Raw genomic sequence first — 230,686 nt, forward strand, 5'->3', positions numbered from 1 at the left:
CACTGATGAATATTCATCAGTGGGTATTTTACATTTTATAAAAAACAATCTTTGATTATTCTTCTACTGGAGCTTCAACAACTTCTTCTGTCTCTTCCGGAACTGGAAGTAATGCCTTTACGCTCAGGCTGATCTTCTTCTCTTCCGGCTTGAAGTCAACAACCTTAGCTTCAATCTCATCGCCAATCTTATATACATCTTCTGGCTTTGCAACGTGATCGTATGAAATCTGTGAAACATGCAGTAATGCATCAACGCCTGGCTCTAATTCAACGAATGCACCAAAGTCAGTCATACGTGCAACTTTACCTGTTACAACTGTTCCAACAGCATATTTCTCTTCTGCATTTAACCATGGGTTTGTCTCATCAAACTTTAAGCTTAATGCGATCTTGTCACCATTGATGTCCTTGATAAATGCCTTAACAGTATCACCAACCTTGAACATCTTCTTAGGGCTTTCTACTCTGCCCCATGACATCTCTGAAATATGAAGAAGTCCATCAGCACCACCGAGGTCAATGAATGCACCGAAATCTGTTACATTCTTTACTGTACCTTCTACTGTCATGCCAACTTCAATCTTTTCGAATAATTCTTTTGCAGCTGCAGCTTTTCTCTCAACAATCAGTTTCTTTCTGTTACCAATGATTCTTCTCTTCTTAGGATTGAACTCTGTAAGCTGGAATTCAATATCCTGGTCTAAGTACTTATCAAGGTTCTTTTCATATAAGTCAGATACAAGACTTGCTGGAATGAAGATTCTTGTCTCTTCGTAAAGAACATTTAAGCCGCCATTTACAACCTGAACAACCTTACCTGTAAGAATGTCACCATTGTTAAATGCTTCTTCTAACTTCTCGTTTACTTTCTCTGCTGCAACTCTCTTGTATGAAAGAGCTACCTGTCCTTCACCATCATTTGTCTTGATAACCTTAACAGTGATTGGATCCCCAACTTTTACCAACTCTGTTAAATCGACGTTTGGAGTGTTTGTATATTCATTTCTGGTAATGATACCGTCTGACTTATACTTAATATCAACTACAATCTCATCCGGCTTAACACCGATAATTGTACCGTCGATAATCTCTCCCTGTCTGATTGACGCCTTGCTTTCATCATTTTCTAACATCTGTTCAAAACTTAACTCTGCCATGCTACTATGAACCTCCTTAATAATATAATTTGGGGTAGATGCCCCCGCAGTAATACCTACCCTACTAACGGATTCAAAAGTAGTCAAATCCAAATCAACGAGTGTCTGTATATAGTAAGTATTCTCACATTCTTGTTTACTAATATCATATAGCTTCTGAGTATTAGAACTGTTTCGACCACCTATAATGATCATAGCATCTACAGTCTTTGCAATATCTCTTGCTTCCGTCTGCCGAACTGCCGTTGCATTACAGATTGTCTCATGAACAACCACATTATACAATTTTTTTCGAATAATATCAACAATATCTTTAAATTTATTCTTATTAAAGGTGGTTTGTGATACTAAACTGAAGTTAATATGCTCAAAATCCGGCTCATTTTCTATATTTTTCACCAAATTTTCCGCTTCTGAAACGCTTTGTACTGTATATGATTTCGTCTCACACCAGCCAATTATACCCTCAACTTCCGGATGATCTTTATTTCCAACAATGATTATGCGGTTCCCTTTTTGGCTCTCATCCTGTACGATCGTATGGATTTTTTTCACAAACGGACAGGTTGCATCTACCACATTGACATGTCTGGCTTCTAACTGTTCCATGACATCTTTTGAGACTCCATGCGACCGGATAATAACCGTTTCATCTTCCTGCTGATCAAGCTCTGCAAGATCTTCGATCACCAATACTCCCTTTTTTCTCAGATCCTCGATTACTTCTTCATTATGAATGATCGGGCCATAGGTATATACATGCTGTTTCCCGGCTTCTTTATACGCTGTATCAACGGCACGTTGTACCCCAAAACAGAATCCGGCCGACTTTGCTAATATAATTTCCATATTTTGTCCATACTCCGGTTTTATTTTTCTGCGATGCTGATGATCTTAGCTACAACCTCATCGATACCAAGATCTGAGCTGTCAAGATATACAGCATCATCTGCCTGCTTTAACGGCGCGATTGGACGTTCCATATCCTGTTTGTCCCTTGTAATAATATCAGCTTCGATCTTATCAATATCCGGTGTTTCACCCTTTGCTATCAGTTCATCGTATCTTCTCTTTGCACGAACTGCAGAAGAAGCGGTCAGATAGATCTTTACTTCTGCATTTGGAAGAATGTTTGTACCGATATCCCTACCATCCATAACAACATCATTTTCTCTTGCAAGCTTTCTCTGAAGATCTAACAGTTTTTCTCTTACACATGGGATAGCAGATGATTTGGATGCCATGTTACCCACTTCTTCTTTTCTGAGGCTTCCGGTTACATTCTCACCATTCAGATATACCTGCTGTGCATGATCTTCATAACAGATTGTGATCTCAATCCCTGTTATCTCATTAGCAACTGCATCTACATCCGTTACATCGATCTTTGCCTTCAATAATGCAAGTGCAACTGCACGATACATTGCTCCGGTATCTACATAAATATATCCGAGTTTTCCTGCTACCAATTTTGCTATTGTACTTTTTCCTGCTCCTGCAGGTCCATCAATTGCTATATTCATTTTTTCTCTCCTTTTATCTATTTACTTTATTAACTTTCTTCTGAGCATGCAAGTCCTGCCAGATATCCGGTCGACCATGCGATCTGCAGATTAAATCCGCCCGTCAGTGCATCTACATCCAGAACCTCCCCTGCAAAATACAGGTGATCTGCAAGCTTCGATTGCATCGTTGAAGGATCAACCTCTTTTACATTGACACCGCCTTTTGTAATGATTGCCTCATCAAAGCCGCGAAGCCCCTGAAACGAAAGCGTAAAATGTTTGAGTACGGTTACTAAATTCTTCCGTTCTTCCTTTGTGATCGAATTCACCTTCTTATATGGATCGATTTCTGAACGCTTTATAACTACATCGATCAGTTTGACAGGAAGCAGATCACCAAGCGAATTATGAAAATCTTTATTTGTATATTTACTAAAATCCCGAAGGATACGATCATCCAGCATTTCTTCCGTCATTGCAGGCTTCAGATCGATATACATACTTAAATCTTTATCCAGATATTTATGAAGATATGCAGATGCCTTTATTACCAGAGGGCCGCTGATGCCAAAATGTGTAAACAAAAGTTCTCCCTGTTCTTCAAACAGACACTTCTTACCACATTTTATCACAAGCTCTACATTTTTTAATGATAGTCCCATAAGTTCTTTGCAAAATTCATTCTTTAATTCAAATGGAACAAGTGATGGTAAAGGCACTTTGATCGCATGACCGGCGCTCTCTGCAAACCGGTAACCATCTCCGGTTGATCCGGTAAGCGGATACGATATCCCGCCGGTTGTTATGACGACTGCATCTCCATACACATCTTTCTTTCCATGTGCCGTCTTGATCTGTACGCCTTTTACTACCTGATCTTCTATAATAAGCTTCTGAACTTCCGTCTGTAGTTCTACTGTAATCTCCTGATTTCGGTTTAATTTCGTTTTTAATACTCCGATCACGTCAGATGAATGATCGCTGACCGGAAATACACGATCTCCGCGTTCTACCTTTGTCTTTAGTCCAAGTTTCTCAAAGAAATCAATCGTCATCTGATTATCAAAGGTATAAAACGGACTGTACATGAATTTACTGTTTGTTGTCACCGACTGAAAAAAGCGGTCTGCATCCCCTGCATTTGTCAGGTTGCATCTCCCCTTACCTGTAATGAATAACTTCTTTCCAAGGCGATCATTCTTTTCAAATAATACAACCTCGCAGCCATTTTCCGCAGCTGTGATCGCAGCCATCATGCCGGCCGCACCACCACCGACTACTATTATTTTTTTCATTGCATCATCCTCTTTAAACCTTCATTCGATATAGTCACTAACAGTCTGTAGCTTTCTTTTAACTGTAGCTCCGGGGTGATATGTTCAATCGAACGTCCTTCTTCCTTTGCCAGAATGATATTCATATTATAACTTCTTCTGAAATCAAGTTCTTTTAATGTCTTGCCGACCCATTCCGGTCGAACCGAGATCTCTGCTACATTGACGTTATCCGAAATCTCAAAGAATTCCAGAAAATTACTGCATAAGAGCTTTCTTGCAACATTAATTCCGGCATCCTTTTCCGGATAGATAACTTTATCCGCTCCGATCTTGGACAGGATCTTTGCTGCTTCATCGTTATTCGATTTAGCAAGAATATATGGAACGCCCAGTTCTTTTGCTGTTATGATCGTCATTGCACTGGCTTCCAGATTATCACCCATTGCAACTACAACACCATCCATATTCTCAAGTCCTGCTTCTTTCAGGCTCTCTGTCTCACATACATTAACCGTCACTGCACATGTAACCTGTGATGAAATCCGCTTCACACATTCAGGATTACTGTCGATTGCCAGAACCTGCGCACCGGACTCCATCAAAGTAAGGGCAACATTCGTTCCAAATCGTCCAAGCCCTACTACCGCAAATGATTTTTTCATACTTTCCTCCTTATCCAACGATCACATCTTCTTCCGGATAATGAAGAAGCCGATGTTTTCCGTTTTGTGTATTAAATGCTACCACCATAGATATCGGTCCAACTCGTCCAATATACATACAGATTATAATAATGATCTTTCCTGCCGTGTTCAAAACAGGAGTCAGATTTCTGGATAAGCCAACTGTGCAGACGGCACTTGCCACTTCATACAGAGCATCCAGCAGATTCACATCATTTGTAGCCAGCAATAATATCGTCATAATAAATATTGTACTCATACTTAAGAATACAATTGCAACTGCTTTTTTTACAACGGATACCGGAATGCTTCTCTTGAAAACCTCTGTATCCTCATGGTTTCTGATCATGGCAGCAAAGGTATAGAAAATAACTGCGATGGTTACGGTCTTCATTCCTCCTGCCGTTCCAACCGGAGAACCGCCAATCATCATAAGAAGCACTCCAAAGAAAGCTGTCACCGGTCGAAGTGCCACCTGAGATACTGCAGCAAATCCCGCCGTACGAAATGTTACCGACTGAAAAAAAGCATTTAATATCCGGTCTTTTTCGGATAAATTACCAAGAGTGTCCGGATTGGAACGTTCAAGGAAATAGATAACAATTGTACCGCCGATCAATAACAGCAATGTCATAAAAATCGCGATCTTCGTCTGCAAATGAACGCCATTCCATGCCGACCGGATACTGCATCTCTTTGTACGGATTCTTCGAAACGCTTCAACCGTATCCCACCATACAATAAATCCGATTCCGCCCATAATGATCAGAAACGACGTATTCAGCATCATCAAAAGATTGGAATGGTATGAAATCAGACTGTCCGCACCCATAATGTCGATACCGGCATTACAAAATGCTGAAACAGCATGAAATACCGAAAACCAGATTCCCTTTAAAAATCCGTATTCTCTGCAATAATAAAAACTGTAAATAAGTGCTCCGATCCCTTCGATCAGAAATGTTCCTTTTATTACTTTTATCGTAAACTTCAAAAGTCCCTGCTTGCTGTTCAGGTTAAATGCATCCTGCAACAGCATTGTACTTTTCAAGGTTATCTTCATTCTTAATAACAACATAAACAGTGTGATGATCGAAACGATTCCAAGTCCGCCGATCTGGATCAAAATTAATATCACACCTTTACCAAACAAACTCCAATAGGAAAATGTATCAACGACTACCAGACCTGTCACACATACGGATGTCGTCGATGTAAACGCAGCCGTCAGAAGATCTGTCCATGTTCCGTTTGCAGATGCAATCGGCAATGATAATAATATTGTTCCTACAATAACTGTAATCAGAAAGCCCAGTGCTATAATTCTCGTTGTTGTAAGATAATTCCGGTTCACATATTTCTTCTTATTCATGATATTTCTCTAGACCTCTACTCAAAACAATCCCCTGCCTCTGCTATATCTGACAGATAACAAAATTCATGATATAAACATGGGAAGATACAGACCGGATACCACCAGTCTGCTCTTCCCATAGTATACCTGCATATGTCATTTTTCAAACGACATAACACTTTATAATCTTATACCGGATATGCCTTATCCTCTTTGTTTACAAGTGTTGCATCAACCTTTGTCTTCTTTGCTTCTCTTAACTTGAAGAAATCAACAGCAACCTGTGGGAACAATGCATATGTTAATACATCTTCATCCTGTTCCTTATACTGGATCATTTCTTTCTCGATCTTACCAAGCTCATTTTCAAGAAGATCAGCAGGACGACATGTGATAGGCTCCTGATCACCGATTACTTTCTTTCTAACTTCTGGATCAACCGGCTTTACAGACTGACCATACTCACCAGCAACAAGTGCCTTTGCTTCCTTTGTACACATCTTGTATCTCTCGCCTGTAACAACATTTAATACAGCCTGAGTACCAACGATCTGACTGGATGGTGTAACAAGAGGTGGTTCACCGAAGTCTTTACGAACTCTAGGAACTTCTTCCAGAACCTGTTCAAACTTGTCTTCTGCGTTCATTTCCTTTAACTGTGATACAAGGTTTGATAACATACCACCTGGTACCTGATATAATAATGTCTTAACATTAACACCAAGAACCTTTGGATTCAGAAGACCGGACTTAATCCACTCTTCTCTTAATGGTCTGAAGTAATCAGCGATCTCAGCGAGAAGGTTCTGATCAAATCCAGGATCATATGGTGTGCCTTCAAATGTCTTAGCCATAACTTCTGTTGCAGGCTGGCTTGTACCAAGTGCTAATGGTGAAATTGCTGTATCAATGATATCACATCCTGCTTCAACAGCCTTCATGTATGTCATGGAAGCTACACCTGATGTATAGTGTGTGTGAAGCTGGATTGGAAGGGAAGAACCTTCCTTTAATGCCTGAACAAGTTCTGTTGCCTTATATGGAACAAGAAGACCTGCCATATCCTTGATACAGATAGAATCTGCACCCATATCCTCAATTCTCTTAGCCATATCTTTCCAGTAATCAAGTGTATAAGCATCACCTAATGTATAGGAAAGTGCAACCTGTGCATGACCTTTTTCCTTGTTACATGCTTTAACAGCAGTTTCAAGGTTTCTGATATCATTTAAGCAGTCGAAAATTCTGATAATGTCAATACCGTTTGCGATTGACTTCTGAACAAAATATTCAACTACATCATCTGCATAATGACGGTAACCAAGAATGTTCTGACCTCTGAATAACATCTGAAGCTTTGTATTCTTAAAACCATCTCTTAATTTTCTAAGTCTCTCCCATGGATCTTCCTTAAGGAATCTGAGACATGCATCGAATGTAGCGCCACCCCAGCACTCAACAGAATGATATCCAACCTTATCCATCTTATCGATGATTGGAAGCATCTGTTCTGTTGTCATACGGGTAGCGATCAGTGACTGATGCGCATCACGTAATACAGTTTCGGTAATCTTAACCGGTTTCTTTTCTGCCATTTCGAACCTCCTGAATATATTCTCATATGATTATGATCATTACTGTACATTAAAGATTGCAAGGAATGTTCCTGCTGCAACTGCTGTACCGATAACACCTGCAACATTTGGTCCCATTGCATTCATCAGAAGGAAGTTCGTAGGATCATACTGGGAACCTACCTTCTGAGAAACTCTGGCTGCCATAGGTACGGCAGATACACCGGCTGAACCGATCAGCGGATTAACCTTACCCTTTGTTACCAGACACATTAACTTACCAAATAATACACCGGCTGCTGTACCGAATGCAAATGCGATCAGACCAAGTAATACGATCTTTAAAGTACTGATCTTTAAGAAAGCTTCTGCACTTGTACTTGCACCAACAGATGTACCAAGTAAGATAACTACGATATACATCATAGCATTGGATGCTGTCTCTGTAAGCTGTTTTACAACACCACACTCACGGAACAGGTTACCTAACATCAGCATACCAACCAGTGGTGCTGTTGTAGGAAGGATCAGAACAACTACGACTGTAACGATAATTGGGAAAAGAATCTTTTCCAGCTTGGTTACAGGACGAAGCTGTGGCATTCTGACCAGACGCTCTTTCTTTGTTGTAAGTGCTTTCATAATAGGTGGCTGGATGATCGGAACCAGTGACATATAAGAATATGCTGCTACTGCGATTGGTCCAAGTAATGTTCCACCCATTCCAAGTTTACCGGCAAGGAAGATAGATGTAGGACCATCTGCACCACCGATAATAGAAATAGCTGCTGCTTCCTTACCATTGAATCCCATCAGGAAAGCAAGGAAATATGCGCCGTAGATACCGAACTGTGCTGCAGCTCCAAGAAGAAAGCTTGCAGGGTTTGCGATCAACGGGCCAAAATCTGTCATGGCACCTACACCCATGAAGATCAGTGAAGGAAGAATACTCCATTCATCCAACATGTAGAAGTAATGTAATAATCCGCCTTCTGCCATTATATCTGGAAACATGTTAACAAGTAACATACCAAATGAGATTGGTACCAGAAGAAGTGGCTCAAAACCAAACTTAATTGCAAGGAACATGAAAACGAACGCTACAAGGATCATAACGTAATTTTTCCAGTCAAGACTTGCAAAACCTGTCTGATTTGCTAAATTTGACAATACGTCAACTATACTACTCATTTAGTCGTTCCTCCTATCAGATTTATACAAGTACAGCATTAGTTCAGAGTTGCTAATGTATCTCCTGCTTCAACAGTTGCACCTGATGCAACGTCGATGCTTGCTACTGTACCATCTTCCGGAGCAACAACTTCGTTTTCCATCTTCATAGCTTCAAGGATCAGAATAACCTGTCCCTTCTTAACTGCATCACCAACATTTGCCTTAACATCAAGGATCTTGCCAGGCATCGGAGAAGCAACCTTAATGGAACCTGCGCCCGCTGACTTAGCTGCCGGTGCTACCGCTGGTGCCGGTGCTGCTACAGGAGCTGCTGCAACTGGTGCTGCTACAGGGGCAACGCCACCTGCTAATTCTTCAACTGAAACATCATATGATGTACCATTTACTGTAATTCTATAATTCTTCATCGATATATCCTCCTATTATTATCTCTTAATACGTCTGATCGGACGTGTCACAAGCTTATCTTTGCTTGGATACGTTGTATATGCATTCTGTCCTGCTGATGCAGCAGCAACTGCGGCTGTGATAACTGCAACCAGTTCAGAATCATTCATTACGCTTTCACCTGTTTCTGTTTTAACGATGTCAACAATCTGTCCTGCCGGTGCAGATCCTGCATCTTCTTCCTTTGTCTCAGCAACAGGCTCTGCCTTAGCTGCTTCTTCTGCTTTTTTAGCTGCCTTCTTGGCTGCTTTTGCTTCTTTATCAAAGAAGCCGGGAACAAATTTTAACAGATAGATGATAAATGATATAAAGATAAGAACAACGAATACAGTTGCCATACCGATCAGGGTGTTGGTTCCGGCTGCCTTCATCTTATCTTCAAATGTCATGTTTGCTGCAATCTCAACATCAGTTGACTTATATGGGTACATACCCTGTGAAGAAAGGGCTTCATCAGCCTGCTCTTCACTGTAACCATACTGATTCATTAACTGATATCTCTGTAAGTTATATGTTGCACTGTTGTCTACAAATGTTACCTTGATCAACGCTTCTTTTTCTGTACAGTCAGCATAAAGAGTAACGATTACATTTCCTTCTGTCTCTGTAATCTTGTATTCACCTGTAAAATCTTTAAACTCACCGCACTCATCACCGATATTACGGAATGACTTGACTGCTTCTATCTCATTTTCAGAAACCCCTGCATCCTCGCCTGCTTCTATAACATAGTTATAGGTCTCATCTGCGCTTGCATATTTCTGATATGTCTCACAGGCATCTTTTGCTACCTGAGCGATCTCCTGATCGTTATAAGCAAATTTTACTCCGTTATCATCAGAAGCACTACATCCGGCAAACATAAAAGTAACAGCTAACATAGAAACTATTAATAATAATTTTTTCTTCATTTAGTTGTCACTCCTTTTATATAGTACCGTGTTTCTTATAAGGTCTCATCTCTTCCTTTGAAAGGAGCATCTGGATCGCTGCGATCACTCTCTTTCTTGTAGCATCAGGCTCGATGATATCATCGATATATCCTCTGGATGCTGCCGAAGCTGCTCCTGAAAGAGCTGCAACATATTCTGCTTTCTTCTCCTTGATGAAGGCAAGCTTGTCGTCTGCTGCTGCAAGTTCATCTTCATACATGATCTTAACTGCCATCTCAGGATCCATAGTACCGATCACTGCATCCGGCCATGCATATACCATATCAGCTCCGATTGCCTTGGAGTTCATAACCGTATATGCTGTTCCATAGGCCTTGTCCATAACAACCGTAACCTTTGGAACTGTTGCATCTGCATATGCATTTGTAAGTTTTGCAAGAGCCTTTGAGATGGTCTTCTCTTCTTCAACTGTTGCAGCAAAACCTGTTACATTTACAAGTGTAAGAACAGGAATGTTAAATGCATCACAGAAATCTACAAATTCTTCTGCTTTATATGCACCCGCTGTTGTGATCGTATCTTCCTGATTACCAACACATCCAACTGTGATACCATCCATACGGATCAGAGCTGTAACAACATCTCCTGCATATTCCTTCTTCATCTCAAGCACAAGAGAATCATCGGCAATATTCTGGATCACTGCTCTTGGATCGTTCTTGTAAGAATCAAGATTTGGGATAATTCTGTTTGGATTGTCATTTGCAGAAGCTTCCTTGTCGTCCAGATTACAGCTTGGAAGAACCTCAACCAATGCACGGATCATACCAAGTAATTCTTCTTCTGTCTCAAATACACCATCTACATTTGCTGTATTCTCACTTACATAATCAGCTGCGGAAGTATCTAACTTTGTAATATTGTTCTCTGCTAAAGCGTTTGGAGAATTTACAAATAACTTTGCACCTTCCTTTGTCATGAAAGTGAAGTCTGATAATGATGGAACAAGGGAAGCACCGCCGCCACATGCACCAAAAACAGCTGTGATCTGAGGAATAACACCTGAAGCCATAACCTGCTTGCCATATACTTCACCAAATGCATTCAGTGCATCTGTAGCTTCCTGAAGTCTGAGTCCTGCACAGTCGATCATACCGATGACAGGTGCACCCATCTTCATAGCCATATCATAAATTTTTGCAATCTTCTTAGCATGCATCTCACCAACAGAACCGCCTAAAACTTTAGCGTCCTGACTGTATACATACACTAAATTGCCATTGATAACACCATATCCGGTGATAACACCATCTTTTGGAGTATCCTTATCCTGAATGTTAAAATCAGTATTTCTTGCTTTCACATAAGCACCGATTTCAACAAAGCTTGCGTCATCAAGCAATGCATTAATTCTATCGCTTGCTGACAGGGTGAGTTTGTTGCTCATTTCTAGTCCTCCATTAAATTTATTTTTAGGAGTTACATAAAAGTAATTCCAAATTTATGCCGATTTTATTGTAAAGCCTTTACGAATTTATTTCAAGTAAAATTATCATTACGACACAGTTTTTTCAGCACTTTTTAACAATCGGACATCCCTGCTATTTTTACTTAAAAAACAAAAGGGGAAAGTGGAAGTAATTGTCAGAAAATACCCCATTTTCCCCATAATTGTCTGTTTTGTGGTTAGTTGTTCATAACTATACAGCTTTTAACTTTATATTAATCCTTCAGGACATTTTTGTTTGATACCAGATAATCGATCAGTGAAATGATCGTTAATACAAGTGCAGCGTAGATCAGCACCTGTTCGATTACAAATATCACTTTTCCACCAAGATTACCGATCAGGAAACAAACCATGACCATCTGGACAACAGTCTTTAATTTGCCCCAGATACCAGCCGCAATAACAACACCCTTTTCTGCTGCAATCAGCCGGAATCCGCTAATGATAAATTCTCTCGCAATGATGATAATAACGATCCATGCAGGAATCCGTCCCTGATCGACCAGTGCGATCATTGCAGAACATACCAGAAGCTTGTCTGCTAACGGATCCATGAATTTTCCAAATGTTGTGACCAGATTACATCTTCTTGCGATCTGTCCATCTAATGTATCCGTGATCGCTGCAGCGATAAAGATACCAAGCGCAATCCATTTGGCTGCTGCAAAATCAAGATACATAAACACAACAAAAAATGGAATCATTATAACTCTCAATATTGTTAATTTGTTTGGTAAATTCATTCTATCATCTCCCCTGTCAGATCATATTCATTTGCATCTGTGATCCGAACCTGTACAAAGGTGCCGGACATCAGCTCATACGGTGCATCAACAAATACCATACCATCTACATCGGGCGCATCCCGATAAGTTCTTCCGACATATACATCGTCTTCTGCAACATAGCCTTCGATCAGTACTGTAAGACTCTTGCCAAGCAGCTCCTGATTCTTGTCGTATGATACTTCCTGCTGCAATGCCATTATATCATCCCGCCATTTTTCTGCAACCTCATTTTCAATCTGATCAGGAAATGATGCTGCCGGAGTCCCTTCCTCCGGTGAATATGTAAATACACCCAGGCGGTCAAATTCCGACTCATTCACAAACTCCATAAGCGCTTCATGATCCGCTTCTGTTTCACCGGGAAATCCTGCGATCAGCGTTGTACGGATCGCAATATCAGGAATCCGGATCCGAAGCTTTGCGATCAATTCTACAATATCCTTTTTACAGGTACGTCTTCCCATGCGTCGCAATACAGGATCTTCTGAATGCTGAATCGGTATATCGAGATAATGACAGACTTTTTCTTCCTCCGCGATCGTATCGATCAGCTCGTCTGTGATCTCCTCCGGATAGCAGTACATCAAACGTATCCACTGGATTTCCTCGATCTTGCAGAGTTCATGTAATAATTTCGGAAGTGTCTTTTCGCCATACAGATCCACTCCATAGAGTGTTGTTTCCTGTGCAACAAGGATTAGTTCTTTTACTCCCTGTGCAGCAAGCTCTTTTGCAGATGCCAGAAGCTGTTCCGTCGGAATACTTCTGTACTTTCCTCTGATATATGGAATCGCACAATAAGTACACATCTTGCCACAGCCTTCTGCGATCTTTAAATATGCCATTGAAGCTCCGGTTGTAACGATACGTCCGCCAACTGCCTCCGGCATATAATTGATATCTGTAACAAAGGAATGTTCTTCTTCAGATCCGATTGCATCCACGATCGCATCATAATTTGCAGCTCCGACAATTGTATCAATCTCCGGCAGTTCTGCAAGAATATCGTCCTTATACCGCTGTGACAGGCAGCCGGTAACGATCAGCTTCTTTAATGATCCTGTCTTCTTCAGCTCTCCGTATTCTATTATCGTATTAATACTTTCTTCCTGCGCATCTTTGATAAATGCACAGGTATTGATAACAACTGCCTCTGCCTCATGTTCATCATTTGTGATCTCATGTCCTGCCTTATGCAGAAGTCCGAGCATTACCTCACTGTCCACAAGGTTCTTATCGCAGCCCAATGATACCATCAATACTTTCATATATGTTCTTTCCTCAGGTTATTTTATATTGATCGAATCTACACAGTTATGCATAAGCATTGCGATCGTCATAGGACCAACTCCACCCGGTACAGGAGTAATTGCTCCTGCAACCTTGCTTGCTGATTCAAAATCAACGTCGCCGCATAATTTGTTATTCTCATCTCTGTGTATTCCGACATCGATCACGGTTGCGCCCTCTTTGATATAGGATGCATCGATCATCTTCGGTCTGCCGATCGCAACTACAAGAATATCTGCACGCTTACATACCTCTTTCAGATCCTTTGTCTTTGAATGACAGATCGTAACCGTTCCATTCTCGCGTAATAACAGCATAGCCATCGGTTTGCCTACGATATTGCTTCTGCCGATCACGACACATTCTTTTCCTGCGATCTCGATTCCGGAACGCTTTAAGAGCTGGATCACACCAGCCGGTGTACAGGATACAAATCCAGGCTGACCGATACTTAATGCTCCAACGCTCATCGGATGGAAGCCATCAACATCCTTTAATGGTGAGATTGCTTTAATGATCTTGTCCTCATCGATATGTTTTGGAACCGGAAGCTGTACCAGAATTCCATTTACAGCATCGTCCTTATTCAATTTATCGATCAGTTCTAACAGTTCTTCCTCCGTTGTCTCTTCCGGAAGCTCATAAGACAAAGAATCAATGCCGATATAGGCACATGCCTTTTTCTTATTGCCGACATATACGGAAGATGCCGGATCATTTCCTACCTGGATAACTGCCAGACAGATCTTTACACCTTTTGCTGAAAGCTCTGCAACCTGTTCCTTTAATTCATCTTTTATCTGTTTTGATATTGCTTTTCCATCAATCAGTTGAGCCATATTTGATTTATTCCTCCTTAGAATAATCCGCAAATTACACCATCATCATTTACACTGATATTTTCAGCAGCCGGCACCTTAGGCAGACCAGGCATTGTCATAATCGTACCTGTGATTGCGACCACAAAGCCGGCACCTGCACTGACATATACTTCACGGATATTAATATCAAATCCTTCCGGTCTTCCAAGCTTCTTTGGATCATCCGAAAGTGAATACTGATTCTTTGCCATACATACAGGGAAGTTTCCAAATCCCATCTCTTCAATCTTAGCGATCGCACGATCTGCTTCCGGACTGTATGTTACATTTGCTGCACCATAGATCTCTGTTGCAATGCATGAGATCTTTTCTTTAATTGACAGCTCATCTTTATATAATACTTTAAAATCACTCTTTTTGTTCTCAAGTGTATTTAATACTGCATTTGCAAGCTCGATACCGCCTTCGCCGCCTTTTTCCCATACATTTGCAAGAGCGAAATCACAGTTTCTGTCCTTACAGAATTTCTCCACAAACGCAAGTTCCGCATCTGTGTCTGTGATGAAACGGTTTAAAGTAACGACAACAGGAACCTGATACTTCTGAAGATTCTCGATGTGCTTTTCAAGGTTTACGATACCTTTCTTTAATGCCTCCAGATTCTCCTGACCAAGCTCTGTCTTCGGTACACCGCCGTTGTACTTCAATGCCTTTACGGTCGCAACCAGAACAACTGCATCCGGCTTCAGTCCGTTCATACGGCACTTGATATCAAAGAACTTCTCTGCACCAAGATCTGCTCCGAATCCAGCCTCTGTAATTACATAGTCTGCCAGCTTTAATGCTGTCTTTGTTGCGATTACACTGTTACAGCCATGTGCGATATTTGCAAATGGTCCACCATGCACAAGTGCAGGTGTATGTTCCAACGTCTGGATCATATTCGGCTTGATGGCATCCTTTAAGAGTGCAGCCATAGCACCAACCGCTTTCAGATCCTTTGCTGTTACAGGCTCGTTCTGGTAATTATAAGCAACAATGATCCTGCCAAGTCTTTCCTTCAGGTCATTGAAATCCGCTGCCAGACAAAGGATCGCCATGATCTCTGATGCAACCGTGATCACGAAGCCATCTTCTCTTGGCACACCATCTACACGCTTTCCAAGTCCGATCACGGTATGACGCAGCGCACGGTCATTCATATCCATACATCTTTTAAATACGATACGGTTCACATCAATGCCGAGTGCATTTCCCTGATGAATATGGTTATCCATCATTGCTGCAAGCAGATTGTTTGCAGATGTGATCGCATGGAAATCACCAGTAAAATGAAGATTCAGCTCCTCCATCGGTACTACCTGTGCATATCCGCCGCCGGCAGCACCGCCCTTGATACCAAAGCACGGACCAAGTGATGGTTCACGAAGTGCGATAACCGCTTTCTTGTTCAGTCTGCCCATAGCTTCACCAAGTCCGACTGTGATCGTTGTCTTGCCCTCTCCTGCAGGAGTCGGATTGATCGCTGTAACTAAGATCAGCTTACCATTCTCATTTTTCTGTACGGAAGCGATCAGCTCATCTGACAACTTTGCTTTATATTTGCCATACATCTCGATATCATCTTCTTTGATGTCAAGCTTTGCTGCAACCTCCTTTATATTCTTCATCTCTGCCTGCTGTGCAATTTCGATGTCGTTTAACATTTAATATGTCCTCCCTGAGTGTAATTTTATCCTATAGCAGGTAAAATCTGCCTATGCACGCTATATCCCTTCACCGGCATTTTCCCTGTATAAATATCATTTGAATCTGTATTATAAATTATTATCTATATATTCGTCAAATTCTTCCTGCGTCATAAGTATCTTTCTTGCCTTTGTGCCCTCCTCCGGACCTACAACCCCGGCACCTGCAAGCTGATCCATGATACGTGCCGCACGGTTAAAGCCGATCTTAAACGCACGCTGCAGCATTCCGATCGAGGCCTTTTCTTTATCAATGATAAAGCGTCCGGCTTCTACAAAATAATCATCCTTTTCACTTCCACCGCTCATACCGGGTGCACCGGCCGCTCCGGTCTGTGTAATAGACTTAGATATATCATCATCATACGTTCCGACACCGTTCTGTTTCTTCAGATACTCCACAACGGCTGACACTTCTTCATCAGAAACAAAAGCTCCCTGTACACGAACCGGTTTTGGATAACCGGTCGGATAAAATAACATATCACCCTTACCGAGAAGCTTCTCTGCACCATTCATATCTAAGATGGTTCTGGAATCTACACCGGATGATACAGCGAATGCAATTCTCGATGGAACATTTGCCTTGATCAGACCGGTAATAACATCTACCGATGGACGCTGAGTTGCTATAACCAGATGGATACCTGCCGCTCTGGCAAGCTGTGACAAACGGACAATCGCGTCTTCCACTTCTCCGTGAGCAACCATCATCAGGTCGGCAAGCTCGTCCACAATCACAACGATCGTCGGCATTTTCTTAAGTTTCTCATCATCTACTGATCCGGAAGCAAGTGCCTGTTCTACTTTGTCATTATATCCCTGTATATTTCTGACTCCACATTCTGCAAACATCTGATATCTTCTGGTCATTTCCTCTACCGCCCAGTTCAGTGCACCGGATGCCTTCTTCGGATCGGTTACAACCGGGATCAGCAGATGTGGAATGCCATTATAACAGGCAAGCTCTACCATCTTCGGATCGATCATGATCAGTTTTACTTCTTCCGGTTTTGCCTTATATAAGATACTCATTATCAGCGTATTGATACAGACCGATTTACCGGAGCCTGTGGCGCCGGCGATCAGCAGATGCGGCATCTTGGCTATATCCGTAACAATAACCTGTCCACTGATATCTTTACCGACTGCAAATGCGATGTTGGATTTGGAATTCTTGAAATTATCCGATTCCACCAGTTCGCGAAATGCAACAATTGAATTTTCTTTGTTTGGTACTTCGATTCCGATCGCTGCCTTGCCGGGGATCGGAGCTTCGATACGAATATCCGCGGCTGCAAGATTTAACTTGATATCATCGGCAAGACCAAGGATCTTACTGACCTTAACGCCCTGCTCCGGCTGCATTTCAAACCGGGTAACCGCCGGTCCGCAGCTATAATTTGTGATCGTAACATTAACACCAAAGTTTTCCAATGTATTCTTCAACTTGATCGCTGTAGAACGTACCTGTGCATCCCGGTTCGCATTGTGATTCTTCGGCGGCTGTGCCAGAAGATTGGATCCCGGAAATTTATACTTTGCTCCCTCTTTATAGTTCTTCTGTCCGGGCTTGTCTGCCGCCGGTGCATGCTTCTTCACCGTCTGAGAGTTCTCTGTCTTTCCTGTCACACTGGAAAACGCAGAATCCATATCCGGATCATAATCATCCGGTATCACACTGACAACCTCCGGATGCTCATTTCCATTGATCGCACCGGAAAGAACATCTTCTTCATCCTCAAATTCTGCATCAAAGATGTCTTTTGTCTGCTGAACAGGAATCTCCTGTGTATCACCCATAGGAACTGCCGACGAAACACCGGCTGCCGTTTCTACAGGAGCAGGTTCTGATTTTCTCCTGCTCTTTGTAACCGACGTTTTCTTCGCAAACGATACCGGTATCTGTTCTTCTCTTTCATCATGAAGTACAATCTTCTCTACATCATTATTAAATGTAAGAAAATCGTCATCCGGTACATTTATTTCATGAATCTCATCCTCATTCTCAAAGAAGTCCTTCGCTTTGCCCTTTTGCTTTTCACCGCTTTCATAGACCTTCAGGTTCTCAAGCCTTACCTGGCTGTTTCCGGACTTTCCGGACTTTTTCTTATTCTTTTTAACCGGTCTGCACTCCTGCTCCGGTTCCTCATATTCTTCTTCCCTGTAAAAGCTGTTGATCAGATCCTTAAATGTATCGATCACTGAGATTCCCGTGATCAGGACAAACATAACAAGCGCACCAAGGATCATTACCAGTGTTACGCCCACGATACCGATCGTATTTCTGAAAATAAAGAACAAACCGCCACAGATAATTCCACCGCCCATATGCTCCTTATATCCATCCAGATATAACTGTTTTACAGATAAATAATCGGTTGTGAAGATCATCTGGCTGATCATCGATATGATCATCAGAACCACACCGATATAGATTACTTCATTTCTAACCTTTTTATTACCAAGATTGGAAATAATAAATGCCGATGATATAAAAAGATATACCGGAAATATGTATTCGGCAAATCCGATCACACCAAACAGGAAACCGGATATTGCATCGCCGACCTTTCCACATTTGCCAAAGTTAGCGATCATCAAGAATATGGAAAAAGCAAGAATGACTAACAGGATTACTTCCAGACGTACTTCCCTGTTATCTTCTTCTATCTGTTGTTCCATCTGTTTTTTTGATGTATTTGGGTTCGATACTGTATTTGACCTTTTAGCTGTACTATTTTTTTTCCCCGTACCATTTTTCCCGGTTCCACCGGTGGCTCTGGTCGTTCCGTTCTGTTTTGCCGTCCCGTTTTTCTTTCTGGTTTCAGCCATTTTCTTCTCCCACTTACTTACTTAAATTAACGTACAAAATAATAAATGACAGATATCACACCTGCGCATAAACAATAAATGGAATATCCCTTGAATTTATTGTTCTTTACTGATTTCAGCATCACTTTGATACAAAGAAAGCCTACAACGCCCGCAACGATCATACCGATCACATAATTCAGGATCTCTGATCCGGTAAGACTTGCACCTGCCAGATCCGGGATCTGAAGAATACATGCTCCAAGAATTGTCGGAATCGACATGATGAATGAATATTTTACTGCAAATTCTCTGTTGAATCCACATGCAAGACCTGCTGTGATCGTAGAGCCCGATCTGGAAATACCGGGAAGAGTTGCAATACCCTGAGCCAGACCGATAAATAACGAATTCTTATATGTAGCCTCTGCCGGTCCTTTATTGCCCTTCTGAACACGATCAGCAATAAATAAAATCACAGATGTGATACAGAGACAAAATCCCGGAACTAATAAAGTATTTCCGGCATTTTCAATCTTACTCTCAAACGGAAGTGCGATCACCATAGTTACAAGTGTTGATAAAATAACAAGCATTACGAATTTACGGTATTCCGTTTCAATGATCTTACGATATGGTTTCTTCTCCTTGGAAAACAGATTTGCAAAAAATCTCCCTACATTGCAGCAGGCAAGACCGATAATCGTAAATCCTTCTACGATCAGTTCAACAATATCCTTCCAATACACAATAAAGATGGCAACCAGTGTGCCAAAATGAAGCAGGATATCAAACATGATGCCTGTATCTGTATTTACATGAAACATGTTCTTAAAGATTGCGAGATGTCCTGAACTGCTGACGGGAAGGAACTCGGTTGCTCCCTGAATGATTCCCATAATGATTGATTCTAATAGTGACATAATTGCTCCAATCCGCTGTATAACCAGCACTGTTTTATTGTTTTCTCTATCTATACCGTTTTTCTATGTACCGGCCAATAGCCGTAAAAAAAACGAACCACCAGCCTATTTTACTATCATTCCATCAATTTATCAAGTCATAGAGTTTGTTTAATGCAGCCGATATTCCTCCGATCCTGTCAATAATGCCGCATTCGACCGCTTCTTTTCCAACAAGAACCGAACCGATATCTTTGGATAATTCCTGTGTATTGAACATGATCGATCTTAATGAATCTTCACCGATCTTGGAATGACAAGACGTAAACTGTATGATTCGGTCCTGCATCCGTTCGATATATTCGTAATTTTGTCTCACACCTAGCACGGTATCGGATACTCTGAGAGGATGCACAACCATCGTTGCTGTCGGTACGATAAATGATACATTACCTGATACCGCAAGCGGCACACCGATCGAATGACTCCCTCCAAGCACCAGTGTAACAACCGGTTTGCTGATTGATGCCAGCATCTCTGCTATTGCAAGGCCTGCTTCTACATCCCCGCCTACTGTATTTAATAATACGAGTACACCTTTGATGCTTTCGTCATCCTGAACAACCGCAAGCTCCGGCAATATATGCTCATATTTTGTAGTCTTGGTATCGGACGGCAGACTGACATGTCCCTCAATCTCCCCAATGATATCAAGTAACAATATATTATATTTTTCTTTGTTTCCATTTATGATGATCTGACCATTTTCTACAATGAGGTCCTGTCTTTTTAATTCCTGATCCATGTAAACGACTTCCTTTCTTATAGTCAGAAATGTTCCGCCTGTATAAATCGAATATCATTTTTGCTTTTCCATTCAACCATAACTTTTTTGCAAAAAAATAACAGGCAGGAAGATTTTTTCATTTCTTCCTGCCTATTGTTTGATACTTTATATGAAATTATTCATAAATTACATAACGAGTGTAATCTCATTTACATCATCCAGTTCATCAAACCGAATGTAGTTATCTTCCATTACCTTTCCATTTACAGTCATGCTCTGGCAGCCACTTTCATGTCCGTTCGGATTTGTAACATGAATATTTAACTTCTTGCCACGATAGTTCTTTGTGATATCGAACTCTTTCCAGTCAGATGGTACTGCAGGTGCGATCTTAATTCCGTAGAAATCAGGACGCATACCCATAATACCCTCAACACATCCAACCATACAGGTAGATGCTGTTCCTGTCAGCCAGTGAACATGGGAACGGCCTTCATAAGGACTTCCAACTGACTCCGTGAACTGACCATGGCAGTAAGGCTCTAACTTACGAACCTCGGCCTTATCATTCATAGATGCCGGTGAACTCTCGTCAAAGTATTCAAATGCACGATTACCATGTCCCATCAATGCTTCAGCAGGATGATCCAGCCCTGTGGCTGTGAGAAGATACCTGCATTCTCCTTTGTTCCTGCATTGAACAGAAGCATTAACGCTCCGTCAAACGCATGCTCCTTATATGGAGGGAACATCAGTCTGACACCATATGGTGTATTTAATTCTCTGTGAACGGATTCCAGTGCAAGCTCGCTCTGCTCTCTGGTAGCAAGACCGCTGATAACTGCCCATGACTGAGGGTTCAGCCACATGCTTGCTTCAGGATCATTCTTGGAACCGATCACCATACCGCCCTCTTTATATCCACGGATATAACGGTCATCTTCCCAGCATTTCTCCTGAATGGTGTTACCCATCTTATACTGGATCTCATTGATATAGTCAATATAATCTGCATCATCTTTTAACTCTGCAAAATACTTAATTACAGTCATTGCATAATAAAGCTGCATTGCTACAAATGTAGATTCTCCACGCTTGCCAAGTCTTAAGCAGTCGTTCCAGTCCGCATGAAGTCCTGCAGGCATTCCATTATCACCCAGACGGTTCATAGAGAAGTCGATTGCTCTCTTCAAATGCTCGTATACAGTTCCTTCATCCTTATTTGCAAATGGGATAACCTCATCTATAAAGCCGATATTACCTGACTCTGCGATATATTTGTAAATGGTCGGGAATAACCATAATGCATCATCTGCACGATATGCAGGATGTCCGGTCTCTTTTACATAAGATGGATCATCCGGTGTATCCTCATGACCAGGGTTGTGTGTATACTTAACCAGCGGAAGTCCGCCACCATTATCTACCTGAGCGGATAACATGAAACGAATCTTTTCCAGCGCCATTTCCGGTGCAAGATGGATGATACCCTGAATATCCTGTACGGTATCTCTGTAGCCATAACCGTTTCTCAGGCCACAGTATGTAAAGGATGCAGCTCTTGACCAGATAAAGGTCATAAAGCACTGATAAGAATTCCATGTATTGATCATGTTGTTAAATGACTCGCTCGGTGTCTTAACCTGGAAGTTATCTAACTTGCCATGCCAGTAATCGATCAGCTCCTGAAGCTCTGCAGCACAGGTCTTCTCATCTTCATAGGCTTTCATGATCTCATTTGCTGTAGCTTCATCCTTCATGCCAAGAATAAATGAAAATGTCTTTGATTCGCCCGGCTCAAGTGTGATCTTTGTCTGAAGTGCACCACAGGAATTCTCGTTATAATTTAATTTATTACCACAGTCACCATTGATAACAGCAACCGGATCAGCATATGTGTGATACATACCAAGGAATTCTTCTTTATCTCCACAGTAAGAAGCAACTTCACTGCCTGCAAGTCCGAAGAAACGCTTGTTTACAGCATTTCCATCCACTGAATCATTCACTACATTCTCATTGATTACCTGAAGGATTTTCTGATCTCTGTAGTAGGTTCTTGAAATAAATAATGTATACTGTAAGTTTACCTGATCCTGCTCATAGTTGCAGTCGTTTGTAAATTCACAGAAACCGATCGCAGACAGATGTCTGGTCTTATTGGATTTGTTTGTAAGAGTTACATTCCATACCTCATGTGTCTTATCCAGCGGTACATAATAAAGTACCTCAGAATGGATACCGGAATAATCTGCCATGATATTGGTATAAGCAGTTCCGTGATGACACTCGCTCTTGTATTCATTCAGGCTCTTGCCTACCGGCTGCCAGGATGCTGACCAGAAATCTGAAGTATCGTCATCTCTTAAGTATACATATCTTCCCGGCTGGTCAAAGCTGTTGAAGATGTAACGGATGATTCTTCCGTTCGCACCACTCTTTTCAAAGCTGTAACCACCTGCATTATTGGAGATAATCGCACCATAGGCAGGCGAACCAAGGTAGTTCGCCCAAGGTGCAGGAGTATCCGGTCTGTCTATTACATATTCTTTTTTGGCTTCATCAAAATGTCCGTATTTCACACACATACCCTCCTGTATATTTTTTGTTTTTTATTTATTCTCTACGTCCTTTAAGCTGAGGCTGATACGTCCAGCTCTTTCGTCGATCTTGATAACCTTAACAACAACGTCGTCGCCTACATTTACAACGTCTTCTACCTTTGCAACTCTCTTGTCAGAAAGCTTTGAAATGTGGATCAGACCATCTTTGTTTGGTGCAAGTGAAACGATTGCGCCACAGTCAAGGATCTTAACAACCTTACCCTTGTAGTCATCACCAACAACAAGTGGCTCAACGATCATTTTGATCATGTTCATAGCCTTGTCCATGCTCTCCTGTTCAACGCCACATACAGATACGTTTCCGTCATCATCGATATCGATCTTAACGCCTGTCTCCTCGATGATCGTATTGATCGTCTTTCCTCTCTGACCAATTACTTCACCGATCTTATCAGGATCGATCTTGATCTGAACGATCTTTGGAGCAAATTCATTAACATGTGTTCTTGGTGCAGGAATTGCACTGCTCATAACGCCATCCATAATGAATAATCTTGCTTCTCTTGTTCTTGCGATAGCTTCTTCTACAATCGGTCTTGTCAGTCCGTGGATCTTGATATCCATCTGGATTGCTGTGATACCCTTATAAGTACCTGTTACCTTGAAGTCCATATCTCCGAAGAAATCTTCCAGACCCTGAATATCTGTTAATACTACATAATCATCATCTGTATCACCTGTAACCAGACCACAGGAAATACCTGCAACCATTGACTTTAATGGTACACCGGCAGCCATCAGTGACATACAGGATGCACAGTAGATGCCATGGAAGTAGAACCATTTGACTCAAATGTCTCAGATACGGCACGGATCGCATATGGGAACTCTTCTATAGATGGTAATACAGGAAGTAATGCACGTTCAGCAAGTGCACCATGTCCGATCTCACGACGTCCCGGTCCTCTGGATACCTTTGTCTCACCTACAGAATATGATGGGAAATTATAGTGATGCATGTATCTCTTGGATACTACATTCTCATCTATCCATCGATCTTCTGGATCTCTGATAATGGAGCAAGTGTTACGATATCGCAGATCTGTGTCTGTCCACGAGTGAACATTGCAGAACCATGTACTCTAGGGATGATATCAACCTCTGCAGCAAGTGGTCTGATCTGGTTGATCGCACGTCCATCCGGTCTCTTACGATCTTTTAAGATCATCTTTCTTACTGTCTTCTTCTGATACTGATATAATGCTTCAGGGATCAGAGCAAGCCATTCTTCATTGTCAGCAAATGCTTCTTCGAATTTCTCTCTGATCTGTCTGATATTTTCTTCTCTTACCTGCTTCTCATCTGTAAATACAGCGACTTCCATCTCAGCAGGAGTTACGATCTCTTTCATAGCTGCAAATAATTCTTCCGGAATTGCGCAGCTTACATAATCATGCTTTGGCTTACCAACTTCTTCTACCATCTTGTTGATGAATTCAATGATAGAAAGGTTTACATCATGTGCCTTATAGATTGCTTCGATCATCTTGTCTTCAGGAATCTCATTTGCACCAGCCTCGATCATGATAACCTTTGTGCTTGTAGATGCAACTGTAAGCTTCAAATCACCCTCATCCCACTGTTTCTGAGATGGGTTAATGATGAATTCTCCATCGATCATACCAACCTGTGTCATTGCACATGGTCCGCAGAATGGAACATCTGAAATTGCAGTTGCGATAGCAGAACCAAGCATGGCAACCAACTCTGGTCTGCACTCAGGATCAACAGATGTAACAAGGTTATTTAATGTAACATCATTTCTGTAATCCTTAGGGAATAACGGACGCATCGGACGGTCGATAACACGGGATGTAAGTACTGCGTTCTCAGATGCTTTTCCCTCTCTCTTGTTGAATCCGCCAGGGATCTTTCCTACTGCATACATCTTCTCTTCATACTCAACGCTTAATGGGAAGAAGTCGATTCCGTCTCTTGGCTTCTCAGATGCAGTGATTGTTGATAATACAGTTGTATCACCATAATGCATAAATGCAGCGCCATTTGCCTGTGCTGCTACTCTGCCGATATCAACACGAAGTGTCTTGCCGGCAATGTCCATAGAATAAGTCTTGAATTCTTTGCTCATTTTCTTTTCTCCTGTTTTTCTATTATTAACCGCAGCAGGCTCGAAACAACTACAAGACGCACCTTATAGATACAGCTTGTAGAAGTCTCGAATTGCCATGCCGCAATCTCTTAAAGTTTAGCATACTCATATGTCAAATACAAGATTGAATCCAAAAAAAACAGGTCATCCCAACGTACATTGGAACAACCTGTCTTTCTTATCTGTGATGCAGAAATTATTTTCTTAAGCCAAGGCTCTCGATCAGCTTTCTGTAACGCTCAATGTCTTTGCTCTTTAAGTAAGCAAGCATGTTTCTTCTCTGACCAACCATCTTTAACAGACCACGGTTTGAATGGTGATCCTTAGGATTAGCCTTGAAATGCTGGTTTAAGTCATTGATTCTTGCTGTAAGAAGTGCGATCTGTACTTCTGCTGAACCTGTGTCATTTGCATCCTTGCCATACTTAGCAACGATTTCCTGTTTCTGCTCTTTTGTTATCATGATAACAATCCTCCATAATATTATACTTGGCCTGAACTGGGTAAAAGGACGGAGACTCCTTAAACTAAGTACAGGCTGACCTTTGTCAGACTACCACACTTTCAAAGGTGTGTCAACTTTAAAATCAAGGTTTTCTATGTTTTTACTGCACAAAACGTATTTTTTGTTTTTCAACTACTATATAACAAGCATTTTCTGTTGCTTTTTGTTTTTCAACTACTATATAATAACATCGTGATGGTATGAAGAGCAATATAAATATACTGTTCTTCCGGCATCTGACACAGATACATCAAATGCAACATGCTGTCTGTGTTTATTCTACATGAAGGAGATTACATATTATGTCAGGTTCAACATTTGGAAATAAATTCAAGATCACTACATGGGGCGAATCCCATGGAAAAGCACTCGGTGTTGTCGTTGACGGCTGTCCTGCCGGTCTTCCACTTACCGAGGATGATATTCAGGTATACTTAAACCGCAGACGTCCGGGCTTCTCCCAGTTCTCAACTCCAAGAAAGGAATCCGATCAGGTAGAGATCCTTTCCGGTGTATTCGAGGGAAAGACCACCGGCACTCCGATCTCACTGATGGTTCGGAACACCTCCCAGCGCTCCGGCGATTACGGTGACATCGCTACCTACTATCGTCCGGGACATGCTGATTATACCTTCGACCAGAAATATGGTTTTCGCGATTACCGTGGTGGCGGCCGTTCCTCCGGCAGAGAGACGATCGGCAGAGTTGCCGCCGGTGCGATCGCCGCAAAGATCTTAAAGACATTAAATATCTCATTTACAACCTATGTTTCATCGATCGGCGATATCGTATCCGACCCTGCCGACTTTGATGCAGACTATATCTCAAAGAATGAACTGAACATGCCGGATGCAAAAAGCTGCGAAGCTGCATCTGCATATCTTTCTGATATCATGGCACAAAATGATTCGATCGGTTCTACTGTCAAATGTATCGTATCCGGTGTTCCGGCCGGTCTGGGTGATCCGGTCTTTGATAAATTAGACGCAAATCTCGCCAAAGCCCTTATGTCAATCGGTGCCGTAAAAGCGGTTGAGATCGGGGATGGCGTCATGGCATCCGAAAATACCGGCTCTTATGATAATGATGGTTTCCATATCGAAGATGGTGTTGTAAATAAGAACTCAAACCATGCCGGTGGAATCCTTGGTGGAATCAGCGACGGTTCTGATCTGTTACTCACCTGTCATTTCAAGGCTACACCATCGATCGCCAGCACACAGAAAACAATCAACAAATCCGGTGAAAATATCGATGTATCGATCCGTGGCAGACATGACCCGATCATCGGTCCCCGCGCTGTAGTCGTTGTAGAATCTATGGCTGCGATCACGATTGTGAATGCGCTGTTTGATAATATGTCCGCAAGAATGGACAAGCTGGTGGAGTTTTATAAATAGTGGAGGGCTTTCCTCTACAGCATGGGATTCCCTACATACAACCAAACTGCCCTATACAGATAACTTGTTGCGATTCTATTCGATGCATATGCCTGATTCGTAATACTCCTGTGTTAACTCACCTACGGATCAAACAAGCATTTGTATTTACTGGCAATATACATCGAAAAACGAAATCTTCACAATGTTATTCTATATAGGGCAGTTGTATTTTGTATATCTGGAATATTATTTTATTTCTACAAATCTTCCATTTCTTGCATCCAGTAGAATAAGCTGATCTGGAACCTGTAACTGCGCATCAATATTTGCCAAAAGCCATACAGGAATATAACAATATCCCTCCTCTGTTTCTTCTAAATAGTATGTTAGTTCTACATGATTAAATGCAATTTGCGAATATGACGCACCATGCTTTTTGATGTATTCCGGCAAGCCATTTTTCAAGGCTTCCATAATCTCATCCCACGTTAAAAGCTGTTCCACTTTTTTCGCTTTTTCATCCTGTTTCACCGGCATTACACAACCAATGCCAACCACACCTTTCGAAGATATTACAATGCGTAATATTGAACCATTTGTCATAATGCTTGATTGGCTGTCATTTCTGTTGTCATATTGACCTGCTATACTTTCTACATAATACAAATCTGACACAAAAGGAGTAACTTGTTCAATTTTCGGAAGAAATGTTATAGAATATCCATCACACAAAAGTACTTCTTCCTCTGTTTCACCCTTTATATAGGATACACAAAATGGTTCTACACATCCCGTATCAACAGGCAATGAGACACATGCACCAGCATAGCCCAAAGCGGTATCTATCGCTTCCTCTATTGTTTTACTACATCGATTCCCGGCTGAAAGATCTTCTTCATTTTCACTATAATTCAAAAGATCCGAATACAGCAACTCATTTTCAGACAAGATATCTGTCGGTTGAACAAATCCATATCCGTTATCAATCTCAAAAAATTTCTCCATTGAATTCTCCGGATACAACATTAGTTCAAAGGATTCACAATAGTCTTCGTTTCCATAAAATGTAAGAAGATATTTTTGATCGTTAATCATACCAATGTACTGATCCGCCGAAAAATCAATATTCTTTTCTCTTATCTCCTGTGCAGTTTTTTTCTGTTGCTCTAGCTCCTCAATACTCGCCTGGTAATATTGTTTATAAAAGGTATCCGAAATATTTTGCTTGTTTTTGCAATATTGGATTTGTTCATCACATTCAGATATTAATGGGGTGCCATCATATATATACAGGACTGTTTCGCCAAATATTGCTTCTGAAATCTTCTTTTTGTATGATGCATCCAGTCTCTCTCTGCTGCACTTCATTGTATAAAGTTGTTCTACATCTGGAATACAGACAGACTTATCTGATATCAATATTGCTTGTAAGTCGGCATCTTCTGTTTTCATCTTGCAATCGATGCTTTGCGGTACCTTCATTTTTTTCCCTAATTCACTATTTTGAACTTCTCCCTGTATCGACATTTCCTCCTGATCCAGCACAAACATATCATCACTTTCTTTTTTTTCACAACCTGAAAGCAATATAACAATTCCGCCTATCAATAATAAATATTTTTTAATTCTTTTTTGTATCAGCAACAATCTTTCCATCCTCAATCTGTATTATACGATCAGCATGTTCTGCTATATCCATATCATGTGTTACAATTATCAAGGTCTTTCCCTGCTCATGCAGTCCTTCTAAAAGTTCCATAACCTTAATGCCTGAGTTTTTATCCAGAGAACCTGTCGGTTCATCCGCAAGTACAACAGGAGTATCCATAACCAAAGCTCTGGCAATTGCACACCGCTGTTGTTCCCCACCCGAAAGTTCACTTGGCTTTTTCTTATACAAATCCTGAATTCCAACCTGCACCAATGCGGAAAGAACTTTTTTCTTACGCTCTTTCTTCTCTATTCCCTTTGCCAAAAGCGGTACTTCGACATTTTCATATACACTATACTGATTCAATAATGCAAATCGTTGGAATACAAAGCTCACATATTCCTTTCGAAACAAATGAAGCGCATGAGAATTCATTTTGCTAACATTCTTTTCATCATACAGATACTGACCATCTGTTGTCTGATCCATCCCACCTATGATATTTAAAAGTGTACTTTTTCCCGATCCGGATGTTCCAATAATTGCAACATATTCTCCATTTTCTATAGTCAGGTCTATCCCATTCAACGCAGGATATTCTGTCCTGCCATTTTTGTATATTTTTTTTGCTTCTTTTAATTGAATCATTTATTTTCCTCCAAGTAATTCCGCCGGAGATATTTTCTTTAACAGAATTGACGGTACAATACAGACCAAAAGAACAAGCAATATCCCTATCATTCCAATCGTCAAGATTAACCGACTGTAAATCGTATTCTTCAACATATAAAATGTCATATTCTCTACCATAATGTTCGCTGCCAGTTTACCGGCTATTACGCACGTCATAATCAGAATTGCAATGATCATTTTTTTTATATTATCGATCAATACCATCTTTATAATATCTCTATGCGATAACCCATAAGCAAGAAGTATCCCAAACTCTCTTCTCTGTGCCAATATCGTGTTAATTTCAAAGCACGACAGAATCAAACACACAATCACAGTGACATACACAAATAACCCAGTCATTTCTTTTCTTTCTGATTCCCTGCTCATATTATCCAGATATTTTTCTACACTATTGATGTAAAATTCTACATCCGGGTTCAAATTTAACGCATCCAGATAACTTTGAACATCATCAAATGAATAACCATCTTTTAATGTAAAAAAACAATTATATGTATTGTCCATTTCTGAATTTAAAATTATCAAAATGCTATAATCAAGTATTTGATAGGGTATCGCATTCTGGTCTTCCGGATACATGTTCATCAGATCATCACTATTTGGAGCTAATACACTGTTCTTCTTCAGAATCCCCTCTACAACATAAACCTCTTCTCCATGTATAAGGCGGTTCCCGGCTGCACTTTATCTTTATAACGATACCCCAGATAGATTGGAATCGCGTCACCATATAAAGCATAATCAATCTCAGAAGGACATCTGCCTTGCAGCAGATCAATTTTCATCATATCCCACGCTCCAGCGTCTAGCCAGGTAGTTTCCAAACTTTTCCCCTGTATTGCATATCCGGGATCATAAACATTCTTTTTTTGTATATCTTGCAGTAATTTCAAGTCTTCATCTCTGTATTCCGATGCATCATATTCGATACGCCAGTCTCCGGATATTGCCAGTGAACCATTTCCCCATCCAGATGAACATGCATCTATGCCACTAAAACTTTTAACAACTTTCAAAAGATTAAAATTTGAATTATACTGAATATCTGAAGGATTCCCTTCAATACTTATGCTTCCTAATGTTTTTATTTCTTTTCGTATAGAACGCTCTACCGACTTCTTCGTATCTGTTTCAAGACTGACAAAATACACCAGAAGTCCAATTATTGTAATTCCAACAATATATAGAATAACATTAAAAAAACTTCGAATTCCTTGTTTCCATTCATTATCCAACGTGATTTTCCATAAATACCTAAGTTTCATTTATAGATCCATAATCCCTTCTGCCAGATTAATCCGACGCAACTTCATAATTATGATGAAAATTGACATATAAACAAGAACAACCGATGTTCCTGCCATAAACGCAACACCTTCATATGAAATACTATACCATACAGAATCTGTCAGCCAGACATTATATACGCTATTTGCAATAAAAACTGCAATAAATGAACAGATAAACATTGGCAGCATCTCCATAAATAATCTTCTTGCGATCATATTGCAGTTGCAACCACAGGCACGATATATTACATAATCTTTATATCTTTTTTTTGTAAACATATCAATCACCTGAATATAAACAACAATACAAAAGAATAACAATAATACATATATTATAATTAACACTTTTATTTTTTCATTCGGTGATGCAATCGAACGATCTATTACTTTTATATCAAATGTTGTATCGGATATTTTTTCAAGTTCCGAAATAAATTCATCTATTTCATTTATATCAAAACTATTTTCTGATCCAATATAAACTCCAAATATTCCCCACTTCATATTAGAAATTGAAAAAATATTATCTATAAAATTCCTGCAGAATTCCTCAAATTGATATTCTGTTTGAGGAAAATAGGCAAAACACACATCTGCCTTATCTGCAACAGGTTCATAAATTCCAACAACTTGATACTCTTCATTATTAATTTTTATGTAATAATATTCTTCTTTTTTCACCATTGTATTTATCATATCCTCAGATACAATTGCAACACGAGCTTTTTTCTCTAAATCGTCCGAACATATTGATCGTCCTTTAGTGATATTAAATGGCAATTCATCCTTCAATGAAAAAACTGCCAGTTCTGACCTTTCCTGAAGCATTCCACTAACCCGAACATTGGCATATGAATACACCGTGAAATTTCTTCCATACATTGCTTTTATGATCATTTTGGCAGTTTCAAGATGTTCCTTCTGTCTATGCTTATCTGGAACATCAATCGACATAGCTTCAAGCTCACCCGCCTGATTATATTCTGCCTTAAGATGATTCATACATACATCACACTTTGTTTCAATTCCCGCCAAATTAGAATAATTACCATTATATAACCTTCCCTTTAACTCAGCCTGCATTTTATTAATAATATCGAAGCACTGAAAAATAATCACAAACATAAGTGTATATACGATCAAAAACAATCTAAAAAATTCTTTATCTCTTATCCTCATTTTAACTTCCTTTGATAATCTACAACCATTATATGTACATCTTCTTGTATTATATATTAATCGTGTGCATATATTTCTTTAGAATCTGCACCTTTTAATGATATTGTAACAGTAAATACACAATATGCATCACTAACAATTTTTGAATCACTATAGGTTTTATTTTTTTTATTTAAATTACCCGTATCCATTCTTTTCGCTTTTACATCTATACCCTGTATTTTACCAGATATCGAACCTGATGTAGCTTCAGTTGCCTTTCCTCCCCCAAATGCTGCAGTCATGATGCATTTATCTTTTTTCTTACTATAATCATACATACGCGCCGATCCTGTTAATGTTGCAGCCCCATTAGTTATAGAGTTGCTCGCCGATGTTGCCGAAACAACAAATGAGCTAAATAATGTAATACAACATGCCAATAATATTATATTTCTTTTTATCTTCTTCATTTTTCCTCCCTTTTATGCAATATAATGGTTGCAATTATAGTATTGCATATACGCATTACATATGTCAACATATATTTATATTTTCTAAATATATGTTGACATATAGTATTTTAAAATTACAAAAAAGGCCTTGTAGTCGTACATAACTACAAGGTCTTTTATTCTATCATACATATCAAAAATAATATTCTCTTTTTTTTATTTCTCTTTCTTATCCAGCACCAAATGCGCTGCATACAGTCCCAGTGATACAACGATACCGCCGCCTATAATATTACCGAGTGTAACCGGCAGCAGATTATGAACAAAACCGCCAACTGTAAGTGTATCTGAGATCTGTGCGGATGTATATCCATAAAGCTCACAGGCCTTATCTACATATTTGCTGTTGCCGGATGCAATGATCCTGCCGGAATGTAGTACATATTTGCAACACAGTGTTCGATACCTGAGATAACGAAGATCAGAATTGGAAAAAATGCTCCAAACAGCTTACCGATCAGATCTTTCGCTGCACTACTCATCAATACTGCGATACATACCAAAATATTACAAAGGATACCGGAAAAGATTGCTTTGCTGATATCAATATCTGCTTTACCCATGGCAACCTTGATCGTGAATGCTCCAAGTGCTCCATCTGAGTAATCATACTGACCAGAAGCATATACACAAGCTGCTGTCAGTATAGATCCAAGCATATTGCTGAAATATACAACAACCCAGTTTTTTATCATCTGTAATGCTTTGATCTTATGGTCTGCAAGTGCCATTGTCAGCATACAGTTTCCTGTAAATAACTCACCGCCGGTTACAACTAACATCATAAGACCGATCGGGAAAACCACGCCTGTTAATGTTCTTGCAACACCTACACCTGTCAGATTATGAGCTGCAAGGTTTGACCCCTCTGCTCCGATCGCAATGAACATACCTGCGAACATACCAAGTAATATCATCTTAAGCAGACCCATATTGGCTTTACTAATGCCTGCTTTTATATTGTTTTCCAGAATCTGTACCGGTGAGTAATAATTGTTCTCCATTTTTCTTTCTCCTGTCGTCCTTCACTTTTAAACTTTTATCAACCGAAAGGATTATATTCTATTTTACAGACAAGATGCAACAATTTCCGTGTACTTTTTTTCGTACAATCCATACTTTTCTGCGTATTAACATTGTATGCAACATTGTCACCCACAAATATGTTTTCTACTATGTTCATTCAGCTTATGCCCGTGGATGCGCTTTCTGATATTCCTCTTTTAAGCGGCTCTGCTTGCTGTTCAGATAGATCTGTGTCGTAGAGATGTCGGCATGTCCCAGCATTTCCTGTACTGCCTTTAAGTCTGCACCATTATTCACAAGATGTGACGCAAACGAATGACGGATCATGTGTGGTGTTATATCCTTATCAATTCCCGCTTTATCAGCATACACCTTGATGATCTTCCAGAAGCCCTGTCTGGTCATCGGTGTACCCTTACAGTTGGAAAACAGATACTCGGAATCCTTGCACATATCGTCCCGGACATTTGAGATATAATTATCAAGCGCACGCTGTGCGGAATCTTCGATCGGAATGATCCTTGACTTTCTGAGGTCATGACATTCAATATATCCCATCTTCAGATTCACATCTGTAATCTTTAATGTAACAAGCTCCGATACCCGGATTCCTGTCGCATATAACAGCTCTAACATTGCCCGGTCACGGATCTCCTTTGGAGACTGGTCTCCCGGCTGGTCAAGAAGCCGGTTCACTTCCTCTATTGTTAAGATATCCGGCATTTTCTTTTCAATCTTTGGAGGTTTGATATTAACCGATGGATCGTCCATCAGTATCTTCTCCCGAAAAAGGAATCCGAAAAACGACTTGATTGAGGCTATGCTTCTAGATACAGTTGCCATTGATTTTCCATTTTTTTCCAAATACAGAACATAAGTGTTGATATTTGTCTCATTTATCGAACGAATATCCTCTGTTCCATTCTCCCGGTAGAAATCAGAAAACTTCACAAGATCGCGCTGATAAGAAGCTACTGTATTTTCACTTGATTTCTTAATATTTTTGAGATAATCAACATATTTCTCTATGTAAATTTCCACGCATTTTTCCCCTTATTATGTAGACTAAATATCATTATAAATACAAATTTCTATAAAATCAAACATAATTTTTATAAGCAAAATCAAGGTTTTTTCGTAATTTCTTTGTTTTTACCAAATCATGTGTCTGTACAGAATTATGTATACCACATGTAGTAAAACTTTTTTCAAAAAAATTTCAGAATTTTTACTTCCAGAATGATATTAAGTAATAAAATCGTAACAATAATTGCCGTTCCCAGAAAAGAATTATGCAATCTGGCAACTATACAGGCAATCTGACTCATCCCTTCTCCTGTTGTTCCACATATAATTTTAACAACAACTGCATATAATCCCACAATAATCAAAACAATCATATAAAATGCAAACGCACGGAACATAGTTCCGTTCAGCCCATATAGTGAAACCATCATACCGGTGATCAGTCCGGATATCCCCATAAGAGCACCATCGGATGCTTTATCCGGAACAAGCTTTAAAAGAGCTACAACCGCTACCAGCTCCACGATTCTTTTACAGATCAAAGCGATCAGTTCCTGTTTTCCAGTCTGTATCCCTGTCCGACCTAATATCTCCTGCACATTTAATTGTGTGTTTACAAGCAAGGTTCCAAGGATCAGGCCGATCCAGAACATTGCCCATATAAATTTACGTTTCATATCATCCCCCCTCGTATACATATGTTTTCCTGTCCTAATATATGCATCAAACAATAAAACCACCATTCTCATCTACTATGATCCGTCTGGATATACTCATGGTGATTTATTTTTGCTATACTGCATCTGGTATTTATTTCTTCATTTGTTCTACAGCATATGCCAGGATTGCAATAATAGTTTTTGAATCGACGATCTCTCCGGTCTGTATCATAGTCATGGCTTCTGCCAATGAAAGCCGTCGGATTCGGATAAATTCTTCCGGATCCAGTTGTCTGATTCCCTTTTTCAGATCGGTTGCAATATAAATATAGGTCTGCTCATTACTGGTACCGATCGCAAGATATGTCTTTGTTACAAATTGAAGTTCCTGTGCAATATATCCGGTTTCCTCTTCCAATTCCCTGACTGCGCACTGACCCGGATCTTCTCCCTCATCCATACAGCCGGCAGGAACCTCTAAGGTTATATCATCTACCGCATTTCTATATTGACTTACCAGGATCAGGTTTCCATCTTCATCCACCGGCAAGACACAGCAACCATCTACATGATCGACCAGATCATATACTACATGTTTTCCATCCGGCAGTCTCAAATAATCATTATATACATCAAATATATGAGCATGATATGCCAGTTCTTTTTTCTCTCTAATAAATTTCTGATCCATCTGTTGCCTCCCAGCTATCCATATTTTTTCATATTTTTCATTCACTAAAAAAGCCTGTGGAATATTTTATTCCACAGGCTGAAAATAATTACTTAGCATAATCTACAACGCGAGACTCTCTTATGATATTAACCTTGATCTGTCCAGGATATTCCAGCTCATTTTCAATCTGCTTTGCAATATCCCTTGCAAGTAATACCATATCGGAATCATTAACGTGTTCAGGAACAACTATTACTCGAATCTCTCTACCTGCCTGAATAGCATATGTCTTCTCTACACCCTTATAGGAGTTTGCAATATCCTCCAGTTTCTTAAGACGTGTAGTATAAGTTTCCAGAGTCTCTCTTCTAGCACCCGGTCTTGCTGCTGAGATTGCATCTGCAGCCTGTACAAGACATGCTATCAGGGATTCTGGTTCAACGTCGCCATGGTGAGCTTCTACTGCATTTACAATAATCGGTGATTCCTTATACTTTCTACATAAGTCAGCACCAATCTGTACATGAGAGCCTTCCATATCATGATCTACAGATTTACCGATATCATGAAGTAATCCGGCACGTTTCGCAACTTTGACATCGACACCTATTTCTCCGGCCAATAAACCACATAAATGTGCTACTTCGATAGAATGCTTTAATGCATTCTGTCCATAGCTTGTTCTAAACTTCATCTTACCAAGAAGTCTCACTAATTCAGGATGAATTCCGTGAATACCAACCTCAAGGGTTGCTGCTTCACCTTCCTCACGCATCATGGTTTCTACTTCCTTCTGCGCTTTTTCTACCATCTCTTCGATTCTTGCCGGATGGATTCTTCCATCGACAATCAGCTTCTCAAGTGCAATTCTTGCAACTTCCCTTCTAACAGGATCAAAGCTTGAGAGAATAACTGCTTCCGGTGTATCATCAATGATCAGATCTACACCTGTCATGGTCTCAAGAGTACGAATATTTCTACCCTCTCGACCAATTATTCTACCCTTCATCTCATCGTTAGGTAACTGTACCAGTGAAATTGTTGTTTCTGCTACATGATCCACTGCACATTTCTGGATTGCAGATACAACATATTCCTTTGCCTTCTTGTTCGCTTCTTCTTTAGCTCTGGTTTCTAATTCCTTGACCATAACTGCTGTTTCATGTTTTACTTCATCTTCAACAGTTTTTAATAAGTATTCCTTCGCTTGTTCAGAGGTTAAACCTGAAATTCTTTCCAGTTCCTGTAAACGTCTTGCCTGAAGCTCTTCTACTTTTGCCTTCTGCTTTTCAAGCTGACCTTCCTTGGATGCAAGACTTGCTTCTTTTTTCTCGATAGCTTCCGTCTTACGGTCGATACTTTCTTCACGGGCGAGAACTCGTTTCTCCATTCGTGAAATCTCTCCACGTCTGTCCTTGACTTCTTTTTCAAGGTCATTCCGCGTCTTCAAAGCATCTTCTTTTGCCTCAAGCAAAATCTCACGCTTTTTCGCTTCAGCATCCTTCTGAGCTTCATCTATAATCTCCCTTGCTGCTACTTCTGCCTTACCGATCTTCGCTTCTGCAATATTTTTTCTATATGCAATAGCAATAAACCATGTGGCAACGATACATACAACAAGGATGCAAATATAAATGATTATCCACGCAATATCACCACTCACAGGAGCACCTCCTTATTAAGTTTTCATTGTACACTTATACAACTATTTAAGTTTAATATTTTTTACTAATTATGTCAAGTGAAAACAAACAAAAACAACAATTTTTCGCCCTGTTTTCTGTGCAACTTTTCTTATATTACTGACTACCCCATTTCTAATATTTCCGAGATACAGGAAGCAACCAGACGATACGGATATCCCTTTCGGACAAGAAATACTGTTACTTTTTCTCTTTTATCTGAAAGTTCCGAAACCGGACATTTTTTCCGGATCAGTTTCTCTACGATCTCTCTTTCATCCGGAAGCTGGTTTTCTTCGAATGCCTGTTCGATCCATTCATTCAAAATTTTCTTGGATGACAATGCATATGTGATCTCTCGTCTGCTTTTCCTTTGGATATGACTCCGGACATAAACTGATGCATATCTGGCATCGTCAATATACTTATATTTTTTTAGTTTATCAAGCGTCGTATCGATCACTTCTTCATCATAGCAAAGTTCCTTTAACTTCTGCCGGATGTCATATTCACATTTTTCTGAATACTTAATGGCTGTGACCGCCTTGTTCATCGCACGTTTAAAAAAATACTCTGACCGGAACTGCTGCATTTTCTCTGCATCAGTTTCTGATCCGACCGTCAACTTCAATCTTCGTATATCAGATGCATATAACGGACCAAACGCCTCATAATCCAGATACAGACAGCTTCTCTTATCATCAATCTTCTTAATATCTGTTACAAGCATATATACAGGCACCTTCTACTTATTCTGTTTCTGTTCCCTCTGCATCCTCAGTTTCAACTAAGCCAAGCTTCTCACGGATCTTCTCATCGATCTCAGCACAGATAGCTGGATTCTCTGCAAGAAATGCCTTTGCATTCTCACGTCCCTGTCCAATCTTATCTCCCATATATGCATACCATGCACCGGATTTATCTACAATATCATTTGCTACTGCCAGATCCAGGATATCTCCTTCACGGGAAATACCTTTACCAAACATAATATCAAATTCAGCCTCTTTGAATGGAGGTGCAACCTTGTTCTTCACAACCTTTACTCTGGTACGGTTACCAACGATCTCTCCACCCATCTTCAGGGTATCAATTCTTCTGACATCCATACGAACAGATGCATAGAACTTCAATGCACGTCCACCGGTTGTTACTTCCGGATTACCAAATACAACACCAACTTTCTCACGAAGCTGATTGATGAATATTACAACACAATTTGTTTTGCTTACGACTGCAGTCAGCTTACGTAGTGCCTGTGACATCAGTCTTGCATGAAGTCCCATATGAGAATCTCCCATCTCACCATCGATTTCTGCCTTTGGAACAAGGGCTGCAACCGAATCGACAATGATCACATCTACTGCACCGGAGCGCACCATTGTCTCTGTGATCTCAAGTGCCTGTTCACCGCAATCCGGCTGCGAGATATAGAGGTCATCAATATTGACACCGATATTCTTCGCATATACAGGATCCAATGCATGTTCTGCATCGATAAAGCCTGCAATACCGCCACGTTTCTGTATCTCTGCAACAATATGTAATGCAACTGTTGTCTTACCACTGGACTCAGGTCCGAATACTTCTATAATTCTTCCTCTCGGAACTCCACCAAGTCCAAGTGCAATATCAAGGCTTAATGATCCTGTTGGTATTACTTCTATATTCATATTGGCAGAAGAATCACCAAGCTTCATAACGGATCCCTTACCATACTGCTTCTCAATCTGTGCTAACGCTGCATCCAGCGCTTTCTTCTTATCATCATCTTTAATCATCTTTCAAACTACCTCCATAAACAAATGTTCGATTCCTGTTATTATACTACTCAACTTTTATCGAAATGTCAATCCTTAATCTATGATCTTACGGATATTTTTCATTTCTGTATTTCTAACAGTCTTTTTCTACCTTTCTATACCATACTACCTGTTATGCGTAAAATATCGTACATCATTTTCAAAAACGCAATAAAAAAGTGCATCAAAACCGTAGGGACAAAGCCCTATCTTCATGCACATTCCAATTATATCATACTTTACAGAAGAAAAAATATAAAATATAATTTAGAAAATATATTTTATTTCAGGAGGAATTTTATGCTGACTGCAGGTATCATTACAGAATATAATCCATTTCACAATGGACATCGCTACCAGATCGAACAGACCCGTTCCGAACTTGACTGTTCTCATATTATTTCTGTTATGAGCGGTAATTTTCTTCAAAGAGGACTTCCTGCTGTCTGCAACAAATTTATGCGTGCCGAAATGGCTGTTGCCTCCGGAGTCGATGCGGTATTTGAGCTTCCGGTTGTCTATGCAACAGCAAGTGCAAGGGATTTTGCTTATGCGGGGGTCGACCTTCTGAACAAACTGAACACTGTAGATTATCTGGTTTTTGGTGCGGAATGTGATGATCTGTCTCTTCTGGAATCTGTAGCTGAAATTCTGATTGATGAACCAGCCTCATTTTCCGCATGTCTAAAAAATAATCTGGCGGAAGGAATGTCCTATCCGTCAGCACGGGCAGATGCCATAAAAAGCTGTTGTCCTGCCGGTGCTGATCTTCTAAAGGAACCAAACAACATCCTTGCAGTCGAATATCTCTCAGCGCTGAAGAAAACACGTTCCTCTATAAAACCATATATTATAAAAAGGACCTCCGCAGGATATAACAGTGAGGATATCACAGGATCGATCTGTTCAGCTTCCGCGATCCGCCATTTATTACAGCAGATCAGTACAGACCACACTGAAGAACCGGATGCATTATTTAAAACCTTTTATCAGGTTCTTCCAGCCGCATCCGCTGATCTGCTGAAGACAGAATATCTGCATACCTATCCGATTTTCGAGAATCATTTAACATCCATCCTGCAATACTGTTTAATCATGCAGAATGATGCTCCTGACACGGTTGATATGACAGACGAGCTGTATAATAAACTGAAAAAAACAAATCTTCTGCAGTCATATGCTGCAATTGCTGAATCCTTAAAATCCAAAGATCTTACCCAGACAAGGATCAACCGTGCATTGCTGCATTTTATTCTGGACATCCGGAAGAATACTATGTCCATGTATAAAGAAAGCGGCTGGAATCACTATGGACATATTCTTGCGTTGAACCGATCCGGATCCGATGTGATTCGTCAGATTAAGAGAAACAGTGACCTTCCTGTCTTTACAAAGCCGGCAGATGGCATCCGTTTCCTTTCCGATGCCGGCCGTTTACTATTTGAACAGGATATCAAAGCAACGCGCTTATATAACACTGCTGTCTATGCCGCCTATAAAACAGAATTACCGGACGATTTTACCGCCCGGCTTCCTGTTCGTTCTTAATTGGTGATCATTCCATTCCGTATATGGAATTTTTGCCAAGCTCCTCTTCAATCCGTAGAAGCTGGTTGTATTTCGCTGTACGTTCGCTTCTGGCTGGTGCTCCGGTCTTGATCTGTCCGCAATTCATAGCCACAGCCAGATCCGCAATAAATGTATCCTCTGTTTCCCCGGACCGATGGGAAATCACCGACGAATATCCGGCTTTATGAGCCGTTTCCACAGCATCCATTGCCTCTGTCAGAGTTCCGATCTGGTTCACCTTTACCAGGATTGAATTTGCAATTCCATCTTCAATTCCGTTTTTCAGTCGTTTTTTATTTGTAACAAAGAGATCATCTCCAACTAACTGGATACGATTTCCAAGCCGGTAGGTCAAAACCTTCCAGCCATTCATATCATTCTCATCCAGTCCGTCTTCGATTGAATAAATCGGATATCTTGTCACCAGATCCTCATAGAACTGGACCATCTCCTCTGAATTTCTTCGGATTTCCTTTCCGGTCATCCGGGATTCTCCCGGAAAGACATATCGGTCAGAAGCTACATCATATAATTCCGATGCTGCCGCATCCATTGCGATCTGTACATCGACTCCCGGATTATACCCGGCCTTTGCGATTGCCTCTACTAACAGATCCAGTACTTCATATGTGGTTGCAAGATTCGGTGCAAATCCACCTTCATCTCCAACTCCTGTGCTCAAATTTCTGACATTCAATTCAATCTTCAGCGTATGATAAATCTCACAGGCGATCTCCATTGCCTCCTTAAAGGATTCTGCACCTACCGGAGCAATCATAAACTCCTGAAAATCAACAGTATTATCCGCATGCTTTCCACCATTTAATATATTCATCATCGGAACCGGAAGACGCTTTGCATTTACTCCGCCAAGATACCGGTAAAGCGGCATTCCAAGTGCCAGCGAAGCCGCCTTGGCACAGGCAAGGGATACACTCAGCATGGCATTTGCACCATATCGTGTCTTATTCTCAGTTCCATCTGCCTCGATCATAATACGGTCAATATCAATCTGTCTTGTTACATCCATTCCGATCAGTTTATCTGCAATTCTGTTATTTACATTGTTGCAGGCTCCGTAAACGCCCTGTCCCATGTAACGTTTTTCTTCATCCCGAGCTCATGCGCTTCGTATTGTCCGGTGGATGCACCGGACGGAACCATTGCCCTACCCTTGCATCCACATGCCAGCGTAACATCGGTCTCAACTGTAGGATTTCCTCTGGAATCAAGTATTTCTCTCGCTTTAATTTCAATAATTTCCAATCTGTTCATGTGATTCTCCATTCTGCCTTTCTATCCGTACAATTATTGGCAATTTTTATTCTTTTATAGTATTCACACTTTTTTCCAAAGTATTCATTTTATAAAAAATACCTGCCGGATAAAGCATCTGTAACTATGCTTCTCCGGCAGGTATTTTTTATTTGTTTTTATATTGTTACTCCGTTCTGTGTCCATATAACACAGAACATCGTTCTTTTTATTCTTCTGCTTTTACAGTTGGCTCTACGTCAGATGTACAATACATACATTTTGTAGCCTTAACATCAATGTCACCATAACAATATGGACATTTTCTTGTTAAAGGTGCCGCAACTTCCTCTTTCTTTCCAAGAGATAACAGCTTTTTAATTCCTTTCATCAGAAGAAAAATGATAAATGCCATGATAATGAAGTTGATCACCGCTGTAATGAACGAGCCATAATCAATATACTGGTCTCCCAACAAATGAATCTTGCCCTGTACTTCGGCACCACCGATACATCCAATGAGTGGATTGATAAAACAGTCTGTCAGTGAAGTCACCAGTCCTGAAAAAGCACCACCGATGATAACACCGATCGCCATATCCAGAACATTTCCCTTTAATGCAAATTCTTTAAACTCCTGAAAAAATTTCTTCATTTGTCTGTCCTTCTTTCATTATTTCTTGATAAGAAGTGATTTACCTGTCATTTCCTTAGGCTGTGGAAGTTCCATGATTTCAAGAAGTGTTGGAGCGATATCTGCAAGACATCCACCTTCTCTTAAACCATAGCCCTCATCATAATTTACAAGTACGAATGGTACCGGATTTGTTGTATGGGCTGTATGTGGTTCACCAGTTTCATAATTGATCATCTGCTCAGCATTACCGTGGTCTGCACAGATAAATAATACACCATCTGCCTTCTTAACTGCCTCTACTGCCTTTCCTACGCAGGCATCAACAGTCTCAACTGCCTTGATCGCTGCAGGGATCACGCCTGTATGACCTACCATATCAGGATTTGCAAAGTTAATAATGATCACATCGTATTTATCAGAACCGATAGCATCTACCAGCTTCTCACATACTTCCGGAGCACTCATTTCAGGCTGGAGATCATATGTTGCAACCGCAGGGGACTTAACAAGGATTCTGTCTTCGTTCTTATTTGGTTCTTCTACGCCTCCATTAAAGAAGAACGTAACATGTGCATACTTCTCTGTCTCTGCAAGACGAACCTGTGTCTTACCATGCGCTGCAAGGTACTCACCAAATGTATTGTCGATTTCTTCTTTCTTGAATGCAACGATCTTGTTTGGTATAGACTCATCATAATCTTTGAAGCATACATATACCAATGGAAATCTTCCGTCTGGTCTGTTGAATCCGTCAAAATCGTCACAGCAGAATGCTCTGGTAATCTCTCTTGCTCTGTCTGGTCTGAAGTTAAAGAAAATAACGGAATCATTCGGCTTTACAAGTGATACCGGCTTACCATTCTCTGTAATAACGGTAGGAAGGATAAACTCATCATATACTTCCTTGTCATAAGATGCCTGTACTGCAGCAACAGGATCTTCTGCCTGTACACCCTCACCTGTTACAAGTGACTTATATGCAAGCTCAACTCGATCCCATCTGTTATCACGATCCATAGCATAATAACGACCGGAAAGGGATGCAACCTTACCTACACCAATCTTCTTCATCTCTGCGATCAGTTCCTCTAAGAAGCCCTTTCCTGATGCTGGAGCTGTATCTCTGCCATCGAAGAATGGATGAACATATACATTTTCAAAATTATGTTTCTTACATAACTCAAGAATTGCATACAGATGTGTATTATGGCTGTGTACACCACCACTGGATAATAGTCCCCATACATGAAGATCGGAATTGTTCTTCTTACAGTTCTCGATTGCTTCTAACATCTCTGCATTCTCAAAGAAATCGCCATCCTGAATGGACTTTGTAATTCTTGTTAATTCCTGATATATAATTCTTCCTGCACCGATATTCATATGACCAACTTCTGAGTTACCCATCTGTCCATCCGGAAGTCCAACTGCAAGACCAGAAGCAGCACCCTTTACATAAGGATATTCAGCTTTAAGCTGATCCATAACAGGTGTATTTGCCAGTGCGATTGCATTACCTTCTGTCTTGTCACTAATTCCATAACCATCAAGTACCATTAAAACTACAGGTTTTTTACTCATTATTTTTCTCCTTTTAATTATTTTTCTTTCTTATCAGCAGCCTTTTCCTCATCTGCCTTTTTTTCAGAAGCTTTTTTTCCAGCATCTGCTTTTTTCTTCTTTGGCTTAGCAGGAATCGCGATCATTTTCGTATATTCCGCTGATATTGTATCAATATCGCCAATGGATTTCAATGTTCCATGATCCAGGATCATTGCTTTATTACAGATCCGTCGTACCTGTTCCAGAGAATGCGAAACAAATAATACTGTTGTTCCGCCTTCCATAAGCTGCATGATCTTCGCTTCACTCTTCTTCTTAAATCTGGCATCACCCACGGATAATACTTCATCCAGAATCAGAATATCCGGATTTGCAATCGTTGCAATTGAAAATCCCAATTTTGATTTCATACCAGATGAATAATTCTTGATTGGAACATCAATAAAACGTCCAAGTTCCGAAAACTCAACGATCTCATCATACTTTTCTTCCAGATAACTCTTGGAATATCCAAGCACTGTACCATACAAAAAAATATTTTCCTTTCCAGTATACTGTGCGTCAAAGCCTGCTCCTAATTCCAGCAACGGAACAACCTTTCCATGCTTGATCACATGTCCTTCTGTTGGCTTATATACACCGGAAATAACCTTTAAAAGGGTACTCTTTCCTGCACCATTTAAGCCGAGGATTCCCAGCCTGTCACCCTTGTCCAATGAAAAGCTGACATGCTTTAATGACCAGAATTCATCATAACTGATCTGTCGTTTTATTGATTTAATTATATACTCTTTAATATTGTCAACCTTTTCACTGCTCAGGTTGAACTTCATGCTTACATCATCAACGATCAATGCTTCCTTGCCCATGTCTGTCTCCTTAAATATGAAGAATAAATTCGTCCTGTTTCTTATAGAATGTATACGTTCCGATCAAGATTGCAAAAACAGAGAAAACGAACGCATATAACATATAATTCCAGTTTAACGGGTCACCCAGAAAACATGCTCTAAAATTATGGATGACGCAATATAACGGATTATATTTTAACAGCCAGCTAAATCCACTCTTTAATAATCTCTGTGGATAATAGAAAATCGCACATGTATACATAATGATCATCAATACAACATCCCACAAATATTCCATATCACGGAAGAATACCGTAACCGTCGCAAGTACCATGCCTACTCCAAATGTGATCATCAGAAGCAGAATAAGCGGAAAGATAACCAGTAATAATGACCAGGTTGGCTTCACATGACAAAATACCATCAACGGGATCATAACAATCAACGAAATCAAAAATATAATATAGTTAAATAATACGGAAGACATCGGATACAGATACTTCGGAACATATACTTTCTTGATCATACCTGCATTTGACCGTATCGATTTTGCACAGGCTTTTGTTCCGCTGCTGAAAAATGAATATAACAGACGACCACTCAAAATATAAACCGGGAAGGTTTTATTGCTGTTATCAAATAACGTTCCAAATACGATCGTCAATACGATCGTTGTCAAAATAGGCTCCAGCAAAGACCATAAGATTCCAAGATATGAACGCCTGTACTTTAACTTAATACCTTTTTTTACCAGTTCCGCAAGCAGATATCTTCTGCTCCAGAATGTCTTTAAATATTCCATAGTCAATTCCTTTTCTGCGTATTTGTTCAAAAATCGTTTGAATTATATCACAGTTATACATAATCGTCAACGAAGTATACTTTTCGTAAATGTACAAAAAAATCCCACAAATCTATTCATTTCGTATGAATAATAGAATAACAAAAAATACCGCGGACACCGGGCAGTCATATTATTGGCCACCCGATCCCTCACGGTATCTTTTTTACCAGATTATTTTCCTGATTTTACAGATTCTATATGAAATCTGGTATTAAAATTACTTATTGTAGTTTACGATCTTTCCAAAGTCAGCCTTAAGTGAAGCACCACCCACAAGTCCACCATCAATGTCAGGCTTTGCAAGAAGCTCTGCTGCATTACCAGCGTTCATAGATCCACCATACTGGATTCTTACAGCTTCTGCTGTGTCTGTATCATATACTTCAGCGATGCAGTCACGGATTGCCTTACATACTTCCTGTGCCTGATCGGATGTAGCAGTCTTGCCTGTTCCGATAGCCCAGATTGGCTCATAGGCGATTACCATGTTCTTAACCTGATCTGCTGTGATATCTTTCAGATCACTCTTGATCTGAAGACGGATGAAGTCAAGTGTGATACCCATTTCTCTCTGCTCTAATGACTCACCACAGCAAAGGATAGGTGTAAGACCTGCTTCAAATGCCTTCTTAACTTTCTTATTTAAGAGACAGTCACACTCTTTGAAGTAGTCACGACGCTCTGAATGTCCGATGATGACATATTTAACACCGGCGTCAACTAACATTTCTGCTGAAATCTCACCTGTGTATGCACCCTTTTCTTCGAAGTACATGTTCTCAGCACCAACTTCTACATTTGTGCCCTTAACAGCTTCTACTACAGGTACAATATCAATTGCAGGTACGCAGTATACAACATCTACGTCGTCATTTGCAACTAATGGCTTTAACTCTTCACATAATTTTACAGCCTGGCTTGGAGTCATGTTCATCTTCCAGTTACCAGCGATGATTTTCTTTCTTGACATGTCTTTTATCTCCTTGAAAATATTATTTTCATTATCTGTATATTCTTCCATCCGAGTCAGATGGAGCATGTACATAATTTATTTGTCGTTTGCAGCAGCAACACCTGGAAGTTCCTTACCCTCTAAGAATTCAAGGGAAGCTCCACCACCTGTTGAGATGTGGCTCATCTTAGAACCATATCCTAACTGGTTAACAGCAGCAGCAGAATCACCACCACCGATGATAGTTGTAGCATCTGTCTCAGCAAGAGCAGCAGCTACAGCCTTTGTACCAGCAGCAAGTGTAGGATTCTCGAATACACCCATAGGTCCGTTCCATACAACTGTCTTAGCTGTCTTAACAGCATCTGCATATAATTCGATTGTCTTAGGTCCGATATCACAGCCCTCTTTGTCTGCTGACATCTTGTCTGCATCAAAGACCTCTGTCTCAACCGGCGCATCGATTGGATTAGGGAAATCGTCGATCATAACGGAATCAACCGGAAGTAATAACTTCTTACCAAGCTTCTCAGCCTTTTCCATCATTTCCTTACAGTAGTCGATCTTAGATTCGTCAACTAATGACTTACCGATCTCATATCCCTTTGCCTTTAAGAATGTATACGCCATACCACCACCGATGATCAGTGTATCGCACTTCTCAAGTAAGTTAGAGATAACATTTAACTTGTCTGCAACTTTTGCTCCACCAAGGATAGCTACGAATGGTCTTACCGGATTCTCTACTGCATTTCCAAGGAAGTCGATCTCCTTCTGCATTAAGTATCCAACAACCGCTGTATCAACAAGACCTGCAACACCTACATTTGAGCAGTGAGCTCTGTGAGCTGTACCAAATGCATCATTTACAAATACATCACAGATAGAAGCAAGATCCTTAGAGAATGCTTCACCGTTCTTTGTCTCTTCCGGTCTGAAACGTGTGTTCTCAAGTAAGATAACTTCGCCATCTTTCATAGCTGCTACAGCTTCTCTTACCTTTGGTCCAACAACTTCAGGCTCAGCAACAAACTTAACTTCCTGTCCAAGAAGCTCTGAAAGTCTTACCGCAACCGGTGCAAGAGTCTTTGTCTTCTTATCTTCTTCTGTCTTAACCTTGCCAAGGTGTGAGCAAAGAATAACCTTTCCACCATCAGCAATTAATTTCTTGATTGTAGGAAGTGCTGCTACAAGACGGTTCTCGTCTGTGATCTTACCTTCCTTTAATGGTACATTAAAGTCACATCTGCAAAGGACACGCTGTCCCTTTACATTAATATCATCTACTGATTTTTTGTTTAATGACATTACTATTAAACCTCCTGATTTTTATACTTTTATCTTCATATTTGTTACAGAACGCAAATACATCTCTGTAAAAGAAATATAGGGCCCGGTCCATGAAGACCGGACCCCTTGTAAGGTCAAATTAATTACTACAATTTGTCAGTCAATTATGCTAACTCTGCGAAGTACTTAATTGTTCTAACCATCTGGCTTGTGTATGAGTTCTCATTATCATACCATGATACAACCTGAACCTCATATAAGTCATCAGCGATCTTTGATACCATTGTCTGAGTTGAATCAAATAATGAACCATATCTCATACCGATTACATCTGATGAAACGATAGGATCTGTGTTGTAACCGAATGACTCTGATGCAGCAGCCTTCATTGCAGCGTTGATTCCATCAACTGTTACGTCAGCACCCTTAACAACTGCTGTAAGGATTGTTGTTGAACCTGTTGGAACTGGAACTCTCTGAGCTGATCCGATTAACTTACCATTTAACTCTGGGATAACAAGACCGATAGCCTTAGCAGCACCTGTTGAGTTAGGAACGATATTAGCAGCACCTGCTCTTGCTCTTCTTAAGTCGCCCTTTCTGTGTGGTCCGTCAAGAATCATCTGATCGCCTGTGTAAGCGTGGATTGTTGACATGATACCTGACTGGATTGGAGCATAATCATTAAGAGCTTTAGCCATTGGTGCAAGACAGTTTGTTGTACATGAAGCAGCTGAGATGATCTGATCCTCTGCTGTTAATGTATCCTGGTTAACTGAGAATACGATAGTCTTAAGATCATTTCCTGCTGGAGCTGAGATAACAACCTTCTTAGCACCTGCATTGATATGAGCCATTGACTTTTCCTTTGAGCAGTAGAAACCAGTACACTCAAGAACTACGTCAACACCAATCTTACCCCAAGGAAGATTGTTTGCATCTGCTTCCTTGTAGATTGTAAGTGTCTTACCATCAACTGTGATTGTGTTAGCCTCATCATCAGCTGAAACTGTATGAAGGTTCTCACCAATCTTACCACAGTAACCACCCTGTGCTGTATCGTACTTGAGAAGATCTGCAAGCATTGAAGGCTTTGTTAAATCGTTGATTGCAACAACTTCATATCCTTCTGCTCCGAACATCTGTCTGAATGCGAGACGACCAATACGTCCAAAACCATTGATTGCTACTTTTACTGCCATTTTTTATTCCTCCTAAGTTTTGAATAATAAAAGTATTTATAATATACTGCAAAGCGCAGTAATTAATCGTGCTATTCACACAACAAAATCATACCTAATTTGTGTGTAAATTTCAAGTCTTTCTCAAAAAAAAATTGTCCAATTCACGCAAAAATAAACAAACACTATATTGCAAAATGTACAAAGAATCAACTTTTTATGATATTTTCATATTTATTTCAACCATTTAACCCTTTTTTCGAAATATTTCACACATGATTCTTGTGTTGCCGATATATACTTCTTTTGTAAGATTTTTTCTTATCTTCTGTTTTTATTCACTATTTTTTCCGTTCCTGCAGGTGTGTTTTATTTCCTGACGTGCTATAATAATATCAATTTTCACAACGTTAACATCCAACAGGAGGTTTTTACATATGAAGCTTTGCGATCATCATTTACATTCCGAATTTTCCGATGATTCTGAAACAGAACTTACAGATATTGTTGAACAGGCACTGCACCTCGGCATGTCTGAAATCTGTATTACAGATCATCATGATATTGATTATCCAAAAGACGAGGAAGGTCATACCTTTCTGTTAGATACAGACCGGTATATTTCTGCTGTAAGAAAGTTGCAGGAACAGTACAAGAATAAACTTACGATCCGTCTCGGTGTCGAACTCGGCCTGATGTCTCATATCGCAGACAAGATCATTGCCTACACAGATAAATATCATGATTTTGACTTTATTATAGGTTCTTCTCATCTTGTATATGGCAAGGATCCCTACTATCCCGCTTACTATGAAGGACGTTCGGAAAAAGAAGCACTGCTGGAATATTTTGAATCCATTCTTGCAAATGTGCAAACCTTTGATAATTATTCCATATACGGTCATCTGGACTATGCCGTCCGTTATTGTCCATCCGGCGAATCAGCCTTCCGCTTTTCTGATTATGCAGATGTCTTTGAAGCAATTCTGAAAACAATCATCGAACATGGGAAGGGCATCGAGATCAATACCGGAAGCCTATATAAAAACATGACTTATGCACATCCTCATCCGTCTATTCTTAAACTCTACAAGGAGTTAGGTGGTGAGATCATCACTGTCGGAAGCGATGCACATATTCCAAAATACATCGGCTATGACTTTGAAACCTATGCCAGAGACATCCTGACCGCCACAGGTTTCCGCTATTACTGCACCTTTGAACAGATGAAGCCTGTATTTCATAAATTATAAGAGTACTAGAACGGAAGTGTCTTGCGTAATAATAGGTGAGTATGTGGCAGAACAATAATAATTTTTTAAATAATAGCATCCACACCAGCGTCATTTTTATTCCTATCGTATGATCTCTTTTATTGTGCCGCCTCCGACGATATAGTCATTTTCGTAAAAAACAACCGCCTGTCCTTTGGTCGCTGCCCGGACCGGTTCGTCAAATACAACACGAACCCTGGCATCATCCAACATATAAATTCTGCATGGCACACCCTTATGTGCATACCGGATCTTTCCGATCACCTGCATACCTTCTTCCGGATGCTCGACAGACATAAAGTTCGTTTTATCTGCAATCAGCTCTTTTGAAAATGTATCTGCATTTTCTCCGATCACCACCTCATTTGTCTCCGGGATAATATCCACAACAAATACCGGGTGTCCCATCGCAAGTCCAAGTCCCTTCCGTTGTCCGATCGTATAATGAATTATACCTTTATGTGTGCCAAGGACTTTTCCATTCATATCTACAAAATTTCCCGGTACTGCCTTTAAGCCCTCTTCCCGTTCCAGATATCCGGCATAATCACCATCCGGTACAAAACAGATATCCTGACTGTCCGGTTTATTTGCTACCTGGATACCGATATCTGTGGCAATCTGCCGGATCTGTGTCTTATTATATTCTCCAACCGGCATCAACGTCTTTGATAACTGATCCTGTGTCAGATTATAAAGTGCATAGGTCTGATCCTTCTCGATTCCTTTTGCCACGCGTAAGGTATATCTGCCATTTGGAAGCTGTTCCACTCTTGCATAGTGTCCGGTAGCAATGTAGTCTCCACCGATACTTAACGACCTCCTTAACAGCGACTCCCATTTTACATACCGATTACATGCGATACATGGATTCGGAGTCCTTCCATTCCGGTATTCATCTACAAAATAGTCAATGACGTATTTTCGAAAATCTTCTTTAAAGTTCATTACATAATAAGGAATCTCAAGCTGTGCAGCTACTCTTCTCGCATCATCTACCGCCGACAATCCACAGCAACCGCCATGCTCACTGATCTGATCTGCATCCTCATCCTGCCAGATCTGCATGGTCACACCGATCACGTTATATCCCTGTTCTTTTAAAAGATATGCGGCTACAGAAGAATCCACGCCTCCTGACATACCGACACATACTGTCTTTTTATCCATCTTATCTTCCTTCCTGCAATTCCTGCTTGCAGTATAGAACCGGATTTCTCCGGCTGTCAAGTATCCAAATACTGTTTAATCTTCCAGTTCTCTCACCATCCGGTCTTCAATATCCTGTACCGGCCTTACAAGTCCCTGAATCTTGATTCCATGCTTTTCTGCATAGTCCCACAAAGCTGCATGCAGTGTTTCTTCTGCAAGCAAAGAACAATGTTCTTTTTCCGGCGGAAGTCCATCCAATGCTTCCATAACCGCTTTATTTGTAAGCTTCATTGCCTCGGCAACTGTTTTTCCTTTAATCATCTCCGTTGCCATGGAACTGGATGCTACTGCAGCTCCACATCCATAGGTCTTAAATTTGCAGTCTATGATCACCTGCTCCTCATTAATTTTCAAATACAACCGCATCATATCCCCGCATTTAGCATTTCCAACCGTACCGACACCGGAGGCATCCTCAATCTCACCGACATTTCTTGGATTCTGGAAATGATCGATCACTTTATCACTGTACATATCATTCTCCTTCACACTTGGGGCGTTTTATCTCACACATTTCACAATTGCATTCTTATATTCACTCCGACCGAATCTGATCTTTCATTTTTAACAATCTTACTGTATATGATTTTTCTTGACATAATCCTCATATAACGGTGACATATTACGTAGATTTGTAATGATCCGTTTCAGATTATCGACAACCGTATCCATTTCTTCTTTCGTATTCTCATATCCAATGGTTAGTCTCAGTGAACCATGTGCGATCTCATGCGGAAGTCCGATCGCAAGCAGCACATGAGAAGGATCAACCGAACCCGATGTGCAGGCAGAGCCGCTGGATGCACAGATACCCGCCATATCTAGCATGATCAGAATGGATTCTCCCTCCACGAACTGAAAGCTGATATTGACATTATTTGGCAGTCGTTTCTTTGAATGTCCATTCAGTCTGGTATACGGGATCTCCTTCAATATCCGTTCGATCAGATAATCTCTGAGCTCCGTCTCCTTTTTCATCCGTTCTTCCATTTCTGCCATTGCGATCTCACACGCTTTTGCAATACCTACGATTCCAGGTACATTTTCTGTACCGGCTCTGCGTCCTCGCTCCTGCTGGCCACCATGAATAAAGCTCTTTAACTTTAAGCCTTTTTTGATATATAAAAAACCAATTCCCTTTGGCCCGTTAAACTTATGTCCGCTCGCACTTAACATATCAATATTCATTCCATCTACGTGAATCGGGATCTGTCCAAATGCCTGAACTGCATCCGTATGAAACAAAATACCGTGTCTGTGTGCGATCTCTCCGATCTCTTTTATTGGTTCAATCGTTCCAATCTCATTATTTGCAAACATGATCGAGATCAAAAAAGTATCCGGCCGGATGGCCGCCTCAAGTGTATTCAGATCAACCAATCCATTTTCATCTACATCCAGATAAGTTACATCATACCCTCTATTCTGCAGATACTTGCAGGTATGCAGGATAGCATGATGCTCGATTTTTGTTGTAATGATATGTCCCCCATGTACTCCATAGGCTTCTGCCGTACATTTTAATGCCCAGTTATCAGACTCAGAACCACCGGCTGTAAAATAAATCTCTTCCGGCTTTGCACCAAGTGCTCCGGCTATCGTCTCTCTTGCCTCTGTCAGTTTATTTTTATTATTTGCCGCAAATCCATAAACACTGGATGGATTTCCGAATCTATCGGTAAAATATGGCAGCATTTCTTTTAAAACGTCCGGATGAACTGCCGTCGTTGCTGCATGATCGAGATAGATCAAATCACTCATTTCATTTCCTTCTTTCTGATTCTTTATGTACCATAGCTATATCCCGAACCGTCGTTTTATATTGATCCTTTATGAAACATTCTGCTATTTTATAGAATATGCCATTTTATGACAAATGTTCTGCTTATACCTATACTGTTTTCACAGAATTCTTTAAAGGATCGATAATCTTCTTTTTTGTCTGTAACGCCATAGCGATCGAAAGAATAACACTGACAACCTCCGCAATCGGGAAGGACAACCATACCAGTTCCAGATTACGCGTAAATTTTGCAAATGCATAGGCAACCGGAAGCAGAACGATCAACTGTCTGGCAAGGGATACGATCAGACTGTACACACCTTTACCAAGTGCCTGGAACATACCGGAGCATACAATACAGATTCCTGCAAACAGGAATGAAATACTCATCGTACGAAGTGCCGGAATACCAATCGCCATCATATCCTCCTGTGCATCAAATACCTTAAGAATCAGGTCCGGAATCACCTGCATCGCAGTCAGACATAACAGCATGAAACAGATTGCAGCCATCATTGTATATTTAACAGCTTTGAGCATTCGATCCGGCTGTTTTGCTCCGTAATTATATGATACTATCGGGATCATACCATTATTCAGACCAAATACCGGCATAAATGCCATACTCTGTACTTTATAAAAAATACCAAACACTGAAACTGCGATCGGTGTAAATGTAAATAAAATACGATTAAATCCATATGTCATAACTGAACCTACCGCAACCATCGCGATTGAAGGAACAGCAATGGACAAAATTCTGCCGATCACATCTCCCTCCGGCCGAAAGCTTTTAAATGATAACTGGATATCCGGATTTTTTTTCAGATTATAATAGATTGCAAGTAATGCCGCAATACACTGTCCGATAACTGTTGCTATTGCCGCACCTGCAGCACCCATTGCCGGAAGTCCAAAATATCCAAAGATCATAATCGGATCAAGTATAATATTGATAATAGCTCCAAGTGCCTGTGTCTTCATTGTGTAAAGCGTCCGACCTGTCGACTGTAACATACGTTCAAATGTCATCTGTGCAAAGATACCAAAGGAACAGATACAGCAGATACGTCCATAATCTACTCCATAATCAATGATCTTTGCAACATCCGTCTGACTCTTCATAAATGCTTCGATACCAAATAAACCGATCAATAAGAAAATTGCAAATCCAATAAGTTCCAGAAAGATCCCCTGCCCGGCTGCATCATTTGCTTTTTTCTGATTTTTTTCACCAAGGGATTTGGAGATCAATGCATTAAAACCGACACCGAGACCGGAGGTCACTCCGATCATAAGATTCTGTAACGGAAATATCGTCGATACTGCCGTCAGTGCATCCTGATCAAAATGCGATACAAATACACTGTCGACTACATTATAAAGTGCCTGTACCAACATTGAAATTACCATTGGAAGTGATACTGAAATCAATAGCTTCCCCATTGGCATGGTTCCCATCTTATTTTCTCCGGCAGTATTTTCTGTTCTGCTTTCTTCACACGCATCTGTCATTTTTACATTCTTACTGTCGTCTGTCAATTTTGTGTTGTCAGCTTCTGTTTTTAACAGCTGCTCTTCCTGGCTTAGTTCTTCTCGTTTCAATTCTTCCTGTTTTTCATACTTACCCATTTGTCTCTTCAACCTTATTCTTCTTTTATCTAACTGTCATTTGTCTTTTTCACAACAGTATTTATCATACAGCATTGTTTTTATTGTTTCAACAGAAAAATATGTAATAGGGCACACCCTTTTGTGCGTGAAAGAACATTCTCATGTTCTTTCATGCCCCATCTCGCCTGTCGGCTCATTTACACACAAACTGCCGGGTATAAAACCCGGCAGTTCGAAATGTTCATTTTCAATTATAAACTGAATTACTTGTTAGCAAGCTCAGCCTTGATTGCTTCTGTAAGAGCAGGAACGATCTTGTTCAGATCTCCAACAACACCATAATCAGCTACATCAAAGATAGGAGCATCCTCATCCTTGTTGATAGCGATGATGATATCTGACTCTTCCATACCGGCTACATGCTGGATTGCACCTGAAATACCAATTGCGAAGTATACCTGTGGACGAACTGTCTTACCAGTCTGACCAACCTGAAGCTCCTTTGGCTTCCAGCCTGAATCTACAACTGCACGTGAGCATGATACCTGTCCGCCAAGTACTTCTGCAAGATCATCAAGAAGCTTGAAGTTCTCTGCTGAACCAACACCACGACCACCTGAAACAAGGATCTTAGCGTCCATGATATCTTTGATATCTGAAACAGCCTTTGAGATTTCAAGGATCTCAACATACTTGTTGTTTGGAATAAATCCAGGATTGTACTCAATCACTTCTGCCTTCTTGCCAGCTACTCTGTCAAGCTTCTGCATAACGCCCGGACGTACTGTTGCCATCTGAGGACGATTATCAGGACATGCGATTGTAGCGATTGTGTTACCACCGAATGCAGGACGTGTCATAAGAAGCTGATTGTGCTTCTGCTCCTGATTTGGAAGTGCAACAAGAGGGAAATCACCGATTTCAAGTAATGTACAGTCTGCTGTAAGACCTGTAGCTACTCTTGCTGATACTGTAGGACCAAGATCACGACCGATAGCCGTAGCACCAACTAAAACGATCTCTGGCTTGTACTCATTGATAACTGAAGCAAGTGCATGTGCATATGGCTCAGTTCTGTATTCTTTTAATTCTGGATCATCAACAACGATAACTCTGTCTGCACCGTACTCTGCAAGTTCGTCTACAAGACCCTTTACGTCGGAACCGATCAGGACTGCTGTAACCTTTTCATTAAGCTTATCTGCAAGTCTCTTTCCTTCACCGATCAATTCAAATGAAATACCACTTAACTTATTATCTACCTGCTGTGCAAAGACAAATACGCCTTTGTAGTTCTTCATATCTTCTGCGTTCATTGCGCCCATTTTATTCACCACTTTTCCTTTACTATATTAGATTACATGCTTATCTTTTAACTTGCCAACAATATAGCTAACTGCTTCATCTGGAGAATCAGGTACAACCTTCTCGCCTGCACCCTTTCTTACCTTATCAGAAGCCTTTGCAATCTTTGTTGGTGAACCTTTCAGACCAAGGTTTGAATCATCAACATCTACAAGGTCTGCTCTGCCAAGTGTTGTGATCTCTGCATTAACTGCATCGAAGATTCCACCTGGAGTCATGTATCTAGGCTCATTTAACTCTGAAAGTGCTGTTACAAGGCAAGGCATCTTAGCCTTTAACATATGATATCCATCATCATACTGACGCTTAACGATTACGGAATCTCCGTCAACCTTGATCTCCTGTGCATATGAAATAACTGGAATTCCAAGATGCTCAGCGATCTGTGGTCCAACCTGAGCTGTATCTCCATCGATAGCCTGACGACCTGTAATAATAAGATCATAATCAAGCTTTCTGAGTGCTCCTGCGATTGTTGTTGATGTAGCCCATGTATCAGCTCCACCAAGAACACGATCTGTTACAAGAACGCCCTTGTCAGCGCCCATAGCGATTGCTTCCTGAAGAACATCTGCAGCCTTTGGAAGACCCATTGTAAGAACTGTAACTTCTGCTCCATACTGATCCTTTAATCTAAGTGCAGCTTCAAGACCTGCCTTATCATCAGGGTTCATGATTGTAAGCATTGCTCCTCTGTTTAATGTACCATCTGGGTTAAACTGAACGCCACCCTTTGTATCAGGTACCTGCTTTATACAAACTATAACCTTCACGTTAAGTACCTCCTAATTATTTTAATAAGTTTGCAGAAATAACCATACGCTGAACTTCTGAAGTTCCTTCGTAGATTTCTGTAATCTTAGCATCACGCATCATACGTTCTACATCATACTCTTTGATATAACCATAACCACCGTGTAACTGTACGCACTTTGTTGTTACTTCCATAGCTACTTCTGCAGCATACAGCTTAGCCATAGCAGCTTCTACAGAGTATGAAGTCTTGTGATCAGCCTGGTACTGCTCTTTCTTCTTAGCTGCCTTGTATACCAGTAACTTAGCTGCTTCAACCTTTGTTGCAAGATCAGCAAGTACAAACTGAGTATTCTGGAACTGAGCGATTGAACGACCAAACTGCTTTCTTTCCTTAACATAGTCGATTGTGATATCAAGAGCACCCTCAGCAATACCAAGAGCCTGAGCTGCGATACCAATACGACCACCATCAAGTGTATGCATTGCAATACCAAATCCCTTGCCCTTCTGTCCGAGAAGTGCATCCTTAGGAATACGACAATCTGTGAAGATAAGTTCATATGTGGATGAACCACAGATACCCATCTTGTTTTCTTTTGTTCCGAATGTAAATCCCGGAGTGCCTTTTTCTACGATAAATGCTGAAATCTCTTTCTGCTTTCTACCACGTTTTTCAATTGTACCTGTAACTGCAATGATAATATATACATCTGCTTCTTTACCATTTGTAATGAAACACTTAGATCCGTTAAGAACCCACTCATCACCATCAAGAACAGCCTTTGTCTGCTGACCCTGTGCATCTGTACCAGCACCCGGCTCTGTAAGACCAAATGCGCCAAGCTTTCTACCGGAAGCAAGATCTGGGAGGTACTTAGCTTTCTGATCTGGTGTACCGTATGTCTGGATTGGATCTACACACAGAGATGTATGTGCGGAAACAATAACACCAGTAGTACCACAAACCTTTGAAAGTTCCTCAACACACATAACATATGTTAAAGGATCACAACCCTGTCCACCATCTTCCTTAGAAACAGGTATTCCTAAGAAACCATACTTTGCCATCTTCTCTACTGTCTCTCTAGGGAATCTGTGATTTTCATCAATTTCCTGAGCAAGAGGCTTTACTTCATTCTGCGCAAATTCTCTGAATAAGTTCTGCGCCATTTCATACTTCTTGTCTAAAGCGAAATCCATTCTATTTCTTCCTCCATAAATATATTTATCAGTCAATTACTGAGCATCAACTGGTGTCTTTGTGCGGTCAGCATTGTATACATAGAATCCCTTACCACTCTTAACACCAAGGTTGCCGCCACGTACCATCTTACGAAGTAATGGACATGCACGATACTTGCTGTCGCCTGTCTCGTTATAGAGTACATCCATAATAGCAAGACAGATATCAAGACCAACGAAATCACCTAATTCAAGAGGTCCCATTGGATGATTTGCACCAAGTTTCATAGCTGCATCGATACCAGCGATATCTGACACACCTTCCATCTTGATAAATGCAGCTTCATTGATCATTGGAATCAGGATTCTGTTTACAACAAACCCGGCAGCTTCATTTACCTGTACAGGTGTCTTACCGATCTCTTCTGAGATCTTAACGATCTTATCAACAGTCTCTGCCGGTGTGTTAACACCTGCGATAACTTCGATAAGCTTCATTCTGTCAGCTGGATTGAAGAAGTGCATACCGATCATAGGACGGGTAAGACCATTTCCAATCTCAGTGATGGAAAGTGAAGATGTATTCGATGCAAATACACACTCTGGCTTGCAGATCTTGTCAAGCTCAGAAAATGTTGTCTTCTTAACTTCCATATTCTCGAAAGCAGCCTCTACGATAAGGTCGCAATCTGCGCATAAGTCTTCCTTAAGACCTGGAGTGATGCTGGCAAGAATACCATCAACCTTCTCCTGTGTCATCTTTCCTTTTTCAACAAGTCTGGCATAACCTTTAGCGATCTTGTCCTTACCGCCTTCAGCCCATTCCTGCTTAATGTCGCAAAGTGCTACTTCATATCCATCAACCTGAGCGAATGCCTTAGCAATTCCCTGACCCATGGTTCCTGCACCAATAACGCCAACTTTCATTTTAATATCCTCCTAAAAATTATTTTTAAGCAAACATGAGAAATTCATATACGTTTCGTTTGACATGCTCACTTTGGTATATCAAACATTTAGGATGGTTGATTTCGATTTCAAAATAACCACCCTAAACGTCAATATCAAGATTGTTGATTTATTTATTCTGGAAAGGAACAACCTTTAATTTCTTTTCCTTATCTTTCTCAAGGAAGTTGCCCATTCCTGCCTTCTGATCCTCTGTCTCGAAGCAATCGCCGAATAATTTCTCTTCTACAACGATTGCCTGATCCATATCAACCTGTAATCCATCATTGATTGCTTTCTTACAGTTACGAACTGCAATCGGAGCATTTGCTGCGATGATAGAAGCCATCTTCTTAGCTGCCGGTAATAACTCCTCTAATGGATATACAGCATTTACAAGACCGATTCTGTATGCTTCATCAGCTTTGATATTTCTTGCTGTGTAGATCAGCTGCTTTGCCATTCCTGCACCTACAAGACGGGCAAGTCTCTGGGTTCCACCAAATCCAGGTGTGATTCCAAGGCCAACTTCAGGCTGACCAAATACTGCGTTCTCAGAACAGATTCTGATATCACAGCTCATGGAGATCTCACATCCACCACCAAGTGCAAATCCATTTACGGCTGCGATTACAGGGATTGGGAATGTCTCGATCATTCGGAATACGTCATTACCCTTTTTACCGAAAGCTTCGCCTTCAGCCTTTGTAAGTGTTGACATCTCTCCGATATCTGCACCTGCTACAAATGATTTCTCTCCTGCACCGGTAAGTACAAGACATCTTGTTGTATTCAGGTCAACAGCTTTGAATGTTGCATCCAGTTCTTCAAGAACTGTGCTGTTTAATGCGTTTAATGCCTTTGGACGATTAATAGTGATAACACCAACAAATCCGTCCTGTTCATATGTTACAAATTCCATCGTTTATCTCCTTATATAGAAATGTAATATGGTTTTTCAGCCGACCGGATTAGTCTTCGATCTTAACAACTGTTGAGCAGCCCATACCACCGCCGATACAAAGTGTAGCAAGACCTGTCTTAGCACCCTTTGCCTGCATCTCATGAAGAAGTGTAACAAGGATACGGCATCCTGAAGCTCCTACTGGATGTCCAAGTGCGATTGCACCACCATTTGGGTTAACCTGCTTGTCAACATCAAATCCAAGATCCTTAGCTACTGCAACTGACTGAGCTGCAAATGCTTCGTTTGCTTCGATGATATCGAAATCTTCGATCTTAAGACCTGTCTTAGCCATTACCTTCTTTGTTGAAGCAACTGGTCCGATACCCATGATAGATGGATCAACACCACCAAGAGCACCTGCTACCCATGTAGCCATTGGCTTAACACCAAGTTCTTTAGCCTTTTCTTCGCTCATAACAACGATAGCTGCTGCACCATCATTGATACCTGAAGCATTACCTGCTGTTACGAAACCATTTGGATTGATAGTTCTGAGTCTTGAAAGTGTCTCAACTGTTGTACCAGGTCTTGGTCCCTCATCCTTCTTGAACTCAACCATCTCTTTTTTCTTCTTAACCATAACTGGAACGATCTCTGCGTCAAATGCACCTGACTCCTGAGCTGCTACAGCCTTCTGCTGGCTCTTTGCTGCAAACTCATCAAGTTCTTCACGAGTAAGTCCCCACTGCTCACAGATGTTATCAGCAGTCTTGATCATATGGTAATCATTGAATGCATCCCAAAGAGCATCATGTACCATTGTATCTACAAGTTTACCATCATTCATTCTGTATCCGAAACGTCCCTGCATTACAGCATATGGAGCCATTGACATGTTTTCCATACCACCTGCTACAACGATATCAGCATCTCCTGCTTCGATCATCTGAGCAGCCATATTTACACAGTTCAGACCTGAACCACAAACAACGTTAACTGTAACAGCAGTTGTCTCAATTGGAAGACCAGCTTTGATTGATGCCTGACGTGCAACATTCTGTCCAAGACCTGCCTGGATTACACAACCCATATATACATGATCTACCTGATCTGCAGGAACTCCTGCTCTGTTTAAAGCTTCCTTGATAACGATTGAACCAAGTACTGGAGCTGGTGTTGTACTTAATGATCCGCCCATAGTACCGATAGCTGTACGGCATGCGCCTGCTAATACAATTTTCTTTGCCATAATAATGAAATCCTCCGTATTTTTTTATAATGTAAGTGTTATATCATGGTACATTCATGCTGTAAATGGCACAATAATGACCATTATTGACATAACAGCACACTTTCTGGCTACATTCTAGCACAAAAGAAAGTACCACGCAACCAAAAATGAAATGCACGCATTAGAAATCATTATTTTTTCATTTCTGGTTATTTTCTTAATTTTATATAAAATATCAGTGTTTTTTCTTTCCTGTTTTCTGTTTTTGATATTTTTTATCATTTTGTCCTGCAGGTTTCCCGGTTCTGCTGTTTCTGTTATCCTGCCCGGATTTATAACTTCCTGAATTTTTACCGGATTTATCCTGTTTTCTATGATTACTGTTCTTGTTATTCTGATTCCGTGTTGCCTGTCCTGACGGATTCTTTTTATGGACATCTTTATGTCCCGAAGTATTCCTATCCATCTTTCTTGGAGTTATCAGACAATGCTTTTCGAATCCGATCAGATCTGTCCGCCCTGCCTTTATCAGAGCTTCTTTTACCAGATCATAATTCTCCGGTCTTCTGTACTGGATCAGTGCACGCTGCATTGCCTTTTCATGTGGATCTCTCGCCACATATACCGGTTCCATCGTTCGCGGGTCTACCCCTGTGTAATACATACAGGTCGAGATTGTCGATGGTGTTGGATAAAAGTCCTGTACCTGCTCCGGCATATATCCGATATCACGGATGTATTCTGCCAGTGCGACTGCATCTTTTAAAGTAGAACCCGGATGTGATGACATCAGATACGGTACTGCATATTGTTTCAACCCATACTGTTCATTGATTTTCTCATATTTTTTTATAAATGTCTCATATACCTGATTGGATGGTTTTCCCATGTACTTCAGAACATTATCTGAGATATGCTCCGGTGCAACTCTTAACTGTCCACTGACATGATACTGGCAAAGCTCCCGTAAAAAGGTATCATCATGATCTGCAAGCAGATAATCAAATCGTATACCGGATCTTACAAATACCTTCTTCACACCGGGTATCTGTCTTAATTTACGGAGCAGCTCAACATAATCTTTATGACTGGCATTCAGGTTCTGACATGGTTTTGGAAACAGACATTGTTTATTCTGACACACACCATATTTCATCTGTTTTTCACAAGACGGATGTCTGAAATTCGCTGTAGGTCCTCCAACATCATGAATATATCCTTTAAACTCCGGATCTTTCGTCATGTGCTTTGCTTCTTCAATGATTGATTCATGGCTTCTGGTCTGAACAATCCTGCCCTGATGAAAAGTTAGTGCACAGAAGCTGCATCCGCCAAAGCATCCACGGTTGCTTGCCAGACTGAACTTCACCTCTGCTATAGCCGGAATTCCCCCATCCTTTTCATGCATTGGATGATAGGTGTTCATGTAATCATACCCATATACGTCATCCATCTCCATCTGCGTGAGCGGATATGCCGCAGGATTCTGAACAACATATCCCCGGTTGCCATATCCTTCCACCAGCACTTTTCCGGAATATGGATCTGTATTGATATACTGTGTATAAAAGCTTTCTGCATATTTTAAACGGTCTTCCTGAAGTGCTGCATAATCAGGCAGGATCACCGGAGCTTCTACACAGGACAAATCCTTTGTCTTGTAGACTGTTCCTCTGATAAATGTGATATCCCTGACATCTATTCCGCTGTCTAACGCATCTGCAATCTCAACCATGCTGTGTTCGCCCATGCCATAGGAAAGCAGATCTGCCTGTGAATCGATCAGAATTGAATGCTTTAATTTATTTGACCAGTAATCATAGTGTGCAAGTCTTCTGAGACTTGCTTCAATCCCACCAATAATGATCGGAACATCCTTATACGTTCTACGGATCAGATTGCAATATACCACTGTTGCATAATCCGGTCTCAGCCCCATCTTTCCACCGGGAGAATAGGAATCCATACTTCTGTGTTTTTTTGAAACAGTATAATGATTGACCATAGAATCCATATTGCCACCGGAAACCAGAAAACCAAGTCTTGGTCTGCCGAATACATCTATACTCTTATCATCTTTCCAATCCGGCTGTGGAATCATACAGATCTTATATCCATGTGCTTCCAAAACTCTGCTGATAATTGCCGGACCAAAAGAAGGATGGTCCACATAAGCGTCTCCGGTAATAAACACGAAGTCCGGCTGTTCCCATCCTCTTTCTATCATATCTTTTTTATTCACCGGCAGAAAATTATGTGTATTTGTCATTTTCTTTTCTCTGCTTTCTATGCTTCTTCTTTTCTTGCTGCAATATCAACCGACATACCGGCGCCAAGTGCAACTGCTTCTAACGCTTTATCAGAAACATACGTATCAATTCCCGTTTTTTCCTTGATCAGCTTATCCATTCCATACATCAAGCTGCCACCACCGGTCAGAACAATTCCATTTACCGATATATCCGCGACCAGCTCCGGCGGAGCCGTCTCAAGTACCCCGTGAATTGCCGTCAAAATATGAGAAGTTGTATCTGCAAATGCTTCTATTGTCTCATTTGCGGTGATCGTGATCGCCTTTGGAAGTCCCTTGATCAGATCTCTTCCCTTTACAACATAGGTGATGTCCTCCGGCCTCTCATAAACCGATCCTACCGCTATCTTTGCTTTCTCCGCAGTCTGTTCTCCGATCAGAAGATTATACTTTCTTCTGATATAACGGATCATCGATGCATTGTAATCATCACCCGCTGCTTTGATCGACTGACTTTCAACTGCTCCACCAAGTGATATAACCGCAATATCCGTTGTACCTCCTCCGATATCTACGACCATATTTCCTTTCGCTTCTTCAATATCAACAGCAGCACCGATTGCTGCCGCAAGCGGCTCTTCCATAACATAGACACTTTTTGCACCCGTCCTGTAGACCGCATCCTCGACCGCTCTTCGTTCAACCTCCGTTACCCCACTCGGAACGCAGACACAGATTTTCGGTCTGCCAACTCCGGTCCGTTTCTCCATCGCGCTACGGATAAATACTTTTAACATTCGCTCTGTAACAGTATAATCTGAAACAACTCCCTTTACAAGCGGTCTTACGACCTCGATTGACTCCGGTGTCTTTCCGATCATCTTCTTCGCTTTATTTCCAATCGCAATAATGCGCTTTGAGTTTTTTTCATATGCTACAACAGATGGCTGGTTGATGACTACTCCACGACCTTTAACATATACCAGCACATTTGAGGTTCCCAAATCTACTCCAATATCCATACTATCTTATATCTCCTTAAAGTTATCCCGGCAGTTGTCAAAATCTACTTTAAATACAAATCTTGCCTCATCGCCGCACAAAAAAGTGCCAAGTTTACAATAATAAATATTATAAACATTGGCACCATTTTTTTCAACCAAAATATAAGCTGGAAAATACAATCATACGACTGCTATTTTTCTTTCTTATTTTATATCCGTCTTCATAACTTTCTTTGCTTCTGCATTTCTTGCATCTGCACGTTCGATTGCTTCATCGATAGCTGTCAATAATCTGTCAATATTACCAGATTCCATTGCCATAAGTACATTTTTAATATTGCCATCAATACCATCTTCATACTTATAACCTTTTTCAATGATATATTCTTTGGCAATGACGATCATATTTTCTTCCTTGATCTGATCGAAATATACTCTGTTATTGAAACTTCTCGCCTGTGTCATATTATCTGCAAGCATCTTGCTGAGTGCAACTTTTTCGCCGGTAAGAATAACTTTTACATCATTCTTTTCTGTGGAACAAAGATCAACCATTTCTTTGAAACGCTCCGGTGTGATCAATCCGGCACTTTCAACGATCAGACAGCCACCCTTCAGTTTTGTAACTGCACCTGCAAGTTTACCACTGTTGATTACTTTTGCCTTTACTTTTGCCTTTGCAGGAGATGTACAGAAGCCAAGGTCATAATAGCACTCTGCAAAATCTTCTCCGATTTTGGCAGAACCAAATCCATGTAATCCAAGGATTACCAGGTTCTTTGACCTCTTTGGATCAACCTTCATAGTCTGAAGAACATTTACAATCTGTGCTCCCGCAGGATTTACACACAGATATTTATACAGATATTTTGCTTCTGCAGGTAATGCTTTCTTCATTTCCTGATTGATCTCACTCTGTTCTGCTTCTACAGCAGCTTCATCTGTTGCTTCTAATGAAACATCAATCTTTGCAGCTTCATCCAGTTTTCCGGCTTTCAAGAGTTCCGCCTGTTTTCTTGCTTCCTCTTCCTTCTTAACTGCTTTTTCAAGCACTTTTGCTGCCGCTGCAGCTCTGCTTGTAACTTCTTCTAACTGCTTCTTTGTACTGATTTCTTCTTTTAACAGAGAATCAAGATCATGTTTCTTCTTTTCTTCTGCTTTCTTAACTGCTTCTTCATCTGCAGCTTTTCTAGCTACAATACGTTCTGCCTGTTCCGTCTTAAGATCCGCAATCTTCTTCTTTAATTCTTCTTCTTTCTTCTTTGCAACATCCAGCAACTTCTTTGCAGCTTCTTCTGCCTTCTTCCGGGAATCAGCAGCTTCTTTTTCTGCTGTCATTGCAGCAGACTGAACCTTTTCAAGTTCTGCAGCCTCTCCTGTTGCATATTTTTCTTCCTCATCTGCAAGGAATTTCTCATGCGCATCATCTCTGGCTTTCTTTTCTTTTTCCAGATTATCTTTACCATCTGCTGCAGTCTTTTCGGCATTCTGGATCTCAACTTCTTCTTCGATCTTAGCCTTTTCCAGAATCTGTTCAGCTTCTTCCTCTGCATTTTCAGCCTTTGAAAGCAGATCTTCCGCTTCAACTACCGACTTCTTTGCAGCATCCAAAGCCTGTTGTGCCTCTGCCTTTGCAGCCTTGAAGGATTCTACATTTTTCTTTGTTTCTGCAATATCTGCATTTGTAGTCTTCTTCTCTTCATTAAGCGTATCAATTTCAGACTGATGCTTCTTCTTATCAGCCTCGCCCTTGGAAATTCTGGCTTCAGCCGCTGCCTTTGCAGATCTTGCCTCCTCCAGTTTCTTTAATGCTTCTGCTTCTTTTGCTTCTGCATCCTTTAAAGCTTTCTTTGCTGTATCTATTGCTTTTGCTGCGGAATCATTATTGTTCATTGCAGTCTTTAACTTGGTCTCACTTTCAGCAAGTTTATTTTCAAGTCCCGCAAGCGCCTTCAATGACTCAGATTCCATCTCAGTTGTATTCTTAAGATTCGATGCTGCCTCTTCTTCTGCTTTCTTTGAATCAGTAAAGATAACGCCAGCACGCTGCTTGTTCTGTTCTGCATCATCCATCAGCTTCTTAGCTTTGTCATTCTGCTTTTCTTTCTTCTCCTTAGCAGCTTCAATTGCTTTCTTCTTATCTTCCTCAAGCTTGGTTGATGATGTTTCAGCATCTTTACATGCTTTCGCATATTCAGCTTCATGCTTCTCGATATTTGCCTTCTTTGCATCTGCCAGCTTCTTGATCGCTGCATCTGCAACAGCCTGCGCATCATTGATGATCTTTGTCTTAATGGTTTCAGGATCGCATTCCTTTAATACCTTATCAGACTCATTCTGTGCCTTTTTGTTTGTATCCTCAATCTCTTTCTTGATCGAAGTTACCTTTGAATCCAGCTCTGCATCTTCTTTTGCAAGGAGTTCTTCATCTGCCTTCTTCTTTGCATCAAATTCAGCCTTTACCTTGTCATCATAAGCAGCCTTCTTCTTTGCACATTCTTCCAGTTGAAGTTTTAATTCTTTTTCTTCTTTCTCTGAATCTGCAATGGTCTTCTGAGCGGTCTCAACAACATTCTTTGCATCCTGTGCTTTCCGTTCAGCCAGTTCGATTGCCTGCTTCTTCTTTGTTTCAGCCTCGATCCTTGCTTTTTCTACAGCAGCTTTCTTGCGGGCTTCCTCTACTTTCTTACGGTTTTCTTCTTCTGCAGCTTTACGCTTGGCTTCTTCCTCTGCTTTCTTCTTAGCTTCCTCTTCTGCTTTCTTCTTAGCTTCCTCTTCTGCTTTCTTCCTAGCTTCCTCTTCTGCCTTGATCCGTGCTGCTTCTTCTTCACTTGTCTCATCTATATTTGACAGATTCTCAATGCCGGCACCAAGGAAATCATCATCATCATCATCTATATCATACATGGACGAAACATCAGATGCGTTTTTGTTTCTGTCAGGTAAAATACTGAACAAGTCACCATTTTTATCATTACCCTTTGGTGTCTTTACTTCTTTTACCTCAACATTCTTTCCTGGTGTCCATTCTGCATCATCTGCAGCAACAGAAGACATATCATCCTCATCAAAACGTACAGAATCATCTGTAAGTGTCTGTTTCTCTGCTTCACCAACTTTACTAGGTGAAAGGGAATCATCCACCTTACCTTTAATATTTAATGAAGCGCCAAGCCACTGCCTGCGTCCTCTGTTTTTCCGGACAATCCGCCTTCTGAAGGTACACTGCCAAGTCCGCCACCAAGTCCGCTTCCTAAACCGCTGCCAAGTCCGCCACCGAGACCTTCTCCCAGTCCGCTTCCTAAACCGCCGCCAAGTCCGCCAAGGCCTTCATCGGCAATACCACCAAGGTTAAGACTGATCTTCGGCATTTCCTGCTTGTCATTCTTATCCTCTGTCTTTGCTTCTTTTGCTTCACCCTCTGCCTCTTTATTTGTATCTGGCTTATTAGTTTCTGCTTCGTTGTTCTCTGTCTCTTCAGGCTTATCCTCATGAACAATACCCAATGCTTCTTCTCTCTTACGTCGTTTCTTCTCCTCAATACGCGCAAGTTCTTCAGCAGACAAAGTCTTATATTGGCTCTTGCTTCCACTATCTGAAGACTTCTTTTTATTACTGCTCAGATTTTTCAGTGCCTGCTCTTCTTCCAGTCTCTTCTGCTTTGCAGCTTCAGCGGCTCTTTCTTTTTCAAGCTGTGCCTTTATCGCAGCAATCATAGCTTCTGTTTGATCTACAGCCAATTTGTACGCCTCCTTCCACATTATCAAATAAAAAATAATATTTATATATTAATCTAATTATTTGTCATTCCTCTTAAGCTTGTATTTCTTCTCCTGTTTTTTATCTAGGTGCTCAAGCTGTTCTTTTCTGTTATCTTCTTGTTCCGATATCACCTTCTCATCAGATGACAGATCCGCGTTTTCGACGTCTGTTTCATCTTCAATCAGGTTAACAAAGCTATCACTATGCATATTGAAGTAGTCTGTATTTGATGCATATTTGGTTCCAAGCTCTATACCAAGTCTTGCCAGTAATTCATCTGCCTGATTAATAAGCTGTTCTTCTTTTTCCAGATTATCTGACATTTTTCTGTCATATTCAGCCTTCATATCAACCGTTTCTTTCATCAACTCTACAACTGGAGGTTTGTCGCTGTTATAATCCGGAAACAGACTTGAACGAAATATCGGGAAGTCCCGTCTATGTGCCGTTTTTTCCGATTCAATCCCGTATTCTGGTTCTTGTTCCGTTTCAGATTCCGGATTGACCTCGGCCTCTAAATCCATTTCAACCACAGCTTCAGAATCTATTTCAACATCCTTCTCAGCTTCCGTCTTACTCTCAGATTCTTTCTCAGAATCAGCCTCAGCTTCGACTTCTAATTCTGATCCAGGATCGGAATCAGCCCTAACCTCCACTTCCGGCTCGATTTCTACTTCCTCTTCAGCTTCATTCTCTGTTTCGGCTTCCACTTTTGTGTCAGATCCAGTTGCTGCTTCGATCTCCACAATATCATCATCCTCATATGCCTGTTCAAATGAATCATCTTCCCAGGTATCTGCGTCAAATGTATATTCATCAAGCGACTGAATCGCTATATCTATATCAAACGGATCATCAGAAGTTGTTTTCTCCATTGTATCCGTTGATTCTAACTCCAGTTCCTGATTTTCCTCCAGCATCTCTGCCTTTTCAGCATCTTCTGCAGGCTCAGCGGTTTCTGCTGTTTCTTCAAGCTCAGATTTCTCAGTTTCTTCTACTTCCTCTATAACAACAGAATCATCATCTTCCCCGGCCGCCCTGGCGTCTCAGCACTATCGGCATCTTCTTCATTCGATTCTGATGTCTCAGGTTCTTTAGCATCTTCTGTCTCCGCCTCAGTAATCTCATGATCTTCAACAGATTCCGTATATTCTGATTTCTTCTCAATCTGTTGCTCATCGGTTTCAGATTTTTCAGGTTCTTCCGATTCAACATTCTCAGGTTTCTCAACATCTGAAGCGTCAGTTATATCTTCAGATATAATCTCTTCCGGAGCTTCTTCGAGAATCTCTTCTGTATGTTCATTCGATGGTTCCGGCATGATTGCATCATCCACATCTACCATCAATACAGAATCATATTCTTCGTTATCAAAATCAAAATCGTCAACGCCATCTTCAAATGAATCCTCTGATAATTCATCCAGACTTCTCGGCTTCTTCTCATCCCCTGTAGGATCAGCAACCGGTTCTGCTTCAGCTTCCATGCCATTCTCAGCGACAGTTTCATCAGATTCCGGATTTACAATCTCGCCAAGAAGCTGATCACGGTCTACTTCTGAGTTCTCCTGCTCCGCAAATGCTTCCTCAATTGCCTCTTCTTCTTTCTTAGACATCCGGTTCTTAAGGAACCACTTTTTCTTTCCGGTATTCTCTTCCTGATCAGAATTCTCCGGAGTATCCAATACTTCCTGATCTGTCTGTTCTTTCTGCTGTTCTGCTTTTTTTTCCTGTTTCTGTAACTTCTTGGATTCTTTCTTTTCTTTCGACTTCAGAAGCATCTGTTTAAACTTCATAGAATTCGTAACTGGTTCCCGATCCTCAACCATCAATGTGATCTTTGGATCTTTCGGATGGATTCTCAAATCATCTGCTTCTAATACTTTCTCTTCCATCAGACGGACATCCTGCTGCGCGATATCGTCATCCATTGCTTCCGTTTCAGGATAACAATAGATGGCTTTATCAACATCATATAATTTCTCTCTTAACTGATTCACCTTGTCAATATAAGATGAACCTTTATAAGTTGCACAGAACATCTCGGCTTCCGACTGGAATTTTTCTTCATTTCCCATTGCTTTATACAATAAAAGCATCTCAAAATCCCAGATATCACTTGTTTCTTTTTCATTTGCCGATATCAGAATACCATACAATTCCTTGTATGGTTTTCTTTCTGCTTTCGCAAGCATATATTCGATCCTGTATGTACCCGCATCTTTTTCATTCTGATTAAATTTATATATTTCATAATAGGTATTTGCCAGTGAATAAAAGCCCATGGATAAATATACCCGGATCAGAGAATATATGATCTTATTCCCTACAGGTGCCATAGAATGTGCTTTTACAAGAGCAGCACGGGCTTCCTGATACCGCCCGTTTTCATAATAAACTTCACCACAGATCTTAATAAACTGTGGCGAAAGGGACTTGGTCAAATCCTGATGTTCAAGTATATCCAAAGCAAGACTATAGTCTCTGCTTTCAGCCAGTTCTTTAATTTTATTCACACTTGACATACTTATTCCAGTACCCATCAAACCATACTCCTAACAATTTTTTTCATCTCTTAATTTTATCACATAGGTTTATCTTTTACAACAGCCTTATGGATCAGGATCGCAATTATACCAACTAAAAGTCCAGCGATAAGGCCGCCTACATGCGCTGCATTATCAATTCCATCTGAAACATATCCATTTAATATTGTGAGCACGGATAAAAACAAAAGATCTTTTAACGAAATTCCTGAAATATGTCCTTTATTAAAAAATGCAAATACGATCAGCACTCCCATCAATCCACAGATTGCCCCGGATGCGCCACCTGCATATGTATAATAATTTCCCAGATAACAGCTGATCAACGAACAAATTGAAGCGGTGATCCCGCAAAACAAATATGAAATCAGAAAGCCAATCCGTCCCATCAGATTCTCAACTCTCGCTCCCAGCGCAACCAGAACAACCATGTTGCTGAATAGATGAATCAGAGAAAAATGATAAAATATGGATGTTATGATTCGATAATATTGCTTTTCTACGATTACGTCATACAAATTATCCGCAAGCAATTCCTCCAGCCAAGAATTTCCCGCTGCATCTCTTGTATATACAGATATCACAAAAATAATAACATTGATTAATATCAATATCGGTGTTATTACACCAAACGTTTTACGGATCCTTGAAAGATTCCTGCCCTTTTCCTGCAGGATCTGTTTGTCAAGCACCGGCTGCAAGCCATCAAAATCCATTGGCTGATTTTCAAACACATACAGTTTGCCATAGTCTTCACTGAACAGCCAGACATTGCTCATCTTTGAAACAATCTCATTTACAGAATCATCAAACAATCCATTCGGTGTCAGTAATATATTAAGCAGTTTGATCCTTTTATCACTGTCTGCAGACAAGTCATGTATGATCTGTCTGTTAAACTTTTGTAAGCTTTCTGCCCTCAGATCTCTGCTGCTTCCAAGCACAACAACATATATGGCATCTGTTCCCAGTCTGCCATATACGTTATTGCTTTCAGGATTCAGTTTTTTATATCCCATTTCTTCCAGATGCTCAATTATCTGTAGAACATATTGCTGCATTTTTATAATCCAAGGAACAGATTCTCTACCTTTTCAATAACCGTATCCTTCATATTGCCACGGGTCTTCTCATACTGAAGACCGGACTCCATGATTTCCAACAACTGCATACGAAGGCCGGAATCAATGTCCTTAATGTGCTTCATAAGAACATCCTTGATCTCCATAACATATTCTTTCTGACGCATTTCCTCGATCATAGGCTCATAATTAAAGGAAACCGTGTTCTTCATCTCATCCTGTTTTCTGGAACAGATCACACATTCTTCTGCTCCGCCCTCATTTACATGACCACAGTTACAGGTCCATACCAGTCCGTCTGACTTATAGTTACATACCGCATCCAGACCTTTTTTCATCTTAAGGGCTTTGAACTTTAATGGACTGAGATCCACATCGATCGGATCATCTCCGCAGGAATATACTCCACGGGAAGTTACATACTTCTGGATATATACCTTTGAGCTTGAAATGATCTTTATGTACTTATCCGGAAGCTTACATTCAATATAATCAGACTTCAGAAGCGACTGACCTGTTTTATCAAATACGAAATCAACTCCGGTCAATGTGATCTCATCACCATAAATATTTGTAAATTTAATATCTGCCTTGATTGCTTTGATATCTTCCATATTGTAATTATTAAACCATGCTGATATTCTGGTTCCTTTTCCTTCTGAAGCAAGAACGATCTTTACAGCTCTTGGAACAAGCTTGTCATAATAGTTATTAACATATAACTCTTTTCTGACAAATACACTCTTCTCAAATTCGGACTGATATTCTTTCTTGATAGAAACCAATGTACCCGCAGCAACAACAGATGTAATATTAGATGAGTAATCTACTACATTTGTATGGAAACCTACAACTGCATTGTACTTGGTCTTGCCAGCCATCTCCTTGAATGACTTGATTGCTTCATTCATTGCTCCATCCAGCTTCTCCTGATATATGCTGCTTCGATCTGTAGCAATATCTGCAATTGATGAACCAATCTCCTTCAGAAAGTTTGAACTTAAAATTGTCTGCACAAATCTATATGGACCATATTCTGAGATCTCATATCCTTCAAAACTTGTGCCAGATGTAATCATAATATCTTCCATGTGTAACGCACCTCCAAAAATATATGAAAATTGTACCACAAGTTTTTAGAATAGACAAATACTTTTTGTGAATTTTATCTTAAAATACCATCTTTTTTTAGTAATTTTATTCAAATAACTACAAATATCCGTTAAATCGCGATTGGAATATTTTTCACCTGAGGTCCGGTCTTATAATCTTCGATTGTAAAATCATCTACTGTGAACTCATAAAAATCCTTTACATCCGGATTCATTTTAAATTTCGGTGCAGGATAGGTTTCTCTCTCGATCAGTTCCTTCACGATCGGAATATGGCGGTCATAAATATGTGCGTCTGCGATCACATGAACCAGTTCACCCGGTTTGAAGCCTGTCACCTGCGCGATCATATGAACCAGCACTGCATACTGGACCACATTCCAGTTATTTGCTGCAAGTACGTCCTGTGAACGCTGATTCAATATAGCATTCAGGCGGTCTCCGGTCACATTAAAGGTCATACTGTATGCACATGGATACAGATTCATTTCGTGAAGATCCTGATGCACATACATATTGGTTATCATACGTCTGCTATATGGATTATGTTTCAGGTCATAGATCAGACGATCCACCTGATCCATCATACCCTCTTTATACTGATGTTTTACTCTCATCTGATAACCATATGCTTTTCCGATCGAGCCATCTTCATCTGCCCAGCTATCCCAGATATGGCTCTTCAGATCATGGATATTATTTGATTTTTTCTGCCAGATCCAGAGCAGTTCATCAATAGCAGATTTCACATACGTCTTGCGAAGTGTGATCGCCGGAAATTCTTTTGAAAGATCATACCGGTTCACAACACCAAACTGTTTGATCGTATAGGCACTGGTTCCATCCTCCCATTTTGGACGAACCTTTTCCCCTTCTGTACTGTATCCGTTCTCTATGATCGAACGGCACATTGAAATAAATATATCATCTGCACGGCTCATTTTTATACCTCCATTTTTATCTTCTGAACTTTTGTAATTGTACCGTATCAATATTAAAAACGCAACTTTTTATCCCGAAACATGCAAGTTATTACATCAAACCATACAAGTTATTACATCAACGCTCCTGCAGCCACCTTTTCTGTTATGATTGAAAAAAACAAATGAAAGGAATCCAATATGAAAAAAGAAAACAATCCACTTCCTGACTTATTAAAGTATTTCCGCAAGAAGAAACATCTGACTCAGGAACAGGTCGCAAAACAGTTGTCTGTATCCCGTGCCAGCTATGCCAGTTACGAAACCGGAAGGATCATCCCCGGCATGCAGCATATCATGGAATTGTCCCGGATATTAGAGCACGACTTTCTGTTTGCCTATACTCTGGCTGTCCAGAATGCTCCGGCCGGTGCAATGCCGGAAGCAGTTTATGAAGAAAATCCATACCTTGCCGTTCCGGCTCTGCCCACAGATGCACAGAGCAATGAACGATCTGCAAAAATCGCCTGTCTGCCATCCATCGATCAAAAGCTGATCGACACTTATATAGATCTGCGTATTTCAGACAGTAAAACTACAAATGAAAGGAACTTCTAATATGACAACGAAAACAAATATAGGAAGTGCTCTTACCGCACTCAGAACCGGAAACCATCTTACCATTCAGGAAGCAGCAAAGCATCTGAAACTCACACCCTCCTCCTATTCCAATTATGAACATGGCCGCAGTTATCCGGATATCCGGCTGATCTTCCGCACAGCCGTATACTATCATATCAATATTGAATTTCTGATCTTTCTCGTCTGCATTGATCTTGCTTCTTTCGAAAATCTAAAAAACGAAGAATTGTTCCGTCTGTTTACCTACGGGCACACCTTTTCCTGGGACTTTTTTGAATTGTTTGAACGATATAACTCCCTTTCCGATGTCTACAAACATGCTGCTTCTACTTTTTTAGAAGCAGCATCTATCTGCAATCAGCAGATATAGAAGCAACAAAAATGCAGCAATCAGTTTCCCGGGCTATGCCTGCCTGACTGCTGCATTTATCGTATTCATTACTTTTTTCTTATCTGCGCTCCAAAGCGGTGCGATCAATAGTTTCTTTGGTCCGTCTCCGGTCAGACGGTGGATCACCATATCCGGCGGCAGTACCTTCAGACACGAAACAACACATTCTGTATAATCTTCCAGCGATAAAACAGAACATTCTCCATTCTGATACAATTCAGCAAGGTTGGTTCCTTTAAGGACATGAAGCAGTTGCAGCTTTATGCCCTGTGCACCGCTCTTTCCTATATACTCTGCTGTTTCGATCATATCTCTCTGCGTCTCTCCCGGAAGTCCCAGTATCATATGTACGATCACATGTACACCAAGATCCCTGAGTTTTTTTACCGCCTCGTCATATACCGAAATGGGATATCCGCGATTGATAAACTTTGCCGTTTCCTCATGTATCGTCTGAAGTCCGAGTTCTACCCACACCGGCTTAATCCTCTGTATATCACGCAGCATATCGATCACCTGATTTCCCAGGCAATCCGGTCTGGTTGCAATTGAAATAACCGCAATGTCTGACCGCATCGCTGCCTTTCTATAAATATCCCGCAAACGGTCGATATCACCATATGTATTCGTAAATGACTGAAAATATGCAATATAATGTTTACCTTTGAACTTCGAAGCAACCAGCTGTTTTGCCTGTTCAATCTGTCGATCTATGTCCATATCCGCTTTTGGACTGAAATCACCCGATCCTAGACTACTGCAAAAAATACAACCGCCAATTCCTGCCGTTCCATCCCGGTTCGGGCAGGTGGTTCCGGCATTTAATGACAGCTTGTATAATTTCTCCCCGAAGGTATCCTTTATATATTGATTCGCAGTATATATATTCATCTTACATATTCCTTATACATTGATCCACCATGTACATCTGCATAGTGCATATCTTTCATATCAAACCGATTCATAAGCCCATCCAACTTCCTTATCAGTCAGGCAGCAGCTCTACCGTTTAAAAAAATTCGAGCAGCTTCTCCGGCTTATGGATGATCTGGGTAGCACCATGTTCTAACAGGAATTCTTCATCACGAAAGCCCCAGGTAACAGAGATACATTCCAGTCCGCTGTTCTTTGCGGTCATGATATCCACATCTGAATCTCCAACATAGACTGTGCCTTCCCGTCCAATCTGCATTTCCTTCATTGCTTCGATGCAGTGTCCGGTGCCGGTTTCTTTGCTACATTTGCAGACTCCCCAATTGCAGTATAAATATACTCTCCAAAAAACTGATCCCGCAGTCCCTTTACTGCAGCATCAAATTTGTTCGATACGATCCCTGCCGGTATTCCTTTTTCTTTTAACACCTTAAGCACATCGATAACTCCCTCGTAAGGACCTGTCTTATTCAACATATTCTTTGAATAATGTTTCTTGAATATCGCAAGTGCTTTTAATGTATCATCTTCTGAAGTTCCCGTCGGAACTGCACGCTCCATCAGCTTTTCTACACCATTTCCTACAAAACGGCGGACCTCATCGATTGTCCGTTCCGGGTAATTCATCTGACGAAGTGCATAATTTGTACTGTCCGCCAGATCCTCTAATGTATTTAAAAGTGTTCCATCCAAATCAAATATAACTGCCTGATATTTCTTCATTGTACATCTGCCTTTCTGTCTTTGTTCTATTCCGGCTGATCGAGTTCCTGTACAGCCCGAACCAGTGCCGGAACAATCTGTTTCTTTCTGGATACCACGCCCTCCAAGTATGCATAATGATCTACAAATTTCGTCTGGAATGCACGGGAACAGATCTCCTCTGCCTCATCTCCAAATGCCAGCATTCCGGAACTATCGTCTAAGATGCTTGTCATTACAAACAAAAATACATCACAGCCGTTTTCTGTATAATCGGTCAGATACTCGTACATACTCTTCTGTATCTGTTCAATCTCTCTGGTATTGATCGATGTGATCTGTCCGATCGCAAAGGTACGTCCGTCAATCTCAAATTTCTTATAATCCTGATGCAGAATCTCATCAATCGTCTTTCCCTTCAGATTACTTCCGGCATCGAACATTTCCATTGCAAAATCATTCACATTTATCTCTGCAAGCTGTGCAAGTGCATATGCTGCATTCTTATCCTCGCAGGTGCAGGTCGGCGATTTAAACAGCAGCGTATCTGATAAAATAGCCGCACACATCAATCCCGCAATCTTCTTATCCGGTATAATATTCTGTTCTCTGTACATCTGATATATGATCGTAGATGTACAGCCAACCGGCTGATTTCTGAAATAAACCGGTGCAAGTGTTTCTACATTTGCAATTCTGTGATGATCGATGATCTCCCGAATCTCTGCCTTGTCGATATTATCAACCGACTGAGTACGCTCGTTATGATCGACCAGAATTACCTGTTTCTTTCTCGCATTGATGTAATTACGTCTGGAAACCAGTCCCAGATAATTCCCGCTCTTGTCTACGACAGGGAAATAACGGACTCTCGTCTTCGACATTACGCTTTTGATCGTTTCAACCGAATCATCCTCATTAAATGTCATGATATTATCACGAACCATAAAGAATCTTACCGGTATACTTTGACCGATCAGTCTGGCCACCTTATAGGTATCATTCTGTGATATGATGATCGAACAGCCCTTAAATGCTGCAAGTTTTACTACATCATCATCTACCTTATCCACCAGACAAAGGATCAACATACCTGCTCCCTTTTCAATTGCCATCAGCTGGGATTCCTTCCGGTCACTTAAGATAACAAGGTCACCCGGTTTTATAAAATGCTCCATCAACTCCACATGAGCCGCTCCAATGATAACTTTTCCATTTGTGATATAGCTGTGTGGATTTCCACAAACCATCTCACCATCGATCGTTTCAATAATATGACGGCATCTGGTTCTCGCTTTATACAGAATGTCGTCCTCCGAATTCAACATATAAGCTTCTGCAATATCTCCGACAGTTAATATTCCACGAATCTTTCCATTCTCCACAACCGGCAACGTCGTTGCATCATTCTTCTGCATGATCTCAAATGCTTTCTTCATTGTTGTATCACCCGGTACACCGGAAACGAGTCGGTAAGAAATATCACTCAATTGGGTGTCCACGTTTTTGATCAACTCCGGCACTTCCACATCAAAATAATTTAATACAAATTCTGTTTCTTTATTGATATTACCCGCTCTTTTGGGAATGTATTTATTTTCTGACTGATTCTTAAGATCTGCATACGCGATCGCTGAACAAATTGAATCCGTATCCGGATTCTTATGTCCGATCACAAATACCTCATCTCTTGGAATGTTATGCATATTCCACCTCCTATTAAGAACACAAAACAGCCTGCTGCAAAATGCAGCAGCCTGTTTTGTCAGGTTGTATCATATTATACTTATAATTCGCTGATGTCAACCAGTGATAATCGTCTGTTTGCGGATGACTCCAAACTTGTAAGCAGCGCATTCGCTGTATCAAGACTTGTAAGACAGGTAACGCCGGTTTCAACTGCATGACGTCTGATCACGAAACCATCCTTGCTTCGTTCAATACCCTGTGACGGAGTATCGATGATCAGATCGATCTCATGACTTAAGATCAGATCCAACAGATTTGGTGATGGTTCCTCTACTTTGTTGATCAGTTCAGCAGGTACTCCATTCTCATTCAGGATTCTACATGTGCTCTTTGTAGAGAAGATCTCATAACCAAGAGCCGCAAAACGTCTGCCGATTTCTACTGCATCCATCTTGTCTGCGTCCTTAACTGTAAGAATCATCTTCTTTGTCTTTGGAAGATTTACACCTGCACCAAGGAACGCCTTGTAAAGGGCTTCGTTGTAGTCCTTGGAGATACCAAGACATTCACCTGTTGATTTCATTTCCGGTCCCAGACTGATTTCAGCTCCACGGATCTTCTCAAATGAGAATACAGGCATCTTGATCGCAAAGTATTCTGCTTCCGGCTGAAGTCCCGGCTTATATCCCATATCCTTGATCTTCTCACCTGTGATAACACGGGTTGCAAGATCTACAATCGGAATACCGGTAACCTTGCTGATATATGGAACAGTACGGCTGGAACGAGGATTTACCTCAATTACATATACTTCATCATTGTATGCGATAAACTGTATATTGATCAGACCGATTACATGAAGGCTGTTTGCAAGCTTTCTTGTATAATCTTCAATTACACGTTTGATCTTTGGTGAAAGTGTCTGTGCGGGATATACAGAGATACTGTCACCGGAATGGATTCCGGCTCTCTCTACATGCTCCATGATACCAGGGATCAGGATGTCTTCTCCATCACATACGGCATCTACTTCTACTTCCTTACCCATGATATATTTATCAACCAGAACAGGATGCTCCTGAACATGTCTGTTGATGATATCCATGAATTCAATAATATCTTTATCAGAGATCGCGATCTGCATTCCCTGTCCACCTAATACATAAGAAGGTCTTACCAGAACCGGATAACCGAGTTCATTGGCTGCCTCTAAGGCTTCATCTCTGGTAAATACCGTCTTTCCGGCAGGTCTTGGAATACAACACTTCTCAAGGATCTCATCGAATAATTCTCTATCCTCAGCGGCATCTACATTCTCTGCACTTGTACCAAGGATCGGAACACCCATCTCCATCAGTGCTTCCGTCAGCTTGATCGCTGTCTGTCCGCCGAACTGAACAACCGCACCATCCGGTCTTTCCAGATCTACAATTGCCTCTACATCCTCTGCTGTCAGTGGCTCGAAATACAGCTTATTTGCAATATCAAAATCTGTACTGACTGTCTCAGGATTATTATTTACGATAATGGTCTGGTATCCCTTTCTCTCAAATGCCCATGTACTGTGTACGGAGCAGTAATCGAATTCGATACCCTGTCCGATACGAATAGGACCGGAACCAAGAACCATAACCTTCTTTACGGAATGATCTTCCTCTACTTCACTCTCACCGTCGAAGCAGGAATAATAGTATGGTGTAGATGCTTCAAACTCTGCAGCACAGGTATCAACCATCTTGAAAGATGCACGGATACCATAGCCATACCGCAGCTCTTTGATCTCTTTTGTTGTCTTTCCTGTAAGCTGTGCGATTACCTTATCCGGAAATTCTACACGCTTGATCTCCTTCATCAGTTCCTTGGAGATATCTCCCTTGGAATCACGGATCTCCTGTTCATAGTCAACCAGATTGTTGATCTTATCAATGAACCAAAGATCAATCTTTGTGATATCGTGAATTGCTTCCTGTGTAATGCCACGGCGAAGCGCCTCAGCAATAACAAAGATACGTCTGTCATCTACATGATGCAGAAGCTTTAAGATATCACTGTCAGACATATTCTTATATCTGCTGGAATGAAGACCATCTACATGCTGTTCCAGAGAACGGATTGCTTTCATCAATGCGCCCTCAAAGTTTGTGCAGATACTCATAACCTCACCGGTTGCCTTCATCTGTGTTGTCAGATCATGATCTGCCTTGATGAACTTATCAAACGGAAGTCTAGGAATCTTAACAACAACATAGTCCAGTGCAGGCTCAAAGCTTGCAAATGTCTTCTTGGTAATTGCATTCTTGATCTCATCCAGATTATAACCAAGTGCGATCTTTGCAGAAACCTTGGCGATCGGATAACCGGTTGCCTTGGATGCAAGTGCCGACGAACGGCTTACACGAGGATTTACTTCGATTACACAATATTCAAATGTAGTTGGATGTAATGCAAACTGTACGTTACAGCCACCACGGATATTTAATTCAGAAATAATATTTAATGCAGATGTACGAAGCATCTGATACTCTTTATCACCCAGTGTCTGGGATGGTGCTACTACGATAGAGTCACCGGTATGGACACCGACCGGATCCAGATTCTCCATATTACAAACTGTAATACAGGTACCATTTGCATCACGCATTACTTCGTATTCGATCTCTTTCCAGCCTGCGATACAACGCTCTACCAGAACCTGACCGACACGGCTGAGTCTCAGACCATTCATCAGAATCTCGACAAATTCTTCTTCATTCTCAGCGATACCACCGCCGCTTCCGCCGAGGGTATATGCCGGACGGAGTACAACCGGATATCCGATCTTCTTAACAAATTCGAGACCGGCTTTTACCGTTGTAACAACCTCAGATGGTGCTACAGGCTCATGGATCTTCTCCATGGTTTTCTTGAATTCCAGTCTGTCCTCTGCTTTTTTGATTGTTGAAGAAGATGTACCGATCAACATAACATCATGTTCTCTTAAGAAACCGGATTCTTCCAGTTCCATTGCGATATTTAAAGCTGCCTGACCACCCAGTGTTGGCAGAAGGCTGTCTGGTTTTTCCTTCTCGATCACTGCTTTTACAACATCGGCTGTTAATGGCTCAATGTATACCTTATCTGCGATATCCTTATCTGTCATGATCGTAGCCGGATTGGAGTTGATCAGAACAACGCAAAGGCCTTCTTCTTTTAATGAACGACAAGCCTGTGTACCGGCATAATCAAATTCTGCAGCCTGTCCGATTACGATAGGACCGGAGCCAATTACAACAACTTTTTTAATATTCGGATTCTTTGGCATTACTTAGACACCTCCATCATATTCATAAATACATCAAACAAGAAGTCTGTATCAAGAGGACCGGCACATGCTTCCGGATGGAACTGTACGGTCTGTGCATTCTTACCAAGGTAATGAACACCTTCTACTGTACCATCATTTACATTGATAAAGCTGACCTCGGCAACCTTTCTGTCAAGGCTCTCTTCTTTTACCATATATCCATGATTCTGGGTTGAAATATAAACCTTTCCGGTCTTTAAGTCTTTTACAGGATGGTTTGCACCCCTGTGACCGTATTTCATCTTTACGGTATCGCCGCCATTTGCAAGTGCAAGCAGCTGATGTCCAAGACATATTGCAAAAATAGGAATATCTGTATCGAAAAGTTTTTTCACTTCTTTGATTGTAACCTTACAATCCTTTGGATCTCCAGGTCCGTTTGTTAACATGATGCCGTCCGGTGCATCTGCGATGATCTCCTCCGCAGGTGTTTCAGCAGGATATACGGTAACCTGACAGCCTCTCTTTAATAAAGATTTGATAATATTTCTCTTAACACCGAGATCGATAACAGCTACCTTGTAGCCATCTCCCGGATAAACTTTCTTTTCTTTGCATGTAACATCAAGAACAACATGTCCCATCTCCCATGCTTTGATCCGCTTCAGACAATCTTCAAGGTCATAAGAAGCATTTGTTGTGATCATGCCCTTCATTGTACCCTGATTTCTGAGGATCTTTGTCAATGCTCTGGTATCAACTCCCTCGATACCTGTTATATTGTTATTAATAAGGAACTGGTTAATACTCTGTTCACTTCTGAAGTTACTTGGCTTCTTCGCAATCTCTCTTACAATAAATCCTGACTGCCATGGTTTATCAGCCTCCATATCTTCCAGACATACACCATAATTACCAATCAACGGATATGTCATACAAACTGCCTGCCCGGCATAGGATGGGTCTGTCAACACCTCTAAGTAACCTGTCATAGACGTATTGAAAACAATTTCGCTTATGATCTCATCGGTTGCTCCAATACTGGTGCCTTCAAATACATGTCCATCTTCAAGTATCAAAAAAGCTTTCATAATACAATTCCTTTCTTCTTTTTTCTATTTTTGCTCAAAAAAAAAGAGTGAACAGAGAATCTGTGCACACATACAAAGATCCTCATCTGCCTCTTTTTTCTAGTTTTGTCAATTCTAACACATTTGTTATTGTTAGACAACACTTTTTCATCGAAATTCGTCAACTTATTTCTGAGCAGCTTCCTGCTTCATTTTTTCTGTTGCTTCATACGCTCTTCTGCTGAACTCACAGCCGCAGAAGTTCTGCCTATATAAATTATATTTCTTTGAAAGCTCGATTGAGCGTTTATATCCGTTTTTCTTCTTAAAATCACTATGTAAAAACATTATACCATACTGCTCACCCAGCTCTTCTCCGATTTCATTGAGCCAGTCTGCATTTTTATGTGGACTGATCGACAAGGTTGTGGTGAAATAGTCATATCCATGTTCTTTTGCAAACGCGGCACTTTTATCCAGACGAAGTTTATAACAGGCATAACACCGTATCCCGCGTTCCGGCTCTTCTTCCATTCCTTTTGCCATTTCAAGAAACCGTTCGCTCTCATGCTCTTCCAGATATGGTTCCACCCCATTCTCCTGATATACTTCATGGACAAAGCGTTTCAATTCGTTCCAGCGTTTCCCGTATTCTTCATCACTTGTGATATTCGGATTATAAAAATAAGCAGTAATATCAAAATAATTGGCCAGGACTTCCAGACAATGACTGGAACAAGGGGCACAGCAGCAATGAAGTAGAAGCTTCTTCTTACTGCCGGAATCCGATATTTTCTTTAATTCTTCTTCCATCATAGTATAATAGTTTGCATTTTTCACTATTTATCTCTCCTTTTTATAAAAATAACGGAAGTTTTTCCTTTTCTTGTCTTTTTGTGCACTATTAACAGTTGACTTTGTGCTATCTATACAATATACTATATTCAAACAAACATAGGCATACTATATGATGGAGGTGTTTATCATGACAGTTGAACAGGCAATCAAAAAATATAAATTACAGCCGGTAAGTGTCAGTGTTGCTAAAGTGAGGCCAAAGAACTGAATGTGGAGGAAGTTTTGTACATGAATGTACAGAAGAATAAATACGCCTACATTGTTAAAGATGGTGCACGGGGAATCATGCTTTACTCCGACGAAAGAAGTCTTTATACCAAACTGTATAAAGGACTTAAGATGACTCCTCTTCAGCCATAATTTCGTATTTAATTTCACACCACATAAAAGAAGCTTATCATCAGAAGTCCGGATTTCAGACCGGATCTGTTATAAGCTTTTTTTAATACTCTAAATGTCGCAGCTTCTTCAGCAACAAAAAACTCTCATTTCATTTATTTAAAATAATCTGTACTCCGGTAATTCCTCTCCAAACAGAAAATGCCTGATTCCATCATCCACAAATATTATGATCAGTGAAAGAAACATCCACAGCACAGAATACGGCAGACATATCTGCCCCATTACATTATATGGCAGGTATGAATAATCCCATACTCCAACATGAAAGATCAGATTTACAATAACTCCGGTTACAAATTCAAACAAAGTTATGATTCCTGACGATAAAATCATCTGTAGCGGAATCGGCATTCTCGGGAACATCTGATTCAAACCTCCGCAGGCAATCATACACAGTCCCCCGCAGATTATCATGGAATAATGAGAATAATCTCTGGTAAATATCTCAAGAAAATAATATACCATCCCTCCGGTCAAAAACAAAGACAGATATTTAAAAAAAGTAATCTTCATCGCAAGCACCTCTTTTATAGTATCTGTCTTTCTGCTTATAAATATGTGTCCGTTCCTGACTTTCTCTATTCCCGGATTTTTCCCTTAAAAAATTGTTTTACATGTTCAATCGTCTTTACATCAAGCTCTAACAGGACTTCCTCTGTGCGGTTATTCTTATTCAGGATAAAAGAATAAACAGGATTCTCTGTGTTCTTATCCTTTGAAGTGAAATTCATCGTTTTAATACCGGAATTTGCCTGATGCTCATTATCCCTATAGATTGAATCTACAGTCGTGATCTGCTTTACTTCTCCGCCTTCAAAATGATACACCTGTTTTCTGCTGCTCTTTGCGGTAATCCTTGCAACCTCAACATCATCATTTACGAACAAATATTCAAACTCACACTCTTTTCGATTGATCGCAAGTGAAAATATAATTACACCAACAACCGCAAGCGGAAGTCCAAAGATTGCGCCTCCCGGTACAAAGAACATAAAAAATGCTCCCACCACAGTGATAATTGCTCCAAGTACGATCAATGCCATGATTCCGGCAGAAGTCTTTGTTTTCACTATATGTTCTACATATCCATCTGTTGTCATTTTATTTCTCCTTTTTGTATATACATTCTATAATTATTATACATGGTATCCATACTTTTTTAAACCACTTCATTTATGAAATATGATCTAATTTTCTATATAATTCTGTGCACTCCGTATACGGCTCATAAAACATAATTCCATGACCTTTCTTTATCATCTTATGATCTGTATATGTTCCAAACAATTCAACCTCAGAAAATACAGGAATATCACTCTTGCGAATTCCATATAACAACGGATCAATTGATCCGGTAACTGTACAATACTGAATGATCTCTGCACGATCCCCATCATACATGGTTCCATATACCGCTGCTATCTCATTCTCATTCTTTATGATATATACATCACCAAATAGAGACTGACATTCCATTCCAAGATCCTCCAGGTAGGCTCTGTTTCGTGGTACAAAGAGATCATAGCGTTGTGCCAGTTTTTCAGAAAAGCTCTGCAACTGTTCATCTGTTATATCTTCCAACCCACAAAGCTCATAATCATTCTTCTCAGGTTTCAGATCTGTTATATTATAAAAGCCACTTTCTACCACCGGAGCAAATCCCAGTCCTTTATAATAGATCTCTTTCTCCGGCGTCAGATAAATATAATCGTAATTATTCTCTGCCGCATATGACAGTACATACTTCATTAACATCGACATAATTCCCTGTTTGCGAAATTCCGGGACTGTCGCAACTCCGACAACATAACCGCCCTTTTTATATGCTGTCACTCCTGCTGTCGTCTCAGCAAGAGTATATGGATTTAAATGCACCATGGAAATGATCTTAGAGCCATTCTTTGCCACAAAGATCTGATTCCTTATTGCTACACTTGAAAAATAATAATCCATATATGCATCCTGATCGTCAAATGACTGTTTCCAGAGTTTTCGTATCTCGTTCAAATCTTCCGCTCCGGCAATCTCTATCCTGATCGAATCAAACGATTTACGATCCATATGATCGTATCTTTCTTCATTCATACCCGAAACTACCTACTGCCTGACCGGACAGCCCTGACAACCGGCACAGCCTCCCTGATTCATTCCCATAACATCATAATCATAGTTTCCAACAGTCTCTAACAGACAGACAGCCTGTGAACTGATTCCAAGGCCTGCTCCGGTAAATCCCAGCTTTTCCTCTGTCGTAGCCTTCACATTCACCCTGTTCACCGGAAGCTCCAGACATTCTGCAATATTCTTTCTCATATCTTCTATATATGGGGCAAGCTTCGGCTGCTGTGCTATCACTGTCGCATCTATATTCTCTATAAAGAAAAAATTCTCGTCCAGAAGCTTCTTCACTTCCTTTAACAGCACCATGCTGTCTGCACCCTTATAACGGTCATCTGTATCCGGAAAATGCCTGCCGATATCTCCCAGTGCCGCTGCTCCAAGAAGCGCATCCATGATCGCATGTAGCAGAACATCTGCATCTGAATGCCCAAGCAGTCCTTTCTCATATGGAATCTCCACTCCGCCAAGGATCAACTTTCTGTCTTCTACCAATTTATGAACATCATAGCCCATTCCAACTCGCATATTTGATTTCTCCTTATTTCTTATTTACCCATCTCACCCGATGATAAAATGTTTATCCATTCTATAATAATTTATCCGTTCATAATCGACGAACTTTTCTGCAAAGAAAAAAATCGTCATGACATTCATGACGATTAAAGGTTAGTAGCGGGAGGGGGATTTGAACCCTCGACACTGCGGGTATGAACCGCATGCTCTAGCCAACTGAGCTATCCCGCCATATTTTATTTTAAATGGGACCTACAGGGCTCGAACCTGTGACCCTCTGCTTGTAAGGCAGATGCTCTCCCAGCTGAGCTAAGATCCCATTTCGTTTGTGTTCTCTGTCGAACACCTTTGCTAGTATAAGGGATATACCGATAATTGTCAAGAACTTTTTTCAACTTTTTTTAAAACTTTTTTATCTGTTAAAAATTCTACTTCCGACTACATTCGATGATTGTCGATCAGACTGATAATCAGGTTCACAATAAACAAAATTGCAGCAACCGGAATGATCACATATACAAGAATCTTAACTCCAATCACAACAAGCAATACAATCAGTGCAAGTAATAAAATAAGTCCAATTCCGATCACAACCTTCCCAAGCGTTGTAGAAAAATCAAGTTTTCCAAAGCAGACACTGGTATTTCCATTTTCATCCATTTTGACATGCCAGCCCTTTGGTGCGTCTTCTCCATCTCGGCTCACACTTCCGCGTCTGCCGCCTGTTGTCTCTGTATAAGTATAACTCTGTTCTGTCCGGTCAGCTCCTGCGGTATCAACAATCGTCTTTGCGATCAGTCGCCCGGAGCCAAGTTCCGCAACAATCTCCTCCTCAGTCTTTCCTTCTGCCAGTTTTCTCCGGAAATAAGACTCATAATATTCTATTGTTTCACAATATTTCTCATATGATACATTGCCATCCAGCCCTTCTCTGAGCTGATCCATAAATTCTTTCTTGATCATATCTATCACACTTCACCCTCGCCTGTTCATCAGACATTGAGTTTTCCTTTCTCCCGTACTGTCGCGGGCATTTTGTTTTACAATAATAAAATCATGTATTTACATATACAATGATCACATAATATTCTCCCATATCTTCAACCAGATACTTAAGTTTTTTTATAGCCGAACTGTCATAGAGAAATGACAGATCCGGTCTGTCCGTATCCATATAATAAACAATTGCTTCGAGCACATCCGAGCGTCCGATCTGCTTCGTGATCCCTTTCTTATATGCTTCAAAATCATCAAATACTGCAAATGTCTTCACATAATAATTCATATCTGTATCTGTGCAGGTACGGTAAAACTCCCGTTCCCATGTATGATTTTCGGCAAGTGTATCATCTGTCAGATTAAAATATGTGTGTTTTACATATTCACCCATATCCGGAACCGCATCATCCCAGGTCAGATCAATATTATACCATTTCCCGTCAAGTTCTATCTGATTCCATGCATGCAGATCTCCATCCGCAGTCCCTACCACAATATCACAAGGAATATCCAAACAGGTCATCAGCATAAAAAATGCCTCTGCATAGCCATCGCAGACCGCCTTATGGGATACAAGAACACCATAAGCATCATATGCATCCTGCTGTTCCTCTGGAAAGCCATATACACAGTTCTTTATCAGATAATCATGTGCTGCTTTCTCCTTATCAAAATCGCTCATCGGTTCTTTGATGCAGGTCTTGTAAAATTCTATATATGAATCATACATGGCAAGTGCTTTCTTTTTATCCGATGGTATCTCTTCATCAAAAAGCACCTTCCGGATCACATAATAATTCTCACTCCGATCAAAAGAAAGTTGAATTGCAAGATAATCGCCGGAGGACACCAGTACTCGATAGGTATCTACACTTCCAAATGCCGAATCCACATATTTATTGATATCACTTATATCCTTTATCTTTACATTTTTTACATAAAAGATATCAGAATCATTTCCATCTTCCATCGAATGCATCACATTTGTTCGTAATGCTACCATTCCGTCCACAACATCCTGACGATGAAATATATTAAAAAATGCCCATCTTCCTGTATAGAAAAGAACGATCAGCACAAGTGCCGTAATGATTCCTTTCAAAATAAAATGTCGTTTCTTCATCCAATCCATCCATTCTGACAATTTAGGTTATTTTATCATCTGTCCGCAACTGCTGTAAACCTGTAAATATCTTTTTCATAAAAATTTGATATTTACCGTGCAAAATTCTTCTGCTAATCCCTGTTTTTGTTGATTAAGCTCTCATCCTGTTGTAAAATGAAACAGTTAAAATAATTTTAGAGAAAAGAGGAACTACATTATGGCACAGCTCTGGGGTGGTCGTTTCACAAAAGAAACAGACCAGTTAGTATATAACTTTAATGCTTCGATCTCTTTTGATCAGAAGTTCTATAAACAGGATATTCGCGGAAGCATCGCGCATGTTACCATGCTTGCAGCATCCGGAATCCTTACGGAAGCAGAACGAGATCAGATCATCGACGGCTTAAACAGCATCCTTACCGATGTGGAAAACGGTACACTTGAAATCACATCCAAATATGAAGATATTCACAGCTTTGTAGAAGCAAATCTGATCGACCGTATCGGTGATACCGGTAAGAAATTACATACCGGAAGAAGCCGTAATGATCAGGTAGCTCTTGACATGAAGCTCTATGTAAGAGATGAGATCGTCGAAATTAAAGCTCTTGTGCTGGAATTAATGAACACCTTACATTCCCTGATGAAGGAACATATCCACACATATATGCCCGGATTTACACATTTACAGAAGGCGCAGCCGATCACTCTCGCCCATCACTTTGGTGCATACATGGAGATGTTCAAGCGTGATTACGGCCGTCTGTGTGATATCTATGCAAGAATGAATTACTGTCCACTGGGTTCCGGTGCTTTAGCCGGCACAACTTACCCTCTGGATCGTGAGTTAACTGCTTCCCTGCTTGATTTTGCAGGTCCTACTCTTAACAGTATGGATTCTGTTGCAGACCGTGATTACTGCATCGAATTATTATCCGCTCTTTCAACGATCATGATGCATCTGAGCCGTTTCTCAGAGGAGATCATTATCTGGAATTCAAATGAATATCAGTTTGTTGAACTGGATGACGCATACAGCACAGGAAGTTCGATCATGCCACAGAAAAAAAACCCTGATATCGCAGAGCTGGTTCGTGGTAAGACTGGACGTGTCTATGGCGCACTGACTTCTCTCCTTACCACAATGAAGGGAATTCCGCTTGCTTATAATAAGGATATGCAGGAGGATAAGGAATTTACCTTTGATGCGATCGATACCGTAAAGGGATGTATCGCATTATTTAACGGTATGATAAAAACTATGACTGTAAATAAAGGCCGTATGGAAGCATCTGCAAAGAACGGATTCACAAATGCTACGGATGCTGCCGATTATCTGGTAAACCACGGCGTTCCATTCCGTGATGCTCACGGCATCGTAGGTGAACTGGTTCTCACCTGTATCGAACGGAACATCTCGCTGGATGAGCTTCCACTAGATGACTACAAGGCAATCTGTCCGGTATTTGAAGACGACATCTATCTGGCGATCAGCATGGAAGAATGTGTTAATAAACGTAATACGATCGGTGCTCCGGGACCGGAAGCTATGAATAAGATCATCGAGATTAACGAAGCTTATCTGAAGGATCTGAATAATTAAGGAGATGAATCAGAGATGAATCGAACAACAAAAGCAAAATATGATCTGGCAGAACGAATGTTAAATGTTCACATCGAACCGGCCGAGGTTGCCATAATGAGCGATCTTCCACTCGAGGAAGTAGAAAAGCTGAAAGCAAATCTCATGAAAAACAGCGACACCGGCGGCACAACCGTTCAGGACTATATGGCAGAGCTTGCCACCGAAGCCAAATCACAGCTAGAAGCTCATAACAAGAATAAATAGAGCAAAAAAGCACAATAAATGTAAAAACTATAAAAAATATGGGAAATCACAATAACACAGATTTACCTATAAACAAATAAAGAGGTATCTATATTTTGTTCTACAGACCTTTTTCATGTCGGTTCTTAATGAACCGCGAAGCGGTGAGTTTAGCACCGCTACATAATAACTGAGACCTTACCAAGGCCATTAGCCGAGGTTAGTTCAAAGTTATACAGCGTAAAAATAGAATGAAAATGCTCTGTAGAATAAATATATAGATACCTCTTTATCATCCATATATTATCTGAGGTAGCCCTTTAGAGATTTGATCGCACTCTTTTCGATACGGCTGACCTGTGCCTGTGAAATGGCGATTTCCGATGCAACCTCGGTCTGTGTCTTTCCTTCAAAGAAACGAAGCCTTAATATATTATATTCTCTCTCATTTAATTTCTTCATTGCTTCTTTCAATGAAATATTTTCTACCCAGTTTTCTTCTTTATTCTTCTTATCACTTAACTGGTCTACGATATATAACGTATCTCCACCTTCCTGATAAACAGGCTCATACAACGAAACCGGCGTCGATATGGCATCCAGTGCTGTCGTGATATCTTCCGGTGCTACATCGATCTCCTTTGCAATTTCATCCACGGTCGGTTCCCGATCCAGCTTCTTTAACAAAGCATCCTTTGTGTAGATTGCCTTATATGCAATATCTCTTAACGACCTGGATACCCTGATACTGTTATTATCCCGCAGATACCTCCGGCATTCTCCGAGTATCATCGGAACTGCATACGTCGAAAACTTCACATCCAGACTCCGGTCAAAATTATCAATTGCTTTTATCAATCCTATGCATCCAACCTGAAACAGATCGTCAGGGTTCTCATTTGAATTCGAAAATCTCTGGATCACACTCAGAACCAGTCGCAGATTGCCCTTGATAAAGGTCTCTCTGGCAGCCATATCTCCCTGCTCGATCCTGTCAAACAATTCATTCTTTTCCTTGTCTGTCAGTAACGGAAGTCTGGCTGTATTCACACCACATATCACTACCCTGTTCAGTGCCATATCATGTTCCTCCTGCTTATGTCTGCCTGTCTGTCAAACGGATTTTTTCTTAGGCCTCATAAGAAAAGGATTTACATTTTCAGGGTAGATTATTCATTTATTTAATTCTTTCTGAACTCTAACAGTTCCAGCCCTTCATTATGCTCAAGCACCTGATTGATAACCCATTCATTTGCAAATAATAACAATGGATTACCTTTCATATCCTTCACCTTCTTAACATCGCTGACACGTTTCAGCTTTGTAAGATCTGTAGATGGATCTTTTACCCAACGGATATAGTTATAAGGGATCGGCTCTAAACGGATCTCACATCCATATTCATTCTCCAGTCTGTATTTTAATACATCAAACTGAAGAACACCTACAACACCTACGATAATCTCAGACAATCCTGCTGTAAACTCCTGAAAGATCTGAATTGCACCCTCCTGCGCGATCTGAGTAACACCCTGTACAAACTGCTTACGCTTCATCGTATTCATCTGAACAACACGACAGAAATGCTCCGGCGCAAATGTCGGGATTCCTTCGTACTGAAATTTCTTACCCGGAAATGTAAGAGTATCACCGATTGAAAATAATCCCGGATCAAATACACCGATTACATCACCCGCATATGCTTCTTCTACGATCTTACGATCCTGCGCCATAAGCTGCTGCGGCTGGGATAATTTTAATTTACGCTTGCTGGCTGCATGGTAAACCTCCATACCGGCTTCAAATTTACCTGAACAGATACGCATAAATGCGATTCTGTCACGATGCGCTTTATTCATATTTGCCTGTATCTTAAATACGAAAGCTGAAAATGGTTCTGTAACCGGATCGATCACACCCTGATCCGACATTCTTCCAAGAGGAGGTGTCGTCATTTTCAGGAAATAATTCAGGAACATATCGATACCGAATGTATTCAGTGCAGAACCAAAGAATACGGGTGAAAGCTCTCCCTTCTGAACCTTCTCGAGATCGACTTCATCGGTTGCACCGTCAACCAATTCAATTTCTTCCTTAAACTGGTCATACAGGTACGGTCCGATCAGATCCTTAAGCTCCTGATCCTCGATATGATATTGCGTCTCCGCAGCCTTCTTCGCACCACCGGTTGAGATTGCTTCAAAGGTATCGACCATCTTGGTCTCTCTGTCATAGACACCCTTAAATTCCTTACCGGAACCGATTGGCCAGTTCATCGGACAGGTACGTATTCCAAGGACATTTTCAATCTCATCTAACAATTCAAATGTATCTCTTGCATCACGATCCATCTTATTAATAAATGTAAAAATCGGGATATGACGCATTACACAGACCTTAAAAAGCTTGATCGTCTGTGCCTCTACACCCTTTGATGCATCAATAACCATAACAGCAGAATCCGCAGCCATCAGGGTTCGATATGTGTCTTCTGAGAAATCCTGGTGTCCCGGTGTATCAAGAATATTGATACAGTAGCCTTCATAATTAAACTGAAGAACGGATGAGGTAACTGATATACCTCTCTCCTTCTCAATATCCATCCAATCGGATACCGCATATTTGGAATTTGCTTTTCCTTTTACCGATCCTGCCGTATTGATTGCACCACCAAACAGGAGAAACTTCTCTGTTAAAGTCGTCTTACCGGCATCCGGGTGGGATATGATCGCAAATGTTCTTCTTTTCTTAATCTCGTTTTCGATATTCTTGTCTGCCATTTCTAATTTCCTCTTTTACTCATAATTGAATCTTTATTTTTTTTAGCCCACATCATCAACGATTGAATGTTGACCGACATTTTTTCCAATTCAGACAGAACCGAATCAAACTGCTCCAGTTCTCCTTCATCTACAATTCCATCGGAAGTGATATTGATCAGCTGCTCCGTGATATTCTCCATCTTCTGAGAAGATCCAAGAAACTGAAGGATCAGTCGATCCAGGCTATCTGCATTGATCGGTTTCACTGTCTCACGACCGATTGCACACTCCCCTGAGCAATACATATTACAAAGCTCCGGTATCTCATATACATCCGCCATCGCCAGAACTTCTTCCGGATAAGGAACTGACATGCCAAGCTCGATCCGTGATAACCGCGTCCGGTCAATATTTAAAATCTCAGCCGTCTTTTCCCGGCTGGTAAGATTTGGATTATTCTTTGATGCATTATATCTTGCGATATAATACGGATTATTCAGTGCTTTCGTAGCTTTTTTACTCATATCATGTTCCTCCAAAACTTCACTTATGTATCAGTACATAAATTTTCATCATCATATTACCACACAATCTACATTCTGAGAAGAAAAAAGAACCGACTTATCAGAAAATACAGTTTCTTCTAACAAACCTTCCTTATCTGAACAGGCACAGAGATTATATTTCCGACCTGTTTTATCTGTTATTCTGAATTCCCGGAAATAGATATTTTTCTTTTTCATCTCTGAACGATCCATAATTTTTTTCTGAGTCGGTTCTGAAAAATCAAGTCCTTTTCCTGTCATCTTACCAAATGATTCCATCCGGGTCCAGACCCGTGCAAAATATAACGCAGCCGCATCCGGATCCAACTTCTTATATTGTTCTCTGTCCGCTTCTGAAAATAACCGGTTCACGATTTTCTCCCGTCCACCCTGTATCAGCTCGATATCAATGCCACAGGACAGATCGTGCTTCGTTTCTTTATGAAAGATCAGAACTGCAACGCATCCGCTGTGACTGATATTAAATGCTATCTCAGGATGATCTGCCAGATAAACCTTGCCATGCTCCATGATCTGATAGCGACAGTCTTTCTCAGACAAATGACACTCTTTTAACGCCCGGTCAAGCAAAATTCCCGCAGCAACCGACAATTTCTTATCCTTCTCATATCGAAGCCTATTCACTTTTTCCAAACGATACTCAGACAGCTCTTCCAGATACTTTTTCATCTGCTCCTCTGTCATATCCGACACATCCGCATACCAAATCAGCATGGAAATTTTCCTTTCTATCTATTCATGTAAACCTTTTTCCAGTATAACCATATTCCGGTAAAAATCAAATTTAAAAAAACCCCACATACGAAAGTTTGAAAAACACTAACGGTTTCATACACCTCCACATGTAGGATTCTTTCATACATACTATTTATTATAACGTGCAAAGATTCGGGAAATCTCTCATATCCCTATTCACTTCGTCAATATGCAATCCCTTGTAAGAACTATCTACTGCATTATAGGCTTTCTGCATCTCTGCTGTACATGCCATCATAGATGCAGGCACGCCGACATACATATCATTGATCGAAATCTCGATCTCACCAGGATTCAATGTAATGGAATCCTCCTTCTCATTATATGGTTTATCCATCAGGATTCCTTTTACTGCCCTACTGAAATACGGCATTACATTTGGCACTGATATATATTTCTTATTCAACAAAAGTTCTTTGTAGCCATCCTTGAGCACACATAACTGCTTTTCTTCCTGAATATCATTTACAAATGCAGCAGCTACCTTCTGCATAACTTCATCCCGCCGGTCATTTGTCGGTGAACCAAACATAACATTGATATCATTCTCTGCAAGTTTCTTATCAGAAAATGCAACGGATAACATCTTCTCCGGCCCATATGCTCCGATACCGCTGAATAAACGACGATAAATCTTCTCCATCGCATCCTTGACAGGAACAACTCTTCCATTATCAATATTCGATTCATTATCTAACATCAACCGGATCAGTCCATCCTTCACCTCATTGATACGACTGTCATTTACATAATCAGTTGGAAGGAATTCATGTCTGGCTGCATTCTTTAATATATTCTTGGTTGTTACCTTACCTTCATTTGCAAGATCCTCGATTGAATTCTTCAAATCTTCTCCAAATTGGGAATAAATCTCATCCAAACGCTCTGCTCTCTGCTGCAGCCAACGAAGTGTATCACCAAACAGATCCTGTGCATCGATCTCATCCATGATCCGGTTTCGTTCTGCTGCAAGTGTCTCTTTGATACAGGCATCATAATATCCATTCTCTGTCTCACGCTTTGCAGACGGAAAAGTGAAGAAACGTTTTGCTACAATCTCACAGATAGATTCTATAATTCTGGAGTATTCACCGGATGGTGTATATTTGCTGTGAAGCTCCTGCAGCTTCTTAACCTCTGCCATCATACCTCTGGTAGAATCTGCTACACCGGCTGTTGGTGCTCCGATAATATCAATCGCTGCATACGGACCGCATACCTTGATATATCTGGCAATTACAGCATCTAAGGAATTCCACAATTTATTCTTAATGGACTTGATCATGACCGGAAGCTCTTTATCCATATTATCAAGCTTCTCACCCATATGTTCTCTGAGTCCATCTGTATGCTTCTTGATCATCTTATAGGTTGGCTTCGTAAACTGTCCAAACTGGATTAATCCGTTCACACTGAGGTTGATCTCATCCCCCGGTTCTGCATGAAGAAAATCATCCAGCTCTTTTAACGCACCCTTGATATCCGCTTCAATCTGCGGATTGTCAAATGGTGAAACAAACAAACGCTTATATGCTTTGTTAAACAGATCACTCTCACAGATATTCTCAATCTCGCGGATCGGTATCTTGTAATCTGCTTCACTGACAACCTTATAATAACAATTTGCTGTCGCAATCTCAGAATCCGAATGTTCCATCTTCCAGTTTGTCACAGAATATTTCTCATTGTCAAAGAATACATCCCGAAGCAGCTTTCTGTCATCGTTTACATCATTGTTACCGATATATTTGTTACATGCAAGTTTATATAGGAAGCTTGCTGTGTCCATCAGAACTGTACCCTCCGGCAGGTATCCCTGGCTGTCCTTCTTACCGGATACCAGCATACAGGCATCGAACAGATTCTCCCGGATCACCAGCTTGTGGGTGGTGCTTTCAAATATATATGCATCATCCTTTTCTGAAAGCTTCATATAGTAATCGACTTCTTTTAACGCAGCACAGCCATTTGCCATCATCCGGAACATTAACTCCGGATCTTCCGTTACGCTCTTGTTGCCAAATATAACATCCGGCATCAACAGGCAGCCTCCGATTCGAAGATTCGCCCACTTCTTTGCTTTTCCATACGCCCGGATATTATATGTAAGATCAGATAAGATACCGCTTCCGGTTCCGCCGGAAAGACTGGATACAATGATCACATCCATCCAATTACCATTCGCCTTATCATGAATCTCTTCCAGTCTGTCAAATAACAGCATACGGATATCTTCATAAGCATTTGAAAACATGAGTCGTCCGATCTGACGATTGCCATGCGCACCATCTTTTGTCACTGTAACATCCGGAAAGTCTGCATCCATCCAGTTTGCAAGATTCGGATGTACCGGATTTTTCTTGATTCCATCTGCAAGTATATTTTCAATATTCGGTCTGTAGATACTTAATACTTCAAGTGCATTAAAACCAACATGCTCTTTGCTGTCCTCAATTGTCTGTTCCATCTCAGGAATGTCTGAATCAATCATCAGAAAATGAATATTATCCTCCGGTATGATATCATCAACCATCATCCCCTTTAAGTTACAAACGGTTCTGCTTCCGACACCGCCAAGACCGATCACCAGCAGATTCCCATTAAACCGATCATCGTGACTGATTCTTCCAAATACGCGGATATCCCTCAGCTTGCTAAATTCTTCTTTTTGCGTATCAATAAGTATCATATACAATCTCCTTAATTATAACCATTCCCCCGGCACAGAAGCGGCTTCCGTCAATTCTGTGCAGTCTCGTTACAAATATACTAACATACATATTTATGCTAACACTATTTTATGTGATTTTCAACAAAAAACTACATATTTTTTAGAGGTTTTGCATTCTTTTTTCTATGCAATCTTAATATTCTACGCATAGCTCTTATTCTTTATGCATAAATTTTTGCGACAAAAAAGTCCATCAGACTTGCTCATTCAGAAAACAAGTCTGATGGACTTTTTCTGTCTATAAATTTCTCTAATAAAATATTATACAAAATACTTAATACCATCTTCTCATAGTAATTTTCATTACTATAAGTAAAATGTAGGCAAATTATATATTATTCATTGGTTAAATATACGACAACACCCTTGTTTGCCGGAAGGTCTACGATCAGCTTCCCATCGCGGATCTCAAGGCTTTCTCCGCCTGTACAGTCACCGCCTGCGGCTACAGAGTTTCTCTCCTGCTTATGCATTGTCTGTTCAAATTCACCGATCACACGATGCATGTTATTCATGGTATCATTCAGATTTCCAAACAGATTCCATACTGCCTGGCCGAAGTCTGCGCCTGTTTCCAGTGCTTCTAATGCCTTACGGATATCTTCTGCCTTATAGCGGATTTCACCGGAGGCTCCGACCAACTGACCGGCTTTATCAAGCAACTCATTTCGTGCATTTCCCCATGCCTTTGCTGTTGCATCATCGGTACAGGTATCCTCCTGCGCTTCTGCTGTCTGATCTATCGTCAGGAGGTTGACTGCTTTATTTGCACCAATCGGCAGATTAATCTCCATGTGTGCACCGTTATCTGCATTATTCAATGCCGTTACAACCGCACGTCCATCCAGGCATCTTGCAAATGCAAACTGTCCGGTCGTCAGATACAATTCCCGGTAGTCTCCATAGGTCAGTTCCGGAAATCTCTGTTTCAGATGTCCAAGCGTTGTATATAATGCAGGAAGCTCATCTTTTTCATCAAAATTAGCCAGATTCAGATCCGGACGCAGATTCCAGTCTGAACCATTCTCCTTATTGCCCGGTATACCGAATTCAGAACCGTAATAGATCGACGGAATTCCCGGTACGGTATATACAAGGATCGCTACATTGTACATATGCGCCTTGTTATTTAATTTACTGTAAATTCTTGCTACATCGTGGTTATCACAGAAAGTATATAACTTCTTGTCGCCTACAATGCCATTTAAACGCTTGATCGTATGCGCAATCTCAAAATAATTATGATCGTTATGTCCGGAATATAAGCCCTTATGCAGTTCATAATTTGTTACGGAGTGGAGCATATCGTTATTTGCCCATCTCGAATAATCTCCATGAATAACCTCGCCCATCAGCCAGAAATCCGGTTTCACACCATTGCAGAAGGAACGTAATTCTTTCATAAAGCCAAAATCAAGTACATCCGCAGCATCCAGACGAATTCCATCAATATCAAATTCTTCAACCCAGAACTTTACGGTTTCAAGATGATAATTCCTCACTTCCGGATTCCAGAGGTTTAATTTCGCAAGCAGATTATATCCGCCCCAGTTATCATAGGAAAATCCATCGTTATATTCGTTGTTACCCCAGAAATTCACATTGCAGTACCAATCCTTGTATCTGGAATTCTCCCGGTTCTGCTTTATATCCTGAAATGCAAAGAAATCTCTGCCTGTATGATTAAATACACCATCTACGATGACCTTTACATCATTTGCATGACAGTTCTTTACGAACTGCTTGAAGTCATCATTTGTTCCAAGTCGTCTGTCTACCAGCCGATAATCGGTTGTATCATATCCATGAGATCCGGATTCAAATAACGGTCCTATATAAATCGCATTGCATCCGATCCGCTTCGCATGCTCCGCCCATTCATTTAACTTGTCAAAATGTGCTCCTGTCTCTCCATTGTTATCATGTGGACATCCACACAATCCAAGTGGGTAAATATGATAAAATACTGCGCTGTCATACCATGCCATAGTCTTTATCTCCTTTTATCATTTTTGTATACATATTGCAAAAAGCCATACATATCACTCATGTAAAATTATACCACAAACCTGTCGTATACGCGAAACTTTTATGCAAATTCCGATTTCCTATATATTCCATATAAATTTATCTTCCTGCATTTCATTTTTTCCCGACACATAATCATAAAAACTCTGTACACAGGGAGGCTTATAAGCAGTCGCGTCACAGACCATATAATACATCCGGTCTGCCCGGGGCTTTCTTAGCTTCAGGATTTTTACCGTAAGCCGTTCTAAGAGCTTCATATAAGGAACAACAGCAATTCCAAAGTTATGCGCTACAAGGCCGGCAATTACTTCATCTTCTTCTGTCTCATAAGCAATCTGCGGTGTCTCACCTATCAAGCTATATAATTCGTTTATCACATCCCGCATACCGGAACCTTCCGCAAAATAAATCTGCGGATATTTTAATGTATCCGCAAGATCTACATTTTTCTCTTCTGCGAGCGGGTGCCCCTCCGGGGTGATTACGACAAGATCCTGTCTGCCAACCGGAAGAACAGACAGACCGCTTTCATCCACCGGTCTGGAACAGAATATAATATCGTACTGTTTCTCTTTCAGTCCATTTACTAACTCATGTGTTGTTCCTGTATGAAATGAAAACTGAACCATTTCATCCTGTAACCTTTTCCTATAATCATCAGCCAATCCCGGAACAAAGTCCATACCAAGCGGTCGGACAAACCCTAATCTTATGACACCTTCTCCATGTGCTGCCTTCTGCATCAGACGAATGCCCTGATCGAGCGTCCGGATCGTATTCTCCGCATAGACCAGAAATTCTTCTCCATACCTCGTAAGTACAGTGTTACGTCCTGTCTTTTCAAATAATAATACCCCAAGTTCTTCTTCTAACTGGTGAATCGCATGGCTTAAACTCGGCTGTGTGATGTTCAGATTCTTTGCTGCCTTCGTGTACTGCTGTTCCTTTGCCAGTTCCACGAAATATCGTATATAAAATAAATTCATCCGTTTACCTCTTTCTATCTGACTTTTGATGTTCGATTCATTTTCTGTTTTCATCCAAAAAATTTATATTTGAATCCATTATTTATATTATACTCATAGATTTTATATAGACAATATCTATAGAATTATAAAAACTATTCATTTGTTATCATTTGCATGGAGTGTTACAATACGAAACCGTGAAAGGCATATAAAAATGAAGCAAATCCGCTTACATATAATACCGAAATAATCCATTATACATATCGATATGATAAAAACAAATGAAAGGATGCAGCTTTAAAATGAATATATATATATAAAACCATATCATCCAAGAAACAGATGCTCATATGACTCGGCATATCGTGTATGGTGAAATAGCTTTGATCGTTGCCGTATGCATAAACAGCTTCGCAGTCGTTCTGATGTTATATTCCGGTGCAGGGATTTCTGCGATTTCCAGTGTTCCTTACGCCTTTTCCGAGGTGCTCCCAAAGCTCAGCTTAGGTACTTGGACCTACATCTTTCAGGGACTTCTGGTTCTCACCCTGATGATTTTACGGAAGAAATTTGTCCCTCAATATCTGTGCAGTTTTATCGTTGGTTTTTTCTTCGGGAAACTGCTTGATGTCCATGAAATGTGGATCAACATTCTTCCAACCGCTATCGGATACCGGATTCTTTATTTTATAATTAGTTATGTGCTGATCTGTATCGGTATCGCACTTTCCAACCGTTGCGGTCTGCCAATCGTTCCTACCGATCTTTTTCCACGCGAGCTGTCGCAGATCATAAAGAAGAAATATTCAATCGTTAAGATTTCTTTTGACGTCATCTGTCTGCTTACAACTGCCTGTATGACAGGCTTCTTTCTCGGTCATATCAAAGGTCTTGGGATCGGAACTATATTGGCAGCTTTTACAATGGGAAAAGGTATTGCTATCGCCGGACAGATCATTGATAAATATATGATCTTTGTCACCTATCTGTCCAGAAAGAACTAGATTTTTATATAAATATTTTGAACAAAAATAAAATTCCATGAATGGGATAACAGGGAGCCGGAAAGCTCCTGTGTTACCCCGCCATGGAATTTTTTTAACTTAAATTTGCAGTTTTATTTTACTGTGACCTTCACCCGTTTATTTACTCCATTTAATGCAGTAACATAGATATAACAGGTTCCTTTTTTCTTTGCACGGATCGTACCCTTTGCCGTTACAACAGCAACCGCTTTATTGGTACTGCTGTAGCGAAGCTTAGCACCATGCCCTTTGGATAACAGTTTCTTCTTGTTATCCTGTAAGATAAGCTTAGTTGTTATCTTTGCTGTTTTACCTTTCTTTAAGGTATACTCTGTCTTCTTGCACTGAATCTTCTTTACATTTGTATATGTCTTGTTCTTCGGCCCTGCGATATGGAGGGTCAATCCTGTAGCAATATACTGCTTCTTCCCATTTACAATACGATATGCCTTGACACGGACTCTGTATGACTGCTTCCGGTTCAGACTCTTGCCTTTATACTTACTCAGTACTGTTGCGTTCTTCTTTGCACCTGAAATCGTCTTAACAACAGTCAGCTTCTTTCTGTTACATGGAGCTGCATAGACATCATATCCCTGTGCCCCCTTAACAGCTTTCCAGGTCAGTTGGATTCCCTTCTGTGTCCATGCAACCTTCTGTTTGCTGGAAAGTGTCTGTGAATTCTTCTCAATCTGCTTCTTAGTCAGTTCCTCTACAACCGGTTTTTCCGGTTCTAACGGAGGCTCCGGCGTCTTAACAACCGTTACCATGATCTTAATCGGTGCATTCTGTAACAGCTTCTCATCAACGGTACATACCAGTTTGCTCAGATCTGTATTGTTCGTACGGACATCTGCTGTGATATCTGTACCATTCATACTCCATGCATTGATCTCGTAGCCAGCGATCACCGATGCTGTCATTGTAACCGTGCTGTCCCGATATACTTCAAGACTACCGGATCCGGCGGATACATCCTGCATAAGATCATTCTGTTTTTTGCGATCCACATGAACAGCTATTGTTCCTGTCTTTGCTCCATCTGCTGATACCAGCTCATACTGAAGTTCTACCTTTGGAATCTCCTTATAAGTAACTGCAACCTCTACATTTTTCTCAAAGCCTGTATCTGGTGCCTGAATCTTGATCTGCTTATTGTCTGTATTTTCTATATCAGAAACCGTCATATCACTGTAAGCTGCACCATCCATCATTACTGTGATCTGATCCACTTCATATCCGGTCTTCGGTGCTGCTGTCATAACGATATCCTCTGTGTGGTATCTGTCAATATAACCACCGGATACAACATCACACTCCAGTGTTCCGTTATTATCACTGTTATATGTGACAGTTGGACGATCAAGCAGAACGAGTACAACACGCATGGATTTGTTTACACTGTTAAATGAACCTTCCTTCGCATCCTTTCCGGTTGCGATCGTCTGTTCTTCTGAACCGATAAACAGCTTCCACGCAGAGATCTGATACTGCTCCGGTACATCTGCTTTCATAACAACCGGCAGATTCTTTACGATCTTTGTATCATTGCTGATCTGCACTGAATCGCTCCATGCCGTAACAACATCATCTACCTGCTGTCCCTGTTCATTTACCGCTTCAAAATGAAGTGTTTCCATCTGGAACATATTGACAACCAACTTGATCTTCATGTTCTTCTGGACGTTGGATACTACATACTGATCTCCTCCGGTTGCTGCAACTGTATAATGTATATCATCTGTATAGATTCTCCATTCTGATACAGTAACGGATTCCGGAAGATCTGCTGTAAGTGTCACCGTTGATCCCTTTGCTGCCTTGCCATCCTGAACCTGTTCTGAGACATTGATCTTACAGCCTGCAACCGATGTATCCGGATCTTCTGCGATCACTTCTGTCTCAAATGAATATGTCTCTACCGGTTCAAATTCAACGGCCACAACAGTATCTGTCTCCACATTATCGAGTGTGATCTCTGTTCCGGCAAAGATACTTCCGTCAGTATTTTTCTGGATCTTTGCTGAACCACCATGAGAAACCGTCCACTGTTTTACGACATAATTCTCATCTGGAACCGCCTGAAGCAGGATACTCTTTCCCGTAAGGACGGTCTCACCTGTATCGATCTTGCTTCCATAGCTTCCGGCCTTTACATAATATGCCTGAAGACTTCCGTTTTCCGGCTGATCGTAATTCAACTGGTAGGTCTTTGCTGCAAAGGATACACTGACATGAACACTGCTGCTCAATGCTGAAATGATCAATGTATCTCCATTTACCACATAATCAGTTCCGAGAATCAGATCATTTCCATCACTTCCTGTTACCTTCCATGCTTTGACCTTATAATTATCCTTTGGAATTGCTTTAAAGGATACCTTGCTCTGATCTGCTAATCCAGCTCCGGATGCAAATGGCTCTTTGGAGTCTCCACAATATCCTTTTATCGTTCCCTTGCCATCAGACTCATATCGGACTGTATACTGGTTCGATACGATCTGATATTTTCCTCTGTTCAGAGTGACGTTATATTTCTTCAGGAATTCTTTTACCAAATCTATATACTCACTGTCTTCTTCGGTTCCAACTGTAAGCCATGCGATTCCGGTCTGGTAAACACCTGCTGTCGAATTTTCATCTAACTTCGGCTCAGCCTCTATTGTCATCAGATCCGACAGTTTATATTTAGCTGCATCTGAATCCAGGATACCGGATTCTGTGTCATCACCCGCATATTTTACAACAACATCTGACAGGCTTAATACTTTATCTGCCGTGTCATCCTCTGATATACCATCCTTTGATGGAGCAGTAATAACGATCGGCCGTTTGCTTACGGTAAGCATCTTCATCGCATATGATTTGGTCTGACTGGTACCGTTCTGTCTGGTTATCGTCGCAACAAATGTATGCTGTCCCGGCCATTTTGGAGTAAATGTATTGCTGGCTATATTTTCCGTTACAACCTTATCATCTCCATCCACATAGGATACCTGATAAGATACAGAAGCATCTGCTGCAAGCGGTTCTGTCGTTATATTGCCGGATGTATCGTTTTCCCGTTTTCCCTGTCTGACTTCTAACTTAATGGTATTGCCATATTCCGCATTGTTTCCGGAAAGAACGTATACCGTATTATCCGTACGATCTACTACATAATAAACAGTCTGTGTATCAGTAGGATATAATGATGTATTTCCTCCATAAGATACAGTTACCGTATAATCTCCGGCTTCTTCCGGATTCCATACAACAGAAGCATTACCATTCTTATCTACATCGGTTGATATATCACGAATAGAACCGGTCCGGTTATTGAAGAAGTTTACATTTACAATTCCTGTTTTATCGATATTGACAGAAGATGTAACTGCCTCTGCAACATGGATCTGAACCGTTGTCTGATCTCCCTTTATGATATCTTCAACCTGTGTATCATATGTTTCATTTACGGTAACAACCTCACCAGGGGTAACACCATACTGCTTAGATGCTCCACTTCCCATAAGAGAAAAGGCATCATCCGTAGCGATCTTTAATTCATTAAATGTTGTAATGATCTGCTCCTGCTGGTTCTCATCTGTTACCGTCTGCTCAGTCTTGTAATAATACGTCTCATCCGCAGTCCGATCTGCTTCGGCGGATTTTGCATACATGATATAAGCATTATTTCCTTCGTATGCCTCCGGCCAGTACAGATACCAGGTTGTTCCATCAACCTCGATATACTGCTGATTTGTAGTGCCAGCAGATTCTTCTTTATATCCGGCATAAGCAGGCACATAGGACTGAACAGTACCGGCATACGCTTTTGCTGTAATTGCTCCATCTGTACCCTGTTCCAACTGATACCACTGTGTAACTGCTTCTGACATAGCATCTGTGCTGTACAACAATATCTCACCATCGGCTGTTACTGCTGTATATGCATAATAAGTCTTGCCCGCTGCCGTCTCTGTCACCTGTTCTGTCACAGGCTTTATTGTATCTGCATCAACTCCATTCCAGAGAGCGGCTGCATCACCGGTTGTTCCACTCTGGAATACATTTGGTATTACTTCATTTAATTTCACCTTTGCAGTTGCTGTTCCTGCTGTCTCATTATATTCTTCCAGTACATACCATTCATTTGTCTGGCTGTCAAAATAGATAAATTCCGGTATTACTGCATCCGGATATACAGCGGATACCACTGCACCATTCTTATACTGGACAAATGTCTCCTTCTGTGTTCCGATCGTAACCGCTACAGTCTTCGATACCGTACGTTCATTCGTAACCGTCCGTGTCTGTGTGTACTGTCCAAATGCTGTATTGGTTCCCTTATTCGCACTGTCGGACTGTGTATTGCTAATCGTTGCTGTCATCATACTGTCAGCCCTTCCAACATGCAGGATACCCGGAGCTCCATATGCATATAACCGCACACCCTTTATCAGCTCAGAAAGAACGCATCGATAAGAATTGCCATCCATATCCTCTGTGATACCATTTAACTTCAATGTACTTCCATTTATACCGGAAGCTTCTTTGTCAGTCAGGTTTACCCAGTTGACCGAACCTGCTTTTCGAACCTGCCATGCATAGGACAGACCGCCTTTTGCATTTGCAGACGGAAGTGCATCGATCACAAAGCTCGCATTACCGCCGACAACAACTCTCTGTACACTTGTCATGCTTAAGATATCCGGTTTCTCACTGTCAGCCAGTGTATGAACGGATACCTCCGGTGTGTATTCGGAGTATACAGTCTCGCCTCCGCTGTTTGTTCCAACTGAACGAAGTGCAAATTCATATTCCGTCGATGGTTTCAGTCCATCATAGGTGTAAGAAGAACTGTCACCGCTGATCGTATCTAACAGGCTGTATTTATTGGTTGTAATACCATCATTAAATACCTGATAGATCTCATATTTCTCTGCCTTCTTATAACCACTTTCCCATGCAAGCGTTACATAATCCGCGGTCACTGTATCCACACTGATATCTTCCGGTGGAGATGGCGGCTGTTCGACATTCTTTACAACAAAGCCCAGGATCGGAACATTGTTGTCGCCAAGTTTTGCCTGCCAGATACCAAATTTTGTACTGAAGCTGTACTGGGAATCCGTCGCTGGCGGGTAAGCTACCACGCCTTCCTTCGATACTGATGAATAATCAAATGTTGTCTTACCGGAGCCCCAGCCACCGCCAAGCTTGACACCACCGCCATAATTCATCTTCGCCACTTTGGCATCTATCTCACCTTCTACACCAAGTGTCAGTTCGAAGCTGTTCGTCTGGGTCATTGTTTTACTGCTCTGTGTATTGTCCGTAATATTCATAGCTACCGTTGTCTGGTCATTGACCTTATTATTGATCTCTACCCAGTTCGGATAGCCAACAAACCCCTTCATTCCAAGTGAACTGGTCGCATAAGTATCCGGACATCCCGGCGTACTGGACAGAATATCCTTCGTAATTACCTTATTCTGCAGAGTTTCATCACTTTCTGCAAATCGGTTAAAGGTATCTACATCCATGGTCGAATAGACCGGCTGCTGCTGCACTCCGACCTCCATGGTATACGATGCACTTCCATTCGCCGGTGTGATGACATATTCATACAATATAACCGGCGTTCGATAAAGTACTACCTGATTCTTCGTACCATCATTTTCAAAACTAATCGAATACTCATGGGAAAGCTCATCCTCATACGACCACTCCCAGTCATGGGTATAGGACGCCTCTGTATGGAACTGCAATGCTGAAGAACCGATGGAAAATGATGCATATGCTCCGATGGATGCCATTTTCGTCTTACTAGTTACCGTTCCTTGTCCGGATAGCTTACCATATAAGGTTTCTCCGATATTGCCATTATAATAATTATCCTGAAGCTCTCCAAAATATGGAGCAGCCTGTAATATAGCCAGAATATCTACATTACTGTATGTATATTTCTTGCTCTTAAAGGTAAATACATCTGTATCTTTATCCGCATCAACTGCTGCAATCGCCAGACAAGGAAAATCACTCATACCGACATGCCGCACCAGCTCATTTGAACTTGAATCAAAGTAACTGCCCGGTGTACAGATACCGGTTGATGAATTCTTGTTCTGTTCCTTACCGGACATGTTCACCCGGTAAAAGTACCGGTTAAAGCTCTGTTGCTTATATCCGGTCGTATATAAAACCTGCTCAATTCCCAGATCATTTTCATCAAAGTTTCCTGCCACACATCCGTCTACCCAGGTATCGGATATGATATAACCGCCGATTCCTTTATCACTGCTCTGACATACCTTGGCTGTATAGTCCTTTTTCCATGATTCATTTTCAAACTTCCAGAAAACACCATCTAAGAAAACCTGCTCCGCATCATTTCTTCCGTTTACTGCTGCACAGGTCAATGCAGGAAGCGGATGCACATTATCATCTTTATCAAAGCCTGCATTTACAAAATTACACATATCCATTACGTTTCCGCCGGATGGAATTAATGTCTCCACCTCTTCATTTGGATCGTATTTCAATATTACCAGCATATACTTTTTATTTGAACCGGATTTATCTCCATCCGGGCCATCATTATCACTGTATACACCGGCAACTACAACTTCCGGGAAGCCATCAAAATCAATATCACCTGCTGCTACAGATGCGTAACGCATATATACACTGCATGTATCCTTATCCATTACATACTTATTCATCTGCTGTGGTTTCTTGTTCTCTACCTTATAACAGGCAAATACAGAGCTTCTCTGCTGCAGCTTCTTTCCATCACTGTCATCGTGGATATTCGAATAGGAACCAACCAGAAGGATCTCATCTTTACCATCCCGATTGATATCCGAAGTTTCTATCGACATGTTGATTGTTGCTCTTGCTGTCTTACCATTATTGGTAAATTTACCTGCCATATCCGCTCCGGTATTTCCCATAAAACTACGAACCGGAATATTATCACTGATCGGCGATAAGGTGATTCCGTCCAGGATCATAATATACGGATCTCCACGTTTTGGAACATAGACTGCGATATCTTCATCTCCATCACCATCAAAATCTCCTGCCTTTAATGTAAAATAATTCTTATAGGCACTGTATTTTTCCAACTGATTATCCCGAAGCCAATCATTATCATCACCCGATCCAAGGCTGAAGGTCTTTCTTAATTCCTGACCTTTGCCGGATGCACTGTATCTTGCTACAACAAGCTGCGGATCTTTTCCCAGTGATGCGCCAACAAGTGCAACCATATTATCACGGCCGGTTCCATACGGATCATAACCGTCTACATTTACATACTTGACATCAGCTGCGCCGGATGCTGTACGGCTCTGCATAAATCCATTGTTGTTCCGTTTCGAATCCGGTCCAACATAATAGCCCTTGATATCCGAGCTTTTCGTATAGTTATACGTCTCAGCATTTCGGTTCTTTCCACTGGATCGATACCATAAAAATGCTTCCATCTTTTCATTAAATGCAGAATAGCCGGAACCGTATGGATTTTCACCGTCATTTGCATTAAATGAACTTGGTGTCGTCAGATTAAATCCATATTTATCCTTTCCGCTGTTATCTGCATTTGAGGTATCTACCTGCGTGACCGCCTGCCCCGGCGGCTCATCCGCAAGAACTCTGACCGGATTTCCAACCCCAGGAAACATACCGATCACCATCGAAATTGAAAGCATTACTGCCATCCATTTCTTTCCCCATTTTCTGTTCATGTTCTCATCATCCCTTTCTTACATAAACGTTATTCTTGTTTCTGAATGCTGTCTCTGCATCCAAACCTCCAGTTACATAATAATTATATCGAAATATTTTCTAAAAAGAAAGAAAAATAGATGCATTTTATAAATATATTCATCTTACAAACACAATATGTGTATTTATTCTGACAATTTGCGTTAGTTTATTAGAAGCGAATACAATTTAAAACGCATAATGTTATGCAAATATTGTCGGATCAAATCATAAATTATACCCCTCTTGCTTCAAAAAAAGACATTTTCATATGATATCCTTATAAAAATATATCCCAAATTTCGGACATATCTTAAACTGTAACATCATACGAAAATGTCTTATTATGTGCTCCAACTATTCTATTTTTATTCATTAAACTGCTGTTCTATTATGAATGAATGCTATTCTATTTCCATTTTACCTGGTAAATAAATGCTGCCTTCTGATCACATCTTACTTTGTAAGTAAATACTGTGTCTGATTACATCTTACTTTGTAAACAATGCTTCTATAAACACATCTGCGATTAACTGCTGTCCCACTGCAGTCGGATGATCATCCGGATCTATATAATTTTCTGCATTCTGATTATTAAGCACAATATCATTTGAGGAAGCAAATGCTTCATAGCAATCTGCCAGTACAATATTCTTTTCTTTACATACTGTACGAATGATCGTATTTGCCTGACTGATCTTTTCTTCTGCATACTGGCCGATATTGACCGTTATCCCTCCTGCCGATATTTCATAATCCATATTACGATATGGATTATATAATGTCATGATTGCAATCCGGCAATCCGGCGAAGCCTTACGGATCAGATCTATACTATCTGAAAGATTATTATAAAACCGATTCAGATTATCTTCCGCAGACCGGTCTGCCTCCTCAAAGTCCCGGACAAATGTCTTTTTATTAATTTTTTTCCAAAGCGGAGAATCACCTCCTGCACCGGAATATCCATAAAAATAATCTTCATACTGCATAACAAAGAATTCAAACGGAAGAAGTGCATCATTCGTACCAATGCAAAATGTCACATAATCAGCATGGTCTAATAGATCTACCTTGCCTTTTTTGATATTTTGCCACATGTCGCCACTGAGCTGACCATTTACACCTTGATTACATTCGACAACCTGCATCCCCTGTTGTTTCATATAAGCAGCAATCCTTGCAGAAAATCGTTCATTCTCAGCATGTTCTAATGAATATCCATATGTAATCGAATCTCCCAATGCAACATATATAACAGAATCATCCGATACCTGCTCATCTAACTGCAACAATTTTGCATTATTCTTTGTACGACCATGCAATCCCCAGACGATTGCAATAACACATGCCCCGGCTACTGTGATCAGTCCGGCAGCCTTCCATTTCTTCATATCGATCACCTCTGTTTTATATAATAACTTGAAATCTTTCATTTTATCCTAATCCGGTATAATCTCTATATATACCTGATCGTATTTGTATTTCAGTTCTTGCTTAATCTCATCCCGGACACGATGCAGAATGCTGATATGTATAACGTCTGTTTTATTTCCAATATATACTTCAACCCAAAGCTTCCGTCCGGTCTGGATAACATCTAAGAATGTAACCTCATAGGGATAATCATTCATATGTTTATCCACGATTCCACGTATCTGATTTAAGACATCTTCCTCCGGCGCAAATAAAATCAGATTTTTAATGCTCTGGAAAATCTCCTTTACCGGTTCTTTTATAAGGAGCAGTGCCATAATTACAGCTACTGCAGGATCAATATACGGCGTCAGAAACCGAAATCTCGTTGTAAACAATATCATCTGAACTGCAAATGCTACGGCTACTCCCATACTGCTTATAACATCAAGCTTCCACATATAAAGCTCAGCTTTGATCGTCGTAGACTCATACTTTTTACTGTAATGACCAAGCAACAGATACATGCCTGCACAGCCAAGACATACAAGCAATTCAAATATAGCAATACTGCCGGCATCAACTTCATGTCCACCATGTAATAACAGCTTTATATTTTCAACCATTAGATTGCAGGTAAGTGCTAATAATACACTGTACTTTACCAGTAAAAACAACGATTCTACCTGCGCATATCCATATGGATGCTTCTCTGTCACCGGTTTATAAAGCAGGGGCACAAGCACCAGAAACGGTCCGATCATCACTAAATCCGCTGCATCAAACAAACAATCAGTCCACAAAGAATGGGAATGGGTAAACCATGCCATCACACCTTCCGCTACTATAAACAATACACTTCCAAAAAATGATAGTTGTAATATTCTCTTTTCAATCGTCAGTTTCTCTTTCTTTTCCCTACGTTCTTTCTTTACACTGTCCTTTTTCTTCGTACTATTATCTGTCTTCATCTGTTTTCTCTTTCTTACTTTCATCTTTTTCTATTCTTCAATCTCACAACTACCACTATAACACAAAAATCCCGCCCGGCATACACCAAATGGGATTCTTTGTACCGTTCACAATTATATGCAAACATATAATTTTAATTATTAACTGACAAAAGCCCCTGTTACTGCAACATAACAGTAACAGAGACTTTTTATTATTGACTATTATAATTCACGTTTTCATGCAGTCTATTATTTGTTAGCGATTGCAGCCTGAGCAGCAGGCATATGACGTATCTTTTGTATCACTTGAAGCGGTCGACAGTTGTTTTTTCCCAATCGGAAGTGGTCTGACTGTATACTTCATTTCCAAAAGTTGGATTCAGATACCAAATGAAATCTCCATGATCAAATACCACACGATCTACAAAGTTATCAATCACTGTTTCCGGAATCTTCGCCCTGGCATCATAAGCAGTCATTTTAATGAATTCATAAAGACTTTCAATACATCTATCCTTTGCTTCATTATCTTCCAATTCTAAAATCTGCTGTCTACACTCACTATTAATCTTTTCAATGTTCGAAATCTGATCTTCAAGTTTCTTTTTCTTACTGCGAAAGACTTCCCTGGAAATATCTCCGTCAGCACACATATCAACAAGATTAGCCATTTGCTTATGCAGCTTATCCAGTTGCTTCATGTTGCGTTCAAGCTTTTCCTTATCATTTCTTCCAGGAGCCTTGACCTCAGCCACATCACTTAACATCGACATTGCTTCACGGTAAATAGCTTCCTTATTGCTTAAAAGCTTTTTTAAAATAAAATCAGCCTGAACTTCCAACTTTCATTCCATAAACGATGAGTTGTCACAGATCCCATCAACCTCAAGGCCTTTCTTCCGTCTGCTTTCAGGTGTGCCTGTTCTTAACTGTCCATAGCACTGATAGATATACGAAAGATTTCCATCTTTTGCCTTGTGAGCGATTCTTCTGTTCATAGCATGACCGCAGGTACAAACAAGTTTGTTACCCCAGATATGCTTACATGGTGACTGACCAACAGATCTACCTCTCTTATCACGTTTTCCGATTCGATGTTTTGCTCTTAGCTCCTGAGCCCAGTCAAAATCTTCAGGTGATACAAGTTTCTCATGGGTGCCTTCCACATAAACCTTTTCAACATCTCCATAATTATTGATTTTCTTTTGAACCAGATAATCAGGAATATACTATTACTAAGCATTCTGTTGATGTAACCAGACTGCCATCTGGTAAGCCCTGTTGCAGTCTTTCGGCCCTCCTGCTCCATGATGTCCTGAATTTTACGAACACCATTGCCAGCTAGGTAAAGTTCAAAGATTCTCTTCACTGTTTCAGCCTGTTCTTTATTTACAACAAGCTTATCACCAACTCTGTCATACCCAAGAATATTGCCATTGCCATATAGGACTCCATTCTTAAACGAAATCATCTGACCGGCTTTTACTCTCTGAGAAATCTTCTTGCTTTCATTCTGGGCCAAGGTAGCCATGATAGAAAGTCTAAGCTCTCCATCCTCATCATTCATTGTCCAGATATTATCTTCTGTGAACCACACCTCCACACCATATGTTTTGAGGGTTCTGGTCTGCTGCAGTGTATCCACCGTGTTTCTTGCAAACCTGGATACCTCTCTGGTAACAATTAGATCAAACTTCTTTTCTTTTGCATCCTTGAGCATTCGCATAAAAGACTCACGCTTATGAATAGATGTACCGGTAATACCTTCATCAATATATCTATCTACTAACGTCCAGTCCGCATGCCTGCTCAAAATATCATCATAGTACTGCACCTGATTTTCCAATGCAGATATCTGCGCCTCATGCTCTGTAGAAACACGAGCGTAGATGGCAACTTTTCTCGCCATATCGCACCTCGCATTCCTCAATCAAGCTGTACTAGATGAGATCTAGACACAGCTTAATTATATAATTATTATCTTGTTTACTCAACGGGTATATTGCGTTTTTTCGCGATATATCGCAATTCTTCGTCTGTTATCTTTCCTTCTTTGTTAAGCTGCTTCATAATGTCAAAAGCAGCATACTTAATAGCCATTTCCTCAGCCTCGGGAACGAGTTTGTCAAGATGATTTTTGTAAGTTTTCTAAATTCAAATATTTATCTGCTGAAAAAACGCCTAACATCTCGTGTCGGCATATTTCTTGAAACACCGTATTCAAAGGCTTCTTCGCACTTTCCGATTGCTTCACATTGACAATAAAAGTTGTTTTGCCTATTCGCGTTGTATAAGATAAAGTGTTTTCTTTCATATAGTCCGTTTCTCCTTTTCATAAATTGACTGTGGGGCATTCCGTTTGGAACACCCCACAAATACAGCCTGTTTCATCGGAACATATCAAGAAGTCATTAAGTCGTGAGTATAATGGAAATGGTTATCTTTCCATACCACGCTTGTTTCTTCGTGCCTTAATACGCTCTTGTCTTTCTTTTTCCCTCGCTTCTTTTTCGGCTCGTTCCTGTGCTTCCTTAAAAGAAAAAAGTTGCTTCACTTTTTCGGTAAAAAGTTTAGCAACTTCGGGGAAATGCTCCAACGCTTCAAGAAAAGGTCTGCACTTTTCTTTCAGTTCGTTGTATTTGGTTTTCATTCTCTCCAATGCGTTTGCACTGTCAAAATATTTCTGTCGGTAATAATTTGCACTCTGCTCCAACTTATTGATTTCCGCACGACTGGTAATTCCCTCTTTTGCAAGGGCAGTCAGTTGTGAGTAGTCCTCTTTGGATATTGCCATCTTGCCCGTAAAGGTTTTCTGTCCCATACCGTCAATCTCGTTTAAGGTCTTTGAGATATGACGGGCAGGCTCATATTTAACCTGTTCCTTTTGAATACGCTTCTGTAACTTCTCCAATCGTTCTTTGTCCTGTTGGATTTGATATTGCAGGGAAGTTAAATGCTCTGCTGTACTTCCGTATTCGCCACGCTGAAAGCCTTTGAACCCTCGTTCCGTCATATAATTAAACAGTTCATCTTGCAGTATGCTGTACGAAGCTCGAAACATCGGCTTGCCGTTCTTCTTTAACAATGGATTTCCTTTTTCATCGGTCATTGGAATATCCGATTTCCATTTCTTTGAATGGCTTATCTGATTAACACTTCCTTGACCGTTCCTCGCAGTTCGGGGTTTTTACAACGCTTACTCCATAAGATTTCTTTCTCCACAACAGGCAGAACCATTGCGTGAAGATGATAATGGTAAACCTCTTTTCCCAGTTCCTCGGTTGCGGCTACATTGATTTCATCAGCGTGCATTACTGCCGATATAACATTATCAGCACCGAATTTTTCTTCGATGAAATGATAGGCTTCTTCATAAAACTGCTTTGCATATTCATAACCACCGTTACGCTCGAAGTACATCGTATTCACATCAATCACAATCTCATTGAAAAGGGTAGCGTCTTTCCTCAGTCCACGAAGCGATACTAACCCGTCTGTTTCCATCTGCTTTAACTGCTCCATATAGGTTGGGACAGTCGGTTTTTTGAAATGCACATTAAGGGCTATGCGTTCCGTAATCACATTCATATTTTCATAGGTTTCATTCTTGCGTTCATTGTGCCTTTCCGCCTTGCTCACATCAAAAGCGGTGTACTGTTTTACCCTTGCACAACTCATATCCGCCTTATTGGTTTTTGCCATTTTTCTCTCCTTTCCAGACAGGGCGAAGCCATTACACAACATTCTCTGAATGTGTGCAACCCACTATGACACTTTCAGACTTCGTCTGCAAAGATGTCGTGGGCAAGGGTGTTCCCCCTTGACCTCCTTTGATACCTCCATCATAAAAACAGACTGTCCCGCCATCAGACAGCCTGCTTTTATTCTCTCGGTATATCGCCCATCGGCAAAGACCAGTACCACAGAAAGCCTTGTTTTCGGGAGATAGCTCCTGCTTTCTTCTTTGCCTTTTTGATGGTCGATTTTTTGAACCCAGCGGCTTCAAGTCTTTCTTCGCAATCCGAAGAAAGCATTTCTCCGTCTTTCAGCATTTCCAAAAGAAATTCTTTCGCCTTGATTTCCTTTTCGTTCGGTCTGCCCATTTTGGGTGCGAGGGATTGGAACGCTTCTTCTGCTGTCATTTCCATTTCAGAGATAAAGTCCACTCCCTTTTCTGCCACCTCAAAAAGAATTGCCGAGCCTGTCGGGGCAAGGTTAGATTTCACTTGCACCATATATCGTTCCGCTGGTGCTTCTTTGTTCGGTGTGCGTGTGATTGCAAGAATACTTCTTGCAGCACCCGCAATATCAATCGAACCGTTGGTGCGATAAAGAGGATTTATATCTCTCATCTTGTTCATATGGGCGATAATCACGATGGCACAGCCAGTATTTTTTGCAACTGCAATCAAGTGATTAAACTCTGCCCTTGTTTCGTTGGCATTGTTCATTGAACAGTTCTCTCCGATATAGGAACTCATCGGGTCAAGAATTAAAAGTTTTGCGTGATACTTTTCGATTGCTTCAGCAATACGGTTATCTCCAAAGGATAAAGACTTTTCATCTTCCTTGATGAAGATAAGGTTTTCTCCGTTCCCACCGGCAGAGTTAAATCGGGGTACTACCGTATCGTCTGCATCATCTTCCGTTGTCTGATAGATGATAGTCATAGGCTCATTTTCTTCCGTTTCAGTAAAAGGCAGAGGTTCGCCCTTAGAGAGCAGTGCGGCGATTGACAGCATTAACTTGCTTTTTCCATCGCCCGGATCGCCCTGCAACAGCGTAACCTTGCCGTACGGAATATACGGATACCACAGCCATTTCACTTCCTTCGGCTCAATCTCACTTGCCTTAATAACTTCGAGAGGGACATTTACATTCATTTCATTTTCCATTTGCTTCATTTTTCTTCGTTCTCCTTTTCGATAAATACTTAGGGCAAAGCACCACGATACAACGGAAACTCTGCTTGCAGTCATTACTGCATTTTCTGCAAAGTTCGTTGTAGGTAATGCGATTTCTTTCGTTCAGAAACAATGCCCAATCTTGTTTCCGTTTCTTACTCATTCTCGGCATATCAATCCTCCTTTCCGTCTGAAAATAAAAAAACCACAGGAAAGATACTCAGAGCCTTGTTTCTGTCATTTTTCGGGGCGAAAATCGGGCAAAATTGCCTTTCTAAGCCTTTCAAAAAAATCACGCAAGGTATTTGTACTAACCTGTGGTTATGTATGAAATTGTAGGGTTTGGGGCAACAAAAAACACCGTATTTCTACGATGTTTTCTGTCATTCAAGTAGCAAAAAACGTGACCACTAAAATTATAATCATAAGAACAGGCAAAAAGCGAAGATACCGTTCTAATAGAGCTTTTTAGACTTGTTTTTTGGGGCTTTATATTACTTTCCCTATTTTTTAAGGGTATAGGGTGTTACATCAAGTTCTTAGTATATGAAATTTGCAGATTATTCTTGGATTTGGCTCAAATCAAATGCACCGTTCTCAATCAACTTCAAAATTGTGTCTGCCAAGTTGTTTTTTACAGTTTCACTTTCATTTTCAACGCCAGAATACTCTACATAAATAGTGTTCTCTCCCATATCAAAGGTTGCATAATATATTACGGTTTTGACACCTTGACTATTTGACTTTGTTACGAAATATCCTGCGTTGATATCAACGCCGTCTACACTTGAAGTGATTGTATTTCCATCAATGATAGTATCTAATAGATTTACACCCTGTTTAGAAACTACCATTCTTGTATCATCAATTTTTCCCTCAAAACCCAGAATATTATGATTGTCAGCATCAAAATAAGCATCTGCGGTAACAGGCAAGTCTGCAAAAAGCATTTCAATTTCAGCATCGCTCAAAGGTCTTGTTGTTACATTTAAGTTAATTGAAGATTGTGATAAGTCATTTTTAACAAAAGTAATTGTTTCTCCATCATTCAGCGTGGCAATATCGTTTTTTGTACCAAACAGATTGCTTTGAAAAACTCCCACTCCAATCACAGCAACGAGTACGAAGCAAGCTGCAACAGACACCCATTTTTGCCGATTAGTTATTTTACTTGTTTTTTTCATAGGTTCAGCCTCCTTAATATACTGATTATCGACATTTCCCAATGCCCTTAAAAGTTTCTTTTCTTTCATACAGAGATACCTTCTTTCTCTAACAATTTTTTGAGTTCGTTCCTTGAACGAAATAATGACATCTTGATTTTGCTCTCGCTCATACCATATTCCGTTGCAATTTCTTTAATGGGCGATAAATACCAATATCTTCTCATAAAGATTTTTCGCTGTTCTAATGACAGGGAAGAAAGAAAGCGGTTGAGAATATCCGTTAGAGCGATTTCTTCAACAATGTTTTCTGTACTATCCAACGATGGTATGCACTCTTGTATTTCATCAAAAACCAATGGCATTTGCCCACCATTACGTTTCTTTGCATTAAGCAGTTCGTACCTGTCCAAAGATAGGTTGCGAGTAATCTTCCCTAAAAAAGTTTTTAGGACAGATGGACGGTTAGGCGGTATGCTGTTCCAAGCTCTTAAATAAGTATCATTTACACATTCCTCGCTATCTTCGTCATTGTGAAGAATATTAAAGGCTATGTATCTGCAATACTTTCCGTATTTTTTTGAAGTTTCGGATATAGCAGCTTCGGAGCGCTCCCAATATAAATCTAATATCTGCTTATCATCCATAGGCTTCTCCTCCTTTCCCTTGTATTAAGGCCTTTCACCCTAATAAACGGGAAAAATGTGTCAAGCGTCACTTAAATTCAAAAAATATTTATTCAAAGATTAGCTTCATTTTTTGAAAGAATATAATAAAACAGCAAAAGGCTTACACCTACAAGTCTCTTAATATTCAATGCGGAAAATTACAATTCATCACTCTCATTTTAACACATCATACCATCTTTATGAACTTTCAATTTAACCACTTCCATTACACTCACGACTTAATGACTTCTTGAATACTTCCCGAAAAAGAAAACTGCCATCAGTAAAGACAGCAGTTCCTTTTCGCTGGTATGCTATTAGGAATACACAATATCGTTCAATACAATCTCATCTGCACAGGCTCGGATATTATTCATCAATCCGACCCATCTCATCATATCCTCCGCTTTCAGTTGTTCCGTCACACCTTGTTTTCTTGCCATTTCCTTTATCAGATACTCCGCCATATTACACGCCGAAGTATCAATTTCAGCAAGGTGTTCATATAACTTTCCGCTTGTAAGCAGATTGCAATATAAGACTTTCCTATGCTCCCTCAAATATCTTTCCCTCATTCTTCCGTATTTTGTGAGCGTAGGCGGTTCTTCGTTTTCTATCGTCAAGCAGGGATAGTAATAATCTCCGATGAGTTCGTACTGGATACCAGTTCTTTCGTCTGTAATAAATCTTTGCATTCTGATTTCTCCTTCTGCTTCTTGTGATAAAATTCCAAAGACTTCTCGTTATGGTTTATCTTTTGACATTCTTCGGAACAGAATTTCTGCTGACTGTGTGTAGGCCAGTAGGTACTGCCACACACAGCACAGACACGCTGACGATAATAATGATTTCCTTTTTCAGCTTCTCTGTCGGCTTTTGTCTTGTCCTGCCTTGCCTGATAGCAACAATCTTTTGAACAGAATATCTGTCGGTTACTTGTAGGCACAAACTCTTTTTGACAGTGAGGACATATCTTTGTCTTGACGATTTCTCCACCGTTTTCAGCGAGTTTTTTCGCCTTTCGCTTCTCTCGGTAGGCTTTTTCACGCTCACGCTGTTTTGCCAAGCGTTCCATCTCAATCTGTTCTTCCTGTGCCTTTATTTCAGCAAGTTCTTCTTCTGTATAGGCAATATCGACCTGCCCGACATAGTTGAAGTAAATATCAACCTTTTGTGTCCTTGCTTTTCCCACACCCTCTGCTTCATAAACCACAATCTTGTCAATGAGTTCAGCAAACATCAAATCGGAAATTTCTGTCGGCTCTTTGCACTTGCGAATTAAAGAAATGAAATGCTTAATATCAACAGCATTTACTTTTTCTTCGGTAAGTTCCTTTTCCATTTCCTCAATCTTCGTTTCCAGCTCAGCCTGTTCGTCATCGTACTGCTTCATCAGTTGCTTATACTGTCTTTCGGGCAGTAATCCCGAAACAAGATTTTCATACAAGCCACGAATAAGTTTAGACAATTCATCGTATCGCTTCTGAAAACGGTGCAATTCCGATTTATTGTGCTTTGGCTTTTCTGTCTGCTTTTCATTCCAAAGTGCTTGAAGTTCCTTTGCAAAGGCTTCTTCGTCATTCAGAACAAATCTTGATAATCGTTTGACAGCCGATAATATCAAGGCTTCAACATTATCAGCACTAATTGAATGGGCAGAGCAGGAGTTTACTTTGCTTGCATATCCGCCGCAACGGTAAGAATACTGCACCGAACGGTCTTTTTTACTGTAATGCGTTTGCAGGGTCATTCTTCTGCCACAATCCGCACAGTACAGATAACCGCTTAAACGGTTGCTATGCGTTCCTCTTGCCGCTGTCCTGTTCGCTCGTTTCTTTCGCTTCTGAACGCTGTCCCAAAGTTCCTGCGAGATGATAGGCTCGTGCGTATTATAAAATACATACTGTTCATCTTCATCGGTATTCTTTCTTTTGTGCAGTTTGAAATTGGTGCTGACCGATTTACGCAAAACAGTATGACCGAGATATTCCTGTCTGCTTAAAATCGCTCTTATGGTTGACATTCCCCAAAGATACGGGTCTGAAAACTTTGTTCCGTTATACTGTTCGGGGTGATATTCCTTTGCGTGTGCAGCCGGAATTAAAACCTTTTCTTCGGTAAGCAATTCAGCGATTGCTCTCGGACTTTTGCCCTCGTTGGCAAGCAAAAAGATACGCTTTACCACCGCAGAAGCCACAGGGTCAACGACAAGCGTTTGTTTGTCGGTTGCTAATCGGTTATATCCATAGGGAATTGAACCGCTACAACGCTTTCCGTCTTTCATACGGGCGTCAAACACAGCCTTGATTTTATTGCTTGTGTCTTTTGCGTACCATTCGTTCATTATATTCAAAAATGGGGCAAAGTCATTGTCAGAAGCATTATTGCTGTCGATACTGTTATTTATCGCAAGGAAACGGACATCTTTCTGTGGGAACAGAACTTCCGTATAAAAACCGACTTGCAGATAGTTTCGCCCTAATCGGCTCATATCCTTAACAATAATCGTTGCGACATTTCCTGCTTCTACTTCCTTAATCAACTCCTGAAAACTCGGACGATTGAAATTTACACCCGAAAAACCATCGTCAGTAAAATGACGGATATTCGTAAAACCATTTCTTCGGGCGTAATCTTCCAAGTATTGCTTTTGATTGGTGATTGAATTTGACTCACCATTAAGATCATCATCTCTCGACAAACGCTCATAGAGTGCTGTAATCTTTGAACTCCTTGACATTCTCTTATCCTCCTTTCCTTATGTAATCCGATTTAGCATTACAGGGATTACTCCCTCTGCTAATAGGAGAAAATAGGGGTACAAAGCGGAACTGTTTTTCAAGAAAATCAAAATATTTTTTTGAAGTTCCAAGACCGATTTTGATAGCCTATTTTCAATTTAGAAACGCATTATTTATCGTCCTACTAAAGTATAGCCCTCTGGAGGAAATGTAAGCTCTTTTAATTCCTTCATGACCATCCCTCCTAAAGCTTCTCAATGAAATAATTTTCCATGTAGGAAATCAATTCACAATGAATACGGCTTGCCTTTCTCCTGACTACAGGAACCGTTACACCAGCTTCTTCAGCAAGTGTATAGTAGTCCTTCTCCTGCTTAAGAAGCGGAATGATAATCTCCTGCTCCTTCACGCTAAGTGCATGCAGGTGCCTTCTGAAAGAAGCGTATTCATCAACCATCATCACAATGACATACTCTCTTCGCTTGAATTCCTGTACCAGAGCCAGATCTGATAAAGCATCCTCTGCTGAATTCAGTCCATTGATAGCTCCCTCAAGCATTACATCAAGAACCGCTTCATCCGCTGTAGGATTACTGTAGTTACCCAAATTCTGAATACGGACTCCAAGTTCATCTTTGTGATTGCTACACCTTCTCTCCTTCTCAGCCTTGATCTCGTAGATCAATCTCATCTTGCAATCCCCGATGATTCCCTGGAAGGAAGAGTAATTAGAATAGATCAGCTCGGCCCTCTCCCTCGCTGACTTGTCACCGTAGTTTTCATAAAAATTAACCTTAGTGGCCATATACACCTCCTATATTCAGTTGTGTTTATGTCACTAGGCTGCGCGCCGCTTCGTAACTTCTTTACATAATTCATTCTATTGAAACCGGGCTTATGAATCGTTACCGCAAACGTGTACCAAAGGTTCACATACTGTGTACCTTAGCCCTCAAGAATCTGAATCTGCCTAAGCATCGCAAGTGCAGACTGCTTTGCCTTATCCGTCTTCAGATTATTTAGAATCTCTATTGCTTCATTCACAACAGGATCAAGATTATCCGTCGTATCACCGTTCAATATATAATCAGCAGATACATGAAACAGGCGGCTCAGTTGGGTAAGCATCTCAGCTGAAACACCTCTGCTGTTATTCTCATAATTGGAAATGGCAGATTTACCTTCAAGATGAAGTCTTGCAGCAAGCTCCTCCTGGGTATACCCTGCATCTGTTCTAAGCTTTTTAATTCTTCCGCCAACTGTTGTTACGTCAATTGCTCCATTGTTTCTGTTTACCTTCTTCATAATCTGCACCCTTTCCGGTGCCTTCCAAAACAGAAGCGAACCGGAAAAAGCGCAAAATAAAAAGAGCACTGCAAAACAACTACTAAATCTCTTGGTATGTAAAAACATACTTCAAGTTAGCTTCTGTTTTGCAGGCCCTTTTTAATCTGAATAGATGTCTTACGCTCCCTGGCTGCATTTATCCGTAGTAAATACGACTCTCTTCACAAACTCTTGGATACCAGGCGTCACTCATTTGTAAGTCTTTTAACGCATCATCTATGCGACCAATCCAGTGATCTCCCTGATAACCTCATCCATATTTAATTGTTATGATATAACTGCCACAGCTATTTAACGATTTCGTTAATCTTGGCGGCATATCTGGTTAATCGAGCATGTCTCTTCTTAGCAAGCTCCTCCTCAGATCTAGTATCATCAAATACGGATACCTTGCCTTTCTTCACGCACACAACAAGACGGGCACCGCATTCCGGACAAACCATATACGAAGTTGTACTAGCTGACTCCATAAGAAATGCCCCACATCTGTGGCAACATACCACACATTCCCCAGTTTTTTCCTCCGCAAAACTCACCAACATCACGCCTCCTTTGACTATCAAGGTTGATATCTCTCATTCGGAAAAGGGAAAGAAACCGATATGATGAGTGTACATAATTCTCCCGACAATGACCTTTCCGTAAGTGTAGTCAACACTGCCATTATCAACTGCAATGACTATTCTGATCTTTTAAACTGTTTAGCGCACATTATTCAAGGTTCTTAATGACCTTGACGGCTACACCCTGAATCTTACAATCCGAAACAACGATGTCCTTCATGGTCTTGTTCTCAGGATGAAGTCTGATCTTCTGATTCTCTTTGTCTACAAAATAGCGCTTCAGAGTGTTCTCATTCGCTACCAAGGCAACAACAATATCGCCATCCATGGCTTCTGACTGCTTTCTGACAAGTACCAGATCTCCCGGAGAAATTCCGGCTTCAATCATGGACTCGCCCCTTGCCCTAAGTAAGAAAAAAGTCCCTTTGCCAAACATCGAAGCAGGCAATGACACGTATTCCTCTATATACTCTTCCTCCAGCGTAGGAACGCCGCAGGAAACAGCACCAAGTAGTGCCACACTTGTAAACTCTGTCTGAACCTTCTCGGTCTGTTCAGTAGAAATCTGCTGGCCATCATATCTGATTATGCCATTCTCATTCATGGCTACCAGGTACTTATATGCAGTTCCTCTGGCAATACCGACCGCATCAGCAATCTGCGTTGTCGACGGTGAGTGGCGATAATTCTTGTAGTATTCTTCTACAAAGGCCTTAATAGTACCCATAAGCTCTGTAGATTTGTGTCTCATACGCCGCCCCTTTCTAAAGGAAGCGATCCGCTTTCGTTACTTTCTGATTAAAAGTATAATACTTCGAACACGCGTTTGCAATAACAATCTACAAAAACTTTGAAATGGCCGATAAGCTCGAAAATCGTGCACTCCCCCTTTCCCCCTTTTATGATTCTAATTGTAGCAAAAGACCTGTCCTAATATTGGGACAGGTCTTTCTTCGCTAAGTCTACATCAAAGCTAAAATCTCACTTGACGAGTCTAAGTCTTACTCGATTTTCATTCTCTTCAAAGGCCTGATATGCAACTTCAACCGCATCTGCTATTACCTGACGATGATGTTCATCCCATCCACCGTTGTCCTTAATGTGTTTGAGCTGCGCCGCACCTCCACCAAGTCTTTTACCGTTCTTGCCATAAACTATTAGGTTCTTCTGAGACATCTCTTCCCCTCCTTTCTATTAGTATATTCTATTTATATCACTCGGAGAGAAAGTTGTCGGGGTATGTGTTTTGCAAGAAATTAATTCAGGAAATCTTCATAACACATCAGCAATTCATGATTATAATCATGAATTAAGTTTAAAGCTGTCTTACTATCTGCTAGCCAATAGCATTTCAATAACAACGTATTAATCTTTTCAGTCAATAACACTTTTGCCGCATATGCTTCTGACAGATTTTTTTCACGAAAATAACCTCGACTTATTTTTTCACGCAAAAAATATACTGACTTTGGCGTTGAAAATCAGGTAATCCTAGCAAGTTCTTTTCTTTGAATTCATCCACATGAGCCAGATAATCCTCAACTATTTTCTTGGTCTTCTGCCTGTGGTATGTTTCTTTACTCATAAATATTTCTCTAAAATATACTTTAATATCTTGAAGACTCGAATCTACGCAATATCGGCCACCATATTTTTGCATAACATTTATCAATTTTCGTGCAATAGCTATCTTATTATCAATATTTGGAACCCTTATGCCTTCAGAAAAAATTGTTTTGTACAGATCGCTCTCAATCTGCTCATCTGTCAAAAGAATATTTTCTGCTTTATATTGTTCAGGAACATCAGAAAATAGTTCAGGATACTTTTCCATTTCTCTAATTAGTATATGGTATATTTCAGAGTTCTCAAACAATCTATTACGATGCTCAATAAAATATCTAAAATAATACAATATTCTTGATGCTTTTAAACCTTCCGAACCAAATATGTTATTGTAATTCTGTGAAATTGAATTTTTAAAGCTAGTTGTCAATCTATCCGTCTCATTTGATAGAAGTTCAATTACTTCCAACGAATTAGCCTTCTTAGAATACATCATTATAGGATATACTAAAAACTGAAATACATCATTAAGAGTATAGTCTATGTAATCTGTTACATATTGTATCCAGTCCAATTTGATGCCTATAGCCTTATGCAATTCATACTCTTTCATATAAGACCGAATAACTTGATCGTTAGCCTCTATCAAATAATGTAATAACTCATCAAGATTATTGGGCGTTGCTCGAATAACATACCTTATTCCATTAATGGCCTCTTCTACCGGTAATGGATTATAGTTCGGAACAGCACTCGGCAGATAGGCTTTCATATGCAAATCTTTCTCAAAAACACTGAAATCCGCATCAACATTGACCTTAATTAAATTATCTACTATCTGACGCTGGCTACATTCCTCCAAAAAGAAATGCACAATCTTAGCCTGTTCTTCAACGGTAATATAATCAAAAGCAAGTCCTCCAAATATATCTGGTGACTTCTCTAATTTCTTTATTAAATTATGAACCTTCTTTCTTTCATTCTTTTGACTCTCCTGATTTTTATCATTTGCATAAGTCGAGATATAGTAGTCAGAAAGCTTCACCAGATTATTCACCTCTTCTCTAAACAGAAACCCACAAGCATCCCATTATAAACAAAAAAAGGAATTCCTATCATAAATAATAAACATGTAAGACATCCACCACCCGAATATGCAGTCTTGTTAGCCTTTCCGCCACTGTCTTTGTGGATTTCATTCAGCATATACAAATCAAACAACTCATCTTCTTCGTTATCTCCATCAGTAAAAATCCCCATGTTTAATCCTCCAGGTAGCGAACCTTCTTACCATGTTTAACAGCATAATCAATCTCAGAACGTGTACTGTCATCTATATAACCACCAACATTGATTACAAATATTTCATCTGCCATATCAATCTTACGCTTATGCATATCATCAAGCATTTCCTTGGTTTTGGTCAGCGTTCCTTCATCCATATTCTCCCAAACCTCAGAATCTCCGGAATGACCAAAGAGGCCAACACTAATAACAATGTTACCCTCCAAAGTAAGCTGTTTCTGCACTTCCATAAATTCATTTTTAAAGCGTGTACTTCCACACAGCGTAATAACAGGATATTTATTATTCATTAGAAGCTTTATCCTTTATAATAATTTTCATAAAATCTTCTGTTTTCTTATTCATGTCAGCTATTTTATTGCTGAGATTTCTGTAAAAATTTTGATCTTTACTTTCACCCAAATAAACTATTATTAGTCGCTCTTTCGCTCTTGTTGCTGCAACATAATGGTTATAAATACTATCAGGATAATAGAGATTATAATCTTCAGCAAATAATACCACCTGATCAAACTCAAGTCCCTTAGATGAATGAAATGTCATTGAAATGTTCTGTATACTATCTTGTAAGAAATAATAATGATTATTTTCGTCAACAATGGTTTTGTAAAGTTTTTTCAAGTGAATATCTTTTGTCTCATAGCCCAAATAATCAGCCAAAGACTTTACTTTGTTCATAAAGACCTCTTCATCTTTAGCATCTAGCGTTTCACTTATCTTATCCAAATGAGCTTGTATGTTCTTTTTCAAACTCTTATATCCAACAGCTTCATCTGGAATAACTTGAATAATATCATAAACAGAATATGTTTTTATGATAAAAAAACTAGCAATAGCCGTGTAAAGCCAAGCGGTATTTGTCGTGATAGACGCAATCGGAGGCGTCGGTACATAAATAAACTCATTAGTGTCATCTGAAAGTAATTCTGCAGCGACTCTTGCATTATCATTACTATATCTTAAAACTGCAGTTTTTTTACTTAAATCTATTTCATTTAATATATCTATAGGCCAATCTCTTAAATTTGTACACACGAGTCTTATTGCGGAAGCATCATCTATATCTCTAACGAAAGACCTTGTTTCCTTGCATAACATATTCGAATAATTCTGTATTGCCTCACAAGATCTAAAGTTTTCACCCATGAATTTTTTTTCAAAATTTGGTTTTTCCCAAATACTCTCAAAAGCTTTAGGATATGCTCCACGCCACATATATATGGATTGTTTAGCATCACCTACAACAAATGTATTTATTTCTAACTCATCACACAAATACATAAAAAAGCATGCATATCCTTATCGCAATCCTGATATTCATCAACATATATATTAAAATATTTAGCTTTTAAAAACTCACGACAAGCAAATGAATTCTTTACAATATCAAGAGCCAGTTTAAAAATGAAATTTTCCTTGTTATCCTTAAGAGACGCAATTATTCCACTTTCCTTTATTTCGTCAATTCCTTCGTCAAAGTCTTCAACTTTAACCTCATAATCCGTCCCCATTTCTTTATCATAATCGCGTCCATATACATCCTTCATAAATGGCTTTATGATTTCTTCAATAGCAAAACTATTATTTGTACCAATAAAATGATCTTCTGAAATAGCTGGTAACCTATCCCTTATTTCTCCCGCTGCCCTTATAGTAAAAGTGATTGCTGCAATAACCTTATGGCTTTTATTATCAGCTATATCTTTTTCTATTTTAGTTACCATTGTATGAGTCTTACCAGTACCCGCGCTAGCTTTAACAATAATATTCCCAGAAGTATTCACTATATCTTCTTGAACAGGAGATAATGGTTTTTTCATTCTTCCATTACCTCCTTTAAGCAAGCAAAATTATAATCATCATATATAACTTGGCAATCGTCATAACTAAGCTTATCTACTAACTCAACCATATGATAATTCTTTGCATCTTGCAAATATTCAATTGGGTTACCATTACTTTCAGGTAAGTATGTCACCATCTCATCATGAAGAATTTCATCCAAATCTTCTTCTAATCCACAATGCGACAAAAAGATTTCCTCTTCCTCACGTATCTGATCCAAACGAATTCTATTACTATCATATAAATCACGCTTAGCATTTATATCGCCCGAACCACTTGCTGAAATTTTAGCTTCCGGTAATTTTACTCCCGTAACATACCCATTTACACGTAAAAAGCCAAGCACACTATATTGACCAGGAGTATTTGTCTTCCTTAAGTCGTTATCAGTTTTGATTATGGTTTTAATGTCAAGTGCCTCAAGTATTTCTTTATAAGCTCTAAAGGTAATACCATTGACAGGTAATATGAACACTCCATCAACTTCATAATCAGGCTTTATCTCAGACAGCACTTTTGTAAAAAGGACATTTTCAGAAGGTCCTTCAACCAATAAAACTTTTTTTGCAAAAATAGCTTCTGATAGCCCTCTATTAAGCATTTTCTTTTTTTGCCTATATTCATCTGGAACTTTGTAAAACACTCCTCTTGTATCTAATCTTCCTTCATTAAACACTCGAACGAGATTAACATTATCCATCTCTGTAAGTATTAACGGGGAATGCGTGGTAACAAAAAGATATTTGTAATTATCTTCGCCAAATAAAACTCTAGAAATTGCCATTTGCATTGACCTATGCAAGTGATTCTCCGGCTCCTCTATGAGGAAAATATTGATTTTTTTTGCATTCTGATCTGTCCCTGCAAGTAAATCATATATAGAGTAAACTAAAAGCTTTTTCCTTCCCTCTCCAGCTGTAGGATATAATAAATCCTCACCATTTTTCTTGATGTAAGGAACAATATTTGAGTATAAGCCTTTAATTGCAATTTCTGACTTTACTGATACTTCAATATCTTCATTCTTAAATTTCTTATACTCAGGGGTAACATTATCTTCAAAAGCTTTTACTCCAGAAAGGGACCCGATCGTTTCGTTTAAGTCTCGTATTTTTCCTTCAATCTCAGTAATAGTGTCCTCATCTGTTTCATCTTGACTAACTATAAGTTGATTTGAATTCTTCCGAAATAAAGTATTTAAATCAACGTATGCATCTATATAAATCGGTTTAAACACATAATCCAATTCAAAATATGTGGATTTTGCCTTCATTTCTCCTAAATTATTTAAATCGCCTCCCCAATACATTTCAGGAACTGCAATTAATTCGCTAGGGTTATACACAGCATGTAACTTGATAAATACAATATTATCACCAGAAGAAATATTGCCTTTTACCCTTGCCCTCAATTTCTGACTATCACTATCAGCCACATCGCTTATATCGATTGCAACAACAATATCAATAGGTTCAGCCGTGTTTTTTTGATAAAAGTCAGAATCCAGCAACTCGTTCTTTCTAACCTCTTTATCAAAAACATATCTTAAGGCATATAGAAAATTTGTCTTTCCTACATCATTCATTCCAAAAAAGATATTCTTATTAGAAAGATCAACTGTAACCTCCTCAAAATTTCTAAAATTTTTTATGCTAATAGATTTAAACTCCACTTCACCAGTCGCCCCTTTTCTAATTACTATTAAGTAAGACTCTTAATGTCTTATATAAATCACTCATTTTTCTAACAAAGTATCTACTAATATTGCCATATGTCCATCTGCAACAGATTCACCTATCCAACTACCCTCACAAAAATGATCTCTTCTAAAATGCCATGCAATAACTGCAAGGATTTGTTTTTCTGTAAGAGTAGCCAGCCATTCTCTTGAAGGACAGGATAAATCTCTATCAGAAAACTTCCCATCTTCAACGACATTACCATAATCCGTAATTACCACATTGCTGTCGTAGGCTTCTTGCATACAGACATTTAAAATTTGATACAGCCCGTGATGTCCCTGAGGCGGCTGATATACATTATAGCCTTTAAAAAAACACCTTAACTCATCATCCTCATTTATAGAATGAAAAAGAACCGTATATTTTTCACACCACTTAATTACACTATCTTTAACTTTCTCATCTACTACGATATCTTTAATAATTTTCTCTCCAGCTGTAAGAATCTTATCATCCAAAACAGCAAAGATAACTTTAATATCGTAGTCCAAATTATTACAAATAAAGTCGTTGCAAGCCTGGATGGCTTTTCTCCATGCTCCATCCAAAGGGTAGCCAAAAATACCAGCAGATATAAGAGGAAAGCCTATAGAATGCAACCCATTTTCTTTTGCTATAAGCAATGATTGTTTATAAGCACTGTAAAGAAGCTTAGGTTCATTATGCTTCCCGTCAAACCATCGTGGTCCTACAGCATGAATTACATACTTTGCTGGGAGATTAAACCCTAGAGTAATCACAGCATTTCCAGTCTTGCACCCACCAATAGCATTGCAAGCCTTTGTGAGTTCTACTGAACCCGCCTCTCGGAAGATTGCTCCACATACTCCACCACCTTCCAACAGCCCTTCATTAGCAGCATTAACAATGGCATCTGTATCAAGTTTTGTTATACTAATTTTTTTAATCTCAATTGAGCTCAAAACGTCACCATGCCCTTTCTAACTGAGACTTTGAAAAGGAATCTATATATCCCCAATCAATCATAAACACAATATACAAGTCACCATTGATAGCACTAACTGCTTCCCAGTCAAACAACGTCTCTCTTCATATTATCAAACCTTTTTACAACTACTTTGGCATACGCATTTTTATAGATTATAACTATTTAACATCATCCTTTGGCGCTCTTCTTCCAAATCAGCTTTATAAAATACCTCAAGAAGAGTTCTTGCCCTAGACATCGCTACATAGTTTAATAACCTTTCATCGTCGTCCTCAAAACCATCAATATCAATATACAATATCACTCTGGCTTCAAGTCCCTTAAACGCTTTTACCGTGTAAAATCTTATAAAGTCATCACTATCCAGCTTATTAAATTCATTTAATCTTATCTCACCAATATCAGATGGAATGGATGCATTATAAAGACAGCTATTTGCGTTATCCATTCTATACGGAGACAAGATAACGATATCATTTCTACTGATTCCTTCTGAAAGAAGTCGTCTAATAAGTTTCAAGACATCCGTTTTTTCAGCAGTCTTACTATCATATTTATGATAACCAACCACTTCACCATCAGCCTTCATTATTGAAGCCTGCTTGATATTTGTTGCATACCAGTTTCCTGTTGCAATCTGCTTGGTGTTTCTGCAGTTTACAGAAAGCTCATAGCATGAGGCACCATAATCTTCTAATTCATCATAAATATCCTGAAGTTCTTCGTATTTCCCAAAGATGTTCTGATTTTTGTCATAATATATAGTCCATCTTCCTTTGCTCAGACCGCCTTTTACCATTCCTTCCAAGCACAAGACAGAAACTGTATTCATTAGATCCTGTCCTTCATCGATAACCAGAACATCATACTTTTCATTATCTGGCATATACTCATCAATTCCATCTATGAATTTATTAGGCAAGATGTCTGTAAAGAAATTGGCATCTTCGATTTCAGTTTCACCAGTTTTCTTCATAAGAAAACTATGTAAAGTAGAAACATCTATATCCTGCTTCTCTAATTCAAAATTCTTTCTTACATAGTTTGCAATTAACTTGTTGTAGCATAAATACAACACGTTATATCCTTCTGCTGTCAGTTTTCTGCACTGATCCATAGCTAGCATCGTTTTCCCAGTACCTGCTGGACCGGAAACCAGCATTCTCTTTGAGTGAAATCCCTGCATGATTATGTACTGTTCGTCTGTTAAAGAAGCCAGCATCTCATCCGTTCTTTTTAACGCTAATGACATTGCCGGAACAAACGCAAAGTCACCACGAAGAATACTTACTAATCGTTCTTTATCCTCATCCTGCAAGTGTCTTCCAGAAAAATGATGTTTTTCCATCGTCTTATCCTTCCAATACTTGAAAGATCTCTCAAAAAACTTAGACAAATCTTCTTTTGTATTTCTTTTATCAAAAGTAATTTCAGGTATAATTTCTATATTATCATCCGCATCAATCACACAATCCGGAGTCATAACGCAATTGGCATAAGCACATCTACAAATAGGATCCTGCTTATTTTTAAGCCTTTTTTCCAAGTATAATCTTAACGATTGTTCATTTCCCTGCGCTTGCTGATAAGGACCTTCCTTCTTTGTAGAATCCTTACCATATCGATTTATAAAATGCCAATCACCACCTTGGCGTTTAACAATACCTCCCTTGACTTCTATACATAAAACTCCTTCATCAGCGATGACAACAAAATCTATTTCACCAAATATTTTGTCAACATGTTCAGCCATTCCCAACGAATGTAAAACAATGCAATTTTCCCATTCTAAATTGCTCAGCCAACTATAGATCATTCTTTCGGCCGGACTTTTAACATCAGGGCTTATTGTAGCTGGTATCATCCTAGCCATTTATTCTTCCTCCTCAAGTAGTTCTCCAAAAAATCCAAGACTTCTATCATCATAGGTTCCAACTATAGAAACTCTATCCAGCAAGCAATTTCTAGCCTCACAGCTGGTTTCCGGTAATAATGTACAAGCATGACATGCCGCATAATTCAGAGAATTGAATCCTTGAGCCGTTGAATCACTACATAAAGGATCCGATGAACACCAGGAAGCCTCCTGTAACATATTTCTAATTGTTGTTTCTAACAATTCTGGTTCACCTTGTCTTACCAATCCTCCAAGACTACCGTCTGAATCTGAAGAAGAAGTGTAGATTAGCACTCCTGCCATAGGCTTATCTGAGTCTGGGAATGTACTATAAATTCTTTCCTTCAACGCAGCTCCTGAATAACCACATTCTAAAGTTAATTGTCTTATGAGAAGATGAGCAAATGTATGCAAAACTACATATCTTGGCGACATCATGCCTTTACCAATATTGTAGTCTCCTAAACGTTCTTTCATTAGATCATACCTGGCGGAATTCCTGTCTTCCCATTCTCTTAATTTTTCTTCATCAAATTTTAGGAACAAGCCTTCACCACGCATCTGTATTGCCGGCATCCAATCATGTGGTTTGTTCCAAACAGGTTGATATTTCCTTCCATCCATCCCAACAGCTCTGTTATCATCTGGGTGTGGTTTTTCTGGGGTTATGCGCCTAAAGCCTTTGACAGCTAATACTTCACGAAGTCTTTTTACAAGCATTACAGATTCTACAAATCCATCCAAGATATCAGGAATCTCAGATTCAACCGCAATAAATTGTTCTGGTTCCACATCATCCTCATCTTGTTCATATCCTGCGCATAATGCTTCATATTCGTCTAGATAAAGATTCTTCTCTGTATAGTTATCTTCAATCTCTACTTCCTCTGAAGGGTTTTCCATCTGATAACGTTCCTTAGCTGCCTTGAAGTAATCGTCAGCAGAATATCTTCCTTCTAGTATTGTTTGACGAAATATAGATGCCCCAAGAACTATCTTTATATTTTCATCATCCATTTTGTTATCAAACAGTCCTTTTACTTCTTCCCACTTATCGCTTAAATCGCTTTGTATCTTTTGACTATATGGCGGAATCGTTAACGCACTCTGTGTTACGCTAAAATAAACATTAGATGCCCCTCGCTGTAACGTCTTCATCGGAGCCATGCAATTTTCCACATCATCAAACTGTTTATCAAATCCTATCCATGGCCTTTTACCTTTACATTTATATCCCTTTAACGCATCCTTACTCATGCAACCTTCCATGGTTCTGGTTTTACCGCACGCCTTACACTTGATTACAATACTTGATAATCCGCCAGTGGTATTTTTGAACTCAATACTAGTCTGATCCCACTTATCACCAGAAGGACATTCAGAATAGTTTCCATAGTGAACCCACCATTTATACGGAAAATCTTCCAGATGACCATTGATACATGAACAAACAAAACGTGAAGGAACCAACTGTCTTCCACACTGACATTTCTTATGCTTTGCATCTCCAAACAATTTATAATCCTTCAAGTCTCCACATTTCGGACAAAAATGCATCCTTGGAAACCGGAATGCTGGTACGTCTGGATTTCCTTTAGGGTTTTCTGAATCGGTAGCATATGGTTCTTTAAAACCTTTTATACCAAGCAATCTTTCAAGGTTAGGTTCATGTATTACAGGGCTGTAATGATTCCAATAATCAGTAGCTGCCAAAATAACAGAATAATCCGGCATATCTGCTATTGCTCCCGGTGCGAATGTAGTAATTAATTGCGTTTTCCTTAACTTTCCTATTGCGTCTTTCTTTGTTTTGGCGCTTTTGGGTCCAATCCTCATAATTAATCTCCTAGCAAATATAATCCAGACTGCTTTTCAACGCTTCTCATACTATTCATACATCTAAATCTATCATCTTCTTCGATATCTTCTTTTAACAAAGATCTCTTCTTTTTTCTGTGATACCACAGTTCACCTTGAGCCTCTTCTGCCCATTTCATTTCAATGAACTTCACTTCTTTGATGACATTATCTAACTCACGTTTATCAACGATCTGAACATATTTAAATATAATATCCTCAACTTCTTTAACTTCTGGAAGCGACGGATCAAATCTTGAAGCATTTTCATTTTCGAGCAATTCAGGGCACATGTATCTACATAACGTTACAAATAATGCATGAAGTCCCCTATCTCTGGCTCTATCTGAAAAAGGTGTCAAACTTGTAGCTTCTACATAACGGTATAGTGCAGCGTGATATCTTAAAAACTGTTCATAGTGCGACCTATCCCTAGAACGAGATGCATTATAAATCATAAACACAAGACCTGGATTATCACGTCCAACACGACTTGTAGCCTGTATATACTCAGCATTTGTTTTGGGTTGTCCAGCAACAACCATCGTTCCCAATCTACCTACGTCAACGCCGACTGAAATCATATTTGATGCAAGTATAAAATCAAATGGTACATCTTCACCCTTCTCACTTGTATATGGGACCTTAAGTCGAGTCTGAATGATATCTGAAATCTGGTCATTCGTCATTCGACTCGTTAATTCTTCAGAATACTCATATTTATTATTTCCGGTAAATTTAGGATTAAAATCCGCAAATTTCTTATCCTTTAAGTATTGATATCTACTTTGAATATCATCTACAACCTGTGTCTGTGCACCACCCAATTCTCGAATACTGTTGAAATATCCAGTTAACGTCCAGAAGTTATCGATTGCTTTATCACTATATCCTTTATCAATCAGATATCTGGAGGCAAACAACCATGCCGCATACACTCTTATAAGAGTTGTTGTAAAAGTCGCTCCAACTCCCATAACTCCCATATATAGTCTTGCCGGTCTCTCCTCTGGAGTTGACTTCACAGCAAAAAAGGAATCATCCGCACATGTTCCCTGTGGCGGAAACTGAGCAAATTTTCTTCCATATAAAGCTCTAATCTGCTTATCCGCATTACGAATAGTTGCTGTTGAAGCTACAACCTTTACTGGTACCCCATCACGTTCACATATTTTTGTTATTGCAGCCTCATATATTCCAGTCATTGTTCCCAATGGTCCGGAAATAAGATGAAGCTCATCTTGAATAATCAATTCAGGAGGAAGGCATTGTTTATCGACTGAAAACAACGCCGCCGGTTTATCTTGTAACGTAATCTGAGCAAACTTATCCACCGTAGCAACTATAAATGTTGGTCGAATTCCATAGATTTCCTCGTCAATTAAGTGAATAGGCAAGCTTTCCTCTTTTGAAAAAACGCATTCGCCATTTGTACACTTTATGTTCATACGTGTTTTTGCAGCATTAATAGAATAATTCTTAGGATATATTCTTTTACCGCACCAAGGACAAATCTTTATCTGACATGGATCCGCCTCATCTTGATCTACATTTCCATTGTTATGTAACTTTGCCAAAGTAGTATCTGCCACTTCAATCGTACCTGGAGTAAGTTTATTTCCAACCCACAATCCAATTGATATTTCGCTGCCCAGTAAAGCATATTTCTTTCGTAACAATTCGCAAGCACAAATCAAGATACTAGCCCTTTCAAACTGCTGAATCGTTAGCAATCGTAAGGTATATCTCATCAAAACAGTTACACCGTCTACACCTTCTTCATGGCTTAGTCTTCTGTAAAAAATACAAAAGGCAGCAATTCCTAAGTATGCCTCGGTTTTACCACCACCAGTAGGAAACCACAACAAATCAACCGTCTTTCTGTCATCCCCAGTCGGATCTACAAATGACATTATTTCAAGCATCATAAATGCAAGCTGAAACGGATACCAATTAATATTCTCATCTTTTGGTTCCCTTCCACCCTTTATTATTGATTGTCGTCTTTGCATGTACATAGCTTCGTTTGCATATCTAAAAGCCTTCCATGCATTTCCATTTTCCTTCGCACTGTTTCCGAGAGTCTTAACTGTTTGCTCAATTCTCTCACAAACAGTCAGACACTTATTTATATTATTATTTGCACTTTCCGCATATTCTTTGGGAATGGATTCTTTAAGCTTCTTAATCCAGTCTCTATATTCATCTACAAAACTCTCTAAATTAGCAATTATTTCTTCGGCATCTCCTGTGTGTAAATATTTCATGTTGAACACAGGGTTATTCTCTATTTGACGTGCCTTCATTTGAAGAAGATTAAATGCAGGCATAAACGAGCTCTTAATATAGTCTGGTTCTACCTTCTCTATATCCCATTCAACAGCACAACCATGCCCTTGGCCAAAGCAACCATTAGCTGCATATAACATATCAAGCTCTGATAGTTCTTCATCGTCAGTAAGTTCAATTTGTCTGCGAACAGAAGTAAACACTCTTCCTTCCATTTCATCGGAAACGATAGTAATTTCTGGTTGAAATAAAGAGTGATTATTCTTTTCATCAAAATCAAACTGATCAATTACATACTTGTTTGTGAGAACTATGGTAATAACTGTTTCCCCACTCTCAAATGTTTTGTGAGTGAACGACCTAAGATATATCTCATCAACAATTCTGTATTCTTTATCTTTTCCTATATCAAATACAAATGCCTGTTTTCCCGGCTCTCTAACCCAAAATAACGTCTTATCAGTCACATCATTTTCATATTTACTAACATCAAGTCCTTGTTTATCTATCTCTTCCTTTGTATTTGAATGATACTGAGCATAGCTTACAGACACTTTTATTTGCTTAACACCTGGCTTTACTGTAAAAGTAACACCCATAGTACTTGGATCAATAACGTTTGTGGACGCCAATGCACTGTCATATGAATCAGTATTCTGATCCATGCCAGAGTTTGTTGTTACATCCTCATCTGTATCGCTTTCATTATCCTGCTCATCCTTTGCTCTTGGATATAGTTTTCCCATAACATAATATTGTGTAGGACGCTCAACCAGTATTTCATCTTCATATACAGGCCCAATAAGGTCTTTTTTTACTATGTCTATGATTTCCTTTCGGGCCTCATAGAACTCTTTATAATCCGCCATCTCATTCTCCTATTAGTATTCCGCTTTGCTATAACCAACAATGGTAACTGCATTCCAAGTGACCATTTCTCCAAAGGCTTTTACACCCATTTCTGAACCATCAAGCTGATCAATTACAGAAATAACATCATCGACATATATGTCTGTAAAACGCTCCGGATAGACATTAAAGTACAATTCTGCTCTTGAAGGTAACTTATAAACTATATGCAGTGCTCTACTTAATGACTCGTAAAATTCTTTGCTTGTATATCCAAGAACATAATTATCTTCAACAAGAACAATTTTGTAACGTACAAACTCCGACTTATGTTTATCTTTAATCAAAACAATTTTCTTTCCTACGAGGTCATCATAGTTTTCCCTGATATAAAGCTGTGCTCCACTTTCTCGTACAAAGGATCTTAAATCTATATCTGGCTCCCCTGTAACTTCAAAATACGTCAAGCGTTGTTTGTTATACCCTACATAATCAGATTTAAAGCATCGTCTATCGCCTTCTTTGTCAATTCGAATATAATCTGCTTTTGCATTTATTCTATATATCTCACGCTTAGGTCTAGTCAATGCGACATAGCAAACTTTATGTTCTTCTAACTCTTTTTCATCTTCAGAGAAAATATCGTTTTCAACTAATACTGCGTCAAATTCTCGTCCTTTTCCTCTATGAATATTCGTAACAGTTAAACCAGATACCCTTTCATGCGAATATAACACCATAGATCTTGAATTGGTCATTACGCCCTTCAATATATCTCTCACACCAATTCTTTCTGACGAAACGCGCGCAGCTTCTTTTATAGCATTCCATACCTCATACGATTCTGCGTCTTCAGGATCTGCTATTTGATTGTATAGGGTTGTAAAGTCATCTTCATCTACTGAAGTCAGCTCATAATCATTAAAAACCAAAGCTATCCATTTATTTAATGTGTTATCTCGTAATCGTTTCTTTAAAACGTGATTAATTCCCTTTTCCTTCAAAGCCGCTGATATTTTCAGTGCCTGGCCATTGGTTCTGGTCAGTATTCCTACAGTTCCTGAATCCAGTAATTCTCTTAAACTATTTTGTGTTATCTTATCAGCATCATACTCCTTGAACTGATGTATTCGTTTTTCGACATCATTATGCCAATAAGAATCACAGTCTTTAATTCTTCCACTTAAAATATGCTTTCTATACCCATCACCTAAATATGCAAGTTCATCCTCTTGTCTGTAATTTCTTGTAAATGTATAGTACGCGAATTTTGGCATATCATTTGCCATAACACTATAAAACTGTTTTGAAGTCATCCGGTCATTTCTTGCCTGATAGTCATATATTGACTGACAAGCATCTCCAAGCAATGTTACTCCTGAAGGCTCCGGTATATTTCTTATAATAGCAAGCACCATCCGTGCACGCTCCTTTACCAAATCCTGAACCTCATCAACAAACAGATGGCAACATTGTTCCATTAGCTCTGGCAAATCCGTTATAGTACTCGTAAACAGATTAATTCTCTCATCATAGTTCAATTTTCCAATGTCATAGTATTGCAGGTTATCATATTCACTTTCATCCTTTACCCAGTACAATACTTGTGAAGCAAATGAGTCAAAGGTTCTGATATCAACAAGATTAATTACTTCTGATACACGTTCTTCATCAGCTGCTTTTTTTAATCTATTCTTTACAACTTCTACTGCAGCTTTTGAAAAGCAAAGCACCAAAATAGTTTCAGGATCCACTTCCTGAACATCTACAAGATTTATTATCTTTTCAATCAAGGTCCACGTTTTACCTGTTCCTGGACCGGCATTTATTATCATGCGCCTTGATACATCCGCTTCAATAACTTCACGCTGATCTATCTCAACATACTTTTCAAAATCGTTCCTTACATTTGAAGATGTGGAAATAACAGGTGTGGTAACCTGCGCTCTTAGCCTCTTTACATTCGACCCGTATAAATAAAAAAGTATATCTTTATAATTTTTTGCACCAATCCTTGGTTCTCTATCTGTAATCTCCAATCTTGGGGAAGTTCCAAAATTGTCATAGCAATAGAGTCCTTCATCATCCTCGTTTACAATTCGTAACAGCTTTTCGTTAATATAGATTATTTTTACCGGGTTGATTTTATAGAACGAAAAACCTGTTTGCTTGTTGGTATAGTATTTACGTGAATAGTACTTTTTACTTCCATCAGGCCTAACAAAAAACATCTGACCTTCATAAATATCAAAAATACCATCTTCCGATGCCAAAAAATTTCTTTCAATAAACTTAATATTCTCAATGTAAACAGGCTTTATTTCCTGGGGTTTTGTCCCTTCTTCAACATCTTCAGTAACTTCAAAGATTTCTATTACTTTATTCTCAAATCTGTATTTATTCGGGTTTCCAAAGAACTGCGTTTCCTGCGCAAGAATCAGCTCCTCGTCTTCCGATTCCAGAACTATTGAATATGTATATTCACCATCTACGAAGTCTTCCGGTAATTCAATTTTGTTATCATCAAATTTCAAATTCAATGAGTAAGCTTGATTCTCTTCGTCATACAAATCCAGTCTGATTCTTTTATTCCGATTTCCAATGAAGCTAATGCCACCATCCCAGTAGATAAATTGCTCATCAAACGTAAACACAGGCATCCTAATAAACATTTCAGAAAAGATAATCTGTCCCAAAGTATACCTATGATTCTGCACTGAAACAGTAACCGGATAGTTATAAGAAGCCTTGCTTCTTTCCTGCTCTGCAATAGCAAAAAGATCTATTTTTGAATCCGAAAATCGCTCATCCCCGATTTCAACTTCAAAATCCAATTCGGATGAACAGTTTATCTCTAACTCAGCTCCCTGCTTAATGTCATCAATCCATACATTCTCTCCCGGATAAATGTTGTCAATGTTGTTCCAATGATAAGTCATAGCCGGAACATCAACCTTTATACTTCCATCCTCATATTCAATTACTATGACTTTTTCGCCTATTTGAATATTATGCCTCTGCATTTCTTCATTGATTCTAATATCAGCAAATGCTTCATCATAATCATCCTGCATAACATAACAATCTTTATTAAAAGAGATGCTTAAATTGCTTAGAACGAGAAAATGTTTTTCATAAATGACCGCATTTTTTTCTAAACTAACAATACTTATTGATAACACATTGTTCACTGAAGAAAGACTGCTCAAGGGTATTTCACATACGTCTCCGTCTTTCCAGTAATCAGTTAGCTCTATTTCTTCGCTTCCACAGTATATACGTATACTATTTCCCTGACGTTCTCTATCTAAATAAATGGAAAAACTATCCTGAACAAGGGCTATCTTACACTCATCCTCTTCTGTAACATAATGACATCCCTCCACAAACTCCGGTTCTGAAATCGTCACCTCTCTGATATTTGATGTATCCATGGCGACAAGTCTGTCATTATAATAGATTGCATAATCATCATTCAGGCAAATGTCTAGGTAATTATTACCTTTTTCAAAAACGTCTACTTCTTCAAAAGATATGCTATCCACATAAGGTGCGTAGATTTCATATCTTCCTGGTTTTAATCCACTTATGCTGGCTTCCTTGCCGTTTTTTAAAATCCAAAATCTTTTATGAAGACTCTTTCCGGAGTCATAGATAACGTCTCCATCACAGATTATTTCTACTTTTAAATTGCATGAATTTAGACCTGAAATAGTAATTGGAATACTACAACCACTTACTGTTTCTCCAAGCTCATTACCATATATTTCTAGTATTTCTTTAGAAATTAACCTTCCTTCCTCATAAAGCTTTATTTCCGCGTATTTATGTCCTGTATTCTCTAAACGGATAGTCGGCACAGCTATGGATATTCCCGATGAAGACAATACAACCTCGTTCTAATTTTTGAGTATGATAAAGCAGTGTCACCTGTACGTGACACTCTTTTTGTTATTTGCGCCTTTTCACCATCTAGCAATCTGCTTATCTTATTAGCGAACCAAACGTCTACCAGCTTATCTAAATATGATCTTGGTTCCTTTGCAGCATTCTGTATTAAATCATTTATCCTACTAATAATGCTGTCAAATAGAATTACTGTATATTCTGGTCTATTCTGTAATAGTCGTTTTGCTCCAAGTCTAATATGGTACTCTTTTGAACTAATAAACAGATCTTCATCATCTGACGAATTCCCATTCATTTTTGCATTTAAGGCTACAATCATCTTTTCTATGATTGGATCCTCTTTAATATAATTCCATCTCAGATTGTTTCTTAAGAAATCATATAATAATTCAAAAACAGAATCCCATGCATTCAGCGGTGCAAACGAATGTACCAGCACCGTCTCAAAAAACTCTCTGCCATTTTCGTCTTTAAGGAAAAATCTGTTTTTTGACTTAAGTGCTTTTTCTAAGCAGCAGGATATTATTCCCCAGATTTTACCTGAATCATCTCTGTATCCAAATTGAAGTGTAATATACTTTGTAAATCGACTTTCCTCGCTAGAATCCCATTTTTTTGCATAGTTTATCGTTGCCAAGGTAATAAACAAATACCAATTTATTGGCATACTCGAAACATAAGAAGGATTTTCAACGAGTATATCCAATGCTTTTTTTGCCTGTTCATTTATTTTATCTTGCGTTGATTCTTTAAGAATTGCATTTCCGAGAAGAGGATACTTTGCAAACAGTTTATCAGCAAATTTATACCCTTCTTTAATCTCTCTAACCTGCATATCTTTTTCGCTTGTAGTTCCCAATATTAATAACCCTCGTTTTTTGCTAAATCAATTTTGTGCTCCTATAAACGGCTTTCGTGTCAGCTCTTTCTCAACCTTATCCATTGTTTCCTGGAAACTCCGCTTCAATTCACACTCCCAGATAACAATTACCTTCCACCCAAGCTCCCTAAGCTTTTCCTGTTTTATCTGGTCGTTTTTGACATTTTTATCAAACTTCTCAAGCCAAAATTCCGTTCTCGTTTTTGGTGTTGTCGCATCTTTACATCCTTCATGCCGATGCCAAAAGCAGCCATGAACAAATATAGCCACATGATACTTTGGTAGAACAATATCCGGCTTACCGGGATATCTTTTATCATTCTTTCTGAAGCGATATCCTTTTGAAAACAGATATTTTCTGACTTCCACCTCAATTTTTGTATCCTTGCCTTTAATCCGGCTCATATTCCAGCTTCTTTTTTCAGGTGTAAGCTTATCGCTCATATTACTTCACCAGCTTTCAAGATTTCACTAATAACCAATCTTCAGTTACAACCTTAGGTGAATGTGGACTGAATGTATCATTTCCATTCACGCCATTCAAATCACTATTATTACAGCTAATCTTTGGCTCAGTGCAGCTTACTACCTCCACCTTAAGAACATAATAAAAATCTGCGGATCTTTCTTTACCATCGTTAGAACCATTCTCTGTCAGTAAATCATCAAGCTGCTTTTTTGAAACCAATTCACTTGATTTTATGATTCCTTTAAGCGGCTCTATTTCATATCTACCCGTAGCATTTATATCATTCTGATAAAAGCGAATATACTTTGCTTTTCCTATATCTTCATGATGTGAATACACTGATTCACCCTTGATAGCATAGTAATAAAAAACAAAAGTCCTGCCTTCAGATAAAAGGTCTTCTCTGCTCAGCAACTTATAATAATCAGGTCTCAAATAACCGATAACACACAAATCATTATGGATATTCTTATTGTCCTTTTCCTTACCTGTAGTTCTTTTATCTAACATACTAATCGCAGGTTCACCAAGTACAAGGTTGCTATAAGACAACATACGGTTAAGTCTGCTGTATTTTCTGCTACGTGCTTCAATGATTTCATATATAAAATCCTTCAATGCATTTTCACTGTCCGTCTGAATACTTGGTTTGATTGCAAAAGCACCTACTCCTGGAAGAACCTCCTCAAAGAGTCTGTAATTCTTTGTCTTTGAATCAAAATCTCCAGGATACAGGACGTAACTTCCTACAGTTCTTCTAATTGCATCATTGTATGTATGCATTTTCAGAAGATCTCCTCGCTTGTATGTATTCGTTACGCTATCCTGTTTATCATTTTCAACTTCTTCCTTTATCTGCTCCTCTATCATTTCATTTTCATCAGGTCCGATAAAAGATCTTAAATCCGTTATCCTGTACTTCGCATCAAAATGAATGTAGCTTACCGCACCTTCTCTGACGGCATCTTCAGTTTTAAGATAATCCGAAGGATACACTTCTAGCGTGTAATCCGGTCTAAACGGCCTTGAATATGATCCTGCATACTTTGTATTGGAAAACTCTTCCCTTGAAAAGGTCCTGTTATAATACAGATTCACCCTTGTACCCAAATCAGGAAGAAGAAATGCCTGACAAGAAGTCTGACCTTCGCTTAATGAAATAGTTAGACCATTGTCAGTATTGATGAACGGCTTTTCAGAAGCCTGTACACATTGGCAATTATCGATTGAACTGATAATTTTTCTAAGTTCAAAAAACAACCAATACTCATACAGTAATGCCGTATTTTTAGATTCTCCGCTATAGGCTCCTGCTCACCCTCCCAATTCAACTGAAGAGCAAGATCAACCATAGCTGCTGCGTAAAAGACTTGTCTATATCCTTCTCTCTTTTCAAGTACCTGATTATTCTGCGGCATAATCGTAAGTTCTCTTACATCATCAAAGAAATGATCTCTCAAAATGTCATCAGTAATTCTTTGAATCTCTAAAGCCTCCCGATAGCACTCCGTATACATATTCTGTCCTGCATTTTTTCCTTTTGCGGCATCAAGACTTGAACAGAGTTCTCTACATATCAGGTTGAATTTTTTCAAAGCAAACTTCACAAAACGGTTTGCAACGGTATCAAGACTGTCATACTTTCTTGTTGCAGCAACTTCTTGAGGCATAGGCTTTCCATTTACCATCTGCCAGCCTCTACTATGAGAAAAAGGGCTGGAATAAAAGCTTACACTTGGATAACCCTGTCCAATTGGCTTAAGGACTTCATCCTTCATAAGCATTCTATCCGGATTACGCTTTATATGTCCGAAAAGAGCCTGTAGGTTATGTGAGTAACAGAATTCCCTCAAGAAAATAAACTGCTCCAAAAGCGTCTTGGCACTATTGGTATCAGATGTTTCAAATCTGTTCGATGTAACACCTGAATACTCCAGCAAGATTTCTGCGCACTCTTCAGCCAGCTTTTTAGTTAACTCAATATAGTCCTCTTCATAATTCATCTTCTGAGGTACTATTTCAAAATCGACTACAGTTTCATCTGAAGAATTTTTTAAATGTGTTCTTCCAAGGTAGTTAATAAATCTAAAGGATAATGCATCTCTATCTCTGGTTACTTTGAGGAACTTATTATTCTTCTCATTTGGGAAACCGAGATTCTTACAAATCTGATCCGAACCAGTTTGAATGTCACCCTTTAATCTGCATGTATAAGTAGCTGTTTCGCGTAGTCTTAATATTTTCTGTCCATCCACTGAAGTTGCAATATCCAGCTTTGAGAGCACAGCTTTAGACGCAGCTTCTTTTTCTTCATAGGCAATCATATCTGTGCCTTCTTCTTCAGTAGCTACGTTAAAATCAATAGTATCCCACTCGCCCTGCGGATAAATTACTATCTCTATTCCATTTTTATCTTTAAATGAAATTGCTGCTATGCCCATTAAAACACCTTCTTACATAAAGCTTGCGTACTGATATTTATCAAGTCTTTTCTTCATCTGCTCTATCTTCTTCAATGATAAAGTCATTTCTTCTGATGAATCCCCAATTCCGTTTTTACATTTTTCTTCAAGAGTATCCAGTAACTCTCCTATCTGTTTTCTATCACCATATATTTTAGGAAGAATCTTCTGAACAATCTGTTCGTCCATTGTTCTTGTAAGATTAAAGTTACCTTTCTGTAACTCATATGCCGCTGCATAATACTGACGGATCTCTTTAACTGTACGATAAGCAAATTCAAAACCACTTTCCTGAAGTTCCTCGTAAATGCTATCAAGAAATTCTCGAACCTGCTCAAGTTTTATCTGTTCAACATTGCAAACTCCATTTCTTATAACAGACGCAAGATCTATAAATCCTTCAGCCACTCCATTTCCTGCACGAGAAACATTATTCACATCTACTGAACCTGTAATCAAGTTCAATACAGCTTCCTTTTCAGGCTTAAATTCTACAACATTAGAGCGATCTAACACCTTTGGACTAAACATATATGTTGTTTCATCAATATTAACTGTTCCTGTTACAAAAAGATTTTTAGGAAGTCGTATCTTTTCAGGAATCGTTATCTCTTCTCCATCTTTCGCTTTTTTGCCAGACACCTTGTAAAGTGGGATTTCTTCATCCGACTCCATTGCACTCAAAAAATCTGAAAAATATCTTTCCACATGTGAAAGATTCATTTCATCAAGTATAAGGAAATATGGCACTGTCGGATTTTTTATTGCCTGGAGAATAAAATCCAGTGTTGGAGTTGAGACATATTTCTCTTCAAGTGGATTATAAAATCCAAGCATTTTAGTATTATCTGTCCAGTCTGCACCAACAGGAACAATTAACCAATTTCTTTTACCATCTATTGTTCTTTCAAGGTACTGTGAAAACTGTTTCGCTATTCTGGTTTTTCCCGTACCACTATTACCAGTCAAAATAACAAACGGTTTAGTCAGAAGTGATGTGATATATCGCTCAGCAAAAACAGAATCAAATACGTCTGGTAAATCTGATATAAGAAATTCTTTCTTCAATACATGAAGATAATAGGTACCACCTTCGTCCTTTATTTCGAGAACATCAGAATAATATTTATTAACCAGCTTTATAAGCGCCTGTAGATAATTATTGCCCTGTGCACCCTCAGTTATATCTGTTCCAACCCATTCAGTAGTCAGTTTACATCTGTACTCTTCACCGTTTGCTTTTATAAGATATTCAGTATCAAACACCCTAGTCTTATCACTTGATGATTCTGGGTCAAACATTCCTGACGATGGACGTGCGAACATATACCGTAACCAGTTTCCTTCTGGCAAAAGCCCATCTGTATTTCCTGTATTTATCTTTATACTCTGATCCATAATTTCGATTCGTTCGATAATACTCTCGAACTCATCTAACTTATATATGTAATCAACAATTGCTTTTGCACAATCTTTCACTACAACTGGCAGCTTGATTGCTGAATCAAGCACTTCAGTCTGGCCAGAAATTTCATTTTCAAGCTCATCATAAAGAGCAGGTCTTTTTGCAAGATAATAGACCAGATTACCTAGATATGCAGATGAGGCATTTGGAACATCCATCTTTCCTAAAACACAAGACCCAAAAATATCCTTACATGATCTGATTTTATCGCCGGCATTAACCAGATTTTTACCTGGTCTAAATTCCTGATCTCCGTTAATGAATTTTTTCATATACTCTCTATCATTTTCAGAGTCAAAAAGATTAACATATGCAGATCCGCTATAATCCTGTGCTTTAACACAATTCATTACATCAGTATCAGTTCTCATATGATTATCAAAAAAATCGCAATACTGATATAAAGCCTGCGCATATTTTTTGCACATTACAGCCAGATACAACCATTGATTTGAAAAGAAAACATAGCTTTTATCAGTTTGAACAACTGATGTTGCTCCCCAAATTTTGCTATATGCTTTCTCCTCCTGTGAAAACATCTCATCCAACTTTATTCTTAAGCCTTCACTTATTGTAATTTCTGGAATAAGTCCTGCCTTGATACTTTCAGGTTGAAGCACAGGATCATTTAAATCTGCAAACATCTATTTACACCTCCAATATTTGTTTCACTATTTGTTCTGATACCTTTTCAACAACCGGAACTGCTACACTATTTCCAAACTGCTGATAGGCCTTTGTATTCGAATCCGGAAGCTTAAACTCTTTTGGAAATCCCTGCAGGTTAGCTGCCTCTCTTGGTGTTAGTTTTCTCGGATTCTTACCCGGTTGCTCAATCAGTATTTCACTCCCGTCCTTGTAATACCTTCTCGATATTGTGCTTGTATATTCAGAATCTCCATTGAATAAACAATATCCAAATCCATTTCCTTTTTCTTCATGTTCCAACTTTCTTCTTTGATGTCCCGCCCACAATTTATCCGAAATTGTAAATGTATCAGGAACATTTTTTCAAGAATAGATGAAACTTTTGTTTTCGTGTTTTCAGTCTCTGGATATAGAAATTCTTTAATATCCAAATCCTTTTTCCAAAGTACTATATAAATTCTAGGACGATTCTGTGGTACCCCATAATCTTTTGCGCACAGAACCATCTTTGCACATTCCTCTTTTAGTTTTGATACCGGACCATTATCAATAAGTTCCTGTGGAACATTACACGTATATCCCATCCCAGTAATTGTTCGCAGAACAGTTTGAATGGTTTTTCCTTTATCATTACTGATAAGTCCTCTAACATTTTCAAGCAATACTGCCTTGGGTTGATGATCACGGAGTATTTCCGCAATATGATAAAACAATGTTCCTCGCGTATCTTCAATTCCCTTTTTTAAGCCAGCATTGCTAAATGGCTGACAAGGAAAACCCGCACATAAAACATCAAATTTATCAGGGATTAATGCTTTAGTTGCAGGTATCGTAATATCACCAAATGGCACTTCACCATAATTTCTAAAATAAGTTTCCTTGGCAGGCTCATCCCACTCACTAGAAAAAACGCACTGGCCGCCCAGCTTCTGCATAGCAATTCTGAATCCGCCAATTCCTGCAAATAAATCTATAAATGTAAACTTGTTTCTCTCAGGCACTAATTCAATTTTATTATCTTTATTGAACAATTCTGCTGAAGGTAAGTCAGAAGCGTCAATTCCATTTTCTTTTAAAATGTCACGATACTTCTTTGCGTTAATCGTATCGCCAAGCTGAATCGCATGACTGATTAATGCATACTTTTCATCAAATTCCTTGTCTGTGAATCGAGTAAATGTGTTGTTGTAAATTGTCTTCTTCATTTAAGATTTGTATAACCTCTTAATCTTTAATTTTGTCGCATTTGGAGACATATTTATTTTTCAAAACTCATAACATCACCAATATCACAATTGAAATAATTGCAAATTCTCTCCAATACATCTAAAGACACTTTTTCGCCCTTCCCCATTTTTGCAATGGTAGTAGAGCTGACTCCGATCTTATCTATCAGATCCTTCTTTTGCATTCCATTATCAATTAATAATTTCCATAGACCGTTATATGATATTTTCACTAAGTACACCTTTCTTCTCCTCAGAGAACAACATTAAACCAATCTTTCACTATTATACCATCATCTCTCCATATTCGCTATAGAAATCTTTATGTTTGTAAAGTTTTTATTTCCACAGAAAAAGCATTGCTTTATTATTTTTCCATATAATGTTGAGATTGATTTTTTAATTCCCTACGGTCTTGTTACATGTCTAAATTATCAGAAATACTGTCCCATTATCTGGACTCTCGGACCTTTTTTCATGCTTTTCTAATCTATTTTCCCGCTTCGCGCGACACCATCTTCGATGGTGTTAGGGCGCGTCTTCGCAAAGTGGCGAGCAGTGCTTTTTTGCACCAAAAGCTACTATCCGCTCGTTGGTGGCACATCCCCAATCCCCTTGAACAAGCTAATCGCTTGGCTACGCAATTCTTACGAATCGCTATTTTCTTCCGTTGGAATTTTCTTCAGAAATGAAAAAAGAGGGGAACCCATAAGTCTTAAACCTACAGATTTCCCAAAAAGAATTATCGAGTGATATTGTGTTTTCTGATACGTTCCTTCTTCTGCTCTTCATCGCTTTTAAGGAACTGGTCGATATCGTATTTTGCTCTTTGGATCTCCTGCATATCTTTCTTAACCTGACGATATTCACCGTACAGCTTTTTCTTTTCTGCAAGGATTTCAGCATACTCAGCACTTAAATCTTTTACCTTTGGAAGCTTCTTCAGATGAAGCTCATCAAAGGCATTCTTGGCAGCCTTATGAAGCAGGATTTCCTGTCTATGCTCTTCTAAGAACTTCTTGCTATATCCGCATTTACGATAATCCGCATATACGTCTTTTGTCTTAAAGTAATCAAAGATATGTTCCTTCAAGACTTGAATATCAGCAAGTCGCCTTCTTCAGTTTGTGTATTTTCAGAAACAATTCGCAATTTTCTATCCAAAATACCTATCCTATCTCTTACCTGTATCGGCTCACCTGTAACAGTATTATATCTGCTGACAAGATATGGTGCTTCTCCACAACTTATCTCTAATCTTCTAGCATCAACATATTGCTGCCATGTTTTATTATTAGGAAAAGCAATTACCCCATCTGTAACCTTCCACGAATCTCCATCACAGGTATTGAAAACATTCTTTCTATCAAACCATGCATCATCAACCAAATTATTCTACTCATTACATATCCAACATGGTGTAAAGACTTCCGCCTTATCCCTAGTTCTTTTCATCTGCTCAACTTGAGATTTAGCCACTCTCGGCTGTATTACATTCGTATAATCTCCTGTAATAAACTCTGGTTTTATTTCTACCCCAGCACTACAATCCTCACCTAATGACACATAATTATCGGTTGCCCATCTGATATATTTTTTTGTAGTTTTATCTATCAAGAGTATTCTCAACAAGTCACCGCTCATATCAGCAATACTCTGTTCAATAATATCTACTTCTTCCAAATTTGCTATTCTCTCCTTGCATATAATAGTATTATTATATCATAAACCCATCAAAATGGAATTAATGAAAAAAAGCTCAAACTGTAAATCTACGTTACCCTATATTGAATAAATTACTACACCCTACTCATCAGACCGAACTTATTTAAAAAGAATCTTCCAAGACACAAACTACTCTTATTCAACGCAAAAAAATGCCCACAGAACCGAAATTCTGTGAGCATCTATATTGTTTCATGCTATATTCTTATATCGCTATAGCCCTCAAACCCGCATAAATGCAGGCTTTTTCAATGACTATTTGTTTGCAATAGCAGCCTGAGCAGCAGCAAGTCTAGCGATAGGTACACGGAATGGTGAACATGATACATAATCAAGACCAATCTTGTGGCAGAATTCAACAGATGAAGGATCTCCACCGTGCTCACCACAGATACCGATATGAAGCTTTGGATTAACCGGCTTGCCAAGTTTAACAGCCATATCCATGAGCTTACCAACACCAGTCTGATCAAGCTTAGCAAATGGATCATTCTCGAAGATCTTAGCATCATAGTAAGCATTTAAGAACTTACCGGCATCATCTCTTGAGAAACCAAATGTCATCTGTGTAAGGTCGTTAGTACCGAAGCAGAAGAAGTCAGCTTCCTTAGCGATCTCATCAGCTGTAAGAGCTGCTCTAGGGATCTCGATCATTGTACCAACTTCGTACTTAAGCTCAACACCAGCAGCAGCGATCTCAGCATCAGCTGTCTCAACTACTACCTTCTTAACATACTTAAGCTCTTTAACTTCACATACAAGTGGGATCATGATTTCTGGCTCAACATTCCAATCTGGATGCTCTTTCTGAACTTCGATAGCTGCACGGATAACAGCCTTTGTCTGCATCTTAGCAATTTCTGGATATGTTACAGCAAGACGACATCCTCTGTGACCCATCATAGGGTTGAACTCATGAAGTGAGTTGCAAAGTGCCTTGATCTCTTCTACTGACTTATTCTTAGCCTTTGCAAGCTTCTCAATATCTGCTTCCTCTGTAGGAACGAACTCATGAAGAGGTGGATCCAGGAATCTGATAGTAACCGGATTACCTTCAAGTGCTTCGTAAAGAGCCTTGAAATCTCCCTGCTGATATGGAAGGATCTTATTAAGAGCTTCTTCTCTTTCTTCTACTGTATCTGAGCAGATCATCTCACGGAATGCTGCGATTCTTTCTGGATCAAAGAACATATGCTCTGTACGGCAAAGACCGATACCTTCTGCACCAAGCTCACGAGCCTTCTTAGCATCTGCTGGTGTATCAGCATTTGTTCTAACCTTAAGTGTTCTGTACTTATCAGCCCATGCCATAACACGACCGAATGTACCTGCGATTGAAGCATCAACTGTCTTAATAACTCCATCGTAAATGTTACCTGTTGTACCATCGATTGAGATGAAATCTCCCTCATGGAACTCTTTGCCTGCAAGTGTGAACTTCTTGTTCTCTTCATCCATGATGATATCGCCACAACCTGATACACAACAAGTACCCATACCACGAGCAACTACAGCAGCATGTGATGTCATACCACCACGAACTGTTAAGATACCCTGTGCTGACTTCATACCTGTGATATCTTCCGGTGATGTCTCAAGACGTACAAGAACAACCTTCTCGCCCTTAGCTGCCCATGTTTCTGCATCGTCAGCTGTAAATACGATCTTACCACAAGCAGCACCCGGTGAAGCACCAAGACCTTTGCCCATTGGTGTAGCTGCCTTAAGAGCTGCTGCATCAAACTGTGGATGAAGAAGTGTATCAAGGTTACGAGGATCGATCATTGCAACTGCTTCTTCCTCTGTCTTATGTCCTTCATCAACAAGGTCACAAGCAATCTGGAGAGCTGCCTGAGCTGTTCTCTTACCATTACGACACTGTAACATGTACAGCTTCTTGTTCTCAACTGTGAACTCCATATCCTGCATATCATGGTAGTGATTCTCAAGAGTCTCACATACCTTAAGGAATTCTGCATATGCTTCTGGGAATTCCTGCTCCATCTGAGCGATTGGCATTGGTGTACGAACACCGGCAACTACGTCTTCGCCCTGTGCATTGATAAGGAACTCACCCATAAGCTTCTTCTCACCTGTTGCAGGGTCACGAGTAAATGCAACACCTGTACCAGATTCATTATTTAAGTTACCGAATACCATAGGCATTACGTTAACTGCTGTACCCCATGAATAAGGGATATCGTTATCTCTTCTGTATACGTTTGCACGTGGGTTGTCCCATGAACGGAATACAGCTTCGATAGCTAACTTTAACTGCTCAACTGGGTCTGAAGGGAAATCTGTTCCTAACTGGTTCTTGTATTCAGCCTTGAACTGCTCTGCAAGAGTCTTAAGATCAGCTGCTGTAAGTTCTACGTCGAACTTAACACCCTTCTCTTCTTTCATCTTATCGATGAGCTGCTCAAAGTACTTCTTACCAACTTCCATAACAACGTCTGAGAACATCTGAATGAAACGTCTGTAAGAATCATATACGAAACGCTCGAATGCTGGATCTGGGTTGTGTGCGATCATTGCAGCAACAACTTCGTCATTTAAACCAAGGTTAAGGATTGTATCCATCATACCCGGCATAGATGCTCTAGCACCTGAACGAACTGATACTAATAATGGATTCTCAAGATCTCCGAACTTCTTGCCGTTGATCTCCTCCATCTTCTTAACACCTTCCATAGCCTGTGCCATGATCTCGTCGTTGATCTTACGACCATCTTCATAGTACTGAGTACAAGCCTCTGTTGTGATTGTGAAACCCTGTGGAACTGGAAGACCAATTGTTGTCATCTCTGCAAGGTTTGCACCCTTACCACCGAGAAGATTACGCATGGTCATGTCGCCTTCGCTAAACATATAAACCCACTTGTTTGCCATTTGTTTATTACCTCCTACGTATCTAATTAAATATATGCTGAAAAAAGCCTGCTTCAGGGCAGAATTTTCCCACCACTCTGACGTGATTATATCATATGACCTAATAATATTAAACCACTTTTTTCAATTTTTTTCTCTTTTTAACCGCATATTCCGGAATCTTTTTCAAAAAGAAAGAGACATCCGCCGGATAATGTTCTTTTCCGACAAATGTCCCTTTTATTTTACAGATTCGATCAACCGGATACTCTATCTGAGATATTGATTCATTTCGTCTGATTAATATTCGAATTTCTTCTCAAAATATGCCTTCAGATCTTCGATCTTTACTCTTTCCTGCTCCATGGTATCTCTGTCACGGACAGTTACAGCACCATCTTCTTCTGAATCAAAATCATAAGTTACACAGAACGGAGTTCCGATCTCATCCTGTCTTCTGTAACGCTTACCGATATTTCCTCTGTCGTCGTATTCACAGTTGTAGTATTTGCATAATTCAGCATATACCTTTTCTGCTCCCTCGCCGAGTTTCTTGCTCAGTGGAAGGACACCGATCTTAACAGGTGCAAGTGCAGGATGGAAATGTAATACAGTTCTTACATCCGGCTTCTCCTCTGTTCCGATATTTTCTTCATCATATGCAGCACAAAGGAATGCAAGTGTTACACGATCAGCACCAAGTGATGGTTCGATAACATATGGAATGTATTTCTCTTTTTTCTCATCATCAAAGTAATCCATTGGTTCGCCGGATACAGTCTGATGCTGAGTCAGATCATAATCCGTTCTGTCTGCGATACCCCAAAGCTCGCCCCATCCAAATGGGAATAAGAACTCTATATCTGTTGTTCCCTTGCTGTAGAAGCAAAGCTCTTCCGGTGAATGATCACGGGCACGCATCTCTTCATCCTTGATACCAAGGTCTTTTAGCCAGTTGATACAGAAGCTTCTCCAGTAATCAAACCATTCAAGGTCTGTTCCCGGTTCACAGAAGAATTCCAGCTCCATCTGCTCAAACTCTCTGGTACGGAACGTAAAGTTACCCGGTGTGATCTCATTACGGAATGACTTACCGATCTGTCCGATACCAAACGGGATCTTCTTTCTGGATGTTCTCTGTACATTCTTGAAGTTTACAAAGATACCCTGTGCTGTCTCAGGTCTTAAATATACTGTGTTCTTTGCATCCTCTGTTACACCCTGGAATGTCTTGAACATCAGGTTAAACTGTCTGATACCTGTAAAATTATGTTTTCCACATGAAGGACAACAGATATTCTTTTCTTCGATAAAGCTCTCCATTTCTTCATTTGACCAGCCATCAACAGAACCTTCGATCTCCATGTTATTCTCTGCCATGTAGTCTTCGATCAGTTTATCTGCACGAAATCTTTCATGGCACTCTTTACAGTCCATCAAAGGATCTGCAAAACCGCCAAGATGTCCGGATGCTACCCATGTCTGTGGGTTCATCAGGATCGCACAGTCAACGCCTACATTATATGGATTCTCCTGTATGAACTTTTTCCACCAAGCCTTTTTTACATTGTTCTTTAACTCAACACCAAGGTTACCGTAATCCCATGTATTTGCAAGTCCACCATAAATCTCTGAACCCGGATATACAAAACCTCTGTTTTTTGCTAAAGCAACGATCTTGTCTAATGTCTTTTCCATAATGTCCTCCATTTATATTTCATCTTTATATTTGTACGTTATTGTACCTTCTCTCCCTGTTTTTTTCAAGACAGGGATTCAATTATTTCTACAGAATTGAATTTTCGGTCTACATATACCGCCAGAAATTCCTTTGCGATCATCATAAGTTCTTCCAGCACGCTGTCTGAAACCGTGAAATTATACAGATTTCCAAGCGTTGCTCCATTAATATACTGAAGCACATATCTGGCGTCCTCTGATATATGGATACTTTTCTTAGCCTTGCTCCGGCAGTTCTCACACAGGATTCCACCGGATAAGGGATCAAATATCCGTGTCAGCCTGTCGCTTCCACAGATCGGGCAATGAAAGCTCTGCAGTCCCTGTCCAAAGATATCCATGATCTTCAGTTCATATACACAACGGATCAGTTTCACCGGCAGCAGTCCTTTTTTTAATGCATTCAGGCTGACAAACAGCAGATTCAGATAATCTGCCGACCGGTCACCTTCTCTTGTAAAATATGACATCATCTCACAAAAGTAAGATCCGTAACAGTATTTGTTCATATCAAAGGTCAGTTCATGAAAATATTCCTTTGCATCTACGTTGATAAGTGTATATGCATTTCTTCCCGGATATACAGTAAATGCTCCCATGACAAACAGCTGCGTCTTTGAGATCAACTGGCTGCTTGGTCGTCGGACTCCCTTTGCAAATGCTGTAATCTTCCCCTGCTCTCTGGTCAGTATAACAAGCCGTCTGTCATATTCTCCCTGAAGACCGGAGGAAAGCACGATTCCGTTTAATACTATCTCATCCTTCATGATTCATCCATCTTATAACCATAATTTCGAAGAAGGGTATCGGTATCCCGCCAATCCTTCTTCACCTTTACCCAAAGCTTCAGATTCACATGTGTATCTAATAGCTGTTCAATGCCATACCTTGCATTGCTGCCGATCTTTTTCAGCATTGCGCCCTGTTTTCCGATAATAATACCCTTATGGGAATCCCGCTCACAGATGATTGTTGCATCTATATCCATAAGCCGTCCATTCGGACGTTCCTTCATCGAATCAATAACAACCGCGATTCCGTGTGGAATCTCTTTATCCAGAAGTCTTAAAGCCTGCTCCCGGATCAGTTCGGATACGATCTGTCGCTCCGGCTGATCGGTGATCGTGTCTTCATCATAGAACTGTGGTCCGTATGGAAGGTATTTGAACAGCGTCTTTATCAGTTCATCTTTGTTCTTTCCCTTTAATGCCGATACCGGAACGATCTCCGCATGACTGCAGGCATCCTTATAGGTCGAAATCGCCTTGAATACTTCTTCTTCACTTACCGCATCGATCTTATTTACCACAATGATGATCGGTGTCTTAACACGTTCTAACTGTTCAATGATATACCGTTCTCCTGCTCCGATAAATGTCGTTGCTTCAACGATCCACATAACGACATCTACTTCATTTAATGTTCCCTCTGCCACCTTTAACATATATTCACCAAGCTTGTTCTTGGCCCTGTTGATTCCAGGTGTATCGAGGAAAACAATCTGTCCTTCATCCGAGGTATACACGGTCTGAATACGGTTTCTTGTTGTCTGCGCCTTACTGCTCGTTATAGCGATCTTCTGTCCGATCAACTGATTCATCAGTGTGGATTTACCTACATTTGGTCTTCCTATGATCGCAACAAATCCTGATTTGTATGTATCGTTCATACTTCTCCTTCCATACTCTGTATGTATTCATGTTCTCCATTCGGCACAGAATTCTGTAACCTGCCGGAGAACTATTTACAAATCTATATACTTCTATCTTCTTTCGTTACTTCTGTAAAAACTATAGATCTTTTACTTCTTTAAACTTTGCCCGATTCTGTTCGATCTTATCTTCCCCACCGATTGCACAGATAACCCCGCCATCTGTGATCGCCCGGATCACAGGTGCCAGTGAACGGATCGTTTCTACATTTGCAGTAAGCACCTGATCACGTTCTTTCTGAAGCTGCTCATCTGTAATACCTGCAAAGTAACAGGTCTGGCTGAATGCTCCTTCTGCTGATGGTGTCATTGGAGAATCTAACTTCGCGATCGCACCGATCAGATATTTGGTCATATCTCTGTCGCTTGCATCAAAGCCTGCCACATAGTCTGCTGCCTTCTTATAGATATCATATGTCTCCATCAGGTTCGGATCTCTGTAGGATGTAAAATACCCCATTCCTGATCTGGCAAATGAACACATAGCTCCATATGCCCCACCCTTTACACGGATATTCTCCCAGAGATATCCATAGGAGAAGATCACCTGTAGGACTTCCAGTGCTCCGGTATATTCAAATCCTTTTTCTTTATAATTTCCTGCGAGAGCCGCATACTGTACCTGGCTTGCTGTCTTAAAGGCTTCGTTCTTAACAGCTTTTTTCATCACACGTTTTTCTGCAAAAGCAGGTCTGGTCGACAACTTTCTTGCAAACGCTTCAATATCTGCGCCCAATAATTCCTTGATATCATTGTCACCTGTATAAGAGATTGTTACCGCTCCTTTTCTGAGGATCTCGGCAAGCGTTGTCTGCAGCTTCTCAATGATCGCATCTGCATTCTGCTCAAAATCCTGATCCAGCTCCTGTAAGAAATCATAATATCCGATTCCCTCTGTCATATCCTTAAATGCCATCACATCTGAGACATACGACATCGCGCGTGTTGCAGATGTGATATGCCCTGAAGATATCAGATCAGTCTTAAGTCCGGCCTTTTCTTCCGATATAATCTCTTTCAATCTCTTCTTATCCGAAAGCTTCGATGTGAACAGGATCTCCTCGATCAGCTTCAGACCTTCTCCAAGCTTGTCATACATGGCCTTTGTCTTAACGGAGAAGAATGAAAGATGATCCTTCCCGCCATCCTTATACATGGCTCCTGTAGAAAATCCGATACCACCGGTATGGAAATTGATCTGATTGGACAGTTCACCATATGTGTAATGCTCTGTATCCACATATTTGAAAATGTTAGTGAGCAGCTCTGCATATGGAACAAACTCTGCATCCAGATCATTGATATCAAATATAAACTCCAGATAACCGATTCCGTTAGTAAAGATATCATGACTTATTAATGGCATACCATAAATGCTGTCCTCACGGTTCTTTAACGGATGGATCTCTTTTCTGATATCAGAAATATTAAGCAACGGAACCTTCTCCATATCCTCTGCCGGAGATGGTGTCTCCTGATATAATTTTAATTCCTTTGTATCTGATACAACCTGTTCAAGCTCATTTTCCGTAAGAGAGGCCTTATAGTCCGCAAGCTTCTGCTTCTCTGCTGCATCATTCTCCTTATCAAGCCCCTTCTTCGGCTTCATAACAAAAATCATACCAAAGGTATTCTGAACCAGCTTTTCCCAGATCAGTTCTTCAAAATATCCGGTTTTCAGACTTTCTTTCAATTCATCATATACTTCATTTAACTTAAACATTTCAAGTGCAGATGCATCATCATACAGCCATGTATTAAATGCATCCAGACCCATCATAAGCCCCTTCGGAAATCTGCCGAAGTTTGCTTCCTTATGTTTGAACTCAAAATTATTGATCGCAGCCTCGATCGAAGTCCGATCGATCGCCTTTCCTTCTTCTCCATGCCCGGAAAGATCAGTCAGTGTATCCCTGATCACTGACACAAAACGTTCCTTATCGGACATATTTGCATTTCTTGCTACGATTGAAAAGATTGTCTGCCGGATCCCATCATCAAAGGAAGCAAAGACATCCTCTCCGATCCCTGCATCTACTAATGCTTTCTTCAAAGGTGCGCCCGGAGCGTCCATAATTGCGTATTCCAGTATATTCATGGCAACGGACTGCTTCTTATCAAGGCTGCTGCCAACTACCATATTATAGGTTAAAAATGTCTGATTTCCTTCGCTCTCATTTTCTGCGATTGAATAAAAGCAGCTCTCATCCTTCATCTGTTCATAGGCTGTCTGCACAGCGATCGTAGAATCAATCTCTCTATAATCAAAGCTCGAGAGATACTCCTTATCGATATAGTCCAATTCCTTATACATATCAAGATCACCATACAGATAAATATAACTGTTTGACGGATGATAATACTTTCTGTGAAAATCAAGAAAACGTTCCTGACTTAATGTTGGAATCGCTGCAGGATCACCACCGGATTCATTCTTGTATGGTGTGTCAGCAAGAAGAAGTTTTTCAATCTTTGAATACATCTGCTGTTCCGGAGATGAAAATGCCCCCTTCATCTCATTAAACACAACACCATTATAGATCAGTTCCCCTTCTATAGTTTCAAGTTCATAATGCCAGCCTTCCTGACGCATGATCTCTGTATGTTCATAAATATTCGGATAGAATACCGCATCCAGATAGACATCCATAAGATTTTCAAAATCCTTTTCGTTACAGCTTGCAATCGGATATACCGTCTTATCAGAATATGTCATTGCATTTAAAAACGTATTTAATGAACCCTTTGCCAGTTCTACAAACGGGTCTTTTACCGGATATTTTCTGGAACCGCATAATACCGAATGTTCCAGAATATGCGGAATACCGGAATCATCATACGGCGGTGTCCGGAATCCGATATTAAACACCTTGTTCTCATCATCATTTGCAATTACAAGCACTCTGGCCTTTGTCTTCTTGTGGCTTAAGATATAACCTGTTCCATTTACTTCAGGGATCTTTTCTTCTGTTATGATGTCATACCCTGTTAATTCTTTTAAGTCTCTCAATCTGATGTCTCCTTTATTCTTCTTTATTCAAATGAAATGTCTCCGGAAGCAGCTCTTCTACCGAATACATCCGATATTCCTGTTTGTTCTTTGCTACAACGATCACGCAGCCTTGTTCAGCAAATTCGGCAATGACCTGTCTGCATATCCCACATGGATAAGTATAGTCACATTCTCCGTCCTTTAGTCCGCCAACGATCGCGATCGCAGACAGCTTTCTGCACCCTTCACTGACTGCCTTAAAACAGCCGTCCGTTCCGCACAGTTTGTTGCCCCATAGGAAGCATTCTCTATGTTGCATCCTGTATAATAACTTCCATTCTCCATCTTTACACAGGCTCCCACCTGAAAATTCGAATATGGCTCATATGCCTTTGTTCTTGCCTGCATCGCAAGCTCGATCATCTCTGAAATCTCGTTTTCATTCATACAAATTTCCTCTTACTTCCTGTTACATGGAACTAACAGTACCACCCATAAATATAGCCTATTTTCCATGTGTTTGCAATGCGATTCTGGCGTATTCTAACTGCAAACTATACAAAACAGATTGACAGTGGTCTTACCTATTATTACACAAGACATTCTCATTCTATCCTCATGTAGCGGTACAGAATGCAGCAAAATACGCTGTCCAAGTACCGACATTCGTAACTGAGACCTTAGCTCGACTTGATCGAGGTTAGTTCGAAGTTACACAGAGTGGATAGGCTTGTTACATAATAGTAAGACCACTGTCAATCTACTATTTAAAATTTCTACTCTCTATTTAAAAATAAATCATTATTTCAAATTCACCATCTTCTGTTTTTAAACTTCCGTGGTAGCCAAATATCTGCATGATCTCCTGCACGATGCTCAATCCGATTCCGCTTCCGCTTCTGCCGGTTCTTGCTTCGTCTCCCTTTACAAATGGCTTCCATAACTCCTCCGGATCGGTTGTAATCGGCTGTTCCATCGGATTGCTAAGGATCAGATGATCTTCCTTTAATACCAGCCGGATCACACTTCCTTTCAGTGAATACTTAATTGCATTTACAAACAGATTCTCTAACATATGGGAAAGCATCAGCGGATCACCTTTTACCGTACAGTTTCCTGACATTCTTACCTCCAGACCTTTTTCATCCAGAAGATTTTGATACCGTTCCTGTAACGGCTCCCATATCTGTTCGATGCTTACAGACTCTGTCTGTAACGCTTCCATTTTACCAAGCTTGATATACTCGCTTAACTGACATAAAAGTTCATTCATGTAAGATGTATTTTCCAAAATAACATCTATGTAATGCCGGCACTCTCCTGTCTGGTTTAACTGTTTCAGATTCTCTGCATACCCGGAAATTGCCATCAATGGACTTTTTACATCATGTGCAAGTGCTGTAATAACCGTTTCTTTTCTCTCTGCATCTTCCATCTGTGAAAATGTCCGTCTACAGGATATAAACGCAGTCAAGATCGTTGCAATTATAATGAGAAATACAACTGCAATCCCTCCATAAAATAACCAGATGCCTTCTGTATGCCAGCCAAACGGATCTGCATACATAGCGGATACGATATAATATATATCATTGTCAAAAACGACATACTGACTTTTAAAATAATAGTTTCCACCCAAACAACCACTTATACTCTCTGTTATATCTGCTGGATGTGCTCCATAAGTCTCCATCTTAGCCAGCAAATACCTGCTCGTCTTACTATACTGATTGGCATCATCTACTCTGCCATGAAGACTCCATGCAAATTCCCCTGCATCAGCATTTTGAACCACCTGCCGGAAAGAAGGCATAATCGGTGAATACATCTGTACTTCGGACTGCATCTGCTCCATATCATCCTCTATATCCTGTACCTGTTGTTCTAATTTTTCTGTATCATTTTCGTCTGTATGCTTCGTAGTTTCTGTTTCTTGATTTTCATCTGCAGCATTTACACCGTCTTTTTCTTCTATATTGTCTACTGCATCTGAGCTTTCCAAATGCCGCCTGTAAACTGCTGTCAAAAAATATGGTGTATTTTCCTCCGCAAAGATTTCCTGTATTCTATTACGGGCTTCCTCTATATCTGTCATACCTGCAATATCTTCCTGACATTCAGCCAAACCTGCACTGACACTATTTGTTGATACCTGAAAATATTCTTTTAATTCCAGATTGACCTGATTTCTGTAATAACCGATCACCAGCAGATACAATATTATGCTGACTGCTATAATGCCAGATGAAATCCATATCCATTTTCTTTTTATCTTTTGTCTTTTTCTTTTCTGCCGCTCCGACAATAATGCATTTCTTTTTTTATCATTCTTTTTGTTCTTTTTCATCGTCATCACCCCGTATCTGATATCCATTTCCTATCACTGTTTTAATCTGCTTTCCTGCACTTCCAAGATGTTTTCGAATCTTTCGAATGTGATTATCCACACAACGATCACTGCCTCATAATCATAACCCCATACACCGATCAGCAGCCGTTCTCTTGCCACAGTCTTATTTTTGTTCTCAAGCAACATCCGCAACAATGCAAACTCTTTTGGCGCAAGTTCTATTTCCTGAGAATCCACAAGAACCCTATACTCCGATGGCTTCATATGTATCCTGCCACAGACCAGCTCTCCGGTTCTGCTGAGATCCTTTGACCGTCTGATCAGTGCCTTGCATTTCGCATATAAGGTCACAAGAGAAAATGGTTTGATGATATAATCGTCACAGCCGAGATCATAGCCAAGCAGGATATCCCGTTCGGAAATTCTGGCTGTTAAAAACAGAATCGGAACCATGCTCGTCCTACGCATCTCCCGACAAATCGCAAATCCATCCATCCCCGGAAGCATGATGTCTAACAATACAAGATCTACCCGTTCCGTCTCAAATAAATCCAGCCCGTCCTGTCCATTCTGTGCCGTCCGTACTACAATCTCATTTTCGCTTTCTCTGGTAAAATAATCTTTCACTACTTCGCAGATCTGTTCATCATCTTCAATCATCAGTATCTGATATGTCATATTTCTTACCTCCTTGCGCCTATCTTAACAGTGTCATATGACTTTTAAATGTTCTTACATAAAAAGCCTAAATAGAGTTTACTGCTCTATTCAGGCTTTCTTATTTGCTATAGTTTCTCCTCCACAGCTCGTTCCATATTCTGCATGGCACATTCTGTCTGCATGGCTCTCCCTCGTTCCTCTTCGGAAAGTCCGTCGGTTATGGAATAACATGCATCAAACAAGCCGCTCTCCATACATTGTTCGATGCCTTCCCCGAAGCAACCTGCAAATGCAACCACTTTTTTCTTCTGTGCTTTTGCAAGTTTTGCTACGCCTGCCGGAGTTTTTCCCATTAACGTCTGTGCATCCATCCTGCCCTCTCCGGTAATAACCAGATCGACATTTTTTATTCTTTCTTTTAAATGGATCTCATCAAATACTATATCAATTCCCGGTCGTAATCTTGCATGCAGGAACATTAGAAATGCATATCCAAGACCGCCTGCTGCACCTGCTCCCGGTGTCATACGATTTATTATGCTGTCCATCTGACACTTCTCCGGGTCTGTATTCATTTGCACTTTATCCTGCTTACAGCCTGACCAGTTCTGCTGTTCTACCAGAGCTGCATAACGCACCATGGATTTCTCCATGTTCTCTACCATCTGAGCATCTGCTCCCTTTTGCGGTGCAAAGATATGGCTACATCCATTCTCTCCAACCAGTGGATTTGTAACGTCACAGGCAATCTGAAATGAACATGCTGAAAACTCCGGTAACATATCCTCTGTGTGAATCTCGCATACTTTTGAAAGTCCTTCTGCTCCATAGCAAACTTCGTTTCCATGTTCATCAAGGAAATGACACCCAAGTGCCTGCAGCATTCCGATCCCGGCATCATTTGTTGCGCTTCCGCCAATCCCTATAATAAAGCTCCGGCATCCATGCAGCATGGCATCCTTTATCATCTCGCCTACTCCATATGTAGTTGTATGCATCGGATTTCTGGCTGACTCCGGTACAAGCGGAAGTCCTGCTGCCTCTGCCATCTCGATTAATGCTACTTTTTCTCCTGCTTCATCATAACTGATATAAGAAGCCTTTACGACCTGTCCAAGCGGTCCTATTACATTAACTGTATGACGTTTCATGTTCGATTTTCCATAGGCGATCGCATCCATGGTTCCCTCTCCGCCATCTGCAACCGGAACCACTTCGATCTCACAATTCTTATAATTTTTCTCCAGACCTTTTTTAACCGCCATGCCTGCCTGAACAGATGTCATACTGCCCTTAAAAGAATCAACAGCCGCCAGAACCTTAAGCGGTCTTTCTCTCAATTTCAGATCATCCTGCAATATGGTGTCATGTATTTCACATGTTCGATTCATTTGAGAAGTCCTCCCTTGCAAATATCACACTGTTTATTTCCGGTTCAGATTATATCCGACAACTGCACCCACAATGCCGCCAACGATATGTGCCATATTCGAGATATTGTCCTGTACTGCGATACCTTCATATACCTGCTGTCCGATAAAGATGATCGCAACCAGAATAAAGGATAACGGAATTTCGCCTGCTCGGAATCCGGTAAAGGACGCCAGCACGATAAATGCAAATACGACACCACTCGCTCCACAAAGTGCTACATTCCAGAAAAAGATGTAATTCACAATACCGGTCGCAAGTGCTGTTACACCGATCACTTCCAACATTTCTTTCGAACCATATTTTTCTTCTAACATCGGTCCAAGCAATAACAGATAGGAGGCATTTCCGATAAAATGACTCCATCCTGCATGCCCGAATACATGTGTAAAGAATCGCAGATATGTGAGTGGATTTGTAAGCGATGAATGATATGTCATAAATAATAACCGGGTACTTCCGCCACCGGTCAGTACCCCAAGCAGCGTTACAACAAAACAAATAAATACAAAGCCCAGCGTCACCGGCGCGTTAAATGTGATCTTTAATTTTCTCATCTGTATATACCTCCCCATATAGAATGAATAGCTTTATTATACCCTATTTATGTATAAATACAAAGAGCCGCTTCGACTCTTTTACCCCAGAACAAAATTGCTTTACAGGATAAATATTTCTATAAAACAAAACTACCGTCCATCCGGCAGTCTGATCATAGCAGTTTCAACTGACGATCAAATCTGTATCCGAATAAACGGTAGTCTTATATATACTTCGCACATTCTATGCATCCGAAAAATCATTGCTTATACTATGGTCAGATGATTTTCCATCACGATATACCGATGAATTTACAGATTATATTCTTTCTTCGTATCAGCAAGTGCCGCATCCATACGCTCGATAACGGCTGCGATCTGTTCCTCTGTAATAACCGCTGTCGGCTCGAAACGGATACACTTGGAGTTTACAAGTGTTCCGGCTGTCATAACACCTCTTGAGAACAAGCCCTTTGCGATGCTGTAACCGATATCAGATGTAACAAACTCAACAGCAAGCATCAGACCTACGCCTCTGACATCATCGATGATCTCAGGATATTTTGCCTTCAGACTTTCAAGTCCTGCCTTTAAGATCTTACCTTTGCTTGCACACTGTCCTGGAATATCATTATCAATCATGTATTTGATCGTTGCGATCGCTGCCGAACAACATACAGGGTTACCACCAAATGTAGGAGAACCAAGTAACCATGGGTTGTCGATCAACTGCTGTACCCACATGGATGGCTTACAGATAATACCTGTGATTGGCATAATACCACCACCAAATGCTTTACCGAATGTCATGATATCCGGTGTTACGCCTTCTGCTTCGCATCTCCACATTGTACCGGTACGACCCATACCTGTCTGGATCTCATCAAAGATCAACGCTACACCATACTCATCACAAATCTGTCTTAACTCTGTCAGATATCCTTCCGGTGGAACGATAACACCAGCCTCGCCCTGAATTGGTTCAACGATCATGGCTGCAACCTTTTCACCAACAGCGATCAGGTTACGAATTGCCTTTCTTGCATCCTCTGCATTACCATATTCTACATGCTGTACCTGCTGTACCATAGGTGTATATGGAACTCTGTATGTATTCTTACCACCCATTGAGATTGCACCCATTGATTTACCATGGAATGCACCAACGGTTGAGATATACCATCTTCCGCCTGTTGCGATTCTGGCAAGCTTCAATGCCATTTCGACTGCCTCTGCACCACCATTTGTAAAGAAACAATACTGAAGATCACCCGGTGTGATATCTGCAACTGCCTTTGCAAGATATCCACGAAGCGGATCCAACAGCTCCTGTGAATGAAGCGCCTGATGATCAAGCTGTGCCTTTACGGTATCAAGGATCTCCGGATTTCTATGACCACATGTATAAATACCGAAACCACCAAGACAGTCAATGAATTCTTCACCATATAAGCCATCACATACACCGTCATGATCTTTCCACTCAAGCACTGCTGAGTTGGTAGATACTGACTTTCTGTATTTTAACCAGCCCGGGCTTACATAATTATCAAAATAATCTAATGTCTGTTCTGTCATTAATTTCTTTTCATCATCTGTTAATTCATCTGAATGGATATAACCAATTACCTTTTCCAAATCCTTACTTACCTGTTCATAACTCATATTAAAATCCTCCTTAAAATATATTCGTGTTATCGTGTGTCTGTCTGATCCTGTATGTTACCTAACACAACCTTTCCATGAACATTTACAATCATTGATTGAAGTATAAATTTTACGGCCATTAAACTGAAAAAAAGGAGCCTGTGACCTGTTCACAAGCTCCTTTGCTTCTATGTCTGTATATTATCGTATCTCATGCTCTTTTTCAATTACTAATTTATACCATTTATCTACCATTTATCTGTTATATATAATTAAATATAAGTATATTTAGCTAATATAACTGACTTGTAATTCCATCGTCATACCTCTATCGAAGTATCATTTTCTACCCTATTTCTGTTATTCGCCAAATCATTCGGTATTTGAAACGCATTAAAAACATTAAAAAACCGCCCACCTTCATTTTTCAGAAAGTGAACGGTCTGTTTTATCTAGTGTTCATACCAGCCTACAATACCCGGGTTCAGATTGATATTGATCTGCTTAACCTCCTGATATTCCTCGATACCATGAACGCCAAGCTCTCTGCCGATACCGCTCATCTTATAGCCGCCCCAAGGTGCTTCATTGAAGGTTGGGTTGTAGCAGTTGATCCATGTGATACCTGCGCGAAGCTCACTGATCACACGATGTGCTCTGGTTATATCGGAAGTAAATACAGCTCCGGCAAGACCATATACGGTATCATTTGCCATCGCAATCGCTTCTTTCTCTGTCTTAAAGGTCTGGATGCTGACAACCGGACCAAAGATCTCCTCACGGACAATCTTCATATCCGAAGTACAATTATCAAAGATCGTTGGACGTACAAAGTAGCCCTTTGCACATTCTCCTTCTGTATAACGCTCACCACCTGTTACAAGTGTTGCGCCTTCCTCAATACCGCTCTTTATGTAAAACAGAACTTTCTCCATATCCTTTTCCGTAATGACAGGTCCGATATCCGGATTGTTCACAGGATTGCCGATCGTCATGGCTTCCGCCTTTTTCTTTAATCTGGCAACAAACTCATCATGGATACTTTCTTCTATAATGATTCTTGATCCTGCGGAACATACCTCGCCCTGATTGAAGAAAATACCGATCATTGCCCATTCTACAGCACCATCCAGATCTGCATCTGCGAAAATGACATTTGGGGATTTACCACCAAGCTCCAGTCCGATCTTCTTTACATTTGTAGCTGCTGCTTTCATCAGACTTTGACCGACTCTGGTACTTCCGGTAAATGTGATCATATCAACATCGGTATTCTCGCCCATTTCCGTTCCGACCTCAGCATCACCCTGTAACAGATTGACGCAGCCCTTCGGAAGTCCTGCTTCTTCAAAGATCTCGAATAACCGGATTGTTGAAAGCGGAGCCTTTGGACTTGGTTTAAACACGATACTGTTTCCTGCTGCAAGTGCAGGAGCCAGCTTCCAGACAGACATCAAAAACGGATAATTCCATGGAGTGATCTGCGCACAGACACCGACCGGCTCTCTGGTCTCATATGAATGCATCTTGCCAAATCCATCATTTACCTCATATACACCACCATGCGGAGTCTTGCAAAGACCTGCGTAATAACGGAAGCAATGAATACCATCACTGATATCTCCTTCTGCTTCACGAAGCGGCTTACCATTATCCAGAGTATCCAGCATTGCCAGTTCATCGGCATATTTGTCGATCAGATCTGCGATCTTTAGAATCATATCACTTCTGGTCTGGGAATCCATATCACGCCACTCTCTTGTCTGGTAAAATGATTTCTTTGCCGCAGCGATAGCACGTCTGGTATCTTCTACACTGCTTTCATAGACCTGCGCGAGCACTTCTCCGGTCGCCGGATTGATAACGTCAAACGGCTTTTCCATACTTCCTGTTACCCACTCACCATCAATATACATCTTTTTTGGTTCCATATATCTTACTCCTCCTGATCAACTTTTTTTGTCTGCCTTTTGCCGTTTTGTATTACTGCTTTAATTTGTTCCACATATCGTTGTAAACAGTCAATGTATCTGTATCAAGATTTCCAACAAATTCACCTTTTTCAAATACCTCAACCGGTACATTCTTTGCTTCATTGTTCCTGTAATCTTCATTTGCCTCCACTGCAGTTGCATTCGCATTCAGATATGGGTATTCCGCCATAACCTTTGTAGCAACATCCGGATCACACATATAGTTGATGAATTTCATTGCATTATCATAGTTCTTGGCACCCTTTGCGATTGCCCAGTTATCAATGAATTTATATGCGCCCTCTTCAGGGAATACAATCTTGATCGATGGGTTCTCATCCATAGCAAGCGCTACTTCAGCAGCCCAGCAGTAACCAACATTACAATCTCCGCTGATCAGAGATGACTTTGGACTGTCACTGTCATATACTGCGATATTGTCCTTTAATGTCAGAAGCTTCGTTTCAACCTCGGCAAGCTTTGCTGTATCTGTTTCATTCATGCTGAGTCCCATGCTTCTCTCCGTCATACCGATAACAGCTCTGTAGTCATCCAGTGCTACGATCTGGCCTTTTAATGAAGGATCAAAGAGATCTGCATATCCCTTAATATCTGTTGATACCTTGTCGGTGTTGACTGCGATCGCTGCCACACCACCCTGATAAGGAACAGAGTAGACATTACCCGGATCATATGTAGGATCCAGATACTGACTACCAATATTTGACAGATTGGTAAGTGCATCCTGATCCAGCTTCTCAAGCATGCCCTGGGCAATCATGGATTCAACCATATAGTCACTCGGCTGTACGATATCATAAGTTCCTTCATCCTCTGATTTTACCTTTGCAAGCATATCCTCATTGGATGAGAATGTTGATACATTTACTTTGATTCCATATTCTTTTTCAAAATCCTTAATTACTTCATCCGGTACATACTCTGTCCAGATGAACAGGTTTAACTCTCCGTTTGTACTGTCTGCTTTCTTACCACAGCCGGTGATATTTACTGCTGTCATTGCAAGAACAAGTGATAATGCAATACTTACTGCTCTTTTTCTGTTTTTCTTCATAATTATGTCTCCCTTCTACTCTTGAACCTTGTTCGGTTACTTCTATAAATTGTTTACTGTTTCATTCTATACAGCTACTGTTTTTTCTTCTTAAACAGATTGCCCTGAGTCAGGACAACAAAGATGATCGTGCCTGCTAAGATCAGCGCTGATAATGCATTTACATCAGGTGCTACTCCACTCTTAATACTTGCCATAACCTGTAACGGATAAGTCATCGTATTACCATTTACAAAGTAGCTTATGATAACGTCATCAATCGATAACGTAAATGCCAGTAATGCACCGGCTGTAATGCCGGGTCTTAAAACCGGAAGTGTGATCTCCCAGAATGTACGAATGCGGTTAGCTCCCAGATCCATACTTGCTTCTTCGATCGAAATATCGTAGCCGGATAATCTTGCCCTGACATTGAAGATAACATATGGCACACAGAAGGTGATATGTGCAATGATCAATGTAAGCATACCTCTTGGGATCGAGACCTTTGCGAATACCGTAAGTAAGGATATACCCATTACAATCTCAGGAATAACGACCGGGATATATAAAAGTCCGTCTATGATCCCTTTTCCTTTGAATTTATATTTGTACATTCCGATCGCACCAAGCGTACCTATAATCGTTGAAAGTACAGTTGTGACCAATGCTATGATCATCGTATTGCCAAAGGATGTAAGAAGCGACTGATTTTCAAACAATTTCACATACCAGTCAAATGTAAACCCCTTCCAGGTCAGATATGGCTTTGATGTCGTTGCATTAAAGGAATTCACTACAACAACTGCAATCGGCATAAACAATACAATATAAATCAGAGAACAAAAGATCTTTGAAAGAATACTCTTTGTTCTTACTTTTGCTTTTCTGCTCATCGTTTACACCCCCAGACTATCCATATCGCCGCCTGTCTTCTGGTACAGTTTGACGAGGATCAATGTGACAACAATTAATATGATGGATAAGGCTGCACCAAGAGGCCAGTTATTTCCACTCTTGAACTGGCGCTCGATCAGGTTACCAATAACATCTGCATTTCCACCACCTAAGATATTCGATACAAAGAAATATCCAAGACATGGGATAAATACCATGATACAGCCGGAGAAAATTCCGCTGGCTGTCAGCGGCAGGATCACTTCAAAGAAAGTCCGCCAGCCCTTAGCTCCAAGATCAGAGGAAGCCTCCAGTAAAGTATGATCCAGCTTGCCGATCGCGGTATAAAGCGGAAGTACCATAAATGGGAACAGGCAGTACACCATACCAAATACGGTAGTTCCCTGATTATATAAGAGGTTCAATGGCTCTGATATCAGATGCAGCTTCATAAGCACGGTATTCAACCAGCCGGATGAACCAAGGAATGTCTTCCATCCATAGATACGGATCAGTGAATTCGTCCAGAACGGAATGATAACCAGCATATATAATAGATTCTTTGATCTGCTCTTTGTCCTTGCAATAACATAGGTAAACGGATATGCAAGCACGATACAGATCACGGTTGTAAGTAATGCGATCACAAGTGACTGAACATAGATCTTAATATAAGAACTGTCCGCCAGATGTTTGTAATTATCGAATGTGAACTGAAATGTTACATTGTAATACTGATCAATACTGCAAAAACTCATGACCAGTATATAGATGAGTGGAACTGCTACCAACAGGATCAACCATAAGGTCACCGGCCCTACCATGATCGTTGCCGGAAGTGTCTTTTCTCTGAATCTCTTTTTATTCATATCAAACACCTCCTTATGCCAGTGTTATATTTTCCATACTCTGATAGAAGCTATTATCCAGACTGTGGATCAATACCGCATCCTCCGGATTCCAGCAGATAAATACTTTGTCACCGGATTTTGGAAGTTCTTCGCCTGCCAGACGTTCCATCTTTACTTCATTTCCATTTGGAAGAACCGCCAGACATTTGACGACTGAGCCAACATAGATATAATCCTTGACCAGTGCCGGTACGCTGAAGCCCTCTACCGGTTCTGCCGAAAAATGAAGCTTTTCCGGTCGAACAGAAACAGTTACAAATTCACCAACTGAAAATCCGGTGTTCTTTTCCTCTGTCTCGGTCACGGAGCCGGAGGTTGTTACATCTCCATTTTCAATTCCTATAACCGCTTTTCCGTTTACGATCGATTTGATCGTTCCGTCAAATACGTTTGTCTCTCCGATGAAGGTTGCTACAAACTTGGTTGCCGGTCTTTCATAGATGTCTGTCGGTGATCCGATCTGATCCATGACACCATCATGCATAATAGCTATCCTGTCGCTCATCGTAAGCGCTTCTTCCTGATCATGTGTAACATAGATAAATGTGATATGTAATTTCTTCTGCAACCGTTTCAGTTCCAACTGCATCTGTTTTCTAAGCTTCAGATCCAATGCACCAAGTGCTCATCCAACAGCAAAACCTTCGGACGATTGATCAACGCTCTTGCAATCGCAACTCGCTGCTTCTGTCCACCGGACAACTGACTTGGATACCGCTTCTCAAATCCGGATAACTGAACCATCTCTAACATCTCCGTTACCCGTTCTTTGATCTCTTTCTTTGGAACCTTTTTCATCTTAAGGCCATATGCTACGTTGTCATATATGGTCTTATGTGGAAATAAAGCGTAACTCTGAAAGACAGTGTTTACATTTCTCTCAAATGGCTCTTTATCTTCAATCGGCTCACCTTCTACCTGAATGGAACCTGTCGTCGGTTCTTCAAATCCTGCGATCATACGAAGCGTTGTCGTCTTGCCGCATCCGGATGATCCAAGCAATGTCAGGAACTCGCCTTCCTCTACCTGCAGATTCAGATCTTTTACAACATGATTTGTTCCGTATATTTTATTTACGTCTTTGATATCAACTATAACATTTGCCAAATCATATCACCTCTTTTTCAAATTTCTCTATAATGCTTTTTCTCCTCGTTCACCGGTACGGATTCGTATAGCCTCTTCGATATTTCGAATGAAGATCTTACCATCTCCGACATGTCCGGTAGCTACCTTTTCTCTGACATCCAGAATAATCTGCTCTACCTTGGAATCTTCAACTACTACTTCAACTCTTACTTTTGGAAGAAGATTGATCGTAGTTTTAAAGCCTTTAATCTCATTTACGCCCTCAACAGTTCCTTTCTGTGTTCCGCATCCCATAACGGTTGAGATCGTCATACCACCACAATTCTTCTCATCCAATATGCTTTTTAATACTTCCAGCTTTTCCGGTCTGATTATTAATATGATTTCTTTCATTCTTTCTTCCTCCAATCTGCAACATACAACTAATATAACAAAAAAGAGCCGTTCATCTCTGAACAGCTCCTTTGCTTGTTAACGAAAATATACTACTTTCAAATTAATTCTTCAATAGAACAGGATTACCATTTTTCTACTACTTTTATAGTACTAACTACTCTTTTTCTTTAATCAGTTTAAACATCTGAACACGGTTTCGAATTCCCAGTTTCCGGTAAATATTTAAAATATGCTTCTTTAGTGTATTTACCGTTATGGATAAATGGTCACAGATCTCCGTATTCTCCATTCCCTGCAGCAAAAGCTGCAATATGGTCTGCTCCCGCTTCGTCAGATCATAGGTCTTTACTGCCTGTGTCAGCGTCATTTTCTCCTGACTGGTCATCTGATTGTTTCTGTCCTGTGACAACCGGTATGCCATATGATCCTTAAGCATATCCATCAGGAATACATCTTCATATGTAAAGTCCTCTTTACCAATCGTCCTATATAGTGTCACCACACCCAGAAAATGTTTGTTCCGTCCAAATATCATTTGTAACGCATAATGCCAGTTATTTGGCTTATATACTCTTTGATAATATTCGGTTTGAACTCTTTTCTCATCAGATATGATATCAGTTTCCCGGTATACCATACTCCTGCCACTGAACATAATACCACGGCTGTAATCCATATTCTCATAAATATCTGACAAGTCTTCATCACAGTTGAGGAATACCGGACGTTCCAGATTTTCTTTCTCATTTGATGATGCCAGATAAAAATCTGCACTGTCAAAATCAATGACGGTCTTGATCTGTTCCAGAAACTGTGTCCGCATGGCATCAAAATCACCGGTTGTGTAGATCTTGTATATGATACTGTTCATGACCAGCCAGTCATTTGTTTCAAGGGTCTTCACCAGTTTCCACCTCCCTTGTATTTCATAAAACAAAAAAAGTACGCAACCGATGTAACACACCCTTGCGTACTTATTTTTTACTATTCTGTTGGCATGAAGTATAGCACAAAAAGATGATTTGTCAAGCAATTATCTTTTTTTGTAAATTATCAGTTATCTTTTTTTATAAATTATCAGTTCCGGATCTTTGCCCTGAGCTTCATATGTTGAAATCAGAATAAAATCCATATCTGCAAGAACTCCAAAGTATCTGTCTCCGCCAAATTCACATTCAAGCTGATTGCCTAAATATGTTTTCCGGTCATCCAGGAATTTCACTTTTTCTCCATTCGGAAGCCTGTATTCTAAATTCACATATTCTCCAACAAGGGCATTCAGTCTTTTCAGCTCGGGCAGACCTTCTACATGAAGATCATTGATTTCCCTAATTAATTTCTTCTTGAATTGATCAAACTGACCATCATCACTCAGTTCTTCATATCTTTTCCAGTAATCCAATTTCGGAAGAAGTTCCTTCATATAGGAACGTGCCTGATTCTCTGTAACATTTTCATCTACCATATGTTTAACACAGACATCTATCAATTCATCCATATCACTATAGGTATATGTTCCATCCGCATAACACCACTTACAATAGTCCTCATTCAATGAACCATCACTATTATGTCCTATGATTGTGTCATCCTCAAGCGGCATTCCGCAGCACTGGCAGATAAGTTTTCTAGGCTCTCCCAGTAGTGTATTGATCGATACATCAAATTCCTTCGATAAAAGCTTTAATGTATCTGTGTTAGGAATTGTTTCTCCATTCTCCCAACGTGATACAGCCTGCCTCGTCACCATTATTTTCTCAGCCAGTTCATCCTGTGACATGCCTCTCTTTGTACGAAGTTCTAAAATAATATTTTTTGTTTCCATAGCCGTCACCTCCATGGCCATATCATACAGACAAATCCATGTTATGAAAAGCAACCTGCTGTTTCCTGCCTGTCATATGTGCTCCTATCCTGCACATGAGATAAATTTGATTAAATATAATAAATTTCTTTGAGTCTATTTCAAAAGCTTTTTTATCTGTGCATTTGTTGCGATCGGATAAATATCATGCGTGTGCCGAACGATGGTATTCCATGACTCCTGCGGATCATCCCAGTCTACACCATACATGATCCATTTGCCTGAGTCTTTTTCCATGTTTGTCTCCTGTTATATCACTATCCCATTACAGTGATCCACCTCATGCTGAATAATCTGTGCCACAAATCCCTCAAATGCCATCTTCCTTTTTATAAAACCAACATCCTGAAACTCTACCTCTATCTTCTTATACCGCGTTGTTTTTCGTTTTCCCTCTAATGACAGACAACCTTCTTCTGTTTCGTAACGTCCACTCTTTGAACAGATCACCGGATTGATCATAATCATATCTACAGGTCCGGCACTTACAATAATCATATTTTTCTTATACCCGATCATATTTGCTGCCATTCCGACACAACGCTCACGATTTGCAGCTAATGTATCCCGAAGATCATTTACCACATTCATATCAAGCGGTGTCGCCGGAACGGATTTCTGTCCCAGAAAAAGAATATCTTTTACAATAGGTTTAACCATTTTCTATCCTCCATAAGTTCTCATTTATCTCTTCTATCTCGTCAAGATTTGTCACTGATTTGCAAATGACATAATATGCCATTAAAGCAACACAGTCATATGTACCACCTGTTCCATTCACTGAATAAATTGCTATAAATAGAAATACACAGTGCAATCAATACCCAGATTGCAAAACGTCCAAGGAAATTGTGAACATCTAATGCTCCATCTATTGCCATAAGCACACTGGGAAGTTCAGCTTGACGAAAATCCAAAAATTTTGAAAAAGTACCCAAAGCTATTCCAAGGAACAATACAGCTATAGTATTTATAATTTTTCTATTATTGGATATTGGTTTTTTCTGCATTCCTTATATCATTCAAAAACTTTATCATAATTACCTTCGCAAATTCCGATTTATAAATTACATACCGCATACAATGGTATATTTACCATCCATTCCTGATCCATATACTTTAGAGTCGAAAAACGTACAGATCCGCAGATAGTATGCCACATTTTTATGGTCTATTCTACCGTTATTTCAACTTTTTCTTGCCTTATCAGTTTTGTTTTTTACATTTTTCTTGCCTTATATCGCTACAATATTACATTTTTTCGTCACTGGTCATAAATTTGTTACGTTTTTTTTCTGATATTATCATAAAATTTCTGCAACACGATCGCCAACTCTTCCGGAGCTTCTATGTTTGCTTCATGACCTGCTTTCATAAGTTCATGGAAGTAGGGATTGTTCAAATAATGGCAAAGTTCTTTTGAAGTTTTTTTGTTTGCAGTGTCCTTCTCTCCACAAATGAGCAATACTGGGCAAGACACCTTATGCAGTGAGTCACTGAAATCCAATTCAGCCATCGTCCCGCACAGGCTGATAACATCCGTTTTTTTGAAACCCATTTTACTGAATGCGAATCGGCATAAGATGAAACAATATATTCTGAACTTTCAATAAGTTTTTTGGCATTTTATATTGTGCTGCAATTAATACGAGCGCCTTTACTTTATCTGGGTGGTCCATCGCATAATTAAGTGCCAAAACAGCGCCTAGAGAAAGCCCACATAAGACAATTTCATCGTTCACCTTGTCACATTCTGATGAGAATGCCGAATATAATTCCTTATATGTAGCAGATTTTCCTTCTAACATCTCTGCCAAACTCAATTTAACACTACTTTCCGATACCTTCGTTTCTTTTATTACTTTATTCCAACTGTCCGGTTTTTGTCCTAGTCCATGCAAATATAAATACTTCATATATTGTCGCTCCTTCAAACTGGAAATTATTCAAATTATCAATTCCTAATTTCCGTACAGAGATTTATAAATCATCTGCTCTCTAATTGTTCGAAATGATAACGCGGTTTTCCAACACTCTTTTTTCCATACTCAATAGCTTCTGTAGGGCAATAACAAATACAAGCCATACAATGAGTGCATTGCTTTCCCCATACAGGCTTTCTGTCCTTAAGCGTAATGTTGTTCAATGGACAGTTCTTAACACATTGACCACAACCGACACAGGTAGCATCCGTACGAAATGCATCAGATTTCACAAAGAAATGATAAAAAATCGGATTTACCGGACCACTCATTAACCGGTCATAAAGATTGTTTCTTGGTACAGCGAACGGCTGCTCTGCCTTAATGTGCGCAATTATATCCATAATAGCAGGTTCCGCATTTCTAACAATCTTTCTTGCTTCTTCTGCTTTCGGTGCACCAAACATAGCAATATAATTTTCCGGCATAATAACCTGAGCTGTACCCATATACCATAAATGTTTTTGCTCCGCAAGGTGCCGATTATATTTCGCTGCATTCCCAATCTCGCCTCCACAGTCCATCACGAACCAAATGCGTTCTGCAGAAAGCAGTTCCGTTTTACAAAGCCACTCCGATACAATTTGTGGAATACGCCACGCATAAGTTGGAACCACTACGATTATATTTCTGCCTGTTTTCATTGGCGAATAATCTGTTGCCTTGATTTTTGCATTCATATCTACAATCTCGTCCTGCAATTCATCTGCAATTTTCTTTGCTATATAACGACTATTACCAGTTCCGGAAAAGCACAAGATCATAATAACATTACCTCCGTATTTGCCTTAAAGCCAAGCTTTTCATAAAAGCTTTTTCTCCAACACTCTTCTTGAAATCATCTCACAATATCGTCATTTTTCTCGTATGGCATCGGCTCCCCATTTTCTTTATGTAGGCGTCCTATTTTATCGCAGATCTATCGTACAAATTATCATTCACATATGCAATCTTCTCCATATCCACATTGTTCTCTGATTTTTTCCCGCTGTAGAATTTTTGGGCGTATGTTCCACATTCTTTTATGTAAGCCATTATTAAATTAATTTCTTGTTTCTCGACTTCTGAAAAAATAGGTTGTTCCGTTAATTTTCCACTGATAAAATCACAAAAATAGGAATAGTCATCATCCCAGTTAATATTTCCATTATCCTGGGCTTCACTTCGGATCTTTTCTATTTCTCTTAATAATTCTCCCTGCAGATTATCTGCTTGTCCAGCTTGCGGAACATAATTTTTCCAAATATATTTACACTCATCAAAATACTGCTGCTCATACTCTTCGCCTATGATCGCACCAATCGTCAAATTGTTTTTTCCTCTTTTTATTTTATCAAATAATCCCATAATTCACCTTAATATCTCTTTCTGGAAATATTCCTCTCGCAAAATTGTTCCAACTATCTCATAGTGTTCTTTAACTATTGTTATTCAAGCCACTGAATAAAAGCAGTTTTATCAGAACTATTATATCCTGCATTCTCATAAAATCTTAATGTACTTTCCTTTTTTGATCCTGTCAGAAGCATCATCTTATAGCAGTTATTCTGCTCCGCTATGTACTTTGCATATTCCAAGCATTTCGTAGCATAGCCGTGTCCTCTATAATCTGAATGTGTCACAACATTTTCAATAAACGCATATGGTCTTACCCCTCTTGTAAGGTTTGGAATGATTACACAAACACAAGAAGACACTATTTTATCATCTATCTCAAAAACTATTATATGATGATTCATGTCATTCATAATAATATTCCAAGTCTCTTTCAAGCTTTCTGTCATTTCCGGAATCGAATCTTCATGAAGATACAAATATAACTCTAATAATTCATTAAGTTCTGTCTTATTTATTTCCCTAACCATAATTTTATCGCAACCTCTCTGTTTTCTGCCCTTTTCAATCAGAAATACTATAGCCGTTAAAGTTTATATTGCATGAAGTTACCATTATGTACAAATCCAAAATCCGTATATAATTTAACTCCCATATCAGACGCCGTAATCTGTATTGTTCCACAGCCATATTCCCTGGCATCATCTATAACGCGGGATAGCAGCTCCTTTGCAATACCTCTTCTTCTATATTCCGGATCAGTAAACATACTGGACAACAATCCTATCTTTCCACTTGGACATCCAAAATAGGGAGGCTTCTCCACAAATGACAGCCCCAAAAAACTCTCTTTCTCTTAAAATCCACCATAATGAGACAGCGTCTCTGTTGCTAATTCTGTCCCAACTCTCATAGCCTCATAAATATTCCCATTTATCAAATGTGAACATACAAAGCCTGCATGGTAACTATCTCCACAACCTGTAGTATCAATTACTTCTTTAACTTTATTAGCTTGAACAAAATACTTTTCACCATTATGATATGTAACACTTCCCTTATCAGCTAAAGACACATTAAATAGCCCTTTATACTTCTCTGAAAACGCTTCAAATATTGGGAGAATTGATTTCTCTCCACTAATCATGAAATAATCTATATATGGTGCATATTTTTCCATTTCTTTAAAATTACGATATTCTACAAAATCCACTGCCAATCTGAAATTGTTATTCTTTTTTAAATCTATAATTTGTCCAAAACAGCCTGCCCAAAAATGTACAAATACAACATCTGATTTTTTGATAAACTCCAATTCATCATGGTTCAATATCATTTTATCAACAATATCACCCGTCCATGAATCATCTTTGTAATATCTGTCACCGCCAGCTGTAAGATATGTACGATTATTCGCTGTTACTTTATCCTTTTCTACTCTTACGTGGCTTACATCTATTCTCTTATCAGAAATAGAATCCATAATAAATTTTGCGTAAGAATCCTGTCCAACTGCACCCAATATTGAAACATTGAACTCCCCAAATTTTGATGCATGGACTGCAAAATTAAGGGCTTCACCGCCAGCATATAGTTCATCAGTTCCATCAAAAACATCTACACATAAACACGGAAGTGCTACTAAATTTATCATTCTTTATACCTCTAAAATTTCTAATTTTTCTGTTTTATCAACTTAATTCTGTCATAATATAAAATGACTTCCGGCAGGATTGGTCAAAATTTTAAAAACCAGAAAAGCTTCCCTCCATATGAATTTTTCTTACTCATTAACAGCGCAGAAACTGCATGTAATAATAAAAATGCACCGCTTATGATCGTCATTACCAGTTCAAACTGTGATAAGACCGACATGGAATTATCATTATAGCCTATATAAACATTCTTACTGCCCAGAGTGCTGCAATTTCCCTCATACCAGAACACATCGGCACCATTGACAGGCGAATTCGCCTTAATCTGCAGCACCGTATAAGTTGACCGGATGCCTTTCCCATAACGTGATTTGTAATTTCTGACATCATTTCCGCTATGTACCTTGACATGATTGGAGTTCTGCCGAGAACTTTGATATGTTACAGTTCCTGTTGTATGATTCTTCTTACAGGCATATCCGGACCACCTTCGGCATACCGGCCGCAAAGAAAATCAAAGCAACTACAAGTGCTAAAATCTCAGCCGTATAGAACGCATTCACCGATTTGTTTTTCATTTTTATCTCCATAGTATAGCAAAACAGGGAGCTAATCATCTTATCTCCCTGAAATTAACAATTCGCATTTTAAGCTGCAAAGCACTTAAATTAAAGGTTTGCACTCAAAGTAGCAACGCACTTAAATCAAGCAAGTGTACTTGCTCGTTTACATTATATGTAATTATCAAGAAAAAAGCAATAAAACTAATTGCGATTTATCATTACTCTACATGATGATATTTTTTCAATCTTTGTGCCTCATTTGCCTCAAACCCAAACTTTTCATAAAATGGAATCTTATCAGGGACTGCACATAATTCCACAAAAATGTCTGTACCTTTAACTCCATTGTCATTTATGAATCTTCTTAATTCATTTATTAACATCTTTCCGATACCTTTTCTCTGATATTCAGGTCTGACAACAACATCCTTAATATAGTAATTAAGTCCCATATCACCATTCATTCTTGCCATAGCAACAATGAGATCTCCGTCCCATACAGAAACTCTGAATAAAGTATGTTTCATTGCTAACCTTGTCTGTTCAAGAGACGGTCCATCTCCCCATACCGTTTCCCACAATTCAATAAATTGTTCTGCTGTTAATTCATTATGTTTCACTGTCAAATCTAACATAAGATATTTTCCTCCAATACTATTCTTTAAATATTGTTATTCACAACTAGGGAATTATCTTAATTTTTCCCATTCCGCTTTTGTAATTGCATAAGCATATGATATTGTATTTTTAGAGTCAGCATATACTTTAACCCTTTTCATCCCATTCGCTATAGCTGTATTATAAGAACCAACATTTGTATATTTCATATAAGAATAAATAATGTCATAGTCCGTATGTTCAAATGCCCAATCACGGACTGCGATTGCAGCCTCTTTTCCAAACCCCTTACGCCAATATTTTTTGTGAATATGATATCCTATTTCCGGAAGCATTTCTCCATCAATATTTTGAATTCCAAGAAATCCATCCTTTTGTTCTTTCAACATCAAAAGGTGCTGGATAATGCTGCATTGTCTCTGGATCAGAAACAATTTCATATAATGCTTCAAAGTCCCCCATTGTATATTCCCTTAGAATAAGTCTTTCTGTTTCTATCATATTGACACCTCCTATTTTATAGATTGATTTATTACCTTCTGTCTTTTCTATTGATTGATGATCATATTGATCTAACAACATTAATGCATCTGTGTATAAACTAACAAATCACAATTTTCTTTATAACCGTCTTCGCAAATATATCATATCCACCAATTGTACTCCATCTTCATATATTGGATGGTCGTAATTATCTGTAAAAAAATGTGGTACGCTATGTGAACGGATAAAACCACACTTTTCATAAAAGGGTATTGTAAGCGGGCTATCCCCTGTTCCCACTTGCAAAATAGCATATTGCTTTCCGTATCTCTCAACAATAAAATCAATTAAAGCTTTTGCATATCCCTTTCCTTGATATTCCGGAACAGTTGCAATATTTTTTATTTCAAGCACACCATTTCCTTCATCGGTAACGACACACTCACATTTAATCCCATTATCATCTAATACATACATTTTGCCTTTATAAAGATAACGTTCTATCATAGTTCCTGTTCATCTGCCAATAACAGCAAATCAAGATATTGTTTTTTATTTTCTGTGATCTCTATAATCTTCATCAATATCACCCCTCCAAATCCATCACCATACACGAATCAGATGCTTTAAACCCTAACGATTCATACAACGGTCTTCCCATCTCTGTTGCATCCAGGCTTATTTCTGTCACACCATTTTCTTTTGCCTCATCAATCAAAATCTCAACCATTTTCTTAGAAATTCCTCTTCTTCTATAATCTGCGCGAGTATAGACATTCATTAAATGCGCCCGATTACCTGTTGGATGCGAAAAGGTTGGCATAATCCATGTATAGGATAAGCTTGCACAGCCTACAAGAGTTTCTCCATCAGACGCAATAACCGTAGTCTGTTCCCCTGACTCAAAATATCTTCTGCTCTCAAAGATAAAATTCTCGTCATATTCATACTCACCGGACAAGCCATTCACTTCTCTAAGCATTTCAAGTCTCAGCTTCATCAGAATTTTCATATCAGCTTTTGTAGTCTTTCTGTATATAATCTTGTTCATTTCCTACCTCCCTTAACAATCTATCCAACAGCATCTACCGATTATTTATAATCATTTCAAAATTTCATCTCTTACAAACGTATAAATTGATTTTAATCACTCAAATTCTTTTATATCATTCCAACTTCTTTTCCTTATTAATTGCTGTATAATTTTAGTTGAATTCTCCAGCTTTTTCTAAGTGCCACATACGAAATCAAAAAGTTTGCAAGCCAGCCGGCCGGTACAGCAAGCCAGACAAACGCAATACCGAAACGGGGTGCAAAAATCAATGCAACCGACAAGCGTATCGCAAGGTTTACCATATTTGCAATGAGAAACGGACGCATAATTCCAAGTCCGCGAAGGACTCCGTCAGTTGCCATCTTAATACCCATAAAAATGAAAAAATAACCAAGCCATCTCATATAATCGCCAGATACTTGATACGCCAAAGCAGTTCCATCTTTACCAAGAAATAGCGAAGAAATTTGTGTGTGCAGTGTTTCAATAACTACAAAAGCAAGCACTGCAAAACATACATCCAACACCAACGCAGCATGATATCCTTTTTTGATACGTTCAATTTTCTTTGCACCATAGTTCTGGGAAACGTATGGTGAAACTGCATTACCAATGGATACGAATATCAATGAAAAAACATTCTCTACTCTCATCGTTGCTGCATAACCTGCAAGCGCCTGCGTACCGAATGGATTTACAACAGCCTGTACGATCATCATACCAATTGACACTGTAGACTGCTGCAGAACAGACGGAACGGCAATTTGAAGCATAGAAGATAGTTCCTGCCTGTCAAACCAGTTAAAGGGACTTTTATATCGACGCATCCGGCTAAAGAAAATCAAAAGCGAGAACACGGCGGAAATTCCCTGTGCAATAAGAGTTGCGAGAGCGGCACCGAACACACCCAGACCAAGACCGGCCACCAGCCAAAAGTCCATAAAAATATTCAAAATAGAAGAAACTATCAAAAGGCCTAACGGAATCTTCGATTCACCGATTGAGTTAAACATCGTTGAAAGAATGTTATACATAAACAGAAACGGAAATCCCACAAAATAAACGCGAAGGTACAACACTGCTTCCTCCAGTATATCAGCAGGTGTTTGTAATGCAGTCATCATAAAACGAGAAAAACAAAAACCGAAGATACCCAAAAGTACGCTTAAAATCAAAAAACTGATCAAGGATGTTGATACAATTGTTTTCATTTTGCTATAATTTTGGGCTCCAAAATAGCGACTTACGAGCACTCCCGCCCCTACCCCGGCACCAAGTGCTATACAGATAAAAACATTTGTCAGTGCGGCACAGGCGCCAACTGCCGCAAGTGCAGGAGCACCGACATACTGACCAACAATGATTGAATCTGCCATATTGTATACCTGTTGAAAGAAGCTGCCCAGAATCATAGGCATTGCAAATACAGTCAGTGCTTTAATAGGGGCATCTGTAATTAAATATTCATCTTTTGACATTATCATTTTCCTCCATAAAACGTAAAACATTACAAAATCAGAGCTAACGCGGCCAATACAATGTTATTGCATACAGTCAACTTGCTTTTTTCTGTATTTTAACGGAGAAACTCCGTATGTTTTTTTAAAACTTCTGATAAAATAGCTTATATTTTGATAACCGCTCCGCATTGCTGCCTCTGTAACAGAAATATCGGTGTCTTGCAACAGCTGTTTTGCATACTCTAACCGTAAATACGCCACATATTGTGAAAGTGTAATATGAAAATGCTCCTTAAAATATCTGGATATATATTTTTCAGAAAGATGAAATTGCTCCCCAAATTCTCTTAATGATATTTTTCCTGTAAAATTCTGCTGTATATACGAGACCATTTCTTTTTCTACAATATTTCTACCACTTGTGTTATTTTCTACTATAAATCCCTTTTCCCACATTTCAAGAATAAATTGTAAAAGAATTATTTTGGTCTTTATCTGCGTCGCTATGTTCAACTCTCTTTCACTCTTTTTTGTTTTATATATCTCAATTAACTGCTCACACAATTCTTTTATCGTATCTTTTACACTGGGACTAATCATCAGACGACCACTGTCTAATGGTTCAAGTAATCTATCATCTAGTATATCATCTGTATAAAATGATATATATTTCAATGGGAAAAGAAAAGTAAAATAATCTACAGTATCGGTCTTTGAACCCATAAAATGCAGATTGCCCGGTGATACAACGAGGCATCCCCGGGTTTCCCGATATAGTTCTCTCCTGATATATTTACAGTCAAAAAGCCACTTTTTACATATATAATTTCGAATTCATCATGCCAATGTACCGGTATCTGAAAGGACTGCCCCGCATTCTCTATGTGATATGTACTGAACGGATCATCCTTTGTACCATGTGGTTTATTTTCCTTTAATTCAAAATACATAATCTCTCCTATAGTTCTATAAGACTCTTACTTTTCCATTTTCCGCTTTTCCATCGAAGCACCATTCCAACAGCTCTCGCACATTCATCACCTGCCATGGCAATATATGCTCCTACCGCCAGAAAGCCCAAATGTATTCCAAGAAAATATGTACCACCAACCGCAAACAGATACATGAAAATTGCACCCATTATAACCGGAAAAACTGCATCTCCACTGGTTTTTAACGCCTGACTATACACAAGATTTGTCACCCTTCCAAGTTCAAGGAATATATCTATTATTAACAATTTTACCACAAGACTTATCATCTGTGCATCATCCGTAAATATATGCACTATAATGTGTCCGGACAGTGCAAATGTCACAGAGAAGCATGTAGCTATTACAAGGCCATATATCTCTGCTTTTTTTATACCCCTGTCACATTCTTCAAACTCCTTTGCTCCGATTCTCCAGCCTGTCATAATAGCATTAGCCTGTGCCAGTGCAGCTCCTGCACAATATGAGAAATTTGCTATCTGCATAGCATACGAACGAGCTGTGACATTCATTCCGTTAGCATCCATCTGATTCATAAAACGCACTATAAATGTCATTGCTATATTATAAAGTGTTGTTTCAAATGCAGAAGGAAAACCTATTTTAACAATCTGCGCAAGTATCTTTCGCGGCAAAATACGATCAGGACTTTGTTTTGCTTTTATAAGTACAGCGCCCATCACCGCTACAATAACAAGATTTACAACCCTTGAAATAACCGTGGCAATGGCAACTCCCATTACTCCCCAGTTAAATACAAATAAGAATACCGAATTTAGTATTATATTAAGAACATTTCCAACAATAGTTCCTATCAGGGAATGCTTTGTATATCCAAATACTCTCAAATAACTGGAAAAAATAGGAATAATCGCATTTAAAAAACATGTTCCACCAACAATTTTGAGGTATGTTTCAGCCGGTTCAAACAAAGCAGGAGCAATACTTACTATTCTAAGTATTCTACCGGAAAAAATTGCAAGAACAACAGACATCAGAATACCTATGAACGCATTAAACATAAGTCCAAGCTGTCTGGCCTGATATGCTATCCCGGGTCTTCCCGCTCCGATATTTTGTGACATAACAGCTATCATACCCGATGATATCACTCCAAACATAACAATGAAAACACCTATATAAGTATTTGCTGTTCCCACTGCTCCCACAGCCTGATCACTTACAGATGATAACATAAGTGTATCAACCATCCCTGAAAGCATATAGAATAAAGTTTCCAGGCATATTGGCACAGATAATTGCGATAATGTTTTCCTTTCAACCATCATGTTTTCTCCTTACATACAAATATAACATATATTATCAATAATACGATATATCTTTCTGTGTTTCTTGTATAATATCAAACAAAAATGGCACTATTTCTACTATTTCACGCAATAATCTATCAAAATTGTTAATCGAATCGTTGACATTAAGACTATTTATTTTAACGAAACGAGATTTGTATTCTATTCGTTTCCTATATTTTTTCCTCTTTTTTCTTTTTTTGCCTTACGAAAAGGAATGCGCATAAGCCTGCAAATATAACGACTACAGCTATAAGTATCAGCAATACCGGAATCCGGCAGACGCTCGAAGAGATAAGCTTAAGTCCCTGATAAAGTGTATACACACCAAATGTCGAGAATATCACAAATGCCAGTGTATTAAGTAGTCCATCCGGAGTTTTGCTCTTTAAGAGATAACCGACCAGCATACCAAGAATGTCCGCTGCAAATAGTCCGAGGGAACAACCGATCCATACAATAAGTGCTGCCCCCATACCTTCATTCGCACCAAATGTTATAGCGGTAAGCTGAGTCTTATCTCCAAGCTCAGCTACAAAAAAGTACAGAAAACAGCCAATGGCGCAAACTTGATCTTTGATCTTCCGTTTTCTTCTTCCTCTTCGTCGCCATCGGAAATCGTTGATGCTGCGAAGTAAAGAAATGCAAGTGCTGCAATATTCTTAATGAGCCATTCCGGAACAAATTCGCTGACAAGTCCACCTGCAAGAACCGCCAGACCATTCAGTACAAGAATTGCGGCAGCAGTTCCTATTATGATATCTTTTAATTTGTACTTAGACGTAAGAGCAATCAACATAAGCTGTGTCTTGTCTCCCATCTCCGCTATGAATTCCGTAAAAAATACCTTTAAAAATAATATCATTTGTTATACCCACATTTATCTTATAACAATATAAACTGCATATACTGCATAGAGCGCAACCATACACAAACCTTCGATTCTTCCGATTTTCTTCTTTGTCCCTGCGAATATCCATACACACACAGTAAATGCAACCAGTACACACAGATCAATAATATTCTCTCTGATTATACTGATCGGACTGATCACTGATGCAATACCAAGTACCATAAGTATGTTAAAAATATTTGAACCGATCGCGTTACCAAGTGCCATATCAACTTCATTCTTTCTGGCTGCAACAATTGAGGTCACAAGCTCCGGGAGTGACGTGCCTATCGAAACGATTGTAAGTCCGATCAGTGTCTGACTCATTCCGAGATCACTTGCAATTCTTGATGCCGCATCAACGGTCACATCCCCTCCGACTGCAATCGCTATTGCTCCGCCAACGATAAACAGAATACTGACCGGAACGGATACAAGCTTAATTTCCTCATCCGAGCCACCTTCAATCTCAACTTTCTTTCCTTCTTTGTTGGCCTTTAATGCAATCCTGATCATGTAAAAAATGTATCCTGCAAATAAACCAACAAATATAGCACCATCCATATGTCCCAGCGTCATGCCTGTTTTGTCTCCAAGGCCGATTATTCCTAAAAGCATTAAGAGTCCGGCACATATAAGCGAAAGCGGAATATCTCTCTTTATCGTTTCTCCTGCAACATTTACTGTGGCTAATATTGCACATACTCCGATAACAACCATCAGATTAAAAATATTAGAACCAACTACATTACTAACTGCAAGTTCATTATTGCCTGCTATTGATGCTGATACACTGACCGCTGTCTCCGGAAGTGATGTTCCCATCGCAACAATTGTAAGTCCAATAATTATAGATGGAACATGCAGTCTCTTTGCCACACTCGAGCTTCCCTCTACAAAAAAATCCGCGCCTTTGATCAGCAGTACAAAACCGATCACAAGAATTACAATTACAAGAGCAAACGGGGCGTTGTTAATGAATTTTTCCATGTTATTCTCCTTTTTCTCTATCCATACCAGTGGTGTCAGCCGAACTGTCTGCTACTATAAAGTATGTCCGACAGATTAAAAAAGACTCATGTATATCAATTATCCGCCGGTGTATATTACACAAGCTGTTAATCGATATACATGAGTCTCATTATTTAAGATTTGCCAGATTATACTCTCTTATTATAATCAGAATGTTGACAAATCACACTTTCGCGCTAACTACTCCCTCATGGAATATTAAGTTACTCGATAAATATTATCAAATGTAACCATGTGTGTCAACATCTTATTCTAGAAATATTTTTTCTTTACAAATCAGCTACGCTCCACGCATTTAATGTCTTTAAAATGATTTCAAGTGTATCTTCTCTTGCTTTCTGACATTCCTGTGGATATTTCTTCTCTCTTGGGAGCGCACCATTATTTACCGGAAAATATCCGAGATTATGACTGCCAGTCTCTGAATTGATGTGTTTGAAGCCGTAGCTGAAGTTCTCCCGCTTTAACCGTGCTGTCAATAATTCTGCATCATGCTTTGCCGGAACAGATTCATCATGTGTAGAGGTAAGAAAAAGAATATCTCCACAGATCTTTTCTACCGGTATCTCATTCTCAATCGTTCCCTCTTTCTCCCATTCCTCAAAAAAGTACAACAGCCGCACATGATGTTCCTTTATACATTTTTTCAGGAAGTTGGAGAACATATGCTTATTTGAAACATAAGGGAAATCATATCCACGATATGAAACCATAGCCTTACAGGGATCTGCATCTGCCTTACCACTGCCCTGCATAATATGTCCAAAGGAAGATGCAGCTATAACAAGACTGATATCCGGAACAACTGATGCAGCAAGCAACGCCATTCCTGCGCCTTTGGAATTACCATACATACCAAAATGCCTAAATCTGCCATCTCCATACTCTTTCATACGGTCAACCGCAGTCTGAAACATCTCCAAAGGAATTGCCCGCATCTGATCCGGCTGTCCGGGTGCGCCATAATAAGTCATGGCAAGAACTGAATACCCTTTCCCTGAAAATAACTCCGCGTACTTCTCAGGCAGTTCCAATCCCTTAAGTCCCTGAATAACGATCAGTAGCCTGTCATCCTTGTTTTCTGCCTCATATAATACTCCCTCAAATCCATCGTTCAGATATGTATATCTCTGTTTTTTCATAGCTGTCTAACTCCTCTCCTTTATCAAAGCACCTGTATCATTATCTCAAACAATTCCGGTTTCAGCAGAACCAGTCCTGCATGGTCTAATTTAGGCAGTACTTCAAATTCTGTCTGTGGAAATTGACGTTTCACATATTCAATATCCTTTTTTCTCTCTTTTTCCTCATCCTTTGTGTACCAGTAGTGAAGCTTCGTATCTATTTGAGGAACTGGTTCGGGAACTTTATAATTATTGCAGGAATCAAATGTCCGCCATAATGTCTTTCTGCTGCAATGCTTTAAAACATCTGGCACATACTGCAGATCTTCCTTCGTATAATCATCTGTTGCAAATGCCTTTTTCAATAAACCCACTCCGCCTGCTCTTCCGATCATCATCATAAGATAATCTTTCAATGCAATAAAACGTGTCACGATCCATGGAAGCTGACGACTTTGTATTTTTCACATTCATATGGCGCACAATTTCGCCAGAACACAAGAATTGAAAACATCAAGTTAGTCATTTCTAATCCATGTCATTATAGCACACTGCTCATAAAAGTGGAAAATAAATATTAACTCTCTCTATAGGCTTCTTTTCACCTCTGCGATCCAATCATTAATTTTGTTCTCTGCTGTTTGCAGTACCGGACCGCCTTGTGAGTCAAATTTGATCTCCATTGGCTTTATGATCTCTGCACCTTGACAGATCTTTCTGAGATCACGTTCACTGTTCCCAAGTCCGCTGCCCTCATGTGTCATAAGTGCCATTACCTTTTCTCTCACACCTGCCGGGGAACATTTCTATCGAAAAAAGTCTTGTCATTACCAGTAACATAGCCCAGATGCTCAGAGAAACAAAACGTATTGCTGCTAACGACAATAAACTATTAAGAATCGGCTATTATAAGGGATATAACGGAAATGAATTATCTGAAGCAATTTCTTTATTTTCAGAAAAATATCCCGGCTGTTGATGTTCAGATCTCTGTCGGAAGTCATGAAGAATTATATCACGCTATGGAAAATGGCGTAATCGATCTTTCTTTAAATGACCGGCGCCGTGCATTCTCCGATGCATATAACAATATGGTTCTTGCTGAGAGCACACTCTACATTGAAATATCCACGAAAAATCCACTCAGCAAATTGCCTGGCCTGGAAATCATCGATCTGAAAAAAACTCCATGCATCCTCGTCATGAATCAGACCAGTCAAAAGGAAGAACAGGAGTACTATGAAACAATCATCGGACTGCATGGAGAATTTCTCTTTGCCGATACAATACAGGAAGCACGGCTCAAGATCGTAACCGGACAGGGTTATATGCCTGTAGATGTGATCGGTGAGCAGAGCTGGTTTGACACTACTGTATCCAGGCTTCCGCTCACCCGAAATGGCGAATCCGTAAAAAAGTGGAATATAAAGTGTGTAAATTGTTGCTTATAACCTACGCACTTTATATTCCATTAAAAAGCTCCCGTTTTTATTTCTTTACAATTTTAACCTTGTTTCCCTGTCCTTTATTTTTAAGGATCTTCTTATATGCTTTTAATTTCTTAGATGGCACTTTGATCTTTGCATTTGCTTTTATTCCCTTAAATGCATTCTTGCCGACACTCTTTAATTTTGTTGTCTTTACAGTTATCGTAGATATCTTCTTACATTTCTGGAATGCAGATGCTCCGATCGTCTTTACATTTTCTCCCATCGTTACGCTCTTTACTTTAGTCTTATTGTACAGCGCTTTCTTTGCGATTGAAGTTACCTTAAAGGTCTTTCCACCAAGCTTCACAGTCTTTGGAATCACTACTTTTGTGGTCTTTGTACTCTTTATACCTGCAAAGGCAACTTCAGAGCCACTGGTAAACTTATACTTATATGCACCAGATGTTACTGTTGTTCCTTTCTTTGCATATATTATAAAGTTCTTGGTTATGCCTCCGGTATATTTGCCTTTTCCCTTGATGATCACGGATGCTTTTCCAATATTCTTATTCTTCTTATAGGTAACTGTATAATCAGTTCCTACTTTCAATTTCTTTCCAGCAAAAGTTACAGATTTTACCAAAGGCTTCTTCGCCTTTCCGTTATAAGCATATTTTGTTGTATCCAAAGTAACAGCTGTCTTTGCATTTGTCAGCTTATAGGAGCTCGCTGGAACAGCGATCACTACCTTTATTGTCGGAGATGCCAGATAGTTCTCTGTCTCTGCATATCGTACATAATAATTACCTGCTGCAAGCCCACTCACCATTGTGCCTGATGTTACACTGACCCAATGGACCTCATCTGTACTGTATTCCATTGCTGTCGTCAGCTTATCGATTGCTCCGTCCTTTGCCCCTGCCTTACTTACATTTATGGCAGTCAGCCTTGCTGGCGCTGCTTTGGCTGCTTTCTCGATTTTAAACTGTACCTGTGTCTCATCATGATATATGCCCATACCTGTAATCGTAACAACTGCATTTCCGGCATTTATGTTATCTGCATAAGCAACCGTATAATCTTTATCTTTTGCCAGTGTCTGTCCGGCATAGGTCACAAATACCTCCGGCTCCTTTGCTTTTTTGTCATAGGTATATGTTGTCGGATTCAGTGTAACAGATACCTCTGTATCAGTCATTCTGCGATAACGAAGTTCTGCACTTTGAGCGATCTCTCCACTATACTTCTATAATGCCGGCATCATAATAGATATATACCTCAGGAAGCGAATCCGGGGCACACTCACTCATCGTTCCGCTTCCTCCAAATTCATAATATTTACCATCCTGCAGTTCGGTTCCGTTTATGGATACCTTTAAAGTCTCCGCATGTACCAGACCCATACCCTGCGTTCCAATAAATACAGCCGTCACCATCAGCAGTACTGCTGCCAACATTCCAAACACTTTCTTTTTTAATTTCATAGATTACCTCCCCATATTTGATTTTTAGATTTGAATTATGAATTACCCACCTTTTTCTCTTTATAGCATTCTTGTTTAAACAGTGTCAACCCATACAGGCTAAATCACTGAAGAAATCCTGTTAAAAACGGCATAATTTCACGCAGGTTGACACTGTTATGTCGTTGTCTACTACAGAAAACGACAGTGGTCTCAGACTACTGTCCATCCAAGCCACTGCCGAATTTACAACTTCTTTCTATTTACTTTTATTTAACTGTTACCTTTACTTTCTTAGCGCATCCATTTACTGCATAGATATATACATAACAGGTGCCTTTTCCTTTTGCTGTGATCTTGCCATCTTTGGATACAGTTGCAACCTTTTTGTTTGATGTGTCATATCTGAATTTTGCTGTATGACCAAAGAGTGGAAGTTTATTATTCTTTTTAACAATAGTTGCTTTTATCTTAGCTGTTTTTCCCTTTTTCAGGCTGTAAGTGGATTTCTTTATCTGAATCTTCTTGGCATCTGTTACAGTCGTATTCTTCTTGCCAACCGCATGACCTGTAATGGATTTTCCGATGGTCACTTTCTTGCCGGCAACCTTCTTATATGCAACTACATAACATTTTACATTATCTTTCTGATTTACAGCCTTCTTATCCAGCTTATTAATCGTCACAGATAAGGTCTTTGCAGATTTTACAGACTTAACAACGGTGTATTTTCCCTTCTTACAATATGCCATATATACATCATATCCATCTGCTTTTGCAACCTTGCCCCATGTTACTTTAATCGACTTTCCTGTAGTGATACTGAACTTGGAACTTAATGCCTGATCGTTTGCTTTTGTCCGCTTTGCTTTTACAACAGGGGACTGCTTCACCGTCCACTTAGCATAAAGAATTGTATTCCCTGTTAATGCTTTACCCGGCACAGCCGCCTTTGTGAGTGCCTCGTCTGTGTACCAGCCTGCAAATTCATATCCAGCTTTACTTGTTGTTGGAAGCACATCCGGGAGCTTCTTCTGATGTACGGCTTCAGTTACTTCACTTCCGCCATTTGTGTTATATGTGATCTTATATCCAAGGTTATCATTCTCGATAACTGTATATGGAACATTTCTCTCTAATGGACTGTTTGAATTTGTTGTATACCAATTAAAATCTGCATATCCAACATCATCTTTATGGTTTTTATGCTCATCCGTCTGCTTAACCTCATAACACTTCTGATCTCCATCACTGATTCCTACATCTATATTATCAGGATCAGAATCAGCAGATGTGATCCAGATCATATGACATTTCCTACATACAGTGATCCATTTATTAGGCGATAACTGATTACCAAAATAAATCTTGTCTCCAACCTGCACTTCATCTGCTTTTAATACTACCTTTGATGCATCTACGATATCTGCCGCAGCTTTCTTGTCTGCATCTACATACTTACAGATTGAACATGTATATCTGGCTTCACCTGCAGTTCCATAAGAATGTTCCTGGAAATCTTCCTTCAAATCACTATGTTCACAGGTTGCCGCATGCCAATGACCATATGCATTACTGCTCCAACTATCAGAAAATGTATGCTGGTGTACACTCGATTTCGACCACTTTGCATACAACGTTATATCTTCAAATATTGAAAGTTCTCGCGATACCGGCTGTGTAAGATTTTCATCTGTATACCAGCCAATAAAATCACATCCAGCTTTGGTCGTTGTTGGAAATGTACTCGGTATATGTGTCTGTTTAACAGCATCCGCTATTGCACTACCACCATTTGTATTGTATTTAATCGTATATCCAAGATTTGAGTTTCCCATAACTGTATATGGAGTATTATTACTAGATAAATATCCTCCTGTGAAGTAAAAACTAAACTCACTATATCCAACATAACCGGCATGATCTTTGTGTGCATCTGATCTCTTTACAATAGAATTGATTCTGTCTCCAATCCAATATTGCGAAGAGCCACCGTATGTTATCCAGATCATATGACATTGCTTGCAAACTACTATCTGTTTGTCTGAAGATAACTCAACTCCTACATAAACCGTATCTCCTACCTGTAGAGTCGTAGGGTCAATCGTTCCTGACCTGTATTCTGTTGCATTTACTTTCATTGTTCCCATGCCTACAAACATAACAATGCCAACCAGCAAGGCCGTCAGGATGCCTGTAACTTTGTTTTCTTTTAGTCGTCTTACCATATTTTCTTATCCCCTTTCATTCATCTGAATACAACATATGATACAACATTTAGTATAATTTCATCTGTATGTCTCATTATGTTGTTCCAAATAAGTTATTTTCTGGTATTGTACCATAATCATTTCTCCTTACCGGATTCTGTGCACGAAATGTCTGAAAAACGGCATGAAATGTTTCACTGGGTTTGAAAATACAGTCTATGCGTATGCAAAAAAAAGAAAGATAGCATGTCACTATCATGTATCTTACACGATAATAAACAATACTATCTTCCTTTTTATTCTCTATTTGAACTTTATGAGTGATATTTTATTTTTACATCATACCCATTCCGCCGCCCATACCTGCACCTGCCGGCATAGCTGGAGCATCTTCCTTAATATCAGCTACAACAGATTCTGTTGTCAGTAATGTAGATGCTACGGATGTTGCGTTCTGTAAAGCACTTCTTGTAACCTTAACAGGATCGATGATACCTGCTTCGATCATATCTACATACTTCTCATTGTATGCATCAAAACCGATACCCGGCTGTGATTCTTTGATCTTATTGATGATAACAGAGCCTTCCAGACCGGCATTTGCTGAAATGTGGAATAATGGAGCTTCCATAGCCTTAAGAACTACCTTAGCACCTGTCTTCTCATCGCCTTCAAGGTCTGCAACCAGTTCTGCAACCTTCTTAGCTGCATGAATATATGCTGATCCACCACCTGCGATGATTCCTTCTTCAACAGCAGCTCTGGTAGCATTTAATGCATCTTCCATACGGAGCTTAGCTCCTTCATCTCTGTCTCAGTAGCTGCACCAACACGGATAACTGCTACACCACCTGCAAGCTTTGCAAGTCTTTCCTGAAGCTTCTCTTTATCAAATTCAGATGTTGTCTCCTCAAGCTGAGCCTTGATAACATTTACTCTGCCCTGAATATCTTCCTTTGTTCCGAAACCATCTACGATAACTGTATTCTCTTTTGTTACCTTTACACTCTTAGCACGACCAAGGTCATCTAATGTCGTATCCTTTAAATCATAACCGAGTTCTTCGGAAATAACCTTACCGTTTGTAAGGATAGCAATATCCTGTAACATTTCTTTTCTTCTGTCACCATAACCCGGAGCCTTAACAGCTACAACCTGGAATGTACCTCTTAACTTGTTTACGATCAATGTTGTAAGTGCTTCACCTTCTACATCTTCCGCAATGATCAAAAGCTTCTGACCACCCTGTACGATCTGCTCAAGTACCGGAAGGATATCCTGGATATTTGAGATCTTCTTATCTGTGATCAGGATGTATGGATTATCAAGTTCTGCAACCATCTTCTCCATATCAGTTGACATGTAAGCTGAAATATATCCTCTGTCGAACTGCATACCTTCTACGAGGTCAAGCTCTGTCTTCATGGACTTGGACTCTTCAATCGTGATAACACCATCGTTTGATACCTTTTCCATAGCATCTGCAACCATCTGTCCAACTTCATCATCACCGGCTGAAATAGATGCAACTCTTGCGATCTGCTCTTTGCCGTTGATTGTCTGGCTCATCTCTGAAATTGCTTCTACAGCCTTATCACAAGCCTTCTTCATACCCTTTCTGAGGATGATTGGATTAGCACCTGCTGCAAGGTTTTTCATACCTTCATTGATCATTGCCTGAGCAAGAACAGTAGCTGTTGTAGTACCATCACCTGCAACATCATTTGTCTTTGTCGCTACTTCTTTTACGATCTGAGCACCCATGTTCTCAAATGCATCTTCCAGCTCTATATCCTTTGCAATTGTAACACCATCATTTGTGATAAGTGGTGAACCATATGACTTTGCAAGAACTACGTTTCTTCCTTTTGGTCCAAGTGTTACTCTTACTGTATCTGCTAACTGATTTACGCCTGCTTCAAGAGCCTTTCTGGCTTCTGCTCCGTATTTAATTTCCTTTGCCATTTCTTTCTACCTCCAACTGTTTTTCTTCTATCTGATTATTCACTTACAACTGCAAGAATGTCACTCTGTTTTACGATGATATATTCATCATCACCGAGCTTAACTTCTGTTCCTGCGTATTTAGAATAAATAACTCTGTCTCCTGCCTTTACTTCCATAGGAACCTTAACACCATCGACAACAGCGCCAAGACCAACTTCTACAACATCTGCATACTGTGGCTTCTCTTTTGCCTGCCCCGGTAATACAATACCTGATTTTGTTGTCTCTTCTGCTACGGACTGTTTTAATACAACTCTGTCTCCTAATGGTACTAATTTCATAATATATATTCCTCCTAACATATTAAATCCGTTCTTATCTGCCTTATGTACTCCGGCAGTTCCTAGCACTCATATCTCTTGAGTGCTAACACAATTATTATTGTATTCATTTTGTGGAAAAAATCAACCCCTAAAATGATAAAAAATATATTAAATGGACAAGGTCTCTTACATTATATGAAATATACCCTGAATCCAGAACGAAAACCGGCAATTTTGATTTGTAAATTCAAGTGTTGCATGATATGCTTCTAATACAGGAATCGAACCGATGATTTCTGACATGATACAGGATAACGCCTGTTCAAAAGCTGCTATCCAAATGATATATAGAAATGGAGAATACTATGGCTGAACAATTATACACAATTCCTGTCAACGATGCCTTTCATGCAGACTGCGAATGTCCTCTCTGTCAGATGCAGAAAACGCTGGAGGAACATGCCATCGAATATACGATGGGACCAAGCTATATGGAAGACGATAACCGTGCTATGACAGATAAAATGGGTTTCTGCTCCCATCACATCAGCATGTTATATAAGGAGAAGAATCGTCTGGGACTTGCTCTGATGTTAAAGACACACACTGATAAAACGATCCGGGATCTGAAAGCTTTATCAGAAAAAGGAGCTCCTGCAAAACCGGGACTTTTTTCCAAGCAGTCAAATCTTTCCGGTGTCGGTGCATATATCAAAGAACTGGAAAGCTCCTGCTTTATCTGTGACCGTATGAATCGTACCTTTGACCGCTATGTCGATACGATCTTTCATATGTGGAAAAAAGATCCTGAATTCAAGGATACCTTCAAAAGCAGCAAGGGCTTCTGTACTTACCACTACGGTATCCTCTACGATACCGCTGTCACAAAGCTGTCAAAAAACCAATGTGAAGAATTCATAGAAGCCTTGAATCACTTATATTTTGAAAACATGGAACGTGTCAACGGAGATATCGGCTGGTTCATCGATAAATTCGACTATCGCTTCAAGAATGAACCATGGAAGAACTCAAAGGATGCCCTGCCTCGCGGCATAATCAAGGCTAATCATACATTTGTAGAATAAAAAGCGACAATATTACTGCCTGATAAACATAGGATACACACAAAAATACTGCGTACATTGCACTTCACATATTATTCCGCAAAACGCTTTCGCTCTACCCTCAACGCAGCAGTACTAAGTTTGCCATATTATACGGCTCACTAAGGACTGGCGTTCGGGCAGGTTTGCTTCATAATAGTGAGTGTAATGTACGCAGTATTTTTTATATAGTATAAAATTCACAGCAATATTGTCACTTTTTTACATTGCCTGTTTGGTTACATGACCGCCAAATGCCTGTGCCAGATCATGTGTCCACAGGTATTCACGATATCTTCTGAGCAGTCCTTTGTAAATCACCTTAACATTACTGCTCTTCCGAAAATCATCCGGTCTGACAAGTCCCGGTTGTTTATCGAGAATATGTATACCAGAACGTTCTAACACACTTGCCACGAACTGGGAACAGAAATAATTATATTTCCTCTCAATCGCCTTATTTCGTATAACACCATAAAGTCCCCAGAAATTATACCGATAGCGATCAGCATTTGCTTTAAATGCCGCAAGCTCCTGCAGTACATGTCTGTACTGCTTATCTGTCACGGTCAGTTCCAGAACAACACAGCTTGTTTCAACATCTCTTCCAAATATTCCGGTATCAATATCTTCTATAATGAATCCACAGTTGAATGGATTATAGATTCCCTTTCTGGCGAAGCTGTACATCTCCTGAAGCTCCAGATCCAATGCAATGGATGCATGTGCATATGGCTCTTTTGTCCAGAATTTGATGATTCTTGCAGGAACTGTGTGTGTCTTGGAGATCAGGATATATAATTTTCTGTTTTCTAATTCTGATATATCATTTTTCATACTTTTAATAGGCTAAATTTTATTTTCCCGGCTTATAGGAACTCTTTAATGAAACAATACGGTTATATACAGGATGCTCCTTAGTAGAGTCTTTGGAATCTACACAGAAGAATCCATTACGAAGGAACTGGAATGCTTCACCGGGTTTTGCATCTTCAAATGCTTTCTCGAGCTTACATCCCTGTAATACGGTCAATGAATTCGGATTCAGATTCAAAGTACCATCCTCATTCAGCTTACCTTTTTCTTCATCCACGATATTCTCATATAAACGAACTTCAGCATCAATTGCGCTTTCTGCTGATACCCAGTGTATCGTTCCTTTTACCTTTCTTCCTTCGAATCCTGAACCACTCTTGGTCGCAGGATCATAAGTACAGTGAACAACTGTTACATTTCCATCTTCATCCTTCTCATATCCTGTACAGGTTACAAAATATGCATTCTTCAGACGTACCTCATTGCCAGGGAACAGACGGAAATATTTCTTAGGCGGTTCTTCCATGAAATCATCTCTTTCAATATAGAGATATTTGCTGAATGCAACTTCTCTGGAGCCTGCTTCCTCATTTTCCTGATTATTTTCAACCGGCAGATATTCTACCTGATTCTCCGGATAATTATCGATCACCAGCTTGATCGGATTCAGGACTGCCATATAACGGTTTGCTGTAAGCTTCAGATCATCACGCAGACAATACTCAAGCATCGCATAATCAACAGAGCTCTGGCTTTTTGAGATACCAACCAATTCCATAAACTTCTTAATAGAAGAAGCAGTGAATCCTCGTCTTCTGAGTGCTGCGATCGATACAAGTCTTGGATCATCCCAGCCATCTACGATACCATCCTCTACCAGCTTCTTAATATATCTCTTACCTGTAACTACATTTGTCAGATATAACTTTGCAAATTCGATCTGCTTTGGTGGGTTCTCATATTCCAGTTCCCGTACTACCCAGTCATATAGAGGTCTGTGATCCTCAAATTCCAGTGTACAGATAGAATGCGTTACACCTTCAATCGCATCCTCAATCGGATGAGCGAAATCATACATTGGATAAATACACCACTTATCCCTGTATTATGATGTGTCATACGGGCAACACGATAGATAACAGGATCGCGCATATTGATATTCGGTGATGCCATATCGATCTTTGCGCGAAGCACCTTGCTTCCATCCGGGAACTCCCCGTTCTTCATTGCTTCAAATAATGCAAGATTTTCTTCAATGCTTCTATCTCTGTATGGACTGTTTTTACCCGGCTCTGTCAGAGTTCCTCTGTATTCACGGATCTCATCTGCTGTCAGATCACATACAAATGCCTTGCCTTTCTTGATCAACTTGACTGCTGCTTCATACATCTGGTCAAAATAATTGGACGCAAAGAATACTCTGTCTCCGAAATCGGCACCCAGCCATCTTACATCATCTAATATGGATTCTACAAATTCCGTCTTTTCCTTTGTTGGATTCGTATCGTCAAATCTCAGATTAAACTGTCCGCCATATTCCTGTGCAAGACCATAGTTCAATAATATGGATTTGGCATGTCCTATATGCAAATATCCATTCGGTTCCGGAGGAAATCTTGTGACCACCTTCGTTACCTTGCCCTCCGCTATATCTTTATCAATAATCTGTTCAATAAAATTTTTCCCGATTGATTCTTCTGCCATCATTAATGCCTCCTTCATATAATTAGCATGACTTTTTTAAGTCTATCACATTTTACATAAAGCCTCAACTGCAAATTCTAAAACTCAGCAAAACTCAGTAATTTTCAATAACTTTCAGTAAATCTCTTATTGACAAATACATCATTTTACTATATATTAACTAATGTTGTTGCTACTATAGCTCAGGTGGTAGAGCGCCACATTGGTAATGTGGAGGTCACGGGTCCGACTCCCGTTAGTAGCTCTTTTTTAATGTCCGGATTTATTTATACAGTATTCACATCCAACGGACTGTCCGATACAGTTCTCACAATCATTCCAGTTCTGTATCAGTGGTTCTTCACTGATCAGATAAATTCCTGCCAGACTCATCATCGGCTCCATTCGTTCTTTATGCCAACTGATTCCAACCTGTTCCGTATCCATCAGGCTGCAAAGAATTCCGGCAGCTTCCAATGGCATTCCATAATAACCGGGTCCAAAAGAAGGACTACAGTAATGCACCAACTCTACACTGTGCTTTCGTTCCAGGTATTTTCTTATCCATTTTCTTACAATATCCATACATGCAATCTGAAAGGTTTCCAGATAATAAGTTCCAAGTAATGAATCCATCTCCTCGATTTGGATCTCCGGGGCATGAAATGCATACAGATATCCCTGTGTAATCTTTGACGGATCTATTCGTTCCAGTATCCGGCATGAAATATTCTTTTTGCCGAGCATAAATCCATCAGACTTAATACAGTCTCTGGAAAATGGTTGCAAAAGTACAGGTACCAGATACCGGTTTCGATTATTGTATCTGGATAAAAAACGCATAACCGTTTTCTCGGCTTCATCCTTATGCTCTTTTCTGCTCTCCGGCTCCATCTGTTCCCATGAAGCAATCTCTGCGATCCGCGCCATGATTTCATCCTTCAGATCCCAAATACTGACGAATACCACACAGTCCTGCTTTTGAAACTGTGCAATCACTGTTTCATACATCTCCGGGCGATGTACGATCGTACAGTTACTGCAATCCCGGATTTTCTGTCCTTTCCCATTTAAGATATAATCAGGACTTCCAAGGCAGTTTTCCTTCAGATACAAGGGGCAATAACAGAACAGACAATTAAAGGAATCTTCATTTTCTATTTTATGGCATGGGAAAAATTCACAATCCCGATTCTGAAAAAATTTGTAATTGTTTTTCATATCCGTTTATCCTCCCATTCTTAACATACCCTATGGATTACAGATCTTACATGGCTCATACCCCTGCGTGATCAGATCATCCCGGCTTCCGATATATTCTTTCTTATTGCTGTCATTCATGTGCTTTACTGAACGGCAGGACGGCTCATGGAACTTTCCTGTATTTGTATTAATAATATAAGTATGCTCTGCTGCCTTTTCTGATCCTGCTTCTATTTCCGTCTGAACTTTCTCTGTCGTACTCTCTCTTGTTACATTATCTGTTTTCGTTGTATCATCCGACAGATTCTGATTTTCTCCCACACCTGACATATCTGCTTGCCGTTCCGGGATAAAAGAAATTGTTTTTCCATCACTGTATGCCTGAATCGTACCATTCAGATCCGTACGATACACCGTACATCCTGCATTTGCCAGACGATCAAGCACTTCTTCGGTCGGATGTCCATATGAATTATCTGCCCCAACGCTGATTACCGCATAACTGGGCTTAACAGCCTCTAACATCTCTTTTGTTGTGGCATTTCTGCTTCCATGATGACTGACCATCAGTACGTCACTGGAAAGCTCCTCTCCGGATGCGATCATTGCCTGCTCACCGGCTTCCTCTCCATCCCCATAGATCAGGAATGAACGATCCCCATATGTTATACGAATTCCGACAGAATTATCATTTTCATTATCATCACTATAAGTAATCGGTGCTACTATTGTAAATACCGCATCACCAAAGGTATAAGCATCCCCTGCCTTTGGAAATGTAACAGTCAGGTTCTGCGCCGCAAGCTTATCCATCAACGAATCATAGATCTTTGTATCTGCAACATAATCCGGGCCGATAAAAGTCTCTGTGTCAAATACATTCAACACACCCACCAGACCATTTATATGATCGGAATCATAATGGCTCGCGATCACATAATCAAGAGACTCTATATTCTGTTTTTTCAGGTATGACACGACAAATGAAGATGCTGATGACGGACCTCCATCCATCATCATGTAATGGTCATCACAGGAAAATAACACTGCATTTCCCTGACCGACATCTAAGAAAGTAACTGTAAGTCCGGCAAGCTCGTCTGTTATACTCCCGGTATTCGCTTCCGAGATTATCTGCCCATCTGACGTAGCTTTCGTGCTGTCAATCGATTCTGTTATATTCTCTGTTATATTCCCTGTCTGATTTTCGTTCGTTTCATCCGATAAATCCAGACATCCTGAAAAAAACCCGAGGACAAAGCACATGCCGACAATGATCATTACTTTCCTCAGGCCATTCTTTTTATTTATAGCATTTATCATAAGCTGCTCCCCCAGAATTATATCTTTAATCCTGTTCTATATCCCGTAATTTCTTTCGTATTCGTTGGATCGCATTATCGATAGATTTATACGGCTTTCCAAATGCTTCCGCTAGCTCATCATAGCTTTTTCCGGCAAGATATCCTTCTAACACCTGTCTTTCAAATTTGCTGAGTTTTTTATCAATCGTCTCCGCAAGCTTCTGGGATTCCAGCTGCCCAAGCATCTGATTCTCCGGTTCAAATGCCTGATCTGCCTGCAGCTCATCCACAAGCGCAACATCATCGTCATTTTCCGTATAAAATGATACATAATAATTAAGCGGAGAATGCTTCTTCCTGTTCGACAGCTTCACCGCAGTGATCAACTGTCGCTTGATACACAGATTTGCAAATGTAGAAAAAGATGCCCCTTTGCTTCCGTCAAAGCTTCGGATAGCTTTAATGAGCCCTATCATTCCTTCCTGAATGATGTCCTCATTTTCTGCACCGATAATATACAGGGCACGACTCTCTTTCTTTACAATCCCCATATACTTTTTGATCAGATACTCAAAAGCGGCATTATCATTTTCTTCTCGGATCAACCGGATATTTTCTTCATCGGTATTTGTTTCATACACACACACGGCGTTGGTACTCCCCTATTTTACACCCATCCTCTGACGGACAACCTCATATCCCAATACTCCGGCCGCAACCGAAGCATTTAATGAATCGATATCACCACTCATCGGTATAGATACAACATAATCACATTTTTCTTTTACCAGACGACTGACACCTGTACCCTCATTTCCGATCACAAGTCCCATCGGTCCGGTCAGATTGCAGCGGTACATCAGTTCTCCATCCATATCGGCACAGGCAAACCACATACCACGTTTTTTCAATTCATCAATCGTCTTCGCCAGATTTGTTACCTTAACCACCGGTGTATATGCGATTGCACCGGCAGAAGCCTTAACAACTGTTGCTGTGATTCCGACTGCTCTTCGTTTCGGAATAATAACGCCATGTGCACCGCACAGATTCGCTGTACGAACGATTGCACCAAGATTATGAGGATCTTCAATCTCATCCAAAATAAAGATAAATGGCGGCTGTCCTTTTTCCTCAGCCTTTGCAAAGATCTCATCGATCGCTGAATATTCATAGGCTGCCACATGAGCGATCACACCCTGATGTTTCCCGGTCGAAGACATCTGGTTCAGCTTCTCTTTCGAAACATAATTAATAATCGTCTCCTGCTTCTTGCTTCACGCACGATTGAATTGATACTGCCATCATACAGCCATCCTGCAGATATAACTTGTCAACTGTTTTACCGGAACGAAATGCTTCCATAACTGCATTTCTACCCTCTATCTCAAACTTTTCATTTCTGTTTTCTTCCATGCTTATGCTCCATTTCTAATCCACATCATCAGATTGTAAATGCTCAATCAGTTGTTTTGATTCCAGGCAGTCTCTTGTCAACTCAAATAAACGGTCATATTCTTTATTCAGATAAAGATAGCCGATCAGCGCTTCAAAACCGGTAGCTTTCCTGTACTGTCCTACCGATGCATTCTTTGCCTTGGAATGTGTCTTTGTATTCCTTCCACGCTTATATATCGCCATTTCCTGCTCGGTCAGTTTCTCTTCCAACAGATCGATATAACCTGCCTGTGACTCTGCATTTACGATATGAATAGCTTCTTTATGATATTTGAATGCCTGCTTGTTATCCTTTGATACCAGAACGGTCTTTACTAAAAGGTCAAATACACTGTCCCCTATATAAGCAAGCGCCAGCCCGGAATATTCTGCCGGATTGGAATCTTCTACACCCAATATCGCAGTAAAATACTGATCTAAGCTCTTTTCCATTTTACTCCTTCTCTTGTATCCTCAAGAATAATGCCCTTATCACTGAGCATGTTACGGATCTCATCTGCTCTTGCAAAATTCTTTGCTTTTCTTGCTTCCTGACGTTCATTGATCAAAGCCTCGATATCAGAATCTAACAGTTCTTCTTCCCGCTCTGTAATGATACCAAGAATATCACACAGCTTCTCAATCGTCCGGATTGCCAGATCTACTGTTTTCTTTGGTGTATCATTTGAAATATTGATATTTGTATATTTTACTAATTCAAAGATAACTGAGATCGCATCTGCTGTATTCAGATCATCGTCCATAGCTGCTTCAAATCGTTTCGTATATCCATCTAATTCTGCCTCGACAGAAACATCGGAACCCACCACATCTACCGGCGCAAGTGACTTTAACTTGTCAACAGCAGTCAGGATACGTTCCAGACCATTCTTGGATGCCTCTACCAGATCAGCCGAGAAGTTCAATGGACTTCTGTAATGAGCAGACAGCATAAAGAAACGGATAACCTGAAGTGGATATTTGTCTGCGATCTCTCTTACTGTAAAGAAGTTGCCAAGTGACTTGGACATCTTCTCGTTGTTGATCTTTAAGAAACCATTATGCATCCAGTATCTTGCAAATTCCTTATCATTTGCTGCTTCACTCTGTGCAATCTCATTTTCGTGGTGTGGGAAGATCAGATCCTCACCACCTGCATGGATATCAATGATATCACCGATATATTTCTTAGACATAACAGAACATTCCAGATGCCAGCCCGGTCTTCCTTCTCCCCATGGTGACTCCCAGAACGGTTCTCCCTCTTTCTTTGGCTTCCAGAGAACGAAATCCAACGGATCTTCCTTCTCATCCTGACCGGAAACCTTAAGCTGATGATTCTCTGCTCTGTGTCCGGATTCCAGATCATCAATATTCTTATGAGATAATTTACCATAATCTGCAAAGCTTCTGGTACGGAAATATACCGTGCCATTTACTTCATATGCATGTCCTTTTTCAATCAGTGTCTTGATCATCTCGATCATATCCGGGATCTCTTCGGTAGCCTTTGGATGTGTCGTAGCTTCCTGTACATTCATCGCTGCCATATCCTTCTTTGTCTCTGCAATGAAGCGCTCAGAGATCACCTTGGAATCAACACCTTCTTCATTTGCACGTTTGATGATCTTATCATCAACATCTGTAAAATTGGATACGTAATTTACATCGTATCCCTTATATGTGAGATACCGTCTCAATGTGTCAAATACGATCATTGGTCTTGCGTTTCCGATGTGGATATAATCATATACGGTAGGTCCGCAGACATAGATTCCTACTTTACCTTCATTGATCGGTACAAATTCTTCTTTTGTTCTTGTAAGAGTATTAAAAATCTTCATGGGAATCCTCCAATAAATATAGTTTTTATTTTCGCCTGTCTTTCATTCAAAGCAGTTTTATCATGCACTATAGATTACGCATAAAAAAGAAAAAACCTGGAAAAAACTTCCAGGTTATCAAATAGCAGTTCATAGGGGAATCGAACCCCTGTTTTCGCCGTGAGAGGGCGACGTCTTAACCGCTTGACCAATGAACCATATATCTTAGCGACTTGTTTAATATACCAGAAGCTACGATAAAATGCAAGCTTTTTTTTCAGTAAATTTACATTTTTTTGTACTGACCATATTTTAGCTTGTAATAAGGGCATTGTCAATCAAATACGCAAGTGTTTTGGTAATGAAAGGGATACAGGGCTGCTACATAGATCTTCCTTATATCTAAATACAACTTAGCATATTTTTGCATTAATTTTATCATAGACAGAAACAATACCTTTTATCTGCCAAGTCCTGATTCTGTATTCTTTCATGCAGCAAACCTTTTTTCACGTCGGTACTTGGCAAACTGCTGTAAGCAGTGAGCTTAGTACCGCTACGTGAAAAACAGAACGTAAGTGTTTTGCGTAATGAAAGGGATACAGTGTCAGGGCTTACAGAATAAAGGTATTGTTTCGTCCGTTTATACAAAGTCAAAGGTAAGCTGGTTGGTATCCGGCATACCGTCTAAGATGCCAAGCTCTGACAGCTTGTCGATCGCACTCTTTCCAATCTTAGAATGAGCCTGCAGATCTTCCTTTGAGATAAACCTGCCTTTGCCGGCTGCATCCTTCAACTGCTTTGCAGCCTTTTCTCCCATTCCTTCAATGGAAGCCAGTGACGGCATGATCTTACCGTCTATTACCTGAAAACGGATATCATCCGCCACATAGATATCGATCGGCATGAACTCAAAACCTCTCGCATACATCTCAAGAACCAGCTTCAGATCCTTTAACTTATCTTCATCCTTTGCGGTTCGTTTATTCTTATCAATACTCTGTATCATATTGATATGATACAGTACCTTTTCTTTTCCAAAGCACATCATCTCATAACTGAAGGCTGATGCACGAATACTGAAAAACGCTGCATAATACTGAAGCGGATAATTCACCTTAAAATATGCAATTCTCCACGCCATCATAACGTAAGCCGCCGCATGGGCTTTCGGGAACATGTACTTGATCTTCTGGCACGACCAGATATACCAGTCCGGTACACCATGTGCCTTCATATCCTCTTTCCATTCTTCCCATTTTGCACATTTGCCTTTAGCTACGTTACCTTTTCGGACATTCTCCATGATCTGAAACGCTGTACCGGATTCCAGGCCCATATGGATCAGATATACCATGATATCATCTCGACAACAGATTGCGGTCGAGATCGTACACTGACCGGATTTGATCAGCTCCTGTGCATTTCCAAGCCATACATCCGTACCATGCGCCAGACCTGCGATTCGCACCAGATCCGAGAAGTTCTGTGGATTTGCATCAATTAACATCTGCATGGCGAAATCCGTACCGAACTCCGGCACACCCAGACTGCCAAGCGGAATGCCATTGATATCCTCCGGTGTAATATGAAGACTTTCTGTTCCATGGAACAACGCCATAACATCAGGATCATCTAACCGGATCGTGGTTGCATCAAGACCGGTCAGATCCTCCAGTCTTCGGATCATCGTAGGATCATCATGACCGAGAATATCAAGCTTCAACAGGTTATGATCGATCGAATGGTACTCGAAATGAGATGTTACGACATCCGTCGTCATATCATTTGCCGGCTTCTGGATCGGTGTGAAGGAATAGATCTCCTCATGCCTTGGAAGAACGATCATACCACCCGGATGCTGTCCGGTCGAACGCTTAACGCCGGTACATCCGATTGCCAGACGTTCCATCTCACAGCTTCGTTTCGTGACGATAGCCTTTTCATCGACATATTTCTCGATCTCCTTCTGGGTCAGATCTCCCATTGCCGTAGCTTCTGCTCTCGCTTCATCCTTTGCAAGATCTTTGAAGTAATTATATACATAACCATACGCTGTCTTATCTGCTACCGTTGTTACAGTTCCTGCACGGAATGCCTTACCCTTACCGAATAACACTTCTGTGTAAGCATGTGCACATGACTGATATTCACCGGAGAAGTTCAGATCGATATCCGGCTCCTTATCTCCTTTGAATCCAAGGAAGGTTTCAAATGGGATATCGTGTCCCTCTTTGATCAGTGGATGACCGCATCGAGGCAGTCACGATCCGGCATATCACATCCTGACATACCGGAATATGATTTTACAAGCTCGGAATCAAAATCAACAAAATGACACTCCGGACAAATATAATGTGCCGACAACGGATTTACCTCTGTGATACCTGCCATCGTTGCTACGAAGGAAGAACCTACAGATCCTCTGGAACCAACCAGATAGCCATGATCGTTGGAATCCCACACAAGCTTCTGTGCAATGATATACATAACGGCAAATCCATTTGATATAATGGAATGTAACTCACGTTCCAGTCGTTCTACAACGACCTCCGGCAGATCCGGTCCATAGATCTTATGAGCCTTTTCATAACAGATATTCGTAAGTGTCTCATCGGAATTCTCGATGATAGGCGGTGCTTTATCCGGTCGAACCGGGTCCATATATTCCACCATATCCGCGATCAGATTTGTATTCGTGATAACAACCTCTCTGGCTTTCTCACTTCCCAGATATTCGAATTCCGCCAACATTTCTTCCGTCGTTCTGAAATAAAGCGGAGGCTGATTAACTGCATCCTCAAAGCCTTTACTTTTCATGATGATCGCACGATAGATACTGTCTTCCGGATCAAGGAAATGGACATCACAGGTTGCAACAACCGGCTTATTAAATAATCGTCCAAGCTCCACAATACGCTTATTATAATTCTGAAGATCCTCGATCGTACAAGGATTCTCCTTCTTTCTGGTCATAAACTCGTTATTTCCGATCGGCTGTATCTCCAGATAATCAAAGAAATTAACAAGTCTTGCAATTTCTTCATCCGGTGCATCATCTACGACCGCACGGAACAGCTCACCTGCTTCACAGGCAGAACCTAAGATCAGGCCTTCTCTGTATTTATTGATCATGCTCATAGGCATACGCGGTCTGCGGTTGAAGTATCTGACATGCGCTTCAGAAATCAGACGATACAGATTCACACGGCCGATCTCATTTTTTGCCAGAATGATGCCATGATATGTTCTGCCTTTTTTGATCGTATCATCCGATGCAGAACCTAATTCATTTACATCCTCCACCGTCTTTACGCCACGTTCCACTAACATCTCATATAATTTTACGAAAATTTTTGCGGTTGCATTTGCATCATCAACAGCACGGTGATGATGTTCATTTTTTACATTTAACGCCTTACAGACACGATCCAGTGTAAACTTACCAAGCTCCGGCAATAACACATGGCTGAGTGTCATGGTATCCATGATCGTATTATCGAATTTTATTCCAAGATCTTTGGCATTTTTCTTGATGAATCCGGTATCAAATGCTGCATTATGTGCAACAACGATATCATCACCACAGAATTCCAAAAACTTCGGCAGGATCACGTCGACGGTCGGTGCATGCATAACCATCTCATCTGTAATGGAAGTCAACTGCTCTATACTATAAGGGATCGGTTCTTCCGGATTGATAAATTCCGAGAAACGATCGATCTCCTCTCCATCTTTTACCTTTACAGCTCCGATCTCTATGATCTTATTCTTCTTCTGACTAAGACCGGTCGTCTCGATATCAAATACGATATATTCTGTATTCAGATCCTGTCCTTTGGGATTGATAACCAGATTCTTCAGGTCATCGACAAAATATCCCTCACAGCCAAAGATCAGTTTAAAGCCATCCTTCATACCCTTTGCATGTGCTGCGATCGGGAATGCCTGTGCAACGCCGTGATCCGTGATTGCAATCGCCGGGTGTCCCCAGTCATTTGCACGTTTCACGATCTTCTCGATATCAACAACACTGTCCATCTCGCTCATAACCGTATGCATATGTAATTCCACACGTTTTTCAAGCGATGTGTCAACTCTTGGCACACGGAAATCCGGTATATGCTTGATACCACGCACAGATGCAATATTTAACTCCTTGGAAAAAGTATCGTATAACGGCACACCCTTTAACCGATAGAAGCTTCCTTCTTTTAACTCATCCTTATAAACCGGCGCATCATCCTCTGATGCAAATATCTTAAATGCGATCGTATCTTCAAAATCCGTAATATTGCAGATGAATAAAGTCTTACCATTTCGGAGAACCTTTTCTTCCATCTTGATCAACTGGCCATGAATACAGACTTCACCGATACCATCTACTAATGTAGAAATCTTTACCAGTTCCCCTTCGCAGTCTCTGCCATAGAATACATCCGGATCATTCGAGGTATATTTCTTCCTTCTGGCGGCAAATGTCTCCTTCGGCTTTTCGTCCTGTGCAGGTGCTTTCTTTTCAGCCGGAGCATCCTTCTTGCCTTCTCCGACCAGCTTCTTTTTATCTACTGATTTACCATCCAAGGTCAGATCCGCATCCTCATGTACATTACTTAAGATTGCCTCAATCTCAAGCTTCATCTTCTGTTCATTTGCACGGCGGAGCATCTCTTTATCAGATTCCGTATAATCAAAACCGACCTTGATATCCATACCGAACCGTTTCTTATAGGTCTCCTCCAGATATTTTTTGATCCCGATCGAATGGCTCTTTGAAAGCTTACTGTCTTCCATCGCAAGCGTGATAATATCATCTGCATAATACCATTCTGCCCGCTTTAATAAACGATATCCAACATGACTGATCTTCTCGACATCATACAAGATACTGTCCTTATATACCTCTGTTAAGGTTCTGGTATTGTACTGGGAAGACAGCTCATAACGGTCATCAATGATGACCTTATAACCACGTCCACGAAATAAATGTCCGCAAATGATATCTTCCACCTGTACAATCTTCGGACGGCTGATCAGGTGCTTCGACAGCAGGCTGATAATAAGCTGGCGTTCTGCCTGCTTCATTACTACCTTTTCGATCATCGTATCCTCAAACAGGGAAGACAGCTCTTTATCCATATTCAGTTCAGGAAATACTTCAAAAAATAATTTTGCTTCTACCGGCACGTTCTATTCACTCCAGTTATCTAACTCGTACTTTAATGTTGATAATATATCTTTCTCGTCGATCTTCTTTATGATCTGGCCTTTTTTGATCAGGATACCGCAGCCTTTTCCGCCCGCAATTCCAAGATCTGCTTCCTTGGCTTCGCCCGGTCCGTTTACAACACAGCCCATAACAGCAACCTTGATATTCAGATGATCATAATCGGCAACCAGCTTTTCTACCTGTTCTGCCAGTCCGATCAGATCAATCTCCGTTCTTCCACATGTTGGACAGGACACAAGTTCGATTCCACCTGTACGGAGTCCAAGCGTCTTTAAGATCATCTTTGCTGTCATGATCTCATTGACCGGATCCCCTGTTAAAGATACACGGATCGTATCTCCGATTCCCTCATGCAGGATAATACCAAGTCCTACAGAGGATTTGATATTACCGCTCATAACCGTACCGGATTCCGTGATACCCACATGCAGCGGATAATTCGTCTGATCTGCAATCAGCTCATGTGCTTTTACACACATCATAACATCGGAAGATTTAATACTGATGACCATATTGTCATATCCGCAGTCTTCGATCATATGAACCTTATCCAATGCACTCTCAACGATTCCTTCTGCTGTCACGCCGTGGTATTTTTCAACTAATTCTTTTTCAAGGGAACCGCTGTTTACACCGACACGGATCGGTATATTCCGTTCCTTACATACCGCTACTACCTGTGCCAGCTTATCCTTACCACCGATATTACCCGGATTGATACGGATCTTATCTGCTCCCGCCTCAGCCGCTGCAATCGCCAGACGGTAATCAAAATGAATGTCTGCAACCAGCGGAATATGGATCTGTTTCTTGATCGCAGGGATCGCTGCCGCTGCCGCATCATCATTTACGGTGCTTCTGATGATGTCACAGCCTGCCTTTTCAAGTTTTAAGATCTGTGCAACTGTAGCATCTATATCACTGGTTTTTGTATTTGTCATCGACTGGATCAGGATCGGATTTCCACCACCGATCACCCGGTCTCCTATCTTTATAACTTTTGTATGATCTCTGTACATATTAACTCCTGTTCATCTAATGAAAGAATACATTCTTGATATCGTTAAATAATATCACAACCATCAACAGCATAACCAGAACAAATCCGATCAGCGTCACGATATTCTCCTTATCCTTCGGAACCTTCTTTCTCGTTACTGCTTCAATTAACAGGAAGATAAATCGTCCTCCATCCAGGCCCGGTATCGGCAGCAGGTTCATAACGCCAAGGTTTGCCGACAGCAGTACGATATAATTCATCCAGTTTAAGAACAGATCAAGCACACTGCTCTTTGCTGCCTCATTGAAGGTATCGTTCATGTTCTTCGCTACTCCGACCGGACCGGATACTTCATCCGAACTTACCTGACGGGTAACGATCAGCTTCAGGCTTAAGAAGGTTGCTTTTACCCAGTATCTGGTCTCATAAGCAGAATATTTACAAAGCTCTCCGAAGTTCTTCGGGAGCTGATAACCGACACTCATTATTCCGATCTTATAGCCATCCGGTGTCTTTGCCGGATGTACCGTCGTATCATAGACCGTTCCGTCTTCTTTCTCAAGTGTCAGATCAATCGGTGAACCATCTCCATAGATCTGAAGATAGATCTGTAACTCACGGAAATTTTTAACTGTACTTCCCTCAATCTTTAATACCCGATCGCCATCTGATATCCCGGCTTCTTCCGCCGGATATACACCATTAAAATATTCCTCGGCATTTTCGATCTGGTATTTTTCAATATTATCTTTATTGTATACTGCTCCTATGATCGCAGGATCACTTCCACAGAAATGAATGATCACCATGGAAAATAAAAATGCGATCACAAAGTTCATGGCAGGTCCTGCAAGTACAACCGCCATTCTTGCCCAGATGGATTTCTTCTCAAAGGAATTCTCATCATTTTCGTTTTCTTCATCATCTTCGCTGAGCATCATACAATAGCCGCCAAGCGGAATCAGCCGCAGCGTATACTGTGTTTCTTTCTTATGAAACTGAAACAGCTTCGGTCCGAATCCCATCGAAAACTCTTTTACTGTGATATGATTGATCTTTGCTACGATAAAATGTCCCAGCTCATGAAAGAAAATGATGACACCAAAAACAAGTATGATCAATATGATATTCAAAAACTAACACCCACTTTCAATAAATTCATATACTTCCTGCTCGGTTGCAAGAATCTCATCTATATCAGGATTTTCAATCAATTTATGATGATCCATGGATGCACGGATGATATCATAGATATCAAGAAAATCGATTTTTCTATCTAAGAACTGCTTTACTGCATATTCATTTGCAGCATTGAATACTGTAGGCATCGAACCACCGATCCCAATTGCCTCATATGCGTATCGTAACCCAAGAAAGGTATTCATATCCGGTGTCTCGATCACAATCGATGAAAGCTTCGTAAAGTCAAGACGATCTCCCGGCATGTATCTTCGTTCCGGATAGAACAGCGCATACTGGATCGGCAGCTTCATATCCGGCGTACCGAGCTGTGCGATCACTGCTCCATCTTTATATTCTACCATTGAATGAATGATACTCTGCGGCTGGATCACAACCTGAATATTTTCCGGTGCTACATCAAATAACCATTTTGCTTCAATAACTTCCAGACCTTTATTTACCATCGTTGCTGAATCAATGGTGATCTTTCTTCCCATGCTCCAGTTTGGATGCTTTAATGCGTCCTCTAATTTCACATGCTTTAAAAACTCTCTGCTCTTGCCACGAAATGGTCCACCGGATGCTGTCAACAGAATTTTTTCAATGGAATCATGTGTATTTCCCTGCAATGACTGGAAGATTGCCGAATGTTCACTGTCAACCGGAAGGATCGATACTCCTTTTTCCTTTGCAAGCGGCATAATAATATGTCCCGCTGTAACCAGAGTTTCTTTATTTGCAAGGGCAATGTCTTTTCCCGCTTTAATCGCTGCCACAGTCGGGCGGATACCAATCATTCCTACAATAGCGGTAACTAATACATCCGATGTCTTGTATTCTGCAATCTCGATCAGCCCATCCATGCCTGATACGACACGGATATCCATATCCTTCAGACGGTCTTTTAATTCATCTGCCAGCTTCTCATCCCACAGACCAACGATCTCCGGTCGGAACTCTCTCGCCTGCTTCTCTAATAAGTCTATGTTTCTTCCTGCTGATAAAGCACAGATTTTTATATCCTGATTCCATCTTGCAATTTCAAGTGTCTGTGTTCCTATAGATCCTGTAGATCCAATGATAGCTACATGTTTCATATTTGTTCTCCTTTACCCATTTCAAACATCTGTATCTAACATTTTTTATCTGTCTGCACTATTTCCAATGCGACATAAAGGAAAAGCAGCGTAATTATGAGCACAGTTCATCTGTACGCTCTCCCACACTGCTTTTTCTGATTACAACAAATATAATATAAGATAATACATAATTGGTGCTGTAAATATAATACTGTCAAACCGGTCAAGGATTCCGCCATGCCCCGGTATCAGCTTGCCATAATCTTTGATATCATTATTTCTCTTGATTGCAGAAGCCGCCAGATCCCCGATAACTGCAGGCAGCGCACATACAGCTCCGATCAATGCAAATATCCATACAGAATGTGCAACCTGCATGAAATGATTATAAATCAAACCAAATACAACACCTAATATTCCTGCTCCAACAATTCCGCCGATCAGACCCTCGATACTCTTCTTCGGACTTAAGATCGGTGACATCTTGTGCTTACCGATCGCGCGTCCGACCAGATAGGCACAGGTATCATTACCCCATGAGCTGACAAAGATCAGCAGAACAAGAATCAGTCCATGTTTCATATCTCGTATGAGATACACATACGACAACATTACACCTACATATACAAATGCAAAAAATGCCGCCATGATCTCTTTATCTTTGTAATTCGGATATGTGAGCACATAGATTGCAAGGATGACCAGCATATAGACCGCGATCAACGGTAATATAAACTGATGCAGGTCAAAATACAACAATGCATAATAAAAAACCGTTGCACCGTAAGCTGCATATCCAAGTCCTTTCTTGTTCAGCCCATATATACGAAGTAACTCCATCACACCGATCAGCGAAACCGCACACATTACCAGACATGTAAGTGCTCCGCCAAAATAAAGTGTGATTGCTGCAATGATCACCAGGATCACTGCACTGATTGCCCGTTGTTTAAACATATTATTTCCTCTTTATTTTACCCCGCCATACCGACGGTCTCTATGACTGTAATACCGACATGCATTAACCAGCTCGTCCATATCAAAGTCCGGCCATAACACATCCGTAAAATAAAATTCTGAATATGCGATCTGCCATGGAAGAAAATTCGATGTCCGAAGCTCTCCGCTGGTACGAATCAACAGATCCGGATCCGTCAGTTCCTTTGTATCAAGGTAGGCACTGACTGTATCCTCTGTAACCGCATCCGGTGATAACTTTCCAGCCATACAGTCGGATGCAATCCGTCTGACCGCTCTTGTGATCTCATCCCGTCCGCCATAGTTAATCGCTACAGAAAACTGAAGTCCTGTATTATTTGCTGTAGCTTCCTCCAGATTATCCATCTTCTCTACGATATCCTTCGGAAGGTCCTCACGCTTACCAATGATCCTTACGCGCATGTTATTCCGGTTGGATCGCTCGATGCTGTCAACCAGATACTTACGGAAAATATTCATGATCGTAGATACTTCCTCTACTGAACGTTTCCAGTTCTCGGTAGAAAATGCGTATACAGTCAGGTATTTAATACCAAGTTCATCTGCATTCTCGCATGTTCGCTCGATTGCCTTTGCGCCCTCTGAATGTCCATAGGTTCTTGGCATCAGTCGTTTCTTCGCCCATCTTCCGTTTCCATCCATGATGATCGCAACATGCTCCGGAATATTGATCATTTCTCCATTTATTTCTTTATTCATACTTACTCCAAATTAAACAGTTAATATCTCTGTTGATTTCTTCTCAATAGCCTTATCGATCAGACCAACATATTTGTCTGTCATCTTCTGGATCTTATCCTCGTTTGTCTTTAATTCATCCTCTGATATATCTCCGGCTTTCTCCATCTTCTTGATTGCGTCATTTGCATCTCTTCTGATATTACGGATAGCAACTTTTGCATTCTCACCTTTTTTCTTAATATCCTTAACGATTTCTTTTCTTCTTTCCTCTGTCAGTTCAGGGAAATTCAGGATGATATTCTTACCGTCATTGTTTGGTGTCAGGCCCAGATCTGAATTCAGGATTGCCTTCTCGATCGCCTTTACCAGTGATGGCTCCCATGGTGCGATCATCAGCGTTCTTGCTTCCGGTACGGTGATATTTGCAAGCTGCTGCATCGGTGTTGGCACGCCATAATATTCCACCTTGATCTTATTTAAAATGTTAGGGTTGGCACGTCCTGCACGGATCGTAGCATATTCCCCTTCCAGGTTTTCAACTGTCTTCGTCATTTTCTCTTCGTACTGTGTCAACATATCTTTGTTCCTCCTGTTTATTTATACGTTCACATATGTTCCTGTAAAGCCACCGGTAACGGCCTTTACAATACTGTCTTCACCATTTAAGCCGAATAACATCATCGGCATTTTGTTTTCCATAGCAAGAACTGCAGATGCAAGATCGATAACTCCAAGCTTATTATCAACAATATCTTTCATCTGCATGCTGTCATATTTCTTTGCATTTGGATTTGTCTTAGGATCACTGTCATATACGCCGTCAATTGCTTTTGCAGATAAGACTACATCTGCCTTTACTTCAACCGCCATAAGAACAGTTGCCATATCTGTTGAGAAATACGGATGTCCGATTCCTCCGGCAAAGAAAACAACTTCTCCCTGCTCCATATATTCTACAGCTTTATCACGGTTGAACAGCTCTGTCATTGTTCCGCATGCAAATGGTGTCATGATATGTGATTTGATTCCAAATACACGAAAAGCATCTGCGGTATAGATACAGTTCATAACAGTTGCAAGCATGCCGATCGAATCTGCTTTTACACGATCCATATTTTCTGAGGTTCTGCCACGCCAGAAATTACCACCACCGATTACTACACAAAGCTGGATTCCTTTATCCAGGATCTTCTTTACCTGTCCGGCAACATCATATACAGTCTTTTCATCAAAGCCCTGCTTTTTTTCTCCGGCAAGTGCTTCTCCACTAAGTTTCAATAACACTCTGTTCATTTCCATAATTGTAACCTCTTATGTTTTCTCAAAATTTTTCTATCCTAGTATAGCACAATATAACTATATTTCAAACAGGAAGTTGGAAAGATTTTATTCAAATTATCGAAGCCCCGGATCTGTTCTCCATAACAAAAAGAACACCACAAAATCTGACTGGTTTCATGATGTTCTTTCGTTTCTGGTATGTTTCTATATACTATTTATTAACGATTGAATCCGGATCATCATCTACTGTAAACGTATCCAGATCGATCTGGTTATAATATCCTGTATCGTTGATAATATTTGCACTGATATTTTTAACTGTCTGGGATGGAACATAATCATAATCGTTAAACAGATATCTGTGGAGAACGACTACATTGTTCTCCAGATCTCCTGCTACAACCAGACTTCCCTTACTTCCAAGTGTTGGTGTTGACCATGTAAATGGGAAACCGGTTGAGGATTCCAGTTTGTAATTGAAGCAGTTCGTTGCAAGATCCATAATCTCTTTCTTTGTAAGGCTGGAGCTGATATCATCTACAACTGCATTCAGGCAGTCATTTAACTTGGAGATTCCGGCACTCTTTGCCTTTTCGATCATAAGGCTGATAACCTTTCTCTGTCTCCATGCTCTGGTGATATCACCCTGGTCTGTACTTCGGATTCTTGCATATGCGGTAGCCTGAACACCATCAAGATGTACAACACCTGTATCATATACATACGTAGACTGGATGCCATTGACTCTCTGCTGTTCATCGATACACTGATTCAGCTTGTCAAGCTCGCTGGACTTCAATTCGATATCAAGACCGCCAAGTGCATCAATTGCTTCTGTCAATGCCTTGAAGTTTACAGTTACATAAGCTGTAATATTCAGGTCAAGGTTCTTGTTCAATGTATTGATCGCCTCTGAAGCTCCGCCATAAGCATAAGCATGTGTGGCCTTCTCATAGCTCTTGGAATCATTTGCAAGCTCCAGATATGTGTCACGATATACAGAAGACATCTTAACCTCCTGTGTATCATTGTTAATGCTTACAATGATGATTGCATCGGATCGTGCTCCGCTTTCTACCATATCAATATCACGGCTATCTACACCGAATAATGCGATCGTTGTATAACCGGTCATCTTCTTTACGGTTTCTTCTGCAAGGTCATCATTCACCTTAACGTCTTTTAACTCTTCAAAATTCATTTTATTAAATGCTGAATTGATATAAGCATTTACAAAAAGAACACCTCCAAGAATGATCACCAGTATTTCTGCTATAAGTGCAATGATCCATGGTTTGTTTTTGCTCTTTTTCTTCTTTTTCCCGGAAGATCTGCGCTCAGCAGATTTTTTCTGTGCCCGCTTTGCTGCTGTATCTTCCATATCATCATAATCGTCGAAATCTTCATCGCTAAAAATATTATCGCTCATTATTCATTCTCCTATACGTTTGTGTATATGTTTCATCTCAACAGAACTATTTTTCGTACAAAATGTCAATTTTCCACGAACAAACAAGGTGTATTCTACTACAAATAATATTCAAATTCAACCTGTTCATAAAAATATAACATTTACGCCGGACTGTCTTCTTTATTCGCCCAGGATAAATTTGTCAATAACCGGAACCAGACCATCTTCATCATTTGAGAGTGTAACATAATCTGCATGTTCCTTTACGATCTCCTGTGCATTTGCCATCGCCACACCGACACCCGCATATTCGATCATCGTCAGATCGTTATATCCATCTCCGCAGGCAACCAGATCCTTTACATCCATGTGCAGATATTCCAGAAGCTTTTCAAGAGATGTTGCCTTATGCACACCTTTTGGCATGATCTCGACAAAGAAAGGCTCGGAACGGAAAACAGTAACCGAATCTCCATACATGACTGCCAGCTCCTGCTCCACCTGCTCTGCAACATCAGGTTCTGCTGTCAGCAGGCACTTATTGATCGGGAAGTCAATAAAGGAACGAAAATCCTCCACCTGTACGATCTCCATACGATTGATCCTTGCCTCAAGACTCATATAATCATCAACCGGGGTTCCTGTTACAACGATGTCATCCTTATAAGTCACCATCCCAATCTTTTTCTCAACACAGTAATCATATATTTTTCTTGCAATCTCATTATCTACACATGCCTGATATGCGATCTCACCTGTTTTATAATTCACGATACGTCCGCCATTGAATGCCAGCACATATCCACCATACTGATTCAGTTCCAGTTCATCCGCAATCTTCCGGATTCCAGGCAGCGGCCGTCCGGATGCAATTGCCACAACATGTCCTTTTTTCTGGATCTCCATGATCTTATCCAGTGTAGGCTTTGTGATCTCTTTTTTCGAATTAGTCAATGTACCATCAATATCAAGTGCTATTATCTTCTTCATCTTATTATCTCCACGTTTATCTTCAATTTGTAATGATCAAGTTGATAATATATAGTAGTTTCACCTCTTTGTCCAGTAGTTTACCCGAAAAAATGCGATTCTATTGTAATTGACGGTGCGATTGTATTATAATAATCAATCATAAATGCATCTTTTTTATTAAATTTCGGAGTTTTGGCATGAATTATACGATCTATATAAAAGAAAAGAATCTGGCAACAAATATAAAAGCGGCTGTTCATGAATATATCAAGCGGCTATCACCTTTCTGTAAAGCTACAGTCTGCTGTGCAGGCAAAAAAAAAAGTTGCCTTTGCAAGTAGCGATATCAATATCCTGATCACCCCTGACCAGACAGGCAAGCACACGATCTCTTCCGAAGCCTTTGCCCGAATGATCTCTGACTATGCCCTGGGCGGATATTCAAAAATCAGTTATTTTATTGGATTTTCTCCGGATGATCTTCCGATTTTATCCGATCAGACCTTTTTCGTTTCCAGTATGACATTATCTAACGAGATCTGCCTGATTGCCTTTACGGAACAGCTCTATCGTGCCTATACCATCAATAACAACATTACTTATCACAAATAATACGAATCTGGTCAAGCAACATGACACGCATCAACTGATGTGGGAATGTCATATCCGAAAAACTCATTTTCACATCTGCACATCTGACCAGTTCGTTTGAAGTTCCCAGAGAACCACCGATCAGAAAGGATACTGCTTCATATTCTCGCTCTTCTGCCTGACGGATAATTGCCGCAAACTGTTCGGTTGTATATTTTTTACCTTCTATGCAAAGAGCGATCACAAAATCATTTTTACCGATACTTGCAAGACTGTTTCTGCTTTCTGTTTCAATAATCTTCTGCTTTACAGCATCGGATGCATTCTTCGGTATTTTTTCATCCTCACTCTGAATGATCTCTACCCGGTTCTTTTTATTGATCTGTTTACAGAGTTCCTGTATCTGACTGCTATAATATTCTTCTTTTATCTTTCCAACACATATGATCTTAAACAGCATCATGCATCTCCATTTTCTATCTCTGATCCAGCTTTATCTGGTCAAACAATTTCTTTTCCGCTTCATTTTTCTTATGCGTAAACATACTGACAATGATCGTTACCGCCAAAGCAAATACAAAGGATGCAGTTCCCGCACTCAGTTCTGTTGATACCGCCAGTGTATTTCCTTCTATCATCGGTACAAAATACCAGACAGAACAAACCGCAAGCCCTGTAAACAGTCCTGCAAAAATTCCCGGTCTGCTTGCTGCTCGCCAGACAACTGCCAATATACATGGAGCTGCCATTGCAGATGCATACTCCCATGAAACCGTGATCAGTTTCTGATACTCCGGCTTCCATATACCGACGATCACCAGTAATGCACCTGAAAGAATAACCAGCAGGCCTATATCTGCCACATTCTGCTGCTTTTCATTCCTGATCCATTTCATTTTTGGCAGAAGTCCCCGGGCTACCTCCATACTCATTGCAAATATACGCTCGGTCAGACACAACAGCGTAATAACCAAAACTCCAAGTATAACATATCGGATCTCTGTCGGAACTTCCAGCTTATGACATAAGGCTGCAATATAAGTCCGGAGCAGTTCGTCAATTCCAGAATCAAGCGTCACCTTTAACGGATAGATACATACTGCATTTAACAATGACCAGACACTGATCACAACAATCATCACGCCTGTATACAGGATTGACAACACCCGTCCACGATCCAGCTCATGACTGTCCTTTGCTTCAAATGCTCCATTAAATAAAAATGGAAGTCCAAGACAGCCAAGTCCCATACCGACCATGGATATAATATATGTAACACCGGTCTGTGTGCCGTTATAATACAGAATATTCAGATATACACTGGTTCCGCCCTTCATATGCAGCTTTCCATAAATATCGAGAAGCTCCGATGGTTTATTTACCATAAACAAACTGATGACCAGAACAAAGAATACCAACAGCAATATTATATAGAAGATACTCCTTATTACACTTCTTACTTTATTTCCAAGTATGCACATATAAATGCTTAAGATCACCACGATCCCTACGGCAACCCAGTGATATTCCATGCCAACCGTCTTGCTGATCACCTTACTCCCATATTCCAACAATGCTGCAGTCATAGACAGAAGGATCAGCAGCCATACAACAAGAAAGCTGTCCTTTAATATAACCGACCGGTATCTGTCATATAAAAATTCCCACATACTTCCGATGGTCTTCTGGGAAAGATCCCGATAAGAACGGAGCCGCTTTACCAGAAACAACCAGGCAAATGTTGTACCGACAAACAGACCAATATTGATAAAACACACACCGGCTCCATATACTCCGATCACCGGCGGCAGCAGGACCAATGACCAGAGCAGCATCTCTGCCATTGAATTATTTCCAGCCAGCAGTGCCCCGTTTAATGTATTTTGATCATTCTGAAATAAATATTTTCTTTTGCTTCTGCTCATATCAAAGACTCCTTCAAACCCACCCGGGTTCCGATCATTTTTTACTGCTTTATGTTCTCACTATCCGCTTCTTCATGTCAAGTCTCTTTTTATATAATTTTTCTATATTTCTTTTTTATTTCTATTATATTATTACAAATTTGTAAGCATCCTAATAAAAAATATAGAACAAGAAAACTATCTATGTTATAATATCCAAGTATGTAAATTTTGTTTTACATGGTCATTACATGATTTTGACATTTATTCAGAAGGTAATTTTTATTCACAGGAGGATATGGAAGTGGACTTTTTTTCAATTCTGACTTTACTTGGAGGCGTAGGACTGTTCCTGTTTGGAATGAACATGATGGGCGATTCCCTGAAGAATCTGGCAGGAGGAAGTCTGGAACGGATACTTGAAAAACTGACAACCGGTAAGAGTCAGGCAACCGGCGCGATTAAGGGCTTTGGTCTTGGTACCGGTGTAACAGCGATCATTCAGAGTTCTGCAGCAACTACGATCATGCTGATCGGTTTTGTAAATGCCGGTATCATGAAGCTTGGTCAGGCGATCCCTGTTGTATTTGGTGCCAATGTCGGTAGTACCGCAACCGCGCAGATTTTACGTCTTGGTGATCTTGGCGAAGATATGTTTATCCTCAAATTATTAAAACCGTCTTCTTTTGCACCCGTTCTGATCGGTATTGGTGCTTTTATCATTCTGTTTGCCCATAAGAAAAAACATAAAGATATCGCCGGTATCTTAGTCGGTCTTGGTATCTTATTCCTTGGTATGAATACAATGGAAGCTGTGTTCGCTCCTTTAAAAGAATCTGAAGCATTCCAGAATCTGTTCATTTCTTTCAGCAATCCACTCCTTGGTATCCTGATTGGTCTTGTCTTAACAGCAATCATCCAGAGCTCCTCTGCTTCAGTCGGTATCCTTCAGGCATTATCCTCAACAGGAGTTGTTTCCTATGGTTCTTCGATCCCTATTATCATCGGTATTAATATAGGAAAATGTTTCGCCATCCTGCTCGGCAGTATCGGTGCAAACAAAAAGGCAAAACGTGTTGCCATGTCCTATCTGTTATTTAATATTATCGGTGCGATTTTCTTCGTTGTTGTGATCTATGGACTTCAGTTGTTTATCACCTTCCCATTCATAGATAAGATCATCAACCGTGGTGTAATCGCAAACCTACATTTTATGTTTAACTTTATCATTGCGATCCTGCTGCTTCCATTCGCAAATAAGATCGCAGATCTGACCGGTAAGATCATCGGCGACGATAAAGAATCCAAAATTGACAAAGAGCTTGCATCTCTCGATCCAATGCTTCTTGATACACCAAACATTGCTCTTACCCAGGCGCAGAAGGTAATGTTCTCCATGACAGACTCCATCAAGGAAAACTTCGAACTTGGAAGTCAGTTATTATCGGAATATAATGAAGAAACTGCTGGAAAACTTCTGGAAAATGAGATGTTCATTGATAAATGTGAAAGTGCGTTAAACGAATATCTGTTAAAGATCACCTCCAAGCGGCTGCATTCATCCGAACGAAAGCTGGCATCTGAATTATTAAACAGTGTCAGTGACCTGGAACGAATCGGTGACCACTGTGAAAATCTTCTGATCGTCGGCAGAAAGATCACCGATGAAAAAATCTCCTTCTCCGCACAGGGAACCATGGAGATCAATACGCTCTTACAAGCTACAGCCAATATCATTGATACAACCTTTATGGCATTCAAAAACGATGATTTAACGGCTGTCTCCCGTATCGAGCCGCTTGCTCAGTCAATCACAGAGGTAAAAGAGATCATCAAAGATCACCATGTTATCCGTTTACAGACCGGAGACTGCGATATCGACGGTGGTTTTGCTCTTGTAGATATCCTGACCAGTCTGGATCGTATCGGAAGTCACTGTTCTAATATCGGACTTCATATTGCAAAGAAATTAACTACAGATTCCTTTGACGAAATGCACGGTCATATCTACACAAATGGATATAAGACCTCCGAAGAATATAAAGCACTCTACTGCTACTACATGTCTCTGTACTCTGATCCGATCACCGAAAAGTATAAGGCGAGCCTGCCAGAGCTGGAACATAAGATCTCGCAATCAGATGCAAATAAATCTTCTGCTCCGAAATCTGTGAATCTGAACACAGCTAAGGCAGATAAAAACGAACAGCAGACAAAAAAAGAGCCTAAATTAAAAGAGATCAAGAAGACAAAGATTGAAAAAGTAAAACAGAAGAAAGACTCTAAGAAAAAATAAAGATTATTCTGATAATAAGCATTATAAAAAGATACTCTGATCACGGGATCATACAGGTCCTTTGCTTTCAGAGTATCTTTTTTATTTCCTTTTATTCTTTAATACTGCATTTTATTATTATTTGATCTTGTATATCGTTTAGACAGATATACATAATGACTCTATCTCAATCACGGCTTTCAATTACAATTAACAATCCGGATTCAAATTCGATCAGACCGCACTCTGCAATCAGCTCATTGCTGACGCCGATGCTTTCCCCAAGCTTCAATGTAAGCCCCTGTGCATTATAATAAAAACCCTGAAGTGTTACACCGGTCACCTGTTCCGTATATGGAAGCAGTGACACATATCTGTATGCATCGGTACGCTTCACGATATGTTGGTGTGCTGTCATCGTGATCCTGTTATGCTCGTCGATCAGATATGCCGATATTCCGAACTCTGCAAACTGCTTTAATAAGCCAATATTGGCAAGAGTATGATCCATACGGGTTCCGGTTGCTCCAACCAGAATTACTTCATCCGGTCTGATCTCCTGCTCCAGTATATAAGAAATCGCAACATGGGTATCTGTAAAATCCTTATGTGTATCCAGATCCAGAAATTCTGTCTTTTCCCGATATGATGCTACAATATCTGTCTTTGCCGAATCAAAATCTCCAATAACCAGATCCGGAAGTATGTCACATTCCTGACAGATTTCAAGTCCTTTATCACATGCTATTATTTTTTGAAAATCATAATCGGAAAGAACCGTTTCAAGCACTTTTTTTGAAACGGTTCCTCCTGTAACAACTAAATATCGATTCATATATCCTGTTACCTGTTCCGGCAGACAGCAGATCTGCTATCTGCCTTTTTATTACTTTCTATTGTATTTCTGAAAAAATCTTATGGAAGGCTTTTACATTCTCAACCTTATCTCCCTTGAATACTGCAGATCCGGCAACTAATACATTTGCACCTGCCTGAATGATCTCAGCCACATTAGAAAGAGTGACACCGCCGTCTACCTGAATATCTGTCTGAAGTCCACGGCTGTTTAACAGTGCTCTGGTCTCTGTAATCTTCCGAAGGGAAGATGGAATAAACTTCTGTCCTCCAAAGCCCGGATTTACTGACATGATCAGAATCATATCTACATCCTCTAATACATAATCAAGTACCGATAATGGTGTTGCAGGATTTAATGCAACTCCGGCTTTCATTCCCAGCTCTTTTATGGCTGCGATGGTTCTGTGAAGGTGCTTGCAGGCTTCTGCATGTACTGTTACGATATCTGCTCCACAATTCTTATAATCCTGTAAGAAACGCACCGGTTCATCAATCATAAGATGAACATCAAACACCTTATCAGATACCGGACGAACACTCTTGATAACCGGTGCTCCAAATGAAATATTCGGCACAAAGGACCCATCCATAACATCCAGATGAATATATTCACTTCCTGCCTGATCTATGATCTGTATATCTTCTGCCAGATGTCCAAAATCCGCAGACAATACTGATGGGGACAGCTTTAACATTACCATTTCCTCTTTTCCTTTAATTCATTGTATATCATAACATAATCATCATACCGCATCTTACTGATTCTGCCATCGCTGACAGCTTTCTTTACCAGGCATCCCGGTTCACTGATGTGATTACACATGTTAAATTTACAGGTTCCTGTATATGCTGCAATCTCAGGAAAATACAGCTTCAGATCTTCTGCTTCGATTCCTTCTGTATATAACGAACTGAAACCCGGTGTATCCATAATATAAGTATCATCATCTACAAACATCAGCTCTGAATGTCTCGTTGTATGTTTTCCACGCTGGATCTTTTCACTTAAACCTCCCGTCTGCACATTGGCATCCGGAAATAATGAATTCAGTGTCGATGACTTGCCTACACCTGAAGGTCCTGCAAATACCGTTGTTTTCCCTTTTATAACTGCTTCTAACACATCAATCCCATAGCCGCTTTCGGCACTGATAAACAATACCTCATAGCCACTCTTTGTATAAGATCTGCATATATCTTCACTCTGACGAAAGCCCTCCAGATCCACTTTATTAAAGCAGATCACTGTAGGACCTCATGCTGCTCCATATTGATCAGAAAGCGGTCAAGCAGATTGAAGTTAGGTGCTGGTGCAGACACTGCAAAAATAATTACAGTCTGATCTACGTTTGCAACTGCAGGTCTGTTTAACCAGTTAAATCTGGGCAATATATCTTCAATATTGCCCAGATTCTTCTCTTCATCTAATATCTCTATCTCAACATTATCGCCTACCAAAGGTTTAATCTTCCGATTCCGGAAGACACCCTTTGCTTTACATTCATATGTGATGCCGTTTTCACAGACAACATAGTAGAAACCACCAATGCCTTTTATGATCTTACCTGTCATACCTGCACCTATTCCTTTGTAAAGGATGCTGATAAACCACTGGTGTTAAAGCTTGATGTTACATCCTGTCCTTCTGAATCTGTGATCATAACCGTAAATGTACCGGAATCCTCTGATAAACCGCTGATGGAATCTGCTCCGCCGATATCCAGTGGGAAGGACTCCTCTCCGGCTGCTCCGGAATATATCTTATAAGTTGCATCTCCGATCGTATAAGATACGGTCACTGATACATTACCTGCTGCCTCAAAATCATATCCTGCATTTGTGATAGCACCTGTAAATTTAACTGTATAGGAAACTGTTTCCGGTCCGTCACTGATCACATAATTGATCGTTGAACCTTCTTCTACCTTACTGTCTGCATCAATTTCCTGGCTGATCACCTTTCCTGCTTTTACATCATTACTGTTTGCATGGCTTGGATTTCCAACCAGTCCTGCATCACTCAGCAGAGATTCTGCTTCCTTCTCTGTCTTACCTACCAGATTTGGCACCGGTACATCCTGTACCTCTTTACCATTGCTGACAATGATCTTAACAGTAGAACCCTCCGGCTGCATTGTCTTTGCTTCCGGCGACTGACTGATTACATAATTTTTCTCTACTGTATCGTCATATTCATAACCATGGGTAACCGTAAAGCCTGCTTCTGTAAGCAAGGTTGTTGCCTGGTCATCGGAATATCCTCTGACATTCGGAACTTCTTTATCTTCCTTGCCTTCTGAAACCGTTACAACAATCTCCTCATCTGCTGAGACCGCCGTTCCTTCGTCTACGCTCTGACTGATTACATAGCCCTCCTGAACGTCATTGTCCTTCTTTGTTTCAAATGTATAGTTTGTGAATCCTGCTTTTTTCAGTTCTTCTTCTGCTGCTGTTTTATACAGACCTACTACATTGACCATTGGAATCGTTGCCTGTTCACTTGTAGTAACATCATCTGTACTGGCATCACTGTTCTCATCTGTATCGTCAGTACTTTCTGTTGCTTCCGTAGTCGTCGGTGTATCTGTCGTATCCTTCTTTCCGGAGAATAGCTTGAAACCGGCAATCTTAGAAATCAATAATGCAACAAGGATTGCAATGATAACTACAACTGCAATACTTGATATCATAATGATCTTTTTCAGTTTTGGATCCAGCTCATCCAGTTCTGCATCGTCATCATCTTCCGGCTGTCTGAGTTCTTCCTCGTTATCCTCCTCATCGTCGTCATCATCAAACAGATTATCAAATTTGGAAGGTGGTATGATCGGTGTGTCTTCCGGATGCTCTTCCGGTTCCAGATCTTCCTCATCCAACACCGGCTCATTCATCTGCCTTCCTTCTTTGATTGCTTTCATTTCATCCGAGGTCATTTCAACCGTTGGCGAACTTGGCACGATTGGAGGCACAACAACACAGTCAATATCCGGATTTGCCTGCACGCGCTTCAGATCTGCGATCAAAGCACTTGCTGTCAGATATCTGCGCTCTGCCTTCTTCTGTGTACATTTCAAAATAATCTTTTCCAGACTCGTCGGTATGTCCGGATAATATTCTCTAGGGGAGATCATCTCACCCTGTATATGCATCAATGCAACCGCAACATTATTCTCTCCCTCAAATGGCACATGTCCGGTTACCATTTCATACATAGTGATACCAAGCGAATAAATATCACTTCTTTCATCACTGAAGCCGCCTCTTGCCTGCTCCGGGGAAATATAATGAACACTTCCCATGGCATTTGCTGTCATAGTGTTGGAAGAAGCTGCTCTTGCAATACCAAAATCTGTAACCTTGATTCCGCCATTTTTTGACACAATAATATTCTGTGGCTTTATATCTCTGTGGATCGTATGATTCTGATGGGCTACTTCCAGTCCCTGTGCGATCTGGATCGCAATATTAATTGCCTCATCTGATTTCAGTCTTCCCTTTTCCTGAATATATTCCTTTAAGGTAATTCCTTCTACCAGTTCCATTACGATATAGTAAATGCCATTGTCCTCCCCGACATCATATACATTTACGATATTCGGATGGGATAATCCGGCTGCTGACTGCGCCTCGATCCTGAATTTTGTTACAAAATTCACATCGGAACTGAATTCCGGCTTTAAAACTTTTATTGCTACATATCGGTTCAGCACATGGCATTTTGCCTTATAAACCTCAGACATTCCGCCCGTACCGATCAATTCTATTATCTCATAACGATTACTGAGTATCATTCCTGGATTTAACATGTTTACACCTCTCACTATTTTACAGCAACCACAACGGAGATATTATCTTTTCCTCCGTAATAGTTCGCTCTGTCAATCAATTTTTCAACCGCTGCTGTAATATCCCCGCTGTCTTCCATCACGATTTCTTTTATCTCATCATCCTCGATCATATTGGTCAAGCCATCTGAACATAACAAAATCCTGTCATTTTCCTTCATATCTAACTCAAAGAAATCGATCATGACCTTATCTGATATTCCCAGTGCTCTGGTTATTATATTTTTTTCGGGGTGATTTCTACCTTTATTTCTGTCTAACTGTCCGGATCGTATCAATTCCTCCACAAGGGAATGATCCAGAGTTACCTGTCTGATATCATTATCTATAAAATACAGCCGGCTGTCCCCGATGTTTGCAACATACAGGGCATCTTCCTCACATACAGCCGCCACAAGGGTCGTTCCCATCCCTTTAAGATCTTCGTTCTCCCTTGCCATTCTGTATATCTTATCATTTGCATAAACAATCGCTCTTTTTAGAACGGATACCGAATTGTTCAACGTGCTTTCTTTTATATATTCTGTTACACATTCAATCGCAGTCCTTGATGCAACATCACCAGCTTTATGCCCCCCATACCGTCTGCTACTATGTACAGATTTGGCAGTGGTCCAACTGGCTCATCACAAAAGAAAATGCTGTCCTGATTCTGGGCTCGTTTCTTACCGATGTCTGTTCTACCATCCGATCTCATCTGATGCCTCCCGTCTAAAAAGTCTCTTTTGCCTCTTCATATTTTCTTCGAAGCTGTCCACAGGCAGCATCAATATCTCTGCCCATACTTCTTCTTATTGTAACATTTATATCTTTCTTTTCAAGTATATATTTGAATTTTTCAACAGAATCACCGAGTGAACGACAATACTCACGCTCTTTGATTGGATTTACCGGAATCAGATTCACATGTCCGTGCATATTTTTTAGAAGCTCCGCCAGCTTATATGCATGCTCCGGTGTATCATTTTCATCCTTTACCAATGAATATTCAAAGGTTACCCTTCTGCCTGTTTTTTCAAAATAATACCTGCATACTTCCATCAGTTCTGCGATCGAATACTTATTTGCAATCGGCAACAGCTTTCTTCTGTCTTCATCGGTCGGACTATGAAGAGACAAAGCAAATGTAATAGAAAGTTCCTCGTCTGCCAGTTTTTTTATTTGTGGAACCAGTCCGCAGCTTGAAACCGTAATATTTCTCTGGCTGATATTTTTGCCCCGCTCGTCATTGATGATCCGGATGAAACGAATCAGATTATCATAATTATCCAGAGGCTCTCCGGTTCCCATTACAACAATATTTGACACGCGTTCTCCTGTGATCCGTTCGATCGCATAGATCTGATCAAGCATCTCTGATGCTTCCAGATTCCGAATCAGACCGCCTATTGTAGAGGCGCAGAACCGGCATCCCAT

General features: G+C 40.0%; 202 protein-coding genes, 4 tRNA genes and 11 pseudogenes (1 of these 217 cut by a window edge). 13 read left to right on the forward strand and 204 right to left on the reverse strand.

Going from position 1 to position 230,686, the window contains the following annotated elements; translation table 11 throughout:
- Positions 1 to 55 precede the first annotated feature (55 nt).
- The 21 genes and pseudogenes from DXA07_RS04575 to rpsO form a co-directional block, all read right to left on the reverse strand.
- Positions 56 to 2,008 (reverse strand): bifunctional 4-hydroxy-3-methylbut-2-enyl diphosphate reductase/30S ribosomal protein S1, encoded by a 1,953-nt coding sequence (locus tag DXA07_RS04575; RefSeq protein ID WP_021943815.1) that lies wholly within the window; start codon positions 2,006 to 2,008, stop codon positions 56 to 58.
- Positions 2,009 to 2,028: 20 nt separating this feature from the next.
- Positions 2,029 to 2,682 (reverse strand): (d)CMP kinase, encoded by a 654-nt coding sequence (cmk, locus tag DXA07_RS04580; RefSeq protein ID WP_118483625.1) that lies wholly within the window; start codon positions 2,680 to 2,682, stop codon positions 2,029 to 2,031.
- A 29-nt stretch (positions 2,683 to 2,711) separates the two neighbouring features.
- The gene (locus DXA07_RS04585; protein ID WP_021943813.1) at positions 2,712 to 3,959 is read right to left on the reverse strand and encodes an NAD(P)/FAD-dependent oxidoreductase; all 1,248 of its coding nucleotides are present in this window, start codon (positions 3,957 to 3,959) and stop codon (positions 2,712 to 2,714) included.
- Positions 3,956 to 4,603 carry a TrkA family potassium uptake protein gene (locus DXA07_RS04590; protein WP_243013757.1) on the reverse strand — a complete coding sequence of 216 codons (648 nt, stop codon included), beginning with the start codon at positions 4,601 to 4,603 and terminating at the stop codon, positions 3,956 to 3,958. Before DXA07_RS04590 ends, DXA07_RS04585 begins: the two co-directional genes overlap by 4 nt.
- A gap of 10 nt (positions 4,604 to 4,613) precedes the next feature.
- Positions 4,614 to 5,996: a potassium transporter TrkG gene (locus DXA07_RS04595; protein ID WP_021943811.1), complete on the reverse strand. Its 1,383-nt coding sequence runs from the start codon at positions 5,994 to 5,996 to the stop codon at positions 4,614 to 4,616.
- Positions 5,997 to 6,166: 170 nt separating this feature from the next.
- A complete protein-coding gene (locus DXA07_RS04600; protein WP_008400767.1) occupies positions 6,167 to 7,573 on the reverse strand; it encodes an oxaloacetate decarboxylase subunit alpha in 1,407 nt (468 codons plus the stop codon).
- A 39-nt stretch (positions 7,574 to 7,612) separates the two neighbouring features.
- Complete coding sequence (locus DXA07_RS04605) at positions 7,613 to 8,743, reverse strand: sodium ion-translocating decarboxylase subunit beta (protein WP_008400766.1); 1,131 nt, start codon at positions 8,741 to 8,743, stop codon at positions 7,613 to 7,615.
- A 38-nt stretch (positions 8,744 to 8,781) separates the two neighbouring features.
- Positions 8,782 to 9,153 (reverse strand): biotin/lipoyl-containing protein, encoded by a 372-nt coding sequence (locus tag DXA07_RS04610; protein ID WP_118483629.1) that lies wholly within the window; start codon positions 9,151 to 9,153, stop codon positions 8,782 to 8,784.
- A gap of 18 nt (positions 9,154 to 9,171) precedes the next feature.
- Positions 9,172 to 10,104, reverse strand: coding sequence for an OadG family protein (locus DXA07_RS04615; protein WP_008400764.1), 933 nt, complete (start codon positions 10,102 to 10,104; stop codon positions 9,172 to 9,174).
- Positions 10,105 to 10,120: 16 nt separating this feature from the next.
- Positions 10,121 to 11,533 carry a carboxyl transferase domain-containing protein gene (locus DXA07_RS04620; RefSeq protein WP_008400763.1) on the reverse strand — a complete coding sequence of 471 codons (1,413 nt, stop codon included), beginning with the start codon at positions 11,531 to 11,533 and terminating at the stop codon, positions 10,121 to 10,123.
- A gap of 275 nt (positions 11,534 to 11,808) precedes the next feature.
- Positions 11,809 to 12,339, reverse strand: a complete 531-nt coding sequence (gene pgsA / locus DXA07_RS04625) for a CDP-diacylglycerol--glycerol-3-phosphate 3-phosphatidyltransferase (protein WP_117784883.1) — start codon at positions 12,337 to 12,339, stop codon at positions 11,809 to 11,811.
- Positions 12,336 to 13,652, reverse strand: a complete 1,317-nt coding sequence (rimO, locus tag DXA07_RS04630; RefSeq protein WP_021943807.1) for a 30S ribosomal protein S12 methylthiotransferase RimO — start codon at positions 13,650 to 13,652, stop codon at positions 12,336 to 12,338. Before rimO ends, pgsA begins: the two co-directional genes overlap by 4 nt.
- Before the next feature lie 18 nt (positions 13,653 to 13,670).
- Positions 13,671 to 14,513, reverse strand: a complete 843-nt coding sequence (gene folD, locus DXA07_RS04635) for a bifunctional methylenetetrahydrofolate dehydrogenase/methenyltetrahydrofolate cyclohydrolase FolD (protein ID WP_021943806.1) — start codon at positions 14,511 to 14,513, stop codon at positions 13,671 to 13,673.
- A 17-nt stretch (positions 14,514 to 14,530) separates the two neighbouring features.
- Positions 14,531 to 16,201, reverse strand: a complete 1,671-nt coding sequence (locus DXA07_RS04640) for a formate--tetrahydrofolate ligase (protein WP_021943805.1) — start codon at positions 16,199 to 16,201, stop codon at positions 14,531 to 14,533.
- A gap of 111 nt (positions 16,202 to 16,312) precedes the next feature.
- Positions 16,313 to 19,078, reverse strand: coding sequence for a DNA translocase FtsK (locus tag DXA07_RS04645; RefSeq protein WP_021943804.1), 2,766 nt, complete (start codon positions 19,076 to 19,078; stop codon positions 16,313 to 16,315).
- A gap of 26 nt (positions 19,079 to 19,104) precedes the next feature.
- Entirely contained in the window at positions 19,105 to 19,980 is an 876-nt protein-coding gene (locus DXA07_RS04650; protein WP_021943803.1) for an undecaprenyl-diphosphate phosphatase, read from the reverse strand.
- A 124-nt stretch (positions 19,981 to 20,104) separates the two neighbouring features.
- Positions 20,105 to 20,764, reverse strand: coding sequence for an ATP-dependent Clp protease proteolytic subunit (locus DXA07_RS04655; protein ID WP_021943802.1), 660 nt, complete (start codon positions 20,762 to 20,764; stop codon positions 20,105 to 20,107).
- 168 nt (positions 20,765 to 20,932) lie between these two features.
- Complete coding sequence (locus DXA07_RS13960; protein WP_348980745.1) at positions 20,933 to 21,193, reverse strand: glycosyl hydrolase family 65 protein; 261 nt, start codon at positions 21,191 to 21,193, stop codon at positions 20,933 to 20,935.
- Positions 21,194 to 21,213: 20 nt separating this feature from the next.
- Positions 21,214 to 23,334 (reverse strand): annotated as a pseudogene (locus DXA07_RS04660) (N,N'-diacetylchitobiose phosphorylase).
- Positions 23,335 to 23,358: 24 nt separating this feature from the next.
- A pseudogene (locus DXA07_RS04665) lies at positions 23,359 to 25,459 on the reverse strand (polyribonucleotide nucleotidyltransferase).
- 217 nt (positions 25,460 to 25,676) lie between these two features.
- Positions 25,677 to 25,943, reverse strand: coding sequence for a 30S ribosomal protein S15 (gene rpsO / locus DXA07_RS04670; protein WP_008400751.1), 267 nt, complete (start codon positions 25,941 to 25,943; stop codon positions 25,677 to 25,679).
- Positions 25,944 to 26,287: 344 nt separating this feature from the next.
- On the opposite strand from rpsO, the gene aroC reads away from it, so the two are divergent.
- Positions 26,288 to 27,385, forward strand: a complete 1,098-nt coding sequence (aroC, locus tag DXA07_RS04675) for a chorismate synthase (protein ID WP_118483630.1) — start codon at positions 26,288 to 26,290, stop codon at positions 27,383 to 27,385.
- A 228-nt stretch (positions 27,386 to 27,613) separates the two neighbouring features.
- Here the strand turns inward: aroC and DXA07_RS04680 are convergent, their stop codons facing one another.
- From DXA07_RS04680 to recA, 13 genes are all read right to left on the reverse strand, one after another.
- Positions 27,614 to 29,011, reverse strand: a complete 1,398-nt coding sequence (locus tag DXA07_RS04680; protein WP_147352410.1) for a hypothetical protein — start codon at positions 29,009 to 29,011, stop codon at positions 27,614 to 27,616.
- Positions 28,989 to 29,666, reverse strand: coding sequence for an ABC transporter ATP-binding protein (locus tag DXA07_RS04685; protein ID WP_118483632.1), 678 nt, complete (start codon positions 29,664 to 29,666; stop codon positions 28,989 to 28,991). The genes DXA07_RS04680 and DXA07_RS04685 overlap by 23 nt, the downstream gene beginning before the upstream one ends.
- Positions 29,667 to 30,239 carry an ABC transporter permease gene (locus DXA07_RS04690; RefSeq protein ID WP_182427466.1) on the reverse strand — a complete coding sequence of 191 codons (573 nt, stop codon included), beginning with the start codon at positions 30,237 to 30,239 and terminating at the stop codon, positions 29,667 to 29,669.
- A 110-nt stretch (positions 30,240 to 30,349) separates the two neighbouring features.
- On the reverse strand, positions 30,350 to 30,949 hold the full coding sequence (locus DXA07_RS04695; RefSeq protein WP_147352411.1) for a hypothetical protein: 600 nt from the start codon (positions 30,947 to 30,949) through the stop codon (positions 30,350 to 30,352).
- Between the two features lie 30 nt (positions 30,950 to 30,979).
- A complete protein-coding gene (locus tag DXA07_RS04700) occupies positions 30,980 to 32,182 on the reverse strand; it encodes an ABC transporter permease (RefSeq protein WP_021943797.1) in 1,203 nt (400 codons plus the stop codon).
- A gap of 56 nt (positions 32,183 to 32,238) precedes the next feature.
- A complete protein-coding gene (locus tag DXA07_RS04705) occupies positions 32,239 to 32,634 on the reverse strand; it encodes a hypothetical protein (protein ID WP_021943796.1) in 396 nt (131 codons plus the stop codon).
- Positions 32,635 to 33,008: 374 nt separating this feature from the next.
- Entirely contained in the window at positions 33,009 to 33,680 is a 672-nt protein-coding gene (locus DXA07_RS04710; protein ID WP_348980746.1) for a formate/nitrite transporter family protein, read from the reverse strand.
- Between the two features lie 184 nt (positions 33,681 to 33,864).
- Positions 33,865 to 34,743: a site-specific tyrosine recombinase XerD gene (gene xerD / locus DXA07_RS04715; RefSeq protein WP_117784891.1), complete on the reverse strand. Its 879-nt coding sequence runs from the start codon at positions 34,741 to 34,743 to the stop codon at positions 33,865 to 33,867.
- Between the two features lie 167 nt (positions 34,744 to 34,910).
- A complete protein-coding gene (locus DXA07_RS04720; protein ID WP_118483638.1) occupies positions 34,911 to 35,405 on the reverse strand; it encodes a hypothetical protein in 495 nt (164 codons plus the stop codon).
- 133 nt (positions 35,406 to 35,538) lie between these two features.
- Complete coding sequence (locus DXA07_RS04725) at positions 35,539 to 36,078, reverse strand: NUDIX hydrolase (RefSeq protein ID WP_118483640.1); 540 nt, start codon at positions 36,076 to 36,078, stop codon at positions 35,539 to 35,541.
- Positions 36,079 to 36,166: 88 nt separating this feature from the next.
- Positions 36,167 to 37,723 carry a ribonuclease Y gene (gene rny / locus DXA07_RS04730; RefSeq protein ID WP_021943791.1) on the reverse strand — a complete coding sequence of 519 codons (1,557 nt, stop codon included), beginning with the start codon at positions 37,721 to 37,723 and terminating at the stop codon, positions 36,167 to 36,169.
- Between the two features lie 143 nt (positions 37,724 to 37,866).
- Positions 37,867 to 38,472, reverse strand: a complete 606-nt coding sequence (locus DXA07_RS04735) for a RecX family transcriptional regulator (RefSeq protein ID WP_118483642.1) — start codon at positions 38,470 to 38,472, stop codon at positions 37,867 to 37,869.
- A 19-nt stretch (positions 38,473 to 38,491) separates the two neighbouring features.
- Positions 38,492 to 39,523: a recombinase RecA gene (recA, locus tag DXA07_RS04740; RefSeq protein ID WP_117807620.1), complete on the reverse strand. Its 1,032-nt coding sequence runs from the start codon at positions 39,521 to 39,523 to the stop codon at positions 38,492 to 38,494.
- Positions 39,524 to 39,844: 321 nt separating this feature from the next.
- Between recA and DXA07_RS04745 the strand changes: the two genes are divergently transcribed.
- Complete coding sequence (locus DXA07_RS04745; protein WP_182427467.1) at positions 39,845 to 41,092, forward strand: nucleotidyltransferase family protein; 1,248 nt, start codon at positions 39,845 to 39,847, stop codon at positions 41,090 to 41,092.
- Between the two features lie 7 nt (positions 41,093 to 41,099).
- Here the strand turns inward: DXA07_RS04745 and eno are convergent.
- The 8 genes and pseudogenes from eno to gap form a co-directional block, all read right to left on the reverse strand.
- Positions 41,100 to 42,388: pseudogene (eno, locus tag DXA07_RS04750) on the reverse strand (phosphopyruvate hydratase).
- Positions 42,389 to 42,596: 208 nt separating this feature from the next.
- Positions 42,597 to 43,022, reverse strand: coding sequence for a large conductance mechanosensitive channel protein MscL (gene mscL, locus DXA07_RS04755; protein WP_021943786.1), 426 nt, complete (start codon positions 43,020 to 43,022; stop codon positions 42,597 to 42,599).
- Between the two features lie 18 nt (positions 43,023 to 43,040).
- On the reverse strand, positions 43,041 to 44,585 hold the full coding sequence (gene gpmI / locus DXA07_RS04760) for a 2,3-bisphosphoglycerate-independent phosphoglycerate mutase (protein WP_118483646.1): 1,545 nt from the start codon (positions 44,583 to 44,585) through the stop codon (positions 43,041 to 43,043).
- Between the two features lie 17 nt (positions 44,586 to 44,602).
- A complete protein-coding gene (locus tag DXA07_RS04765) occupies positions 44,603 to 45,436 on the reverse strand; it encodes an ABC transporter ATP-binding protein (protein ID WP_117784899.1) in 834 nt (277 codons plus the stop codon).
- 10 nt (positions 45,437 to 45,446) lie between these two features.
- On the reverse strand, positions 45,447 to 46,220 hold the full coding sequence (locus DXA07_RS04770) for an ABC transporter permease (RefSeq protein WP_117784900.1): 774 nt from the start codon (positions 46,218 to 46,220) through the stop codon (positions 45,447 to 45,449).
- A 259-nt stretch (positions 46,221 to 46,479) separates the two neighbouring features.
- The gene (gene tpiA, locus DXA07_RS13360; RefSeq protein ID WP_021943782.1) at positions 46,480 to 47,232 is read right to left on the reverse strand and encodes a triose-phosphate isomerase; all 753 of its coding nucleotides are present in this window, start codon (positions 47,230 to 47,232) and stop codon (positions 46,480 to 46,482) included.
- A 78-nt stretch (positions 47,233 to 47,310) separates the two neighbouring features.
- Positions 47,311 to 48,522 carry a phosphoglycerate kinase gene (locus DXA07_RS13365; protein ID WP_021943781.1) on the reverse strand — a complete coding sequence of 404 codons (1,212 nt, stop codon included), beginning with the start codon at positions 48,520 to 48,522 and terminating at the stop codon, positions 47,311 to 47,313.
- A gap of 146 nt (positions 48,523 to 48,668) precedes the next feature.
- Positions 48,669 to 49,706 carry a type I glyceraldehyde-3-phosphate dehydrogenase gene (gap, locus tag DXA07_RS04785; protein WP_021943780.1) on the reverse strand — a complete coding sequence of 346 codons (1,038 nt, stop codon included), beginning with the start codon at positions 49,704 to 49,706 and terminating at the stop codon, positions 48,669 to 48,671.
- Positions 49,707 to 50,122: 416 nt separating this feature from the next.
- Here gap and DXA07_RS04790 point away from each other — a divergent pair, with 416 nt between their 5' ends.
- Positions 50,123 to 50,938: a histidinol-phosphatase HisJ family protein gene (locus DXA07_RS04790; protein WP_117784902.1), complete on the forward strand. Its 816-nt coding sequence runs from the start codon at positions 50,123 to 50,125 to the stop codon at positions 50,936 to 50,938.
- 102 nt (positions 50,939 to 51,040) lie between these two features.
- On the opposite strand, the gene mnmA is transcribed toward DXA07_RS04790, so the two are convergent.
- The 19 genes from mnmA to thyA form a co-directional block, all read right to left on the reverse strand.
- Entirely contained in the window at positions 51,041 to 52,129 is a 1,089-nt protein-coding gene (gene mnmA / locus DXA07_RS04795; protein WP_118483817.1) for a tRNA 2-thiouridine(34) synthase MnmA, read from the reverse strand.
- A gap of 75 nt (positions 52,130 to 52,204) precedes the next feature.
- Entirely contained in the window at positions 52,205 to 52,645 is a 441-nt protein-coding gene (nifU, locus tag DXA07_RS04800; protein WP_021943777.1) for a Fe-S cluster assembly scaffold protein NifU, read from the reverse strand.
- A 99-nt stretch (positions 52,646 to 52,744) separates the two neighbouring features.
- Positions 52,745 to 53,932, reverse strand: a complete 1,188-nt coding sequence (nifS, locus tag DXA07_RS04805; RefSeq protein WP_118483648.1) for a cysteine desulfurase NifS — start codon at positions 53,930 to 53,932, stop codon at positions 52,745 to 52,747.
- Between the two features lie 130 nt (positions 53,933 to 54,062).
- Positions 54,063 to 55,586 carry an MATE family efflux transporter gene (locus DXA07_RS04810; protein ID WP_118483650.1) on the reverse strand — a complete coding sequence of 508 codons (1,524 nt, stop codon included), beginning with the start codon at positions 55,584 to 55,586 and terminating at the stop codon, positions 54,063 to 54,065.
- A 245-nt stretch (positions 55,587 to 55,831) separates the two neighbouring features.
- Entirely contained in the window at positions 55,832 to 56,893 is a 1,062-nt protein-coding gene (locus tag DXA07_RS04815) for an electron transfer flavoprotein subunit alpha/FixB family protein (RefSeq protein ID WP_118483652.1), read from the reverse strand.
- Between the two features lie 27 nt (positions 56,894 to 56,920).
- Entirely contained in the window at positions 56,921 to 57,706 is a 786-nt protein-coding gene (locus tag DXA07_RS04820) for an electron transfer flavoprotein subunit beta/FixA family protein (protein WP_008400713.1), read from the reverse strand.
- Positions 57,707 to 57,722: 16 nt separating this feature from the next.
- On the reverse strand, positions 57,723 to 58,889 hold the full coding sequence (locus DXA07_RS04825; protein WP_008400712.1) for an acyl-CoA dehydrogenase: 1,167 nt from the start codon (positions 58,887 to 58,889) through the stop codon (positions 57,723 to 57,725).
- Between the two features lie 36 nt (positions 58,890 to 58,925).
- Positions 58,926 to 59,798 (reverse strand): 3-hydroxyacyl-CoA dehydrogenase NAD-binding domain-containing protein, encoded by an 873-nt coding sequence (locus DXA07_RS04830; RefSeq protein WP_118483654.1) that lies wholly within the window; start codon positions 59,796 to 59,798, stop codon positions 58,926 to 58,928.
- Between the two features lie 151 nt (positions 59,799 to 59,949).
- A complete protein-coding gene (locus DXA07_RS04835; RefSeq protein WP_008400710.1) occupies positions 59,950 to 60,741 on the reverse strand; it encodes an enoyl-CoA hydratase-related protein in 792 nt (263 codons plus the stop codon).
- Between the two features lie 49 nt (positions 60,742 to 60,790).
- Entirely contained in the window at positions 60,791 to 61,975 is a 1,185-nt protein-coding gene (locus DXA07_RS04840) for an acetyl-CoA C-acetyltransferase (RefSeq protein WP_008400709.1), read from the reverse strand.
- 217 nt (positions 61,976 to 62,192) lie between these two features.
- Positions 62,193 to 64,226 carry a YgiQ family radical SAM protein gene (locus DXA07_RS04845; RefSeq protein ID WP_118483655.1) on the reverse strand — a complete coding sequence of 678 codons (2,034 nt, stop codon included), beginning with the start codon at positions 64,224 to 64,226 and terminating at the stop codon, positions 62,193 to 62,195.
- Between the two features lie 17 nt (positions 64,227 to 64,243).
- Positions 64,244 to 65,230 (reverse strand): rod shape-determining protein, encoded by a 987-nt coding sequence (locus DXA07_RS04850; protein ID WP_021943771.1) that lies wholly within the window; start codon positions 65,228 to 65,230, stop codon positions 64,244 to 64,246.
- 186 nt (positions 65,231 to 65,416) lie between these two features.
- Positions 65,417 to 68,356: a hypothetical protein gene (locus DXA07_RS04855; protein WP_118483657.1), complete on the reverse strand. Its 2,940-nt coding sequence runs from the start codon at positions 68,354 to 68,356 to the stop codon at positions 65,417 to 65,419.
- A gap of 14 nt (positions 68,357 to 68,370) precedes the next feature.
- Positions 68,371 to 68,952 (reverse strand): hypothetical protein, encoded by a 582-nt coding sequence (locus DXA07_RS04860; RefSeq protein WP_118483659.1) that lies wholly within the window; start codon positions 68,950 to 68,952, stop codon positions 68,371 to 68,373.
- 57 nt (positions 68,953 to 69,009) lie between these two features.
- The gene (locus DXA07_RS04865) at positions 69,010 to 69,894 is read right to left on the reverse strand and encodes a hypothetical protein (protein ID WP_118483661.1); all 885 of its coding nucleotides are present in this window, start codon (positions 69,892 to 69,894) and stop codon (positions 69,010 to 69,012) included.
- Between the two features lie 83 nt (positions 69,895 to 69,977).
- Complete coding sequence (locus tag DXA07_RS04870; RefSeq protein ID WP_118483663.1) at positions 69,978 to 71,516, reverse strand: hypothetical protein; 1,539 nt, start codon at positions 71,514 to 71,516, stop codon at positions 69,978 to 69,980.
- 41 nt (positions 71,517 to 71,557) lie between these two features.
- Complete coding sequence (locus DXA07_RS04875; protein ID WP_243013758.1) at positions 71,558 to 72,538, reverse strand: rhomboid family intramembrane serine protease; 981 nt, start codon at positions 72,536 to 72,538, stop codon at positions 71,558 to 71,560.
- A gap of 44 nt (positions 72,539 to 72,582) precedes the next feature.
- Positions 72,583 to 73,692 (reverse strand): heavy metal-binding domain-containing protein, encoded by a 1,110-nt coding sequence (locus DXA07_RS04880; RefSeq protein ID WP_117807637.1) that lies wholly within the window; start codon positions 73,690 to 73,692, stop codon positions 72,583 to 72,585.
- A gap of 131 nt (positions 73,693 to 73,823) precedes the next feature.
- Positions 73,824 to 74,654 (reverse strand): thymidylate synthase, encoded by an 831-nt coding sequence (gene thyA, locus DXA07_RS04885; RefSeq protein WP_118483666.1) that lies wholly within the window; start codon positions 74,652 to 74,654, stop codon positions 73,824 to 73,826.
- 180 nt (positions 74,655 to 74,834) lie between these two features.
- Between thyA and DXA07_RS04890 the strand changes: the two genes are divergently transcribed.
- Positions 74,835 to 75,251, forward strand: coding sequence for a helix-turn-helix transcriptional regulator (locus DXA07_RS04890; protein WP_117822695.1), 417 nt, complete (start codon positions 74,835 to 74,837; stop codon positions 75,249 to 75,251).
- A 1-nt stretch (position 75,252) separates the two neighbouring features.
- Positions 75,253 to 75,645 (forward strand): helix-turn-helix transcriptional regulator, encoded by a 393-nt coding sequence (locus tag DXA07_RS04895; RefSeq protein WP_021943764.1) that lies wholly within the window; start codon positions 75,253 to 75,255, stop codon positions 75,643 to 75,645.
- Positions 75,646 to 75,678: 33 nt separating this feature from the next.
- Here the strand turns inward: DXA07_RS04895 and DXA07_RS04900 are convergent, their stop codons facing one another.
- From DXA07_RS04900 to DXA07_RS04970, 15 genes and pseudogenes are all read right to left on the reverse strand, one after another.
- A complete protein-coding gene (locus tag DXA07_RS04900) occupies positions 75,679 to 76,557 on the reverse strand; it encodes a TIGR01212 family radical SAM protein (RefSeq protein WP_021943763.1) in 879 nt (292 codons plus the stop codon).
- A gap of 118 nt (positions 76,558 to 76,675) precedes the next feature.
- Positions 76,676 to 76,858, reverse strand: a complete 183-nt coding sequence (locus tag DXA07_RS13965; protein WP_348980747.1) for an HAD hydrolase-like protein — start codon at positions 76,856 to 76,858, stop codon at positions 76,676 to 76,678.
- A pseudogene (locus tag DXA07_RS04905) lies at positions 76,801 to 77,322 on the reverse strand (HAD hydrolase-like protein). Before DXA07_RS04905 ends, DXA07_RS13965 begins: the two are co-directional and overlap by 58 nt.
- A 26-nt stretch (positions 77,323 to 77,348) precedes the next feature.
- Positions 77,349 to 79,007 carry a putative manganese-dependent inorganic diphosphatase gene (locus DXA07_RS04910; protein ID WP_117807641.1) on the reverse strand — a complete coding sequence of 553 codons (1,659 nt, stop codon included), beginning with the start codon at positions 79,005 to 79,007 and terminating at the stop codon, positions 77,349 to 77,351.
- Between the two features lie 80 nt (positions 79,008 to 79,087).
- Positions 79,088 to 82,291, reverse strand: a complete 3,204-nt coding sequence (carB, locus tag DXA07_RS04915; RefSeq protein ID WP_117784906.1) for a carbamoyl-phosphate synthase large subunit — start codon at positions 82,289 to 82,291, stop codon at positions 79,088 to 79,090.
- Positions 82,291 to 83,364 carry a carbamoyl phosphate synthase small subunit gene (locus DXA07_RS04920; RefSeq protein WP_117807642.1) on the reverse strand — a complete coding sequence of 358 codons (1,074 nt, stop codon included), beginning with the start codon at positions 83,362 to 83,364 and terminating at the stop codon, positions 82,291 to 82,293. The genes carB and DXA07_RS04920 overlap by 1 nt, the downstream gene beginning before the upstream one ends.
- Positions 83,365 to 83,529: 165 nt before the next feature.
- Positions 83,530 to 84,183 (reverse strand): epoxyqueuosine reductase QueH, encoded by a 654-nt coding sequence (locus DXA07_RS04925; RefSeq protein WP_347465383.1) that lies wholly within the window; start codon positions 84,181 to 84,183, stop codon positions 83,530 to 83,532.
- Positions 84,184 to 84,699: 516 nt separating this feature from the next.
- Positions 84,700 to 85,116, reverse strand: a complete 417-nt coding sequence (locus DXA07_RS04935; protein WP_021943756.1) for a hypothetical protein — start codon at positions 85,114 to 85,116, stop codon at positions 84,700 to 84,702.
- Positions 85,117 to 85,181: 65 nt separating this feature from the next.
- Positions 85,182 to 85,703, reverse strand: coding sequence for a DUF6106 family protein (locus tag DXA07_RS04940; protein ID WP_118483668.1), 522 nt, complete (start codon positions 85,701 to 85,703; stop codon positions 85,182 to 85,184).
- 73 nt (positions 85,704 to 85,776) lie between these two features.
- Positions 85,777 to 86,688: a GNAT family N-acetyltransferase gene (locus DXA07_RS04945; protein WP_118483670.1), complete on the reverse strand. Its 912-nt coding sequence runs from the start codon at positions 86,686 to 86,688 to the stop codon at positions 85,777 to 85,779.
- Between the two features lie 12 nt (positions 86,689 to 86,700).
- The gene (gene ispF / locus DXA07_RS04950; RefSeq protein ID WP_117807645.1) at positions 86,701 to 87,249 is read right to left on the reverse strand and encodes a 2-C-methyl-D-erythritol 2,4-cyclodiphosphate synthase; all 549 of its coding nucleotides are present in this window, start codon (positions 87,247 to 87,249) and stop codon (positions 86,701 to 86,703) included.
- A gap of 145 nt (positions 87,250 to 87,394) precedes the next feature.
- Positions 87,395 to 87,468 (reverse strand) — tRNA-Met (locus tag DXA07_RS04955).
- A gap of 15 nt (positions 87,469 to 87,483) precedes the next feature.
- Positions 87,484 to 87,556 (reverse strand) — tRNA-Val (locus tag DXA07_RS04960).
- Positions 87,557 to 87,675: 119 nt separating this feature from the next.
- On the reverse strand, positions 87,676 to 88,200 hold the full coding sequence (locus DXA07_RS04965; protein WP_118483819.1) for a DUF1700 domain-containing protein: 525 nt from the start codon (positions 88,198 to 88,200) through the stop codon (positions 87,676 to 87,678).
- Between the two features lie 91 nt (positions 88,201 to 88,291).
- Positions 88,292 to 89,359 (reverse strand): transglutaminase domain-containing protein, encoded by a 1,068-nt coding sequence (locus DXA07_RS04970; protein WP_021943751.1) that lies wholly within the window; start codon positions 89,357 to 89,359, stop codon positions 88,292 to 88,294.
- A gap of 199 nt (positions 89,360 to 89,558) precedes the next feature.
- Between DXA07_RS04970 and argH the strand changes: the two genes are divergently transcribed.
- The gene (gene argH / locus DXA07_RS04975; protein ID WP_118483673.1) at positions 89,559 to 90,944 is read left to right on the forward strand and encodes an argininosuccinate lyase; all 1,386 of its coding nucleotides are present in this window, start codon (positions 89,559 to 89,561) and stop codon (positions 90,942 to 90,944) included.
- Between the two features lie 15 nt (positions 90,945 to 90,959).
- The gene (locus tag DXA07_RS04980; protein WP_021943749.1) at positions 90,960 to 91,190 is read left to right on the forward strand and encodes a hypothetical protein; all 231 of its coding nucleotides are present in this window, start codon (positions 90,960 to 90,962) and stop codon (positions 91,188 to 91,190) included.
- A 282-nt stretch (positions 91,191 to 91,472) separates the two neighbouring features.
- Here the strand turns inward: DXA07_RS04980 and sigG are convergent, their stop codons facing one another.
- From sigG to DXA07_RS05015, 7 genes are all read right to left on the reverse strand, one after another.
- Positions 91,473 to 92,249 carry an RNA polymerase sporulation sigma factor SigG gene (gene sigG / locus DXA07_RS04985; protein ID WP_118483675.1) on the reverse strand — a complete coding sequence of 259 codons (777 nt, stop codon included), beginning with the start codon at positions 92,247 to 92,249 and terminating at the stop codon, positions 91,473 to 91,475.
- Between the two features lie 101 nt (positions 92,250 to 92,350).
- Positions 92,351 to 93,949 (reverse strand): peptide chain release factor 3, encoded by a 1,599-nt coding sequence (locus DXA07_RS04990; RefSeq protein ID WP_008400679.1) that lies wholly within the window; start codon positions 93,947 to 93,949, stop codon positions 92,351 to 92,353.
- A gap of 2 nt (positions 93,950 to 93,951) precedes the next feature.
- A complete protein-coding gene (locus DXA07_RS04995; RefSeq protein ID WP_021943746.1) occupies positions 93,952 to 94,455 on the reverse strand; it encodes a helix-turn-helix transcriptional regulator in 504 nt (167 codons plus the stop codon).
- A gap of 51 nt (positions 94,456 to 94,506) precedes the next feature.
- Positions 94,507 to 95,211 (reverse strand): 4'-phosphopantetheinyl transferase superfamily protein, encoded by a 705-nt coding sequence (locus tag DXA07_RS05000; protein WP_118483677.1) that lies wholly within the window; start codon positions 95,209 to 95,211, stop codon positions 94,507 to 94,509.
- Between the two features lie 157 nt (positions 95,212 to 95,368).
- Positions 95,369 to 97,942 (reverse strand): tubulin-like doman-containing protein, encoded by a 2,574-nt coding sequence (locus DXA07_RS05005; RefSeq protein ID WP_118483679.1) that lies wholly within the window; start codon positions 97,940 to 97,942, stop codon positions 95,369 to 95,371.
- A gap of 377 nt (positions 97,943 to 98,319) precedes the next feature.
- Positions 98,320 to 99,972, reverse strand: coding sequence for an alpha-amylase family glycosyl hydrolase (locus DXA07_RS05010; RefSeq protein ID WP_118483681.1), 1,653 nt, complete (start codon positions 99,970 to 99,972; stop codon positions 98,320 to 98,322).
- A gap of 120 nt (positions 99,973 to 100,092) precedes the next feature.
- Positions 100,093 to 101,001, reverse strand: a complete 909-nt coding sequence (locus tag DXA07_RS05015; protein WP_117784914.1) for a LysR family transcriptional regulator — start codon at positions 100,999 to 101,001, stop codon at positions 100,093 to 100,095.
- 332 nt (positions 101,002 to 101,333) lie between these two features.
- Here DXA07_RS05015 and DXA07_RS05020 point away from each other — a divergent pair, with 332 nt between their 5' ends.
- On the forward strand, positions 101,334 to 101,987 hold the full coding sequence (locus DXA07_RS05020) for a DUF6198 family protein (RefSeq protein ID WP_118483683.1): 654 nt from the start codon (positions 101,334 to 101,336) through the stop codon (positions 101,985 to 101,987).
- A 113-nt stretch (positions 101,988 to 102,100) separates the two neighbouring features.
- Here the strand turns inward: DXA07_RS05020 and DXA07_RS05025 are convergent, their stop codons facing one another.
- The 85 genes and pseudogenes from DXA07_RS05025 to DXA07_RS05415 form a co-directional block, all read right to left on the reverse strand.
- On the reverse strand, positions 102,101 to 109,738 hold the full coding sequence (locus DXA07_RS05025; RefSeq protein WP_118483685.1) for a fibronectin type III domain-containing protein: 7,638 nt from the start codon (positions 109,736 to 109,738) through the stop codon (positions 102,101 to 102,103).
- Positions 109,739 to 110,248: 510 nt separating this feature from the next.
- A complete protein-coding gene (locus DXA07_RS05030; protein WP_118483687.1) occupies positions 110,249 to 111,193 on the reverse strand; it encodes an SGNH/GDSL hydrolase family protein in 945 nt (314 codons plus the stop codon).
- Positions 111,194 to 111,199: 6 nt separating this feature from the next.
- Positions 111,200 to 112,144, reverse strand: coding sequence for a cation diffusion facilitator family transporter (locus DXA07_RS05035; protein WP_021943738.1), 945 nt, complete (start codon positions 112,142 to 112,144; stop codon positions 111,200 to 111,202).
- A gap of 284 nt (positions 112,145 to 112,428) precedes the next feature.
- The gene (locus tag DXA07_RS13370; protein ID WP_243015413.1) at positions 112,429 to 112,968 is read right to left on the reverse strand and encodes a hypothetical protein; all 540 of its coding nucleotides are present in this window, start codon (positions 112,966 to 112,968) and stop codon (positions 112,429 to 112,431) included.
- A gap of 3 nt (positions 112,969 to 112,971) precedes the next feature.
- A complete protein-coding gene (locus DXA07_RS13375; RefSeq protein WP_243015414.1) occupies positions 112,972 to 113,124 on the reverse strand; it encodes a hypothetical protein in 153 nt (50 codons plus the stop codon).
- Positions 113,125 to 113,231: 107 nt separating this feature from the next.
- Positions 113,232 to 114,035 (reverse strand): recombinase family protein, encoded by an 804-nt coding sequence (locus DXA07_RS13380; RefSeq protein WP_243015415.1) that lies wholly within the window; start codon positions 114,033 to 114,035, stop codon positions 113,232 to 113,234.
- A 216-nt stretch (positions 114,036 to 114,251) separates the two neighbouring features.
- On the reverse strand, positions 114,252 to 114,440 hold the full coding sequence (locus tag DXA07_RS05045) for a transposon-encoded TnpW family protein (protein WP_054325550.1): 189 nt from the start codon (positions 114,438 to 114,440) through the stop codon (positions 114,252 to 114,254).
- 123 nt (positions 114,441 to 114,563) lie between these two features.
- Positions 114,564 to 115,235, reverse strand: a complete 672-nt coding sequence (locus DXA07_RS13385) for a plasmid recombination protein (protein WP_243013767.1) — start codon at positions 115,233 to 115,235, stop codon at positions 114,564 to 114,566.
- A 32-nt stretch (positions 115,236 to 115,267) separates the two neighbouring features.
- Positions 115,268 to 115,828: a plasmid recombination protein gene (locus DXA07_RS13390; RefSeq protein WP_243013768.1), complete on the reverse strand. Its 561-nt coding sequence runs from the start codon at positions 115,826 to 115,828 to the stop codon at positions 115,268 to 115,270.
- Positions 115,829 to 116,007: 179 nt separating this feature from the next.
- Positions 116,008 to 117,030 carry an AAA family ATPase gene (locus DXA07_RS05055; RefSeq protein ID WP_182427468.1) on the reverse strand — a complete coding sequence of 341 codons (1,023 nt, stop codon included), beginning with the start codon at positions 117,028 to 117,030 and terminating at the stop codon, positions 116,008 to 116,010.
- Positions 117,011 to 117,202 carry a hypothetical protein gene (locus tag DXA07_RS05060; protein ID WP_054325471.1) on the reverse strand — a complete coding sequence of 64 codons (192 nt, stop codon included), beginning with the start codon at positions 117,200 to 117,202 and terminating at the stop codon, positions 117,011 to 117,013. The genes DXA07_RS05055 and DXA07_RS05060 overlap by 20 nt, the downstream gene beginning before the upstream one ends.
- 388 nt (positions 117,203 to 117,590) lie before the next feature.
- Positions 117,591 to 118,283: a hypothetical protein gene (locus tag DXA07_RS05065; RefSeq protein WP_054690455.1), complete on the reverse strand. Its 693-nt coding sequence runs from the start codon at positions 118,281 to 118,283 to the stop codon at positions 117,591 to 117,593.
- Positions 118,280 to 118,840 (reverse strand): sigma-70 family RNA polymerase sigma factor, encoded by a 561-nt coding sequence (locus tag DXA07_RS05070; RefSeq protein ID WP_071428839.1) that lies wholly within the window; start codon positions 118,838 to 118,840, stop codon positions 118,280 to 118,282. The genes DXA07_RS05065 and DXA07_RS05070 overlap by 4 nt, the downstream gene beginning before the upstream one ends.
- Before the next feature lie 338 nt (positions 118,841 to 119,178).
- Positions 119,179 to 119,556, reverse strand: a complete 378-nt coding sequence (locus tag DXA07_RS05075; RefSeq protein ID WP_054325472.1) for a TnpV protein — start codon at positions 119,554 to 119,556, stop codon at positions 119,179 to 119,181.
- A complete protein-coding gene (locus DXA07_RS05080) occupies positions 119,481 to 121,601 on the reverse strand; it encodes a recombinase family protein (protein WP_117599152.1) in 2,121 nt (706 codons plus the stop codon). Before DXA07_RS05080 ends, DXA07_RS05075 begins: the two co-directional genes overlap by 76 nt.
- A gap of 245 nt (positions 121,602 to 121,846) precedes the next feature.
- On the reverse strand, positions 121,847 to 122,407 hold the full coding sequence (locus tag DXA07_RS05085) for a hypothetical protein (protein ID WP_118483690.1): 561 nt from the start codon (positions 122,405 to 122,407) through the stop codon (positions 121,847 to 121,849).
- A gap of 140 nt (positions 122,408 to 122,547) precedes the next feature.
- On the reverse strand, positions 122,548 to 122,907 hold the full coding sequence (locus DXA07_RS05090) for a helix-turn-helix transcriptional regulator (protein WP_182427469.1): 360 nt from the start codon (positions 122,905 to 122,907) through the stop codon (positions 122,548 to 122,550).
- 753 nt (positions 122,908 to 123,660) lie between these two features.
- Positions 123,661 to 124,263: a transcriptional repressor LexA gene (gene lexA, locus DXA07_RS05100; protein ID WP_118483694.1), complete on the reverse strand. Its 603-nt coding sequence runs from the start codon at positions 124,261 to 124,263 to the stop codon at positions 123,661 to 123,663.
- 230 nt (positions 124,264 to 124,493) lie between these two features.
- Positions 124,494 to 124,688 (reverse strand): hypothetical protein, encoded by a 195-nt coding sequence (locus DXA07_RS05105; protein ID WP_118483696.1) that lies wholly within the window; start codon positions 124,686 to 124,688, stop codon positions 124,494 to 124,496.
- Between the two features lie 262 nt (positions 124,689 to 124,950).
- Complete coding sequence (locus DXA07_RS05110; RefSeq protein WP_118483698.1) at positions 124,951 to 126,123, reverse strand: hypothetical protein; 1,173 nt, start codon at positions 126,121 to 126,123, stop codon at positions 124,951 to 124,953.
- A gap of 8 nt (positions 126,124 to 126,131) precedes the next feature.
- Positions 126,132 to 126,338 carry a hypothetical protein gene (locus DXA07_RS05115; RefSeq protein ID WP_118483699.1) on the reverse strand — a complete coding sequence of 69 codons (207 nt, stop codon included), beginning with the start codon at positions 126,336 to 126,338 and terminating at the stop codon, positions 126,132 to 126,134.
- A 2-nt stretch (positions 126,339 to 126,340) separates the two neighbouring features.
- Positions 126,341 to 126,673 (reverse strand): hypothetical protein, encoded by a 333-nt coding sequence (locus DXA07_RS05120; protein WP_118483701.1) that lies wholly within the window; start codon positions 126,671 to 126,673, stop codon positions 126,341 to 126,343.
- Positions 126,666 to 127,664: an ATP-binding domain-containing protein gene (locus tag DXA07_RS05125; protein WP_118483703.1), complete on the reverse strand. Its 999-nt coding sequence runs from the start codon at positions 127,662 to 127,664 to the stop codon at positions 126,666 to 126,668. The genes DXA07_RS05120 and DXA07_RS05125 overlap by 8 nt, the downstream gene beginning before the upstream one ends.
- A complete protein-coding gene (locus DXA07_RS05130; RefSeq protein ID WP_118483705.1) occupies positions 127,643 to 128,203 on the reverse strand; it encodes a UvrD-helicase domain-containing protein in 561 nt (186 codons plus the stop codon). Before DXA07_RS05130 ends, DXA07_RS05125 begins: the two co-directional genes overlap by 22 nt.
- Complete coding sequence (locus DXA07_RS05135) at positions 128,200 to 129,900, reverse strand: AAA family ATPase (protein WP_118483707.1); 1,701 nt, start codon at positions 129,898 to 129,900, stop codon at positions 128,200 to 128,202. The genes DXA07_RS05130 and DXA07_RS05135 overlap by 4 nt, the downstream gene beginning before the upstream one ends.
- Before the next feature lie 63 nt (positions 129,901 to 129,963).
- Entirely contained in the window at positions 129,964 to 130,893 is a 930-nt protein-coding gene (locus tag DXA07_RS05140; RefSeq protein WP_118483709.1) for a macro domain-containing protein, read from the reverse strand.
- A 171-nt stretch (positions 130,894 to 131,064) separates the two neighbouring features.
- Positions 131,065 to 132,792 carry an NERD domain-containing protein gene (locus DXA07_RS05145; protein ID WP_118483711.1) on the reverse strand — a complete coding sequence of 576 codons (1,728 nt, stop codon included), beginning with the start codon at positions 132,790 to 132,792 and terminating at the stop codon, positions 131,065 to 131,067.
- Positions 132,793 to 134,652 carry a DUF1998 domain-containing protein gene (locus DXA07_RS05150; RefSeq protein ID WP_118483713.1) on the reverse strand — a complete coding sequence of 620 codons (1,860 nt, stop codon included), beginning with the start codon at positions 134,650 to 134,652 and terminating at the stop codon, positions 132,793 to 132,795.
- Positions 134,653 to 134,654: 2 nt separating this feature from the next.
- Positions 134,655 to 137,831: a hypothetical protein gene (locus tag DXA07_RS05155; RefSeq protein ID WP_118483715.1), complete on the reverse strand. Its 3,177-nt coding sequence runs from the start codon at positions 137,829 to 137,831 to the stop codon at positions 134,655 to 134,657.
- Positions 137,832 to 137,843: 12 nt separating this feature from the next.
- The gene (locus DXA07_RS05160; RefSeq protein WP_147352505.1) at positions 137,844 to 141,698 is read right to left on the reverse strand and encodes a UvrD-helicase domain-containing protein; all 3,855 of its coding nucleotides are present in this window, start codon (positions 141,696 to 141,698) and stop codon (positions 137,844 to 137,846) included.
- The gene (locus tag DXA07_RS05165) at positions 141,674 to 142,579 is read right to left on the reverse strand and encodes a hypothetical protein (RefSeq protein ID WP_118483719.1); all 906 of its coding nucleotides are present in this window, start codon (positions 142,577 to 142,579) and stop codon (positions 141,674 to 141,676) included. Before DXA07_RS05165 ends, DXA07_RS05160 begins: the two co-directional genes overlap by 25 nt.
- A 27-nt stretch (positions 142,580 to 142,606) precedes the next feature.
- Positions 142,607 to 143,044: a very short patch repair endonuclease gene (locus DXA07_RS05170; protein ID WP_118483721.1), complete on the reverse strand. Its 438-nt coding sequence runs from the start codon at positions 143,042 to 143,044 to the stop codon at positions 142,607 to 142,609.
- 16 nt (positions 143,045 to 143,060) lie between these two features.
- On the reverse strand, positions 143,061 to 144,329 hold the full coding sequence (locus DXA07_RS05175; protein ID WP_182429569.1) for a nuclease domain-containing protein: 1,269 nt from the start codon (positions 144,327 to 144,329) through the stop codon (positions 143,061 to 143,063).
- The gene (locus tag DXA07_RS05180; RefSeq protein ID WP_118483725.1) at positions 144,233 to 145,510 is read right to left on the reverse strand and encodes a DUF2357 domain-containing protein; all 1,278 of its coding nucleotides are present in this window, start codon (positions 145,508 to 145,510) and stop codon (positions 144,233 to 144,235) included. Before DXA07_RS05180 ends, DXA07_RS05175 begins: the two co-directional genes overlap by 97 nt.
- 12 nt (positions 145,511 to 145,522) lie before the next feature.
- Positions 145,523 to 147,640 carry an AAA family ATPase gene (locus DXA07_RS05185; RefSeq protein WP_118483727.1) on the reverse strand — a complete coding sequence of 706 codons (2,118 nt, stop codon included), beginning with the start codon at positions 147,638 to 147,640 and terminating at the stop codon, positions 145,523 to 145,525.
- 192 nt (positions 147,641 to 147,832) lie between these two features.
- A complete protein-coding gene (gene dcm, locus DXA07_RS05190; protein WP_207663854.1) occupies positions 147,833 to 148,849 on the reverse strand; it encodes a DNA (cytosine-5-)-methyltransferase in 1,017 nt (338 codons plus the stop codon).
- 53 nt (positions 148,850 to 148,902) lie between these two features.
- Entirely contained in the window at positions 148,903 to 149,103 is a 201-nt protein-coding gene (locus DXA07_RS05195; protein ID WP_118483821.1) for a helix-turn-helix transcriptional regulator, read from the reverse strand.
- Positions 149,104 to 149,612: 509 nt separating this feature from the next.
- Positions 149,613 to 149,963: a hypothetical protein gene (locus DXA07_RS05200; RefSeq protein WP_182427470.1), complete on the reverse strand. Its 351-nt coding sequence runs from the start codon at positions 149,961 to 149,963 to the stop codon at positions 149,613 to 149,615.
- Positions 149,960 to 150,259 (reverse strand): hypothetical protein, encoded by a 300-nt coding sequence (locus DXA07_RS05205; RefSeq protein WP_118483729.1) that lies wholly within the window; start codon positions 150,257 to 150,259, stop codon positions 149,960 to 149,962. The genes DXA07_RS05200 and DXA07_RS05205 overlap by 4 nt, the downstream gene beginning before the upstream one ends.
- 6 nt (positions 150,260 to 150,265) lie before the next feature.
- Positions 150,266 to 150,553 carry a hypothetical protein gene (locus tag DXA07_RS05210; RefSeq protein WP_118483731.1) on the reverse strand — a complete coding sequence of 96 codons (288 nt, stop codon included), beginning with the start codon at positions 150,551 to 150,553 and terminating at the stop codon, positions 150,266 to 150,268.
- A 297-nt stretch (positions 150,554 to 150,850) separates the two neighbouring features.
- A complete protein-coding gene (gene ppdK / locus DXA07_RS05215; protein WP_021943737.1) occupies positions 150,851 to 153,487 on the reverse strand; it encodes a pyruvate, phosphate dikinase in 2,637 nt (878 codons plus the stop codon).
- Positions 153,488 to 153,766: 279 nt separating this feature from the next.
- On the reverse strand, positions 153,767 to 155,164 hold the full coding sequence (locus tag DXA07_RS05220) for a glycine--tRNA ligase (protein WP_021943736.1): 1,398 nt from the start codon (positions 155,162 to 155,164) through the stop codon (positions 153,767 to 153,769).
- A gap of 65 nt (positions 155,165 to 155,229) precedes the next feature.
- On the reverse strand, positions 155,230 to 155,973 hold the full coding sequence (gene recO / locus DXA07_RS05225; RefSeq protein ID WP_021943735.1) for a DNA repair protein RecO: 744 nt from the start codon (positions 155,971 to 155,973) through the stop codon (positions 155,230 to 155,232).
- The gene (era, locus tag DXA07_RS05230; protein WP_008402838.1) at positions 155,970 to 156,875 is read right to left on the reverse strand and encodes a GTPase Era; all 906 of its coding nucleotides are present in this window, start codon (positions 156,873 to 156,875) and stop codon (positions 155,970 to 155,972) included. The genes recO and era overlap by 4 nt, the downstream gene beginning before the upstream one ends.
- Before the next feature lie 121 nt (positions 156,876 to 156,996).
- Positions 156,997 to 159,927, reverse strand: coding sequence for an insulinase family protein (locus tag DXA07_RS05235; RefSeq protein ID WP_118483733.1), 2,931 nt, complete (start codon positions 159,925 to 159,927; stop codon positions 156,997 to 156,999).
- 13 nt (positions 159,928 to 159,940) lie between these two features.
- A pseudogene (locus tag DXA07_RS05240) lies at positions 159,941 to 160,356 on the reverse strand (cytidine deaminase).
- 340 nt (positions 160,357 to 160,696) lie between these two features.
- Positions 160,697 to 162,256 carry a HAMP domain-containing sensor histidine kinase gene (locus tag DXA07_RS05245; RefSeq protein WP_182427471.1) on the reverse strand — a complete coding sequence of 520 codons (1,560 nt, stop codon included), beginning with the start codon at positions 162,254 to 162,256 and terminating at the stop codon, positions 160,697 to 160,699.
- Entirely contained in the window at positions 162,234 to 162,335 is a 102-nt protein-coding gene (locus tag DXA07_RS13970) for a hypothetical protein (protein WP_348980753.1), read from the reverse strand. Before DXA07_RS13970 ends, DXA07_RS05245 begins: the two co-directional genes overlap by 23 nt.
- Positions 162,290 to 162,937, reverse strand: coding sequence for a response regulator transcription factor (locus DXA07_RS05250; RefSeq protein ID WP_348980748.1), 648 nt, complete (start codon positions 162,935 to 162,937; stop codon positions 162,290 to 162,292). The genes DXA07_RS13970 and DXA07_RS05250 overlap by 46 nt, the downstream gene beginning before the upstream one ends.
- A gap of 107 nt (positions 162,938 to 163,044) precedes the next feature.
- Positions 163,045 to 164,310 (reverse strand): glycerate kinase, encoded by a 1,266-nt coding sequence (locus DXA07_RS05255; RefSeq protein ID WP_279286893.1) that lies wholly within the window; start codon positions 164,308 to 164,310, stop codon positions 163,045 to 163,047.
- Between the two features lie 33 nt (positions 164,311 to 164,343).
- Positions 164,344 to 164,907, reverse strand: a complete 564-nt coding sequence (locus DXA07_RS05260; protein ID WP_117807660.1) for a rhomboid family intramembrane serine protease — start codon at positions 164,905 to 164,907, stop codon at positions 164,344 to 164,346.
- Positions 164,908 to 165,201: 294 nt separating this feature from the next.
- Positions 165,202 to 166,554, reverse strand: coding sequence for a putrescine aminotransferase (locus tag DXA07_RS05265; RefSeq protein WP_008402829.1), 1,353 nt, complete (start codon positions 166,552 to 166,554; stop codon positions 165,202 to 165,204).
- A gap of 434 nt (positions 166,555 to 166,988) precedes the next feature.
- A complete protein-coding gene (locus DXA07_RS05270) occupies positions 166,989 to 168,467 on the reverse strand; it encodes an aldehyde dehydrogenase family protein (protein ID WP_118483737.1) in 1,479 nt (492 codons plus the stop codon).
- Positions 168,468 to 168,519: 52 nt separating this feature from the next.
- Positions 168,520 to 169,584 carry a spermidine/putrescine ABC transporter substrate-binding protein gene (locus DXA07_RS05275; protein ID WP_118483739.1) on the reverse strand — a complete coding sequence of 355 codons (1,065 nt, stop codon included), beginning with the start codon at positions 169,582 to 169,584 and terminating at the stop codon, positions 168,520 to 168,522.
- 74 nt (positions 169,585 to 169,658) lie between these two features.
- Positions 169,659 to 170,459: an ABC transporter permease gene (locus DXA07_RS05280; RefSeq protein WP_008402826.1), complete on the reverse strand. Its 801-nt coding sequence runs from the start codon at positions 170,457 to 170,459 to the stop codon at positions 169,659 to 169,661.
- Positions 170,460 to 170,462: 3 nt separating this feature from the next.
- The gene (locus DXA07_RS05285) at positions 170,463 to 171,329 is read right to left on the reverse strand and encodes an ABC transporter permease (RefSeq protein WP_021943725.1); all 867 of its coding nucleotides are present in this window, start codon (positions 171,327 to 171,329) and stop codon (positions 170,463 to 170,465) included.
- Between the two features lie 13 nt (positions 171,330 to 171,342).
- A pseudogene (locus DXA07_RS05290) lies at positions 171,343 to 172,478 on the reverse strand (ABC transporter ATP-binding protein).
- Positions 172,479 to 172,505: 27 nt separating this feature from the next.
- Positions 172,506 to 172,853, reverse strand: coding sequence for a P-II family nitrogen regulator (locus DXA07_RS05295; protein ID WP_008402823.1), 348 nt, complete (start codon positions 172,851 to 172,853; stop codon positions 172,506 to 172,508).
- Positions 172,854 to 173,010: 157 nt separating this feature from the next.
- Positions 173,011 to 173,760: a helix-turn-helix transcriptional regulator gene (locus DXA07_RS05300; RefSeq protein ID WP_118483741.1), complete on the reverse strand. Its 750-nt coding sequence runs from the start codon at positions 173,758 to 173,760 to the stop codon at positions 173,011 to 173,013.
- A 153-nt stretch (positions 173,761 to 173,913) separates the two neighbouring features.
- On the reverse strand, positions 173,914 to 174,681 hold the full coding sequence (locus DXA07_RS05305) for a zinc ribbon domain-containing protein (RefSeq protein WP_118483743.1): 768 nt from the start codon (positions 174,679 to 174,681) through the stop codon (positions 173,914 to 173,916).
- A 135-nt stretch (positions 174,682 to 174,816) separates the two neighbouring features.
- Entirely contained in the window at positions 174,817 to 174,957 is a 141-nt protein-coding gene (locus DXA07_RS13035; RefSeq protein ID WP_182427472.1) for a hypothetical protein, read from the reverse strand.
- A 12-nt stretch (positions 174,958 to 174,969) separates the two neighbouring features.
- Positions 174,970 to 175,380, reverse strand: a complete 411-nt coding sequence (locus DXA07_RS05310) for a peptide deformylase (protein ID WP_118483745.1) — start codon at positions 175,378 to 175,380, stop codon at positions 174,970 to 174,972.
- A gap of 95 nt (positions 175,381 to 175,475) precedes the next feature.
- On the reverse strand, positions 175,476 to 175,730 hold the full coding sequence (locus DXA07_RS05315) for a hypothetical protein (RefSeq protein ID WP_243013770.1): 255 nt from the start codon (positions 175,728 to 175,730) through the stop codon (positions 175,476 to 175,478).
- 272 nt (positions 175,731 to 176,002) lie between these two features.
- Positions 176,003 to 176,236, reverse strand: coding sequence for an alpha/beta hydrolase (locus DXA07_RS13395; protein ID WP_243015416.1), 234 nt, complete (start codon positions 176,234 to 176,236; stop codon positions 176,003 to 176,005).
- A gap of 43 nt (positions 176,237 to 176,279) precedes the next feature.
- Positions 176,280 to 176,636: an alpha/beta hydrolase gene (locus DXA07_RS13400; RefSeq protein WP_243015417.1), complete on the reverse strand. Its 357-nt coding sequence runs from the start codon at positions 176,634 to 176,636 to the stop codon at positions 176,280 to 176,282.
- Between the two features lie 71 nt (positions 176,637 to 176,707).
- Entirely contained in the window at positions 176,708 to 177,466 is a 759-nt protein-coding gene (locus DXA07_RS05330; protein ID WP_117807670.1) for an EFR1 family ferrodoxin, read from the reverse strand.
- Positions 177,467 to 177,605: 139 nt separating this feature from the next.
- Positions 177,606 to 178,049 (reverse strand): hypothetical protein, encoded by a 444-nt coding sequence (locus DXA07_RS05335; protein ID WP_118483747.1) that lies wholly within the window; start codon positions 178,047 to 178,049, stop codon positions 177,606 to 177,608.
- Between the two features lie 80 nt (positions 178,050 to 178,129).
- Entirely contained in the window at positions 178,130 to 178,567 is a 438-nt protein-coding gene (locus tag DXA07_RS05340; protein ID WP_118483749.1) for a GNAT family N-acetyltransferase, read from the reverse strand.
- 56 nt (positions 178,568 to 178,623) lie between these two features.
- Positions 178,624 to 178,875 (reverse strand): annotated as a pseudogene (locus tag DXA07_RS05345) (GNAT family N-acetyltransferase); the annotation flags it as partial.
- Positions 178,876 to 178,893: 18 nt separating this feature from the next.
- Positions 178,894 to 179,691, reverse strand: coding sequence for a PfkB family carbohydrate kinase (locus tag DXA07_RS05350; protein ID WP_118483751.1), 798 nt, complete (start codon positions 179,689 to 179,691; stop codon positions 178,894 to 178,896).
- A 782-nt stretch (positions 179,692 to 180,473) separates the two neighbouring features.
- Positions 180,474 to 180,890 (reverse strand): GNAT family N-acetyltransferase, encoded by a 417-nt coding sequence (locus DXA07_RS05360; RefSeq protein ID WP_118483752.1) that lies wholly within the window; start codon positions 180,888 to 180,890, stop codon positions 180,474 to 180,476.
- 54 nt (positions 180,891 to 180,944) lie between these two features.
- The gene (locus tag DXA07_RS05365; RefSeq protein ID WP_330599176.1) at positions 180,945 to 181,262 is read right to left on the reverse strand and encodes a GNAT family N-acetyltransferase; all 318 of its coding nucleotides are present in this window, start codon (positions 181,260 to 181,262) and stop codon (positions 180,945 to 180,947) included.
- Positions 181,216 to 181,374 (reverse strand): GNAT family N-acetyltransferase, encoded by a 159-nt coding sequence (locus DXA07_RS13975; RefSeq protein ID WP_330599177.1) that lies wholly within the window; start codon positions 181,372 to 181,374, stop codon positions 181,216 to 181,218. Before DXA07_RS13975 ends, DXA07_RS05365 begins: the two co-directional genes overlap by 47 nt.
- Positions 181,375 to 181,494: 120 nt before the next feature.
- Positions 181,495 to 181,937 (reverse strand): annotated as a pseudogene (locus DXA07_RS05370) (GNAT family N-acetyltransferase).
- A 5-nt stretch (positions 181,938 to 181,942) separates the two neighbouring features.
- Entirely contained in the window at positions 181,943 to 182,407 is a 465-nt protein-coding gene (locus DXA07_RS05375; RefSeq protein WP_118483754.1) for a GNAT family N-acetyltransferase, read from the reverse strand.
- A gap of 137 nt (positions 182,408 to 182,544) precedes the next feature.
- Entirely contained in the window at positions 182,545 to 183,888 is a 1,344-nt protein-coding gene (locus tag DXA07_RS05380) for an MATE family efflux transporter (RefSeq protein WP_181985699.1), read from the reverse strand.
- A 63-nt stretch (positions 183,889 to 183,951) separates the two neighbouring features.
- A complete protein-coding gene (locus DXA07_RS05385) occupies positions 183,952 to 184,593 on the reverse strand; it encodes an AraC family transcriptional regulator (RefSeq protein WP_347475287.1) in 642 nt (213 codons plus the stop codon).
- Positions 184,569 to 184,820, reverse strand: a complete 252-nt coding sequence (locus DXA07_RS13980) for an AraC family ligand binding domain-containing protein (RefSeq protein WP_347475286.1) — start codon at positions 184,818 to 184,820, stop codon at positions 184,569 to 184,571. Before DXA07_RS13980 ends, DXA07_RS05385 begins: the two co-directional genes overlap by 25 nt.
- A gap of 8 nt (positions 184,821 to 184,828) precedes the next feature.
- Positions 184,829 to 186,151 carry an MATE family efflux transporter gene (locus DXA07_RS05390; protein ID WP_118483756.1) on the reverse strand — a complete coding sequence of 441 codons (1,323 nt, stop codon included), beginning with the start codon at positions 186,149 to 186,151 and terminating at the stop codon, positions 184,829 to 184,831.
- A 194-nt stretch (positions 186,152 to 186,345) separates the two neighbouring features.
- Positions 186,346 to 186,816 carry a TMEM165/GDT1 family protein gene (locus DXA07_RS13405; RefSeq protein ID WP_348980754.1) on the reverse strand — a complete coding sequence of 157 codons (471 nt, stop codon included), beginning with the start codon at positions 186,814 to 186,816 and terminating at the stop codon, positions 186,346 to 186,348.
- On the reverse strand, positions 186,705 to 187,037 hold the full coding sequence (locus DXA07_RS13410) for a TMEM165/GDT1 family protein (protein ID WP_243015418.1): 333 nt from the start codon (positions 187,035 to 187,037) through the stop codon (positions 186,705 to 186,707). The genes DXA07_RS13405 and DXA07_RS13410 overlap by 112 nt, the downstream gene beginning before the upstream one ends.
- A gap of 15 nt (positions 187,038 to 187,052) precedes the next feature.
- Positions 187,053 to 188,054, reverse strand: a complete 1,002-nt coding sequence (locus DXA07_RS05400; RefSeq protein ID WP_118483758.1) for a calcium/sodium antiporter — start codon at positions 188,052 to 188,054, stop codon at positions 187,053 to 187,055.
- 311 nt (positions 188,055 to 188,365) lie between these two features.
- Entirely contained in the window at positions 188,366 to 189,238 is an 873-nt protein-coding gene (locus DXA07_RS05405; protein WP_118483760.1) for an acyl-CoA thioester hydrolase/BAAT C-terminal domain-containing protein, read from the reverse strand.
- Between the two features lie 23 nt (positions 189,239 to 189,261).
- Positions 189,262 to 189,621: a hypothetical protein gene (locus DXA07_RS05410; RefSeq protein WP_243015419.1), complete on the reverse strand. Its 360-nt coding sequence runs from the start codon at positions 189,619 to 189,621 to the stop codon at positions 189,262 to 189,264.
- Between the two features lie 186 nt (positions 189,622 to 189,807).
- Positions 189,808 to 189,993: a hypothetical protein gene (locus DXA07_RS05415; protein WP_117807690.1), complete on the reverse strand. Its 186-nt coding sequence runs from the start codon at positions 189,991 to 189,993 to the stop codon at positions 189,808 to 189,810.
- A gap of 153 nt (positions 189,994 to 190,146) precedes the next feature.
- Between DXA07_RS05415 and DXA07_RS05420 the strand changes: the two genes are divergently transcribed.
- A complete protein-coding gene (locus DXA07_RS05420) occupies positions 190,147 to 190,671 on the forward strand; it encodes a hypothetical protein (protein WP_117807691.1) in 525 nt (174 codons plus the stop codon).
- A 37-nt stretch (positions 190,672 to 190,708) separates the two neighbouring features.
- On the opposite strand, the gene DXA07_RS05425 is transcribed toward DXA07_RS05420, so the two are convergent.
- The 5 genes and pseudogenes from DXA07_RS05425 to DXA07_RS05445 form a co-directional block, all read right to left on the reverse strand.
- Positions 190,709 to 191,848, reverse strand: coding sequence for a leucine-rich repeat protein (locus DXA07_RS05425; RefSeq protein ID WP_118483762.1), 1,140 nt, complete (start codon positions 191,846 to 191,848; stop codon positions 190,709 to 190,711).
- A gap of 40 nt (positions 191,849 to 191,888) precedes the next feature.
- Entirely contained in the window at positions 191,889 to 192,134 is a 246-nt protein-coding gene (locus DXA07_RS05430; protein ID WP_118483764.1) for a hypothetical protein, read from the reverse strand.
- Between the two features lie 248 nt (positions 192,135 to 192,382).
- Positions 192,383 to 194,341: an InlB B-repeat-containing protein gene (locus tag DXA07_RS05435; RefSeq protein WP_118483766.1), complete on the reverse strand. Its 1,959-nt coding sequence runs from the start codon at positions 194,339 to 194,341 to the stop codon at positions 192,383 to 192,385.
- A 316-nt stretch (positions 194,342 to 194,657) separates the two neighbouring features.
- Positions 194,658 to 196,288: pseudogene (gene groL, locus DXA07_RS05440) on the reverse strand (chaperonin GroEL).
- A 35-nt stretch (positions 196,289 to 196,323) separates the two neighbouring features.
- On the reverse strand, positions 196,324 to 196,611 hold the full coding sequence (locus DXA07_RS05445; protein WP_118483825.1) for a co-chaperone GroES: 288 nt from the start codon (positions 196,609 to 196,611) through the stop codon (positions 196,324 to 196,326).
- 347 nt (positions 196,612 to 196,958) lie between these two features.
- On the opposite strand from DXA07_RS05445, the gene DXA07_RS05450 reads away from it, so the two are divergent.
- Complete coding sequence (locus tag DXA07_RS05450) at positions 196,959 to 197,678, forward strand: DUF6062 family protein (RefSeq protein ID WP_118483768.1); 720 nt, start codon at positions 196,959 to 196,961, stop codon at positions 197,676 to 197,678.
- A 240-nt stretch (positions 197,679 to 197,918) separates the two neighbouring features.
- On the opposite strand, the gene DXA07_RS05455 is transcribed toward DXA07_RS05450, so the two are convergent.
- The 3 genes and pseudogenes from DXA07_RS05455 to DXA07_RS13990 form a co-directional block, all read right to left on the reverse strand.
- Positions 197,919 to 198,533 carry a hypothetical protein gene (locus DXA07_RS05455; RefSeq protein ID WP_118483770.1) on the reverse strand — a complete coding sequence of 205 codons (615 nt, stop codon included), beginning with the start codon at positions 198,531 to 198,533 and terminating at the stop codon, positions 197,919 to 197,921.
- A gap of 19 nt (positions 198,534 to 198,552) precedes the next feature.
- Positions 198,553 to 199,290, reverse strand: a complete 738-nt coding sequence (locus DXA07_RS13985) for a hypothetical protein (protein ID WP_348980755.1) — start codon at positions 199,288 to 199,290, stop codon at positions 198,553 to 198,555.
- Positions 199,270 to 200,234: pseudogene (locus tag DXA07_RS13990) on the reverse strand (glutamate--tRNA ligase family protein); the annotation flags it as partial. The gene DXA07_RS13985 and the pseudogene DXA07_RS13990, both read right to left, overlap by 21 nt.
- A 153-nt stretch (positions 200,235 to 200,387) precedes the next feature.
- Between DXA07_RS13990 and DXA07_RS05465 the strand changes: the two are divergent.
- Positions 200,388 to 200,460, forward strand: a tRNA-Thr gene (locus DXA07_RS05465).
- Positions 200,461 to 200,465: 5 nt separating this feature from the next.
- Here DXA07_RS05465 and DXA07_RS13995 read toward each other — a convergent pair.
- From DXA07_RS13995 to DXA07_RS05550, 18 genes and pseudogenes are all read right to left on the reverse strand, one after another.
- Complete coding sequence (locus DXA07_RS13995) at positions 200,466 to 201,416, reverse strand: cysteine-rich small domain-containing protein (protein WP_117807697.1); 951 nt, start codon at positions 201,414 to 201,416, stop codon at positions 200,466 to 200,468.
- 30 nt (positions 201,417 to 201,446) lie between these two features.
- The gene (locus DXA07_RS05475; RefSeq protein ID WP_118483772.1) at positions 201,447 to 202,721 is read right to left on the reverse strand and encodes a ComEC/Rec2 family competence protein; all 1,275 of its coding nucleotides are present in this window, start codon (positions 202,719 to 202,721) and stop codon (positions 201,447 to 201,449) included.
- A gap of 25 nt (positions 202,722 to 202,746) precedes the next feature.
- Entirely contained in the window at positions 202,747 to 203,349 is a 603-nt protein-coding gene (locus DXA07_RS05480) for a sigma-70 family RNA polymerase sigma factor (RefSeq protein WP_118483774.1), read from the reverse strand.
- Between the two features lie 15 nt (positions 203,350 to 203,364).
- Positions 203,365 to 204,118 (reverse strand): annotated as a pseudogene (gene rlmB, locus DXA07_RS05485) (23S rRNA (guanosine(2251)-2'-O)-methyltransferase RlmB).
- 15 nt (positions 204,119 to 204,133) lie between these two features.
- Entirely contained in the window at positions 204,134 to 204,592 is a 459-nt protein-coding gene (locus tag DXA07_RS05490; protein WP_008401608.1) for a ribonuclease III domain-containing protein, read from the reverse strand.
- Positions 204,577 to 205,983, reverse strand: coding sequence for a cysteine--tRNA ligase (gene cysS, locus DXA07_RS05495; RefSeq protein ID WP_118483776.1), 1,407 nt, complete (start codon positions 205,981 to 205,983; stop codon positions 204,577 to 204,579). The genes DXA07_RS05490 and cysS overlap by 16 nt, the downstream gene beginning before the upstream one ends.
- Positions 205,984 to 206,108: 125 nt before the next feature.
- A tRNA-Glu gene (locus tag DXA07_RS05500) sits at positions 206,109 to 206,180 on the reverse strand.
- Positions 206,181 to 206,605: 425 nt separating this feature from the next.
- On the reverse strand, positions 206,606 to 208,225 hold the full coding sequence (locus tag DXA07_RS14000; RefSeq protein ID WP_348980756.1) for a hypothetical protein: 1,620 nt from the start codon (positions 208,223 to 208,225) through the stop codon (positions 206,606 to 206,608).
- Positions 208,201 to 211,149, reverse strand: a complete 2,949-nt coding sequence (locus tag DXA07_RS14005; protein ID WP_348980749.1) for an exonuclease domain-containing protein — start codon at positions 211,147 to 211,149, stop codon at positions 208,201 to 208,203. The genes DXA07_RS14000 and DXA07_RS14005 overlap by 25 nt, the downstream gene beginning before the upstream one ends.
- A 3-nt stretch (positions 211,150 to 211,152) precedes the next feature.
- Positions 211,153 to 212,211, reverse strand: coding sequence for a flavodoxin-dependent (E)-4-hydroxy-3-methylbut-2-enyl-diphosphate synthase (gene ispG, locus DXA07_RS05510; protein ID WP_008401604.1), 1,059 nt, complete (start codon positions 212,209 to 212,211; stop codon positions 211,153 to 211,155).
- Positions 212,212 to 212,227: 16 nt separating this feature from the next.
- Entirely contained in the window at positions 212,228 to 213,325 is a 1,098-nt protein-coding gene (locus DXA07_RS05515; RefSeq protein ID WP_021943257.1) for a M50 family metallopeptidase, read from the reverse strand.
- 3 nt (positions 213,326 to 213,328) lie between these two features.
- On the reverse strand, positions 213,329 to 214,471 hold the full coding sequence (locus DXA07_RS05520) for a 1-deoxy-D-xylulose-5-phosphate reductoisomerase (protein ID WP_118483778.1): 1,143 nt from the start codon (positions 214,469 to 214,471) through the stop codon (positions 213,329 to 213,331).
- 141 nt (positions 214,472 to 214,612) lie between these two features.
- The gene (locus tag DXA07_RS05525) at positions 214,613 to 215,410 is read right to left on the reverse strand and encodes a phosphatidate cytidylyltransferase (RefSeq protein ID WP_008401601.1); all 798 of its coding nucleotides are present in this window, start codon (positions 215,408 to 215,410) and stop codon (positions 214,613 to 214,615) included.
- Positions 215,411 to 215,422: 12 nt separating this feature from the next.
- The gene (locus DXA07_RS05530; RefSeq protein ID WP_118483780.1) at positions 215,423 to 216,151 is read right to left on the reverse strand and encodes an isoprenyl transferase; all 729 of its coding nucleotides are present in this window, start codon (positions 216,149 to 216,151) and stop codon (positions 215,423 to 215,425) included.
- Between the two features lie 12 nt (positions 216,152 to 216,163).
- Entirely contained in the window at positions 216,164 to 216,709 is a 546-nt protein-coding gene (gene frr / locus DXA07_RS05535; RefSeq protein WP_021943254.1) for a ribosome recycling factor, read from the reverse strand.
- A 21-nt stretch (positions 216,710 to 216,730) separates the two neighbouring features.
- The gene (gene pyrH / locus DXA07_RS05540; protein ID WP_021943253.1) at positions 216,731 to 217,432 is read right to left on the reverse strand and encodes a UMP kinase; all 702 of its coding nucleotides are present in this window, start codon (positions 217,430 to 217,432) and stop codon (positions 216,731 to 216,733) included.
- Between the two features lie 193 nt (positions 217,433 to 217,625).
- A complete protein-coding gene (locus DXA07_RS05545) occupies positions 217,626 to 218,843 on the reverse strand; it encodes an LCP family protein (protein WP_021943252.1) in 1,218 nt (405 codons plus the stop codon).
- A 162-nt stretch (positions 218,844 to 219,005) separates the two neighbouring features.
- Positions 219,006 to 219,815 (reverse strand): Cof-type HAD-IIB family hydrolase, encoded by an 810-nt coding sequence (locus tag DXA07_RS05550; protein WP_118483782.1) that lies wholly within the window; start codon positions 219,813 to 219,815, stop codon positions 219,006 to 219,008.
- A gap of 240 nt (positions 219,816 to 220,055) precedes the next feature.
- Here DXA07_RS05550 and DXA07_RS05555 point away from each other — a divergent pair, with 240 nt between their 5' ends.
- The gene (locus DXA07_RS05555; RefSeq protein ID WP_118483784.1) at positions 220,056 to 220,409 is read left to right on the forward strand and encodes a 23S rRNA (pseudouridine(1915)-N(3))-methyltransferase RlmH; all 354 of its coding nucleotides are present in this window, start codon (positions 220,056 to 220,058) and stop codon (positions 220,407 to 220,409) included.
- Here the strand turns inward: DXA07_RS05555 and DXA07_RS05560 are convergent.
- Positions 220,393 to 220,851, reverse strand: coding sequence for a 23S rRNA (pseudouridine(1915)-N(3))-methyltransferase RlmH (locus tag DXA07_RS05560; protein ID WP_226801113.1), 459 nt, complete (start codon positions 220,849 to 220,851; stop codon positions 220,393 to 220,395). The two genes, DXA07_RS05555 and DXA07_RS05560, sit on opposite strands and share 17 nt — an antisense overlap.
- Before the next feature lie 13 nt (positions 220,852 to 220,864).
- The gene (locus DXA07_RS05565) at positions 220,865 to 222,313 is read right to left on the reverse strand and encodes a hypothetical protein (RefSeq protein ID WP_118483786.1); all 1,449 of its coding nucleotides are present in this window, start codon (positions 222,311 to 222,313) and stop codon (positions 220,865 to 220,867) included.
- Positions 222,314 to 222,590: 277 nt separating this feature from the next.
- Between DXA07_RS05565 and DXA07_RS05570 the strand changes: the two genes are divergently transcribed.
- Positions 222,591 to 224,588, forward strand: coding sequence for a Na/Pi cotransporter family protein (locus tag DXA07_RS05570; protein WP_118483788.1), 1,998 nt, complete (start codon positions 222,591 to 222,593; stop codon positions 224,586 to 224,588).
- 166 nt (positions 224,589 to 224,754) lie between these two features.
- Here the strand turns inward: DXA07_RS05570 and DXA07_RS05575 are convergent, their stop codons facing one another.
- The 8 genes in view from DXA07_RS05575 to rlmN are tightly spaced (at most 58 nt apart) and all read right to left on the reverse strand, a layout consistent with a single transcriptional unit that may run on beyond the window.
- Positions 224,755 to 225,402, reverse strand: coding sequence for a thiamine diphosphokinase (locus DXA07_RS05575; RefSeq protein WP_117784974.1), 648 nt, complete (start codon positions 225,400 to 225,402; stop codon positions 224,755 to 224,757).
- A 58-nt stretch (positions 225,403 to 225,460) separates the two neighbouring features.
- The gene (gene rpe, locus DXA07_RS05580) at positions 225,461 to 226,120 is read right to left on the reverse strand and encodes a ribulose-phosphate 3-epimerase (protein ID WP_117784975.1); all 660 of its coding nucleotides are present in this window, start codon (positions 226,118 to 226,120) and stop codon (positions 225,461 to 225,463) included.
- Complete coding sequence (rsgA, locus tag DXA07_RS14010; RefSeq protein WP_348980750.1) at positions 226,120 to 226,671, reverse strand: ribosome small subunit-dependent GTPase A; 552 nt, start codon at positions 226,669 to 226,671, stop codon at positions 226,120 to 226,122. The genes rpe and rsgA (DXA07_RS14010) overlap by 1 nt, the downstream gene beginning before the upstream one ends.
- Positions 226,668 to 226,997: a GTPase RsgA gene (gene rsgA / locus DXA07_RS14015; RefSeq protein WP_348980751.1), complete on the reverse strand. Its 330-nt coding sequence runs from the start codon at positions 226,995 to 226,997 to the stop codon at positions 226,668 to 226,670. Before rsgA (DXA07_RS14015) ends, rsgA (DXA07_RS14010) begins: the two co-directional genes overlap by 4 nt.
- Positions 226,998 to 227,005: 8 nt before the next feature.
- Entirely contained in the window at positions 227,006 to 229,231 is a 2,226-nt protein-coding gene (pknB, locus tag DXA07_RS05590; RefSeq protein ID WP_118483790.1) for a Stk1 family PASTA domain-containing Ser/Thr kinase, read from the reverse strand.
- A gap of 14 nt (positions 229,232 to 229,245) precedes the next feature.
- Complete coding sequence (locus tag DXA07_RS05595) at positions 229,246 to 229,809, reverse strand: PP2C family serine/threonine-protein phosphatase (protein WP_348980757.1); 564 nt, start codon at positions 229,807 to 229,809, stop codon at positions 229,246 to 229,248.
- Positions 229,797 to 229,967 (reverse strand): hypothetical protein, encoded by a 171-nt coding sequence (locus DXA07_RS14020; protein WP_348980752.1) that lies wholly within the window; start codon positions 229,965 to 229,967, stop codon positions 229,797 to 229,799. Before DXA07_RS14020 ends, DXA07_RS05595 begins: the two co-directional genes overlap by 13 nt.
- A gap of 14 nt (positions 229,968 to 229,981) precedes the next feature.
- A protein-coding gene (rlmN, locus tag DXA07_RS05600; RefSeq protein ID WP_021943241.1) for a 23S rRNA (adenine(2503)-C(2))-methyltransferase RlmN crosses the window boundary here: on the reverse strand, positions 229,982 to 230,686 show its 3' portion. Its footprint extends 360 nt past the window's final position; only the last 705 of its 1,065 coding nucleotides appear in the window; the start codon falls outside the window, past its right edge — the gene reads right to left on this strand; its stop codon occupies positions 229,982 to 229,984.

It is taken from the genome of Clostridium sp. AM54-37XD (assembly GCF_003478225.1).
In the GTDB taxonomy this organism is placed as follows: Bacteria; Bacillota; Clostridia; order Lachnospirales; family Lachnospiraceae; genus Coprococcus; species Coprococcus ammoniilyticus.

What these genes read in the sequence shown, in the direction of transcription:
- lexA (WP_118483694.1), bottom strand. Translation starts at nt 124,263, where the DNA reads ATGAGACACAAATCTACAGAGCTTATGGGTACTATTAAGGCCTTTGTA.
- DXA07_RS05015 (WP_117784914.1), bottom strand. Translation starts at nt 101,001, where the DNA reads ATGAATTTATTTTATATACGATATTTCGTGGAACTGGCAAAGGAACAG.
- DXA07_RS13980 (WP_347475286.1), bottom strand. Translation starts at nt 184,820, where the DNA reads ATGTATTTTGAATTAAAGGAAAATAAACCACATGGTACAAAGGATGAT.
- DXA07_RS05445 (WP_118483825.1), bottom strand. Translation starts at nt 196,611, where the DNA reads ATGAAATTAGTACCATTAGGAGACAGAGTTGTATTAAAACAGTCCGTA.
- DXA07_RS05390 (WP_118483756.1), bottom strand. Translation starts at nt 186,151, where the DNA reads ATGATGGTTGAAAGGAAAACATTATCGCAATTATCTGTGCCAATATGC.
- DXA07_RS05115 (WP_118483699.1), bottom strand. Translation starts at nt 126,338, where the DNA reads ATGGGGATTTTTACTGATGGAGATAACGAAGAAGATGAGTTGTTTGAT.
- era (WP_008402838.1), bottom strand. Translation starts at nt 156,875, where the DNA reads ATGAACGATACATACAAATCAGGATTTGTTGCGATCATAGGAAGACCA.
- DXA07_RS05180 (WP_118483725.1), bottom strand. Translation starts at nt 145,510, where the DNA reads ATGGGCATAGCAGCAATTTCATTTAAAGATAAAAATGGAATAGAGATA.
- DXA07_RS04605 (WP_008400766.1), bottom strand. Translation starts at nt 8,743, where the DNA reads ATGAGTAGTATAGTTGACGTATTGTCAAATTTAGCAAATCAGACAGGT.
- DXA07_RS05155 (WP_118483715.1), bottom strand. Translation starts at nt 137,831, where the DNA reads ATGGCGGATTATAAAGAGTTCTATGAGGCCCGAAAGGAAATCATAGAC.
- DXA07_RS05255 (WP_279286893.1), bottom strand. Translation starts at nt 164,310, where the DNA reads ATGAATCGAACATGTGAAATACATGACACCATATTGCAGGATGATCTG.
- mnmA (WP_118483817.1), bottom strand. Translation starts at nt 52,129, where the DNA reads ATGGATAAAAAGACAGTATGTGTCGGTATGTCAGGAGGCGTGGATTCT.
- ppdK (WP_021943737.1), bottom strand. Translation starts at nt 153,487, where the DNA reads ATGGCAAACAAGTGGGTTTATATGTTTAGCGAAGGCGACATGACCATG.
- DXA07_RS05045 (WP_054325550.1), bottom strand. Translation starts at nt 114,440, where the DNA reads ATGAAAGAAAACACTTTATCTTATACAACGCGAATAGGCAAAACAACT.
- DXA07_RS05435 (WP_118483766.1), bottom strand. Translation starts at nt 194,341, where the DNA reads ATGGTAAGACGACTAAAAGAAAACAAAGTTACAGGCATCCTGACGGCC.
- DXA07_RS05185 (WP_118483727.1), bottom strand. Translation starts at nt 147,640, where the DNA reads ATGTTTGCAGATTTAAATGATCCTGTGCTTCAACCTGAAAGTATCAAG.
- DXA07_RS05105 (WP_118483696.1), bottom strand. Translation starts at nt 124,688, where the DNA reads ATGTCTCAGAAGAACCTAATAGTTTATGGCAAGAACGGTAAAAGACTT.
- DXA07_RS13400 (WP_243015417.1), bottom strand. Translation starts at nt 176,636, where the DNA reads ATGAAGTATTTATATTTGCATGGACTAGGACAAAAACCGGACAGTTGG.
- DXA07_RS05360 (WP_118483752.1), bottom strand. Translation starts at nt 180,890, where the DNA reads ATGTTAGATTTGACAGTGAAACATAATGAATTAACAGCAGAACAATTT.
- DXA07_RS13365 (WP_021943781.1), bottom strand. Translation starts at nt 48,522, where the DNA reads ATGTCATTAAACAAAAAATCAGTAGATGATATTAATGTAAAGGGACAG.
- DXA07_RS05280 (WP_008402826.1), bottom strand. Translation starts at nt 170,459, where the DNA reads ATGAGCAGAAAAGCAAAAGTAAGAACAAAGAGTATTCTTTCAAAGATC.
- DXA07_RS05415 (WP_117807690.1), bottom strand. Translation starts at nt 189,993, where the DNA reads ATGGCACTTATGACACATGAGGGCAGCGGACTTGGGAACAGTGAACGT.
- DXA07_RS04685 (WP_118483632.1), bottom strand. Translation starts at nt 29,666, where the DNA reads ATGATTCAATTAAAAGAAGCAAAAAAAATATACAAAAATGGCAGGACA.
- DXA07_RS04990 (WP_008400679.1), bottom strand. Translation starts at nt 93,949, where the DNA reads ATGGCAGACAAGAATATCGAAAACGAGATTAAGAAAAGAAGAACATTT.
- DXA07_RS04980 (WP_021943749.1), top strand. Translation starts at nt 90,960, where the DNA reads ATGAATCGAACAACAAAAGCAAAATATGATCTGGCAGAACGAATGTTA.
- DXA07_RS04735 (WP_118483642.1), bottom strand. Translation starts at nt 38,472, where the DNA reads ATGCTTGTAACAGATATTAAGAAGATTGATGATAAGAGAAGCTGTCTG.
- DXA07_RS05330 (WP_117807670.1), bottom strand. Translation starts at nt 177,466, where the DNA reads ATGATCTTGTGCTTTTCCGGAACTGGTAATAGTCGTTATATAGCAAAG.
- recO (WP_021943735.1), bottom strand. Translation starts at nt 155,973, where the DNA reads ATGAAGGATGAGATAGTATTAAACGGAATCGTGCTTTCCTCCGGTCTT.
- gpmI (WP_118483646.1), bottom strand. Translation starts at nt 44,585, where the DNA reads ATGAGTAAAAAACCTGTAGTTTTAATGGTACTTGATGGTTATGGAATT.
- DXA07_RS05085 (WP_118483690.1), bottom strand. Translation starts at nt 122,407, where the DNA reads ATGGCCACTAAGGTTAATTTTTATGAAAACTACGGTGACAAGTCAGCG.
- DXA07_RS04710 (WP_348980746.1), bottom strand. Translation starts at nt 33,680, where the DNA reads ATGGAGAACAATTATTACTCACCGGTACAGATTCTGGAAAACAATATA.
- DXA07_RS04830 (WP_118483654.1), bottom strand. Translation starts at nt 59,798, where the DNA reads ATGAAAGTTGGCGTTATTGGTGCAGGAACCATGGGTCAGGGAATTGCT.
- DXA07_RS13385 (WP_243013767.1), bottom strand. Translation starts at nt 115,235, where the DNA reads ATGACCGATGAAAAAGGAAATCCATTGTTAAAGAAGAACGGCAAGCCG.
- DXA07_RS05455 (WP_118483770.1), bottom strand. Translation starts at nt 198,533, where the DNA reads ATGAAAAATGATATATCAGAATTAGAAAACAGAAAATTATATATCCTG.
- DXA07_RS04575 (WP_021943815.1), bottom strand. Translation starts at nt 2,008, where the DNA reads ATGGAAATTATATTAGCAAAGTCGGCCGGATTCTGTTTTGGGGTACAA.
- DXA07_RS05145 (WP_118483711.1), bottom strand. Translation starts at nt 132,792, where the DNA reads ATGGCTAGGATGATACCAGCTACAATAAGCCCTGATGTTAAAAGTCCG.
- DXA07_RS05030 (WP_118483687.1), bottom strand. Translation starts at nt 111,193, where the DNA reads ATGAAAGATTTCAAGTTATTATATAAAACAGAGGTGATCGATATGAAG.
- DXA07_RS04865 (WP_118483661.1), bottom strand. Translation starts at nt 69,894, where the DNA reads ATGCTGGAGGAAAATCAGGAACTGGAGTTAGAATCAACGGATACAATG.
- DXA07_RS13975 (WP_330599177.1), bottom strand. Translation starts at nt 181,374, where the DNA reads ATGATAGAAACAGAAAGACTTATTCTAAGGGAATATACAATGGGGGAC.
- DXA07_RS04700 (WP_021943797.1), bottom strand. Translation starts at nt 32,182, where the DNA reads ATGAGGATAAGAGATAAAGAATTTTTTAGATTGTTTTTGATCGTATAT.
- DXA07_RS05350 (WP_118483751.1), bottom strand. Translation starts at nt 179,691, where the DNA reads ATGATAAATTTAGTAGCACTTCCGTGTTTATGTGTAGATGTTTTTGAT.
- rpsO (WP_008400751.1), bottom strand. Translation starts at nt 25,943, where the DNA reads ATGATAACAAAAGAGCAGAAACAGGAAATCGTTGCTAAGTATGGCAAG.
- DXA07_RS05530 (WP_118483780.1), bottom strand. Translation starts at nt 216,151, where the DNA reads ATGAATAAAGAAATAAATGGAGAAATGATCAATATTCCGGAGCATGTT.
- nifS (WP_118483648.1), bottom strand. Translation starts at nt 53,932, where the DNA reads ATGAGTGATTTGATCTATCTCGATCATGCAGCAACGACGGCAGTTCAT.
- pyrH (WP_021943253.1), bottom strand. Translation starts at nt 217,432, where the DNA reads ATGGAAATGAACAGAGTGTTATTGAAACTTAGTGGAGAAGCACTTGCC.
- mscL (WP_021943786.1), bottom strand. Translation starts at nt 43,022, where the DNA reads ATGAAGAAATTTTTTCAGGAGTTTAAAGAATTTGCATTAAAGGGAAAT.
- DXA07_RS13995 (WP_117807697.1), bottom strand. Translation starts at nt 201,416, where the DNA reads ATGAAAAACAATTACAAATTTTTTCAGAATCGGGATTGTGAATTTTTC.
- DXA07_RS05070 (WP_071428839.1), bottom strand. Translation starts at nt 118,840, where the DNA reads ATGGATGATAAGCAGATATTAGATTTATATTGGGAGCGCTCCGAAGCT.
- DXA07_RS05450 (WP_118483768.1), top strand. Translation starts at nt 196,959, where the DNA reads ATGGCTGAACAATTATACACAATTCCTGTCAACGATGCCTTTCATGCA.
- DXA07_RS04640 (WP_021943805.1), bottom strand. Translation starts at nt 16,201, where the DNA reads ATGTTAAACGACATCGAAATTGCACAGCAGGCAGAGATGAAGAATATA.
- DXA07_RS05130 (WP_118483705.1), bottom strand. Translation starts at nt 128,203, where the DNA reads ATGAAAAAACCATTATCTCCTGTTCAAGAAGATATAGTGAATACTTCT.
- DXA07_RS05125 (WP_118483703.1), bottom strand. Translation starts at nt 127,664, where the DNA reads ATGTATTTGTGTGATGAGTTAGAAATAAATACATTTGTTGTAGGTGAT.
- DXA07_RS05570 (WP_118483788.1), top strand. Translation starts at nt 222,591, where the DNA reads ATGGAAGTGGACTTTTTTTCAATTCTGACTTTACTTGGAGGCGTAGGA.
- DXA07_RS05425 (WP_118483762.1), bottom strand. Translation starts at nt 191,848, where the DNA reads ATGACTGATACAGAGGTATCTGTTACACTGAATCCGACAACATATACC.
- argH (WP_118483673.1), top strand. Translation starts at nt 89,559, where the DNA reads ATGGCACAGCTCTGGGGTGGTCGTTTCACAAAAGAAACAGACCAGTTA.
- DXA07_RS04940 (WP_118483668.1), bottom strand. Translation starts at nt 85,703, where the DNA reads ATGACAACAGATGGATATGTAGAACATATAGTGAAAACAAAGACTTCT.
- DXA07_RS05005 (WP_118483679.1), bottom strand. Translation starts at nt 97,942, where the DNA reads ATGATACTTATTGATACGCAAAAAGAAGAATTTAGCAAGCTGAGGGAT.
- DXA07_RS05380 (WP_181985699.1), bottom strand. Translation starts at nt 183,888, where the DNA reads ATGTCAAAAGATGAATATTTAATTACAGATGCCCCTATTAAAGCACTG.
- DXA07_RS04920 (WP_117807642.1), bottom strand. Translation starts at nt 83,364, where the DNA reads ATGAAAGCTTTTTTGATACTTGAAGATGGACATGTATTTGAAGGCACC.
- DXA07_RS05245 (WP_182427471.1), bottom strand. Translation starts at nt 162,256, where the DNA reads ATGAAAAAGAACAAAAAGAATGATAAAAAAAGAAATGCATTATTGTCG.
- DXA07_RS04595 (WP_021943811.1), bottom strand. Translation starts at nt 5,996, where the DNA reads ATGAATAAGAAGAAATATGTGAACCGGAATTATCTTACAACAACGAGA.
- DXA07_RS05385 (WP_347475287.1), bottom strand. Translation starts at nt 184,593, where the DNA reads ATGGGTTCAAAGACCGATACTGTAGATTATTTTACTTTTCTTTTCCCA.
- DXA07_RS04900 (WP_021943763.1), bottom strand. Translation starts at nt 76,557, where the DNA reads ATGAATATATATACTGCGAATCAATATATAAAGGATACCTTCGGGGAG.
- DXA07_RS04970 (WP_021943751.1), bottom strand. Translation starts at nt 89,359, where the DNA reads ATGAAGAAACGACATTTTATTTTGAAAGGAATCATTACGGCACTTGTG.
- DXA07_RS04705 (WP_021943796.1), bottom strand. Translation starts at nt 32,634, where the DNA reads ATGAAGAAGATAAAAAGAAATATAATATTATTGGCATGTTGTATTACA.
- DXA07_RS04585 (WP_021943813.1), bottom strand. Translation starts at nt 3,959, where the DNA reads ATGAAAAAAATAATAGTAGTCGGTGGTGGTGCGGCCGGCATGATGGCT.
- DXA07_RS05010 (WP_118483681.1), bottom strand. Translation starts at nt 99,972, where the DNA reads ATGGCATGGTATGACAGCGCAGTATTTTATCATATTTACCCACTTGGA.
- DXA07_RS05550 (WP_118483782.1), bottom strand. Translation starts at nt 219,815, where the DNA reads ATGAAGAAGATAATAGCACTTGATATTGATGGTACATTGACTAATTCG.
- pgsA (WP_117784883.1), bottom strand. Translation starts at nt 12,339, where the DNA reads ATGAATTTACCAAACAAATTAACAATATTGAGAGTTATAATGATTCCA.
- DXA07_RS05560 (WP_226801113.1), bottom strand. Translation starts at nt 220,851, where the DNA reads ATGATGCTGTTTAAGATCATATGTGTTGGAAAGATAAAAGAAGAATAT.
- DXA07_RS04650 (WP_021943803.1), bottom strand. Translation starts at nt 19,980, where the DNA reads ATGTCACTATTAGAATCAATCATTATGGGAATCATTCAGGGAGCAACC.
- DXA07_RS05410 (WP_243015419.1), bottom strand. Translation starts at nt 189,621, where the DNA reads ATGATGATGATCGGAAGAGCAGGCGGAGTGGGTTTATTGAAAAAGGCA.
- DXA07_RS13375 (WP_243015414.1), bottom strand. Translation starts at nt 113,124, where the DNA reads ATGAACAGAAGAATCGCTCACAAGGCAAAAGATGGAAATCTTTCGTAT.
- carB (WP_117784906.1), bottom strand. Translation starts at nt 82,291, where the DNA reads ATGCCAAAGAATCCGAATATTAAAAAAGTTGTTGTAATTGGCTCCGGT.
- sigG (WP_118483675.1), bottom strand. Translation starts at nt 92,249, where the DNA reads ATGGCACTGAACAGGGTAGTGATATGTGGTGTGAATACAGCCAGACTT.
- DXA07_RS13960 (WP_348980745.1), bottom strand. Translation starts at nt 21,193, where the DNA reads ATGGTTGGATGTGTTGAGGGTATTATGGGTATGCGTCCTGATTTCTAC.
- DXA07_RS05340 (WP_118483749.1), bottom strand. Translation starts at nt 178,567, where the DNA reads ATGGTTAGGGAAATAAATAAGACAGAACTTAATGAATTATTAGAGTTA.
- DXA07_RS05555 (WP_118483784.1), top strand. Translation starts at nt 220,056, where the DNA reads ATGAATATATCAAGCGGCTATCACCTTTCTGTAAAGCTACAGTCTGCT.
- rpe (WP_117784975.1), bottom strand. Translation starts at nt 226,120, where the DNA reads ATGTTAAAGCTGTCCCCATCAGTATTGTCTGCGGATTTTGGACATCTG.
- DXA07_RS04645 (WP_021943804.1), bottom strand. Translation starts at nt 19,078, where the DNA reads ATGGCTGAAACCAGAAAGAAAAACGGGACGGCAAAACAGAACGGAACG.
- DXA07_RS05260 (WP_117807660.1), bottom strand. Translation starts at nt 164,907, where the DNA reads ATGAGAAAATTAAAGATCACATTTAACGCGCCGGTGACGCTGGGCTTT.
- DXA07_RS05035 (WP_021943738.1), bottom strand. Translation starts at nt 112,144, where the DNA reads ATGAAGACAGATAATAGTACGAAGAAAAAGGACAGTGTAAAGAAAGAA.
- DXA07_RS04720 (WP_118483638.1), bottom strand. Translation starts at nt 35,405, where the DNA reads ATGAAACGTAAATTTATATGGGCAATGTTCTGGATCGGCCTGATCCTT.
- rimO (WP_021943807.1), bottom strand. Translation starts at nt 13,652, where the DNA reads ATGAAAGTATTGATGGTATCATTGGGCTGCGATAAGAACCTTGTGGAC.
- DXA07_RS13390 (WP_243013768.1), bottom strand. Translation starts at nt 115,828, where the DNA reads ATGGCAAAAACCAATAAGGCGGATATGAGTTGTGCAAGGGTAAAACAG.
- frr (WP_021943254.1), bottom strand. Translation starts at nt 216,709, where the DNA reads ATGTTGACACAGTACGAAGAGAAAATGACGAAGACAGTTGAAAACCTG.
- folD (WP_021943806.1), bottom strand. Translation starts at nt 14,513, where the DNA reads ATGGCTCAACTGATTGATGGAAAAGCAATATCAAAACAGATAAAAGAT.
- DXA07_RS04765 (WP_117784899.1), bottom strand. Translation starts at nt 45,436, where the DNA reads ATGGGCAAGGAAGCATTGATCGTTGATGATGTAAGCATGAAGTTCAAC.
- DXA07_RS04870 (WP_118483663.1), bottom strand. Translation starts at nt 71,516, where the DNA reads ATGGGTACTGGAATAAGTATGTCAAGTGTGAATAAAATTAAAGAACTG.
- DXA07_RS05275 (WP_118483739.1), bottom strand. Translation starts at nt 169,584, where the DNA reads ATGAAGAAAAACAGAAAAAGAGCAGTAAGTATTGCATTATCACTTGTT.
- DXA07_RS04790 (WP_117784902.1), top strand. Translation starts at nt 50,123, where the DNA reads ATGAAGCTTTGCGATCATCATTTACATTCCGAATTTTCCGATGATTCT.
- DXA07_RS04965 (WP_118483819.1), bottom strand. Translation starts at nt 88,200, where the DNA reads ATGATCAAGAAAGAATTTATGGATCAGCTCAGAGAAGGGCTGGATGGC.
- DXA07_RS05365 (WP_330599176.1), bottom strand. Translation starts at nt 181,262, where the DNA reads ATGTTGAAAGAACAAAAGGATGGATTTCTTGGAATTCAAAATATTGAT.
- DXA07_RS04895 (WP_021943764.1), top strand. Translation starts at nt 75,253, where the DNA reads ATGACAACGAAAACAAATATAGGAAGTGCTCTTACCGCACTCAGAACC.
- DXA07_RS04840 (WP_008400709.1), bottom strand. Translation starts at nt 61,975, where the DNA reads ATGGCAAAGAAAATTGTATTAGCAGGCGCATGCCGTACAGCTATCGGT.
- DXA07_RS05090 (WP_182427469.1), bottom strand. Translation starts at nt 122,907, where the DNA reads ATGAAGAAGGTAAACAGAAACAATGGAGCAATTGACGTAACAACAGTT.
- DXA07_RS05065 (WP_054690455.1), bottom strand. Translation starts at nt 118,283, where the DNA reads ATGAAAGAAAAGAAACTTTTAAGGGCATTGGGAAATGTCGATAATCAG.
- DXA07_RS13035 (WP_182427472.1), bottom strand. Translation starts at nt 174,957, where the DNA reads ATGGAAAAAGACTCAGGCAAATGGATCATGTATGGTGTAGACTGGGAT.
- DXA07_RS05270 (WP_118483737.1), bottom strand. Translation starts at nt 168,467, where the DNA reads ATGGAACCAAAAAAGATGTATATTGATGGTGAGTGGGTAACAGGAAGT.
- DXA07_RS04745 (WP_182427467.1), top strand. Translation starts at nt 39,845, where the DNA reads ATGCTGACTGCAGGTATCATTACAGAATATAATCCATTTCACAATGGA.
- ispF (WP_117807645.1), bottom strand. Translation starts at nt 87,249, where the DNA reads ATGCGAGTTGGAATGGGCTATGATGTTCATAAATTGGTAGAAGACAGA.
- DXA07_RS04835 (WP_008400710.1), bottom strand. Translation starts at nt 60,741, where the DNA reads ATGGAATTTGTAACATATGAACAGGACGGATTTGTTGGTGTTATCACT.
- DXA07_RS14020 (WP_348980752.1), bottom strand. Translation starts at nt 229,967, where the DNA reads ATGAGATCGGATGGTAGAACAGACATCGGTAAGAAACGAGCCCAGAAT.
- DXA07_RS05405 (WP_118483760.1), bottom strand. Translation starts at nt 189,238, where the DNA reads ATGAAAAAACAGAGATATACATATCTGAACGATGGATTTGAGGGAGTA.
- DXA07_RS04880 (WP_117807637.1), bottom strand. Translation starts at nt 73,692, where the DNA reads ATGGAAGATATTATGATTACATCTGGCACAAGTTTTGAAGGATATGAG.
- DXA07_RS04590 (WP_243013757.1), bottom strand. Translation starts at nt 4,603, where the DNA reads ATGAAAAAATCATTTGCGGTAGTAGGGCTTGGACGATTTGGAACGAAT.
- DXA07_RS13985 (WP_348980755.1), bottom strand. Translation starts at nt 199,290, where the DNA reads ATGGAATTGGTTGGTATCTCAAAAAGCCAGAGCTCTGTTGATTATGCG.
- DXA07_RS04890 (WP_117822695.1), top strand. Translation starts at nt 74,835, where the DNA reads ATGAAAAAAGAAAACAATCCACTTCCTGACTTATTAAAGTATTTCCGC.
- DXA07_RS05575 (WP_117784974.1), bottom strand. Translation starts at nt 225,402, where the DNA reads ATGAATCGATATTTAGTTGTTACAGGAGGAACCGTTTCAAAAAAAGTG.
- DXA07_RS05025 (WP_118483685.1), bottom strand. Translation starts at nt 109,738, where the DNA reads ATGAACAGAAAATGGGGAAAGAAATGGATGGCAGTAATGCTTTCAATT.
- DXA07_RS13965 (WP_348980747.1), bottom strand. Translation starts at nt 76,858, where the DNA reads ATGCAGATTGGACGGGAAGGCACAGTCTATGTTGGAGATTCAGATGTG.
- DXA07_RS05075 (WP_054325472.1), bottom strand. Translation starts at nt 119,556, where the DNA reads ATGCAAAGATTTATTACAGACGAAAGAACTGGTATCCAGTACGAACTC.
- DXA07_RS05400 (WP_118483758.1), bottom strand. Translation starts at nt 188,054, where the DNA reads ATGGAAAAATTCATTAACAACGCCCCGTTTGCTCTTGTAATTGTAATT.
- DXA07_RS04935 (WP_021943756.1), bottom strand. Translation starts at nt 85,116, where the DNA reads ATGAAGATTACTTTTTTTAAATATCTGTCTTTGTTTTTGACCGGAGGG.
- DXA07_RS05000 (WP_118483677.1), bottom strand. Translation starts at nt 95,211, where the DNA reads ATGCTGATTTGGTATGCGGATGTGTCGGATATGACAGAGGAGCAGATG.
- DXA07_RS05310 (WP_118483745.1), bottom strand. Translation starts at nt 175,380, where the DNA reads ATGGTTAAACCTATTGTAAAAGATATTCTTTTTCTGGGACAGAAATCC.
- DXA07_RS13380 (WP_243015415.1), bottom strand. Translation starts at nt 114,035, where the DNA reads ATGGCGAGAAAAGTTGCCATCTACGCTCGTGTTTCTACAGAGCATGAG.
- thyA (WP_118483666.1), bottom strand. Translation starts at nt 74,654, where the DNA reads ATGAGCCGTGCAGATGATATATTTATTTCAATGTGCCGTTCGATCATA.
- DXA07_RS05080 (WP_117599152.1), bottom strand. Translation starts at nt 121,601, where the DNA reads ATGTCAAGGAGTTCAAAGATTACAGCACTCTATGAGCGTTTGTCGAGA.
- DXA07_RS05295 (WP_008402823.1), bottom strand. Translation starts at nt 172,853, where the DNA reads ATGAAAGAAATCATATTAATAATCAGACCGGAAAAGCTGGAAGTATTA.
- tpiA (WP_021943782.1), bottom strand. Translation starts at nt 47,232, where the DNA reads ATGTCAAGAAAGAAAATCATCGCTGGTAACTGGAAGATGAACATGACT.
- cysS (WP_118483776.1), bottom strand. Translation starts at nt 205,983, where the DNA reads ATGAAGATTTTTAATACTCTTACAAGAACAAAAGAAGAATTTGTACCG.
- nifU (WP_021943777.1), bottom strand. Translation starts at nt 52,645, where the DNA reads ATGTACAGTGATAAAGTGATCGATCATTTCCAGAATCCAAGAAATGTC.
- pknB (WP_118483790.1), bottom strand. Translation starts at nt 229,231, where the DNA reads ATGTTAAATCCAGGAATGATACTCAGTAATCGTTATGAGATAATAGAA.
- DXA07_RS05475 (WP_118483772.1), bottom strand. Translation starts at nt 202,721, where the DNA reads ATGATAAATGCTATAAATAAAAAGAATGGCCTGAGGAAAGTAATGATC.
- DXA07_RS04725 (WP_118483640.1), bottom strand. Translation starts at nt 36,078, where the DNA reads ATGGATCAGAAATTTATTAGAGAGAAAAAAGAACTGGCATATCATGCT.
- DXA07_RS04825 (WP_008400712.1), bottom strand. Translation starts at nt 58,889, where the DNA reads ATGGATTTCGCTTTAGACAAGAAGTATGAAATGGCGCAGAACTTATTC.
- DXA07_RS04655 (WP_021943802.1), bottom strand. Translation starts at nt 20,764, where the DNA reads ATGGATCAGGAATTAAAAAGACAGGACCTCATTGTAGAAAATGGTCAG.
- DXA07_RS05220 (WP_021943736.1), bottom strand. Translation starts at nt 155,164, where the DNA reads ATGGAAAAGACATTAGACAAGATCGTTGCTTTAGCAAAAAACAGAGGT.
- DXA07_RS05055 (WP_182427468.1), bottom strand. Translation starts at nt 117,030, where the DNA reads ATGAAGCAAATGGAAAATGAAATGAATGTAAATGTCCCTCTCGAAGTT.
- DXA07_RS05375 (WP_118483754.1), bottom strand. Translation starts at nt 182,407, where the DNA reads ATGAACAAGATTATATACAGAAAGACTACAAAAGCTGATATGAAAATT.
- DXA07_RS04770 (WP_117784900.1), bottom strand. Translation starts at nt 46,220, where the DNA reads ATGGAATATTTAAAGACATTCTGGAGCAGAAGATATCTGCTTGCGGAA.
- DXA07_RS04810 (WP_118483650.1), bottom strand. Translation starts at nt 55,586, where the DNA reads ATGGGTAAGTATGAAAAACAGGAAGAATTGAAACGAGAAGAACTAAGC.
- DXA07_RS04910 (WP_117807641.1), bottom strand. Translation starts at nt 79,007, where the DNA reads ATGCATAACATTCCAAGAGATGAGGTATTTGTGATCGGACATAAGAAT.
- gap (WP_021943780.1), bottom strand. Translation starts at nt 49,706, where the DNA reads ATGGCAGTAAAAGTAGCAATCAATGGTTTTGGACGTATTGGTCGTCTC.
- DXA07_RS04610 (WP_118483629.1), bottom strand. Translation starts at nt 9,153, where the DNA reads ATGAAGAATTATAGAATTACAGTAAATGGTACATCATATGATGTTTCA.
- dcm (WP_207663854.1), bottom strand. Translation starts at nt 148,849, where the DNA reads ATGAAGAAGACAATTTACAACAACACATTTACTCGATTCACAGACAAG.
- rsgA (WP_348980751.1), bottom strand. Translation starts at nt 226,997, where the DNA reads ATGACAGGTAAGATCATAAAAGGCATTGGTGGTTTCTACTATGTTGTC.
- DXA07_RS05305 (WP_118483743.1), bottom strand. Translation starts at nt 174,681, where the DNA reads ATGGAAACAAAAAATATTATTTTAGAACTTCGTACAAAGAGAGGCATG.
- DXA07_RS05265 (WP_008402829.1), bottom strand. Translation starts at nt 166,554, where the DNA reads ATGAGTTATGAACAGGTAAGTAAGGATTTGGAAAAGGTAATTGGTTAT.
- DXA07_RS05250 (WP_348980748.1), bottom strand. Translation starts at nt 162,937, where the DNA reads ATGACATATCAGATACTGATGATTGAAGATGATGAACAGATCTGCGAA.
- DXA07_RS05170 (WP_118483721.1), bottom strand. Translation starts at nt 143,044, where the DNA reads ATGAGCGATAAGCTTACACCTGAAAAAAGAAGCTGGAATATGAGCCGG.
- ispG (WP_008401604.1), bottom strand. Translation starts at nt 212,211, where the DNA reads ATGTACAGAGATCATACAAAAGTTATAAAGATAGGAGACCGGGTGATC.
- DXA07_RS05525 (WP_008401601.1), bottom strand. Translation starts at nt 215,410, where the DNA reads ATGTTTAAACAACGGGCAATCAGTGCAGTGATCCTGGTGATCATTGCA.
- DXA07_RS05060 (WP_054325471.1), bottom strand. Translation starts at nt 117,202, where the DNA reads ATGCCGAGAATGAGTAAGAAACGGAAACAAGATTGGGCATTGTTTCTG.
- DXA07_RS04815 (WP_118483652.1), bottom strand. Translation starts at nt 56,893, where the DNA reads ATGGGCGCAATGAACGCAGAAGATATGAAGAACTACAAAGGCGTATTT.
- DXA07_RS05335 (WP_118483747.1), bottom strand. Translation starts at nt 178,049, where the DNA reads ATGGGATTATTTGATAAAATAAAAAGAGGAAAAAACAATTTGACGATT.
- DXA07_RS05120 (WP_118483701.1), bottom strand. Translation starts at nt 126,673, where the DNA reads ATGAATAATAAATATCCTGTTATTACGCTGTGTGGAAGTACACGCTTT.
- DXA07_RS05490 (WP_008401608.1), bottom strand. Translation starts at nt 204,592, where the DNA reads ATGGAAAAGAGCTTAGATCAGTATTTTACTGCGATATTGGGTGTAGAA.
- DXA07_RS05565 (WP_118483786.1), bottom strand. Translation starts at nt 222,313, where the DNA reads ATGAGCAGAAGCAAAAGAAAATATTTATTTCAGAATGATCAAAATACA.
- DXA07_RS05520 (WP_118483778.1), bottom strand. Translation starts at nt 214,471, where the DNA reads ATGAAACATGTAGCTATCATTGGATCTACAGGATCTATAGGAACACAG.
- DXA07_RS04995 (WP_021943746.1), bottom strand. Translation starts at nt 94,455, where the DNA reads ATGAGTAAAAAAGCTACGAAAGCACTGAATAATCCGTATTATATCGCA.
- DXA07_RS05430 (WP_118483764.1), bottom strand. Translation starts at nt 192,134, where the DNA reads ATGAAATTAAAAAAGAAAGTGTTTGGAATGTTGGCAGCAGTACTGCTG.
- DXA07_RS04615 (WP_008400764.1), bottom strand. Translation starts at nt 10,104, where the DNA reads ATGAAGAAAAAATTATTATTAATAGTTTCTATGTTAGCTGTTACTTTT.
- DXA07_RS13395 (WP_243015416.1), bottom strand. Translation starts at nt 176,236, where the DNA reads ATGGCTGAATTGGATTTCAGTGACTCACTGCATAAGGTGTCTTGCCCA.
- DXA07_RS04600 (WP_008400767.1), bottom strand. Translation starts at nt 7,573, where the DNA reads ATGGCAGAAAAGAAACCGGTTAAGATTACCGAAACTGTATTACGTGAT.
- DXA07_RS05315 (WP_243013770.1), bottom strand. Translation starts at nt 175,730, where the DNA reads ATGCAGAAAAAACCAATATCCAATAATAGAAAAATTATAAATACTATA.
- DXA07_RS04620 (WP_008400763.1), bottom strand. Translation starts at nt 11,533, where the DNA reads ATGAGCAACAAACTCACCCTGTCAGCAAGCGATAGAATTAATGCATTG.
- DXA07_RS04875 (WP_243013758.1), bottom strand. Translation starts at nt 72,538, where the DNA reads ATGGGATATAAAAAACTGAATCCTGAAAGCAATAACGTATATGGCAGA.
- DXA07_RS05545 (WP_021943252.1), bottom strand. Translation starts at nt 218,843, where the DNA reads ATGAGCGATAATATTTTTAGCGATGAAGATTTCGACGATTATGATGAT.
- DXA07_RS04850 (WP_021943771.1), bottom strand. Translation starts at nt 65,230, where the DNA reads ATGGATATTGGAGTAGATTTGGGAACCTCAAATGTGCTGGTATATGTT.
- DXA07_RS05420 (WP_117807691.1), top strand. Translation starts at nt 190,147, where the DNA reads ATGAATTATCTGAAGCAATTTCTTTATTTTCAGAAAAATATCCCGGCT.
- DXA07_RS05150 (WP_118483713.1), bottom strand. Translation starts at nt 134,652, where the DNA reads ATGAGGATTGGACCCAAAAGCGCCAAAACAAAGAAAGACGCAATAGGA.
- DXA07_RS05020 (WP_118483683.1), top strand. Translation starts at nt 101,334, where the DNA reads ATGACTCGGCATATCGTGTATGGTGAAATAGCTTTGATCGTTGCCGTA.
- DXA07_RS05285 (WP_021943725.1), bottom strand. Translation starts at nt 171,329, where the DNA reads ATGAATAAAAAGAGATTCAGAGAAAAGACACTTCCGGCAACGATCATG.
- DXA07_RS04845 (WP_118483655.1), bottom strand. Translation starts at nt 64,226, where the DNA reads ATGACAAATACACATAATTTTCTGCCGGTGAATAAAAAAGATATGATA.
- aroC (WP_118483630.1), top strand. Translation starts at nt 26,288, where the DNA reads ATGTCAGGTTCAACATTTGGAAATAAATTCAAGATCACTACATGGGGC.
- recA (WP_117807620.1), bottom strand. Translation starts at nt 39,523, where the DNA reads ATGATTAAAGATGATGATAAGAAGAAAGCGCTGGATGCAGCGTTAGCA.
- DXA07_RS13410 (WP_243015418.1), bottom strand. Translation starts at nt 187,037, where the DNA reads ATGATATTATTTTTAAAGGTATTTTTTACGGAATTCATAGCGGAGATG.
- DXA07_RS04945 (WP_118483670.1), bottom strand. Translation starts at nt 86,688, where the DNA reads ATGAATGAAGAAAGATACGATCATATGGATCGTAAATCGTTTGATTCG.
- cmk (WP_118483625.1), bottom strand. Translation starts at nt 2,682, where the DNA reads ATGAATATAGCAATTGATGGACCTGCAGGAGCAGGAAAAAGTACAATA.